Annotated in this window: 195 protein-coding genes, 1 pseudogene and 1 riboswitch (1 of these 197 only partly in view); of the genes and pseudogenes, 97 read left to right on the forward strand and 99 right to left on the reverse strand. The window is 51.5% G+C overall.

Features of this window, described 5'->3' with window-relative positions:
- The 5 genes from ACMGDE_RS03875 to ACMGDE_RS03895 form a co-directional block, all read left to right on the forward strand.
- Nucleotides 1-625 carry the 3' portion of an ABC transporter permease gene (locus tag ACMGDE_RS03875; protein WP_436831442.1) on the forward strand. 1,757 nt of this gene lie to the left of the window's left edge, so 625 of the gene's 2,382 nt are visible here — the last part of the coding sequence; the start codon falls outside the window, past its left edge; it ends in the stop codon at nucleotides 623-625.
- 215 nt (nucleotides 626-840) lie between these two features.
- Nucleotides 841-3,189 (forward strand): ABC transporter permease, encoded by a 2,349-nt coding sequence (locus tag ACMGDE_RS03880; RefSeq protein ID WP_436831443.1) that lies wholly within the window; start codon nucleotides 841-843, stop codon nucleotides 3,187-3,189.
- Nucleotides 3,190-3,368: 179 nt separating this feature from the next.
- Nucleotides 3,369-5,777 carry an FtsX-like permease family protein gene (locus tag ACMGDE_RS03885; protein WP_436831444.1) on the forward strand — a complete coding sequence of 803 codons (2,409 nt, stop codon included), beginning with the start codon at nucleotides 3,369-3,371 and terminating at the stop codon, nucleotides 5,775-5,777.
- 211 nt (nucleotides 5,778-5,988) lie between these two features.
- Nucleotides 5,989-8,424 carry an ABC transporter permease gene (locus tag ACMGDE_RS03890; RefSeq protein ID WP_436831445.1) on the forward strand — a complete coding sequence of 812 codons (2,436 nt, stop codon included), beginning with the start codon at nucleotides 5,989-5,991 and terminating at the stop codon, nucleotides 8,422-8,424.
- Nucleotides 8,425-8,619: 195 nt separating this feature from the next.
- Nucleotides 8,620-11,061: an FtsX-like permease family protein gene (locus tag ACMGDE_RS03895; RefSeq protein ID WP_436831446.1), complete on the forward strand. Its 2,442-nt coding sequence runs from the start codon at nucleotides 8,620-8,622 to the stop codon at nucleotides 11,059-11,061.
- 10 nt (nucleotides 11,062-11,071) lie between these two features.
- Here the strand turns inward: ACMGDE_RS03895 and ACMGDE_RS03900 are convergent, their stop codons facing one another.
- Together ACMGDE_RS03900 and ACMGDE_RS03905 are read right to left on the reverse strand one after the other, a co-directional pair.
- Nucleotides 11,072-12,121: an acyltransferase family protein gene (locus ACMGDE_RS03900; protein WP_436831447.1), complete on the reverse strand. Its 1,050-nt coding sequence runs from the start codon at nucleotides 12,119-12,121 to the stop codon at nucleotides 11,072-11,074.
- Between the two features lie 10 nt (nucleotides 12,122-12,131).
- A complete protein-coding gene (locus ACMGDE_RS03905) occupies nucleotides 12,132-12,731 on the reverse strand; it encodes an ankyrin repeat domain-containing protein (RefSeq protein WP_436831448.1) in 600 nt (199 codons plus the stop codon).
- A gap of 199 nt (nucleotides 12,732-12,930) precedes the next feature.
- Here ACMGDE_RS03905 and ACMGDE_RS03910 point away from each other — a divergent pair, with 199 nt between their 5' ends.
- Nucleotides 12,931-15,012, forward strand: a complete 2,082-nt coding sequence (locus tag ACMGDE_RS03910; protein ID WP_436831449.1) for a helix-turn-helix domain-containing protein — start codon at nucleotides 12,931-12,933, stop codon at nucleotides 15,010-15,012.
- Nucleotides 15,013-15,046: 34 nt separating this feature from the next.
- Here the strand turns inward: ACMGDE_RS03910 and ACMGDE_RS03915 are convergent, their stop codons facing one another.
- Nucleotides 15,047-16,231 (reverse strand): ATP-binding protein, encoded by a 1,185-nt coding sequence (locus tag ACMGDE_RS03915; protein ID WP_436831450.1) that lies wholly within the window; start codon nucleotides 16,229-16,231, stop codon nucleotides 15,047-15,049.
- A 588-nt stretch (nucleotides 16,232-16,819) separates the two neighbouring features.
- On the opposite strand from ACMGDE_RS03915, the gene ACMGDE_RS03920 reads away from it, so the two are divergent.
- The 4 genes from ACMGDE_RS03920 to ACMGDE_RS03935 all read left to right on the forward strand — a co-directional run bounded on the left by ACMGDE_RS03920 (nucleotide 16,820) and on the right by ACMGDE_RS03935 (nucleotide 26,932).
- On the forward strand, nucleotides 16,820-19,231 hold the full coding sequence (locus tag ACMGDE_RS03920; RefSeq protein ID WP_436831451.1) for an ABC transporter permease: 2,412 nt from the start codon (nucleotides 16,820-16,822) through the stop codon (nucleotides 19,229-19,231).
- A gap of 23 nt (nucleotides 19,232-19,254) precedes the next feature.
- Nucleotides 19,255-21,588 (forward strand): ABC transporter permease, encoded by a 2,334-nt coding sequence (locus ACMGDE_RS03925; RefSeq protein WP_436831452.1) that lies wholly within the window; start codon nucleotides 19,255-19,257, stop codon nucleotides 21,586-21,588.
- A gap of 306 nt (nucleotides 21,589-21,894) precedes the next feature.
- Nucleotides 21,895-24,321 (forward strand): ABC transporter permease, encoded by a 2,427-nt coding sequence (locus tag ACMGDE_RS03930; RefSeq protein WP_436831453.1) that lies wholly within the window; start codon nucleotides 21,895-21,897, stop codon nucleotides 24,319-24,321.
- Between the two features lie 175 nt (nucleotides 24,322-24,496).
- Nucleotides 24,497-26,932, forward strand: a complete 2,436-nt coding sequence (locus tag ACMGDE_RS03935; RefSeq protein ID WP_436831454.1) for an FtsX-like permease family protein — start codon at nucleotides 24,497-24,499, stop codon at nucleotides 26,930-26,932.
- A 29-nt stretch (nucleotides 26,933-26,961) separates the two neighbouring features.
- On the opposite strand, the gene ACMGDE_RS03940 is transcribed toward ACMGDE_RS03935, so the two are convergent.
- From ACMGDE_RS03940 to ACMGDE_RS03950, 3 genes and pseudogenes are all read right to left on the reverse strand, one after another.
- Nucleotides 26,962-27,297, reverse strand: coding sequence for a HepT-like ribonuclease domain-containing protein (locus tag ACMGDE_RS03940; RefSeq protein WP_436831455.1), 336 nt, complete (start codon nucleotides 27,295-27,297; stop codon nucleotides 26,962-26,964).
- On the reverse strand, nucleotides 27,290-27,583 hold the full coding sequence (locus ACMGDE_RS03945; protein ID WP_436831456.1) for a nucleotidyltransferase family protein: 294 nt from the start codon (nucleotides 27,581-27,583) through the stop codon (nucleotides 27,290-27,292). Before ACMGDE_RS03945 ends, ACMGDE_RS03940 begins: the two co-directional genes overlap by 8 nt.
- Before the next feature lie 293 nt (nucleotides 27,584-27,876).
- Nucleotides 27,877-28,017, reverse strand: a pseudogene (locus tag ACMGDE_RS03950) (PhnA domain-containing protein); the annotation flags it as partial.
- 122 nt (nucleotides 28,018-28,139) lie between these two features.
- Between ACMGDE_RS03950 and ACMGDE_RS03955 the strand changes: the two are divergent.
- The 4 genes from ACMGDE_RS03955 to ACMGDE_RS03970 all read left to right on the forward strand — a co-directional run bounded on the left by ACMGDE_RS03955 (nucleotide 28,140) and on the right by ACMGDE_RS03970 (nucleotide 35,779).
- Nucleotides 28,140-28,961, forward strand: a complete 822-nt coding sequence (locus ACMGDE_RS03955) for an SGNH/GDSL hydrolase family protein (RefSeq protein ID WP_436831457.1) — start codon at nucleotides 28,140-28,142, stop codon at nucleotides 28,959-28,961.
- A 176-nt stretch (nucleotides 28,962-29,137) separates the two neighbouring features.
- Nucleotides 29,138-31,546 (forward strand): ABC transporter permease, encoded by a 2,409-nt coding sequence (locus tag ACMGDE_RS03960; protein WP_436831458.1) that lies wholly within the window; start codon nucleotides 29,138-29,140, stop codon nucleotides 31,544-31,546.
- A 119-nt stretch (nucleotides 31,547-31,665) separates the two neighbouring features.
- On the forward strand, nucleotides 31,666-34,152 hold the full coding sequence (locus ACMGDE_RS03965) for an ABC transporter permease (RefSeq protein ID WP_436831459.1): 2,487 nt from the start codon (nucleotides 31,666-31,668) through the stop codon (nucleotides 34,150-34,152).
- A 136-nt stretch (nucleotides 34,153-34,288) separates the two neighbouring features.
- On the forward strand, nucleotides 34,289-35,779 hold the full coding sequence (locus ACMGDE_RS03970; RefSeq protein WP_436831460.1) for a PAS domain-containing sensor histidine kinase: 1,491 nt from the start codon (nucleotides 34,289-34,291) through the stop codon (nucleotides 35,777-35,779).
- Here ACMGDE_RS03970 and ACMGDE_RS03975 read toward each other — a convergent pair.
- Both ACMGDE_RS03975 and ACMGDE_RS03980 read right to left on the reverse strand, forming a co-directional pair.
- The gene (locus tag ACMGDE_RS03975; RefSeq protein ID WP_436831461.1) at nucleotides 35,760-36,671 is read right to left on the reverse strand and encodes a HEPN domain-containing protein; all 912 of its coding nucleotides are present in this window, start codon (nucleotides 36,669-36,671) and stop codon (nucleotides 35,760-35,762) included. The genes ACMGDE_RS03970 and ACMGDE_RS03975 overlap by 20 nt on opposite strands.
- A 20-nt stretch (nucleotides 36,672-36,691) precedes the next feature.
- Nucleotides 36,692-37,582 (reverse strand): hypothetical protein, encoded by an 891-nt coding sequence (locus ACMGDE_RS03980; protein ID WP_436831462.1) that lies wholly within the window; start codon nucleotides 37,580-37,582, stop codon nucleotides 36,692-36,694.
- Between the two features lie 245 nt (nucleotides 37,583-37,827).
- Here ACMGDE_RS03980 and ACMGDE_RS03985 point away from each other — a divergent pair, with 245 nt between their 5' ends.
- The 4 genes from ACMGDE_RS03985 (at nucleotide 37,828) to ACMGDE_RS04000 (ending at nucleotide 42,220) form a co-directional block, all read left to right on the forward strand.
- The gene (locus tag ACMGDE_RS03985; RefSeq protein WP_436831463.1) at nucleotides 37,828-38,466 is read left to right on the forward strand and encodes a S24 family peptidase; all 639 of its coding nucleotides are present in this window, start codon (nucleotides 37,828-37,830) and stop codon (nucleotides 38,464-38,466) included.
- A 373-nt stretch (nucleotides 38,467-38,839) separates the two neighbouring features.
- Nucleotides 38,840-40,288, forward strand: a complete 1,449-nt coding sequence (locus tag ACMGDE_RS03990; RefSeq protein ID WP_436831464.1) for a circularly permuted type 2 ATP-grasp protein — start codon at nucleotides 38,840-38,842, stop codon at nucleotides 40,286-40,288.
- A 24-nt stretch (nucleotides 40,289-40,312) separates the two neighbouring features.
- Nucleotides 40,313-41,251 carry an alpha-E domain-containing protein gene (locus ACMGDE_RS03995; RefSeq protein WP_436831465.1) on the forward strand — a complete coding sequence of 313 codons (939 nt, stop codon included), beginning with the start codon at nucleotides 40,313-40,315 and terminating at the stop codon, nucleotides 41,249-41,251.
- A 24-nt stretch (nucleotides 41,252-41,275) separates the two neighbouring features.
- Nucleotides 41,276-42,220 carry a transglutaminase family protein gene (locus ACMGDE_RS04000; protein WP_436831466.1) on the forward strand — a complete coding sequence of 315 codons (945 nt, stop codon included), beginning with the start codon at nucleotides 41,276-41,278 and terminating at the stop codon, nucleotides 42,218-42,220.
- Here the strand turns inward: ACMGDE_RS04000 and ACMGDE_RS04005 are convergent, their stop codons facing one another.
- From ACMGDE_RS04005 to ACMGDE_RS04115, 23 genes are all read right to left on the reverse strand, one after another.
- Entirely contained in the window at nucleotides 42,221-43,600 is a 1,380-nt protein-coding gene (locus ACMGDE_RS04005; RefSeq protein ID WP_436831467.1) for an NADH-quinone oxidoreductase subunit N, read from the reverse strand.
- A gap of 57 nt (nucleotides 43,601-43,657) precedes the next feature.
- On the reverse strand, nucleotides 43,658-45,115 hold the full coding sequence (locus tag ACMGDE_RS04010; RefSeq protein WP_436831468.1) for a complex I subunit 4 family protein: 1,458 nt from the start codon (nucleotides 45,113-45,115) through the stop codon (nucleotides 43,658-43,660).
- A gap of 24 nt (nucleotides 45,116-45,139) precedes the next feature.
- On the reverse strand, nucleotides 45,140-47,059 hold the full coding sequence (gene nuoL / locus ACMGDE_RS04015; RefSeq protein ID WP_436831469.1) for an NADH-quinone oxidoreductase subunit L: 1,920 nt from the start codon (nucleotides 47,057-47,059) through the stop codon (nucleotides 45,140-45,142).
- Between the two features lie 79 nt (nucleotides 47,060-47,138).
- Complete coding sequence (gene nuoK, locus ACMGDE_RS04020) at nucleotides 47,139-47,468, reverse strand: NADH-quinone oxidoreductase subunit NuoK (protein WP_436831470.1); 330 nt, start codon at nucleotides 47,466-47,468, stop codon at nucleotides 47,139-47,141.
- The gene (locus ACMGDE_RS04025) at nucleotides 47,469-47,966 is read right to left on the reverse strand and encodes an NADH-quinone oxidoreductase subunit J family protein (RefSeq protein ID WP_436831471.1); all 498 of its coding nucleotides are present in this window, start codon (nucleotides 47,964-47,966) and stop codon (nucleotides 47,469-47,471) included.
- Nucleotides 47,967-47,993: 27 nt separating this feature from the next.
- Nucleotides 47,994-48,515, reverse strand: coding sequence for a NuoI/complex I 23 kDa subunit family protein (locus ACMGDE_RS04030; protein WP_436831472.1), 522 nt, complete (start codon nucleotides 48,513-48,515; stop codon nucleotides 47,994-47,996).
- Nucleotides 48,516-48,536: 21 nt separating this feature from the next.
- Complete coding sequence (nuoH, locus tag ACMGDE_RS04035; protein ID WP_436831473.1) at nucleotides 48,537-49,574, reverse strand: NADH-quinone oxidoreductase subunit NuoH; 1,038 nt, start codon at nucleotides 49,572-49,574, stop codon at nucleotides 48,537-48,539.
- Nucleotides 49,575-49,584: 10 nt separating this feature from the next.
- Entirely contained in the window at nucleotides 49,585-50,598 is a 1,014-nt protein-coding gene (locus ACMGDE_RS04040) for an NADH-quinone oxidoreductase subunit G (protein ID WP_436831474.1), read from the reverse strand.
- 14 nt (nucleotides 50,599-50,612) lie between these two features.
- A complete protein-coding gene (nuoF, locus tag ACMGDE_RS04045; protein WP_436831475.1) occupies nucleotides 50,613-51,965 on the reverse strand; it encodes an NADH-quinone oxidoreductase subunit NuoF in 1,353 nt (450 codons plus the stop codon).
- A gap of 32 nt (nucleotides 51,966-51,997) precedes the next feature.
- Complete coding sequence (locus ACMGDE_RS04050) at nucleotides 51,998-52,525, reverse strand: NADH-quinone oxidoreductase subunit NuoE family protein (protein WP_436831476.1); 528 nt, start codon at nucleotides 52,523-52,525, stop codon at nucleotides 51,998-52,000.
- Nucleotides 52,518-53,759 carry an NADH-quinone oxidoreductase subunit D gene (locus ACMGDE_RS04055; protein ID WP_436831477.1) on the reverse strand — a complete coding sequence of 414 codons (1,242 nt, stop codon included), beginning with the start codon at nucleotides 53,757-53,759 and terminating at the stop codon, nucleotides 52,518-52,520. Before ACMGDE_RS04055 ends, ACMGDE_RS04050 begins: the two co-directional genes overlap by 8 nt.
- Before the next feature lie 11 nt (nucleotides 53,760-53,770).
- Nucleotides 53,771-54,274: an NADH-quinone oxidoreductase subunit C gene (locus tag ACMGDE_RS04060; protein WP_436831478.1), complete on the reverse strand. Its 504-nt coding sequence runs from the start codon at nucleotides 54,272-54,274 to the stop codon at nucleotides 53,771-53,773.
- Nucleotides 54,267-54,818: an NADH-quinone oxidoreductase subunit B gene (locus ACMGDE_RS04065; protein ID WP_436831479.1), complete on the reverse strand. Its 552-nt coding sequence runs from the start codon at nucleotides 54,816-54,818 to the stop codon at nucleotides 54,267-54,269. Before ACMGDE_RS04065 ends, ACMGDE_RS04060 begins: the two co-directional genes overlap by 8 nt.
- 119 nt (nucleotides 54,819-54,937) lie before the next feature.
- Entirely contained in the window at nucleotides 54,938-55,315 is a 378-nt protein-coding gene (locus ACMGDE_RS04070) for an NADH-quinone oxidoreductase subunit A (protein ID WP_436831480.1), read from the reverse strand.
- A gap of 90 nt (nucleotides 55,316-55,405) precedes the next feature.
- Entirely contained in the window at nucleotides 55,406-57,136 is a 1,731-nt protein-coding gene (locus tag ACMGDE_RS04075) for a tetratricopeptide repeat protein (RefSeq protein ID WP_436831481.1), read from the reverse strand.
- Nucleotides 57,137-57,168: 32 nt separating this feature from the next.
- Entirely contained in the window at nucleotides 57,169-58,077 is a 909-nt protein-coding gene (locus tag ACMGDE_RS04080; protein ID WP_436831482.1) for a PstS family phosphate ABC transporter substrate-binding protein, read from the reverse strand.
- Between the two features lie 49 nt (nucleotides 58,078-58,126).
- Nucleotides 58,127-58,360 (reverse strand): hypothetical protein, encoded by a 234-nt coding sequence (locus ACMGDE_RS04085; RefSeq protein WP_436831483.1) that lies wholly within the window; start codon nucleotides 58,358-58,360, stop codon nucleotides 58,127-58,129.
- A gap of 8 nt (nucleotides 58,361-58,368) precedes the next feature.
- Nucleotides 58,369-59,205: an energy transducer TonB gene (locus ACMGDE_RS04090; protein WP_436831484.1), complete on the reverse strand. Its 837-nt coding sequence runs from the start codon at nucleotides 59,203-59,205 to the stop codon at nucleotides 58,369-58,371.
- Between the two features lie 24 nt (nucleotides 59,206-59,229).
- Nucleotides 59,230-59,742: an ExbD/TolR family protein gene (locus ACMGDE_RS04095; protein WP_436831485.1), complete on the reverse strand. Its 513-nt coding sequence runs from the start codon at nucleotides 59,740-59,742 to the stop codon at nucleotides 59,230-59,232.
- 35 nt (nucleotides 59,743-59,777) lie between these two features.
- A complete protein-coding gene (locus ACMGDE_RS04100; RefSeq protein WP_436831486.1) occupies nucleotides 59,778-60,407 on the reverse strand; it encodes an ExbD/TolR family protein in 630 nt (209 codons plus the stop codon).
- A 78-nt stretch (nucleotides 60,408-60,485) separates the two neighbouring features.
- Nucleotides 60,486-61,316: a MotA/TolQ/ExbB proton channel family protein gene (locus ACMGDE_RS04105; protein ID WP_436831487.1), complete on the reverse strand. Its 831-nt coding sequence runs from the start codon at nucleotides 61,314-61,316 to the stop codon at nucleotides 60,486-60,488.
- A 436-nt stretch (nucleotides 61,317-61,752) separates the two neighbouring features.
- Nucleotides 61,753-62,091, reverse strand: a complete 339-nt coding sequence (locus ACMGDE_RS04110; protein ID WP_436831488.1) for a translation initiation factor — start codon at nucleotides 62,089-62,091, stop codon at nucleotides 61,753-61,755.
- A 59-nt stretch (nucleotides 62,092-62,150) separates the two neighbouring features.
- Nucleotides 62,151-63,029 (reverse strand): diacylglycerol/lipid kinase family protein, encoded by an 879-nt coding sequence (locus ACMGDE_RS04115; RefSeq protein WP_436831489.1) that lies wholly within the window; start codon nucleotides 63,027-63,029, stop codon nucleotides 62,151-62,153.
- A 174-nt stretch (nucleotides 63,030-63,203) separates the two neighbouring features.
- On the opposite strand from ACMGDE_RS04115, the gene metK reads away from it, so the two are divergent.
- Entirely contained in the window at nucleotides 63,204-64,457 is a 1,254-nt protein-coding gene (metK, locus tag ACMGDE_RS04120) for a methionine adenosyltransferase (protein WP_436831778.1), read from the forward strand.
- Here metK and fabD read toward each other — a convergent pair.
- The 4 genes from fabD to ACMGDE_RS04140 are packed head-to-tail and all read right to left on the reverse strand — an operon-like array spanning nucleotide 64,452 to nucleotide 70,342.
- Nucleotides 64,452-65,336, reverse strand: a complete 885-nt coding sequence (gene fabD / locus ACMGDE_RS04125) for an ACP S-malonyltransferase (protein WP_436831490.1) — start codon at nucleotides 65,334-65,336, stop codon at nucleotides 64,452-64,454. The genes metK and fabD overlap by 6 nt on opposite strands.
- A gap of 6 nt (nucleotides 65,337-65,342) precedes the next feature.
- Nucleotides 65,343-66,569 (reverse strand): M16 family metallopeptidase, encoded by a 1,227-nt coding sequence (locus ACMGDE_RS04130; RefSeq protein WP_436831491.1) that lies wholly within the window; start codon nucleotides 66,567-66,569, stop codon nucleotides 65,343-65,345.
- Nucleotides 66,570-66,621: 52 nt separating this feature from the next.
- Nucleotides 66,622-69,477 carry an outer membrane beta-barrel protein gene (locus ACMGDE_RS04135; RefSeq protein ID WP_436831492.1) on the reverse strand — a complete coding sequence of 952 codons (2,856 nt, stop codon included), beginning with the start codon at nucleotides 69,475-69,477 and terminating at the stop codon, nucleotides 66,622-66,624.
- Between the two features lie 52 nt (nucleotides 69,478-69,529).
- Nucleotides 69,530-70,342, reverse strand: coding sequence for a hypothetical protein (locus ACMGDE_RS04140; protein ID WP_436831493.1), 813 nt, complete (start codon nucleotides 70,340-70,342; stop codon nucleotides 69,530-69,532).
- A 125-nt stretch (nucleotides 70,343-70,467) separates the two neighbouring features.
- Between ACMGDE_RS04140 and rnhB the strand changes: the two genes are divergently transcribed.
- Entirely contained in the window at nucleotides 70,468-71,064 is a 597-nt protein-coding gene (gene rnhB, locus ACMGDE_RS04145; protein WP_436831494.1) for a ribonuclease HII, read from the forward strand.
- Here the strand turns inward: rnhB and ACMGDE_RS04150 are convergent.
- From ACMGDE_RS04150 to dnaG, 6 genes are all read right to left on the reverse strand, one after another.
- Nucleotides 71,051-73,531 carry a YfhO family protein gene (locus tag ACMGDE_RS04150; protein WP_436831495.1) on the reverse strand — a complete coding sequence of 827 codons (2,481 nt, stop codon included), beginning with the start codon at nucleotides 73,529-73,531 and terminating at the stop codon, nucleotides 71,051-71,053. The genes rnhB and ACMGDE_RS04150 overlap by 14 nt on opposite strands.
- A gap of 170 nt (nucleotides 73,532-73,701) precedes the next feature.
- A complete protein-coding gene (locus tag ACMGDE_RS04155; protein WP_436831496.1) occupies nucleotides 73,702-74,388 on the reverse strand; it encodes a potassium channel family protein in 687 nt (228 codons plus the stop codon).
- Nucleotides 74,389-74,402: 14 nt separating this feature from the next.
- Nucleotides 74,403-76,175: a TrkH family potassium uptake protein gene (locus tag ACMGDE_RS04160; RefSeq protein ID WP_436831497.1), complete on the reverse strand. Its 1,773-nt coding sequence runs from the start codon at nucleotides 76,173-76,175 to the stop codon at nucleotides 74,403-74,405.
- 10 nt (nucleotides 76,176-76,185) lie between these two features.
- Nucleotides 76,186-77,247, reverse strand: a complete 1,062-nt coding sequence (locus ACMGDE_RS04165; protein ID WP_436831498.1) for a glutaminyl-peptide cyclotransferase — start codon at nucleotides 77,245-77,247, stop codon at nucleotides 76,186-76,188.
- A 33-nt stretch (nucleotides 77,248-77,280) separates the two neighbouring features.
- Nucleotides 77,281-77,646 carry a YraN family protein gene (locus tag ACMGDE_RS04170; RefSeq protein ID WP_436831499.1) on the reverse strand — a complete coding sequence of 122 codons (366 nt, stop codon included), beginning with the start codon at nucleotides 77,644-77,646 and terminating at the stop codon, nucleotides 77,281-77,283.
- Nucleotides 77,647-79,584, reverse strand: a complete 1,938-nt coding sequence (gene dnaG, locus ACMGDE_RS04175; protein ID WP_436831500.1) for a DNA primase — start codon at nucleotides 79,582-79,584, stop codon at nucleotides 77,647-77,649. It abuts the gene before it with no gap.
- Between the two features lie 224 nt (nucleotides 79,585-79,808).
- Between dnaG and ACMGDE_RS04180 the strand changes: the two genes are divergently transcribed.
- Nucleotides 79,809-81,188, forward strand: coding sequence for a UDP-glucose 6-dehydrogenase (locus ACMGDE_RS04180; protein ID WP_436831501.1), 1,380 nt, complete (start codon nucleotides 79,809-79,811; stop codon nucleotides 81,186-81,188).
- 13 nt (nucleotides 81,189-81,201) lie between these two features.
- Here ACMGDE_RS04180 and ACMGDE_RS04185 read toward each other — a convergent pair whose 3' ends face one another.
- Nucleotides 81,202-82,896, reverse strand: coding sequence for a S41 family peptidase (locus ACMGDE_RS04185; protein WP_436831502.1), 1,695 nt, complete (start codon nucleotides 82,894-82,896; stop codon nucleotides 81,202-81,204).
- A gap of 232 nt (nucleotides 82,897-83,128) precedes the next feature.
- Between ACMGDE_RS04185 and pdhA the strand changes: the two genes are divergently transcribed.
- From pdhA to dnaA, 6 genes are all read left to right on the forward strand, one after another.
- Nucleotides 83,129-84,124 (forward strand): pyruvate dehydrogenase (acetyl-transferring) E1 component subunit alpha, encoded by a 996-nt coding sequence (pdhA, locus tag ACMGDE_RS04190; RefSeq protein ID WP_436831503.1) that lies wholly within the window; start codon nucleotides 83,129-83,131, stop codon nucleotides 84,122-84,124.
- A gap of 50 nt (nucleotides 84,125-84,174) precedes the next feature.
- Nucleotides 84,175-85,860: a pyruvate dehydrogenase complex dihydrolipoamide acetyltransferase gene (locus ACMGDE_RS04195; protein WP_436831504.1), complete on the forward strand. Its 1,686-nt coding sequence runs from the start codon at nucleotides 84,175-84,177 to the stop codon at nucleotides 85,858-85,860.
- A gap of 124 nt (nucleotides 85,861-85,984) precedes the next feature.
- Nucleotides 85,985-86,461, forward strand: a complete 477-nt coding sequence (locus ACMGDE_RS04200; RefSeq protein ID WP_436831505.1) for a hypothetical protein — start codon at nucleotides 85,985-85,987, stop codon at nucleotides 86,459-86,461.
- A gap of 154 nt (nucleotides 86,462-86,615) precedes the next feature.
- Nucleotides 86,616-89,495 carry an aminomethyl-transferring glycine dehydrogenase gene (gene gcvP, locus ACMGDE_RS04205; protein ID WP_436831506.1) on the forward strand — a complete coding sequence of 960 codons (2,880 nt, stop codon included), beginning with the start codon at nucleotides 86,616-86,618 and terminating at the stop codon, nucleotides 89,493-89,495.
- A 56-nt stretch (nucleotides 89,496-89,551) separates the two neighbouring features.
- A riboswitch (TPP riboswitch) is annotated at nucleotides 89,552-89,647 on the reverse strand.
- 73 nt (nucleotides 89,648-89,720) lie between these two features.
- Nucleotides 89,721-90,098: a transmembrane 220 family protein gene (locus ACMGDE_RS04210; protein ID WP_436831507.1), complete on the forward strand. Its 378-nt coding sequence runs from the start codon at nucleotides 89,721-89,723 to the stop codon at nucleotides 90,096-90,098.
- 260 nt (nucleotides 90,099-90,358) lie between these two features.
- Nucleotides 90,359-91,786: a chromosomal replication initiator protein DnaA gene (gene dnaA, locus ACMGDE_RS04215; RefSeq protein WP_436831508.1), complete on the forward strand. Its 1,428-nt coding sequence runs from the start codon at nucleotides 90,359-90,361 to the stop codon at nucleotides 91,784-91,786.
- Nucleotides 91,787-91,847: 61 nt separating this feature from the next.
- Here the strand turns inward: dnaA and ACMGDE_RS04220 are convergent, their stop codons facing one another.
- The 5 genes from ACMGDE_RS04220 to lpxK all read right to left on the reverse strand — a co-directional run bounded on the left by ACMGDE_RS04220 (nucleotide 91,848) and on the right by lpxK (nucleotide 95,606).
- Nucleotides 91,848-92,246: a DUF4890 domain-containing protein gene (locus ACMGDE_RS04220; RefSeq protein WP_436831509.1), complete on the reverse strand. Its 399-nt coding sequence runs from the start codon at nucleotides 92,244-92,246 to the stop codon at nucleotides 91,848-91,850.
- 66 nt (nucleotides 92,247-92,312) lie between these two features.
- Nucleotides 92,313-92,849, reverse strand: a complete 537-nt coding sequence (locus ACMGDE_RS04225) for a 5' nucleotidase, NT5C type (RefSeq protein ID WP_436831510.1) — start codon at nucleotides 92,847-92,849, stop codon at nucleotides 92,313-92,315.
- A 10-nt stretch (nucleotides 92,850-92,859) separates the two neighbouring features.
- Complete coding sequence (locus ACMGDE_RS04230; protein WP_436831511.1) at nucleotides 92,860-93,807, reverse strand: NAD-dependent epimerase/dehydratase family protein; 948 nt, start codon at nucleotides 93,805-93,807, stop codon at nucleotides 92,860-92,862.
- Between the two features lie 76 nt (nucleotides 93,808-93,883).
- Nucleotides 93,884-94,492, reverse strand: a complete 609-nt coding sequence (locus ACMGDE_RS04235) for a Crp/Fnr family transcriptional regulator (protein WP_436831512.1) — start codon at nucleotides 94,490-94,492, stop codon at nucleotides 93,884-93,886.
- Nucleotides 94,493-94,517: 25 nt separating this feature from the next.
- Nucleotides 94,518-95,606, reverse strand: a complete 1,089-nt coding sequence (lpxK, locus tag ACMGDE_RS04240) for a tetraacyldisaccharide 4'-kinase (protein ID WP_436831513.1) — start codon at nucleotides 95,604-95,606, stop codon at nucleotides 94,518-94,520.
- Between the two features lie 31 nt (nucleotides 95,607-95,637).
- Between lpxK and mqnB the strand changes: the two genes are divergently transcribed.
- The 6 genes from mqnB to ACMGDE_RS04270 all read left to right on the forward strand — a co-directional run bounded on the left by mqnB (nucleotide 95,638) and on the right by ACMGDE_RS04270 (nucleotide 100,254).
- Nucleotides 95,638-96,261 carry a futalosine hydrolase gene (gene mqnB / locus ACMGDE_RS04245; RefSeq protein ID WP_436831514.1) on the forward strand — a complete coding sequence of 208 codons (624 nt, stop codon included), beginning with the start codon at nucleotides 95,638-95,640 and terminating at the stop codon, nucleotides 96,259-96,261.
- Between the two features lie 90 nt (nucleotides 96,262-96,351).
- Nucleotides 96,352-97,338, forward strand: coding sequence for a pyruvate dehydrogenase complex E1 component subunit beta (locus tag ACMGDE_RS04250; RefSeq protein ID WP_436831515.1), 987 nt, complete (start codon nucleotides 96,352-96,354; stop codon nucleotides 97,336-97,338).
- A gap of 116 nt (nucleotides 97,339-97,454) precedes the next feature.
- A complete protein-coding gene (locus ACMGDE_RS04255) occupies nucleotides 97,455-97,889 on the forward strand; it encodes a DoxX family protein (RefSeq protein WP_436831516.1) in 435 nt (144 codons plus the stop codon).
- A gap of 66 nt (nucleotides 97,890-97,955) precedes the next feature.
- Nucleotides 97,956-99,122: a trans-sulfuration enzyme family protein gene (locus ACMGDE_RS04260; RefSeq protein WP_436831517.1), complete on the forward strand. Its 1,167-nt coding sequence runs from the start codon at nucleotides 97,956-97,958 to the stop codon at nucleotides 99,120-99,122.
- A gap of 13 nt (nucleotides 99,123-99,135) precedes the next feature.
- Nucleotides 99,136-99,552, forward strand: coding sequence for an OsmC family protein (locus ACMGDE_RS04265; RefSeq protein ID WP_436831518.1), 417 nt, complete (start codon nucleotides 99,136-99,138; stop codon nucleotides 99,550-99,552).
- A gap of 171 nt (nucleotides 99,553-99,723) precedes the next feature.
- Complete coding sequence (locus ACMGDE_RS04270; RefSeq protein WP_436831519.1) at nucleotides 99,724-100,254, forward strand: YceI family protein; 531 nt, start codon at nucleotides 99,724-99,726, stop codon at nucleotides 100,252-100,254.
- A gap of 50 nt (nucleotides 100,255-100,304) precedes the next feature.
- Here the strand turns inward: ACMGDE_RS04270 and ACMGDE_RS04275 are convergent, their stop codons facing one another.
- Both ACMGDE_RS04275 and ACMGDE_RS04280 read right to left on the reverse strand, forming a co-directional pair.
- On the reverse strand, nucleotides 100,305-101,408 hold the full coding sequence (locus ACMGDE_RS04275; RefSeq protein ID WP_436831520.1) for a DUF2157 domain-containing protein: 1,104 nt from the start codon (nucleotides 101,406-101,408) through the stop codon (nucleotides 100,305-100,307).
- 13 nt (nucleotides 101,409-101,421) lie between these two features.
- Entirely contained in the window at nucleotides 101,422-102,621 is a 1,200-nt protein-coding gene (locus ACMGDE_RS04280) for an aspartyl protease family protein (RefSeq protein ID WP_436831521.1), read from the reverse strand.
- 121 nt (nucleotides 102,622-102,742) lie between these two features.
- Between ACMGDE_RS04280 and ACMGDE_RS04285 the strand changes: the two genes are divergently transcribed.
- Genes ACMGDE_RS04285 through ACMGDE_RS04300 form a run of 4 tightly spaced genes read left to right on the forward strand, consistent with a single transcriptional unit; the run spans nucleotide 102,743 to nucleotide 105,407 of the window.
- On the forward strand, nucleotides 102,743-103,708 hold the full coding sequence (locus tag ACMGDE_RS04285; protein ID WP_436831522.1) for a CPBP family intramembrane glutamic endopeptidase: 966 nt from the start codon (nucleotides 102,743-102,745) through the stop codon (nucleotides 103,706-103,708).
- The gene (locus ACMGDE_RS04290; protein ID WP_436831523.1) at nucleotides 103,689-103,907 is read left to right on the forward strand and encodes a putative signal transducing protein; all 219 of its coding nucleotides are present in this window, start codon (nucleotides 103,689-103,691) and stop codon (nucleotides 103,905-103,907) included. The genes ACMGDE_RS04285 and ACMGDE_RS04290 overlap by 20 nt, the downstream gene beginning before the upstream one ends.
- A 6-nt stretch (nucleotides 103,908-103,913) precedes the next feature.
- On the forward strand, nucleotides 103,914-104,714 hold the full coding sequence (locus ACMGDE_RS04295; protein ID WP_436831524.1) for a phosphatidate cytidylyltransferase: 801 nt from the start codon (nucleotides 103,914-103,916) through the stop codon (nucleotides 104,712-104,714).
- 18 nt (nucleotides 104,715-104,732) lie between these two features.
- The gene (locus ACMGDE_RS04300; RefSeq protein ID WP_436831525.1) at nucleotides 104,733-105,407 is read left to right on the forward strand and encodes a DUF2461 domain-containing protein; all 675 of its coding nucleotides are present in this window, start codon (nucleotides 104,733-104,735) and stop codon (nucleotides 105,405-105,407) included.
- Here the strand turns inward: ACMGDE_RS04300 and ACMGDE_RS04305 are convergent, their stop codons facing one another.
- Nucleotides 105,408-106,604, reverse strand: a complete 1,197-nt coding sequence (locus tag ACMGDE_RS04305) for an anhydro-N-acetylmuramic acid kinase (protein ID WP_436831526.1) — start codon at nucleotides 106,602-106,604, stop codon at nucleotides 105,408-105,410.
- A 68-nt stretch (nucleotides 106,605-106,672) separates the two neighbouring features.
- Here ACMGDE_RS04305 and gcvH point away from each other — a divergent pair, with 68 nt between their 5' ends.
- Together gcvH and ACMGDE_RS04315 are read left to right on the forward strand one after the other, a co-directional pair.
- Nucleotides 106,673-107,053 carry a glycine cleavage system protein GcvH gene (gene gcvH, locus ACMGDE_RS04310; protein WP_436831527.1) on the forward strand — a complete coding sequence of 127 codons (381 nt, stop codon included), beginning with the start codon at nucleotides 106,673-106,675 and terminating at the stop codon, nucleotides 107,051-107,053.
- A 78-nt stretch (nucleotides 107,054-107,131) separates the two neighbouring features.
- On the forward strand, nucleotides 107,132-107,536 hold the full coding sequence (locus ACMGDE_RS04315) for a VanZ family protein (RefSeq protein WP_436831528.1): 405 nt from the start codon (nucleotides 107,132-107,134) through the stop codon (nucleotides 107,534-107,536).
- A gap of 140 nt (nucleotides 107,537-107,676) precedes the next feature.
- Here the strand turns inward: ACMGDE_RS04315 and ACMGDE_RS04320 are convergent, their stop codons facing one another.
- Together ACMGDE_RS04320 and rlmN are read right to left on the reverse strand one after the other, a co-directional pair.
- Complete coding sequence (locus tag ACMGDE_RS04320; protein ID WP_436831529.1) at nucleotides 107,677-108,372, reverse strand: ComF family protein; 696 nt, start codon at nucleotides 108,370-108,372, stop codon at nucleotides 107,677-107,679.
- A 7-nt stretch (nucleotides 108,373-108,379) separates the two neighbouring features.
- Nucleotides 108,380-109,444: a dual-specificity RNA methyltransferase RlmN gene (gene rlmN, locus ACMGDE_RS04325; protein WP_436831530.1), complete on the reverse strand. Its 1,065-nt coding sequence runs from the start codon at nucleotides 109,442-109,444 to the stop codon at nucleotides 108,380-108,382.
- Nucleotides 109,445-109,576: 132 nt separating this feature from the next.
- Here rlmN and ACMGDE_RS04330 point away from each other — a divergent pair, with 132 nt between their 5' ends.
- Together ACMGDE_RS04330 and ACMGDE_RS04335 are read left to right on the forward strand one after the other, a co-directional pair.
- Nucleotides 109,577-110,752: an amidohydrolase family protein gene (locus tag ACMGDE_RS04330; RefSeq protein WP_436831531.1), complete on the forward strand. Its 1,176-nt coding sequence runs from the start codon at nucleotides 109,577-109,579 to the stop codon at nucleotides 110,750-110,752.
- Nucleotides 110,753-110,763: 11 nt separating this feature from the next.
- On the forward strand, nucleotides 110,764-111,177 hold the full coding sequence (locus tag ACMGDE_RS04335) for a (deoxy)nucleoside triphosphate pyrophosphohydrolase (RefSeq protein ID WP_436831532.1): 414 nt from the start codon (nucleotides 110,764-110,766) through the stop codon (nucleotides 111,175-111,177).
- On the opposite strand, the gene ACMGDE_RS04340 is transcribed toward ACMGDE_RS04335, so the two are convergent.
- Nucleotides 111,174-111,746 carry a phosphatase PAP2 family protein gene (locus tag ACMGDE_RS04340; protein ID WP_436831533.1) on the reverse strand — a complete coding sequence of 191 codons (573 nt, stop codon included), beginning with the start codon at nucleotides 111,744-111,746 and terminating at the stop codon, nucleotides 111,174-111,176. The genes ACMGDE_RS04335 and ACMGDE_RS04340 overlap by 4 nt on opposite strands.
- Nucleotides 111,747-112,133: 387 nt before the next feature.
- On the opposite strand from ACMGDE_RS04340, the gene ACMGDE_RS04345 reads away from it, so the two are divergent.
- The 4 genes from ACMGDE_RS04345 to ACMGDE_RS04360 are packed head-to-tail and all read left to right on the forward strand — an operon-like array spanning nucleotide 112,134 to nucleotide 118,896.
- Nucleotides 112,134-114,293, forward strand: a complete 2,160-nt coding sequence (locus ACMGDE_RS04345) for a phage tail-like protein (protein WP_436831534.1) — start codon at nucleotides 112,134-112,136, stop codon at nucleotides 114,291-114,293.
- A gap of 28 nt (nucleotides 114,294-114,321) precedes the next feature.
- Nucleotides 114,322-116,256 carry an L-type lectin family protein gene (locus ACMGDE_RS04350; RefSeq protein WP_436831535.1) on the forward strand — a complete coding sequence of 645 codons (1,935 nt, stop codon included), beginning with the start codon at nucleotides 114,322-114,324 and terminating at the stop codon, nucleotides 116,254-116,256.
- Nucleotides 116,257-116,269: 13 nt separating this feature from the next.
- Nucleotides 116,270-117,865 (forward strand): T9SS type B sorting domain-containing protein, encoded by a 1,596-nt coding sequence (locus tag ACMGDE_RS04355; RefSeq protein ID WP_436831536.1) that lies wholly within the window; start codon nucleotides 116,270-116,272, stop codon nucleotides 117,863-117,865.
- Nucleotides 117,866-117,888: 23 nt separating this feature from the next.
- The gene (locus ACMGDE_RS04360) at nucleotides 117,889-118,896 is read left to right on the forward strand and encodes a PorP/SprF family type IX secretion system membrane protein (RefSeq protein WP_436831537.1); all 1,008 of its coding nucleotides are present in this window, start codon (nucleotides 117,889-117,891) and stop codon (nucleotides 118,894-118,896) included.
- On the opposite strand, the gene ACMGDE_RS04365 is transcribed toward ACMGDE_RS04360, so the two are convergent.
- Complete coding sequence (locus tag ACMGDE_RS04365) at nucleotides 118,887-121,241, reverse strand: hypothetical protein (RefSeq protein WP_436831538.1); 2,355 nt, start codon at nucleotides 121,239-121,241, stop codon at nucleotides 118,887-118,889. The genes ACMGDE_RS04360 and ACMGDE_RS04365 overlap by 10 nt on opposite strands.
- Before the next feature lie 84 nt (nucleotides 121,242-121,325).
- Here ACMGDE_RS04365 and ACMGDE_RS04370 point away from each other — a divergent pair, with 84 nt between their 5' ends.
- Entirely contained in the window at nucleotides 121,326-121,784 is a 459-nt protein-coding gene (locus ACMGDE_RS04370) for a VOC family protein (RefSeq protein WP_436831539.1), read from the forward strand.
- Nucleotides 121,785-121,791: 7 nt separating this feature from the next.
- Here ACMGDE_RS04370 and ACMGDE_RS04375 read toward each other — a convergent pair whose 3' ends face one another.
- Nucleotides 121,792-123,600 (reverse strand): DUF4153 domain-containing protein, encoded by a 1,809-nt coding sequence (locus ACMGDE_RS04375; RefSeq protein ID WP_436831540.1) that lies wholly within the window; start codon nucleotides 123,598-123,600, stop codon nucleotides 121,792-121,794.
- A gap of 137 nt (nucleotides 123,601-123,737) precedes the next feature.
- Between ACMGDE_RS04375 and ACMGDE_RS04380 the strand changes: the two genes are divergently transcribed.
- The 3 genes from ACMGDE_RS04380 to ACMGDE_RS04390 are packed head-to-tail and all read left to right on the forward strand — an operon-like array spanning nucleotide 123,738 to nucleotide 126,079.
- Nucleotides 123,738-124,295 carry an RNA polymerase sigma factor gene (locus ACMGDE_RS04380; RefSeq protein WP_436831541.1) on the forward strand — a complete coding sequence of 186 codons (558 nt, stop codon included), beginning with the start codon at nucleotides 123,738-123,740 and terminating at the stop codon, nucleotides 124,293-124,295.
- Nucleotides 124,292-125,104, forward strand: a complete 813-nt coding sequence (locus tag ACMGDE_RS04385; protein WP_436831542.1) for a hypothetical protein — start codon at nucleotides 124,292-124,294, stop codon at nucleotides 125,102-125,104. Before ACMGDE_RS04380 ends, ACMGDE_RS04385 begins: the two co-directional genes overlap by 4 nt.
- A gap of 48 nt (nucleotides 125,105-125,152) precedes the next feature.
- Nucleotides 125,153-126,079, forward strand: coding sequence for a DUF4097 family beta strand repeat-containing protein (locus tag ACMGDE_RS04390; RefSeq protein WP_436831543.1), 927 nt, complete (start codon nucleotides 125,153-125,155; stop codon nucleotides 126,077-126,079).
- Between the two features lie 50 nt (nucleotides 126,080-126,129).
- Here the strand turns inward: ACMGDE_RS04390 and ACMGDE_RS04395 are convergent, their stop codons facing one another.
- Nucleotides 126,130-126,723: a hypothetical protein gene (locus ACMGDE_RS04395; RefSeq protein WP_436831544.1), complete on the reverse strand. Its 594-nt coding sequence runs from the start codon at nucleotides 126,721-126,723 to the stop codon at nucleotides 126,130-126,132.
- Between the two features lie 315 nt (nucleotides 126,724-127,038).
- Between ACMGDE_RS04395 and ACMGDE_RS04400 the strand changes: the two genes are divergently transcribed.
- Nucleotides 127,039-127,887, forward strand: coding sequence for a DMT family transporter (locus tag ACMGDE_RS04400; protein WP_436831545.1), 849 nt, complete (start codon nucleotides 127,039-127,041; stop codon nucleotides 127,885-127,887).
- On the opposite strand, the gene ACMGDE_RS04405 is transcribed toward ACMGDE_RS04400, so the two are convergent.
- Nucleotides 127,838-128,707, reverse strand: a complete 870-nt coding sequence (locus tag ACMGDE_RS04405; protein ID WP_436831546.1) for an NYN domain-containing protein — start codon at nucleotides 128,705-128,707, stop codon at nucleotides 127,838-127,840. The genes ACMGDE_RS04400 and ACMGDE_RS04405 overlap by 50 nt on opposite strands.
- 141 nt (nucleotides 128,708-128,848) lie before the next feature.
- Here ACMGDE_RS04405 and ACMGDE_RS04410 point away from each other — a divergent pair, with 141 nt between their 5' ends.
- Nucleotides 128,849-129,163 (forward strand): MmcQ/YjbR family DNA-binding protein, encoded by a 315-nt coding sequence (locus ACMGDE_RS04410; RefSeq protein WP_436831547.1) that lies wholly within the window; start codon nucleotides 128,849-128,851, stop codon nucleotides 129,161-129,163.
- Nucleotides 129,164-129,356: 193 nt separating this feature from the next.
- On the opposite strand, the gene ACMGDE_RS04415 is transcribed toward ACMGDE_RS04410, so the two are convergent.
- On the reverse strand, nucleotides 129,357-130,247 hold the full coding sequence (locus tag ACMGDE_RS04415; RefSeq protein WP_436831548.1) for a hydroxypyruvate isomerase family protein: 891 nt from the start codon (nucleotides 130,245-130,247) through the stop codon (nucleotides 129,357-129,359).
- A gap of 89 nt (nucleotides 130,248-130,336) precedes the next feature.
- On the opposite strand from ACMGDE_RS04415, the gene ACMGDE_RS04420 reads away from it, so the two are divergent.
- Nucleotides 130,337-131,572 carry a DUF5005 domain-containing protein gene (locus ACMGDE_RS04420; protein ID WP_436831549.1) on the forward strand — a complete coding sequence of 412 codons (1,236 nt, stop codon included), beginning with the start codon at nucleotides 130,337-130,339 and terminating at the stop codon, nucleotides 131,570-131,572.
- 182 nt (nucleotides 131,573-131,754) lie between these two features.
- Here ACMGDE_RS04420 and ACMGDE_RS04425 read toward each other — a convergent pair whose 3' ends face one another.
- The 10 genes from ACMGDE_RS04425 to ACMGDE_RS04470 form a co-directional block, all read right to left on the reverse strand.
- Nucleotides 131,755-132,873 carry a cytochrome-c peroxidase gene (locus tag ACMGDE_RS04425; RefSeq protein WP_436831550.1) on the reverse strand — a complete coding sequence of 373 codons (1,119 nt, stop codon included), beginning with the start codon at nucleotides 132,871-132,873 and terminating at the stop codon, nucleotides 131,755-131,757.
- A gap of 18 nt (nucleotides 132,874-132,891) precedes the next feature.
- Nucleotides 132,892-134,409 (reverse strand): DUF6850 family outer membrane beta-barrel protein, encoded by a 1,518-nt coding sequence (locus ACMGDE_RS04430; protein WP_436831551.1) that lies wholly within the window; start codon nucleotides 134,407-134,409, stop codon nucleotides 132,892-132,894.
- Complete coding sequence (locus ACMGDE_RS04435) at nucleotides 134,409-135,608, reverse strand: DUF4876 domain-containing protein (protein WP_436831552.1); 1,200 nt, start codon at nucleotides 135,606-135,608, stop codon at nucleotides 134,409-134,411. Before ACMGDE_RS04435 ends, ACMGDE_RS04430 begins: the two co-directional genes overlap by 1 nt.
- Before the next feature lie 19 nt (nucleotides 135,609-135,627).
- Nucleotides 135,628-138,414: a TonB-dependent receptor gene (locus tag ACMGDE_RS04440; RefSeq protein WP_436831553.1), complete on the reverse strand. Its 2,787-nt coding sequence runs from the start codon at nucleotides 138,412-138,414 to the stop codon at nucleotides 135,628-135,630.
- A gap of 184 nt (nucleotides 138,415-138,598) precedes the next feature.
- A complete protein-coding gene (locus ACMGDE_RS04445; RefSeq protein WP_436831554.1) occupies nucleotides 138,599-139,819 on the reverse strand; it encodes an FG-GAP repeat domain-containing protein in 1,221 nt (406 codons plus the stop codon).
- 171 nt (nucleotides 139,820-139,990) lie between these two features.
- Complete coding sequence (locus tag ACMGDE_RS04450; RefSeq protein WP_436831555.1) at nucleotides 139,991-140,650, reverse strand: response regulator; 660 nt, start codon at nucleotides 140,648-140,650, stop codon at nucleotides 139,991-139,993.
- The gene (locus tag ACMGDE_RS04455; RefSeq protein ID WP_436831556.1) at nucleotides 140,637-141,455 is read right to left on the reverse strand and encodes a sensor histidine kinase; all 819 of its coding nucleotides are present in this window, start codon (nucleotides 141,453-141,455) and stop codon (nucleotides 140,637-140,639) included. Before ACMGDE_RS04455 ends, ACMGDE_RS04450 begins: the two co-directional genes overlap by 14 nt.
- Nucleotides 141,389-142,066, reverse strand: coding sequence for a hypothetical protein (locus ACMGDE_RS04460; RefSeq protein ID WP_436831557.1), 678 nt, complete (start codon nucleotides 142,064-142,066; stop codon nucleotides 141,389-141,391). The genes ACMGDE_RS04455 and ACMGDE_RS04460 overlap by 67 nt, the downstream gene beginning before the upstream one ends.
- A gap of 13 nt (nucleotides 142,067-142,079) precedes the next feature.
- A complete protein-coding gene (locus ACMGDE_RS04465) occupies nucleotides 142,080-142,661 on the reverse strand; it encodes a hypothetical protein (RefSeq protein WP_436831558.1) in 582 nt (193 codons plus the stop codon).
- A gap of 421 nt (nucleotides 142,662-143,082) precedes the next feature.
- The gene (locus ACMGDE_RS04470) at nucleotides 143,083-143,412 is read right to left on the reverse strand and encodes a hypothetical protein (protein ID WP_436831559.1); all 330 of its coding nucleotides are present in this window, start codon (nucleotides 143,410-143,412) and stop codon (nucleotides 143,083-143,085) included.
- Between the two features lie 180 nt (nucleotides 143,413-143,592).
- Here ACMGDE_RS04470 and ACMGDE_RS04475 point away from each other — a divergent pair, with 180 nt between their 5' ends.
- Nucleotides 143,593-144,201 (forward strand): DUF4833 domain-containing protein, encoded by a 609-nt coding sequence (locus tag ACMGDE_RS04475; RefSeq protein ID WP_436831560.1) that lies wholly within the window; start codon nucleotides 143,593-143,595, stop codon nucleotides 144,199-144,201.
- A complete protein-coding gene (locus ACMGDE_RS04480) occupies nucleotides 144,198-144,887 on the forward strand; it encodes a protein-L-isoaspartate(D-aspartate) O-methyltransferase (protein WP_436831561.1) in 690 nt (229 codons plus the stop codon). Before ACMGDE_RS04475 ends, ACMGDE_RS04480 begins: the two co-directional genes overlap by 4 nt.
- Here the strand turns inward: ACMGDE_RS04480 and bshC are convergent.
- The 6 genes from bshC to rpmB all read right to left on the reverse strand — a co-directional run bounded on the left by bshC (nucleotide 144,881) and on the right by rpmB (nucleotide 149,609).
- On the reverse strand, nucleotides 144,881-146,470 hold the full coding sequence (bshC, locus tag ACMGDE_RS04485) for a bacillithiol biosynthesis cysteine-adding enzyme BshC (RefSeq protein ID WP_436831562.1): 1,590 nt from the start codon (nucleotides 146,468-146,470) through the stop codon (nucleotides 144,881-144,883). The two genes, ACMGDE_RS04480 and bshC, sit on opposite strands and share 7 nt — an antisense overlap.
- 48 nt (nucleotides 146,471-146,518) lie before the next feature.
- On the reverse strand, nucleotides 146,519-147,853 hold the full coding sequence (rimO, locus tag ACMGDE_RS04490) for a 30S ribosomal protein S12 methylthiotransferase RimO (protein WP_436831563.1): 1,335 nt from the start codon (nucleotides 147,851-147,853) through the stop codon (nucleotides 146,519-146,521).
- 13 nt (nucleotides 147,854-147,866) lie between these two features.
- Complete coding sequence (gene ftsY / locus ACMGDE_RS04495) at nucleotides 147,867-148,829, reverse strand: signal recognition particle-docking protein FtsY (protein ID WP_436831564.1); 963 nt, start codon at nucleotides 148,827-148,829, stop codon at nucleotides 147,867-147,869.
- Nucleotides 148,830-148,916: 87 nt separating this feature from the next.
- A complete protein-coding gene (locus ACMGDE_RS04500; protein ID WP_436831565.1) occupies nucleotides 148,917-149,102 on the reverse strand; it encodes a DUF4295 domain-containing protein in 186 nt (61 codons plus the stop codon).
- Between the two features lie 42 nt (nucleotides 149,103-149,144).
- Nucleotides 149,145-149,327 carry a 50S ribosomal protein L33 gene (rpmG, locus tag ACMGDE_RS04505; protein WP_079718388.1) on the reverse strand — a complete coding sequence of 61 codons (183 nt, stop codon included), beginning with the start codon at nucleotides 149,325-149,327 and terminating at the stop codon, nucleotides 149,145-149,147.
- A 48-nt stretch (nucleotides 149,328-149,375) separates the two neighbouring features.
- Nucleotides 149,376-149,609 (reverse strand): 50S ribosomal protein L28, encoded by a 234-nt coding sequence (gene rpmB, locus ACMGDE_RS04510; protein ID WP_436831566.1) that lies wholly within the window; start codon nucleotides 149,607-149,609, stop codon nucleotides 149,376-149,378.
- Between the two features lie 233 nt (nucleotides 149,610-149,842).
- On the opposite strand from rpmB, the gene rbfA reads away from it, so the two are divergent.
- Together rbfA and aat are read left to right on the forward strand one after the other, a co-directional pair.
- Nucleotides 149,843-150,217, forward strand: a complete 375-nt coding sequence (gene rbfA / locus ACMGDE_RS04515; RefSeq protein WP_436831567.1) for a 30S ribosome-binding factor RbfA — start codon at nucleotides 149,843-149,845, stop codon at nucleotides 150,215-150,217.
- A gap of 5 nt (nucleotides 150,218-150,222) precedes the next feature.
- Complete coding sequence (aat, locus tag ACMGDE_RS04520; protein WP_436831568.1) at nucleotides 150,223-150,852, forward strand: leucyl/phenylalanyl-tRNA--protein transferase; 630 nt, start codon at nucleotides 150,223-150,225, stop codon at nucleotides 150,850-150,852.
- On the opposite strand, the gene ACMGDE_RS04525 is transcribed toward aat, so the two are convergent.
- Together ACMGDE_RS04525 and ACMGDE_RS04530 are read right to left on the reverse strand one after the other, a co-directional pair.
- Entirely contained in the window at nucleotides 150,845-152,113 is a 1,269-nt protein-coding gene (locus ACMGDE_RS04525) for an alpha-hydroxy-acid oxidizing protein (protein WP_436831569.1), read from the reverse strand. The genes aat and ACMGDE_RS04525 overlap by 8 nt on opposite strands.
- 50 nt (nucleotides 152,114-152,163) lie before the next feature.
- On the reverse strand, nucleotides 152,164-152,910 hold the full coding sequence (locus tag ACMGDE_RS04530) for a segregation and condensation protein A (RefSeq protein ID WP_436831570.1): 747 nt from the start codon (nucleotides 152,908-152,910) through the stop codon (nucleotides 152,164-152,166).
- A 124-nt stretch (nucleotides 152,911-153,034) separates the two neighbouring features.
- Between ACMGDE_RS04530 and dxs the strand changes: the two genes are divergently transcribed.
- From dxs to ACMGDE_RS04625, 19 genes are all read left to right on the forward strand, one after another.
- Nucleotides 153,035-154,963: a 1-deoxy-D-xylulose-5-phosphate synthase gene (dxs, locus tag ACMGDE_RS04535; RefSeq protein ID WP_436831571.1), complete on the forward strand. Its 1,929-nt coding sequence runs from the start codon at nucleotides 153,035-153,037 to the stop codon at nucleotides 154,961-154,963.
- 22 nt (nucleotides 154,964-154,985) lie between these two features.
- On the forward strand, nucleotides 154,986-156,128 hold the full coding sequence (locus tag ACMGDE_RS04540) for an acyloxyacyl hydrolase (RefSeq protein ID WP_436831572.1): 1,143 nt from the start codon (nucleotides 154,986-154,988) through the stop codon (nucleotides 156,126-156,128).
- Nucleotides 156,129-156,243: 115 nt separating this feature from the next.
- Nucleotides 156,244-157,893, forward strand: a complete 1,650-nt coding sequence (gene pafA, locus ACMGDE_RS04545) for an alkaline phosphatase PafA (protein ID WP_436831573.1) — start codon at nucleotides 156,244-156,246, stop codon at nucleotides 157,891-157,893.
- Nucleotides 157,894-157,944: 51 nt separating this feature from the next.
- A complete protein-coding gene (gene susR / locus ACMGDE_RS04550; RefSeq protein ID WP_436831574.1) occupies nucleotides 157,945-159,567 on the forward strand; it encodes a SusR family glycan utilization regulator in 1,623 nt (540 codons plus the stop codon).
- A gap of 235 nt (nucleotides 159,568-159,802) precedes the next feature.
- A complete protein-coding gene (locus tag ACMGDE_RS04555; RefSeq protein WP_436831575.1) occupies nucleotides 159,803-162,787 on the forward strand; it encodes a SusC/RagA family TonB-linked outer membrane protein in 2,985 nt (994 codons plus the stop codon).
- An 11-nt stretch (nucleotides 162,788-162,798) separates the two neighbouring features.
- Nucleotides 162,799-164,310, forward strand: a complete 1,512-nt coding sequence (locus ACMGDE_RS04560; protein ID WP_436831576.1) for a RagB/SusD family nutrient uptake outer membrane protein — start codon at nucleotides 162,799-162,801, stop codon at nucleotides 164,308-164,310.
- A 17-nt stretch (nucleotides 164,311-164,327) separates the two neighbouring features.
- The gene (locus tag ACMGDE_RS04565; protein ID WP_436831577.1) at nucleotides 164,328-165,821 is read left to right on the forward strand and encodes an endo-1,6-beta-glucanase; all 1,494 of its coding nucleotides are present in this window, start codon (nucleotides 164,328-164,330) and stop codon (nucleotides 165,819-165,821) included.
- Nucleotides 165,822-165,833: 12 nt separating this feature from the next.
- A complete protein-coding gene (locus tag ACMGDE_RS04570; protein WP_436831578.1) occupies nucleotides 165,834-167,162 on the forward strand; it encodes a DUF5125 domain-containing protein in 1,329 nt (442 codons plus the stop codon).
- A gap of 143 nt (nucleotides 167,163-167,305) precedes the next feature.
- Complete coding sequence (uvrA, locus tag ACMGDE_RS04575; RefSeq protein WP_436831579.1) at nucleotides 167,306-170,119, forward strand: excinuclease ABC subunit UvrA; 2,814 nt, start codon at nucleotides 167,306-167,308, stop codon at nucleotides 170,117-170,119.
- Nucleotides 170,120-170,123: 4 nt separating this feature from the next.
- Nucleotides 170,124-171,140, forward strand: coding sequence for a virulence RhuM family protein (locus tag ACMGDE_RS04580; protein ID WP_436831580.1), 1,017 nt, complete (start codon nucleotides 170,124-170,126; stop codon nucleotides 171,138-171,140).
- A 155-nt stretch (nucleotides 171,141-171,295) separates the two neighbouring features.
- Entirely contained in the window at nucleotides 171,296-173,191 is a 1,896-nt protein-coding gene (locus ACMGDE_RS04585) for a gamma-glutamyltransferase family protein (protein WP_436831581.1), read from the forward strand.
- Nucleotides 173,192-173,243: 52 nt separating this feature from the next.
- A complete protein-coding gene (locus ACMGDE_RS04590) occupies nucleotides 173,244-173,831 on the forward strand; it encodes an RNA polymerase sigma factor (protein WP_436831582.1) in 588 nt (195 codons plus the stop codon).
- 103 nt (nucleotides 173,832-173,934) lie between these two features.
- Nucleotides 173,935-175,134, forward strand: a complete 1,200-nt coding sequence (locus tag ACMGDE_RS04595) for a FecR family protein (RefSeq protein WP_436831583.1) — start codon at nucleotides 173,935-173,937, stop codon at nucleotides 175,132-175,134.
- Nucleotides 175,135-175,318: 184 nt separating this feature from the next.
- Complete coding sequence (locus ACMGDE_RS04600; RefSeq protein WP_436831584.1) at nucleotides 175,319-178,732, forward strand: TonB-dependent receptor; 3,414 nt, start codon at nucleotides 175,319-175,321, stop codon at nucleotides 178,730-178,732.
- A gap of 22 nt (nucleotides 178,733-178,754) precedes the next feature.
- Nucleotides 178,755-180,329, forward strand: coding sequence for a RagB/SusD family nutrient uptake outer membrane protein (locus ACMGDE_RS04605; RefSeq protein ID WP_436831585.1), 1,575 nt, complete (start codon nucleotides 178,755-178,757; stop codon nucleotides 180,327-180,329).
- 10 nt (nucleotides 180,330-180,339) lie between these two features.
- Entirely contained in the window at nucleotides 180,340-181,053 is a 714-nt protein-coding gene (locus ACMGDE_RS04610; RefSeq protein WP_436831586.1) for a 3-keto-disaccharide hydrolase, read from the forward strand.
- Nucleotides 181,054-181,074: 21 nt separating this feature from the next.
- Entirely contained in the window at nucleotides 181,075-182,442 is a 1,368-nt protein-coding gene (locus ACMGDE_RS04615) for a Gfo/Idh/MocA family protein (protein WP_436831587.1), read from the forward strand.
- A gap of 97 nt (nucleotides 182,443-182,539) precedes the next feature.
- Nucleotides 182,540-183,247 (forward strand): 3-keto-disaccharide hydrolase, encoded by a 708-nt coding sequence (locus ACMGDE_RS04620; protein WP_436831588.1) that lies wholly within the window; start codon nucleotides 182,540-182,542, stop codon nucleotides 183,245-183,247.
- 166 nt (nucleotides 183,248-183,413) lie between these two features.
- Entirely contained in the window at nucleotides 183,414-185,426 is a 2,013-nt protein-coding gene (locus ACMGDE_RS04625; RefSeq protein WP_436831589.1) for a beta-L-arabinofuranosidase domain-containing protein, read from the forward strand.
- A gap of 7 nt (nucleotides 185,427-185,433) precedes the next feature.
- Here the strand turns inward: ACMGDE_RS04625 and ACMGDE_RS04630 are convergent, their stop codons facing one another.
- Together ACMGDE_RS04630 and ACMGDE_RS04635 are read right to left on the reverse strand one after the other, a co-directional pair.
- A complete protein-coding gene (locus tag ACMGDE_RS04630; RefSeq protein ID WP_436831590.1) occupies nucleotides 185,434-186,681 on the reverse strand; it encodes an ABC transporter permease in 1,248 nt (415 codons plus the stop codon).
- A gap of 59 nt (nucleotides 186,682-186,740) precedes the next feature.
- Nucleotides 186,741-187,526: a carboxylesterase family protein gene (locus ACMGDE_RS04635; protein ID WP_436831591.1), complete on the reverse strand. Its 786-nt coding sequence runs from the start codon at nucleotides 187,524-187,526 to the stop codon at nucleotides 186,741-186,743.
- Between the two features lie 249 nt (nucleotides 187,527-187,775).
- On the opposite strand from ACMGDE_RS04635, the gene ACMGDE_RS04640 reads away from it, so the two are divergent.
- Nucleotides 187,776-188,945, forward strand: a complete 1,170-nt coding sequence (locus tag ACMGDE_RS04640; RefSeq protein ID WP_436831592.1) for an FG-GAP and VCBS repeat-containing protein — start codon at nucleotides 187,776-187,778, stop codon at nucleotides 188,943-188,945.
- Here ACMGDE_RS04640 and ACMGDE_RS04645 read toward each other — a convergent pair.
- The 4 genes from ACMGDE_RS04645 to ACMGDE_RS04660 form a co-directional block, all read right to left on the reverse strand.
- On the reverse strand, nucleotides 188,942-190,183 hold the full coding sequence (locus ACMGDE_RS04645; protein ID WP_436831593.1) for a metallophosphoesterase: 1,242 nt from the start codon (nucleotides 190,181-190,183) through the stop codon (nucleotides 188,942-188,944). The genes ACMGDE_RS04640 and ACMGDE_RS04645 overlap by 4 nt on opposite strands.
- 1 nt (nucleotide 190,184) lies before the next feature.
- Entirely contained in the window at nucleotides 190,185-191,246 is a 1,062-nt protein-coding gene (gene hemH / locus ACMGDE_RS04650) for a ferrochelatase (RefSeq protein WP_436831594.1), read from the reverse strand.
- A gap of 69 nt (nucleotides 191,247-191,315) precedes the next feature.
- Nucleotides 191,316-192,164, reverse strand: coding sequence for a 4-hydroxy-3-methylbut-2-enyl diphosphate reductase (locus tag ACMGDE_RS04655; RefSeq protein WP_436831595.1), 849 nt, complete (start codon nucleotides 192,162-192,164; stop codon nucleotides 191,316-191,318).
- Between the two features lie 26 nt (nucleotides 192,165-192,190).
- A complete protein-coding gene (locus ACMGDE_RS04660) occupies nucleotides 192,191-193,348 on the reverse strand; it encodes a serine hydrolase domain-containing protein (protein WP_436831596.1) in 1,158 nt (385 codons plus the stop codon).
- A gap of 228 nt (nucleotides 193,349-193,576) precedes the next feature.
- Here ACMGDE_RS04660 and ACMGDE_RS04665 point away from each other — a divergent pair, with 228 nt between their 5' ends.
- The 3 genes from ACMGDE_RS04665 to ACMGDE_RS04675 all read left to right on the forward strand — a co-directional run bounded on the left by ACMGDE_RS04665 (nucleotide 193,577) and on the right by ACMGDE_RS04675 (nucleotide 196,663).
- Nucleotides 193,577-194,002 carry a nucleoside-diphosphate kinase gene (locus ACMGDE_RS04665; protein WP_436831597.1) on the forward strand — a complete coding sequence of 142 codons (426 nt, stop codon included), beginning with the start codon at nucleotides 193,577-193,579 and terminating at the stop codon, nucleotides 194,000-194,002.
- 225 nt (nucleotides 194,003-194,227) lie between these two features.
- Nucleotides 194,228-194,971, forward strand: coding sequence for a BT1926 family outer membrane beta-barrel protein (locus ACMGDE_RS04670; RefSeq protein WP_436831598.1), 744 nt, complete (start codon nucleotides 194,228-194,230; stop codon nucleotides 194,969-194,971).
- Between the two features lie 12 nt (nucleotides 194,972-194,983).
- Nucleotides 194,984-196,663, forward strand: coding sequence for an IPT/TIG domain-containing protein (locus tag ACMGDE_RS04675; protein ID WP_436831599.1), 1,680 nt, complete (start codon nucleotides 194,984-194,986; stop codon nucleotides 196,661-196,663).
- A 4-nt stretch (nucleotides 196,664-196,667) separates the two neighbouring features.
- On the opposite strand, the gene ybeY is transcribed toward ACMGDE_RS04675, so the two are convergent.
- From ybeY to ACMGDE_RS04710, 7 genes are all read right to left on the reverse strand, one after another.
- The gene (gene ybeY, locus ACMGDE_RS04680) at nucleotides 196,668-197,105 is read right to left on the reverse strand and encodes an rRNA maturation RNase YbeY (protein WP_436831600.1); all 438 of its coding nucleotides are present in this window, start codon (nucleotides 197,103-197,105) and stop codon (nucleotides 196,668-196,670) included.
- Between the two features lie 3 nt (nucleotides 197,106-197,108).
- The gene (ruvX, locus tag ACMGDE_RS04685) at nucleotides 197,109-197,528 is read right to left on the reverse strand and encodes a Holliday junction resolvase RuvX (RefSeq protein ID WP_436831601.1); all 420 of its coding nucleotides are present in this window, start codon (nucleotides 197,526-197,528) and stop codon (nucleotides 197,109-197,111) included.
- 15 nt (nucleotides 197,529-197,543) lie between these two features.
- On the reverse strand, nucleotides 197,544-200,687 hold the full coding sequence (locus tag ACMGDE_RS04690; RefSeq protein WP_436831602.1) for a beta strand repeat-containing protein: 3,144 nt from the start codon (nucleotides 200,685-200,687) through the stop codon (nucleotides 197,544-197,546).
- A 31-nt stretch (nucleotides 200,688-200,718) separates the two neighbouring features.
- Nucleotides 200,719-201,132 (reverse strand): hypothetical protein, encoded by a 414-nt coding sequence (locus ACMGDE_RS04695; protein ID WP_436831603.1) that lies wholly within the window; start codon nucleotides 201,130-201,132, stop codon nucleotides 200,719-200,721.
- A 34-nt stretch (nucleotides 201,133-201,166) separates the two neighbouring features.
- Nucleotides 201,167-202,333 (reverse strand): type IX secretion system outer membrane channel protein PorV, encoded by a 1,167-nt coding sequence (gene porV, locus ACMGDE_RS04700; RefSeq protein WP_436831604.1) that lies wholly within the window; start codon nucleotides 202,331-202,333, stop codon nucleotides 201,167-201,169.
- A gap of 16 nt (nucleotides 202,334-202,349) precedes the next feature.
- Entirely contained in the window at nucleotides 202,350-202,841 is a 492-nt protein-coding gene (locus ACMGDE_RS04705; protein ID WP_436831605.1) for a T9SS type A sorting domain-containing protein, read from the reverse strand.
- Nucleotides 202,842-202,960: 119 nt separating this feature from the next.
- On the reverse strand, nucleotides 202,961-203,161 hold the full coding sequence (locus tag ACMGDE_RS04710; RefSeq protein ID WP_436831606.1) for a hypothetical protein: 201 nt from the start codon (nucleotides 203,159-203,161) through the stop codon (nucleotides 202,961-202,963).
- Between the two features lie 150 nt (nucleotides 203,162-203,311).
- Between ACMGDE_RS04710 and dnaN the strand changes: the two genes are divergently transcribed.
- The 5 genes from dnaN (at nucleotide 203,312) to nadD (ending at nucleotide 207,248) form a co-directional block, all read left to right on the forward strand.
- Nucleotides 203,312-204,436 carry a DNA polymerase III subunit beta gene (gene dnaN, locus ACMGDE_RS04715; RefSeq protein WP_436831607.1) on the forward strand — a complete coding sequence of 375 codons (1,125 nt, stop codon included), beginning with the start codon at nucleotides 203,312-203,314 and terminating at the stop codon, nucleotides 204,434-204,436.
- Nucleotides 204,437-204,441: 5 nt separating this feature from the next.
- Nucleotides 204,442-205,092 (forward strand): DedA family protein, encoded by a 651-nt coding sequence (locus ACMGDE_RS04720; protein WP_436831608.1) that lies wholly within the window; start codon nucleotides 204,442-204,444, stop codon nucleotides 205,090-205,092.
- A gap of 118 nt (nucleotides 205,093-205,210) precedes the next feature.
- Nucleotides 205,211-206,086, forward strand: coding sequence for a YicC/YloC family endoribonuclease (locus tag ACMGDE_RS04725; RefSeq protein ID WP_436831609.1), 876 nt, complete (start codon nucleotides 205,211-205,213; stop codon nucleotides 206,084-206,086).
- A gap of 2 nt (nucleotides 206,087-206,088) precedes the next feature.
- Complete coding sequence (gmk, locus tag ACMGDE_RS04730) at nucleotides 206,089-206,658, forward strand: guanylate kinase (RefSeq protein WP_436831610.1); 570 nt, start codon at nucleotides 206,089-206,091, stop codon at nucleotides 206,656-206,658.
- Nucleotides 206,659-206,669: 11 nt separating this feature from the next.
- Nucleotides 206,670-207,248 (forward strand): nicotinate (nicotinamide) nucleotide adenylyltransferase, encoded by a 579-nt coding sequence (gene nadD, locus ACMGDE_RS04735; RefSeq protein WP_436831611.1) that lies wholly within the window; start codon nucleotides 206,670-206,672, stop codon nucleotides 207,246-207,248.
- A gap of 29 nt (nucleotides 207,249-207,277) precedes the next feature.
- Here the strand turns inward: nadD and ACMGDE_RS04740 are convergent, their stop codons facing one another.
- The 4 genes from ACMGDE_RS04740 to amaB all read right to left on the reverse strand — a co-directional run bounded on the left by ACMGDE_RS04740 (nucleotide 207,278) and on the right by amaB (nucleotide 211,730).
- Nucleotides 207,278-208,048 carry an SDR family oxidoreductase gene (locus ACMGDE_RS04740; RefSeq protein ID WP_436831612.1) on the reverse strand — a complete coding sequence of 257 codons (771 nt, stop codon included), beginning with the start codon at nucleotides 208,046-208,048 and terminating at the stop codon, nucleotides 207,278-207,280.
- A gap of 21 nt (nucleotides 208,049-208,069) precedes the next feature.
- Nucleotides 208,070-209,203, reverse strand: a complete 1,134-nt coding sequence (locus tag ACMGDE_RS04745; protein WP_436831613.1) for a BT3233 family polysaccharide utilization protein — start codon at nucleotides 209,201-209,203, stop codon at nucleotides 208,070-208,072.
- A gap of 21 nt (nucleotides 209,204-209,224) precedes the next feature.
- On the reverse strand, nucleotides 209,225-210,067 hold the full coding sequence (gene kduI / locus ACMGDE_RS04750) for a 5-dehydro-4-deoxy-D-glucuronate isomerase (RefSeq protein WP_436831614.1): 843 nt from the start codon (nucleotides 210,065-210,067) through the stop codon (nucleotides 209,225-209,227).
- A 118-nt stretch (nucleotides 210,068-210,185) separates the two neighbouring features.
- Complete coding sequence (amaB, locus tag ACMGDE_RS04755) at nucleotides 210,186-211,730, reverse strand: L-piperidine-6-carboxylate dehydrogenase (protein WP_436831615.1); 1,545 nt, start codon at nucleotides 211,728-211,730, stop codon at nucleotides 210,186-210,188.
- Nucleotides 211,731-212,072: 342 nt separating this feature from the next.
- On the opposite strand from amaB, the gene ACMGDE_RS04760 reads away from it, so the two are divergent.
- The 6 genes from ACMGDE_RS04760 to ACMGDE_RS04785 all read left to right on the forward strand — a co-directional run bounded on the left by ACMGDE_RS04760 (nucleotide 212,073) and on the right by ACMGDE_RS04785 (nucleotide 217,614).
- A complete protein-coding gene (locus ACMGDE_RS04760; protein ID WP_436831616.1) occupies nucleotides 212,073-213,476 on the forward strand; it encodes a tetratricopeptide repeat protein in 1,404 nt (467 codons plus the stop codon).
- A gap of 153 nt (nucleotides 213,477-213,629) precedes the next feature.
- On the forward strand, nucleotides 213,630-214,385 hold the full coding sequence (locus tag ACMGDE_RS04765; protein WP_436831617.1) for a phosphosulfolactate synthase: 756 nt from the start codon (nucleotides 213,630-213,632) through the stop codon (nucleotides 214,383-214,385).
- Nucleotides 214,385-215,134, forward strand: a complete 750-nt coding sequence (locus ACMGDE_RS04770) for a shikimate dehydrogenase family protein (RefSeq protein WP_436831618.1) — start codon at nucleotides 214,385-214,387, stop codon at nucleotides 215,132-215,134. Before ACMGDE_RS04765 ends, ACMGDE_RS04770 begins: the two co-directional genes overlap by 1 nt.
- Nucleotides 215,134-215,718: a gliding motility lipoprotein GldD gene (gldD, locus tag ACMGDE_RS04775; protein WP_436831619.1), complete on the forward strand. Its 585-nt coding sequence runs from the start codon at nucleotides 215,134-215,136 to the stop codon at nucleotides 215,716-215,718. The genes ACMGDE_RS04770 and gldD overlap by 1 nt, the downstream gene beginning before the upstream one ends.
- Nucleotides 215,719-215,748: 30 nt before the next feature.
- Entirely contained in the window at nucleotides 215,749-216,390 is a 642-nt protein-coding gene (locus ACMGDE_RS04780) for an MBL fold metallo-hydrolase (protein WP_436831620.1), read from the forward strand.
- Nucleotides 216,391-216,393: 3 nt separating this feature from the next.
- Nucleotides 216,394-217,614, forward strand: coding sequence for an ABC transporter permease (locus ACMGDE_RS04785; RefSeq protein ID WP_436831621.1), 1,221 nt, complete (start codon nucleotides 216,394-216,396; stop codon nucleotides 217,612-217,614).
- A 9-nt stretch (nucleotides 217,615-217,623) separates the two neighbouring features.
- Here the strand turns inward: ACMGDE_RS04785 and ACMGDE_RS04790 are convergent, their stop codons facing one another.
- The 3 genes from ACMGDE_RS04790 to ACMGDE_RS04800 form a co-directional block, all read right to left on the reverse strand.
- A complete protein-coding gene (locus ACMGDE_RS04790; RefSeq protein ID WP_436831622.1) occupies nucleotides 217,624-218,265 on the reverse strand; it encodes a peptidase associated/transthyretin-like domain-containing protein in 642 nt (213 codons plus the stop codon).
- Nucleotides 218,266-218,334: 69 nt separating this feature from the next.
- Nucleotides 218,335-218,619 (reverse strand): NifU family protein, encoded by a 285-nt coding sequence (locus ACMGDE_RS04795; RefSeq protein ID WP_436831623.1) that lies wholly within the window; start codon nucleotides 218,617-218,619, stop codon nucleotides 218,335-218,337.
- A 50-nt stretch (nucleotides 218,620-218,669) separates the two neighbouring features.
- Nucleotides 218,670-221,225 (reverse strand): M14 family metallopeptidase, encoded by a 2,556-nt coding sequence (locus ACMGDE_RS04800; RefSeq protein ID WP_436831624.1) that lies wholly within the window; start codon nucleotides 221,223-221,225, stop codon nucleotides 218,670-218,672.
- Between the two features lie 193 nt (nucleotides 221,226-221,418).
- Between ACMGDE_RS04800 and ACMGDE_RS04805 the strand changes: the two genes are divergently transcribed.
- Genes ACMGDE_RS04805 through coaBC form a run of 3 tightly spaced genes read left to right on the forward strand, consistent with a single transcriptional unit; the run spans nucleotide 221,419 to nucleotide 223,868 of the window.
- Entirely contained in the window at nucleotides 221,419-222,315 is an 897-nt protein-coding gene (locus ACMGDE_RS04805) for an outer membrane protein assembly factor BamD (RefSeq protein WP_436831625.1), read from the forward strand.
- 12 nt (nucleotides 222,316-222,327) lie between these two features.
- Nucleotides 222,328-222,663 (forward strand): DNA-directed RNA polymerase subunit omega, encoded by a 336-nt coding sequence (locus ACMGDE_RS04810; RefSeq protein ID WP_436831626.1) that lies wholly within the window; start codon nucleotides 222,328-222,330, stop codon nucleotides 222,661-222,663.
- Nucleotides 222,663-223,868, forward strand: coding sequence for a bifunctional phosphopantothenoylcysteine decarboxylase/phosphopantothenate--cysteine ligase CoaBC (gene coaBC / locus ACMGDE_RS04815; protein ID WP_436831627.1), 1,206 nt, complete (start codon nucleotides 222,663-222,665; stop codon nucleotides 223,866-223,868). The genes ACMGDE_RS04810 and coaBC overlap by 1 nt, the downstream gene beginning before the upstream one ends.
- On the opposite strand, the gene ACMGDE_RS04820 is transcribed toward coaBC, so the two are convergent.
- Nucleotides 223,846-224,883 (reverse strand): LacI family DNA-binding transcriptional regulator, encoded by a 1,038-nt coding sequence (locus ACMGDE_RS04820; protein WP_436831628.1) that lies wholly within the window; start codon nucleotides 224,881-224,883, stop codon nucleotides 223,846-223,848. The two genes, coaBC and ACMGDE_RS04820, sit on opposite strands and share 23 nt — an antisense overlap.
- A 56-nt stretch (nucleotides 224,884-224,939) precedes the next feature.
- Between ACMGDE_RS04820 and ACMGDE_RS04825 the strand changes: the two genes are divergently transcribed.
- From ACMGDE_RS04825 to ACMGDE_RS04835, 3 genes are all read left to right on the forward strand, one after another.
- Entirely contained in the window at nucleotides 224,940-225,332 is a 393-nt protein-coding gene (locus ACMGDE_RS04825) for a diacylglycerol kinase (RefSeq protein WP_436831629.1), read from the forward strand.
- Nucleotide 225,333: 1 nt separating this feature from the next.
- Entirely contained in the window at nucleotides 225,334-226,056 is a 723-nt protein-coding gene (recO, locus tag ACMGDE_RS04830; protein WP_436831630.1) for a DNA repair protein RecO, read from the forward strand.
- A gap of 63 nt (nucleotides 226,057-226,119) precedes the next feature.
- On the forward strand, nucleotides 226,120-226,371 hold the full coding sequence (locus ACMGDE_RS04835; RefSeq protein WP_436831631.1) for a 4a-hydroxytetrahydrobiopterin dehydratase: 252 nt from the start codon (nucleotides 226,120-226,122) through the stop codon (nucleotides 226,369-226,371).
- An 85-nt stretch (nucleotides 226,372-226,456) separates the two neighbouring features.
- Here the strand turns inward: ACMGDE_RS04835 and ACMGDE_RS04840 are convergent, their stop codons facing one another.
- On the reverse strand, nucleotides 226,457-226,648 hold the full coding sequence (locus tag ACMGDE_RS04840) for a cold-shock protein (protein ID WP_090626780.1): 192 nt from the start codon (nucleotides 226,646-226,648) through the stop codon (nucleotides 226,457-226,459).
- 243 nt (nucleotides 226,649-226,891) lie between these two features.
- On the opposite strand from ACMGDE_RS04840, the gene acnA reads away from it, so the two are divergent.
- Entirely contained in the window at nucleotides 226,892-229,636 is a 2,745-nt protein-coding gene (gene acnA, locus ACMGDE_RS04845) for an aconitate hydratase AcnA (protein WP_436831779.1), read from the forward strand.
- Here acnA and thiL read toward each other — a convergent pair.
- Entirely contained in the window at nucleotides 229,633-230,670 is a 1,038-nt protein-coding gene (thiL, locus tag ACMGDE_RS04850; protein WP_436831632.1) for a thiamine-phosphate kinase, read from the reverse strand. The two genes, acnA and thiL, sit on opposite strands and share 4 nt — an antisense overlap.
- Nucleotides 230,671-230,686: the final 16 nt, after the last annotated feature.

A 230,686-nucleotide genomic window follows, 5' to 3' on the forward strand; every position in this document is an offset into this window, starting at 1 on the left:
GCAAATCATCGGCGTGATCAAGGATTTCCACTACCGGGGACTGCAAGACAAGATTGCGCCGTTGACCATGCGCATCGAACCCGGCAGCTGGAGCCTGATTTCGGCGAAGGTGTCGACCACCGACATGGCTGGGACCATCGCCGCCATTGAAAAGGAATGGAAGGCTGCGATACCCAATCAACCATTTACGTATTTCTTCTTGGACGAATATTTCAACCGGCAGTACCGCAGCGAAGAGCAGTTTGGGCGGTTGTTCCTTAACTTTGCCATCCTGGCGATCTTTATCTCCTGCTTGGGCCTGTTCGGACTGGCATCGTACAGCACCACGCAGCGGGTCAAGGAAATCGGTATCCGCAAGGTGTTGGGCGCATCGGTATCGCGCATCGTGCAGCTCTTGTCGTCGGACTTTATCAAGCTCGTCTTGATTGCCATTGGCATTGCCCTGCCCATTGCGTGGTGGGTCATGCACCGCTGGCTGGCTGATTTTGCTTACCACACGGCTATTCATTGGTGGGTATTCGTAGCGGCGGGCTTTATCGCGGTGGCCATCGCGCTGCTCACCGTAAGCTGGCAGGCGATACGGGCAGCGGTGGCCAATCCGGTGGATAGTTTAAGGGATGAGTGATGTTTTAGTTTTAGCCTCTTGCGCGTCGTCTGGATTCAGGGCGCTTCGCTACTGTATCCTAGGCCGTCTTTGCAACAGGCTAAAACAATAGTGGTAGGAAGAGGTATTGGGGGATGAATAATGCAACCAAAATAAATGAAATACGATACATGTCATATTGCCGCACGGGAGGATAGCTTATGATGAATATATTTTTTAGGACAGCAGTACGCCAAATGCGCAAATACCGATTTCATTCCTTTTTGAATATCTTCGGATTGGGTTTGTCCATCGCCTGTTGTCTATTTATCTATATCTTCAATAGCTATCAATTAAGCTTTGATCGATTTCATCCCCATGCCGACCGAACCTTCATCGTGGTTGAAGACCTCCACCTTGACAAAACGGAGCATAACAAAGGTGGTTCCTATGCCATGTATGAAGCTATCCAACAGGAATTGCCACAGGTGGAAAAAGCTGCTCTATACATCGAAAAACAGGACTTCACCCTCAAGGTGAATGATCAGTTGCAAAAAACGGACGGCAAAGCTGCCTTCGTTTCTTCGGCCTATTTTGAACTGATGGATTTTCCGTGGTTGCAGGGTGACCCCGCGCAGATGAACGAACCCAACACGGTCGCACTAACCCAATCCATGGCCAGGACTTTCTTTGGTAAAAAGGAGGCCGTGGGTCAAACCATTTATGTCGACGGCCAATTACCGGTGGAGGTAATCGGTGTAATTGACGACAGCCGCAGAAACTCCGACTTCCGGTCGGAAATATACTTTTCACTTGCCTCCATCGGTACGCTGCGCCAAATACCTGACGGGGATGGTTTCTTCAGCAACTGGGGATACTTCCATTCTTCCAACAACATCATCTTGACCTTACGTAACGCGCAGGATAAAGATAGCGTGGAACAGGGCATTCATGATTTGCTGGCAAAACATTGGGACAAGGAGGTGCTCAATTACTATACTTACAAGTTACTTCCATTGACATCCTTTCATTTTGATGCAGCTTATGGCAAGGCTACGCAACATTCCCTGTTGGTGATCCTTGCGATCATCGGTATTGGGATTTTATTTATGGCCACCGTCAATTATACCAATATGGTTTCTGCGCAGCAGCTGTACCGAAGCGTGGAAATGGGTATCCGAAAAGTATTAGGCAGTTCAAAAAGGCAGTTGTTCGTACAATTCATGGTCGAATCGTCGTTGGTTTCGTTCCTCGCCTTGTTATTAGCCTGGCTACTCTGCTGGTTCTTCATGGATTGGGCAAATCACGATCTATTCATCAGTGAACCGATCCAACTACTATCCATAGGTAATTTAGTTGCCGTATCGGTAGGCGTGTGGTTTAGCGTATGTCTGTTGTCGTGCGTTTTTCCGTTATTTTCCCTCAGCACAGCCCGTATACATACCGCTTTGAAGAAGCAGATGGCAGGGAATTGGAGCCTGGGCAGCAAGTCTTTAATCGTGTTCCAGAACGTCATTGCCTTAGTGCTGGTCACGTCTACCATTGTCATTGTCAGTCAGGTTTCTTATCTCAAGAATACGGATATGGGCTTTAATCGGGAAACCGTACTCCTCTTCCCTATGAAAAAAGACATGTTGGCGGCTAGGGAGCGTCTCACCCACTTCCTTCACAACCGCAGCGATGTCCAATCCTTCACTTTTTGTGACAATCCGCCATCGAATGAGAAGGTTTGGGGTGGTACCATACAGTTTGACAACAATCCCGAATGGGAAACCTGGGCACCTCGATACGCCATCGGCGATACGTCCTATCTTCAGACTTTTGGTGTCCAACTCGTCTCAGGTAGGAACTTCAAGAAGGATTCCGCAAATCCGGAATTTCTTGTCAACGAAAAAATGGCACACAAGCTGGGCTTTAATCATCCGGCGGATATTATCGGCAAGACGTTGATGGCCGGCGGATTAAACGATCAGCAAAGCGGTCAGATTGTGGGTGTGGTCACGGATTTCAACACCAATTCATTGAATGAAGCTGTGTCGCCTACGGTGATCGGCTATAATGAGACCCGCCTAAAGAACCTAGCCATTAAATATGCGGGGAATAATCCCGGCAGGTTATTGAATGCGCTGGAAAAAGAATGGAACACCTGGTATCCGAATGCGCTATTTGAATACAATTTTTACGACGAGCAGATCGCTAGTCTTTACGAAAAGGAAGCGCTATTGGAAAAGCTTATCTGGATTGCGGCGGTGGTATCCATCATCATCAGCTCGCTTGGCTTTTTGGGTCTACTATCGATTATGGTTATTCGACGGACCAAAGAGATCGGCGTTCGCAAGGTTTTGGGCGCTAGCATTGCGGGCATTGTAAAGCTTTTATCAACGGATTTTATAAAATGGGTTGGATTGGCTTTTCTTATTGCGGTACCTATAGCATGGTACGTCATGAGTAAGTGGCTCGATCATTTTGTTTACCGTATCGAACTTCAATGGTGGATGTTTATGGTGACGGGTATTTTGGGTTTTGCCATCACATGCGTTACCATTAGCTATCAGGCTGTCAAAGCAGCTAAAGCCAATCCGGTTGACTCGCTTAGGAACGAGTGATGTTTTAGTTTTAGCCTGTTGCGCGTCGTCTGGATTCAGGGCGCTTCGCTACTGTATCCTAGGCCGTCTTTGCAACAGGCTAAAACAATAGTGGTAGGAAGGGGTATTGGGGGATGAGTAAGTGGTGGTTGGCGGCGGGCCAATCTAGTGTCTAATGTCTCTTGTCTAAAGTCTAAAAAATGATAAAGAACTATTTCAAAATCGCATGGCGGAACTTATGGAAAAGCAAGTTCTACTCGTCCATCAACATCATGGGGCTGGCCGTGGGTATGGCCGTGTGCATTGTCATCATGTTATTCGTATCCTACGAACGAAGTTTCGATGGCCTCCACACGAAAAACATTTACCGGCTCAATGAGGTACAGAAATGGGAGGGGATGGCGGCTCCGCAGAACGTCGCACTTTCCATGTTTCCCATGGGTCCGACGCTACAGGATGAATTTCCGGAAATCCTCAATTTTACCCGTGTCCGTGATGGCGGGAAATTTCCCTTGCAATACAGGGATACCAAAACAATGTTGACAACGTCCCTTTGGGTGGATTCTACGTTTTTCCAGCTCTTTGACTTTCAGCTGATCAAAGGAGACCGCGCTACTGCCCTGCAAAAGCCAAACAGCGTGGTGCTGACGGCCAAAAGCGCCCTGAGCCTTTTCGGTGACGAAGAGGCAATGGGCAAAACGGTGACCCATTTCGGGAATGACACAGTGGACTTTACCGTCACTGGTGTGTTGGAAAATACGCCTCAAAATTCCCACCTGCAATTCGAGGGACTGCTATCGTTCAACACCACTACCAGTCCGCAGAACATGGAAAACTGGGGCGGCAACTGGCTCACGACCTACCTGGAATTAGCTGGGGGAGCGAACATCGCCGCATTGGAGAAAAAATTCCCGCCCTATCTGCAGGCCCATATGGGCGAGGAACGGGCAAAGGGTTACGAATTATTCTTACAACCCTTGCATCAGGTGCATGCCCACTCGACAGACATCACACACGATTACCTCAATTATCACAAGTTCGACGGCAAATACACCGGCGTGTTTTCGATCATTGCACTTATCGTGCTCATCATCGCTGCCATCAACTTCGTGAACCTGTCGTCCGCCCGATCGGCTTCACGGGCGAAGGAAATCGGCGTTCGTAAAACGGTGGGTGCTGTACGTGGGCAATTGTACCTGCAATTTATCGGGGAATCGATGCTGCTCTGTTTCATAGCCCTCCTGCTCGCTATTGGGCTTGTCTACCTGCTGCTCCCCTATGTCAATCACCTGAGTCAGCGTGAGATCCGTTTCCCGCTGTTTACTGACCCCAGCCTCTTGCTCACGTTGGTCGGCGGAACCGCCGTCGTGGGTGTCTTATCAGGCTTATACCCTGCGGCTTATTTATCGAGTTTCCAGCCCACCAAGGTACTGAAAGGATCACCGGAATCAGGTAGTCGGAGATCCTTGTTCAGAAATGCATTGGTGGTGGGCCAGTTTGCCAGTGCGATATTCCTGATCATTGCCTCCCTGTTTGCTGCAAGGCAACTCCGCTATATGCAGCAGAAAGACCCCGGATTTAGCCGGGAACAAGTGGTAACCATCCCACTGGACAATAAGTCCAATCCGCGGTACGACGCCCTCAAGCAGGAGCTGATGAGCAGTACGCTCATCAGCGGTGTGACCGCATCGGGCCAACGGCTCGGCAATAATCTCCACCAAACTGGCGTGACGTTTCAGGGCAACGGCCCTGAGCGCCAGCTAGCCACGTCACAGGTCGTTGTAGACCCCGATTTCCTGAATGTCTATAACATACCGCTGGTGGCTGGCCGGAACTTCTCCAGCGAAAACAAAACAGAGAATGGCCAAACGTATATCATCAACGAATCACTGGCGCGGGAGCTGTTGAAAGATACACCGGATGGCACCATGGAGTCCTTGATCGGCGCCCGGTTTGGTTTCGGCGGCATGGACTCGCTAAGCCAAATCATCGGCATCGCCAGGGATTTCAATTTCAATTCGCTCCACCACAAAATCGAAACGCTCTGCATATTCAACTTCCGTGATTGGGGCTACTCCGAGCTGTCAGTAAAAATCAATGGCGCCAAGTCTACCGAAGCCATTGCCCACATCCAATCGACCTGGAATAGGCTTGTGCCCGAAAGTGATTTTTCCTACCAGTTCCTGGATGACCACTTTACGGAGCTCTACCGCGCGGACAGCACTGTGAGCGAACTGGTTAGTGTACTCACCATCCTCTCCATCACGATATCCTGTTTAGGGTTATTCGGGTTGGCGACGTTCACCGCTGAGCAGCGTATAAAAGAGATCGGCATCCGCAAGGTGCTGGGCGCGTCGGTGGCGGGTATCGTACGCTTGCTATCGGCAGATTTCATCAAACTGGTGTTGGCCGCGATCGTGGTGGCAATCCCGCTCGCTTGGTGGGCGGTGAATACCTGGCTGGATGACTTCGCTTACCGGATCGATGTGGAGTGGTGGGTGTTTGCGTTATCAGGATTGGTAGCTGTGGTCATTGCCCTCGCCACCGTGAGTTGGCAAGCTGTGAAAGCGGCCGTGGCCAATCCGGTCGACAGCTTGAGGGATGAGTGATGTTTTAGCCTATTGCTCTTCGTCTGGATCCGGTGCGCTCCGCTGCCGTATCCTAGGCCGTGTTCGCAACAGGCTAAAACAGCGGAGGTAGGATTGGGAAGGGGGGATGAGTGATTTAAAATTGGAGCAAGATAAAAGGAGCAAAGATTGGAGCGTCTAGTGTCTAAAGTCTAGTGTCTCTTATCTAGTGTCTAAAGTCTGAAAAAAGATAATGAACTACATCAAAACCGCCTGGCGAAGCATCGTACGCCATAGATGGTACGCCTTACAAAGCGTGGCAGGCCTCTCCACCGCATTGACGCTCATGGTGCTTTGCCTACTATATGCTCAGCATGAATACCGTTTTGACAAGCACTATGCCCACGCTGACCGGATTTTTCGCGTGAACATGGACTTACGCCTTGGCGAACAGGAAAAACAGTCGGCCAGCACGTCCGATGTCATCGGTCCGCTGTGGCAGACATTCCCCGAGGTCGAAGCGTATGCAAGGATTTTCCCCATTGGGGAATTGGTGATCAAAAAGGAAGACACCTACCTAAGCGAGTCACGCGCGGCTTTTGTTGATCCCACTATTTTTGCGGTTTTTAACTTTCCGATGGTTAGCCAGCACAATAATTCCTTACTGGTGGCGCCGCATACCGTGGTCGTGACCGCATCTATCGCAAAAAAATATTTCGGTGAGGAAAATGCCGTCGGCAAAATGATAACGGTCGAAAACCTGTCGCATGGCAAACAGGCCGCAGGAAAGTACCTCATCACCGCTGTAATGGCCGATCCGCCCAAGACAACCTCTTTTGCCTTTGATTTCCTCTTCCCCGTAAAGGACCTCGCCTACGCGTGGGGTGTCAATTATGCCGGGGCCTATTTCACCACCTTTGTATTGCTCAAAGAAGGGGCCGACTACCGGGCGCTCAACACCCAGTTCAGGGAGGTGGCAAAAACGGCTATATACCCCATTGCCAGCAGGCAGCTTGGGTTGCCCAGCGATAGCTGGGAGCACTTCGAGCGTGCGGGAAACCAGATGGAGTTTTCCCTATTTCCACTCATCGACATCCACCTGCATAGCCAACGGGAAGGCGAATTGGGCGAGAACAGCAACATCCAAACGCTGTATATCCTTGGCTCACTGGCGTTGTTTGCCCTTTTGATGGGCATCGTCAATTTCATCAATCTCTCCACGGCAAAAGTGATGGAGCGTACCATTGCAACTGGGATACGCAAAGTACTGGGGAGCAGCAGGGGCACACTCATCACACAGGCCTTGGTTGAGGTATTCCTGTTGCTGCTGATTTCGCTATGCGTTGCCATCGTCATTGCATCGGTCTTGCTCCCTTTTGTCAACGATACCCTGCGCACTCGTCTGGATTTCGGTGGTTTCTTGTCACCCACACTGCTGGCATTGGTATTGGGTACAGCCATCCTAGTAGGATTTGCCGCGGGCTGGTACCCGGCATTGTCCTATTCACGTATCCGGCCTCTCGCAGCGATACAGGCCAAAAATGCCCTAAGGGGAAGAAACGCCCCCCTCAGAAAGGTGCTTATTATTTTCCAATTTTCCATCACTGTTTTATTGCTCATCAGCACCACCATCATTTACCAGCAACTGCGGTACATCCAGCAAAAGGATCTGGGATATGATAAAGCGGGGATACTGGTAGTCCAGAACCTCCGTTCGCTCCATACCCAAAGCGAGGCCTTTAAAGATGAGGTATTAACCATCCCTGGGGTCATCGGCGGTTCGCTCACCGGCTCTTTGCCGGTAAACTCGTCAAAGATGGAAGGGCACTTCTCCACGAGCCCCAGCAAAGAACAGGCGGGTGCCATCCCGCTCAGAAACTGGTGGGTGGATGAGGATTACCTGAAGACGATGGACATTGAGCTTCTTGCCGGCAAAGACTTCTCCGCGGTAGCTCAACAAAACTTTAAGCGTGTCATCATCAATCAGCAAGCCGCCAACGCATTGGGGCTCCGCAATGTGGTGAATGCTACGATATTCACGAATGACAGTACCGGATACACCGTGATAGGCCTTATTCGGGATTTCCATTTCGAGTCGCTGCACCAAGCCGTCGGTCCGCTACTGCTCAGCTATTCGCCAGGAGCGGATGCGAACTTGGCCGTCTTCCGGTTTGCGGAAAATACCGACATCCACCGGCTGATGGAAAGCGTGAACAAGGCTTGGAGTAAGCATACAGCTACTATAGGCATGGACTTCTATTTTTTGGATGACGCGCTCAATGAGACATATTGGGTTTACCATTCCACGTTGAAAATCGGCTTGTCTGTAGTGCTATTGGCCATCATCATTGCATGTATCGGCCTCTTGGGTATGATTACATTTACTACACGGCAACGCATCAAGGAAATCGGTATCCGCAAGGTGCTGGGGGCCTCGGTGTCGGGCATTGTCACCTTATTGACGAAAGACTTTGTGAAACTCGTATTGATAGCCGTCCTCGTCGCCTCCCCCATTGCCTGGTGGGCGATGAACAAATGGCTGGAGGATTTTGCTTACCGCATTGACATCCAATGGTGGATGTTTGCTTTGGCTGGGTTCGCGGCAGTGATGATTGCGCTCGCCACGGTGAGTTGGCAAGCTGTGAAAGCGGCCGTGGCCAATCCGGTCGACAGCTTGAGGGATGAGTGATGTTTTAGCCTATTGCTCTTCGTCTGGATCCGGTGCGCTCCGCTGCCGTATCCTAGGCCGTGTTCGCAACAGGCTAAAACAGCGGAGGTAGGATTGGGAAGGGGGAAGATGATTTAATGGAATAAGGATAGTAGGAGCAAGGACAGGCGTGTCTAATGTCTCTTGTCTAGTGTCTAAAGTCTAAAGTCTAAAAAAATGATAAAGAACTACATCAAAACCACCTTCCGCCACCTATGGCGCAATCGGCTCTTCACGGCGTTGAACGTATTGGGCCTCGCTATTGGCATCAGCGCCTGCTGGATCATCTACCGCATGGTGGACTATGAATACAGCTTTGACAAAAGATTTCCCGATGCGGACAGCATCTATCAGCTGGTGAGCAGGAGCAAGGATGAAAAAGGATACGAAGGCGGGTTCGCGGGTGTCTCCAAGCCGGTGGTGAATGTGCTGTTGAATGACGTATCGGGTGCGGCATTAGTGGTTCCGATGTTTTATCGGTATTACAATTCGGTGACCGTGCCGAATGGCGACAAGGATAAACCGGCTGTATTCGACAGCAATACCGGCCAGGTAACCACACTGCCGAGCTACTTCGACATGATCGAATACCGATGGCTAGCGGGCAATAAGCAAACCGCGCTCAATGCCCCGGACAAGGTGGTCCTTACCGAAAAGAAGGCCCGCGGGTATTTCCCAGACCTTACGCCCGACCAGATGCTGGGGAAAACGCTTATCTACGACGATACCCTGCACAAACAGGTTTCCGGTATCGTGGCTGCCCTCGATTATCCAAATAGTTTCAACCTCGACAATACGGAGTTCATGCGCGTCGCCGATGCAGATATGAATCACGACGGCTGGGGCGCAAAAAATTCAAACGACCTCGTATTTTTGAAGGCCAGCAGCCAGACTCATCCGCAGCACATCGTAGACCAATTAAATGCAGTAAACAAGAAGTTCAACGAGGAGCTGTTTGCAAAATTCAAGTACGAAAGTTGGTACGAGCTATTGCCGTTATCTGAAAAACATTTCGCTGCCGAGTTTGGTGCACAGACCCGCACGGCAAACAAGAACGTCTTATACGGCCTGATGGCGGTGGGTGGATTTTTGCTTGTGCTTGCCTGCATCAATTACATCAACCTGAGCACAGCCCTCCTCCCCCAGCGGGCCAGGGAAATCGGCATCCGCAAAACGCTGGGAAGCACGGCCAACAGCTTAATCAACCGCTTCATCGGCGAAACCTTTACCGTCACCCTATTTGCCATGCTCCTCTCCTTTTTGCTGACGTTTTTGGCGAGCAGGGTGTTTGCTGCATTTTTGCCCGAGGGAATGTTTGAATACGTAAACTACGGGGGAATGTTCTTGTTTATGCTCTTGCTGGTCACCGTCATATCCCTCCTCTCCGGTTTGTATCCGGCGTTCCTATCGACTCGGGTCAATACGGTGAACATTCTGAAAGGGCAGACGGAAAAAACCATCGGCCGGAATAAGCTGTCGCTTCGCAAAGGACTGATCGTCTTCCAGTTTCTCGTTGCCCAGGTATTCATCATTTCGGCCGTCATCACGGGCCAACAGCTCAACTATATGCTGAACAAAGACTTGGGCTTTAATAAAGACGCCATGCTTACCATCGATGTGCCCTATAAGGTATACAACCGGAGCGAAAACAAGGACAAAGAGTTTGTGCTGAAAAACGAGCTGGAACGGGTGCCTTCCCTCGCTGGAGTAGCATTAGGCGACCGACCGATGAACAACAGCATGATGAGCAATACCTACAGCTACTTCAGGGATACATTGGAGATTCAACAGGCGATGCACTTGAAATTTGCCGACACAGCCTATATCGGGCTCTATGACCTGAAGCTCCTGGCCGGAAGGAATATCCGCCCTTCTGATACCATCAATGAACTCGTCATCAATGAAAAAGCGGTGACCGCATTCGGATTTTCTTCTCCCGAGGAAGCCGTCGGCCAGATGCTGGTGACGCCTTTCAATGGAAACGCCTACCCAATCGTGGGTGTGGTAAGCGATTTCCATCAATTTGGGCTCCGCGCAGAAATCCAACCAACAGCCATCGCGTCACAGAAAAGTAACTTACATACGTTCAACATCAAGCTGACCAAGGAAACTGCCCAATGGACCGGTGCCCTCAAAGCCATCGAAAGCGAGTGGAACAAGGTGTATCCCGGTGTGCCGTTTGAATACCGCTTTTACGACAAATTCATTGAGGAGTTCTATGAAAGTGACCGCAATACCCAAATCTTGATACGGGCGGCCACGGGTATTACCATCTTCATCAGCTGCCTTGGCCTGTTCGGCTTGGCGACGCTCACGGCCTTCCAGCGGTCGAAGGAAATCGGTATCCGCAAGGTATTGGGCGCCACGGTGTCCGGCATCGTCGGTTTGCTCTCGAAGGATTTCGTAAAGCTGGTATTGATTGCAGTGGTCATCGCCTCCCCCATCGCCTGGTGGGCAATGAACAAATGGCTGGAGGATTTCGTGTACCGGATAGACATCCAATGGTGGATGTTTGCTGTGGCAGGCGCGGTGGCGGTAATCATTGCATTGATTACGGTGAGCTGGCAGGCGATACGGGCAGCCGTGGCGAATCCGGTCGAGTCGTTAAGGGATGAGTGATAGAGACGAGCTACCGCCTCAAGCCAAACAAAAGCCTGAGGACATTTACTCGGCGGATGACCAGTTCATATACCGCGAAACTTCCGACCCCTGTAAATAACAACAGCAACGTAAACTGCAAGGGGGCTCCTATATCCAATGGGAAGATGAGCAGGCTGCCCAAGTACAGGAATATCATATGGACAATATAGATCGGATAGGCCGCCCCGCTCAGGTAGCGCAGGGTTTGGCTGGGACGGTTGAGGTACTTGTGGGCGAGCGCAAAAACCAGCAAAATCCAGCAATTGGACTCTATGGAGCGCAGGTAATTCGGGGCTTCGGACCTAAAGTATAGGAGCCGGACGGCAAAAAGCAGGAGTGCCACTCCCAAAAACAGCCACCGCCATTTCAGCAGCATCTCCCAAAATGAGCGACCGGCGAGCACGAAGCAAAACCCAAAGAAAAAGGCTAGCAGCCCGAGCAAAAATCCATGCCCCGTCATCGCGTACAGTTCGAAGGGCTTCGGATCCATGAGCACGGCTTCGGCAACGAACGCGCCGAAGACCGGCACCAAACCCAGCGGATGGTTAAGTGCTTTTTTCAGCCACGTAACGATTCGCCCCATTTCATGGCGCTTCAGATAAAAGCAAACCGGTGATAGCACGACGACATAAACCATGATGTTGCCCAAAAACCAGAGGTGGCCGGGACTGGGCGAATAACTTCGATCAAATTGATAGTAATGTTGCCAAAGGTATACATGGATGGGAACAATGAAGACTGCCCCGAAAAGAAAGGGAAGTAGAATCCTGCTGGCTCGTTCACGCAGCAGTTGCCGCCAATTCCTGCGTTGAATAGCGAAATAAACCCCCATGCCCGATACATAAAACAAGAGGGGTATGCGCCACACATTGAGCAAGGTCATGGGAAGCCATAAGGCCACCCAAGGCTTGTCTGTGGTAATAAATCCAATCATAACACCCCAGGGCTGAAAGCCGATTGCCACGTGATAAACCAAGAGCAGACCGATCGCAATCACTCTGATCCAATCGATATCATACCTCCGAATCGTTGTTTCCATCCTGTATACCCTATTTTAACATGGCCGCAATTTCCGGCCGGACCTTTTCGAGTTGAGCATGGTCAAGCTTTAGTCCCATGGGTGCCAGCATTTTGCCAAGCATATCATAGGTGTTTTTCACCTCATTGAAAGGTGCCGACACGGAATCATAGGCGGTAGCCCCATACTTATTCTTGATCGTTTTGTCGGCACCTTTATCCAGCAATATCCTGACGATTTCGGGGCGGCCGAAAAAAGCAGCGCTGATAAGCGGTGTAGACCCTTCGTTATTCCGGAAATTCAAGTCAGCTCCAGCTGCTATCAATAGCTCAGCCATCACCGCTTTGTCGAAGATGACAGCCGTTATTAATGGACTCGAACCGCCAAACGCGTCTTTCTCGTTGAGATCGGTCCCGGCGGCGATATGCTGCTTGAGTGCCGCTACGTTTTCGGTGATCACGGCCGTGTGGATATCGACTGCCGGAGGTTCAACGTCACCTGTTGCGCTTGACGATGCGCCATCTTGTTGTGCAGAACCATTCCCGCCGGAGCAGGCGACTGTCAGCATAAGGGTAGCCAAAAACGTCATCCCAAGAACTGCTTTCGGCAAATTGATTGTTGGTGTTTTCATCATGTTATTCCATTAATTTTATTGGCGTATTTTCAATACGGTAAAGGTCGGCCAATGCCCTGGCGTGGGCTAAACAGTTTTGCGGATAAAAGCATTAAGTTTGAAGTAGGCAATATAAATTATGACGAATAGGCATAAACTATGATGCAAAGCCCGGTGCAAAGGGTATCTTTGTTTCAAAGAAAAGCAGGGCTACGCTATGCCGGATTTGCATTCTGACACCAACGGCTTTATCAGCCAAGTCACGGCTATTATCGAGGATAATCTATCTGACGAACAGTTTGGTGTGTCCGAACTGGCCAACGAACTGCACATGAGCCGGTCAAATCTGCTGCGGAAGGTGAGGTCCCTGAGTAATCTCTCGGTTAGCCAGCTGATCAGGCAAGTACGCTTAGCGCGCGGCATGGACCTGCTGAAAACTGCTCCACTGACCGTCTCCGAAATAGCTTACCAAGTAGGGTTTGGCAGCACTTCCTATTTTATCAAATGCTTCCGGGAGCATTACGGGTATCCGCCGGGAGAAGTACACAAAAGAATCCCAGCAGCAGCCACCCTCCCCGTCAATGAAAATCGTGAATCTACACCGTTGGCGCACCCCCGCCCTAGACGGCGCTTGATCGTTGTAGGGGCACTAACCGCGCTTACCCTGCTGGCTATTGGTTTGCTGGGTTATTATTTCTGGCGGCGGCCGCCATCAACCCCACTTGAAAAATCAATAGCCGTATTGCCGTTTAAAAACGAAAGCAATGATTCGACCAACCTATATGTGATCAACGGGTTGATGGAGTCGACACTCAACAACCTCCAAAAAATAAAAGACCTCAAGGTCGTCAGCCGGACATCCGCAGAAAAGTACCGCAACGTTGCGAAATCCATTCCGGAAATGGCTAAAGAACTGAATGTCCACTATTTTGTGGAAGGAAGCGGTCAAAAAATCGGTGACCAGCTTTTGCTGAACATCCAACTCATCGAGGGACCTAGCGACAGACACCTCTGGTCCAAGCAATACCGCCGTCACACAACTGATATTTTTCTGCTACAGGAGGAAATCGCGAAAGACATCACGAAAGAGATCCAAGCCATTGTCACGCAAGACGAACGAAGGCGCATAGAAAAGAAACCCACGGAAAATCTGGTCGCTTATGATTTGTTTTTACAGGGCGTGGAGTTGCTGCAACAAGGGGGCAGCGACAACCTGAAAAACGCCATCGGATATTTCAAGCAAGCCATCGGGTACGATGAAAAATTTGCACTCGCCTATGCCTGCAGCGCGATAGCCTGCTATTACCTGGATATTTTCATGGCCGATCAGCAATATACGGCCGAAATCGCTGACTTTGCAGACAAGGCGGTATTCCACGACCCCACACTCCCGGAAAGCCTGATTGCCAAAGCGCTGTTCTATGCGCATAAAAAAGAATACAAGGCGGCCATTCCTTATTTTGAGAAGGCATTGGAATACAATCCCAACTCCATCCTGGCCATCAATTTCCTTTCGGATTTTTACAACAACTTCACCCCCAATACGGCCAAATACCTGGAATATGCGCTATGGGGACTCCGATTGGATGCCGCCGCACGCGATTCTGCGGCAGCAAGCCTTAATTACTTGCACCTGAGCAATGCGTTTATCCAAACCGGATTCGTTGATGAAGCGCTTGCTTACATCGATAAGTCGTTGGATTACAATCCTACTAATTCTTTTGCCATATGGGTCAAAGCGGCGGTTCTTTTTGCCAGAGACAAAAACACCCTAGCCGGTAGGCAGGTGCTATTGAAGGAACTGGAGCGAGATCCTAACCAGCTGCACATCTTGCAAGAACTCGCAAAAGCCTATCATTACACGGGTGATGATGAACGTGCTTACCAATATTATAAGCGGTTTATCGAAATCAGGGAACGCCAACAACTGGATATTTTTGGAAACGTCGATTTAACCATCGCCATCATATTGGCCAATAAGGGTTTCAGGGAAGAAGCGGATAAGTTTGCCGCCGATTTCAAGGCTTTTTCCGATAACGATCAGTCGATCTATAAACATATGCACCTGGCGCTGTATTACCTGTATCAGCGGAATGCCCAAAAAGCAATTGAACACCTGCAGTTGTTTTCGGAAGAAGATAATTACCAATACTGGATTCTGTTATTGCCCGAAGACCCCATCGTCGACCCCATCAGGGGTCTCCCAGCGTTTAAGCGCGTCATGCATGCCATCGAGACCAAGTTTTGGGATCAGCACAACGAGATTAAAGCATCTCTGGAAGAGAAGGGGCTGCTTTAGGCGTTTGACCAATGTACACGTATACGGTAAGCCCCTAAAAAAGTGATTTTGGATTTATTTTGAGGAACTCCTGCCAGGGAATGCCCCCATTTCCCACCAATAATATTCGACCGGGATTGATTTGCTTGCTGAATTGGGTCATACTAATTTTTGGTTGGTTGCTGCCACTCTTCACTTCAATGCCAATGACTTTGCCGCGGTGCTCTAATACGAAATCGACCTCCAGTCCGCCTTCTCGCCAATAATAAGTATTGAACCCGTCGGCGTAAGCGGCATTAATCAGGTGTGCGCCGACGGCAGATTCGACCATCCTCCCCCACAGCTCGGGTTGGTGGCGTACTTCCTGAAAATACTCGGCACGCTGTGCACTGATCAGTGCCGTATTATGCACCTGAAATTTCGGACTAGACGAACGCTTCCGTAAGGCTTTCCGGTCAAATTTTTCGATTCCGCTGAGCAGTCCGGCAGTATTCAACAGTTGAAGGTAGTGTGCCAGCGTGGTGGTATTGCCGGCATCCAACAATTGCCCCATGATCTTGGTGTAAGCAAGGATTTGTCCGGAATAGATACAACCGAGCTCAAAAAGCCGCTTCATCAACGCGGGCTTGTCTACCCGGGTAAGCATCAGGATATCCTTCGATATACTCGTTTCGATCAACGATTCAGCTACATACCGTTTCCAGCGATCCTCATCGGCCACCAGAGATGCCGAGCCAGGATAGGCGCCAAACCAAACGTATTGATCGATATCCCAACCGAAAGCCTGTTGCATTTCATCAAAAGACCAATGCCCCATATACGTGGTTTCAAAACGCCCGGCCAGCGATTCGGTAAGCCCCTGTTGCAACAATAGGCGGGAAGATCCCAATAGGATGACTTTCAAATTGATTTGCTTGCGCGTATCGGTATCCCAAAGCAGTTTTACCGTTTCGCTCCAGTTATTAATTTTTTGTATTTCATCAATAATCAATAGAAACTCATTTGCCTGCCTTTGTTCCATCAGCGTACGGGCAGTATCCCATTGCTGAATGAGCCACCCGCTATCTGAAGCCGCCACCGCATCAGCCGAAACAAACAAATGACGCATATCCATTTTTTTCGTCAACTGCGTAATTAAGGTGGTTTTCCCTACCTGCCGAGGTCCCATCAATACTTGTATAAACTTTCTAGGCTCTTTTATCCGGACTGTAAGGCCTTCTAGATAAGGGCGTTCAAACATGATTTGGAATTTACTCAATGTGTTGAGTAAAATTACTCAATGTATTGAGTAAAAGCAAGCTTTACTTGATAAAAATCGCTTATTTGTCCGTTTTTGAACAATAAAGTGTTCGATATCGAACACATATTGGGATCCCAAAGCCATATCATTTTGATTTACAGCCAATTATACTTTTGGCGCAATAACTGTCGGCACCATTATGAACGGTGACAACCGGAGCCGACAATTAATAGCGATGATGGCTGCAAGGATTTGCCTATTGCATTTCGCTGAACGGGTGGGTGTTTCTGCTTGCGGGGGTGGTTGTGTTGGCCGCAGCTGCCCTGACGATGGGGATTCATACACTCAAGGCTGCCAACGCAAATCCCGCGGATAGTTTGAGGGATGAATGAGGTTTTAGCCTATTGCTCTTCGTCTGGATCCGGTGCGCTCCGCTGCCGTATCCTAGGCCGTGTTCGCAACAGGCTAAAACAGCGGAGGTAGGATAGGAAGAAGGGATAACGATTTAATGGAACAAGGATAGTAGGAGCAAGGATAGGCGTGTCTAGTGTCTAAAGTCTAGTGTCTGTTGTCTAAAGTCTAAAAAAAATGATAACGAACCACCTCAAAACCGCCTGGCGTACACTATTGCGCCAACGTAAAACGACTCTAATCAATCTATCAGGGCTTGCCATCGGCATGACGGCGGCCTTTTTCGTGTTCCTTTGGGTGAAAAATGAATATGCTTACAACGGCTATCATCAAGATGCGGAACGCATATACCGCCTGAAGACCTATCTGACGATTGATCAAAACAACACTTGGGTGTGGGAAAATTCGCCTTATTTGCTAGGCGAGGAGGCCAAAAAACAATTGCCCGAGTTGGAGGCACTGACCCGGATACGCGCGATGAGGTTTGATACGCCGACCATTGCCGTTGATGGGCAACGGCTGAAGGAGAAAGCGGCGGCGCAGGTGGATGAGCAGTGGTTTGGGATGTTCGATTACGATTTTGTGGAAGGAAGTGCTAAGGCCTTCAACAGCCATCTACACAGTGTCATCCTCACCGAATCAAATGCGCGCCGGTATTTCGGGAAAGGGTCGGCCGTGGGTAAGACCCTGCGTATCGACTCGATCGACCACCAGGTGCAGGGTGTGATCAAAGACTTCCCGACCAACTCCAATTTCCGGTACCACATGTACCTTCCCATCGCCGCCAGGCTGTCCGACCCAAATGCCAGCCGGACCGACCTCGGTTGGGGAAACTTCGGTTACCGGACATTTGTCAAGATCGCAGCCACAGCAAACCCAGTCAGCGTTGCCGGAAAACTGCACGGTATCCTGGCATCCCACCGCGACAAAAAGAAAGATGATGTCCAGATCGGGCTCATCGGGCTCATGGACATGCATTTCGAAGATGATCTCCAATCCTCCTCTTTCCAGCACGGCAACCTGAAAACCACTAAAGTGTTTATGATACTTGGTGGTATACTGCTTGCAATCGCCTGTATCAATTATGTGAATCTCACTACCGCCCGCGCGTCATTGCGCGCAAAAGAAGTGGGCATCAAGAAAATCGTAGGTGCGGGCAGGATCGACCTGTTTAAACAGTTCATTGTGGAGGCAATGGTGACCAGTTGCCTAGCCCTGTGCTGCACCCTCCTGTTATCGTGGATTTGTCTGCCTTTCTTCAACCAGCTGGTGGATAATCATTTTGTTCTCTCGCTCACCGATCGTACGCTTTGGCAATTACTGGGTGGTACGTTGCTCGTCAGCACACTGCTAACAGGTATCTACCCCGCCCTACTCTTATCATCATTCCGGCCCGTGACCGTTTTCCGGGGGGAAAACATTTTGGGGATGCAGGATTCGGCACTGCGCAAATCGTTGGTCGTGGTTCAGTTTGTCATTTCCATCGTACTGATGATCGGCACCATCGTCATTTACCGGCAGATGCAATACATCCAAACCCAACATGCCAGCTATGATCATTCGCAGGTGATGACATTGAACGTTCCCTGGCAATATTGGGCGGCTGATTTCCGAGCAGGACGCACCGACATCCGCGATGTGTTGCGGCAAAAGCTGTCTGCCGAGAGCAGCGTGGAGCGTATATCGGTGATGAATGGCGGATCAGTTGTCAACATGGACGATAACGCTTCGGGCGGGTTTGACTGGGATGGGCGTGCAGCAGACTTCGACCCGCCCATCGTACCATTCGATGTCGACACCAACTTTATGGCTTTGGCCAACCTGCAACTGGTGGAAGGGCGGTGGTTTACCCCACATAGCCAAGCAGACGAACGCAATGTAGTGCTCAACGAGACAGCAGTGCGTGAGCTCGGCATCCGGCAACCCATCATTGGGCAGCGTTTTGTAAACCGCAGCGATACCGGGGTGATTATCGGCGTGGTACAGGATTTTGTATATAAAAGCATGCACGAACCCATCGGGGCAGCGGTGCTGAGTAACGATCCCGGATCCTCCTCTACCTTTTTGGTCAAGACGGCTGCGGGAAGGCATACCGAAGCCCACGAAGCTGCAGCGCGCATCTGGAAGGAATTAATGCCAGATACTCCTTTTGAATACCAGTTTGCTGATGAAGAATTTGACGCATTGTATCGCGCCGACCGCAAGACGGCTTCGCTCATTCTGGTGTTTTCCGCCTTGGCCATTTTCATCGCTTGCCTGGGCCTGTACGGTTTAGCCGCCTTCAGCACCGAACGGCGGCATAAGGAAATCGGCATCCGCAAGGTATTGGGTGCTACGGTATCCGGCATGGTGGGGTTGCTTTCCAAAGATTTCGTGAAGCTGGTACTGGTTGCTGTAGTAATCGCCTCCCCCATCGCGTGGTGGATCATGAATAAGTGGCTGGCCGATTTTGCCTACCGCATCGATATCCAATGGTGGATGTTTGCCGGGGCGGGATTAGTAGCAGTGGTGATTGCATTGGCTACGGTGAGCTGGCAAGCGGTACGGGCAGCGGTGGCCAATCCTGTCGACTCATTGAGGGATGAGTAGTGTTGATTCTAAAACAAAACAACATGATCACACACACGTTAAAAACTGCCATCAGGCATCTGTGGAGAAACAGGATGTTCAGCCTGATCAATCTCTTGGGACTTATCGTCGGACTGGTATCATCTTTCTGTATCGCCAGCTACCTCTACCACGAAAGCACGTACGACACAATGCATCCGGATGGGACAAATACCTACCGAATGGTTGCTTCCTCAAGCTGGGCCGGCAACAATGATAAAACGCTCTCCGCAAACACCTTTCTTCCCATAACCCGTTTTATCGAGAATAGCGTGCCCGAAATAGCGGAAATCGCCCGCGTCAAACCCATCGGGACGGCTACATTACGTATAGGTAACGAGGTGTTTACCGAAAAAGCATTCATGTGGGCTGACGCTTCTTTGCTGAACTTGCTCGACATCCATTTTTTGCAGGGTATGCCTGACCAAGCTTTGGCGGCACCGAATTCCGCCATCATTACCCAACAGAAGGCGTCCCTGCTTTTCGGAACCACCAATGCCATGGGCAGGGTCGTTACCGTCGATGACCAGGACCTGACGGTGACGGGCATTATCGCCGAGATGCCTTCCAATACCCATCTGAAGAAACAACTTATCGGCTCGTTGAATACGTTTAAAAATCTGGATGACCCTTGGGCCCACCAAGGTTATATCTATTTGAATCTAACCGATCAGGCAGACGCTTCAAACGTGTCGAAAAAAATAAATGCGGCTATGGCCGGCAATGTCTCTTGGGTATCAGAACCACCGACCTACCAACTCCAGCCCATCCGGGATATCCACCTGCATTCGAGCAACATCGTTGCTTCACCTGATGCCGTGAATATCAATTACCTGTATATTTTCGGAATCATCGGAGCCATCTTGGTATTTTCCACATCCTTCAACTACATTAGCCTTTCCATCGCTGACTTTACAGCACGCGCGAAAGACTTTGGCGTAAAGAAAATACTGGGATCAGATAAGCGGCACCTGATGTTCCAACCACTGATGGAATGCCTGCTCTTATGCGGAATGGCGGCGTTGACCGCTGTGCTCATCACGCTATCGCTACTTCCTGTTGTCAGTAACCTGTTGGGTAGTGAAATAGATGGTGCGTTTTTCTTGAGTTTACCTAATTTAATCGTCCTCCTTTCTGTATTGCTCCTTCTCTCGGTCGTATCGGCAGTCTATCCAGTCCTACTGGTCATCCGCTCACACCTGGTAAATACACTCCGCAAAGCCCACCCGGCCAGCGGTGCAGGGTTTGCCATCCGTCGCCCACTGATGGTGGTGCAATTTGCCATCGCGATGGTGCTGGTCATGTCGGTCATCATTATTCAACAGCAGATGGGTTACTTGAGTTCGGAGCGGCTCGGATTTCATAAGGAACAGGTGCTGGTGTTGAAAACACCGCGCTTCAGTACGATTAATGCTCCCGTGATGAAACAGCAACTGGAGCAATTGGCGGGTGTCGAAAGCACAAGTATCGGCTTGGGAACACCTTTCGGGAGCGGTATTTCTCATTGGGTGGAAGAAAAGGATGGATTATCCTACAACCTAAGTGAATTCTTTGCGGATACCGATTATATTCAAACATTGGGCATGGAACTACTTGCAGGCCGGGATTTATTACCGGAGGATTCCAATAAGGTCATTGTAAACGAGGCCATGGTGCGAACGATGGGCTGGGACGAGCCGATAGGGCAAAAAGCCAGTCTCTTTGGTGAAGAAAAGGAAGTACTAGCGGTCGTACGCGATTTCCAGCTGAATAATATTCACGCGGCTATACATCCCGCGGTAATCGGGCTGGGTAACCAGTATACCAATAATATCCTGGTCCGCCTCAAAACGGATGATCTTGCCCAAAACTTATTGTCAATTGAAAATGCATGGAAGGAGGCTGAACCGGAACACCCCTTGGAATATGCATTTCTCGATGACGAATTCGACCAACTCTTCCTCGCGGAAATCCAGTTCCAACGGCTGAGCAGGGTCTTCTCGTTTATCGCCATCCTGATCGCCTGCTTGGGCCTCTATGGCGCCATCGTGCACGCCGCACAGCAACGGGTAAAAGAAATCGGCATCCGGAAGGTGCTTGGTGCCACAGTTGCGGGTATTGTGGCGTTACTATCCAAGGATTTTTTAAAACTGGTGCTCATTGCGGTGGTCATCGCTTCGCCCATTGCGTGGTGGGCAATGAACAAATGGTTGGAGGATTTTGCGTACCGCATCAATATCCAATGGTGGATGTTTGCCACAGCCGGGTTGGTGGCGGTAGTCATTGCATTAGCTACAGTGAGCTGGCAGGCGATACGGGCGGCAGTGGCCAATCCGGTAGATAGTTTGCGGGATGAGTGATAGGTAACCTATCGGTTAGTAACCATCAGGTTACATAAAATATGCTCTTTCTGAGGAACTCGTTGAAATTCGTAATGGCCAATCTTATTTCCTTGATCCTGTGTATGAGCTGTGGTTCAGGCAATTTGTGTGGCTCTAACGATTGTCCGCTTCTGAACAATGGGTGTCCGATATCGAACACTTTAAGCCACGACTAACCCACTACGCTACTGGCTATCAAAACATTATCACTTTGGCGCAATAACTGTTTGTATTTTTGTCTTTCCGTGCCTGCTAAAGGGCAAGGAATAAAAATGCAGTTCCATCATGCTAAAGAACCACCTCAAAACCGCCTGGCGCACGATGGTCAAGGACAAGACCTACGCCACCATCAACATCCTTGGCCTCACCATCGGGCTTGCGGCCTGCATGCTGGTCTTCACCGTGGTCATCGATGAACTGTCGTATGATAAGTTCTGGAGCCGAGCAGATGACCTGTACAAGGTGAACACTTTAGATCCAGTCTATGGCAAATGGGCACATTCTCCCTCAGGTTTGGGCCCTGTTTTGGCCGAACAGTTTCCTGAAATGGAAAACTTCACGAATATGAATGTTGCCGAGTTGCGGCTAAAAATCGATAACGCTAACGATGATGGTGTCTCGATGCGCGTGATACAAGCCGATACGACCGCGCGTGAGATGCTGGACTTCCAGGTGGTTTCCGGTCAACTCAGTCCTTATGTTGCCGGACAACTAAACTTGGCAATCACTGAAAGTTTCCGGGACACCTATTTCAAAGGCGAAGACCCGGTTGGCAAAACGGTCTACGACGTGCCAACATGGCAAAAGGAACCGCAGGTGTATACCATCACGGCGGTGATTAAGGATTTGCCTGAGAACACCCATTTGCGGGCACAAGGTGTCGTCCTCAATCGCCCCGAAAAACACACCCTGTATCCAACCGGGGATGGCTCGTTTAGTAACATGTATTTCCTTCTTAAACCCGGCACGGATGGACAAGCGTTTAGCGAAAAAGTAAATGCGTGGTATGCGGACTTTTTGGAAGAGGGCGTTAAAGTTCCTGCTTTTGAGTTCCAACCCATACGGAACGTGTATCTTCATTCGGATTTCGATGGGCAGTTAACGGTAAAAAGCAGCCATCGCAGCGTGTATATTTTTGGTGCGGTCGGCTTACTGCTGATGCTCATCGCGTGCATCAATTTTATCAACCTCAGCACGGCACGGGCAATGAAACGCCTCAAGGAAACGGGCGTACGCAAAATCCTCGGCGCCCAGCGCGGACAATTGGTTTCCCAATTTTTAACCGAGTCACTGCTGTTCTTCTTCGCCGGTACCGTACTGGCATTGGGGCTCTACACCCTTACGCTACCCGTTGTAGAGCGCTTTATGGGCCACGGGCTTACGCATTCGATATTGGCAAACGCCCGTTTATTCGCGGTGGCACTTGCCGCAATTTTTATGATTAGCCTGGTTACGGGCGCCTATCCGGCATGGTTGCTTTCGGGATTCAAACCGTCCAACACCCTTCGCGGAAAGCTTTTCCACGCCGGAGCACTAAGCGCAGGGTCGCTTCGGAAAGCGCTTGTGGTTGTCCAATTCGCGATCGCCGTCGGCATGGTGGTCGCTTTACTTGTTGTCCGTCAGCAAGTCGACTATCTTGCCGAAAAGGATATCGGTTATGAAAAAGAAAACCTTTTGCACATTGGTCGGCGGAATTGGGATGAAAAAGGCGAAGTGTTTAAAACCGAATTAAAAAAGCTACCCGGTATCGAATCAGTAAGTTTAGCGGGATGGGATCTTTCAGGGGCCGGGCAAGGCTCGTTTATGAATAAGACCGAAGACCCGGTAAACGAAGGACGGGAAATTCAGGTAAACTTTATTATCGCCGATTTTGATTTCGTTAACACCTTGGGATTTGAGTTGGTGCGTGGCAGACAGTTGGACAGGGGGTTTGGTACGGATATTTACAACATGCAGGCACGTTGGGGCATGGAAAAGGAAGAATTGGAAGCCTATGCCAATTCCCGCTCGTCGCTCATCACCGAATCGACCGCAAAGCGGCTCCGCATCGAGGATACAGGGATTCCTATCCCTAAATTAGGCTACCCGGCCGTAGGCATCATCAAAGATTTTCATCGGGCGTCGCTTCATCAAGCGCTGGATCCAACATTTATATTAGCGGAAGAAAACCCGAATTATGCCTATATGTTCATCCGCACCACACCCGGTATGGAGCAGCGAGCCCAGCAATCGCTCGTGAAGCTGTGGAAGAAGTTTTACCCGAACCGCTTGCTGGACGCCCAATGGGTGACGGACATTCTCGATAAGCAGTACGAGGCCGAACAGAAGCAACAGACGCTATTTTCCTTTTTCAGCGGACTGATGCTGTTTCTTTCGGCCATGGGCGTGTTTGGCCTCATCGTGCATGCCGCTCAGCAGCGTGTGAAGGAAATCGGCATTCGCAAGGTATTGGGGGCTTCGGTATCCGGCATTGTAGGATTGCTTTCCAAAGATTTTGTCAAACTGGTACTGATTGCTGTAGTAATCGCCACCCCCATCGCCTGGTGGGCGATGAACCGATGGTTGGAAGATTTTGCCTACCGCATCGAGATCCAATGGTGGATGTTTGCCCTGGCGGGCTTGGTAGCCGTGGCGATTGCATTGGCTACGGTGAGCTGGCAGGCGATACGGGCGGCAGTGGCCAATCCGGTAGATAGTTTGAGGGATGAGTGATATTTCAGCATGCTGCTCCCCGTCTGGATCCGGGGCGCTCCGCTGCCATATCCTAGGCCGGGGACGCAACATGCTAAAAACAGCGGAGGGAGTTTAAGAAGAGACGACGAGTGATGATAGAAAACCAGGATAAAGGAAAAAAGATAGGCGTGTCTAATGTCTAGTATCTAAAAAAATGATCAAGAACCACCTCAAAACCGCGTGGCGCACGATGGTCAAAGACAAGACCTACGCCACCATCAACATCCTGGGCCTCACCATCGGGCTTGCCGCCTGTATGCTGGTGGGTACCGTGGTATTGGATGATTTATCATACGACAAGTTTTGGACGCACAAGAATGAATTGTACCGCATCATTACGGTGGATACGGCGGCGGGTTTGGAAGGCAAGAACGCCTCAGCCTATACCAATTTGGGCACCGAACTCAAGAACAATTTTCCCGAAGTGGAAATGGCGGCGATGGTGAGCAGATCGAATTATCACTTCCGGAAGGCGCAGGCGGCAGACGAAACCATCTCCATGAGCGTGATACAGGCTGACACCAATGTATGGAACATGTTGGATTTTACGATATTGGAAGGGAATCCGAAGCAATACATGGCGGGCGTGGGTAACCTCATCATCACCGAACGCTTCCGCAAGACCCATTTCCCGGATGAAAATCCGATCGGGAAAACGATCTACAGCGTATCTCTTTATGACGATGAGGCCAAGCCGTTTCAGATTACGGGTATCATGGCCGATTTACCATCGAACACTTATCTCCGAGCGGACGGGTTGCAGGTCACGAAGCCTTCCAGCATGGCCCTCAACCGCGAAGGCTGGGGCTATTATGAGGAACAGCTGCTCCTGATGAAGCCCCATACGGATATGGCTGCTTTTGCTGACAAAGCCTCCCGTTGGTACAAGGCGTTTGTCACCGATGCATCGGAAACTACCAAAAAGAACATACCTGTTTATGCGTTTCAGCCAATTACCGATATTTACCTGAAATCCGACTTTGCCCACCAATCGGTGAAGGGCGATCTTAACAATATCTACATCTTTTCGGTGGTCGCTGTATTGCTATTGGTCATCGCCTGCATCAATTTCGTAAACCTGAGTACTGCCCGTGCTGTGCGAAGATTTCGTGAAACAGGAGTACGTCGTGTATTGGGAGCCACCAAAGGGCAGCTTATCCGGCAATTCCTCACCGAGGGCCTATTGTTTTTTGGGCTATCCGCCTTGCTGGCCTGCGGTCTGTACGCATTATCTTTCCGCGGATTGCAGCATTTTATCGATCGTGAGCTCACCATTGACTTACCGGGTAATATCTGGGTATTCCTATCGTTCATTATCGTCATGGGCTTCATTACCAGCGCCTATCCCGCTTGGATGTTATCGAAATTCAAGACGAGCAATGCCCTGCGAAACCGCTTCGGTACCGGTAAGTTTTCAAGCGCCTCCGCCATCCGAAAAGCATTGGTAACCGTTCAATTCGGTCTCGCGTTACTGGTAATCATCGGGATGATCACCGTTTGGCGGCAGATGCAATACATGAGCAATAAAGATTTAGGGTACCGCCCCTCCAATGTGCTGCATATTCCTGCATTTGCTACAGGAGGTAACGGGAATACCCTGAAACAAGAGCTTGCGCGGATTCCGGGCGTGGAAAAGGTGAGTTTGACGGGGTGGGTCCCTACCATGGGTACCGGAGGGATGATGATGAACCTACCTCATCCGCAACGTCCAGACGAACAAGTGCAAGTCAGCTTTATTTTCGGGGACGCCGATCTCCCTGCGCTGCTAGGGCTTCAGCTACGTGAAGGGCGCCTATTCGACCAACGCGAAGAAAACACGGGTTTCAATCGGGAGATGCGGTTTTCGGATGACAAGGAAACCCGAAGAGCATACGCCCGGCACGCCAAGATGCTGGTGCTCTCGAGCACCGCCAAACTCTTCGACGTGAAGGCACTTGATGTGTTTGAACCCAGATTGGATGCTACACCGGTGGGTATCGTGGATGATTTCCACAGCGTGTCGTTACGGGATCCCATAAAGCCGACGGTTATCGTGGCGGATGAAGACATCCGATACGCTTCGGTATTGATCAAAGTACAGGCCGGATATGAGTCGCACGCAATGCGTGGCGTGACCCCACTGTGGAAACAGTTCCACCCGGAGAAGCCGTTGAAAATGGAATGGTTGGATGACCTCGTGCATGCACAGTACAAGAAAGAAATCATGCAAGCCCGCCTATTTGCGTTTTTCAGTGCGTTGACCCTCTTCCTTGCGGCCTTGGGTGTCTTCGGACTGGTGGTGCATGCCACCGAGCAACGGGTAAAAGAGATCGGCATCCGCAAGGTATTAGGGGCATCGGTGGGCAATATTGTCCGGCTGTTTTCTCTAGATTATGTAAAGCTGGTGGGCATTGCACTGATCGTAGCCTCCCCCATTGCCTGGTGGGCGATGAACAAGTGGCTGGAGGATTTTGCCTACCGCATCGACATCGAATGGTGGATGTTTGCCTTGGCTGGAGTGGCGGCTGTAGTGATTGCGCTGGCTACCGTAAGCTGGCAGGCGATCAGGGCAGCGGTAGCCAATCCGGTCGACTCTTTGCGCGATGAGTAAATCGCGTAATGGCGAGATTCCGAAACACATCATTTTTTTAACAATCTGACTTCGGTTAATAAGTCCGGTAAACGCAATTGAATAGTGTCCCAAACAATCTCATTGTTGATACCGAAGTAATCGTGGATGATAAAATTGCGAAAATCCTTTAAAATTCGCCATTCGATATGTGAATTGACTCCTTTGAAGCTTGCAGATACCCTCGTTGCCGCTTCGCCAATGATCTCAAAATTACGTTCAACCGCATGCCTGGTTTTGGCATCTGCTTCAAAGTCTTCGAAGGTAAAGCCTCTGGTGTAATCAAGAATAGCTTCTATCGCTTGTTCGATATCAAGCAAAAGCAAAGACAAATTCCGCTCAGACATGCACCAAGTTGTTTTCTACAAAAGGTAGGTAGGATGGTTTAATGCCTTTTCTGGAAACGAGGTCTACTTTGTGATTGAAGAGATCCTCCAACTCGTGGGCAAGTCGAATATATTGGAAACCATCAATACGTGCATCAAAATCAACCAAAATGTCGATATCACTTTGGTCATTATAGTCCCCACGCGCATACGAACCAAACAAGCCAAGCTCGGAAAGGTGATACTTCCTTTTCAACTCTTGCTTCTTCGCCTTCAGCATATTCAATATCTCTGTCTTCTTGTACATTGCTACCAAAAATACAAAACACCCACTAATTATACAAGCCGCGATTTTCATTGGACTTAAATTCATTTTGAAGAAAAAATGGAAGCCGTACTGCTTGGTTCATCCCGCCGTTGGAGACAATCAGCGGTGGCGAATCCAGTAGAGTCGCTGAGGGACGAGTGACATACCTCAGGCCTCCCCGGGGTATGCCTGCGGTATGCTTAGGGTATACTCCGGGTATATCTGCGGTCTTGCACTTCGGGCAAGCTGCTCACATGGGGTAAGTTGCCTGCCCCCATCACAGGCGGGTAGACTCAGCTCTGCTTCCGCAGATACTTCGTGAGGATAACGATCAGCTGCCCTTCTACGCGGCCCTCGATCTGCTCGGGGTTATCTTCTACTAAGCGGATATTCTTGACCACCGTACCCAGCTTGGCGCTGAGCGAACTGCCTTTGCCGGCCTCGGCCTGTTCGCCCAATACCTTTGCCCACGCATACAATAAATATTGTATATAAGAAAAACAATATCATTGGAGTATTTATATTTGTTTTCTACGAATTACATTTATCATCCATTATGAAAACCACTATATTATTCATGACCATACTCTTGCTCTGCTGCTCCTTCGGGCAAAAACAGCGGACTTGGCTTGCGCTCGGCGATTCCATCACTTACCTCAACGAGCATCCCGACGAGACGAATAACCGCATCACGAAGGGCTACATGACGCTCGTTACCGAGAAACGGTCGGATATCCGGTACATCAACCAAGGGCATAATGGCTGGACGGCAGTGGGCATTGCCGAACAAATCGATAAACTGGGGTTGGAAAAGGCCGACTACTATACCGTTTTTCTGGGCACGAACGATTGGTGGGCTGGCCTCCCCTCAGGGTCGACGGCCGACTACCGCAACAATACCGGAATTGGAACGACCAGCGGGGCATTCCGCGTCATCATCGACAAACTGCGCAGCCTGAACCCTGACGCGGAAATGATCCTCATCACGCCTATGCAGCGGGCGGATTTCGTGTATATCGACGACTATAAAAACAACGCTTGGGGGTCTTATAAGCCGAACAAAAATGGGCAGACACTCGAAGCATTCGCCGATACGATCAACGCGATCGGTGTCGGAGAAGGGTTTAAGGTGGTAGACCTGTACCACCATCCCAAACTGGCCTTGCAAAAACTCGTGAAATTCAAGTGGCTTAAAGACACGGCCTCCGGTGCATACCGTAAATACAGATACCCTGCTTACACCGACGTGGCCTTCGACCCAGCGAACGATGAATACCCTTATCCCGAAGCGGCCATCGACATGACGTATGACGGACTGCACCCGTCTGATCGTGGGTACCGCGTCATCGCTAAGGAGCTAATTCGAGCGTTGGATTGATGTGTGAGCCGCTGCTTGTATATCTCAATTGTCCGTATCTGAACAGGCTACTGTTCGGAATCGAACACTTTTGAGGCAATCGATTGCCACATAACCCTATGTATCAATAGTTTGCGTATTTGGCGCAGTAGGTGCGGTATTCCTGGCGTTAACTATCAATCATTAAAGCTATGCTGATGAACTACTTCAAAATCGCCTGGCGTGCCATCGTCCGCCAAAAACAGACATCGCTCATCAACTTGCTTGGGTTATCGCTGGGGATTGCATCTGCATTGATTTTATTTGTGATCGTCCGTTATGAATGGAGTTATGATCGTTTTCAACGGAACTACGAATACGTTTATCGCATCGTGACGGAAACACCGTATGAAAATTCGGTCGACTACAACACTGGTATTCCCTACCCGGTGCCTGAGGCGCTTCAGGTGGATATGCCGCAATTAAAAGCCATCGTGCCCTTGCTGGCCACGGGTGGGCAGGTAGATGTACCGAATAGAAATCCGCAAAACGCCAGTGATAAATATGCTGAGCAGGTCATCTTTACCACGGCTGATTTCTTTACGCTCTTTGATGCGACGTGGCTTGCTGGCAGTGCGTCGGTGCTTTCCGATCCTAATAATGCGGTCCTCGATCGGGAGACGGCCACGCGCTTCTTCGGATCGTGGCAGGAGGCCATAGGGCGGTCATTCGAACTGGCCAATGCGGTACCGCTCCGGGTTGCCGCTATTGTCGAAGATGCTCCGGAGAATAGCAATTTTCCGTATCACCTGATCGCTTCCTTCCCGACATTGAAAGCCAACGCTCAGTTGTTTGACTACGATCCCATCGATTGGAATAGTGTAAGCAGCAGCTTTCAGACGTATGTATTGCTTGATTCCAAACAAGATGTAAAGGCGATTCGCCAACAACTGGATGGGCTGACCAAAAAATATTTCAAGGATCAGGGAAACTCCTCCAGAATCCTTCATTTGCAACCCCTAAGCGATATTCATTTTGACCTGCGCTATGGTACGATAAACGAACGGATGATCAACCGGGCTACGCTTACCACACTCACGCTCATCGGGATATTCATCCTGATCATGGCGGCAATCAATTTTGTGAATCTGAGTACCGCTCAGGCCATTGGCAAAAGCAAGGAAATAGGGGTACGGAAAGTGTTGGGCGGATCCCGGGGGAGCCTGATGGCGCAGTCTTTCGGGGAGACGTTTCTGCTCGTCTGCTTCGCGGTGATCGTAGCTGTCGGGATGGCGTATGCGGCGATGCCTTATATACACCACCTCTCTGATATGCCTAAAGAACTGCCGTTGCTGCAAGGCAATACGGTAATCTTCCTATGCATAACCCTGATCGTGATGACGATACTGTCGGGATTGTATCCTGCGCTTATCGTATCGAGATTTAAGCCTGTGGTGGCGCTTAAAAGCAAAATCAACACCGCCCAGCTGGGGGGCATGCCGATCAGGAAAGTGCTTGTCGTCGTGCAGTTTGCCATTGCCCAGCTACTGATGATTGGCACCTTCGTGGCGGTGCGGCAGATGGCGTTTGTGCGGGATGCAGACTTGGGATTTGATAAGGAGGCGGTCTATGTGGTACAGGTGCCTTCGGACGATAACAGGCAGCTGATGGCGACCTTCAAGCAGCAGCTGTTGCAGCTCCCGGAAATCAAATCGGTAAGCCTGGCGAGCGATGTTCCTTCGTCTGACAATAGGTGGTCGTCTAATTTTTACTATAAGGGCGAAGGGGAGCAGGAGATTGCATTTCCTACTTTTCTGAAATTTGCCGATGCGGACTATTTCGACAATTATAAGCTGACGTTTGCAGCCGGGAAGCCCTACCAGGAAAGCGATACACTAAAAGAAGCGGTGATCAATGAGACCATGGTCAAGAAACTGGGCATATCCTCGCCCGAGGAAGCCATTGGAAAGCATGTCCGCATCGGTTTCAGCGGACAGTGGATGCCGATTACAGGAGTGGTGAAGGATTTTACGCCTAATTCGTTGAAAGAGGAGGTGGGGCCGATGATCATGAGCACACTCAAAGACAGTTATTCCATAGCGGGGATAAAGCTGGCGCGTGGCGCTGGTAAAAGCACGCTGAGTGCCATCAACCAACGATTTAATGAGCGCTACCCTGAACATTATTTCCAAGCGGATTTCCTGGACGAAAGTATAGCTAAGTTTTACAAGCAAGAAGATCGCATGGCCTTGGTATACCAGTTGTTTGCCGTCCTCTCCATCATCATTTCTGGTATCGGGCTGTACGGCATGGTATCGTTCATATTGGCTCAAAAGATAAAAGAGATCGGTATCCGCAAAGTATTGGGCGCCAGCGTGACGAGTATCGTTTACCTATTTTCCAAAGAGTTTATTTACATGATTCTCATCGCATTTTGTGTAGCCGCTCCGCTGGCTTATTACGCCATGAGCAATTGGCTGGCCAATTTCGCCTACCGCATTGACCTCGGGGTCGGCTTGTTTTTGATCGTGATATTGGCCGCGTTAACCATCGCCATGCTGACCATCGGTATCAAAGCGTTTAAGGCGGCGGTAGCCAATCCGGTGGATAGTCTGAGGGACGAGTGAACGGTGATGGGCGGTCGGCGGAAAGACGAGCGATAAAAGAGCAAGGATACGAAGAATAAAGAGGTCTACGATGAATGATTAATAACCATGAAGGTCACTGACCACAGAACACTGAAAAAATGATAAAGAACTACTTCAAAACCACGCTCCGCCACCTGTGGCGCAACCGTCTTTTCACGGTGTTGAATATATTAGGGCTCGCCATCGGCATCAGCGCCTGCTGGGTCATTTATCGCATCGTGGATTACGAATTTAGCTACGATGCCCAATTGCCTAGTAGCGATCGTATCTACAAGGTCATCAGCGCGTTTAACAGGGAAGGCAAGGAATCCGCGATGGGCGGGGTGTCAGCGCCGTTGTATCAAGGTATCGAGGAAGAGATCACCGGGGTCGAACAGGTGGTACCGGTATTCATCCAGCACAATGTATTTAGTATTGAAATCAAACGGGAAAACCAACCGCCTTTCATTCAAGAGGAACCTGACCGTATCGCCGCGACCCAAGCATCCTATTTCGAAATGCTCCCTTATACGTGGCTTGCCGGCGATAAACGCACGGCGTTGGATGCTCCCGAAAGCGTGGTACTCACCGAAAGCAGGGCCAATAGTTACTTCCCTGGCTCCAAACCAGACGATATCCTCAATAGGACCATCACTTATTATGGACAGGATAAGCGGGATACGGTCATACGGACGGTTACCGGAGTCGTGGCCGATTATTACACGCCCTCAGAGTTTACTGCACAGGAGTTTTTCGTATTGCCTAAAACGGCGTACGAAGCGAATATGTGGACCAACACCAATGGCACTGACAGGCTTTATCTGCAGTTCAGTGATGGCATAGACGTAAAAGCGAAATTGCGCGAGATCAATGAACTTGACGCCCGGCATTGGAGCGCTTTTGAAGAGGAACGGAAGAGTCAGGGAAATATGAATGTGCCGAAACGGGCCAGATCATACGAATTGCTGCACATCGGGGAGGTCCATTTTGCCACACAGGTTTCGGATTATGGGGTAAGCAAGACGAGTAAGCCTGTCATGTATGGGCTGATCGGCATCGGCGTATTTTTGCTGATCCTTGCGTGCATCAACTACATCAATATGAGCGTAGCGCAGATCCCGCAACGCGGCAAGGAAATCGGCGTGCGGAAAACCCTCGGTGGGGGCAGATGGCAGCTGATCGGCCAGTTTCTCTCTGAAACGCTGCTGACAGCCCTGGCAGCTTCGGTGCTAGCCTTCGGCTTGGGTCGGCTGGCATTCCGGCTTTTGGATGACATCATCCCCGTGGGGGTCACACCGGCGGACGACGCATTTCTACTCATTGGGTTTATGCTAAGCCTTGTGCTGCTCGTCACGCTCTTGGCAGGGCTTTATCCCGGTTGGTTGATCACGCGGGTAAAAACAGTCTCCGTTTTCAAGAATTTCTTTGCGGCATCGACAGCGGCTAATGGATTCAGCCTGCAACGCGTGTTGATCGTATTCCAGTTCACCATCGCGCTGGCCTTCATTACCAGTGCCATCATCGTAGGTACCCAGCTGCGCCATACGCTCAAGGCCGACATGGGCTTCAACAAAGACGCCATCGTGCTGGCTTCGATACCCTGGAAATACGTATTCACCGAGGATACTCGCTATCAGGATAAACAGTTTACGCTGCTTCACGAGCTCCGGGAGATTCCAGGTGTCACTGATGTGGCCCTCGGTTCTGCCCCGTTATCTTCCGGTTATTCGTCCAGTCCCTTTGGATATGCGCCCGATGGGAAAGGCCCCGTAGAGATCATTGCCTACAAAAAATTCATGGACACAGCCTATCTGCAGTTATATCAAATGGAACTGCTTGCCGGCCGGAACATCCGGGCTTCGGATACGGTGAACGAATTTATCATCAATGAAACCGCAGCGAAGGCTTTTGGGTTTGTCAACCCCAACGATGCCGTCGGGCAGTTCATCGGGCAGCGCGGAAACAGCCCGCATGCCATCGCAGGTGTGGTGAAGGATTTCCATACGCAGGATTTCTACACCCCGATTACTCCTGTGGTCATGGCAACCGAAAAACCAAACCTGTCCTCGTTCAATATCAAACTGGACAGTCGCGACCCGTCCCGGTGGCAGGCGACACTAAAGGCTATAGGTGAAAAATGGGCACTGTTTTATCCTGCCGATACATACCATTATCAGTTTTACGATGAAACTCTCGAAGCGATGTACAAGCAGGAGCGGCAGATTGGCAAGCTCATCAACCTCGCCACGGTCATCACCATCCTCATCAGTTGCCTTGGTTTATTCGGCTTAGCCACGCTCACGGCATATCAGCGTACCAAGGAAATCGGTATCCGCAAGGTATTGGGAGCAACGGCAGCGGGTATTGTAGCATTGCTTTCCAAAGACTTCCTCAAATTGGTGTTGATCGCCGTGGTCATCGCCTCTCCCATCGCTTGGTGGGCGATGAATGCTTGGCTGGAAGACTTTGCCTATCGCATCGAAATCCAATGGTGGATGTTTGCCGCAGCGGGATTGGCGGCGGCGGTCGTTGCCTTACTGACGGTAAGCTGGCAGGCAATACGGGCGGCCATGGCCAACCCGGTCGACAGCCTAAGGGATGAGTGACAAGGGAGTCCGGCGCATCTTGGGATTGACTTTACAAAACGTTAACACCGGAAAAACAAATCGGTCAGCTGATTGTCTTATCTGTAAATGCACGTACAGACACCCATTTGTACGGCATGCTGAAATAATACCAGATATGAAGCAACAGTTAATCGACAACCCATTGTTCTTTTATAAAGATCACACCCCTATTCCGTCTCTCACACCGAGGTATCCGGATAAAATCGATGACCCATGGACAGCAGTAACTACCTATCGTTATGATTCACCAGCGAGCGCGTTATCTTTTGATCGGCATTGGCAGTGCACCTACGCCAATGGGCGGGTTTTCCGTGCCCTGCAAAAGAACGCCGAAGATTTGGTTGGGAGATTGGTTTGGGAGATTTTTCCCGAACTCGAAGCCACACCTTTAGGCAGCCTGTATAGGTGCTCCATGCACGATGGGATGCCCCGCATACTTGTTGATTACATCCCCGCTTTTTCGGGATGGTACCGCGTAACGATCAGGCCTACAGCGACAGGCATCGATACGGTGATACACCCGCATGTGGACCTAATGCCAGCAGAAACACCCACTTCCGCATTGGAAGAAAAATATCATAAATTGTTCAATTCGATTGATGAAGGTTTCTGCCTGATTGAAGTGATGTTTGATGCCCACCAACATCCATATGATTATCGCTTCTTGGAAACCAATGATGCGTTTAGGCGACAGACCGATATCAAAAATGCAGTGGGCCGAACCATGCGCGAGATCGCACCCTTGCACGAGGACCACTGGTTTGAGATCTATGGCAAGGTGGCGCTCACCGGCGAGCCCATCCGTTTCGAAAATCGTGCTGCGCAGCTGCGCCGATGGTATGAAGTGTATGCGTTTCGCGTGGGCCTGGCCGAACAACGGCAAGTAGCCGTATTATTCAAGGATATCACTGAGCGTAAAAAAACGGAGCATTTGAAGGATGAATTCATCAACATCGCCAGCCATGAATTGAATACCCCACTCACAGGCATCAAAGCATACGCACAACTGCTGATGCGGGAGTTGCTCCAACTGGGGGATTCAAAGAAAATAGCATTGATGAATAAATTGCGCCATCATGTAGACCGAATGGCAACCTTAATCAGTAACCTATTGGATTCGTCCACCATCACAGAAGGCGACCTGCCGCTTATTAAGGAGCATTTTGACATCAATGAGTTGGTTGCCGAACGTGTCAACGAATTTCGCCTGCTTAGTCAAGATCATCAAATCGTATTGGACACGGTGCCGATTAAGCCGATATGGGCCGATCGTCATCGCATCGGACAGGCGTTGGGCAATCTTTTATCGAATGCGATAAAATTTTCTTCCCCCGGGGGGCGAATCACGGTTAGCACTGCGACTGTGGATGCAAAACAATTGAAAATAAGTGTTGGAGACCACGGTGTAGGAATACCGACTGCTTCCTTAAACCACGTATTCGATCGCTTTTTCCGGGTCAACGATGCAAATATGCCGACCTACCCTGGCATGGGACTGGGGCTGTACATTGCTGCACAAATTATCAGGCACCACGGTGGCTCCATTACTGTGCAGAACCAACCCCAAAAGGGAGCGATGTTCTCTTTTATGTTGCCCTATACGTGATCCGTGAGGCTGCGTTTTCCATTTGCTGTGGGTGTGTGCCCGTCAGCGCTTCCATCTCCCCAATACGACGGTTGCACAATTCGCCTGCTATGCGTAATAGCGTAGACGCGCGGTAATAGAGTGCCCATGCTTCTTCTTCTTTGACCTCAAAGCCCGCTGCATACCTGCTATCGTTATAGCTGTCTTTGAGCAAATTGAAAAGCGCCTTATCCTGGGGATTGTCTTTCGGAAAAACGCGGTCAATCGCTGGCTCCACTCCACCACATAGCTTAAGCATCCACGCTAAATTGTGCGTGCATGGACGCATATACAGCATTACTTTAAGGATCGCTTTGCAGGCTTGCTCTACGGTTTGGTGTACCATAAATAATGCCATACCAAAATTGCCTTCAACGATGCAGTACACCGCGCAATCCATAAATTGACAGCTATTGGTAAACCAGCGTCGCCAGCCTTCACGTGTCTTTTGCAATAGTGTTTCATGACAAACAAACCCTTGCCGTCCGGGCAACGCTGTCTTTTGGCTGTACAATAAGGCACCATGGCGGAAGATCGTACATACGAACGCATCTCCGGAAGCCAAATGCTGCATTGCTGTGGTATGGCTCACCACTACTGCCGTATACTGATGCTCCGCATCGCCAAGGTTATTGGCTAGGTGTTGGATATCGTGTAGGCTACGCTCTTCATCATCACTGTATACCAACAAGATATCTGCTTTAAACCACCGCTTGCTTGTTCTCTGCGTAAAACAATGTGTATGCAGCGATTCGTGCCGTTGCAGGGCAAAGCAAAAAATAAAAACGGTGTCTATTTGCTTAATGATTGCTTTTGTCATGTGGCGCAACGCTGCTTGTTGCGCCACACTGAGTTCGGTGGGATCGATGTTCATAATGGCAATGGGTTAAATGGTTATCGAATGTAGGCGATATCGCCTTCTTTGAGCTGTTGCAGTCGTTTCCGGCAATGTTGGTCGGCAGCCGCAATAATCGTAGAAACACGGTCGATAAGCTCGGCTAGATCCTCTATGGAAACCGAAAGGGTATGATCATAGTGGGCAACGCCGTGCCCTTTCATTAATACTTCGCTAAGACGCGTGTCTTCTGTCGTATGCCGGGGGAGAAGAATGGATGGAAAAGACAGAGTGGCCTCGATGAGCCGCTGTAACCTATTCAACTGCTGGCTGCCGGTACGGTATCCTGTCATCACACGGAGCATACCGGCATAGCAATGTTGCATCGCCTGGTGCAGCATGCATACGCCAAGAGATGGTTGCACCTTTGTACAAAAGAATGCGGCACCTTGAATAAATCCCTCGGCCAATGCGTGCCGCCGATCCCAAAAGCGTTCACGCTTAGCGACCCGCTCTTGGATATAGCCCTGCTCACCCGGTGTGGCAAAGGCGGTTTCCTGCTGGTCATGGATCAGTGCTCCGTATTTATAAATAGCTGAAAAGAATCCACTGCCATGACACAATGCGCTGTTTACGTCATCCATGGTATGGACGATGGCGGTTACATCGGCACAGGGGCGGCATGCTTCTTCTACCTGTTGCTCAATAGCCAATCCGTCGCTTGTGTTAGATAAAGCTGGGATAATCAGGAGGGAATAACTGTTTTTGACAACCGGTGATTCACATACCGCCTCTTCGAAGCAGCTTTTCCGGACGACGCGTTGCACAATACTTCCAAAGCAAATAATTTTTTCGACAAGCAGCGTGTTGATAATGATTTCTACAAGTTGTTGAATTTCTTCACCAAGATAGGCTGGTGCTGTGATGGATTGTTTTTTTGGTGTTTCCATAATCGTATGATGTCATCGGTGTTCAGGGCCGTCTATCTTGCTTTCTTACCTAGTTTTTGTAACTTGCAGGCGAAAGCAGTTTAGCTGGTTTTTTTTCTTTTATTGTTCAGTATTCCAAATATAGTATCTTTTGATACTAAAAACAATATCAAATCTATAGTTTCATGCTAAAATCTACGGATAGTATTGATTTACAGTCAGAAAAAATTGGGCAGCGACTAAAAGAGATTCGAAATTCCTTGGGGATGACGGTAGAGGAATTTTATGGCCCGTTGATGAAAAGCTTCAATAATGGATCGGCAATCGAAAACAACAAACGTAAACTTGGAAAAAGATTAGCAAAAGATATTATCGATTATCACCGCATCAATACCGCTTACTTGAGCTCGGGCAAAGGCGAAAAAACACTCGGTGTCCATCAGTATCAAAAAGTGGTTTCCCTCCGCAGCATACCACCTGCAGAGCCGGTGGGGACGGTACCCTACTACGAAGTAAACCTGGCCGAATTAAGACAGCCCCTATTGAATCTCTTTGCTAATGGTACACCAGAATACTATATAGACTATCGCCCTTTCAATGACTGTACGGCGTACCTGCCAGTCTATGGAGATAGCATGTATCCGCGCTTTGCCAATGGGGAGATCATCGCTGTAAAGGAAATCACCAACTTAGATGTATTGCTATGGGGTGAGGCTTATCTGGTCATCACCAACGAGCGCGCCAATAACATCGTTACGGTGAAACTACTCTATCCGCATCAGGATGCCGCCAAGCTTATCTTGCGTGCCTGCAATCCGGAATACTTCGGCGATACCATCGTCGACAAAACCGCTATCATGAAACTGTACATTATTAAGGGCAAGATCACCAGAAGCCAACTGTAAACTCCTCTAAAAAACACCATGCGCACCAAACCCGCATTTTTTTTTGCAGAAAAAAGCATCGGTTTAGAAAAATCAAAAAGTTTGGCATTCTTTTGGCTATTATGGGAATAGGTTTAGGTTGATAGCCCCTAACCCCATTGGGGCGGCCGTCCCGATATAATCGGGACGGTTTTTTTTATATATTAGCATGCACCGCCAACCAATTTCTCCATAATCAACTCATATTTTCATCCAAAACCCTATTCTTTCAAAATTTTTATTCCAAAATATAAATCTACACCCCTCAAAGTGTAAAAAAAATTTATCTTTATGGAATTTATTAGCCAATCGGTAAGAGTGTGTTTAATTCGTCATCCAAAACAATCCTGTAGCCATGAAAACCGAGCATTTTTTAAAGGATTACGCTTGTAAACCCGATAATTGGGATGAGATGTATGACTCCAAAGCCGTTAGGAAGCAATATTCGTCTGTATTTGCTAGCCTACAACAGTTAGATACCGATAGCTTAAGCAGCAAACACAACATTGCCAGCGAATTGTTCATGAACCAAGGGATCACATTCACGGTGTATGACAATGATCAAGGGATTGAACGGATCTTCCCCTTCGATATCATCCCCCGCATCATCACCGGATCCGAATGGCGACAAATTGAGCAAGGCATCGAACAGCGCCTGAAAGCATTAAACCTGTTTATAAAGGACATCTATCATGAGCAGCAGATCTTACATGATGGCATTGTGCCGGCTAGCCTGATTGCTTCCTGTCCGCATTATAAACGAGAGGTTTTTGGGATAAAAGTTCCTTATGATATCTATGTGCATATCTCGGGCATCGACCTCATCCGTGGCAGCGACGGAAAGTTCTATGTGTTGGAAGACAATCTCCGCACACCCTCCGGTGTGAGTTATATGCTCGAAAACCGCGAGGTGACGAAGCGGATCTTTCCCGACATGTTGTCCTCAAACAATGTACGGCGGATCAGTCATTTTCCGGTGCTCCTGCATGAAATATTACTCGAATTGGCGTCTACCCACATATCAAATCCCCGTGTAGTCCTGCTTACGCCGGGCATTTACAACGCGGCGTACTATGAACACTCTTTCCTCGCGCGCCAGATGGGCGTCGACCTGGTAGAAGGGAAGGACTTGGTGGTAGAGAATCATAAAGTGTACATGAAAACCACCAAAGGATTGGAGCAAGTACATGTCATCTACCGGCGTTTGGATGATGAGTATTTAGACCCATTGGTGTTCATCAAAAATAGTGTGCTCGGCGTGCCGGGTCTTATCGGTGCCTATCGGAAAGGCAATGTGGCCATCGTCAATGCGCTTGGTAACGGTGTGGCAGATGATAAAGCCGTTTATGCGTACGTACCCGAGATGATCAGCTATTATCTCAATGAACAGCCCATCTTGCAAAACGTGCCCACCTATCAATTGAGCGACCCCGATGCCATGCAGCATGTGCTGGGAAACTACCGCAACATGGTCATCAAAAACACCAACCAATCGGGTGGCTACGGCATGGTCATGGGCAACACCATCAGCGAAAAAGAATGGTTGAAGGCTAAAGTCATTATCGAAAACAATCCCCGTAACTATATCGCTCAACCCATCGTGCAGCTGTCTACGGTTCCTTGCTTCATCAATGGCAAAGTAGAACCTCGCCACGTCGATCTCAGGCCGTATGCGCTATATGGTCCCAAAGGCATCAAATTGGTGCCTGGCGGACTTACCCGGGTAGCGCTCAAGAAGGGATCGCTGGTGGTCAACTCCTCTCAAGGAGGCGGAAGCAAAGATACCTGGATCGTTGATGATTAACCCCAGAATCCTATTATCACTAATATGCTCAGTAGAATAGCCGACTCTCTTTTTTGGTTAAACCGATATATGGAACGCACACAGAGTGTCCTCCGTGTCATACGCAGCCATTATATCATTTCGTTGGACAACGATGTGATCGGAAACACCACCTGGAAACCGATATTGGAGATATTCGCACAGTTGTCCGATACGGAGATCGTCCAAATTGAAAAACAGCCGGATGCGGTACTGAAGAAAATCTTAACCGACGCCAGCAACCCCAACTCCATCAAAACCATCGTCGCGAGGGCGAGGGAAAACGCCCGCGGTGTGCAGAATCACATCACCAAGGAACTGTGGGAGGCGGTCAACTCCATGTACCACCTCACCAACAAATCGTACCTGAATCAAAAACTGTCAGGTCCCGAAGCACTGGAAATCGTCGACCAACTGATGCGGCAAAGTGTATTGTACGCCGGTGTCGCAGACATCACGATGCAACGCGGGATCGGATGGGATTTTATGAAGCTGGGGAAATATCTCGAACGGAGCATGGAAACCATCGTCATCACCGACAAGCAATGCCAGCAGTTTGGGTATGACATGCAGGAAGAACGCGATATTACGCAATGGCGTTTTCTGTTGATGTCGCTTGCGGGGTATGAAGTGTATCTCAAAACGTACCGTACATTCAAGCATAACAACAACATTCTACATCAGGTGTTACTCAACGATGACTACCCCCATTCAGTGATTTTTTCGCTCACGCGGATAAGCCGATACCTGCGGGACGTCATCAGCGACAATGACTCCAGCGAAAAATTGGCATTAATGCGTACATTTGGCCGCTTATATAGCAGGATTAAATATATGGACCCGGAACGACTGGAAACCATGGACCTCCGGGTATTTTTCAAGGAATTGCGCAATGAGTTGCTGACCTTTCATAACCAGTTTGAAAAAGTCTTCTTCTCCTATTAGCTTAGCGCTTGAAAAAAACGACAAATGGCTATCTTTAAAATCCACCATATTACCAAATACGAGTATGACCATCCTGTAGTGGATAGTGTCAATGAAATCCGCGTCTTTCCGTATGCCTGTGCCGAACAGGAAATCCTGCAATTGGAATTAAACATCTCCCACACGCCTGATGTACATATCTTCTACGACTACTGGCGTAATAAGTGTGGGCAGTTTTCTGTTATTCTACCACACAAGGCGCTCTCCATTGAAAGCAAGGTTATTATACGCACGACATCATCCAATCAATTGCACATCGATTTCCATAGCGATTTCAACCAGCTGCAAGCGGAAGTGGCTAACCACCTCGGCCTTATTGAACTGACTTATCCCGACCGCATAGGCAACCAACAAGCGGTTGACGCCATCGTGGCTGACCTTATCACCGATAGGAATAGTGTGGCGGCAGTTGTTGAGAAATGTGGCGAATACGTTTTCAAGCGCTTTAAATATGTAAAAGGCATTACCACCATCGAAACTACCGTTGACGAGATTTTAGAACATCAATCGGGCGTCTGCCAAGACTTTGCACACCTGATGTTGCAAATACTCCGCACCATGAGTATTCCCAGCCGTTATGTGAGCGGATATATTTGTCCGAATAAAAATGGCATGCGTGGTCAGGGTGCTACCCATGCTTGGGTAGAGGCGTATATCCCGGGCTATGGATGGGCGGGTATCGACCCGACCAATAACGTATGGGTTACCAACACGCACGTTAAATTGGCTGTCGGACGCAACTTCAACGACTGTAGCCCGGTAAAAGGGACATTCAGAGGCAATACCAAACAGCACTTATCGGTGTATGTATCCGTGGGCTATGAAGATGGACATATATTTGAAGAAACGACGGACGTGAGGCAGGATCCTTCGCTTGACACCCCGCAAGCCGTAGAAGCTTCGGAACACATCAGCACGCAACAGCAATAGCTAAATGAGGTCTACCAATATGGCCGGGTATATGCCCAACACCAGCGTGACCAAAACCGCCACCAACAGTACGGTCTTGTAGTGAACCGTCATGGTCACCGCATCGCGGTCCATCGGTTTGAAATACATGGCTACGATCACACGGAAGTAATAAAAGATACCCATCGCTGCATTGACCGCGGCAAGGATGACCAATACAACCTGATAATCGGCTAGTACGCCGGAAAACATCATAAATTTGCCGATGAAACCAGCCGTAAGCGGAATGCCGGCTAATGAAAGCATAGCAATAGCAAGGGCCGCTGAGAGGTAAGGGTTTTTCTTAGCCAAGCCATTGAATGCCTCAAAATGATCGCTTCCGGTAGCCCGCTTGACCAAAATGAGCACCGCGAAAGCGACTACCGATGCCAAGGAATATGCCCCGGCATATACGAGCACAGATCCGGCGGCAGCTGGACCAATGGCGACGATGGCAAACAGCATATACCCCGCATGGGAGATACTCGAATACGCGAGCATGCGTTTGAAGCTTTGTTGCGCGATTGCTGTGATGTTGCCTACAAAAAGAGTAATAATCGTGATCACGAGCAACACCGGCTCCCAGAAATCCTGTAAGGGGACGAAGCAAAAGTAAAACAAACGAAGAAATCCGGCAAAGGCAGCCGTCTTGACGACGGTACTCATGAATGTCGTCATCAATATCGGGGCACCATCATACACATCCGGCGTCCAAAAATGAAAGGGTGCCGCACCGACCTTAAAGCCCAAGCCTACAATCAATAACAAGATACCGGCATAAAACAACGGCGAAATGGCCTGTGGATTGGACACCACATATTCCTTTATCGCGGCCAAATCGAACGAACCGCTGGCACCGTACAAGAGTGTAATGCCAAACAGCAGGAACCCGGTAGAAAATGCGCCCATCAGGAAGTACTTGAGTGCCGCCTCATTGGAAGCGAAATCCTTCTTGCGGATGCCCGCAAGAATATACAGCGCAACAGACATGATCTCAATGCCGATAAACAGCATCGCCAGGTTGTGAAAAGAGGCCACCAGCAAAGCACCCGTCAACGAAAAAAGGATGAGCGCATAATATTCGGCTACGTGTGTGCTAGCCGCATCAAAATAGTCCTTGGATAGGAGCACGACCAACGCCGTCACCACGATACACAGCGCCGAAAAAGCGACCGCGTAATGATCAAAAAGCACCATCCCGTCGTATAAAGGCTGAGCATCTATCCCCCATTGCGCCGCACAGAGCAGTAGCGTAGCGATAAGGCCCAACAGGGAAACGGGCAAAAGCGCCCTCTTGGCGTTGAACAGTCCCAAATACAGCACCAATATGGCTAATAAAGACAGCGTAATAATCGCACTCATGTTATGTTTATTATCGTAATCTCCCGGAGGTAATCGAACCGCCGGAATATGCTTTTTTTAATTTTTGCCAATCAACCCCACCTGATCGATAAGGCCTGTCACCGCTGCCTCTGAAAGATGCAATAGCGGTTTGGGATATACACCAATGCCAATGACCAATATCACCACCACGGCCAACACCACGTACTCCGAACCCTTGATATCGGCAAAAATGGCGGTTTGGGCATTTACATCACCCAACATCACCTTTTGGTACATCCGCAGCATGTAGACCGCCCCCAAAATCAGGGTAAGCCCACCAAAGACGGCGTACCAAATGCCGTATTCATAAACCCCCATCAATAACAGAAACTCACCGATAAAGCCGTTGGTAAGCGGAAGGCCCACCGCACCCATCACGATCACCAGAAACATGATGGCCAATGCTGGGGCCGGTTTTGCGATACCCCCCATGGCGGCTAGGTCTCGTGTGCCCAGCCTCCGTGCGACGATATCCAGCACAAAGAACAGCCCCACCACGCTGATCCCGTGGTTGACCATCTGGATGATGGCACCCTGTACACCCTGTACGTTCCAGGCAAAAATGCCCGCACCGATCAAGCCGACGTGGGCAATGGATGAATAAGCGACCAGCCGTTTTACATCGCGCTGCTTGAATGCGATGATGGATGCGTAAACCACCCCGATGATGCACAGTACCATTGCCAACTGTCCATAGGCGGCAAAACCAAGGGGGGCCACCGGTATCAGCCAGCGGATGACACCGTATACGCCCATCTTGAGCATAATGCCCGCCAAGAGCATCGTACCCGCAGTAGGGGCCTCCGTATAGGTATCGGGTTGCCAGGTATGGAATGGAAAGATTGGCATCTTAATGGCAAACGCCAGAAAAAACGCCCAGAAAATCCAACGCTGTGTACTGGAATCCAATGCCAACTGATAAAAAGACGTCAGCGCATAATCGCCGGTCGGTACCTGCACATGCAGATAGATGATGGCCACCAGCATCAGCAAGCTGCCTAAAAATGTGTAGATAAAAAACTTAAGGTTTACCCGAATGCGGTTTTCGCCGCCCCAAAGCGCGCAAATAAAGTAAATAGGTATTAAAGCGATCTCCCAGCCCACATAGAATGCAAACGCATCCAGCGCGGTGAACACCAGCAGCAACCCCGCCTGCATAAATAAGACGAGGGCATAGAAACCGCCTTTGTAATCATAGCTGAACGCCGACAAAATAATCAGCGGCACCAGCCCGTTTGTCAACAATAACAAGGGCAAGCTAATACCATCGATGCCGATATGAAAATGAATACCCAACGACGGGATCCAAGCAAACCGTTGCTCAAACTGCATACTGGCATCGGGCACGAAGTTTACCAAAAACGGGATCGTGAGTCCCAACGAAACCAATGATACCAACAGAGCCAACTGTTTCGCTGTTTTTGCCTGCTGTACAAAGGCGAGCACCAATGCTCCAAGGACCGGAAGTAATAGTAGTATAAGTAGATTGTCCATGTACGCGATATAACTTCGTCTCGATTAACCGTTAAAAATACCGTAGGCCAAAAGCGCCACCACGGCGATGACCATCATAAAGATATAAAACCCGACATTGCCGCTCTGCAACAGCCGGATACCCTTTGCTGACTCCACTGCGGTTTTGCCCAGGCTGTTGACCAACCCATCAATGCCCACCTTATCCATGGCACGGTAAAGGAACACCGATATGGCATTCAACGGACGCACAACCACCGCATCATATACTTCATCCACATAAAATTTGCGATATGAAAGCCGGGCCAGCAGCCCGCGGGGCACGTCGTCCGCAACCGGTATGTTCGACTTGGCAACATACCGCTGGTAGGCCATCAAGGCCATCACCACCGCGGCCAATGCCGATACCCCCATGAGGATGTATTCGGTACGATGGTCCAAATGGAATGCGCCGGTTTTGGCGACCGAATCCGCAAACACGGGAGCAAGGAACTCCGCCAATGCATGGCCGCCGCCCAATGCAGCCGGCACATTAAGGAATCCACCGACGGCGGCCAATACCGCCAGTATAATGAGCGGAACCGTCATGGAGGCCGGCGATTCGTGCAAGTGACTTGCCTGCTCGGCAGTACCCCTGAACCGGCCGAAGAATGTCAGGAATAGCATCCTGAACATATAAAACGCCGTAAACAGCGCACCGACAAGTCCGAGTGCCCATAGGAGCTTACTATCAGCGAATGCGTGGGCTAATATCTCGTCTTTGGAGAAAAAACCCGAAAGAGGTGGAATACCGGCGATGGCGATGGTACCGATCAGCATGGTCAAATAGGTTATGGGCAGCTGCTTTTTCAGTCCCCCCATGCTGCGCATATCCTGTTCATCGCTCATGGCATGAATCACCGAACCCGCACCCAAAAACAACAATGCTTTGAAAAAAGCGTGGGTGATGACATGGAAAAAAGCACCCGTGAACGCCCCTACTCCCAGTCCCAGAAACATGTAGCCCAGCTGCGATACCGTTGAATAAGCCAGCACCTTCTTGATATCATTCTGTGTAATGGCAATAGCCGCCGCCAGCAACGCTGTACAGATACCAATGGCGGCCACTACCTGAAGGGTGATGGGAGAAAGCGTAAACAGAATATTGGAGCGGGCAATCATGTAGATACCGGCAGTAACCATTGTAGCGGCGTGGATCAACGCTGACACCGGAGTAGGACCAGCCATCGCGTCCGGCAGCCAGGTAAACAACGGGATCTGGGCTGACTTACCCGTAGCGGCGATAAACAGCAACAACGTAATCAACAACAGGGTGGTATCGCCCATCGTCCTATTGGCCGCCTGCGGAAATATCCCTGCAAACTCCAGGGTCCCGAAGGTGGTAAAAATCAGAAACACCGCCAGGAGAAAACCCAGATCGCCGATGCGGTTCATCACAAAAGCCTTCTTAGCCGCACTGGCATACGCCGAATTCTTGAACCAAAAACCGATCAGCAGGTATGAGCAAAGCCCCACACCTTCCCAGCCGATGAACATCACGATGTAATTGGAGCCCAGCACCAGCAATAGCATGAAGAAAATAAACAAGTTGAGGAAGGCGAAAAACTTAGCGAATCCGGCATCGTGTTTCATGTAGCCCGTGGAATAGACATGGATCAGGAAGCCTATACCGGTGACGATAAGCAGCATAATGGCGCTCAAAGGGTCGACCAAAAATGACAGCGAAACCTGCAGGTTGCCCGCGCTGATCCAGTCAAAAACCGGCTGGGTAAACGTGGCCGCTTCTCCGGCTTGGCGGGCCGCATACACCACTGAAAACACCCCGCAACTCAATAGAAAGGATGCCAATACCACACCGCTACCGATCATTCCAACCAACGATTTTGGCAATACGTTCCTGCCGAGTCCATTGATCAAGAAGCCAATCAAGGGTAGTAGTGGGATCAACCAAATTAACGCTATCATGTTTTTAGTAGTTCAAATCTTCAAATTAATATCGCATCCTGCTCAATCTGTGTTATCCGTGTCCAGTCCGAAATCCCAATCACCCCCGCAAGCGGTTCAATGCATTGATATCCACCGATCGGGTATTGCGATACACCATCACGATAATGGCCAATCCCACGGCCACTTCAGCCGCGGCCAACGCCATGATAAAGAACACAAATACCTGTCCGGATGCGTCGCCGCTATAGGCCGAGAACGCGGTCAGTAACAGATTCACCGAATTAAGCATCAGCTCCACAGACATCATGATGATGATGACGTTGCGGCGAATCAGCACGCCAATGACACCGATGGTAAAAATTAGGCTGCAAAACAGGATATAATGATTCAGCGGAACACCCTGCATATGTTGTACGATAGTCTCCATTTATGCTTGCTTTGGATCGTTTTTGGCCAACAATACCGCTCCAACCATGGCGGTCAACAATAAAATCGACGAAATTTCAAACGGAAGAAGGAACTCACTAAACAACACCCGCCCCAGATTGCCCACCAATCCGATATCAGGGTTTTTCAGCACGATCGGTTCCGAGACTTCCAAAACCCTAAACGACCCTGCCAAGGTGACCACCAAGCATAAGCCGGCGATCACACCCATGATTTTCACCAAGTTGGATTTCAACGGCTCGGTATCTTTATTGAGATTGAGCAGCATCAATACAAACAGGAAAAGGACCATGATCGCGCCCATGTATACAATGAAATTGACCACGGCAAGAAATTGTGCATTCAACAGGATATAATGCACCGTGAAGGTAAAAAACGTGATCACCAAGTACAGTACGCTATGCACCGGATTCTTGGCAAAGATGGTCATCAGCGCAAAGATTATCGACAGGAAGGCTACAAAATAAAAAACGCTCATGTTGGATTTGTAAGGTTTTTCAGCTGATTAGGCTGTGGTTTCTTGCTCTTTTTTATATTCAAAACGTGGTTCCACTAATTTATCTTTACCATAAATGAAATCTTTCCGCAGTTGCTCGGGCGGCACATGCGAGCCGTCCAGGAAAATCGCCTCCTTGGGACAAGCCTCCTCGCAGAGTCCGCAAAAGATACACCGCAGCATGTTTATTTCATATACAGCCGCGTATTTTTCCTCCCGATACAGGTGTTCCTCCCCCTTTTTCCGCTCTGCCGAGATCATCGTGATCGCTTCAGCCGGACACGAAAGCGCGCATAATCCACAGGCCGTACACCGCTCCCTTCCGTCCTCATCACGTTTGAGCGAATGCTGCCCCCTGAAATTCTTGGAGTACGGCCGTTCTACCTCCGGATACTTATAAGTGGCTTTGGGCCTAAAAAAATGCCTTATGGTAATGCCCAGCCCTCTTGCGATGGCTGGCAGGTACATGCGCTCCCAAAAATTCATGGGTTTCTGCTCCAGTACCTTCTTTCTATTACTGAGTGATTGCATAGTTTCGTTCCCGTTAATCCATTAAAAATAGGTGTCTTTCACAATGGTGACAATGCCCGTCAGCACAATATTAACGATGGCCAAAGGTATTAAAATCTTCCATCCCAAATTCATGAGCTGATCATATCGAAAACGCGGCACGGTCCACCGTATCCACATGAAGAAAAAGATAAAAGCGAGTATCTTAGCAAAGAAGACGATCACGCCGATGATGGTGATCCAATTTTGGGATAGTCCCAAATCGTTCATGAAGGGAAAATTATAACCGCCAAAGTAGAGCGCCGCCATCAACGAAGAGGACACAAACATGTTGATGTACTCGGCAAACATGTAAAAGGCCAGCTTCATCGACGAGTATTCCAAATTATAGCCGCCTACTAATTCGGTTTCGCACTCGGCGAGGTCAAAAGGCACCCGGTTGCATTCGGCAAACGCACAAACCAGAAAAATCAAAAACCCAAGCGGCTGCACCCAGATATTCCAGTTGACGAAGCCTTCCTGCTGCGCCACAATCTCCCGTAGCGATAAGCTACCGGTAACCATCAGCAGGGCGATCAACGAAAGCCCCATCCCGATCTCATAGCTGATGCTTTGAGAAGCCGCGCGCACTGCCCCCATCAGGGAATACTTATTATTGGACGCCCATCCGCCGATCATGATGCCATATACTCCCAAGGCCACGATGCCAAACATGTAGAGCACCCCCACGTTGATATCAGCCACCTGGAGCTGGATAACGCGGTCGCCGATGGTCAGCTCCTGCCCCCAAGGGATTACGGCGCTGCTGATACAGGCCGTAAACATCGCCACCGCAGGGCCCGCGACAAACAAAAACTTATGGGCGCCCGCCGGAATGATTTCCTCCTTGAAGAAGAATTTCCCGCCATCGGCCAGTGGCTGTAATATTCCGAACGGGCCGGCGCGGTCAGGACCAAAACGGGCCTGCATAAACCCCGCCACCTTGCGTTCTACCAGCGTAGAATACATGGCGATGAACAACGTGATGCCAAACACGGCCACCACCAAAATCATTTTTTCTATTAATAAAGCAGATTCCATCGTTTACAAATTAAAGCAACTCCTTAGCCCGCTCAAACTGCTCCTTGTTTTCTTCCTGCAGCATCCGATTCTGCTTCACTACCGCGGGAGGATTCAACACGACATACTGGTTGAGTGAATTGACCGACGTGGGTTTCACTTGGCGGGGCCCTTCTATTACCCAATCTGACGTCGCCTTCTGCTCAAACCGGCAGGTATTGCAGATGAATTCTTCCGCTTCGCCGTATTCGTCCTTGCGGGCAGTCACCCGGAGTACTTCCTCGCCCTTATACCACAACGTCACTTTGCCGCTGCAAGTGGGACAATCGCGGTGCGCTTCCACCGGCTTGGTAAACCACACCCGGTTCTTGAAGCGGAAGGTCTTGTCGGTCAACGCACCCACCGGGCATACATCAATCACGTTGCCCGAGAATTCATTGTCTATCGCCTTTTCGATGTATGTCGAAATTTCCGACGCATCGCCGCGCCCCAATATCCCATGTACACGTTTTGGGGTCAGCTGATCGGCCACAAACACGCAACGGTAGCATAGAATGCAACGCGTCATGTGCAGTTGCACCTTATCTCCGATGTCGATCTTATCAAATGTGCGCCGCTCAAACTCATAGCGCGTACCGGCGAACCCATGCTCATATCCCAAGTCCTGCAAGTGGCATTCACCGGCTTGATCACAGATCGGGCAGTCCAGCGGATGGTTGATCAGCAACATCTCCACGACACCTTTTCTCGCTTCGATCACCTCCGGAGAAGTAATGTTCTGCACCTCCATGCCGTCCATCACCGTAGTGCGGCATGAAGCTACCAGCTTCGGCATGGGGCGCGGATCCTTCTCGGATCCTTTGCTCACCTTCACCAAGCACGTACGGCATTTGCCTCCACTGCCTTGCAGCTTAGAATAATAGCACATGGCCGGCGGCACGATGTCGCCCCCAATCTGGCGTGCAGCATTCAATATCGTCGTTCCGGGAGGCACTTCCACCGGAATGCCATCTATACTAACCTTGAATTTTACGTCTTCAGCCATTTTCTTCGTACTTTTTATCCCACCACTTCCAACGGATCGGCGTAATGCGCCAACCCGTAGTTGCGTATCTGCGCTTCTTGTCCATTCGTGATGTGCCACTCAAACTCATCCCTGAAATGACGGATGGCACTAGCCACAGGCCATGCGGCGGCATCGCCCAATGGGCATATCGTATTGCCTTCTATTTTTTTGGATACATCGACCAACAAGTCGATATCACTGAATGTACCGTGGCCATCTTCAATTTTATGCAGCACCTTCTCCATCCAGCCCGTACCCTCGCGGCAGGGCGAACATTGGCCACAGCTCTCATGGTGATAAAACCGCGTGAAATTCCAGGTATTGCGCACGATGCATTGGTCTTCATCAAAGGCAATAAATCCGCCGGACCCCATCATCGTACCGCTCTGAAAACCGCCATCGGCCAATGATTCATAGGTCATCAGGCGGGATTCGCCTTTCAATGTCTTCAGGATCAGGTTTGCAGGCAATATGGGCACCGATGATCCGCCGGCCACCACCGCCTTCAGGCGCTTGCCGTTGGCTATTCCCCCGCAATACTCGTCTGAATAAATAAACTCTTCTACCGGCAGGCCCAGCTCGATCTCATATACCCCGGGCTTATTCAGGTTACCCCCGGCTGAAATCAGCTTGGTTCCGGTGCTGCGTTCTATCCCGATCTTCGCATATTCCTCACCACCGTCGTTGATGATGGGCACGGTCGCCGCGATGGATTCCACATTGTTGACTACGGTAGGGCAATTATACAACCCTGAGACGGCTGGAAAAGGTGGTTTTATCCGGGGATTGCCCCGTTTGCCTTCCAGCGATTCCAACAGGGCCGTTTCCTCGCCGCAGATATAGGCACCGCCACCCGGCTGCACGTAGAGCTCTAGGTCATAACCCGAGCCCAAAATGTTTTTGCCCAGAAACCCTGCGGTCCGGGCTTCCGCAATGGCTCGCTCAAGGATGCGTATCTGAGGCATCATCTCCCCGCGCACGTAGATGTATGACGTGTTGGCGCCCAACGCATAGCTCGATACGATCATGCCTTCGATTAACGCATGCGGAATATAGGTCATCAAATAGCGATCTTTGAACGTACCCGGTTCCGACTCATCAGCGTTGCAGACCAGGTAACGTGGCACCCCCTCGGGCTTGGCCAGAAAACTCCACTTCATCCCCGTGGGAAACCCGGCTCCGCCGCGCCCTCGTAGACCCGATTTTTTCACTTCTTCGACCACTTCGTCGGGGGTGAGCATATTCAAGGCCTTTTCCACGGCTCGATAGCCCCCCTTTTGGCGGTATACTTCAAAGGTGTTGATGCCCGGAACATCGATATGTGTCAACAATAACTTACGTGCCATAACAGTTAGCTATCAGTCATTGGCCATCGGCATTAGCCGTTTGCCGCCGCTTTTTGCTTTAATTCTTCTATTAACTTATCCACTCGGTCTTCGGTGAGGTTTTCGTAGAATGTATATTCGGGGCCGATTTGCAATACCGGTCCGTAGCCGCAAGCCGCCAGACACTCTACCCCGCGCCAGCTGAATAACCCATCGGGAGTCACCTCCCCTTCCTTCACACCAAGCTTGTTTTCAATATGCTTCATGATGCGCTCGGCACCTACCAGGCAGCACGGTCCTGTACGGCATACTTCCAGCGCATATTTGCCCTGCGGTTGCAGGAAAAACATCGTATAGAAGGTAGCCACCTCATACACCTCTATCGGCTCCAATTGCAGGTAGGCCGCCACGCTGTCCATCGCGGGTGCGCTCAACCAGCCTTGCGCTGCCTGTACCTCGTGCAAAATAGGCAGTAAGGCCGATTTTTGCTTGCCCGCCGGATAGCGGGCTACGATCTCAGCAAATTTGCTGAGCAGTTCTCCCGTAAATTCCACGGGCTCATTATGTTTCACACTAAGCATCGAGTTCTCCGGCTATAACATTTAAGCTACTCATGTTGATAATGGCATCCGAAAGCAGCATCCCGCTGCTCATGGGCGCATACATCTGATAGTTGATAAACGAGGGCCTGCGGAAATGCAACCGGTAAGGCGCTCGGCCTCCATCACTGATGAGATAAAAACCTAATTCGCCGTTTGCCCCTTCAACACTGTGGTACAGCTCTTTTTTGGGTGCATCTATTTCGCCCATCACAATCTTAAAATGATAGATCAACGCCTCCATATTATTGTATACCTGCTCCTTCGGCGGCAAATAGAAATCGGGCACATCGGCGTGGAACACGCCATTCGGCTCCTTTGCTATTTTTACCAACGCCTGCTCGATTATCCGCAAACTCTGCCACATTTCATGATTGCGTACCAAAAATCGGTCATAAACGTCGCCATTCGTACCGACGGGAACTTCAAAGTCAAACTCGTCGTATGACGAATAAGGTTCGTTTGCCCGTACATCGTAGTCCACACCGGTGGCCCGCAATATGGGGCCGCTCCAGCTATAGTTCAGTGCGGTTTCCGCATCGACCGCCGCCACCCCGGCCGTCCGGTCAATGAATATCCGGTTACGTTCGAGCAGGGCTTCGAACTCCTTCAATACTGCGGGAAACTCCTTGACAAACTCCCTGATCTTGGCAAAGGCCACTTCATTGAAATCACGTTCGAATCCGCCGATGCGTCCGATGTTGGTGGTCAACCGCGCACCGCAGATCTCTTCGAAGACCTCATAGATAAACTCGCGCTTGATCATCATGGGGATAAATCCGGCAAATGTACCGGTATCCACTCCCAAAATGCCATTGCAGATAATATGGTCGGCAATCCGAGCGAGTTCCATAATGATCACCCGCATGTACTGCACCCGTTTGGGAAGCTCAATGTCCAGCAACTTTTCCACCGTCATGTGCCATCCCATGTTATTGATCGGTGAAGAGCAATAGTTCAATCGGTCGGTCAGCGTCGTGATCTGGTAGTACGCCCGTCTTTCCGCAATTTTCTCAAAAGCCCGATGAATATAGCCGATGGTCGATACGCCGCTGACGATCCGTTCGCCGTCTACCTGTAGTACATTTTGGAATACACCATGCGTAGCGGGATGTGTAGGGCCGAGGTTGAGCGTAAACAGCTCCTCCTGCGGATCATTGTCAATATATATCGGCTTATTACTCGTTAGTTTGACGTTGCTGACGGAATCACTCATATCGTAACCGTTTATCTACCAAAAAAATAATCCTTCTTATCCACCCGGTTGGGATCCTCCAGTGGATATTCCTTGCGCATGGGGAATACCTCCATATCATCTACGTTCAATATTCTGCGCAAATCCGGATGGCCAACGAACTGGATGCCATAGAAGTCGTATGTTTCGCGTTCCATCCAGTTAGCGCCGTTCCATAATACGGTAGCTGTGGGGATTGCCGGATAGCTGCCATCCAAGAATACTTTTATCCGTATCCGGATGTTATTGATCAAGCTATGCAAGTGATACACCACGGCAAGCTCCTTCGGCAAGTCGGGATAATGCACAGCGGTAATGTCGGTAAGGTAGTTAAACCGGAGCTCACCATCCGTCTTTAAAAACTCCAAGATTTCCAGGATATCCTCCTTGTTAGTCACGATGGTAAGCAATCCATAGGACGCTTCCTGCTGTTCAAAACGCCCGTCAAATAGGGCATGAAGACGCTCAACTACCTGATCATTGCTAAGTTTAGCCATTTGTATGAAATCCGTATTTTTCGAGCAAGGCCTTATATTCAGGTGTTTGCCGTCGGTTTAATGGTTCGTTCTTGACAATCTCCTGCAGCTGCATCACCCCATCCAATATCGCTTCTGGGCGAGGGGGGCATCCCGGCACATATACATCCACAGGGATGACCTCATCGATCCCTTGCAGCACCGAATAGGTGTCAAATATCCCCCCGCTGGAAGCGCATGCACCCACAGCGATCACCCATCGGGGCTCAGCCATCTGCGAATACACCTGCCGAAGTACGGGGCCCATTTTTTTGGCGATGGTACCCATTACCATGAGCATATCCGCTTGGCGGGGAGAAAAGCTGTTGCGCTCCATCCCAAACCGCCCTGCATCATAGGTGGCCGACATCGTAGCCATAAACTCAATGCCACAGCACGATGTCGCAAACGGCAACGGCCATAACGAGTTGGCTCTTGCCAAGCCAATAGCTTTATCTAATGAAGTCGCGAAAAAACCAGATCCTTGAATGCCGGGAGGAGCTTCGGCCATTTTTATGTCGCTCATTGCTAACTCCTATCCTATTAAATAAAAAACCCACCAGCGGTACCGCTGATGAGTACAAATCTACGATATATTGCCCGTTAAAACGGTTAATTGTATTATTTAGAACGGTTCTAACATAATTATTCCCACTCCAAAGCACGTTTTTTTATCACGTAAATAAAGCCTAGGAGCAACAATGCCATGAACACAAACATTTCGATCAAACCCGACAGTCCAAACTCGCGGAAATTGACCGCCCATGGGTACATGAAAATTACCTCAATGTCGAAAATTACGAACAAAATAGCCACGATGAAATACTTGATCGAGAACGGCTGCCGGGCATTGCCGATTACATCAATTCCCGACTCAAACGCCCCCAATTTCGTGTCGGTTTTTACTTTAGGTCCAATGAAGTGGGTCAATAAAATCACTCCCACCGAGAACAGCGCGGCTACACCGAACTGGATCAAAATGGGCAAATAATCACTGGGTACATTTAATACTTCGGGTTCCATATTTCAATCACCGTTTGATGCGTCAAAGCTAAAAAATAAAGCGCTAATTCTAAAAATTAGCGCTTTATTTTAGGCATCCAATATGCGTGTTTACTGCTGCGGGGTACCAGTAGCATTTGCTGATGTATCCTGCTCCAGATACTCCAACGTCTGTTTGGCGTATTCGTTGTTCGGATCGATCTTCAGCGTCTCCGTCAAATACTGTCTAGCCTTCTGATAGTCCTTTTGCTTCGTGCTGATGAAGGCGAGGTTGTTGTAAATTTCTACCAGATTTTTCTTGGCTAACTCATAATCCTGTCCGCCTTTTTGGGTAACCACTTCGATATATTTTTCGAAATAAGGTATCGACAGGCCTTTGGGGTTCTCTGCATCATCCAATAATGCATTCGCCCGTGCACGGTATAAATAAGCCTCCTGTGTGGTGGGCGCTTTCGCAATAACCAATCCGAACGCCGTATCGGCCTTCTGGAGCAGCGCTTTACCTTCTGGAGTGTCACGCTTATCAGGGCTGGCGCCGGCAACATATGTGGACAGTCCCAAATAGTAATTGTCAAATATATAGTTGCGAGCCGTAGGCGTGCTGGCCGGAATTTCGAAAATACTGGCCGCTTCAGGATATTTCTTCTGGCTGAAAAATTCCAATCCCGCATCGTGCAGGTCGTCAGCGATGGATGAATCCATTTCAACAGCTTTTTTCAATTGGGCGATCCCCTTGTCGAACGCGGCTTGGTCGGTCGGTGTTTGAGTGGCGGCCAGCTTCACGTCAACCAGCCCGGAGTGCAGGTAATCAAGCGGTATGATCCGATCTGCTTCCATCTTAGCGAACAAGTTATCCAGCGCTGTTTTACTTTCCTGGTACTGATTATTTACATATGCAGAATAACCGAGGTAACGGAGCACTTTTGGATTGACGTCTTCCACCTTTGCTAACTCGGCGGCCTGCACTTGTAATTCATTATAATCTTTCGCAAAAACCAAGAAGTCGGCATACCGGATACGCGATTCGACCGTGTAATCCGTTTTGTCCATGTACTGCTTGTAGAAGCCTACCGCGTCGCGGTTCCGTTGATTATACGTCGCCGTATCTGTGGCTGTAAGCGCCCAAGCGTGGTATGTTTCAGCCAGCTCCCGGTAAGTAGGCGCAAAATCGGGCACTTCGCTTGAAATTTTCTTCAAGCCGTCGATCGCTTCCTGCCAAGCGTGTGAGCCCCGCTTAATGACTTCCATCTGTACACGGGCTTGGGTAAGCGTATTATCCAACGTGGCCGCATCCCGGTAATTCTTAAAGGCCATACTAGCATTTTTCAGCCCGAAATAGGCATCACCCAACGCCAATGGCACAAAAGGGTCCTCGGCATTCTTCGCTTTAGCCTGATCTAAGTACTCCACGGCCTTTTGGTAGTTTGGCGTCGGTGCTTCAATATAGGCCTGTCCGATGTGGTAAAGCTCTAAATAGTCCTTACGTTTCAGCTTGGCTGTCGCCTCTGTAAATTTGGTGGCAGCAGCTGTTGAATCCTCGTTGTACAGGTCCACAATGCCCTGTCCGACTTTATTCAAATTGTTTTTCGGATCAGCGGTCAGTCCTTGACCAAAAACACTCAACGCCGAGTCCAGGTGCTCATTCTGTATGTGCACCAGCCCTAAATAAAAGTAGTTATCTCCATCCTTGGGCTTGTTTTTCACAAGTGTTTCCAACATACCCTTCGCTTGCGCAAACTGCTCGGCATTGATTGCCTTTTTCGCATCATCTAAGCTCTGCGCCCGTACTCCCGTAACCACAAAAGCAAGGGATATACCCCATATCATTGCTTTCTTCATCATGTTCATTTTTATTTAGTGTTTAACTTTATTTACTATCTAATAATCAATTCTCTTGGCGGCAGGCTATCGGGCATCAAACCCGACTTCAATATCACCCGCTGGCCAGACTCTCCGGTAAGAAACGCTGCAAACCCCATGCCCAAACTCTTTCGGGGCTCCGCATTAATAATATAAACGGGGCGTGACAGGGGATAAAGCCCATCGGCCAGATTGGACTGCGAAGGCTTGTAATACCCATCGCTTCCCGGTTTTCCAGCCTGGTTCTTGACCCCCAACACCTTTATTCCTTCGGCATATAGCTGTAGATTACTGTCGGGCCTAACGATCCAGTTAATTCCCACCACGCCCACCGACTGCGGCGTTTCGTAGACATATTTCAACACCTCACTGTTTGATTTCAGCGCATATATGCCTGTTTTTGGCAACGAATCGACCCCAGCCAGCGTTTTCAAAAAGCGAACGGTACTGGAATTCGGGTTATCAAATACCAGCCTGTCTAACCGTTCGGTGGGACCGTTGCCCCGCATGACTTCAATGATGTCATCCACTGTCAACGCCGAGTCAGGATAATTTTTATTGGCTATCAATGCTATCGCATCGGTAGCAAACTGATATACCCGGGGCTCGAATTGCCTAGCTTCAAAGAACTTCTCTTCCTCCTCAGTCAACTGCCTTGTCAACACGACCACTTCGATCTCTTTGTTCAGGAGTTTGGCAGCGATTTGGTTCTCCTGTCCGCCTGACAAGGCCACATCAGCCTGTTTATACAGGTGCTCAAAGACCACCACTTGCTCCTCCATGATCGGAAGTAACGTCTCATCGACCAACACATTCAGCTGACCGCCCACTATCGTCCGGTTTTCCGCTGGTTTCGGATTATTGCATGACCAAAAGGAATTTGCAAGACCAAAAATGAGCGGTAATAATACTAATTTTTTCATAACAATGAAAAAATATCGTCCTTTTTTTCAAAAATCACCATTTCCGAATCTACCGATTCTGCCAAAGACGCACAAAGCGAAAAAAAGAATAAACGACCAGTAATATTCCAAATATCGTCCGCAACGTGCTATCCATCTCGAGCGGAAAGTCCTTCCAAAAGATAATGACCATGCCCAGTACGAAATAAAGACCGAACATGAACAGGCCTAAAACAGACAGAAACCGCTTGGTGGGCGATTTCTGTCTGCCATTACTATCTTCTCTATACCCCTGCGTAGCCAATGTTATACTTACTGCTGGAGATTGAGCCGGATAGGCAAGGTATAGGCTACCCGTACTGGACGTCCATTCTGTATACCGGGACTCCATTTAGCTGCCTTCCCCAGTAACTTGACGGCCGCTTCTCCGGTACCGTATTTCAAATCCCTGACCACTTTGATGTCCGTCAAACTACCATCGCGTTCTACTACGAACGAGATCTGCACCTGACCATTCACCCCGGCCTCAATAGCGGCCTGCGGATAATCGTAATTATCTGCGACCCATTTCATAAATGCAGGCAAACCTCCAGGTGGCTCTGGGTTGATCTCCACCGACTGGAAAATCGTATTGTCATTTCCGGTTTCCGTCACCTCCGCGTCGATCTCTCCTTCACCTACGGGTAGATCGATGCGTATATCGGCGTTCGGATCACCCTCAATCGTCTTCGCCCCCGGGTCCGCCAACTTCAATTGCTCCACCGTAGGCGGCTCTTCATCCTGTACCTCCTCTGCCGGCACGACCTTCGGCTCTGGCATCCGCACCTGGTCTACCCGTGGTGGCGGTGGCTCCACAGGCTGCGGGGGAGGAGGTTCCTCCTCGTTCACAGGTGGCGGCTCCGAAAGCGTTACTTCCGTTTCCAGCAATTGTTCTGTCGGCTCATTATTACCCAGGTCCAGCCCCACCCACCGGGCAATCGCCGGTGATAGCAATAGCAGTACAAAGGCAATAGAAGCCGAAAACAACCCGATATTAGTAGCTCTTGGCGACAATTTACGGAGATCGTATGCTCCGTAAGTCTTGTTCCGACCTTCAAACACCACATCGAGCCATTCCTTCTTAAAAATATCCAATTTCGAACCTAACATAGCTATCCTATTATGTGGTTATTATTAATCATTATACAAGTTGTCCCGTTGCAGCACCTCGATTTCCGGATCGCTTATGGTACCAATCATGTAGATGGGCGCTTTGATGATGTTCATCTCATCCAGGATATCCACGAGGTTCCGATGTGTCGACTTCTCGCTCGGGCGTAATACGATGATCAAATCCTTCCCCGTCTGCTGCTTTACCTGATCCATCTTTTTGAGCAATATCGGCCGGATTCCATCCTTACCATAGTCCACGATCTCTGGACCCTCTATAGGGGCGCTATAACCGCCATGATACCATTCGATCTTATTATTGCTGCCGAGCAGCAATGTCAGTGTCCGGTTATCAGCCACCTCAAGCCTATCCTCCGGATCTTCCTCATTCTTGTCCGGCATCGCCACGTCCATGGCATTGGGCTTGTTGATGGAGGTCGTAAGCATAAAGAACGTGATCAGGAGGAAGGCCAGGTCTACCATGGCCGTCAAATCCACTCTCGGCTGCTGCTTACCCCCGGTATTTAATTCTGCCATTTTTTTATCTTGTTAATACTGTTAAAACGTAGTCCCTAAAAGTCCTCACCACCGCGCAAGCTGGTGATCAAACTGAACTTGTTCACTTTCTGGCTTTGCAACACGTCGATCACCTTTTTGATCTCGGGATATTTCTCTTCTGCATCGCCTTTTATCGACACCCTCATTTCCACGTTTTTGAGTTCCTTGGTTGCCACGCGGGCCGAATAAATCCAGTGGAACAATTCGTTGTTGAGCGCGTCTGTGGTATCCACCGGGATACCGGGCTGCAGACCGGGTTTTACCCGATCATTTGGTCCCATGTTGATGATCTCCTTGAGGTTGCCTATCGGCACGCCAAAATTATCAATTGTCGCAAACGTTGCTTTCTCTTCTGGAGAAAACGGAGTGGAATACTTTTCAGACATCAGTTCTAACATCCTGCTCCGTACATTCCTATTGACGATACCGAAAAACACCTTACCCCCGTCACCCACGGTAATCAAACCCAAGTCATCATCGGGCACCTTCGTTTGTGTAACCGAAGCAGGCGTGTCTACCTGCAATGGCTCAGGTTGCCGGGCTGTGGCGGTCAATATAAAGAATGTGAGCAACAGGAAGGACACGTCGCACATGGCGGTCATGTCTATCGTCGTACTGGCTCTTTTTACTTTAACCCTTGGCATATCTGCTCCTTTTTATCTTTATTAATGATGCAAAACTCCTCCGCATTCCATAAACGGGCCGTCGGAAAAATTCATTTTTTATTTATGTGATGCAGCGTATGTCTGAACGATCGAGAATCCAGCCTCGTCAATCGAATACGTCAAGGTGTCGATTTTTGAAGTAAAAATGTTGTAAAACACAATGGCAATAGCAGAAGTAGCAATACCCGTTGCCGTGTTGATCAACGCCTCAGAGATACCGTTTGCCAACTGAGTTGAATCTGGGGTACCACCGGTTGCCAACGCCGAGAACGCCTTGATCATACCCGTTACAGTACCCAACAGACCGGTCAATGTACCAATGGAAACCAATGTAGCAATGATCGTCAGGTTCTTCTCCAACATCGGCATTTCCAATGCAGTCGCTTCTTCGATTTCCTTTTGAATCGCCACGGTAGCTTGATCAGTATCCAGGTTAGGATTAGCGGACACGTCTTTATACTTCAACAGACCTGCTTTAATCACATTGGCTACCGAACCTTGCTGCTTGTCACATTCTGAGATTGCCGAATCGATATTGCCGCCACCGATGAGGGATTGGATTTTACGCACAAAGATCCCGACATTGCCTTTTCCAGAAGCCCGGCCAATGACGATGAACCGCTCGATTGCAAAGACCCATACCATCAGGAACAAGCCCAACAGCACTGGAACGACAAATCCTGCGTGATACACCATGCCCAAATAGTTGCCTTCTACCGGCCGATTTTCTGGATTACCATCCACAAAGTTATTCGGGTCACCCATGATATACCTCCAGACCAGCGCTCCGATAACGAAGCAAATAATAATTGCCAGACTCGCAAAAACGTTCGAAGATGAGTTGCTTTTCTCTTTTTTTGCTGTACTTGTTTTTGGTGCGTTTGCCATTTTCTTAATTTTTAGATTTTAATGTTGTTAAATATGATTTTTAAGTAATTTGTGCAATTTAGTTCCTTGTCAACCATCAACATGGTTAAAGCAAATATAGTGTTTTATACTAAAAACAAAATCTTCGCCAATAATTGTTTAGTAAACTTTCTTTACTTATCAAGGAGTGCGCAGCAGCAGCATCAGCACACCCAACAAACATCGCCTCTGTAATCCAAAAGCAATTTTTTTACAATGAAAACCATTTTTTTTTGTAATTGCAAATTAAACATTCAATAAATAACGATTTAGTAAGGGATGAACAGTTTCTTTTACATTTATAACGATATTTAACCGTCAACCAACCTGTATATAATAACCTTATTACAAATAATTTAAGCAAATGATTGCTTTTGCTTAAGGAATATTATATTTTAATTGTTACGTTTAGGTTATGTCATCCTCCGGCCAACTTCGCACGGTATCCCGCTTCTTTCAATAATTGCAACACTCGTTGCCTGAAATCGCCCTGTACAATGATTTCTCCATGCTTTGCACTGCCTCCAACCCCACATTTTTGCTTGAGCTGTTTACCCAGCGCTTCCAGATCTTCTTTCGTGCCGACGAAGCCCGTCACCACCGTCGCCACCTTACCTCCGCGCATTTTCCTATCCAGCATCACCCGCAAATCCTGCTGGTGATTGGGCGGTGTCATCACCGCATCCGATCCTTCCGTTTGATAGGCAAAGGTCTCATCCGTAGAATACACAATCCCGCTATATGGCTGTTTCTTCATATCAAAGTAAACGACTGTTTCTCAAATAAATTACATTTCAGGATGAATTGCCCGCTTCTTCAACAGATGATGTTCAATGTAGCCGGATTCACACCTATCTCCAATATTATTCCCATTTCTTTCGGTTCGCCATCGATATGCACGGTGGCGGCAGATTCCCGCTCGATGCGGATTCGCCGACCCGGAACAATTTCCACGTATTCGGATTGGTCTGCCGTTTTATTAAATAAATGAAACACCATCATCGGCATCGTATATAACGGAAATTGCTTAATAATGCACACGTCCAACATCCCGTCCGTTACGGATGCCTGTGGAGCGATGTACGCATTGTTACCATATTGGGGCGAATTGGCGACACTGATCATAAATGCTTCCCGTTCATAAATCTCACCGTCGATATCCAGGGTGTACCGTTTGGGTTTATACGTGCCAATCTCTGTCAGCACCGCCTTCAAATAACCGATTGGTCCGCGAAGCTTATCGTTGGCAAACCGATCGCTTACCGAAGCGTCGAATCCGATGCCCGCCATGTTAAAAAACGGAAATCCGTTTATGCTGCCGCTATCGATCGTGATGTGTTCAAATCGATTCAACCGCCGGACTGCCGCCCGTTCGTTGAGCGGAATACCCAGATAAAGCGCCAACCCATTACCCGATCCTTCGGGTACGATTCCCAGCGCGGTACTCGTACCATTCAACGCAGAAGCAACTTCATTGATGGTCCCGTCGCCCCCTACGGCTACTACCACGTCCACCTGGTCTTTCATTGCTTGCTTGCTTAGCATATTTGCATGCCCAGGATGTTTGGTGACCGCAAATTCAGCATCGTATACGGCCAAATCAAGGTCTTCAAGGACCCGCTTTTCAAAGCCTTTTTTCTTCTTGCCCCCGGATATCGGATTAACGACAAATAAAATCCGCTTTCTTTTCCCCATGCGATTAGTTACCACTACAAAAGTATCAGCATAAACGATATAATCTATATCCGCTATTATAATTGATGAAAACTTAACATACCGTTCGATTGGAAGTAACAACCAATTACATTGCGCCACTGTTTTGAAAACAATAAAAGTATCGTAGCTTTGCAGCCAAAATTAGAATACCACATGCCCTATCTATTCACTTCAGAGTCCGTTTCGGAAGGACATCCAGACAAGATAGCAGATCAGATTTCGGATGCTCTTATTGACAATTTCTTGGCTTGGGATGCCGATGCGCGCGTTGCCATCGAAACATTGGTCACTACCGGACAGGTTGTATTGGCCGGCGAAGTCAAGTCTAAAATATACTTAGATGTGCCCAAGATCGCACGCTCGGTTATCGAACGCATCGGATATACCCAATCGGCTTATATGTTTGAGGCCAATTCCTGCGGGATTCTTTCTGCCATACATGAGCAATCCCCGGATATTAACCAAGGTGTAGATCGCCAAGAAAAACAAGAGCAAGGCGCAGGCGACCAAGGGATTATGTTTGGATACGCGAACAATGAAACAGACAATTTCATGCCGTTGCCGCTCGACCTTGCACATAAGTTGCTGCTAGAACTCGCTGTCCTGCGCCGGGAAAACAAGGAGATCAAGTACCTCCGGCCCGATTCCAAGGCGCAGGTCACGCTTGAATACGACGACAATCATAAGCCCTTGCGCATTGATGCCATTGTGATCTCCACCCAGCATGATGACTTCGATACCGAATCGGTCATGCTCGATAAAATCAAGTCGGATATGATCAACATCTTGATCCCCCGTGTAAAAGCTCAGCTCAAGCCCGAATTGCAGTTGCTCTTTACAGACGGCATCAAGTACCACATCAACCCTACAGGCAAATTTGTCATCGGCGGCCCGCATGGTGATACCGGACTGACGGGCAGGAAAATCATCGTGGATACCTATGGCGGCAAAGGGGGGCATGGCGGGGGTGCGTTTTCGGGCAAGGACCCATCCAAGGTAGACCGCTCGGCGGCGTACGCCACCCGGCACATCGCCAAAAACTTGGTCGCTGCCGGGGTCGCTGACGAATTGCTGGTGCAGATATCCTATGCCATTGGCGTAAAAGACCCGATCGGCATATACGTCAACACGTATGGCACGGCTAACGTGGGATTGTCCGATAGCGAGATTGCCAAAAAAATCCATGACCTGTTTGATATGACCCCCTATGGCATTGAAACGCGCCTGAAACTGCGGAGCCCGATCTATTCGGAAACCGCAGCATATGGCCACATGGGACGTGAACCGCAAACGGTGACCAAGGTTTTCGAAAACAGCAATGGGGAGACGCGTTCGTTAGACGTCGAGCTGTTTACTTGGGAAAAGCTGGACTACGTGGACCAAGTAAAGGCCGCCTTCAGCCTATAAGGCTGCGGCGGCTGTTTCGGCTTGGCGGTCTATCTTTTTGACCAACCCCTGCAGTACATTGCCAGGTCCTACTTCGGTGAATGAAGTAGCCCCTCCTTCGATCATGTGCAGGACGGTTTGCGTCCAGCGTACCGGCCCTGTTAGTTGTTCAATAAGGTTGTGCTTGATCGCTTCGGGATCGGTATAAGCATGCGCATCAACGTTCTGGTACACCGGGCACACCGGCACTCGGATGCTTACTGCCTCAATGGCTGCTTGCAGTTCCACTTTAGCCGCTTCCATCAACGGCGAGTGGAATGCCCCACCCACATTGAGCTTCAGTGCCCGTTTAGCCCCTGCTTCCAGCAGCAATTCACAAGCTTTGTCTACCCCTGCAATCGTTCCTGAAATCACCAATTGCCCCGGGCAATTATAGTTGGCTGGCACCACCACATCACTGACCCGCTGGCAGATATCTTCAACGGTGAAATCATCAAGCCCCAAAATGGCGGCCATTGTGGAGGGTTGGATTTCCGTGGCCTTCTGCATCGCATTCGCCCGCGCAGCCACCAGCCGCAGTCCATCTTCAAAGCTCAGTGCGCCGGCAGATACCAACGCTGAAAACTCCCCCAACGAGTGTCCCGCAACCATTTGCGGATCAAACGCCTTCCCCAACGCTTGGGCCAGGATCACCGAATGCAAAAAAATAGCCGGTTGGGTTACCCTGGTCTGTTTGAGGTCTTCATCCGTTCCCTCAAACATCACATCGGTAATCCGGAAACCCAAGATTTCATTGGCTTGTTCAAATAAAAATCTCGTTTGCTCACTGTGGTTATACAGGTCTTTGCCCATACCCACGAATTGGGCGCCTTGCCCTGGGAATATATATGCTTTGCTCATAGTTAACTATTCTGGGATAAAACTCAGGGATGAAAGACTGCGTTCATCCAATATTTCATTGGCAATATTCAAAAGTTGTGCCGCATCCACGGCATCTATCTGTTCGAAGACTTCTTCCAGCGTTTGTACATGACCATGATCCATTAGGCTTTTGGCCAATGAAATGATGAGGTTCAGCCGGTTTTCCTCGGCCAGTGCGATTTGCCCCTTAAACTTCCGCTTGGCCTGATAAAGCTGCATGATGCCGACTTTTTGGTTACGAAAGGTTCGCAGCTCCTTGTAGACCAGCCGCAAGGCCTTATCCATTTTTTCGTCGTCAGTACCGAAATAAATATAAAAGATCCCAGTGTCCGAAATGGGTGTATAGTTGGATTCGATGGTATACGCGATGCCGTGTTTTTCTCGTACGGTCAGGTTGAGCCGTGAGCTCATCCCCATTCCACCAAGCATGTTGTTGAGCAGCAGCAATCCCGCTTTGTTATCATCATGTACATCATACGCCATGCTGCCCATTACATGGTGTACCTGTTGGATCGGCTTTTTTACCACGGCATCCACATGCCCGTTCTTGTGCGGCAAAATCCGCTTTTTCGGGGTGTCGCATGCTGGAATCTTGCCGAAAATCCGCTCGACCAACGGTCTTATCTTCTTCGAAGAATAGTTGCCGGTAATACCGATGACCACTTCATACGTGTTGTAATTCTGTTGAATGAACTCACGGATATCCGCTTGCTTGAGCCCTTGCAGATCATCGACGGCACCGAGGATATTATGACCGAGCTCATGCCCTTGAAACAGTTGATCTTCAAAATCATCCATGATGGCATCCTCCGGACTGTCTTGATAGGAAGCCATCTCGTCGATGATCACCCCCTTTTCTTTTTCCATTTCGGTCTCGGGAAACACCGAATGGAAAAACAGATCCTCCAACAAGTCCAATGCCCGCTCCAGATAAGGAAAAAGAAAAGAGGCATGCATACAGGTATACTCTTTGGTGGTGTACGCGTTCAAGTCGCCCCCGACCGATTCAAGCCGGTTCAATATCTGTGGTGTGTTCCGCCGTGCGGTTTGCTTAAACAGCAAATGCTCGATGAAATGGGCCAAGCCATACTGGCCAATGCGCTCGTCCCGCGCACCTGCGTTGACCAGCATGCACGCGTGAGACACCGGCGACGGGACTTGATGCAGCACCACGCGGATGCCATTGCCCAACTCAATAAGCTCGTATTCCATTGCCGCGCAAGATAGCAAAAAACCGATAGGGTTCTAAAAATCCGCAGGGTTTTTAACCGCCGCCGCCCCGTCGCTCACCACCCCAGCCGCCCGGGCCACCTGGACCGCGAGGTCCCCCCGGACCCTCAAACATGTTCCCACCGGCAAAGTTGGAGAAGCGGTAGGTTAAGGTCAGCATAAAATAACGCGCTAGCCGATTGCTGCGGTTGTCAATGATGCTGTTATCCGTAACGGTACGCGACACGTTCGTCTGTTCGTTGAGTAAATCAAACGCTTGGAAACGGATGGCGCCGTTTCTACCCTTGAAAAATTGCTTTTCGATATATGCGTCAATGATCATAGGATTGGCGTCTACCGAACTGTTGTATCCATTGTTCGATGTTTTCGCCAGGTCCGCACTGAATACCCACGTTGGTGTCAAATTCACGGTGCCATTTAAGGTCAGCGCCCAGGTAGATACATCGCGGTTGCTTCCTGACGATACCGTATTGCGTGTCGTGTTATACGTATACCGTACGCCGGGAGAAACCTCGATGGTTTCTTTCGGATTATAGCGGAAATTAAGCCCTTGCGAGAGAATCCAGTTTTTTGCGAGGTTCCGCTGGGTGAGTAACGTAGCCGCATCGCTATTATCAATCGGAGCCGTTACGTATGACACATTGTTGTTATAACTGGCCATGCCGTTGAATGAAAGTGTATACGTGCGGTCGGCAAATGGTTTCGAAAAATTATAGAAGCCCCTCGCGTTGTAAACCCCATCCGTATTCAGGTATTCGGTGGCCTGAATGATACCGATCGAGTCATCTCTCATCGTCGTACGGTTGGTCACAATTTTATCTTCCGCCAGTGAGCCCATAAGACCCACAAAGAATGAGTTGCCTCCGCTGATGTTGAAATTGCGGTAAAACATCCGCAGCTCATGATTGAACTCCGCCGAAAGGTTGGGATTACCCGTCACCGGGGCATTTACGTTTGAATAATCGGTAAATGGCTGTATTTGCGTTACGCTGGGTTCGTTGGCCCGGCCGCTGTAGTTGATGTTGAACCGCTTTGTACGTGATGCTTCATACTCTACCCGGGCAACGGGCATCCAATTGAAACCATTCCGATTGATCGGAATCGCCTCGCCGTCGATATTCGCGCCGCCCCGTAACAGGTTGGGTTGCGCCGCCACACCAAACGAATAATTCCATTTGTCCTTGCGATAACGATACGTAAGCGTACCGCGGTGGGTATAAAAGGAATAATCGTATGTACGGTCGTTATTATATTCCGGATTATCGATGATCACGCCGTCCATATCATACGCGTTGGCATGGCGACTGTTATCATACGACGCGAAGTTGAAATCATAGCTAACCTCCAGGTTGCTGTATTGCCCCACGGGTTCGATGTATGATAGGGTGACACCGCCATTCAGGTTTTTGTTCTCCAGATCCACCAGGTGCTGCTGGTATACGCTATCCATCTCTTCAATGGCCGTTTCGTACACCAATGAATTCAGAATTCGTTCCTGGTCTTGTGCCGTACTGGCGGTATTCACCGAAAAATTAACAAAGATGTTCCGTCCTTCATCACTCAGCCGGCGATTATATAGGCCACTCGCGCCATAATTCGGTGCATTTGATCGGTTGATTTGGGTATTCAGCATGTCATTGACCAATTGACCGTTTTCTGTGATGGTACTGAACGACCGGTTGTTGGAGTTATTGTTACGAAAACTGACGTTTGGCGAAAATTTGATGTAATTCTTTTCATCCGGTTTATATTCCACATTCCAACTGAATCGATGGTCATTGCCGATACTTCCATTATCCTCGTTGCTGGTGGTGTAGAGCGGACCTTCCGTGAGCGTCGTTTCGGTAAACCCATCGCTCAACGTGGTATTATCCGTATGGCCAAAGCTGTATTCGCCGTACATGGTCAGTTGATCATTGAAGTCCTGCCGGTAGTTGATCCCGATGGATTGGGTATTGGTGAGCCCATTCCCGCCGAAACCCATACCGCCGCCACCGAACCCGCGGCCGAAACTCCCGCTACCGGGACCCCGCCGTGCGCCACCGCTACGGGTGTTGAAATCAAACAGGTTGGCGTTTACATTATTCAAATTGCCCAACACCGAAAGTTGCATCCCTTCCTTAAACTTGCCGTATGAGCCCGTTGCCTGATACCGGCTTTCGGTACCGCCACCCATCCGGAAATTTCCGAAATCACCATTATTCTTCTCTGGCGCTATTTCCAAGTTCAGCACCCGCTCAGGGTCCCCGGTACGGTTGCCCGTGACATTGGCCATATCGCCATAGTCATCTACAATCTGTATTTTTTCAACGATTTCTGCCGGCAGGTTCTGGATAGCGGCTTTGATATCCCCGCCAAAATAATCCTTCCCATTGATGCGCGCCCGGGTCACCGTCTCGCCTTGGGCGGTCACGTTGCCATCTCTATCCACTTCAACGCCATCCAATTTCTTCAGCGCATCTCCCACCAGCGCGCCTTCGCGCAGCCGTAAGTCTTTCGTAGCATACTCCAAGGTATCCTCCTTTATGGTGATGGGCGCAACGCCGGTTACCGATACTTCCGCCAGCATCTGGCTGGATTCGTTGAGGCTGATCGGCAGCATCAACTCATTGCTGCCGGCCTCAAAAGCGAAGCTGCGTTGCAGCGTGTCAAAACCCAAGTTAGTCACCGTCAGTGTAAAACGTTCGCCTTTTATATTGGTGAACGAAAAAAGGCCCCCTCTTCCAGAGCTTGTCTGCGCAGAGTCTACATCCGATACCAACTTGATGGAGGCGCCGACGATCGGTTCCCCTCCTTGGTCACTTAAGGTGCCCTGCACCCGCCTACTGGTTTGCGAAATCCCGACAACGCTGAGCGATGCCAATAACAAGCTCAATAGCCCCGTCTTCACGGTTTGCTTAATAATTGATTGATTGAAAGGTGTCATTATCGTAAGTAAAAAATCATTCGTTTGCCAAAGGCGCTATTATCCATACGCCCGACTCTTCGCGGGGCTTTGCGGGTGTAGGTTGACCGTAACCGTAAGGATAGCCGTAGCCATAGCCATAGGGATAGCCATAGCCGCGTCTCATGGTGCTGGCCGAACTGCCGCTGCCCGGCACCATCACACCGTTGATCTTCACATTGAACGCCAATGGCGCGCCAGCGCTCACCGAAATGCCTAACCGCTCCAACGGAACGGCCATTTCGACGCACAGGGCATCTGTGGTGTCCAATGCTGCTTGAGCATATATGCCGTAGGTGTTCTCCAACGAAATCTGCCCGTCGAGCACATCATCAAACCGCATGACATGAATAGCGCGTATCGCTTTGAGCGCGCCTTCTCGCATATCGTCGGGACGGTCATCGTTGTCAGCAGACATGATCGAACGAAAGGCCAACCGGTCGGCAACAGGAAAATAAACTGTCGGGCCCTCACGCCGCTTGCCTTTGATATTGACCATCAGGGCAAGCCCTTGTGCAAACACTTGCATCTGCCGATCCTTATCTTTTACGCGCATGGCTACATACAGCGTTTCGTCGTCGTTTTTAATGTGGTAGTAAAACTTTTGGGCAGCGTGTTCGTACACCAAGGTATCCCCCCAATCATCAAGTTTTCCATCGATAACGATATCGGCAGCCCTGTCCAACGATGGTTGGACATTGCCTTTATTCCGCTGCGCAAAGATCGGATTTGCTAACACAAACACGAACATCAATACCGTACACGCATTTTTAGCCATTTTTGCCGTAATGTGTGATTTTGACACCGTCATAACCCATTAGTTTAATTGTATAAGAATTATTACATCAGAAGCGTTAAACCTATTTAAGGTTTGTGCACGCATGTATATGCGTAAATGTATATTTTTGTTGTCAGTTAACGAAACGGTGAAGAATAATGCTACTACCGAGGTATCAGGACACATTTGTGGAGGCGGGGTGCGACGAGGCAGGGAGGGGCTGCTTGGCTGGTCCGGTTTATGCCGCGGCTGTCATCTTGCCGACCGATTTCCGGCATGAAGTGCTCACCGACTCCAAGCAACTGTCGGCCGCCCAGCGTTTCGAATTGCGCCACATGATTGAAGCGGAGGCAATGGCTTTTGCCGTTGCCAGCGCCACGGCACAAGAGATCGATAAGATCAATATCCACAACGCGTCTTACTTGGCGATGCATCGTGCCCTTGATACGCTGGCGACGAAAGCCGAGTATATCATTGTAGATGGCAACCGGTTTACGCCTTACCAAAAAACCCCGCATTGCTGTGTCATAAAAGGTGATGGCAAATACCTCTCGATCGCTGCCGCGTCTATATTGGCCAAGACCTATCGCGACGAATATATGGAGCGGCTCGCAGAAGAATTTCCCCAATATGGGTGGCAGCAAAATAAAGGATACCCGACGGTGCACCACCGCACGGCGATCTTAGCACACGGTTTCAGTCCGCACCACCGCCGGACATTCCGGGTAACGGACCCGCAGCTTACGCTTTTTTAGCCGGCGCTGACTCCGCCTTCTTTTTGGTCTCCACCCATATGGCCAATGCCATTCCAGCTACTAAAATGACGGAGGCGATCAACGAAATGGTTTCGCCGAGGTGGTATGACCGCGGCTCAAATTTAAACTCCACTTGATGATTACCACCCGGCAGCTGCAGCGCTCGCAGCAGGTAATTGGCCCGCAAAATAGGGCGCTCTTCTCCGTCTACATAGGCTTTCCAACCTTTGTCATACCATATTTCAGAAAACACCGCTAATGCGTCCTGCGGAGCAGAGTATTCATACACCAATCGGTCCGGCCGGTAGGAGGTCAGTTCAATGGATGAATTGGCGGGCTTGCCTAAACGCTTCTCATCCAGCAACGGCTTAAACGCTTCATGGATGAACGCCTCTTTCCGGGGGTCGAATGCATTGATGGCCTCCATCTCTTCTTCGTTATTCTTGACCAAGGTCACCTTTTCGACAAACCAGGCATTGCCCACTGCCGAGCTGCGGCGTTGGATACGTTGGCTGTTTTGGTTATCGGTTGTAATCAAATAGCGGGTATTCAGCATGTCCAGCACATCTTCGTTGATGGCACTGGAAAACTGCCTTTCAATGACCTCCTGATAACGCATCAGCTTAGCGGCGTGATAGCCCCCAAGGGATTTGTGGAAATAAGAAGTACGTGCATCCTCAAAAGGATTGGTCGTCAGGTCAAGCACCCGGTAGTTGGGGTCTTTATCCATCAGGATGAGCTTATCCACCTCCCGTTCCTGAATAAACTGCCGGTTTACCTGTAGCTTGTCGACAAACCGTTCGTTATTTAAGTGCCGCCTATCCACACCCCATAGATCAATGAGGATAACGGCACCTAAGAGGATTACCGCCGTCTGTGCCTTGAGCTTATGCTTAATCAATAGCCACACCAACCCAAACGTAAGGACAACAAACAGCAGCGAACGGAAAGCATCCGTGCGGGCCAATGCAGCGCGATCTTTTACCAGCGCGGCCATGAGTTCGTTGGCAAACGTGTTATCGCGCAGCTGCTGTCCATACTGCTGAATCATGGCCTGATGGTTGGAACTCTTGAAGCTCAGAAACACGTCTGGCAATGCTGCGATAATCAAGGTAAGTCCCCCTACCCCGTATAGCACATACAGCACCTTCTTGTCTACGTTTTTTATCTTATTGCCATTCGTGATCAGCTCATTCACCGCCAATATCGCCAATATCGGCACCGACAGGGTCACAATCATCAGGGTAGACTCTACCGCCCTGAACTTATTATACATCGGGAAGTAGTTGAAAAACAAGTCGGAAATCAGCGGAAAATGCCGACCGAATGACAGCAGCAGCATCAATAAGGTGGCGCCAAGCAGCCACCACTTGAGCGGTCCTTTGACGATGAGTAGTCCCAGAAAGAAAAGGAATATGATTCCTGCCCCAAAATACCACGGTCCGGAAGTAAATTGTTTCTCTCCCCAATATGTCGGCATATTGGCAGCAATGCCAACTGCCTGATTTGGGTCAACCCCTTTGCTCATCACCAACTTGGCCACATTCGACTCCGCGTCCAATTGCGTAGACGTGCCGCCGCCGTACGCATTGGGAATCAAAAACGTGAGACTTTCACCCACGCCTTGGCTCCAGAGATAAGCATATTCGCGGCTCACGCCGTTTTCTGCTCGCTGTGCATTCGCTGTCGTTAAATTAGTTTTCCCCCGTAACGATTCCTTGCTGTATTCATAGGTCGGCCAAAGCAGCGACGCATTCACGGCAACCGCCATCAGCACAGCAACCGCCTGGTAGGCAATGGCCTTACCAAACCCCAGCAGTCTTTTTTCCTTTATCGCGTGGTATAGCTCGATCCCCACTAAAATCAATACAGCCAAAAACAGGTAATAGGTCACCTGAATATGGTTCACCCGGATCTCCAGCGCCATAGCAAGCGCCAATAGCACGGCTCCCCATAGGTATTTGCCCCGGAAAGCCAGCAGGATGCCTGCCAAGATGGGCGCCATGAATGCGATGGCGTAAGTCTTATTGGCATGACCGGCTTCGATATAGATAAAATTATACGACGAAAATGCAAACGCCACAGCACCGACGGCGGCCAGCCAAGGCCTGACGTTTAGCACGGTGAAAAGCAAATAGGCTCCCAGGAGGTATAATAGTACCACATCAATCGGATGCGGAAAAACTGCTTTGAATCCCCTCAGCAGGTAGGTCGTCAAATTATTGGGCAGTTCTATCAGCACCTGATACGAGGGCATCCCGCTAAACTGAGAATTGGTCCAGAGCGGCATATCGCCATCGCGTGCCTTGATGTCGAGGATTTCTTTCTGCCCGGCTTGGGCTTGCAATACATCATTTTGGAAGAGTACCTTACCCTGCCAGGCGGGTGTAAAATACACGAAACAGATGGCGATAAAAACGCCGATGACCGCCAAATGCGTGGAGTTATTGTTGAACCAGGTTTTCATTCGAAAATAAATTGTCTTTACTTGCCTCTTGGAACCTGCATTTCATCGCCTTTGCGTAAGGCGCTGACATGCAGGTTTCATTTATATCACTAAGGGTCTACATGACAACGGGTCAAACTTAGCCAAAATGCGTGGTATTCTTGAAGTCCTGACAAATAAAAAATTCAAGCTCACTCGCCCTTTTGGATTAGCCGGTTGATATCTTTCAGCTCGCCAAACAGCACCAGAATATCGCCCGCCATCAGTACCGTATCCGACTGCGCGATGCCGGTGGCTTCTTTCTTTATCGTTGTCTTACCCTTTACCAATGTTTCTGTCGCCCTGATCGTGGTGAGCACGATGACCTTGTATTTGTTGGTCAGATTCGCTTGCCTCAGTGTCATTCCCACGTATGCGGTAGGCACCTTGGTTTCAATGATGCTATACTTCTCCGATATTTTGAACGAATCTACGATGTCGATATTATCCAGCCGCATGGCCAGCCGATCGGCCGACTCCTCCTCGGGCATGATGTATTCATCGATATCCATGGCTTGCAGCACCGTCCGTTGCAAGTCTGACACGATCCGGCCAATAATGCGTTTCACGGAAAGCTGTTTCAACAGTGCTGTGGTCAACAGCGAAGCGCCTTCATCTTCACCAATCGCCACCACCGCCGCATGGGCATCCTTCAGCGGAAGCGAACTTACCGCATCGATGTCGGTGCTATCCATACACACCGTATGGGTGATCTTCTCCTTCAGCTGCTCCACTTTGGACAGCTGGTTGTCCACGCCGATCACCTCGTGACCCAATTCCGTCAGCCGGATGGCCAACGATTTGCCAAAATTCCCCAAGCCTAACACAATGTATTTCATAGTCTATCGCTGATTTAAAACAATACCTTTTCCTCCGGATAAGAGAAATTTCTATTTTTCATGTTTTTGATTAACGCCACCAGCAAGGTCAGCATCCCCACACGGCCGATAAACATGGTGCAGGTAATGATGATCTTGCCGCCGTCACTGAGCTGGGGCGTGATACCCAAACTCAGTCCGCAGGTCGCATATGCCGAAAAGCATTCAAATGCGATATCCAGCAGCCCCTTGTCGCCATCAGTGATCGTAAGCGCAAAAACGGCTACACCCAAGACCAATAAGGATAACATAATGATGGCAAACGCTTTGCTGACTGTATCGGCCGAAATTCTCCGTTTAAAAATTTCCAGATCATCCTTACCCCTTGCTAAGCTGATGACATTGAGGAAGGCAATGGCAAAGGTGGTGGTCTTGATGCCTCCGCCAGTCGATCCCGGCGAGGCGCCGATCCACATGAGCAACATGGTGAGCATAATGGTGGGAAACGTAAACTCACGCATATCCGCAATATTGAATCCGGCCGTTCTTGCGGACGTACCCGTAAAAAAAGCTGACACCAGCTTGCCCCACAGTCCCTGGTGCTCCGCAAGGGTATGATCATACTCCAGCATGAAGGTCGCCAGCGAACCGCAAACAATCAATATACCGCTGACCCACGCGATCAATCGCGAATTGAAGCTGATGACCCAAGCCCGGTAGACAAACGGACGGCCGTAAAAAACTCTTTTGACGACATTGATGATCCACCGTTTGATAAACGCGTAGGTATTCAATACGATCGAAAAACCCAGCCCACCCATGATGAATAACATCGCCAGGATCAGCTGCAAATTGTAATTGAATCGGAGCGATAATAGACCTTCAGGCGCCGTGGAAAATCCTGCATTACAAAACGCGGATATGGAATGGAACAGGGCGAAGAATAACCGTTCGCCGCTGGACCCGAAGTCGTTGGCATCCATGCTGAAATAAATCAGCACAGCACCCACCGCTTCAAAGAACAACGTGATGAATACGATTTTAAACAAGGTGGTGATCACCGAACCTACTTTATTGTGGCCGAGCATCTCGCTATACATCAATTGATTCTTGTACGAGAACCCGCCCGAAAAGAAGTACCCGAAAAACCCCGTAAAGGTCATGATGCCCAGCCCGCCCACTTGGATAAGCACCAGCAGTACGGTGTGACCGAATCCGGTCAGCCGGACAGATACGTCCACGACCGAAAGTCCCGTTATGCACACCGCGCTTGTTGCCATAAACAACGCATCTACCACAGTCAACGGTTGTCCCGGTGTCGTCCGTGGCAGCATCAGCAGGAGCGTACCGATGAAAATAAGCCCCAGAAAACTGATCACGAAGAGGATGGTAGGGTTGAAATAGAAATTGTCAAAAAAGAGGCTGTTCTTGGACAGCTCGGTAAGAAATACCGCAAAGATCCCTAAATACAGCCATTCTTCCTGCAGCAGAAAAAACAACATGTCTGGTCCGACGAACCTTGCCAGCGCCACCACCAGAAAATACAGCATCAGGATTAGTCCGCCGTAATGACCCATCGCCACGCGCTTTGCTACCCAGATGGACAGTACGGTCCGCGATATGCTCAACACAAACAGTCCATAAAAGAGCCATTCGGTAATGACGGTAAATTGCCTGGCTGTCGCCTTATCGGTGTTGTATCCCAAATGGAAAAGCACGACCAACGCGCAGGTCAGGCTCACGTAGAGCATGACGCGGTCTATTACTTTTTCCCGGTATTTGAAGATGTACTTGATATCACTCAGCATGCCGGCCTTCTTAGCGTCCTACAAGCTCGATATGGTATAGCTTATTCCAGAGTTTGCCAGTGACAAATAGCCGATCGCCTTGCCGATCATAGGCAATACCGTTGAGTTCATTATTGCTTTCCTGCTTGTCCGGGTGGATGCCAATGAGGTTGATTTCCCGTTCGATGGCGCCAGTCTTCGGGTCGATCACCACAATGATGTCCTTGGTATACACGTTGGCATATACCTTGCCGTCGATGTATTCCAGCTCATTGAGACTATCCATCGGCCCCTTGTCATTGTACACGTCGATGAACCCCTCTTCGGCATAGGTATCCCGATTGAGGAAATAAAGCTTGCTGCTGCCGTCTGACTTGATGAGCCGATTGCCGTCGTAGCACAGGCCCCATCCCTCCGGACTCTGGCCGTATGAAAACTCACCGATTTTCGCCAAGGTATTTTTATTGTATACAAACCCTAGTTTGTGATCACGCCAGTCCAATTGGATAATTTTGTTCCCTATAATGGTGAGTCCTTCACCGAAGTACTGTTCATCCAATTCGATCTGTTGTAGCACCTCGCCGCTTTGATAGTTGACCTTACGGAGCGTCGATTTGCCGTATTGGCCGGTGCTTTCATACCCGGTGCTTTCGTATAAGATGCCGCTTTCATCAAATTCCAGTCCTTGTGTATACGCCTTGGGGTCATGCGGATATTCGTTGACGACCTTAAAGCCATATCGTTGCGGTGCGGGTGGCACGACGACAATGTTGCTGTAGGCCACCTGCTCTTCGCCGCCATGATAGAGCTTCGCGCTGATCGTACGGTTGCCAAAGGCGCTCTTTTCCGTATCCAGGGAGACCGCCGCGCTGTCTGTCCGCCGGGCCAGTACTTCACCATCTACCGCATACACAACAGAATCAAACGATGACACATCCGCCGGAAATACCAATTTCAGGGGGACGGACTCCCCGATATTAACGATCGTCCCAGCCTGCGGCGTAGCAAACCGGAATTTCGTTGCTTTCTTTTGCGTGTTGCATGATGCAATAAAGGCAAGCAGCACCGCAGGCAAGTAAATCCATCTATTCATAGTTGCAAACTTAATTATTTTTCTATCCCCCTACTAATCCGGCCAAAAGGCATCCTTAATCAGTCTGGTATCGTGTACGCCGGTTTTTTCGGAATAGAGAATGGATACAATGTCAAACCGGATTTCGCCCCCGTACTTATTCATCGCAATGTATTGGTTGGCCGCGCGGATCAGCCGGTCTTGTTTGACCTCGTCAACAAATTCATACGGCATGCCGTAGGCGTAGCCCGTGCGTGTCTTGACCTCCACAAAAACAAGTATGTCCCCTTCTTCAGCGATAATATCCACTTCAAGATTCTTGTGCCGCCAATTCTGATAGCGAATCCGATATCCACGCTGCCTCAATAGCTGTGCAGCGATATCCTCTCCACTGTTGCCTTTTTGTAGGTGGCTAAGCATTTATTTGACGACTATTGTTCCCAACTTTTCAGCGATTACTTTTGAAACATCTTTCAGTTTCTGGTAGTTAGCCAGTATCAATTCCATGTTGGCTCCATCGGTTTCGGTCTTCATTTCTTCCCTGATCCGGATGATCTGCTGCTCTACCTTCCTTTTTTTGATGCGATAAATGGCACTATACACCAGGTCTTCCAGCCGTTCGGATTCATGCGAAACGTATATTTTTCGTTTTTCATCGTTCCAATTCGGACTCAGGCTGTACTTGGTGGCCAACAAATCAACCGCCAGGTCCGAAATATGCCGGTCAGGGTGGGCTACAAATACGCGCTCATTCGGAAGCGCATTGCGGGCGATGTGATCCCGGTAGATGTTAATGATCGACAGGCAAGCCGCGTCTTCGAATGACAGATCATTAAGCCCGTTGAGCATCAGCGGCGCGATGGGAATATCCGCATTGGTTTCCCACGTAGCGGGCATATGGCCGTAATGCAGCAGAATGCGGATAATCTCCCGTTCCTGCAGCACATCGGATGAGGTTCGCTCCACCGGATCTGCCGCCGTCGCAGAAGCGGCAGATTCCAACGTCTCCCCTGGCTGGGGTACGCGTTCAGGTTTATTGGCAGCTTTGCGGGACTGCGCGATGCGGATTTTATTGAGCTCCGCAATCAAGATGCGCTCTTCGATATCCAGCAGGGCACTGCATTCGCGCACAAATACCGATGCTTTGATGGCATCGGGAATCAAGGCGATGCTTTCGACCACATCATGGATGACCCCGGCGCGCTTCACCGGATCGTTTCCTGCATCCCGCAGCAGCACATGCGTTTTATAAAAAATAAAATCTTGCTGATGTGCCGCGATATATTGCTTGAATGCCGTAGAGCCGAATCGTTGCACATACGAATCGGGGTCGTTTCCGTCCGGAAAAAGCAGCACCTTCACGTTGAGCCCCTCTTGCAACAGCATATCCATGCCGCGCAACGACGCCTTGATACCGGCTTCGTCGCCATCGTAGAGAATGGTCACATTTTTGGTATACCGTGAGATGAGTCGTATCTGCCCGCTGGTAAGCGACGTCCCCGACGATGATACCACATGCTCCACCCCCGCTTGGTGCATGGAGATCACATCGGCATACCCTTCTACCAAATAGCAATTATCTGCATCAAGTATGGCCTTTTTTGCAAAATAAAGCCCATACAACACATCGGACTTGTGGTATACCTCGCTCTCTGGAGAGTTGACGTATTTCGGGGCTTTCTTATCGGTTTTGAGCGTGCGCCCACCGAAACCCAATATCCTGCCTGTCAGGTTGTGTATGGGAAACATCACCCGCCCCCGGAAGCGGTCGTACGCACTGCCGTCGTCTTTGCGGATGATCAGGCCCGTTGCTTCAAGAAATTCATCCCTATAACCCGCCGCCCGGGCCTGCTCATGCAGGGCCGTCCACGCCTCGGGCGAATATCCCAGCTCAAATTTCTGGATAATGTCCTCTCGGTACCCGCGTTCTTTGAAGTAATTAAGTCCAATGGTACGGCCCTCTTCGGTGTCCCAAAGCACCTCCCTGAAAAACTTGCCCGCCCAGTTGGTCACGATGAAAAGGCTTTCCCGTTTATCTTGCACGGCAAGCTGTTCTGGGGTCCGTTCGGTTTCCTCCACGTCGATGTGATACTTCCGGCCAAGGTACTTTAGGGCTTCGGGATAGCTATACTTCTCATGCTCCATCACGAACCGCACGGCATCTCCTCCCGCCCCGCATCCGAAGCATTTGTAAATACCCCTGCTCACGGACACATTAAAAGACGGTGTCTTCTCATTGTGGAACGGGCACAAGCCAATAAGGGACGAACCGCGCTTCTTCAGGTCCACAAAATCGCCCACCACTTCTTCAATCCGCGCGGCATCCAATAGCTTATCAATCACCTCTTGCTTAATCACTCGTGCTCCAATTTGAAAGGTAAAATTAGCGAATAAGGGATAAGTAACAAGGATATATTAAGTTTTCTTTATAAACTTCGCCAAACTCCGCTACCTATGAAGTTTTTTTTTATTTTTGCCCCGCACACGTTTCGTTCATACACATATTTATCCACTCGTCACGAATGAAAGCTGCCTGCCGCAGGCAGACGAGCTTCATCGCCATCTAAAGACAATTGAATCGAATGAAAATTTCCAAAATTTGTTGCATCGGCGCGGGATACGTAGGAGGCCCTACGATGTCAGTTATCGCCCAGAAGTGCCCCCAGATCACCGTAACAATCGTAGACATCAATGAAAAGCGCATCGCCGCGTGGAATGATCCCGATCTGTCAAACCTTCCCGTATATGAGCCCGGACTTGCCGAAGTCGTCGGGGAGGCGCGCGGACGTAATCTTTTCTTTTCTACGGATGTAGACGGCGCCATTGCCGAGGCGGATATCATTTTCATATCCGTTAACACCCCCACCAAAACGTACGGCAAAGGAAAGGGCATGGCTGCCGATCTAAAGTATATTGAGCTCTGTGCCCGGCAGATTGCTGCCGCCGCCACCTCCGACAAGATCATCGTCGAAAAATCTACCCTCCCGGTGCGTACCGCTGAGGCGCTCAAGAACATCCTCCACAACACGGGAAACGGGGTCAACTTCCACATCCTGTCTAACCCCGAGTTTCTCGCAGAGGGTACCGCCATACAGGACCTGCATCATCCCGACCGCGTACTCATCGGAGGCGAAACCGAAGCAGCCGTACAAGCGTTGGTCGATGTTTATGCCACGTGGGTGCCGCGCGAGCGCATACTGACGACCAATCTTTGGTCATCCGAGCTCTCCAAACTCACCGCCAATGCCTTCCTGGCTCAACGCGTGTCGTCCATCAATGCCATTTCCGAACTTTGTGAGCGCACGGGCGCCAACGTAGACGAGGTGTCCCGCGCCATCGGCACGGACAGCCGCATCGGCCCTAAGTTCCTCAAGGCGTCTGTAGGCTTCGGAGGCTCTTGTTTTCAGAAAGACATCCTGAACCTGGTATATATCGCACGCACCTATGGGCTGCAGGAAGTGGCCGACTATTGGGAGCAGGTCATCATCATGAATGATCATCAGAAACGCCGATTCGCGGATAACATTGTGCAAACCATGTACAACACCGTTTCGGGCAAAAAGATCGTTTTCCTGGGGTGGGCATTCAAAAAAGATACGAATGATACCCGTGAGTCGGCTGCTATTTACGTGGCTGATGCCTTACTGAATGAAGAGGCCAACATCGTGGTATACGACCCCAAGGTTTCAGCGGAGCAGATCTATGCGGACCTCGATTATCTTGGTACACGCCGTCCAGAGGATAACCGGAGGCTGATCACGGTGGTGGAAGATCCCTACGAAGCGACCACCAATGCCCATGCCGTTGCCGTGCTCACCGAGTGGGATGAGTTCAAACAATATGATTGGCTGCGGATCAAAGACAAGATGATGAAACCCGCATTTGTATTCGACGGAAGAAAGTTACTTGCCACGAATAACCTTGCGGCCGTCGGCTTTAAATATTACGCCATCGGCGAGTAATCCGCCATAGGGCCTAATCGGCCGTCTCGACCGACGCTAAAAGCGTCTCGGGACGGCCGATTGTTTTATATTTCCCTTCACCAGCAAGAATGCTGTAGTATTCGGCAGCGGTGGTCAGTAAGCGCAGTGCACGCTGCAATTGAGGATCTCGTCTCAATGAAAAGGTCATCCTCCCATTTTTGTAGTAGTAACGGGATATGATTTCCTCACTGACGGCCGCACGGATCTCGTCTTGATGATCGACCAGATCATGCTGCTTGTTGTGGTATAGCTTACGCTCCAGCGATTCGAGCTCCTGCAGGATTTCTACAGACTCCTCGTCTGCTTCGGCTTGCGCCTTCAGCTGTTTCACTAACGTTTCCGTTTCGGTGAAGTAATTGTAGTCTTTGCCTTCCAGAAACTGGATAAAATCAGCATATTGCTCGTCACTCAGCGCAAACCGGTTTGCATCAGCGATACGTGTGTGTTTTTGTTTAAAGGCCGTTGCATAGTCGAACACCAAATACCGATCCAACAGGGCCTTGGTGATCGGACTGGCAGGTGATGGTTCCATCGTGATGTCCGGGTAAATTCCGCTGCCATCGTATACGACCCTCCCGCTTTTGGTGTTGAAGGCATTGATCAACGAATCGGATACCGGGTGATATCCGCCCTGATCATCCCGGTGAACAAAATCCATCGCTTGTATACACCTGCCCGATGGGGTATAATATTTCGCAATAGTCACCTTCACGAGGTTATTGTAAGGGACAGGGAACGTCTGCTGCACCAGCCCTTTACCAAAGCTCCTGCCGCCAACGATCACTGCCCGGTCCAAATCTTGCATTGCACCGGCTACGATCTCCGCTGCAGAAGCCGAATACCCGTTGATGAGGACCACCAGTGGTAGCTCAGGTGCCAACGGGTTAGCCATCGTACGATAGCTGTGTTCCTTGGTCGAGTTCTTGCCGCGTTGGCTGACCACCAGTTCTCCCTGGGGCACGAATAGGTTGACAATCTTGACAGCCTCCTGCACAATGCCTCCGCCGTTATTGCGGAGGTCGAGTACCAAGCCGTTAAGTTTGCCGTTCTTTTGAAAATCCTGCAACGCATCCGCCACTTCCTTTGCCGATTGCTCCAAAAATTTATCCAATTTAATATAGCCGATCCCGCCGCTCAATACTGTGGCATGGCTTACGTTGGGTTGCCGAATAATGGCCCGTGCGATCGTCAATTCCTTCATCTCCTCTTGCCCCGGTTTTCGCACGCCGAGCCGAATTTCGCTGTTGGCAGCCCCCCGCAATAGGTGACTGACCTCCTTGAGTGATTTATCCATAAGACCGATGCCGTCAATGCTGACCAGTTCGTCTCCGGTTTGCAATCCGGCTTCGTCAGCCGGTCGCCCGGGATGCAGTTCCGACAGGTAGAAGTGACCATCCCGTTGCAAAATTCCCGCGCCTATCCCCCCGTATCGGGTATCGATGTACCGGAGCCTGTAATCCTCCACCTCGTTTTCCTGCACATATTCGGTATACGGGTCCAGGCCACCCAGCATGGCGTCCACCGCTGTTTTTACCAGCCTGTTGGGATCTGTCTCGTCCACATAGTTGAGACTGATCTGCCGATACACCGCAGAAAAGATATCAAGATTTTTACTGATCAGGAATAAATCGTCTTTGACCGCAGCGAAGGCCGATAGCAACAGGATGATCACTGTGCCGATCGCCATGCCCGTTCTGCCTAGTTGGTGTTTGTAGCCGTTCATTTGCGGTAGATAAAAGTCAAACAATCCATTAAAGTTAATACAATTTGCAGCAAATGCCAAGTGCCTTCTTGCTGAAAACAAATGCACCTCGTCTGCGCGTGCATGTTTTGTGACATAGCTGGCTGTGTAAATTGCATATCACAACAATTTTGTCTAAGTTTGCCTTCCAAAAATTGAGTATTTCTAAAACTTTGAAATGAGTTCGACACCTATAACAAAAGAGACTTATTTAGAGTGGTATAAATCCATACTGCTCATGCGCAAATTTGAAGAGAAGGCAGGTCAACTGTATGGGCAGCAAAAGATCAGGGGATTTTGTCACCTCTATATCGGCCAAGAGGCCGTCGTCGCCGGTGCGCTATCGGTGCTACGGCCCGAAGACTCGATGATCACCGCTTATCGCGACCACGCCCATGCAGTGGCAAAAGGCATTTCCGCGAATGCCGCAATGGCAGAGCTGTTTGGCAAAGCCACCGGATGCTCGAAGGGTAAAGGGGGTTCCATGCACTTTTTCAGCAAAGAACATAAGTTCATGGGTGGCCACGGCATCGTAGGCGGACAGATTCCGCTGGGTGCCGGTATTGCGTTTGCCGAAAAATACAATGGAACGGATAACGTCTGCGTCTGTTACATGGGGGATGGAGCTGTCCGCCAAGGAGCGTTCAATGAAGCATTGAATATGGCCATGCTGTGGAAATTGCCCGTTATCTTTGTCTGCGAAAATAACGGTTATGCCATGGGCACGTCGGTAGCCCGTACGACCAATATGATTGATATTTATAAAATGGGTCTCGGTTTTGACATGCCCAGCGCACCGGTGGATGGGATGGACGTCGTCGCCGTACACAACGCTATGGATGAAGCCGTGCAACGTGCGCGCAGTGGCGAAGGCCCTACATTCTTAGAGATGCGCACGTACCGGTATAAAGGCCACTCCATGTCGGACCCCGCCAAGTACCGCACCAAAGAAGAATTGGAAGAATACAAGGGCCGTGATCCGCTGATTACGACAAAGGCAACCATCATGGAAAAGAAATATGCCGACGAAGCATGGTTCGAACAGGTGGAATCCGAAGTGAAAAAGACAATCGATGAATCGGTCAAGTTTGCCGAAGAGTCGCCCTATCCTGAACCCGAGGAGCTGTACAAGGATGTATATGTACAGCAGGATTACCCATTTATTACCGATTGAGATTAGAGTAGCTAAGTAACGTTAAAAAAAAGGATTAACCGCAATATAACATGGCTGAAGTAGTAAAAATGCCCAAAATGAGCGACACCATGACCGAAGGGGTGATCGCAAAGTGGCACAAAAAAGTAGGCGACAAAGTCAGTTCAGGCGATTTGATAGCAGAAGTCGAAACGGATAAAGCTACCATGGACTTCGAATCGTACCAAGAGGGAACATTACTATATATCGGTCCGAAAGAAGGAGAAGCGGTACCGGTGGATGCCGTTATCGCGGTATTGGGCGAAGCAGGAGAGGATTATCAGGCTTTGCTGAAAAGCGATGGCGCCGGCGAAACCAAAAAAGAGGGCGAAGCCAAAAAAGAAGAAAAACCTGATCCGGAAACCGATAAGGCTACTGAAGACAGCGGTAATGAAGCACCGGCGGATGCCGGTGAGGAAGTAACAGCCGAATCCTTGGGCGCTACGGTCATTACGATGCCCTTATTGAGCGACACCATGACCGAAGGGGTTATTGCGGAATGGCATTTCAAGGTGGGTGATGCCATCAAAAGCGATGACGTCATCGCCGACGTGGAAACCGACAAAGCAACCATGGAAGTAACCGCCTATGCCGAAGGCACCCTATTGTACATCGGTGTAGAAAAGGGTCAGGCGGCCAAAGTAAATGATATTATTGCGATTGTAGGCAAGGAAGGTACCGATGTAGCGCCGTTGCTCAAACAGCCTTCAGGAAAGACCCAAAAGGCCGAGAAGCCGACAGAAACAGCTCCAGCGGAATCGACAGCAGCCAAACCTGCGCAACCCGTTGCAAGCGAAGCGCCCGCCAGCGCATCGGACGATTCACGGGTAAAGGCCTCCCCCTTGGCACGCAAGATTGCAAAGGATAAAGGAGTTAGCCTCGGTGAAGTCAAGGGTACAGGCGATGGCGGTCGGATCATCAAAAAGGATGTCGAGTCGTACACCCCATCAGCTAAACCGGCAATCTCCGAAGCAGCCCCTGCGGCCCCTGCCCAAGCACCGGCAGCCACGACGGTCAGCATCCCGCAATTCGTAGGAGAGGAGCGCTACACCGAGAAACCGGTCACCCAAATGCGGAAGACCATCAGCCGTAGGCTTTCCGAATCCTTTCTTGTTCCGCATTTTTACCTCACCATCAAGATTGACATGGACAGCGCCATTCAGGCAAGAACCAAGATCAACGAGGTGGCTCCCGTAAAAGTGTCGTTCAACGACCTCGTAATCAAAGCTGCTGCAGTCGCGCTGAAACAGCATCCGGCTGTCAACGCCTCCTGGCAGGGCGACAAAATCCGGTACAATGAGCATGTAAACGTCGGTGTGGCTGTAGCCGTAGAAGATGGCTTGCTGGTGCCGGTCGTCCGGTTTGCCGATGGTAAATCCCTTTCGCATATTTCGGCGGAAGTGAAAGATTTTGCCCAACGGGCCAAAAACAAGAAATTGCAGCCTGCGGATTGGGAAGGGTCTACGTTTACCGTTTCTAATTTAGGCATGTTCGGTATCGATGAGTTTACGGCCATTATCAATGCACCCGACGCGTGCATTCTGGCTATCGGGGGCATCGAGCAGGTACCGGTGGTAAAAAATGGGCAAATCGTTCCGGGCAATACCATGAAGGTGACCCTCACCTGTGACCATCGGGTGGTAGACGGTGCCACGGGCGCCGCGTTCCTACAAACGCTCAAGTCACTGCTGGAGGAGCCTGTACGGATATTGGCATAACGTTAAATTTAGAAAAGCGCATGGGTCTTGGCCGCAATAGCCGCAGATCCATGCGTTTTTTTTATTGCGTGTAGCGAATCCGGAGGCGCAACCGTTACCTATTTCAGTACCAAAATCCAAGGCGATGAAAACAAGGATACTTCCTCATTTTGTGGTGTTATTTTTAACCCTCGCTACATCAGCTTGCAAAAAAAACGATCGCCTCACTTTTGATGAACCCATGATCTCATTACGCACCTATGTTGGATGGTGCGCCCCCAATGACAGCCTGACCATAGGCAAGGATCATTCACTATGGATTCATTACGCTAGCTGCAATGACGAAGTCGGTGTGAAGAAGCAATGGGCAACGGAATCCACGGACCATGAAGAACTTCTAGAGCTATTAAGTACCGGCGACTTCACCGCATTGGACATGAATGAGTGCGGTGCATGCTACGATGGAACTACGTATACCGTTACCGTGCGAGACGGAAACAGAAAGCATAGCATCAGCTTGGAGGGCATTCATTCAACCGGTGGTCAAACACAAAATGGCATGCCCGGTAAACTTTTGGCCAAATTATTATCCATCATCGAAAAGCAAGCGGAGAAACAATGACAACCTGTTAAAACAGGCATTGCCCGCCACGGATTTCCAAAAAGCTCTAGCCGCTTTATTTCTCGTCCTAAAATCTGTATCTTTGCACCCGAAAAAGCTACCGTCTGCTTGCTGACAAGCACCATGGCCGCATCCGGATAGCGATAATGTCCCCATGAATAAGATACATTTCCAGGAAAAATTCGAAGAGCGCCACATTGGACCAAGTCCTGATGAGACCGCCGCTATGCTGGATGCCTTGGGCGTCCAAAGCCTCGACCAGCTGATCGACCAAACCGTGCCCGCCCAAATACGGGCGGCAAAGCCATTGGCACTCCCCGACGCCTTGGCGGAAACGGCCTACTTGCGCAAGATGAAGACCGTGGCAGACCAGAATAAGGTCTTTAAATCCTACATCGGGCAAGGGTACTATGACGTGATCCTCCCCGGTGTCATTCAACGCAACGTATTTGAAAACCCGGGTTGGTATACCCAGTACACACCCTACCAAGCAGAAATCGCACAGGGGCGCTTACAGGCCCTGCTCAATTTCCAGACCATGGTCATCGATCTCACCGGTATGGAAATCGCCAACGCTTCTTTGCTCGATGAGGCTACCGCAGCCGCTGAGGCCATGTTTATGCAATATGGGCTCCGCAAGAACAAGGAAGCCAACACGTACTTCGTGGCTTCGGCTGTCTTCCCACAAACGCTGGATGTATTGCGTACAAGAGCGCTGTCTTATGGTATTGAGCTATTGGTAGGCAACTTACATGATCTTCCCGATACCGATAACATCTTCGGCGTGCTGCTCCAATACCCCACGGCGGATGGCTCGATCGCCGACTATACCGCCCTTGCCGAACACCTGCACGCACACGACATCTCAATATGCGCCGTGGCCGACCTGATGAGCCTTGTATTGCTGTCCGCCCCGGGCGAATGGGGAGCCGATGTTGTGGTAGGCAGTACCCAGCGCTTTGGCGTCCCGATGGGATTCGGTGGCCCGCATGCAGCCTACTTTGCCACCAAAGAAACCTTTAAACGCAATATTCCAGGCCGCATCATCGGCGTGACGATCGACTCGAACGGCGACTACGCACTCCGGATGGCATTGCAGACGCGCGAACAGCATATCCGTCGGGATAAGGCTTCGTCCAATATTTGTACAGCACAGGCCCTTCTCGCTATTATGGCGGGCTTTTATGCCGCCTACCATGGTCCCAAGGGGCTACAGCAAATCGCCGAGCGCATACATGGTTTGGCTGCCTTATTGGATCACGCGCTGCAACAATTGGGCTATACACAGCTCAATGAGACTTATTTCGACACCTTGCGTGTTGAACTTGGTGAACTGGCCGGTCCACTTCACGCCGAAGCGCTCAATAACGAGGTAAACTTGCTTTATCACGGATCGATTGCCGGCATCTCCATCGATGAGACCACTACCTACGGCGATATTGAAGTGCTTGTCCGCATCTTTGCCAAACTCAAAGGCAAAACCATAAACGATGTGGACTTGGCAGCGTTGTCTGCCGATGTCTCCTCGACCATACCACCGGCATTGCGCCGCACGTCTGCCTACTTGTCGCATCCCGTATTCAATAGCTATCATTCAGAGCATGAGATGCTGCGCTATATCAAATCATTGGAAGCCAAGGACCTATCATTATGCCATTCGATGATCCCGCTGGGCTCATGTACCATGAAGCTCAATGCAACCACCGAGATGGTTCCCGTCACGTGGCCGGAGTTTAGTAACCTGCATCCTTTTGCCCCTGCCGATCAGACCAGCGGCTACATGCAGGTCATCAGCGAGCTGAATCAGTGGCTCTGCGAAATCACCGGATTTGCCAAGGTCAGCTTCCAGCCCAATTCGGGTGCGCAGGGCGAGTACGCGGGATTGATGGTTATCCGTGCTTACCACGAAAGCCGCGGCGATCACCACCGCGATGTCGTACTCATCCCTTCGTCTGCACACGGCACCAATCCGGCATCGGCCAGCATGGCGGGCCTGAAAGTGGTCGTCGTCCGGTGCGACGAACGCGGCAACATTGACGTGGTTGACCTCCGCAGGAAAGCCGAGGAGCACGCCGCCAATCTTTCGGCATTGATGGTCACCTACCCCTCTACCCACGGCGTTTTTGAAGAACCGATCGTAGCCATTTGCGATATCATCCATGACCATGGCGGACAGGTGTATATGGATGGGGCCAACATGAACGCACAAGTAGGCTTGACGAGCCCGGGACTCATTGGAGCCGATGTATGCCACCTCAACCTGCACAAAACATTCTGCATCCCACACGGTGGGGGCGGCCCCGGTATGGGCCCGATCGGCGTGGCCGCGCACTTGGTTCCGTTTCTGCCTAACCACCCGGTCGTCAGCGTCAGCGGCGAACAGGGCATCAACGCCATATCCGCCGCACCTTGGGGCTCAGCATCCATTTTGCTGATATCGCATGCCTATATCGCCATGATGGGCGGTGGTGGACTGACCAATGCTACGAAATACGCGATCTTAAACGCTAACTATATCAAAACGCGGTTGGAAAACCATTATCCGGTATTGTATGCCGGCGCTAATGGACGTTGCGCGCACGAACTCATTTTGGACTGCCGTTCGTTTAAAGCCGCGGGGGTGGAAGTGAGCGATATCGCCAAACGGCTGATGGACTACGGCTTCCACGCACCCACCGTATCGTTTCCGGTAGCGGGCACGTTAATGGTTGAACCCACGGAATCGGAATCCAAAGCCGAGCTCGACCGCTTTTGTGATGCCCTCATCGCCATCCGCAACGAGATTGCCGCTATTGAAAGCGGCCAGTCCGACAAGCAAAACAACCTATTGAAGGGCGCTCCGCATACCGTGACCATGGTGAGTGCAGACGAGTGGGATAAGCCTTATCCCCGCTCTCAAGCGGCCTTTCCGCTCCCGTTTGTGCGTGAGCATAAGTTTTGGCCTGCCGTAGGACGTGTCAACGATTCGCAAGGAGACCGGATGCTGATCTGTGCCTGCCCTCCATTGAGCGCATACGAAGCGGTAGAAGCATAACATAAACTAAAACCCTATTCTAGCCATAGCCAGAATAGGGTTTTTGCACAACTTTCGCTGTACAATATGTGCTTTTCCTGCGCTGGCATTACCCAGATCAGGTTCGGGGATGTGATCTCAGCCTGATTGCTCAAGCACTCCCGGCACATGTTTACATAGAGAACAACCGGCTGGACAAAAGGTTTTATTTTTTTACCTTTGGCTTTATAAGAATAAACCATCGTTATGAAACTCTTTAATATTGTATGCTGTATCCTATTCGTGGCGAGTGCCGCCTTGCAATACAACGATGTGGATCCCTACCTATGGATCCCGATTTACCTATATGGTGCAGGGCTGTGCTATGCCGCCGCGCGGAATCGCTATTTTCCCCGTGCCTATCTCATCGGCATCGTCATTTATGGCGCGTTAGTTGCTTACTATCTTATATTCAAGCATGGCGCGCTCGACTGGTTTCAGCACCATGAAACCAAAGATCTGGTACAATCCATGAAAGCAGATAAACCTTGGATAGAAGAAACGCGGGAAGTAATGGGTTTACTCATACTCATCGCGGTACTCAGCATCGATTGGATCGCTGCCCGTAAATTAACACGAAAATAAACGATTAATTTACCAGAAATTTAACTAACTTTAACTTACGTAAGCACGGACTGAAAGTGATGTTAAGAATTTTTTCCGTTCGTTTTCTAACCAGTCATTTTTACAGAAAAATACATCTAAGTTGTTGATTTACATATAGCTATTTGATATTTTAATTTTTAATTTTTTAGCTGATTTTTTTTTGCCATCTTCGTTTCAAGAAGAAGTTATCAACATTTTTTCGGTCATTATTTGTAAATCAACTTATTAAGAATTAACGAATGGAAAAAACGAGCACGAGTGTCTGGAATAGCTGTCTCCAAATCATTAAAGACAACATTCCCGCACAAAGTTATAAGACCTGGTTTGAGCCCGTTAAGGCTGTACGGTTGGAAGGTAACGTTTTGACTATTCAAGTGCCAAGTTTGTTTTTCTATGAATGGCTGGAGGAACACTATGTCGGTCTACTGCGCAAGACCATAAAAAAGCATCTCGGAGAAAACGGGCGATTGGAATACAATATTGTTGTTGAAAAATCTTCTACAAGTAATCCATATACGACGAACATTCCTTCAAGTGGCAACGGTGCCGATGCCAAAAAGCAATCCATCCCCATACCGGTGGCGCTCAACAAGGACATTAAAAATCCGTTTGTCATCCCCGGTCTCAAAAAATTGCAGGTAGACCCTCAATTAAACCAGCATTATACCTTTGACAATTTCATCGAAGGAGAATGTAACCGGTTAGCACGGTCAGCGGGTTTCGCCGTGGCAAACAAGCCGGGCGGCACCTCTTTCAACCCGTTGATGATCTATGGTGGCGTGGGGCTTGGCAAAACGCATTTGGCCCAGGCCATTGGCAATGAAATCAAACGCAACATGCCGGATAAGTTGGTCATCTACGTATCGTGCGAAAAATTTTGCCAACAGTTTGTAGACTCCCTGAAAAACAACACCATCAACGACTTTGTCAATTTCTATCAGGCCATGGACATCATCATCATGGATGATGTGCATAATTTTGCCGGCAAAGAGCGTACGCAAGACATTTTCTTCCACATCTTCAATCACCTGCACCAATCCAGCAAGCAGATCATCCTGACTTCCGATAAACCCCCAAAGGACTTGGCGGGATTGGAAGAGCGTTTATTGAGCCGGTTCAAATGGGGGCTTTCTGCCGATATGCAGGTGCCCGACCTGGAGACCCGGATGGCCATCCTCAAAAAGAAAATGTATTCCGACGGTATTGAGCTGCCCGAAAATGTGATTGAATATGTTGCCAATCAAATTGACAATAGCGTGCGTGAGCTCGAGGGTGCAATGGTCTCCTTGCTGGCTCAGGCTACGCTGAATAAGAAAGAGATTGACCTCAATCTCGCCAAATCCATGTTGAAGAATTTCATTAAAAACACACACAAGGAAATCTCCATGGATTACATCCAAAAGTTGGTGTGCGATTATTTCGAAGTACCGGTAGAGATGGTCAAATCCAAGATGAGGAAACGGGAGATCGTGCAGGCCCGACAGATTTCGATGTACCTCGCCAAAAACCACACGAAGACCTCATTAAAGTCCATCGGCGCTTTTTTCGGCGGCCGGGACCACTCCACTGTTATCTACGCTTGTCAAACGGTAGAGGACCTAATCGAAACAGACAAGAAGTTCAAGGCATACGTGCAGGATATCCAGAAAAAACTGAAAACTAGTTAACTCACACAACAAGGGCGGCCACGATCAATAGCGGCCGCCCCTGTTGGTTGCTCTTTTTCCTTTAGTTGCTACCGCCACCCCGGCGACCACCTCCCTGCCTCATCCGGGCAGCCCGCTCTTCGGCAATCTTTTTATACGCTTTCTTCTGCTCATCATCCAGTACGGAAAGGATTTTTTGATCCGTTTGATCCCGCAGTTCGCGCATTTTCCCCATTCGCTGCTGCCTGTCGCCATCTTGGCTGTTTTGAAAAGCTTCGCGCATGGCTTTCCCTTGAGCAAGGGTGTACGCATACACCGAGTCCTTTTGCGAAGCCGACAGTTTCAATTCCTGCTCCAACCGTTCGGTGGTGCGCTTGGCATTTTCCTCTGGAGTGCCAAAGCCCCCACGCCCCCCTTGCTGGGCAACCGACAGTCCAACGGCCATCAGTAATGTCATCGCTGTTAAGATACCTGTTTTCATAACCTTGAAAATTTACGTCTATTATATCCAGTCAGACTTCAGAACACGGCGATGGTTTAAGGTTGCCTAAAGCAACAGGTCGGCCACTTCCTTCCAGCTGTTCACCCGTTCATATTCCGTGATGAGCAGGTTATGCGGGGAGGTAAATAGCAATTTACGGCCGCTGAAGTGAGCCAAGTTTCTTACCCGGTCGTCAATCATGATGTCAGCAGCGATTATTTTCTCTCCAGTGAAGAGAATATTCGTCCACGGGATAAACGGAAAATACTCATCCAACCATTCGAGTTTATCCTCCAATGACTTTCTAAATTCGATCGCGGCGGAGACAACATACACCTGATACCGGGCCTGCAAAGCTTTTACCGTTTCGATAGCGTCCAGCATGGGCGGGATATCCCTGAAAAACCCCTTTTCATTGGCATAGACCTTCCATTGTCCATTGAGGTGATCCGGCAGGTTTTCATGCAACTCCTTGCCGGGCGCTTGGTAGATGTCCATTGAGATTCCATAATCGCGATGGTAAAGGGTCAAAAATTTGTGGTGGGTATCCGCCAGCACCTCGTCCATGTCGATGGCCAAGCGTGGTTTTTCTGTATCGCTCATACCGACAAACTTAGCCAACTTGGGTTGTTTTCGCAACCCCGGCTGCTATAATTTCCTCAACCGCTTGCCTTACCGGAGTTGCCGTTAATCCAAACGTGCGCTCGATATCACGGCTGTCAAAAAAATAGTCAGATTGGTATTGATAACTCATCTCTTCTATTTCACGCATGAGCGGAACCATCAAGCCAGCCAATTTCAGCATCCAGCGCTTGAGCACGAATATTCGAGGTTTAATCTGCAGTTTTGCCGCAAACAACCGAACCCAGTCGGTGCCCGTCAGTCTGTCGTCAGCCGTCGGCAAATGCCACACCCGGTTATATGCCCCCTCCGTATTTCCCAATACAGCAACTGCCCTGGCCGCATCAGGCGTATACGTAAAGCTGTGCACCTTACGGGCATCACATTGCCAGATCGCGGATCTTCCCCGTTTAAGGTTGCTGTAAACCAGTTCTAACAAGATGCTGTTGCCGATACCCGGCCCATAGAAATCGGCCGAACGGGCAATGACCGCCTGCAGCCGACCACCAGCCACTTCGGTCATCAGCATATCGACCACCTGTTTCCGAATCTTCCCTTTTTTGCTTACCGGCCTGATCGCCGATTGTTCGGTCATGTGGGATAATGCCTCCGGAGCGTACATGTACACATTGTCTACAAAAACCAGCTTAGTGCCGTGTGTCTTGCAGGCATCGATCACGTGCCGCATGAGCCGTGGCCAATCGCGCTGCCATACCTGATACGTATAGGATAGTCCCACACACAGGTAGGCAACGGCCACCCCGGCTACGGCGCGATTTACCGATTCGGCATCCAGCAGATCGGCGGCAAAAAGCTCATCATCGTCATTCACCCTTTTTGGTTTCCGGCCCACGATGCGCACCCGCTTACCGTGGTGCTCATTCAGGATTTTGGCGAGCGGAGCTCCTATTGCTCCTCCTGCCCCTAATATGGCATGCATAATCTTCAACGTTTAATTCATGCAAAGCTGATGAACATCCCGCACAAAAAGATTGACGTGCGTTAAGAAATCGGAGTCAGGCAGGTTGCGTCACTATCCGGTTTCGGATACGGCTGAGGCTTTCCGGACTGATCCCTAAAAAGCGGGCGATATACTTTTGGGGTATCTGGCGGATGATGTCGGGTCGCGTGGTCATCAACTTCCGGTAACGTGACTCCGGTTGCAAGCTAAGCAAGTCTTTGGTACGATTTATATTTTGCATCGCCGTGGCCTCTATTACACCCATTGCATACCTGTTGAATGTCGGCGACTGCTGCATCAGCAACACGGCGTCCTTGCATGAGATACTCAGGCAATCAGCGCGGGTAAGCGCCTCGATGGCGTTCCCAGCAGGCGCCTGTTTCGAAAAGCTTTCCAAATCCGTAGCCAGTTCACCCGGCATGAAAAAATTGCACGAATGTAATTGTCCACGTTCGTCGGCATAATACATATGCAAAATACCGGCCACCACAAAATATAGCCTGTGGGCGGTCTCCCCCGCGCGGAGCAATGTCGATTTCCGCTTAAAAGACTCCAGCCTGAAAAACGAACGAATTATCCGTGCTTCCTCCTCATTCAGTGGATGATGTTGCCGGATGGATTGCAGCAGTAATGCCGTAGATACCGTAAGGAGTTGATCAGCCATCCCTCAAACTTAGGCAACTTGGCTGTCATATGCAAATGTCCAATGTATCGGCGCAATAGCGCAACACCCGCTGTCTCAGGGTCGCTTCATCTTCCTCATCAAACTGCACCTGGATCGGAATAGTATATATCGGCAATTCCCTAACCAAGTCCGCAAGTTCGGGAGCCTGCAGCCGCTGTGCGTCCTTCTCGGTTGTAACGATCAACTTAGCTGGGTTACTGATGCTATGATAATGGCCGGCGATTTTACGGATATCGGCCAGGGTATATCGGTGGTGATCTGCATAGCGCAGTTGCACCACTTCGCTCACCCGCTGACGGAGGTAATCGTATAGTGGCGCAGGGTTGGCGATACCTGTCAGCAGCAGCACGGAATGGTCCGCCCGCAACACAGCAACCCCATCCTGTTCGCTGGCATGCAGCAGCGCGAGCGCGCCGTAGCTGATCCCGGCAAATAATACCGGTATTGCCCTTCCCGTGGCAAGTACATTGCGAATATGATTCTTTTCAGCATCCGTGGCATCGGCAGGCGTTTTGGTCACCACCATTACGTCGGCGCGACGGCGCTCTCCGAAGCTATCCCGATAATTACCAGCCGGCAACAGCCACCTGGCTTGTTCCATGGCCTTGTAGTCGAACAGCAGGATGGCTAAACCCGGGGATAGTGCGCGGTGCTGGAAAGCATCGTCTAATAGGATGACGTCATGGCCGCGCTGAAGCAGTTGATCCACGCCATGGACGCGGTTTTCGTCCACGGCTACGGTAACGTCTGGAAATTTGCGCTTGAACTGAAGCGGTTCGTCTCCGCTCTTGCTGGCAACGTCATCTACGCCCACCTCCAGAAAACCACGCGTTTGTCGCCCATAGCCACGGCTCAGTGTCGCCACCCGGTACCGCACGGTCAAGATCCGCAGCAAATATTCGATCATCGGGCTTTTTCCGGTGCCTCCCACGGCAAGGTTGCCGACCACGATCACCGGTTTATCAAAAACAGTACTCCTGGCCCATCCCCAATCATAGCACCGATTGCGGATCCAGATGGCCAAGCCATACAATACTGAGAGAGGCAACAGCAGCAACCGGAGGTAAGCCATGGTCAAATGTAGCAATTCCATTCATTTTGTGTACATTCGTAGGCAAAAGCAGATGGACATATTGGTCATAGCAGCCACGCAGGAGGAGATTCGGCCATTTCTCCGGTTACCTGAGCAGCAACGGCAGGGCATGGATATCTTAATTACGGGAGTCGGCATGGTTGCTACCGCATTCGCCATCGGTCAAAAGCTCGCTACGGATCATTATGATCTGTTGCTTAATGTCGGTATCGCAGGGAGTTTCGACCGAGCAATACCGCTTGGAGAGGTAGTGTGGATCGTGCAAGATACCCTTGCCGAGCTAGGGGCCGAAGACGGCGATCAATTCCTGGACAGTGACACCCTGGGTTTAGCCGACCACACCTTCCATAGCCCAACCGCTATTGCGCATCCCATACTGGGCGAGCTGCGCAGGTGCCGGGGGATCACCGTCAACACGGTACACGGCAACCAACATCGTATTGATGCCGTCGTCAACCGGCTGAATCCCGACACCGAAAGCATGGAAGGCGCAGCGGTGTGCTATGCGGCCCACCGGTCGGGGATACCGGCAATACAGGTACGGGCCATTTCCAATTATGTCGAACGCCGACATAAAGCAAGCTGGAAGATTCCCTTAGCCATCGAAAACCTCAACCGGTGGTTGGGGGCATTTGCCGGTTCAGCCAACCGCTAAAACACAAAAATTTGACACGCAGGGGCTCAAAAATATCAATTATTTGTAGTAGGTTTGCGTCCTATAATTTTTGACACGATATACTTACTGATGAGAGAAATACAATTCCGAGAAGCGCTTCGCGAGGCAATGAGTGAAGAAATGCGCAAAGATGAAAAGATCTTTTTGATGGGCGAGGAAGTGGCCGAGTACAATGGGGCATATAAAGTAAGTCAGGGCATGTTGGACGAGTTCGGTCCGAAACGCATCATCGACACCCCCATCGCCGAGCTTGGCTTTGCCGGCATCGGTATCGGTGCGGCGATGAATGGCCTGAAACCCATCATCGAGTTTATGACATTTAACTTTTCATTGGTTGCCATCGATCAGGTGATCAACTCCGCCGCCAAGATGTATTCGATGAGCGGGGGTCAGTTCCCGATCCCCATGGTATTCCGTGGACCTACCGGCAACGCCGGCCAGCTGGCTGCCCAGCACTCGCAAAACTTTGAAAATTGGTACGCCAATACGCCCGGCCTGAAGGTGGTCGTACCCGCCAACCCCTATGATGCCAAAGGCCTGCTGAAACAAGCGATACTTGATCCCGATCCCGTAATATTCATGGAGTCCGAAGTGATGTACGGCGACAAGGGAGAAGTGCCCGAAGAAGAATATTACCTGGAGTTGGGCAAGGCACATACCGTTAAAGAAGGCAAAGATGTCACCATTGTGACGTTCGGCAAAATGCTGCCCCGCGTGGTGCAGCCTGCTGTCGAAGAGTTGACCAAGGAAGGCATCGATGCGGAGCTTATCAACCTGCGTACCGTCCGCCCGATCGATTATAACGCCATTATCCAGTCGGTCAAAAAGACCAACCGCTTGATCATTGTAGAGGAAGCCTGGCCATTGGCGTCTATATCTTCCGAAATCGCCTACAAGGTGCAACGTGAGGCATTCGACTACTTGGATGCGCCCGTAGTCCGCATTACAGCAGCCGATGTGCCACTACCGTATGCCCCTACGCTCTTACAGGCCGCACTGCCCAACATCGAGCGCATCGTCAAAGCGGTAAAAGAAGTAATGTACATCAAAAAATAGCGCCACCCTAAGGGGTTACCTGCTTTTCATAGGATACAAGCCTGCTCTTCAAACAAAGGGCGGGCTTTTTTGTTATCATAAACAAGTTTTCCAAATTTAACCTGAAAGGAGGTCATATGAATGTCATCGAACGAATCGAGCATTGGGGCGATGCGCATCATCCACGGTGGCTGGATATACTCCGCATCGCGGTGGGCATCGTTATTTTTCTCAAAGGCGTAACCTTCATCACCAACACCGAATCGCTGAGGGGACTGATTGAAGAGACGCACATCCAGATCTACACATGGGGCGCCGTGCATTACGTCGCATTCTCCCATTTGGTGGGTGGCATACTGATCGCCATCGGTCTACTCACGCGGGTAGCGATCGGTTTCCAGCTGCCCATTTTGTTCGGCGCGGTATTTTTCGTCAACATCACCCGGGGGCTGTCATTCCTCAATTCCGAGCTATGGATTTCGATCGTCGTGCTGATCTTATTGCTCGTATTCTTCGTCATCGGATCCGGACCCTACTCGCTGGATCAACAAATGCGTGAGCGGAAGCGGTAACGGGCTGCCCGCGCGGATTTGCATATCCCCACAACATTGGCTAAGTTTGTCGGACTAAAATTAGACATGAACGAACAAACAAAGGCCATCCGGGAGCAAGCAGACCGCTCTCCATACCGGGAACATGCCGTACCGCTTTACCTCACTTCCAGCTTCACCTTCGACAGCGCCGAACAGGGCCGCGCGATCTTTGCCGAAGAAGAGGAAGGCAACGTCTATTCTCGATATTCGAACCCCAATACCACGGAGTTTATCCGCAAAGTATGCGCCATGGAAGGCGCCGAAGCGGGGTTGGCTTTTTCATCGGGCATGGCAGCGGTCTATGCCTCATTTGCTGCGCTGCTCAAAAGCGGAGATCATGTCGTTTCCTGCCGGGCAATATTTGGCTCCACCCATCAGCTGTTCACCAAGTTATTCCCGCGTTGGGGCATTACGACCACCTATGTAGATGCCGCTAAGCCCGAAGATTGGGAAAAAGCCATCCAACCCAATACGCGGATGATCTTCTTGGAGACCCCCTCCAACCCCGGATTAGAGCTGGTAGACCTAGAATGGCTGGGCAAATTCAAAGAAAAACATCCCCACATCATCCTCAATGTAGATAACTGTTTCGCCACACCCTACCTGCAAAAGCCAATCCAATATGGATTTGACCTCGTCAGTCATTCCGCCACCAAGTACATGGACGGCCAAGGCCGTGTGTTGGGCGGTGTCGTCGTCGGCAAAAAGGCCTTGATTGACGAGTTGATGTTTTTCATCCGCCATACGGGCCCATCGTTGTCGCCATTCAATGCCTGGGTGCTTTCCAAAAGTCTGGAGACGCTGGGACTACGGATGGACCGGCATTGCAGCAATGCCTTGCAGGTAGCCCAAGCGCTGGAAACCCACGCCGAAGTGGCAACCGTGCGCTATCCGTTTCTCCCTTCGCATCCGCAGTACGAGCTGGCAAAAAAGCAGATGAAGGCCGGCGGAGGCATTGTCACCTTCGTTATCAAAGGCGGATTCGAACGGGCCAAACGTTTTCTTGATGCGCTGAACATGATTCTCATCACCTCCAACTTGGGCGATTCGCGTACCATCGCCACCCACCCGGCATCCACCACACATTCCAAATTGACGGAAGAGGAGCGGCAGCAACTGGGCATACAACCCGGAAGCATACGCATATCAGTGGGGCTGGAAGACGTGGCCGATATTATTGATGACCTTACACAAGCATTAGACAATAGCTAACACGATTATAGCGATGAAGATATCCTTAACCAGAGTCAATGACGCCGTACATTTTGAAGGCGCCAGCAATACCACCGATGCGAAGGTGCACATTGATGGATCTCCCGATATCGGCGGTGAGGGATTGGGTGCGCGCCCCATGGAATTGGTGCTGATGGCCCTTGGCTCATGCAGTGCACTGGATTTCGTCAATATCCTCAAGAAACAGCGGCAGCAGATCGATGAACTCAACATCGATGTAGAAGGCGAGCGACGGGAAGCCATACCGCACATTTTTACCAGCATTCACATTTCATTTTACCTCAAAGGCGACATTGACCCAGCCAAGGCCGAAAAAGCGGCTGAATTGGCCGTGAAGAAATACTGCTCGGTGCACGACATGCTTACTGCAGGCGGTGTGAACATTACGTACAGCATCGATATCCGCTAGTTCGACTGTTCTTTTCACGTACATACCATTGCCATTACGCATACTGGCTTGTCGTCCCCGAAGCCCTGTTTGTTGAGTGAATCGTTCCTACCAAAAAACTTAATCTATTTTAATGCATGTTTAAACATTGATGTGTATTTTTGCGTTATAAACGTAAAGGAAAACAAGATCATGGCAACTACATGGAAATTAGACCCTACCCACTCAGAAGTGGCGTTCAAGGTAAAACATTTGGTCATTACAACGGTTACTGGTTATTTCCGCTCGTTCGACGGAACGGTCATAACCGAGAATGAGGACGATTTTACTACCGGTAAAGTTGATTTCACCATTGATACCACCAGCATCGATACCAACCAAGCGCAACGCGATGAACACCTGAAATCGGCTGATTTCTTCAACGCAGCTGAGCACCCGCAAATTGCATTTACCTCTACCTCGATCGAGGGAAAAGGCGGCGATGCGTTCGCACTGCATGGGGATCTGACCGTTGGCAAAATCACCAAGCCCGTAAAATTCGACGTGGAATTCGGCGGTACCGTCACCGACCCTTATGGAAATTTCAAAGCAGGTTTTGAGGTGTCGGGCAAGATCAGCCGCAAAGAATTTGGCCTTACCTGGAGCGCCGTTACAGAAGCTGGCGCAGTAGTGGTCAGCGACGATGTCAAAATACACGCAAACGTGCAGTTTGTAAAACAGTAACCCGTTCTGTTACCCTATTCAGGCCTTGTGGGTTTGCGCGTCGCGCAGACCTATAAGGCTTTGTTTTTATCCTTGTCCTTGCCGCTCCAGATCCGCTCTGCCCACCGGCCGATATACCAAAACGAAACGGCCAGCAATAGGAAAAATACCGCCCGGTTGACATTGTCCCACAAGTACTCAAAAAATCGGGTATAGATGTTGATGACGAGGAAAACAATGCCGAATTCGCGTGCAATATTGTCCTGGCGCTTCAGCCCGTACCACGCTAAACCCAATGATACGGCTGTTGATAGTACCCCCCAATAGAAAATATGCCACTGCCGCACCTGCGACCATTTGTCCATGTCGCTGTAGTTTCCAAAGATCGACAGCAGCCACAACGCCACCATCAGATAGGTCAACCCGACGATATAACTGATCTGCCTGAAGGGCATAAGGGGCTTAATACGGGGCTGCCAAAAAATAGCAAAAGCCGTAAGAAGCGCCCCGAAAAGCGTAAAGCGCAAGGGGTAGTTCATTCCCCAGAACCGAAAACCCCAATTGCTGTGATAGGCCGTCTCCGTTGCAAACCATACGCCGAAGCTGATCAGCGTAAACACCCAAATTAGTTTGGACGATAGTTTGACGGACAATACGCCATAGATGGCCACCGAGGCAAGGAATAACAGCGAGAAATGCCCAGATCCCTTGTCGATGATCTTACCGAGGTAGCCGATGAACGTGGCCGTGGCAAAGACGCCAAGCGCCATCAGGGCCTCGTTGCTAAACGCCTTATCCGGATATTTGCGTTTATTGCGGAACCCCCAAGCATAAAATCCGATCGCCGATACCAAACAAAAGATACAGATCACCGTGTCGGGTGTATCGTAGAGCCGCTCGATCCACTGAAGCACCATCTGGTCGGCAAACAGCGACAAAAAAGCCAGTACTACACAAGAGAGCGCGATCCAAAAAGCATATTGGGCCAATCGCTTCCAGTCAAACCCCTTGGCTTCGTAAGACGCGCTCAGCTGCTTAGCCAATTGTTCATCGATCAGATCCTGTTCCTGCCAGTACTGAATGGCTTCATCCAATGTTTCCTTTTCCTGCCTGCTGATATCCAATTTTTGCACGGGCGTGGCCTTTTTAATAACAGCTAAGATAGTACTTTGCATACAGCTGGCCAAACTATAGCAGACTCTGCAGCTTCAAGTGCATCTCTATCAACTCTTCATCACGCCGTATAATCAGTTTCAATCGCTTTTTTGCCGCTGTCAGCGCCTTTTTATACTGCACAAAATCCTGGTTTGCGTTATTGCCTATCGCCAAGACAACGTCACCCGCCTTGAGACCAGCAATATCTGCCGGAGAGCCCTTTACGATGGAGCCGATCACGATCGTTCCATTGATGTAATACAGCTCCAATCCGGAATAGGAATACTGAAAAGGCTCGCGATATAGCGTGTTAGGCTTCAGGTAGATTTCGCGCCTTGCATAGTTAAAAATCACATTAAACCGCTTGAGGATCTGATTGCCGATCAGTCCACCCAAATACGGATAAGAAGTCACGTTGAACTCGTCTTCAAAAACCATGGTCGGCACTTTACGAAAGCGGTAGGGGCCAAGCCGAAAGTCTTTAACCAAGGTCATCTCCATGGCCAGCTTACCGCCGACGCCATGGGCTTCTATCGGAAACCGCTTGCGTTTTTTGCGGATAACCGCGCTATCCTGTTCAAACTCCTGCGATAATACCAACGACAGGCCCGCCCCGATATCAAAAAGGAAGCGCGAGGTAATCTTACGGTGGTCCCTTATCCGTGCTGATTGCACCGGAAGCGTACGGATGAACGGCCTGAGCAGGTACCCGCCCCGCGGATACTTCAGCGTACCCTGCGAGCAGATGACGATCTCGCCAACATCATAGTCGACCTTCAGGATATATCGGCTGAAAAGCGAATAGCCGATGACACCGTCGATCTGCGTACCATAGACATACGATAGAAATTCATAGTCATTGATGTGGAAGTCGAGACTATCGATGATCAGGTCATTCAGCTTCAGCTTTCGGTCGTATAAAAATTCGGCTTTCCGTACGCCTGCAATCCCGCGGATATTGATATCCGACGCTGTAGGCACCAAGTTTAGCAAACTCGCCGTTGTCGAATCCAGCGAAATCCCGCTGCTGCCGGTATCCAAGATAAAGATAAGGGTATCCGGATGGCCGACCAGTATCCCCTTTATTAAAATCACGCTTTCAGCAGCCAGGGAAAACGGCACCACGGTAAGCGGTTTGGATGGCGGCAAAATATATTCTTCCTGGCCTAATACCCTTTTGATTGTAAATAGGTAAGCTGCTAAAAGCAGGAATACAATTGGTAAGGCCTTCATGTATCGCCTTTTGTTAGTTAACTCAAATGTAATCAATCTCGAATAGATATACAACATAAACGGCGTGTTTCCGAGTGTCGGCTGCAATCCGTATCTTCACCGCCAAAATAACGAGACCACCATGACCGAACACAACGCCCCATCTGCGGGAATCCAGCGCTATGGAGGAAACCATCCAATTGTATCGTTAATTTTATTGCTGGCGTTGATGCTCGCGGGGGCAATGATATTCGGTATCCTCGCCGTGTTTATCGGTTTGGCCGCTACAAGCAGTTCGTCGGACATCGGCAACCTCGATAACCTCCTGTCCGGTAGTGGGGCCAACACCGCGTTCCTCAAAATCGTACAAGCCGTGTCCAGCATGGGCATGTTCATATTGCCCGCACTGCTGATGGGCGTCGTGGAAAAACGACACGATAAGTATCTCAACTTTAAGGCCCCAGTAAACCCCATGCTGTGGTTTATGATCATAGCGATCATGTTCTTTTCGGCACCGATTTTCGAACAGGCCATCAAGCTCAACGAGCAGATGCGCCTGCCCGAAGCCTTTTCGGGTCTGGAGAAATGGATGAAATCCAAAGAAGCGGAACTGGAGGAACTCACCAAACAACTCCTTTCGGACAAGACCTATGGCGGGCTGCTTATCAACCTCCTCGTGGTGGCGGTGATTCCCGCAATCGGCGAAGAATTCCTCTTTCGAGGCTGCCTGCAGCAAATCCTGACCCGCTGGCTCAGGAACCCACATATCGCCATTTGGGTTACCGCTATCGTGTTCAGCGCCATACACCTGCAATTTTATGGGTTCCTGCCCCGGTTGATGCTGGGCGTCCTATTTGGATACCTCTTGTTTTGGGGTAAAAACATCTGGCTTCCGGTATTGGCCCATTTCCTGAACAATGCCGCCGCCACAGTATCGGCGTTTTACCTGCAAAGACAAGGCAAATCCCTCGACGAAATGGATTTCGGCGAACAAATACCAAACTACCTGTATTTTATTAGCTTTGTGCTTACTGTGGTTTTGCTGTATCAATATTACAAAACTGCTATGACAGGAAACACCCGACGCGATGGAAAAACACTGGGTTAAACTATTGACCACGGCCCATCCCGCCCAAGCGGAGATGACGAAGCAAATGCTTGAGGAACACGGCCTGCATTCGGTGATCATCAACAAGCAAGATTCATCCTACCGCTTCGGACAGGTAGAATTGTACGTACATGAGTCGACCGAAGCCCAGGCCCGTGACCTTATGGCCGAAGTCGAACGGGGAGACCACGAAGGCTAAGCGTTTATGAAAGTACGTACCATCACAGCCCTCTTTTTTGTTATCGTCATACTGGCCTCGCTCGTGCTAAACGGTTATGTATTTGCCGTTTTTTTCCTTTTACTCAGTACCTATTGCCTTGATGAATTCTACCGGATCATTACGGACGAGGCCGGCAAACCAAACCGACTACTCGGGCTGTTGGCTGGGTTCCTATTTTTTGGGGTATATGCCGGCCATCGGTTGATAGGGCTGTCTGCGGATTACCTGCTGCTGGCTGTCCCCTTGATGGCCGCGGTATTTATCGCTGCGCTGTATCAAAAACAACCGAAACCGTTTATGAGCATTGGCAACACCATATTGGGCCTCGTGTATGTGGTCATGCCCTTCATTGCGTTTTTTTCCATGGGCTTTGTCGGAGAGGTGTATAACTACCGGCTCCCGTTGGGTTTCATGCTCATCCTCTGGGGCAATGATACCGGAGCGTACCTGGTTGGCCGTTTCTTGGGGCGGCATCGCCTCTTTGAGCGCATTTCACCCCAAAAGACCTGGGAAGGCCTCGCCGGAGGCGTGCTGCTGGCTGTGGTCACCTCAATGGTTCTGGCTCATTACTTTACGCTCTTGGCCCCTTGGCAATGGGTGTGCACCGCACTGATCGTCTCTACCTTCGGCACCATGGGCGACCTGGTCGAATCCATGCTCAAGCGCAGCCAACAGGTGAAAGATTCCGGGGCGATTCTCCCCGGACATGGGGGCGTGCTCGACCGTTTCGACGGGCTGCTCCTGGCTGCTCCGGCGGTATTCGCTTTCCTTAAAATCGTGTTATAATTAAAAACAATTCAAGCAATGCAACCATCCATACATCCTGAAACATTCGGTTTCCTTGCGGCAATCAAGGAAAATAACGACAGGGAGTGGTTTCAAGCACATCGCGAAGCATACGAACTCGCTTGGGAAAACATGAAAGGGTTTACCGCCGCTGTGATCGGGGGGCTCTCTCAAACAGACCGCTACATTTCGGAAGACATTCCCGTATCCAAGTGCCTATTTAGAATATACCGCGATACCCGATTCAGCAAAGACAAGACACCCTATAAGACCTGGCTTGGCGCTGGCATATCCACCGCTGGACGCAAGCTCAACGGTCCCGAATATTACCTGCACATCCAGCCCGGCAACAGTTTTGCCGCTGGGGGTTATTGGCGCCCCGAAAAGGACCACTTGACAGCCATCCGGCAGGAAATCGACTACAATGGACGGCGGTTGCTGGAGTTGCTGGATAATCCCGCGTTCAAAGACCATTGCCGACTCGACACGCAAGACAAGCTGAAGAGACCCCCGGCTGGTTTTGACGAAGATAATCCGTATATTGAACTGATCAAACTAAAAAGCTTTACGGCATTCGAACAATTGCCCGACGAGGCCTTGTCTGGTCCCGATGGATTGGACAAGGTGCTACAGGCGTTTCGCCGAATGTATGACTTTAAGCTATTCTTGCACGAGGCGCTCGGCGACGAGTAGTCATTCCGGAAAACTGATTTTCCCCATACACACTGCCGGAGCGTCCAGGATTGCCGCAGCATTGGCACCGTCCCCCGCTATGGTCTCGTTGGCCAATACCGCAAACAACGCCGCCTCCTTGGCATCAGGCAATAGCCCCAGCGCTTCGAATGAAGATACAGGTATCCCGGCGATGCCATCCCGTATGCCATGCATCAACAGCGGATTGTGCAATCCGCCCCCACTTACATATACCTGCGTATTTTCGGACGAAGGGACCACCCGTTGGATGGCCGCAACGATCGCCGTTGCCGAAAAGGCACATAAAGTAGCCATCACATCGATTGACGGGATGTCCTCCGTTCCTGAGGCCTGCTGAGCATCGGCGAGATATTCCAAGTTAAACAATTCAGGTCCCGTTGTTTTAGGAAAAGGCAGGGCGAAGAATTCATGCCTCAATAACGCCGCCAGCAGGCGCTCATCGACCCTGCCCGCCGCTGCCACCTTCGCATCGCGATCAAGCTCCATACCCCATTGCGCCTGCATATACTGATCCATCAACGTATTGCCTGGCCCTACATCCGTAGCGAAACAGGGGTTGCCGCTACTGGCCGCCGGCAGCAGCGTAAAATTGGCTATACCCCCGATATTCAGCAAGATCCGCGTTTGGTTTTCGCTGGCAAACAAGAGGTAGTCGCCATACGCCGCCAATGGCGCCCCTTCACCACCCGCCGCGACATGTTTCTGCCTGAAATCGGATACCGTCATGATACCCGTCGTCACCGCCACATGGTCGCCATCGCCGATCTGCAGGGTACTATTCGGGTAGTCGCTATTCCCCGTGAGCGACTGAGGTGCATGAAAAACCGTCTGCCCATGGCTGGCAATCAGGTCGATACCATCATGCGGAATCGCCCATTCGCGCAGTGCCTCATTCACCAGTGTGCCGTGCAGCTGTCCGATCCACGCATGAAGCCCGCAAAGTACCTGCTGGTCAATCGTATGTTTAGCAAAAACAGTCCGTACACGACTGCGGAAATCGCTTGGATAGGTTTTCGTGACGAAGTGCACGATCGCCAACGCCGTGCTCCGCCCGCTTCCGGTGATGCGGCAAACCGCTATATCCAACCCATCCATCGAGGTGCCCGACATGAGGCCCACGATCAGCCGCTCCTCCTTGTCCGCAAGCGCATACAGCTTTTTGATGTATTTGTTCATGATGTAATAAAGGTAACGGTATTTTGCCGTTTCATCATATAATTCTATTTTTGAGAAAAAATATTCGAATGACTTTTCCTACAGATTTAAGGTACACGAAAGACCACGAATGGATTCGTGTCGAAGGTGACGAAGCCGTTATTGGCATTACCGATTTCGCACAGCGAGAACTGGGCGATATCGTATTTGTCGATGTCAATACCGTTGGTGACGAAGTGGCGCAAAACGAAGTCTTCGGTACCGTGGAAGCGGTGAAAACCGTATCCGACCTGTTCATGCCCATCACAGGCACCGTATTGACCGTCAATGAACTAATAGACGGTTCACCGGAATTGGTCAACCAAGATCCTTATGGAGCAGGCTGGCTCGTGCGGATAAAATTGGCTGATCCGGCAGACGCCGAAGGCCTGTTATCCGCAGCAGATTACGAAGCACAGGTAATGGCCTAAGGCGCATACGAAAACGACATCCGCACGCGATGTCGTTTCATTTGGCACTATAATCGCTCCACAGTGGGCAAAAAAGATATGAAGCATTATATTTGGGCCATCTTGTGGGCAGTGATTGTGTTGGTGCTGTGCAGCATGCCATCGGAAACGACGGACGATGTACCAAAATTTCCCGGCATTGACAAATTGGTGCATACCGGTTTTTTCTTTGTGCTTACGGTACTGCTGTATTATGGCGCCATCCGCAGATATGATACCTTCAGGCCTTCATGGCTGATTTCCATCCGGATTACGGTATTGTCGTTTTTATTTGCCTTATTCACCGAATACTTGCAATGGAAAATATTCACCTACCGTTCGGCAGATGCATGGGACTTGTTTGCCGACGCTGTCGGTACCGGGATGGGGATATTCGCCTACCTCCTGTTGCATAACACCTACGGGGTTGAACCAGCAAGCCAACATCAAAACAACAATACATGAAGCACGTTAGGTACATCATTATTCAGGCCATTTTCGGGATTGTAATCGCCATCTCGGCATCGGCGTGCAGCATTTTCCGCAAGGGATGCAAGTGTCCTCCAGTACACCGCCAATTGACCATTCCTGAGCCCAACGAACCCTTACAGCGCTTTGGCAATGGTCACGGCCGTCACCTTAGCCACCCCGCCATCCAACAGGGCGGAGGCACAAGCGGTTATCGTAGCGCCGGTGGTCAAGACATCATCCACCAATAGAACATGTTTTCCGGCCAGCATCTCCGGATCGCGAAGCTCAAAAGCCCCCTCCATATTCTCATACCGCGCATAGCGGTTTTTCCGCGTCTGGCTACCTGTGGCCTTATGGCGTACCAACCCTTGCTCGATGACCGGCCGTTGCATCGACTGGGAAAGTCCCGCGGCAAAAAAAGCACTTTGGTTATACCCCCTTTTTCGGAGATTTGCCGGATATAGCGGTACCGGCACGATCAGATCTGCTTCATTGAACGGCGCCCACCCGCAGAGCAATTCGCCATACCTGGCTCCTATGAGGGTTCCTATTGCCGGACAGTCCCGGTATTTGAAGTGATGGATGATCTGCTGCACGCGAGAGGAGTCGCGAAAATAGACATACGAAGCAACGGCCTCCAACGGCACCCGCCCCCAAAGCTGCCTCGCACTGATGTTGTCCGGATCTTTATGCCCATGGGTATACGGCATGTGATACCAGCAATCCGTACAAATCAGGTGCTCGCCATACACAAGGGGTACATCACAGCCCGCGCAGGTCTGAGGGAAAAAAAGCGCGACCAAATCCTGAAGATATCGCTTAATGGGCATAGGCAAATCAAACTGCCGAGGTTGCCGTTTCCTTGATGGCCAATTGTCCGCAGGCCGCATCGATGTCCTTACCCCTGCTCCTGCGGATATTCGTAATGATTCCCCTTTGCCGGAGGAAATCAGCAAACCGGTCTATTTTGTCTTCCGAAGCATTCTCAAAATCAGCAAATGCGATCGGGTTGTATTCAATGATATTCACCTTACACGGCAAGTGTTTACAAAAAGCCGCCAGTTCCTGCGCGTCAGACAGGTCGTCATTGAACCCGTTGAATACGATGTATTCATAGGTAACCGGGCTTTTGGTCTTTGCGTAGAAATACTTCAGTGCCTCCGCCAGTGCGTCCAACGAATTCTGTTCATTGATAGGCATGATCTCATTGCGCTTACGGTCATTGGCCGCATGTAGTGACAGCGCCAAATTGAACCGCACCTGATCATCACCCAGTTTCTTGATCATCTTGGCGATGCCTGCGGTAGACACTGTAATGCGCTTTGCCGCCATATTCAACCCATCGGGCGCGGTGATCCGCTCTACAGAAGCCATCACATTAGCATAATTGAGCAGCGATTCGCCCATGCCCATATACACGATATTCGTAAGCGGCTGCCCGTAGTTTTCCTGTGCTTGCTTGGCGATCAATACCACCTGATCATATATCTCATCCGCATTGAGGTTGCGCTTACGGTCCATATAGCCCGTAGCACAAAACTTACACGTCAGGCTACACCCCACCTGCGAACTCACACATGCCGTCATCCGGTCGGGTGCCGGAATCAGCACCCCCTCAATGATGTTGCCATCATGGAGCACAAAACTGCTTTTTATCGTGCTATCCGCACTCCGCTGGGCCAGCCCTATATTCACCGCGTTGATGTCGAAATGCGCTTTAAGCTTATCGCGCAATGCCTTGCTCAGGTTGCTCATCTCGTCAAAATCCGTACACGATTTTTGCCACAGCCATTCGTAAATTTGCTTGGCCCGAAACGCCTGCTCCCCCATGGACACCAGCTGCCCACGAAGCTGCTCAGGCGTCAGCTTCCGGATATCGATTTTTGACCTAACTTCAACCACGCCACAAAGATACAGCTTTTTTACACGTATTTTCAGCCAATTACTTGATTAAACATCAAAAAAAACGCATCTTTGTTTTTGTGTGTTCTTCAAATTAAACCTAACCCTATCAAACTAGATACCGATCATACTATGAGCTATTTCTTTTCAGCGGACTACGTATTACCCGGCACTGGCGATGCCATCAGCAACGGCGTTATAGAGGTCACCGATCACGGCATGATCGCCGGCGTCTATCCACCCGATCACCCGGCGCTTACCGGCCAACCCATCGTTCGGCACAAAGGCATCCTCACACCCGGCTTTGTCAACGTCCACTGCCATCTAGAATTGTCACACATGACCGGTGCCATTCCCAAGCATACCGGATTAGTGCCTTTTTTACAGCACGTCATTTCATTACGGGCAGCCGACGAGCGCCGCGTGCAAGAAGCAATGAAGGCCGCCGATCAGCAGCTATACGACAATGGCATTGTCGCCGTGGGCGATCATGCCAACACCGCCATTTCCGCTGCGATAAAGGCCGACAGCAAGATCCATTATCATACATTTGTAGAAGTACTCGGTTTCGAACCCGAGCTGGCCAGCCATAAATTTTCCGAAGCTACCGCCATCGCCAGCCAATTCGATCCACACACCACCTCCATCACCCCCCACGCCCCCTACTCCGTATCGAAAGAACTGTTTAAACTGCTCAACGAAGAGGCCATCCTACGCAAGATGCCCCTAAGCATACACAACCAAGAAAGCGAAGACGAAAACAAGTTTTTCCGGTACAAAAGCGGTCAATTTTTGGACTTCTACCGCGCGTTGGACAAAGACATCGCAGACTTCAAGGCTCAAGCACGTAATTCCCTGCAAACCTTCATGACCTACCTGTCACCAGAGACGGCCGTGATGCTCGTGCACAACACCTATACCTCTTCCAAAGACATCTTCTTCGTAGAGCGCCAAGAAAGAAAGGTCACCTGGTGCTTCTGTCCCAATGCCAACCTGTACATCGAAGGCACCCTGCCGAAGCTGAACAATTTCATCCATTATGGGCACAACATTACCTTGGGCACCGATAGCCTAGCATCCAATGATCGGCTGTGCATTCTATCCGAGCTCAAAACCATCCATCAGCATTTTCCCGATCTTCCGCTCACAGAAACCATCAAATGGGCCACCATCAATGGTGCCGCATTCCTTGGCATCACCGAAACATACGGTTCGCTTGAAAAAGGTAAAACCCCTGGGCTCAACCTGCTCACCAGCACCGACGGCTTAGCCATCACGCCCGACACCACCATAAAGCGATTGATTTAGTATTTTTGGCCATGCCCATACCACATTATCAGGTAGTCGCCGCCATCATCCAGCATGATGGAAAAATCCTCTGCGTGCAAAAAGGAGTCCATAAATACCCCTATATCAGCCACAAATACGAATTTCCCGGTGGCAAAGTAGAATCCGGCGAATCGCACCAAGCTGCGTTGCAGCGCGAGATACACGAAGAATTGCACCTCGATATCCACGTAGGCGATCCATATCACACCGTGACCCACGCATACCCCGATTTCAGCATTACCCTCGAAGCATACCTCTGCGTTCCAATGCGCCCATACACCCTGCAACTCATCGAACACATCCACCACCAATGGCTATCGCCAGCCGCACTCCTCCAGCTTGACTGGGCCGCCGCAGATCTACCCATTGTAGCCAAACTCACCGCCGCAACAGGGCGCAGCTAGTTCAGATACCAAAAAACCAGACCGAGGATCGTGCCCAGCACCATGCCCACCACCACCTCCTTCCACACATGCCGCTTGAGGTGTATCCGCGACCATGCCAGCAGCGGTGCAAACAGCAAAAAAATGATTCCCGCCGTCTCGTTAAAATGAAGAATTAAAAAGCCGAGGAACGCGTGAAACGCCAGATGCATCGAGGCCTTGATGCGCCTATTGACCACTTGAGCCAAGATCAATAATACCAGCGCACACGCCATCGCCAGGCGCAGCGTTCTATCCTGACCCGTCAGCCAAAAAATGATCGTGACCGCCAACAACAATAAGGTCGTCGCAATAAACCACTTCTGCCGCTGTACCCGATCCGACACATCCAAGTTCGTATACGTTCCCTTCCTAACACCCCAAAGCGTTTTCAGTCCGATCGGCACAAAAATACCGCCGATGATCAATAGCGAAAGCACCGTAGCCCGCTGAGGCGACTCAATACTGAAAAGCAAAAAAACAGCAAAAACCGGAACGGTCAGAAACGGATGACCAATTGTAGAGATAAATTTTGCAACCGTTGTTTTCAAGTGTATATCAAAAGTCTAGTCATCATCAGCGCACCAAGCGAAGGTAACCAAATTTTTGCATGTAGGCAACGTTGATTGCTTTCGAAGAAATCAAAAAAAATAAATAAAGAATTGTAAACTAGTCAGTTGTATAATGAAAGAATTTTAACAAAAATATTGAAGAATTGCGATTCTGATTATTGATTTATCACAAAAAACTTTGCATCTTTAACGGCTCATATCTACCATTTTCTATGATTTATAAAATTACATCAACACCATCCGCTTAGCGAAGTATCGACGATTGCTGATTCGCTAACAAGTCAACTGAAACGCTCGGTTGGAGCAATTGAATATACCCCCTTAGGGATCGTTCGTTTCGTTCCAATACCGTAATCAACACGACCTATGAAGAATAAGTTTTTACTTATACCCCTGTTTACTTTCGTTTTTTGCTTTTCAGCACTTGCCCAACAAAAAGTGAGGGACAATACCATCCGACGCGGCTCGATACTACCCGACAAAGACGCCCTCTTGGAACTGGAAAGCACCAACAAAGGCTTGCTGATCACACGCGTACCGTTGAAAAAAACGGATGATGCTGCTCCGCTGTCGCAGCATCGCGTTGGCATGGTGGTATACAACACCGCCACCGCGAATGACGTAGTCCCCGGCATTTACTACAACAACGGTAGCCGCTGGGTGTTGGTCGCCGCGATAGATGACGTCAAACCTACCAACTACAATCCGGTCACATACGAGCTCACGTTTATCAACGGGGATGGTGAGACGCAGGTCGTCAATTTGGAAGAAGTGGTGAAGGCCACGGAAACCGTGACCACATTAGCTTATGACAGCAGCACACATCTACTCAACTATACGGATGAGGATAGCGTAGCCCACGCGTTCGATCTCAATGTCGGCGCATTAACTTATAATGATCAGACCCATGTACTTACGTATACCAACGAAAAAGGCACGGCAACGAGCGTTCCACTGAACAACACTTCGCTTACCTATGATCCATCATCAGGTACGCTGCGGTATGTCAATACACTGGGTCAACTCGAAGAATTTGATTTTTCGAATATGGTGGATCAACTGGAGACGGTGACTGCGTTGTCGTATGATTCGGACACCCATATACTCACCTATGTCGATGAAGACCGGAATACGCATACGTTTAATCTTGATGTTGGGCAGTTGGCGTACGATAATGTGACGAATACATTGGCCTATACAGCGGAAGATGGAACGGTATTGACCATACCGCTCAATGGGACAGGGCTGGTATATGATGCCACCACAGGGGTGCTTACTTATACCAATTCGCGGGGACAGGCACAGACTGTCGACCTCTCGGACATCGTAACCGCGCTGGAGACGGTCACCGAGCTGACCTACGACGCGTCGGCGCACGAGCTGGAGTACGTTGACGAGGACGGCACGCCGCACACCCTCGACCTGAACGTGGGCACCCTGGCATACGAGCCGACAACCAACACCCTCACATACACCGCCGAGGACGGAACCCCGACAGACATCCCGCTGAACAACACGGACCTGTCCTACGACCCGGCCGACGGGGAGCTGACCTACCTGAACTCGCTTGGCGTCCCGCAGGTGATCGACCTCTCGGACATCGTAACCGCGCTGGAGACGGTCACCGAGCTGACCTACGACGCGTCGGCGCACGAGCTGGAGTACGTTGACGAGGACGGCACGCCGCACACCCTCGACCTGAACGTGGGCACCCTGGCATACGAGCCGACAACCAACACCCTCACATACACCGCCGAGGACGGAACCCCGACAGACATCCCGCTGAACAACACGGACCTGTCCTACGACCCGGCCGACGGGGAGCTGACCTACCTGAACTCGCTTGGCGTCCCGCAGGTGATCGACCTCTCGGACATCGTAACCGCGCTGGAGACGGTCACCGAGCTTAACAGCGAAATCACCACAAACGATGACGACGAGACCGTTCACCGTCTAACCTATACAGACGAAAATGGCGACGAGCAGGAAATAGACATCGCCGCCGCCAACGGCCTTCAAATCGATGGCTCCTCCGGCGCGATAAAACTCGGCGGAACCTTGGTAAACGAAGAAACCGTCATCGAAACAACCGCCGCCAACACCCTCGCTATCTCGGGTCTACAGCCCGGCAACCCAGACCATGATCGCATCGTAACAGTTGATGAAGACGGCGTACTGAAAACCGTCTCCTCCAACAAGTTTGTACGGTTCTTTTACATGCCCTCTGTAATATTTGATACTTCCTTGGAAGATGATGACCTTGAAAGGGACCTCTATCAAGAATATATAGATCAGTTCACCGAAATCGACGCAAATTTAAGAAGTACCGGAGCACCGCCATCAATACCACACATACCTGATCGCAAGGAGCTTTATTACTACATTACCTATTACGATGATGAAGTATTCAACATCCAAGGCATCAATGAAGACGGGATACTCACCTATGACATCATAGGCTCCGGCACCCCCATGTCCTTCATGAACATCGTTTTTGTCATTAAAGGAGAAGAAAACGAAGATTAACGGATTATTGGATAAGCTAGAAGCATATATGAAGATACATACCAACATGGTTGATTCAAGAATGTTCTATCGAGTCATCACACTGGCAGCGGCGGCAATCATCATGGCTTGCCAAACCAGCAAGGCTCAATTTACCATCATCGATGATCTGAGGGGAAATAACTATCCCGATATCGTTGTCGGTGGCCCAGGGGGAACCCAAGGAACGGCATACCTTACGTCAGGTATCGATGATCCGGTTGGCAGCGGTTGGCTCCGATTGACCCGAGATCAAACTAATCAAAGAGGCTACGCTTATATCGATCGTTCTTTCCCTTCGGGGATGGGCGTATTGATTGATTTTGAATACAAAATGTGGAGAACCGGCTCAAGCCATACCGGCGCCGACGGCTTGAGCGTATTTCTTTTTGATGCTGATGAAGAATTTCGCTTGGGAGGTTACGGAGGCTCTCTTGGCTATGCACCAAACACTAATAGCAATCCTCCCGTAACCCAGGGCTTGGCGGGAGGCTATATCGGCGTCGGACTCGACGCGTATGGTAATTTTTCAAACCCTTTTAATGACCCTAGCGAAGGCCGTAATGGCGGGCCTGGGGAAGAACCAAATTCCGTAGTCCTCCGAGGGCCAACGACCGATGATTCCAATACGACCAACGAATTCCTTACTTCCACATTATTGGGTGATAGAGAAGGAGACAATGGAGAAATCCGTCAACGGGGCGAAGTCGATTATGATATCCCAACTATTACACGTCCCTCTAGCGATGATTTTTATCGCCGAGTTCAGATCACGGTACTGGATGTAGAAGACGTAAACGGAGAACTAAGGTATGAAATCACCGTTCGTTGGAGCAGATCGCCCGGCGGAGCCTTTGAACATTTAATTACATACACAACAGATGAGCCTCCTCCCCAAAGAATGAAAGTGGGTTTCGCCGCGTCTACCGGAGCCGATCTTAATTTCCACGAAATCCGCAATATCCTTGTAACCACCCTCGGCAACCTGCGCACCATCAAATTAGCCGATAAGGATTTTCTAATTCCGACAAATGCGGGGGGCGGGGGAGCAAACGAAAACAAAATCACGTACACCATTGAGGTGGTTAACGACACAAATGCACCTATTGAAGGAATTGTATTAAGGGACACGATTAAAGATGCTTACGGCAACGTGTTGAGCCCTGAGACGTTCACAATCGACCCAGGAAGCATTACCGTACTTAATCCCGATGTCTTGACGGTGGAATCCGACATCGAAGAAACCACAACCAACATTATTCAAGGAACTGTGTCCATAGCGGCAGGTGAAACGGGCTTGATACAAGTAACGGGCACGCTGCACCAAACACCCCCCGGCAATCACATCATCAATACGGTGCTATTGGATCTTCCTGATGGAACCGACTATGATGACGAAGATCCACTCAACAACACGTATTCCTGGCGAACGCCTGTATACGCTGATGGGGTAGACCTCATCTTGGGCGACATCATCCCCGACGGAAGGTGCATTGATTATGTAAATGGCAATACATTTACGGTGCAGGTGTCCAACATGGGGACGGATGATCTAAATGTAGCTTCGTCAGACCCCAATAAAAGAATTACCGTCACGATTACCCATCCTCCGGGCACTGTGTTTACACCATTGCAGCCGACACCAGAAGAAGTAAAATGGACATTGACCAACAATAGCCCTACGAGCCATACCTATCGGCTCACTAATCCTTCGAAAAACATCTTACCGCGAGGATTCACTCATCCGGACCTCATTCGTTTCCGGTTAACGTCGGAGCTAACAGACATTCCTACCCGAGATGAATATACGGTCAACGCAATAGTTGACCAATTTAATGATAACGATGATGACAACGACGGGAATAACATAAGCACAGCCTCACTGCACAACTGTGCCATCATATCCAACCCCATGATTTACCAGCGGGTAAAGTGGTGGCCTTAGCACGAAGAAAAGAATGACGCGCCTGACAGCAATATTACCCATAAAGCACGCCATAGCCTATACGCTATGCACTTTGGGTGTGTTGCTGGCCGTTCCGAGTCTTAGCCTCGCCCAATCCGGAGTCGGCAGCACTACAGCCGACAATTCCACGGTGGTGATCGACCCCGAAACCGTGGAACTGCGCTATGCTGAAACCTGCTACTTCGGCCCGAATGCGCATTGGATCATCAACGGTACGCTGGAAATCTGGAGCAGCAATATCTGGATTGCCCCTACGGCTTTCTTTAGCGGTACGGGCAGGATCATCATTCACGATCCGAGCGAAAACCCGTTCTACGAAGATACGCCCGCTGGCCCCACGCGGATAGACGGCAACAATGGTCACACGTTCGACGTGACGATCGAACTGCGTAATCCCAATAACCTCATCTTGGCTGATGTTGGGGATCCCGGGTATGATATCGAGGCTCCCGAAGGGCCGCAGGCGGCAGCGTTGCACCTCAATAAACGCTTTGTTTTTGGGGTGGATGGCGGCGATCTCGTACTCAACGGCCATGACTTGTACATCGGTGAGGAGGGTTCGCTGGAGGATTACAACCGCTACCGGATGATCGTGACGGATAATAACATTGTAGGGCATGTGGTCAAGATGTATGCCTCGTCGCGCCCATTTACCTATCCGGTGGGCATTGCCGAAGGGGATTATACGCCGGCCACCTTATCGCCGGCGCATAGTACGACCCTGCATGTGGGGGTGAAGGATTACGCGGTGATCGCTACTCCGCTACCAACTCCCGCGGCGCCGCATGAACCGGGCATGGACCGGATGTGGCATATTTATTCGGACGAGCCGGTGCATACGACATATACTTTGCAACACAATAGCATCACCAATGGCAGTGCCTATGTGGATGAGCAGGCGCAGATCGTCCAACACGCGGGTAGCGGCAACTGGGTGGCTGGCAATACGCAGCGGATTGCCGAAGGCATCCATGAGCGGGATTGGGTGGCGGCTGCCGCGCCTACGGCGAATGATAGTTGGCTTACTAAGCTGGTGTCTAACCTTGTCGGGCCGGAGGCTAATGATGACTATAAAGCAGGCCCATCTAGTCGCCGAATGACGGTCATGGTGCTTGAAAATGACCGGCCGGGCAGCAGCCCAATCGTCGTAAACAGTGTGCGTGTGTCCGTACCCCCGCGCAGGGGGGAGGTGTCTGTCAATGGGGATGGCAGCATCGACTATACACCGGAATGGGCGTATGTGGGCGATGACTCTTTTGTATATGATATCCTGGACGAAAATGGACTAAAGGACATTGCGACGGTACGGATTGTGGTTAGTCAGGCTGAACTCATCATTCCGAACGCGCTGACGCCGAATGGCGATGGCAAAAATGAGGTATTCTTCATTCAGGGGTTGGACAGCTATGACAATGCTGATCTGACCATTTTCAACCGCTGGGGCAATGAGGTATACCGCAACCGCAACTACCGGCAGCATTGGGATGGGGCGGGCGTGAGCGATGGCACGTATTATTACCGGTTGGTATTGCTGAAAGGTGGTGTGGAGACCATCCATAAGGGATGGGTATTGGTAAAACGATTATGAGATGGGGATATAGAACGATTCGGATGAACATGACATGGAAACGCTTGTTGTTGCTGGTTCCGCTGGGCATGGCTTGCCTGGCGCGGGGCCAGCAAAACATCCAATTTACGCAATATGTATTTAATTCGATGAGTATCAACCCGGCATACGCTGGGTATAAGGAGGAGTTGTTTGCGCAGCTGGGACTGCGAAGCCAATGGGTGGACCTGGATGGCGCGCCCCAGACGGGGGTGCTATCGTTGGATGGCCTCCTGGATCTTCATGGGGCGCGGCGCCATGGCGCGGGAGTGCAGGTTATCGCCGATGAAACGGGACCACAGATCGCGACCTCGGCGTACCTCAACTATGCCTACCGCATCCAGCTGGATCGCGAGGATACGCAGCGCCTGAGTTTTGGCATTGCCGCCGGTGTGACGCAATATAGCTTGGATGGTGCAAAAATCAGGGTGTTGGACGAGGGTGATGCCGTATTGCCCCCGGGTAAAGTCAGCAGCTTCGTGCCCGATGTCCGTTTCGGTGTTTATTATCACAATACGCGGTGGTACGCGGGGATTTCGGTGATGGACCTCTTATCGTCGGGTGGCGATAATAATGTTTTTCGATGGGACCGCACGACGACGGATCGCATTCGGCGCCGGCGCCACTTTTATATCATCGGGGGGATGCTGTTTGACCTTGATGAAAGCATCAAACTGCGCCCTAGTTTGTTGTATAAGGATGATCTCATGGGACCGCCAAGCCTTGATCTAAACGTGATGGCTCTCTTTGGTGAGCGTCTTTGGCTGGGTGGGGGCGTCCGCACTGGTGTCTCGGCGTTCCGCAGGGATTACCAGCGGCTGACGGGCGACCGCTTGAGCGGACTGAACGCGGTGTCTGCGGTGATACAGGTGTTTGCGACGGAAAGGCTCCGCATCGGCTATTCTTATGATTACATGCTGAGCCGCCTCAATGGCCTTCAAAATGGATCACATGAGGTGACCCTTGGCCTTACCTTAGGGCGACCGCTCGACCGGGTCAAGTGTTATTTCTGAGTGTGGGCGCCGATCTGCTGGAGGGCCACATACATCGTGTCGACAGCAGTGGATGGCAGCATCCGGGTGAGCGGTATCGGCCGGTTCAACGGGAAGGGATAGGCCGTATCGGGCGCGCTCACCTGCCGCAGGATATTCCTGTAGCTAAACTGTTCGTGCCCGCCAAAGGGACTTTGGACCGCCGCGGTGAGGGTGTTGAGTACGGATGCGGGACGGAAGCGCACGTTGTCTTTTGTCCCATCCATATTGGTGTTGACGACATTGATGCAGATAAGTCGCACCGGATAGGCGATATCCCACTTGGTTTCGAGATGTTTCTTCAAGGCTTGGTAGATCTCCAAGGTGGTGGTAGTGCCCGAGTTTTCGTAAATGCCTCCGTCGATCAACCGGCCAGCGCCATCGAGGTAATTGTATGCATTGATGACTGGGAAAGCCTGGCTTTGGTTGACGCAGGCGACCAGCGGGATGTTGTACTGCGGGTGGTATGCCTTGAATAGGCTGTAAAGGTCGGTACCTAAGCTGAAATCTGACATATCCACGGGTGAGAATACCCCCCGCTCGCCACGCTCAACGATGGCACTATTGATAAAAAAGAGCGGTAGGGCGGTGCTGAAGGACATGGAGTCGCTCATTTGCGTCGGTTCCGTGCCGACAGCCCGGTACGGTGCCAGGTAGTCGCTTTCAAAAAACCTGCTGATGGCTTCGGCGCTTTGCGAGGGGGTGGCCTTGGCGTAGCCGCTTACCTCTTCGCGCTGGAAGTAATAGTTCCGATCCTTGGGGAATGCCTCCCCTCTTCCAAACAACCCACCGATTTCATATGCGATACCCTCGAAGCTATCGCCGATCAATACACCCCAAAACGAACTGCTCAGGTAGTTTCGGGCATAGATCGTCTTCAACCGCGGCACCACCGAGGCTGCCTGCGGCGGCACATCGAGGTAACGGTCGGCGAGGTACATGGCTGCACCGGAGGTGGAGCCAGACACCGTAGAGATGGAAAACACCTGGTCGGCAAAGCGATGTCCGGGGGCACTTTCCACGCTATCCAAATAGTTCATGGCCATAAAAAACCAAATGGCTGCCCGCGAACCGCCCCCTTGCCCGGAGATCAGGTATACGTCTAGCGTGTCGCCCGGACGTTGCACCCGGCGCTTCGCCCATTGGTCGAAATAATCCGTCAGCCTGGGCCTCGCCGCGGCCGCATACGCCTGATCAGGCGCTGCCTGATGCTTACGGATGCGGTGCGAATTGGCCGAATTGAAAAAGAATAAGAAAATCAGCGCGATGGCCAGCAGCCGCACCATGGGGCTATACCAGGCCCACACGGGCTTAGCCGGTGGTCCTCCCTCGCCGACGGCATACGCTGCGGGGTCACGGTTATAAATCCAGGTGATGTTCAGCTGGGCGGTGATAAACACATCCGCGAGGAAGAGATAAAGCGAAATCGCGATAATCAAAATGAAAATCGGCGAAAAGAAGCCGATCTCAACGGGCCATCCGCTGCTATTGCTGCATTGCAGGACCACCGCGATCACCAACATGAAGGCGAGTGCGAAGAGGTGTACATATTTGCTTGCGAAATAGGAGGTATCGGTGCCGCGCGCGTCTACATGCTCGGCAAACTTCATATAGGCATAGCCCAGCAGGATCGCCACGGCGTTCGCGCCGATCACCAAGCCGATCAAGCCGCCACGATTGTTGCGCAGCAACCACCCCACCACGCCGACGAACACGAGGAATAACACCACGATCGCCCCCATGGTAGCTACATACCGCATCGCCCTTGTCTTATCGCTATACCCGCGTTCCGTGGCACCCTCCCACAGACGTTGGAAGATCATTGGCACCCGCTTGCCGCGATACCGCCAATCGATCAGCACGACGCCTCCGACCAAGGCGACGAGGATGCCGACAGCGATGAGCGGTCTACTCGGGAAGAAGGAATACACCGTTACATACAGCAAGATCACCCAGGGAAGGCTGGCAAAATAGCGAATCGGGAATTGACCATTACCTTCCCCCACATTGCCATTATACAGGCTGACCAGCTCGCTGTATAATAGCTGGGATTTCACACGCCGCCTGACGACCATTTTCCATAGGTCTATTGCCGATACGGGGATCACCCAATTGCTGATGGTCAACATGGAAAACGATGCCATCAGCAAGGGAATGTTCAGGTAATTGCGCCCACCGGGTTCAGCCAAACTGACGATAATATCCCTGCCCACCTGTACCTTCCATAAAATCATGGGTACCAACAGGGACAATAAAATATAGAACGCATTGCGCTTGATGGTGTTGTAGAGTTTCAGCAGCGTGCTATAAAGCCAATTCGTGTTCATGTGACAGTGAAGGTCCGTGATAAATTCATCAAAACCAATACCTAAAAAGGGGTATTTTCCCGTTTGTTTATGTAAGTTTGTGATATGAATCGTACGACTATTGTCGGCGTGCTTATCACATTATGCATCGCCGGATCTATACGCCCCATCCGGGCGCAAGAAAAAACCCCCACACTCAATCACATGGCCGTATCCGTGTACGACCTTGAAAAGAGCACCGTCTTCTATCGCGATGTGCTGCAACTGGATACCATTCCAGAGCCCTTCCACGATGGCAAGCACACCTGGCTGCAGATCGGGCCCAATAGCCAGCTGCACCTCATCGAAGGAGCCAAAGAAATCACCGAGCACGATATTGCCACGCACCTTTGTTTCAGCGTGCCTTCCATCACCGATTTCATTGCCCGGCTCGATCAATTCAACCTACCCTATATCAACTGGCAGGGGCAAAAGCAACAGGTAACGGTCCGCGTAGACGGCGTCAAGCAGCTCTACCTGCAAGACCCCGACGGCCACTGGATCGAGATCAACGACGATTATTGAGCCGCCGTCACTTTTCTTTAAACAGCAGTTGGCCGGTGAAGCTGAATCCTTGAGCCGATGCATCATCGAAGGTAGCGAAATTGCCGTTCAATTCCGCTACAATAAACACTACGTCAAGGTGTTTGTTTGCCCCCCTGAGACGCATCCGCTCCAGTGGATATGAATAGTTGTCCCCATCAGCTTTCGTCAACTCCCCTTCTTTATAGGCCTTGTAAATTTCCTGCGCCAAGGGCTTTACGTCAAACACGATCGCGCTATCCCCTTCCATGGATATACGCACCAACTTAGTCTCCTGGTCCAATTGGATGTCACACAGCAGATCGCCGACAGGGATTTCGGTGGACTCCGCCTGATAAGAACTGACGTTATAGGCGTAATCATAGCCGCCTATCGGTATGATGTGTTGATTTTCGCGGGTTACGTAGAGGTATTGCCGTGGCCTTCCTTCCGGTGACACATTCAGCAATTTGAACACCGTGTCCTTTTTTAGGCTGATGACCTCATAGCGCGAATCGTCGGGATGCTTTTCTGTTATCTCCCTGTCAAGCGCCCCAAGATCCGCTTCCGTAAAGTGCTGTAGCGATGGCAATCCATGGGCATCCACCAAATAAGTGACGATATTTCCCTGTCGTTGGGAGGTTTCTCCCTTTCCAGCGTTGAATAAATTGGCGAGATGTGCCTGTTGGGATCTCCGGGAGACGCTGGCAGCGCTTTGCGGACCGAAGGTACTCAGGAGCGCCAGCACAAAGAGGCTTACGGGGATGAGCTTAATATTGTCCTTCCGGAAGGCGAGAAAATACACGCTGATGCCGGCAAGCCACATCCCTAAGACGACCAAAATGTAGCGCTCTTCCGTAAATCCGTAATCGGCAACCCGCTTGTAAATGGCCAGCCCCAGCAAAATGACCAGCGGGATCAGGGTAAGATAGAAAAAACGGGAAAACAACTGTACCCACCGGTTGCCCTCCTCGTCCTTAATGGGCCACACCAACAGCAGCGATAGGATGCCGAATACCGCGTAGCCTGATATCAGCGTGGCCACGAGGCCCTTGGGCAGCTGCCATTCGGCGAGGATCTTGATTTCATAGACCAGCAAGATGCCCAAGTAAACGGTCATCAGCGGCACGAGCACATATTGCGTGAATATCTTGAGCTCTTTGGGATAAGGCGCCTCCAGCGGGACGGTGTCGGCTATGCGGGGCACTCCGGCGAGGAAAAACAGCGTGTTGAAGCCGATGGCGATCAGGGCGAAAAGCTGTCCGTAGATCTGCGAGGAAAAATCCAGGTTGAACAATTCTTCCACACCTAAGATGGCCACCGCTAAGCCGGCAAACAGCGTGGCAGAATAAAGCGCTGCCGTGAAGAAACGCAGGAAAAGAGTCTTATTGAAATGCCAAAACCCGATGCTTCCCTCCCTTCCCTCCCGATTGATAAACGGTGCAAACGCAACCAGTTGGTGGAAGGCAAAAGCAAACAGGCTAAGCCGAACGACATCCGTGCGGTGGCTGGCCGGGTCGAGCACCATGTACAGCAACGTGCATACGCCCGCCACCCCTAATCGCAACGCCCATTTGCGTGCAGCCGTGTATCTCCTGGACTCCGCGAATAAATCTGCCGAGAGACTCAAGGTCAGCAGCAGGTTGCAAACGGCCAGCAGTAGCCACAGGTCGGCTTCCCCGGTTTGACTGATCGTGGGCTCATCCAGCAGAAAGCAGCACAATGCCGTGGCGAACACCACCGTGATAAACAGGGTCGGAAATCGCTTGAATACGGCTAACGCATTCGTCGAGAGGCTGGCAAGAGACGGCAATTTCATAGGTGCATGAGCGATTTATCTGGTTACAAAAGTGAAAGATAGACAAAAGCCGTTAATCTTTTTAATTTGACCGTTGTTTTGCATGCAACATTTTCCCTGGATCGACGACTAAACAATGGATCACAGTAGATAGACACTTGCAGCCTACAGAGAAGAAAGATGAAATCGAATTGATTGCCTTGTGCCGCTCGGGGCATGATGTTGGGTTCACAGGATTGTACAACAAGTACGCCAGGCCTGTTTACAACTCCATCTGTCGCATCATTTCGCATACGGCCGAGGCGGAAGATATCTTGCAGGAGTCATTTTATCACGCTTTTGCCGATATCCACCGGCTACAACAAGCAACGAGCTTCGGCGCTTGGGTAAACCGCATTGCACTCAACCGTTCCATCACGCACCTGCGAAAAAGGAAGATCCTGTTCTCAGATGCCGGAGAAATGGACATTGCCGAGGAGGACGGTTACGACCACGAACAGGACGAACTGTTTGATTGCAAGGTAGAAGATGTGCGGAATGCCATTGAGCAGCTGCCTCCTGGATATAAGACCATCTTGAGCCTGTATGTGTTTGAGGGCCTACCCCAGGAGGAAATCGGCAGGATGCTGGGCATATCCCACACCACGGTACGGTCGCAATACCACCGCGCCAAGAAGAAAGTAATTCAATCATTGAAAGATAAGACCTTGTCATGAGTGACCCGATAAAGAAATTTGTGCAGCAACACCGGGAGGCGTTTGACCACCTGGAGCCTGCTCCGGCTGTACTGGAGCGCCTGCGAGCGCAGCTCAAGCCCACACCCGTCGTCAAAGGGAGCTTTTTTCAACGGCACCGCAGGGCCAGCTGGCTCGTTGCCGCTTCCCTCCTGCTGGGGTCGGTTTGCACGTATCTGTGGCTCGATTGGCGCAACACGCCGCTCGGCGATAACCCCTTTGTGGCCCAGCAGTCTGCATCACCTGCCGCTGCTACATCCGCCGATGTACCCTTAGCGGACACTCCCGCTACAAACACCGCGCATGAGCAGCCGCTCGAAAAGCTGCCAGCGATCTCGGGTAAACGGCCCAAGCAGGAAAAACGCGGCTCCGTCACGGCGGCAAAGCCACGCGAGATACGCCCTACACTGGCTACCCGACTGGCCGACAGTATATCCGCAAGCATACGCCTGGCCGCAATCTTAGAAATCGAGGAGTCCGGCCGCATGGATGAGCGGCTCGCTGCGATGCTCGCGCAGACCATGAATGAAGATGGGAATACCAACGTCCGCTTGGCGGCGCTGGATGTGCTTAGCCAGCATACGCAGCAACCCCATGTAGTCGAGGTGTTTGCAGAGTCATTGGCGACACAAGACGATCCATTGGTACAGCTAGGCCTGATTAAGGTGGCCGGCAGCATAGACCACCAGACCATCGAGGAATCCCTCTTTGCACTGACCCGTGACCCATATACATTCACTGCGGTCAAAGAAGAAGCCTATGCGGTATTACTGAAACAAAACAAGCTCTAAACAGCCATTTAACCCAAATAGAACAATAACCCTTAAAAGCAGAATCACATGAAAAAGCAGATCATCACCTTAGCAATTCTTCTTTCCCTATGCAGTGTCGCATGGGCGCAGAAGGAATACAAAGTGGCCCGTAGTACGGGAAAGCTCATCCTCAATCTCCCGGGAGCTGTCATCGAAGGCTATGACGGTAATGAAATCATCTTCTCCAGCCGAAGCGCTCAAGAAGAGGAGGATCCGCGCGCCAAAGGCCTCCAGGCGCTCAGCAGCTCCGGCCTGAAAGACAACACCGGCTTAGGCATCAGCGTAATGGAAAGCGAAGAGGGTGTACAGGTAAATCCTGTAGGCAACACTGGCCGTTATGATGTACTCACCATCCGCGTACCCCAGCAGCTATCGGTTGCCTTCACCAACGACAATACCATGTTTGCCGACACCGTGAAGATCAAAAACATGAAGGGAGAGATCGAAGTATCCAGCACATCCAACATGATTTCATTGGTGGGCAATAGCGGCCCGATGAACATCAAGACCGTCCGCGGAAGTGTTGATGCTGCTTTCGAAAGCGACATCAAGGGGCCGGTATCCATCGTTTCGGTCTATGGCCATGTGGATGTGTCTCTGCCCACGGCGACCAAAGCCAACGTCTCCTTGGGTACGTTCTATGGCAAACTCTATGCAGCAGATGCATTCAACTTAGTGATCAAGCCCACAACGAAAGCAGACACCATCGAAGAAATCCCTAAGGCCGCGAACACGATTGCGATATCGCGGGCAGGCAACGTTAACTCATCGGTAAACCGTGTGGTCGAGCGCCCCATCCCTCCCGCTCTCCTGGGCGCATTGGAATCGGTCACGGTTACCGGGTTTACATACCACGGAGGGGAGCCTGAAAACCTGGAGGGCACGATGAATGGCGGCGGTATCAACCTGATACTCAAATCCACCCATAAAAATGTCTATCTACGCACCAACTAAAAAAAGGCGCCTAATGGCGCCTTTTTTTAGTTGGCTGAAGTTACGCCGCCTTAGCGCACAGCGATGACCCGTTGTTCATCACCCGCTGCTAAATGTTCGGCCCGATCGATCGATTGGGTGATATACGCTTCCACCTCTTGCACAAGCGGCAGTAGTTCGGCATTTACGAGTTCGGCATTCTTCCGCTTTGCCTTCATAAACTTCTTTGCTTCTTTTTTCATTGCCGTTTTCAACTGCGCCTGCAATGATGCGATCCGCTCGGCTTCATAAGCGTCTCGCTCGACATGCGCCAGCGCATACCTCGCCTCGATGTCGGCAATAGCCCTTTTGCTTTCGTCCACACGGATGCCTTTGTCAATATCCTGTTGGTATACGCCGGCGAAGAAAGCCCTGTCGCGGTCCAACTCAGCATGACTACCCCTGCTATTGCGGATTCGCTCCGCCGCACTGGCATACTGGTTCCACAATACTGCTACGTTACGCTGGTGAAATGCCATTTGCGATTTGAAGGCGTCGACACGCTCACCTGTTTCAGATCGTTCGATCATTCCGATGCGATCTAGGCGTGGCGTGGCAACTTGGTTTGCCCAGGCGTTTCCGGCTGTGGCTACTGCGATAAGTGTACTTAATACGAACGTTTTCATGATGTTTTAATTTTTTTAATGTTTATTCTCTCGTTTTTTTTTCTGTTGTTTTCGGCGGCTCCCCGTCATGCAGGCGTCCCAGCACTCGGCTAGCTGCCACTAGTTATGCCAATGCATTACATTTCCATACCAAAATCACAACAAACTGTAATTCAACAAGATAAAAACATCATGAAACTCAGCACTGTTCGATAGCGAACATTTGGGTGTTCGCAACCGAACAAAAATGAACTAAAAAATTCCTACAGTGGCCGCGATTGCCGATATTCGCTCAAAATATTATCCTTGTATCCGGCATATCAAAAATGGCTGTTGTTGGGGTTCCTTACCTTGACATGGGGCAGTTCCTTTATTCTTATCAAGCAGGGTCTTAGCGTATACACGCCGATGCAGGTCGGCGCGTTGCGCTTATGTGTGGCAGGGCTGGTGCTGGTCGTATTCGGCGTTCAAAACTTCAAGCACATCCCACGGAAACTTATGCCCTGGGTAATCGCCGGCGGTGGGATGGGCAATTTCATCCCCATGTTTTTATTTCCGTTGGCGCAGCAACAGGTGAGCAGTGCCATGGCGGGTATTTTGGACTCGCTGGTGCCCATCTTCATCCTGCTTTTTGGTTACCTGTTTTTTGGCATCAAGAGTCGGCTGGCCCAGGTCATCGGCGCGGTCATCGGATTCACCGGCGCCGCCATTCTCATGGGCGACGATGGCAACGGTGGCCGTACCGATGTGTTCCACGCCTTTCTCATCGTGCTGGCCACTGCCTTTTATGGCATGAACGGACTCATTATCAGCAGGTATTTATCCGGTATTCCGTCCTTCAAGCTGTCTTCTGTGGTTTTCACGATCTGGTTTGGACCCGCATTGATCATCCTCGGCTTTTCGGGTTTTTTCGCTGCCTTTGAAGGCACACCTGCGCAATGGCAGGGCTTGGGCTATGTAACCATCCTCGGATTGGTGGGTACCGCGCTGGCCATGATACTCTTTTATCGCTTGCTGCAGCTCACTTCCGCCATCTTTGCCTCCATGGTCACCTACCTGATGCCCATCGTGGCCGTGATGTGGGGGCTGTTCGACGGGGAACGGCTCACGTGGATTCACGCGGCTGGCGGGGTACTCATTCTCTTGGGGGTTTACCTGATCCAGCGGAAACCTTCGGAGTCCTGACTTTTCTTCTACCCGCTTTGGGTTTCTCTTTGATTTTGATGTATACGTGCTTGTTTTTCGTTTTCTCAGTGCTCTTTTCTTCTACCTCAAAATACTGGTCCAATGATTTAAATAAAGGCGTCAGCTTGGAGAAGCCATACACACGCGGGTCAAAATCAGGCTTTCGTTTGTTCAGCAGTCCGCCGATTGCCGCCAAGGGGGCCCATCCGCCCTCATCGGCCACATCATTTACCGATGCTTTGAGCAGGTCTATGAAATCGCGACCGATCGGCTCGTATTCCTGCGGACCTTGGGTCGGCGCCTTGGATACCTTGCTCACCCCGCCCGTCGTTTCGGGAACGGGCGTTTCCGTGACCAGGGGCTTGGCAATCGCCTCCTTGCCCAGGATCTCGATGTAGATAAATTTATCGCATGCGGCAATAAAGGGTTTGGGGGTTTTCTTCTCGCCCACGCCGATGACCAGTTTACCCGATTCCCTTAGCCGTATGGCCAACCGGGTAAAATCGCTGTCGCTGGATACGATCGTAAACCCGTCTACCTGTTGACTATGGAGGATGTCCATGGCATCGATGATGAGCGCCGAATCAGACGAATTTTTGCCCATCGTATAGCTATATTGCTGTACCGGCGTAATGGCATGCGTCAACAACGGCTCCTTCCAGCCGGCCACATGGGATCGGGTCCAGTCCGCATAGATCCGCTTGATGGAAGGCACCCCATATCGCTTGACCTCATCCAGGATACTTGCTATTTTCGAGCTGGATACATTGTCCGCGTCAATTAATACGGCTATTTTTAAATCGATTACCTCAAGGGCCATGATACATCAGTTTACCGAACGGGGTATGTTCACCGCCATACGCAAATGTGAACAAAATCCGTCAAACTTACAATTCGGCTGCTCTTGAAGCCATTTTTTGAGATCAACTATTAACTTTGTGTTGACTGTGGAAGCTTGATCATGATCAACGGAGATACATTTGCGCAATTGGCCCTGTCTTTCCCCGGCACGGAGCAAAAACCCCATTTCGACCGGATCGGCTTCGCTGTGGTCAAGAAACGGATGTTTGCCACCTATCTGGCTAAAGGGAATACGGCGAATATCTTTTTGACACCCGACGAGCAAGCGGTTTTTTGCGCGATGGGCAGTGCAGGTATCTACCCCGTTCCCAATAAATGGGGTGAAAAAGGGGCTACGACATTTGACCTTAATCACGTCGAAAAAGAACTGGTAATGGAAGCGTTGTTATCGGCATACAACATGTGCTTGGAATAAGCGCCTGTTTTACGGCCGAAAAATCGGAAAACGACCTAGATCACCGCTCGTCGGAAAAAGTTAAAAAATAGTTTGCTTAGTGTATAAAATACACTACCTTTGTGGTCTCATAATTTAGGTTTATAATTGGTTAGTAAAGGTCTCCATTCTCCCCGTTTGGAGATCTTTCTTTTTTGCCTCCAACGAGACCCGGTTACTCCACATCGCAGATCTGTACCGCCTGCTGTAGCGAAGCCAGTACATCCGGCCGCTTGGGAATAAATTCCTGGGCCACGTGGCCCTTGAATCCGGTCTCTGCAATAGCCCGCATAATCGCCGGATAGTTCAGTTCCTGGCTTTCATCGATTTCATTCCTGCCGGGTACACCGCCGGTATGGTAGTGCGAAAAATACGGATGATATTTCTTGATCGTGGCAATGACATCCCCCTCCATGATCTGCATGTGGTAGATATCATAGAGCAGCTTAAACCGTTCAGACCCGATTGCCTCACACAGGGCCACGCCCCATTCCGTATGGTCACATTGGTAATCGGCATGGTTCACTTTGCTATTGAGCAGCTCCATCACCATGGTCACACCGTGCTTCTCGGCGGTCTTCATCAAACGCTTTAGGCCGGTGGCACAGTGTGTTATGCCCAGCTCATCATCCAATCCATTACGGTTGCCCGAGAAGCAGATCAGCTGGTCATAACCGGCTGCCGCTACCTTGGGAATCAGGTTTTCATAACTGGCAATGAGTTCATCATGGAGGGTCGGATCATTGAAGCCTTCGGTGATGCCCTTGCCCGCACCCTGGGTCATCGCGGCATGCAGCCCGTAACGCTGCAACACAGGCCACTCTTCGGGGCCGACCAGGTCAATGGCCGATATGCCCATGCCTTTTGCGGCTTCGCACAATGCCTCCAACGGAATGGAAGGGTAGCACCATCGGCACACCGAATGATTAATCTTGCCTTTTAGGTCGGCAGATAACGCCGCCTCGGCCGCAGAGACCCGCTGGAACAGGCTATTCGCAAAAATCGTACTGGCCGCAGCTACCTTGATGGCGCTCCGCCGTGATAAGATACGTGGGGTTGGTTTCATATACTCAGGATCATGGCGTAATGCCCGTTTATTGCCCAAACTTATGTAAATTGCACTGATCTTGCAATACCATTTTAACAGCAAAAGCCATGATGATCACTTTTCCTTTGCTTGCAACCCGCCTTTTATACCTCATCGGGCTGATGGCCATCCTGCCCTGCGGCGGCCTACAGCGGCTTTATGCGCAGCAGATCAACGAACCAAAAGACCAGGATGACGGCTTCCAATTGGCATTTCACGTAGCGGCCGCTCCGGAATGGACAGCGCTGTTTGACCGCGACTCCGGCTGGATCGGCGGCGACGGACTGTTTTCCATTCCCTTGAGTGGCGTAGATACCGTAGGCGCGGGTGCCCATACGCCCACGCTGTTGGTTTTTAGCGACAGTTTCTGGGGTAGCAAAGCACAGGGCAAATTAACCCCCGGAGGCAAGATGACCAATAACGTCGTTGCCCTGATCCCCAAGGGCACAGTCGAAAAGGCAGGTATCCAATTTTACAGCAGCCAGGCGACGGACGGGCAGCAAGCTGCCGTCTTCGTTCCCAATACCCCCGCTGCCAAACCCGGCAACTACTATTGGCTTGGGGATGGCTTTGTCAACCGGGATAAGGCCAATACTCTGTATATTTTTGCCTATCGGATGGAAAATACCGGCGCCAAGGTGTTTGGGTTCCGGGAATGCGGCAATGCCTTGATAGCCATCGAATCGAGCGATACGCCCCCGTTTACCCGGCACCGGCAGCTGGAGACGCCCCTATTCGTGGCCGCGTCGGGAGGCCGTGAGGCTTATTCCTTCGGCGCAGGGGTGCTGACCAATACGGCGTGGGCAGGGGCGCCCAATCCGGATGGCTACGTATATGTCTACGGCGTGCGGGGCGCAGATAAGGAACTCTTGGTAGCCCGTGTGCGACCGGCGGAAATCGAAGACTTCAAGCAGTGGCGGTATTGGAATGGCAGCACGTGGGACAGCAACATCCTGCATGCGGCCAAGGTGACCTCCAACGTGTCAAATGAACTCAGCATAACACCGCTGCCCGATGGCCGCTACGCACTGGTCTTTCAACAAAACGGCATCGAACCGGTTATTGGTCTCCGGGTGGGAAAAAGTCCCGTAGGTCCATTCGGACCGATAATACCGGTATACCACTGCCCCGAACCGGCGCGCAAAAAGAGCCTTTATGCCTACAACGCGAAAGCACATCCACACCTCTCCAAACCTGGTGAACTGCTCATCAGCTACCACGTCAACTCGTTCGACTTTCTGAAAGACTTCAACGAAGAGCCCGGCACGTTCTCGCCTCGCTTTATCAAGCTGGTACTGGAGTAGTGCAAAAAAAATTTAAAAAATAATTTGCATAGTGTAGTAAATACACTATCTTTGTAGCATCATAATTTAGGTTTATAATTGGTTAGTAAAGGTTTCCATTCTCCCCGTTTGGAAACCTTTCATTTTTAAGCCACCTTAAACCGGAAACTTCCGCTCAGCAACAAAGGAATATACAGAAACGGCTACCGCGGCAACTCGGGCCGACGCATGTGGTACTGGGTAGCGGTGACCGCACCCAGGAACGCGACAATGGCCTCTTTTTCTTCGGCATTGAGCTTAAGCGGCCGCAGCAGGGGGTCGGTAACCGGGAATAACGGGTCGGCGGCCTTTTCCTCTGCACTCGGATCGATCATGTGCATGCCGCTGTTGTACATGTTGACGATGCCGCCGATGTTAGAAAAAAGACCGTTGTGCATCCAAGGAGCACCGTGCAGGACATCCCGCAGCGAAGGGGTGCGGAATTTGCCGACGTCATCGGGATTATTCGTCACGGTATACCGCCCGAGATCTTCGTATTTGCGTTTGTAATAGGTCAGGCCGATGTTGTGAAACCCGTCATCCGTTAAATACTGCCCATGATGGCAGTTCATGCACCGCGCTTTCGTGCGGAAAAGATGCAGCCCGTGAATTTCCTGATCATTGAGTTGATCATATTCACCATCCAGAAATCGGTCAAAGCGGCTCCGGCGGCTGGTAATGGTGCGTTGGAACGCCGCCAGCGCCTCGGTGATCCGATCGAACGTAACGGACGTATCGCCAAACGCCTGCGAAAAAAGCTGCCGGTAAGCCGGAATGGCTCCCAGCTCAGCACCCAGCTCCTCGGGCTTGGCGGCCATCTCGTGATGGGTCTCGATCGGACTGAGGGCCTGGGATTCCAGGGTCACCGCACGTCCATCCCAAAACAGGGTTTTCCGTGCTTTCACATTCAGCAGGGACAGGGTATTGCGCGATCCTTCCTGATGGTCGTGGCCCAATGCCACGGACCGCTTATCTGCCCATGACTGCTGCGGGTCGTGGCAGCTGCTGCACGAAATCTGGTTGGAGCCCGACAACAGTGGATCAAAAAATAAGAGCTTGCCCAGCTTTACATTAGGCTGCTCCATTACCGCGAAATAGCTGGTATCGGTGCCGGGTAGTGGCGCAAATTCTTGCCATGCCACCCCCGAGTCAATGGTCGGCTGCGGCCACTCGCCTATAGCACGGCTGTATTGGGCGCGCAAATCCGGCTCTTCCCCACTCAGGAAAGCCGTGGCGGATATGAAGAGGATGATGGACAGCAATATCAGGTAGGCCCTATGCATAGCGTGCAAATTTACATTTTAAAAGAGAAAACCCGAAGAAACGGCAAACCGGTGGCCGGTAAACGCCTTCGGATAGCGAATATGTCTTCCGCCAAGTTTTATGTACACATTCGTTTTGGGGGAGACGGGAAAATCGACACGGATATCGCCGCTGAAGTGCTCCTGGTCGGCACTGTAATAAGCATAGTTGCCTGTGAGCATGGTATGGATGCCCGATTCCGGCGAAACGCCGTCCCACCTATGGGAACCCGCTACGTTTTGCCTACGCTCCATTCCGAGCGTGGCCGTACCGATGACCCGGCCCATTGCCCGGCTGGCCGAGAGCCGCAGTCCGGCCCGCAGGTGACTATACGACATGTAGCGAATCGGCTGGACATATTCCAGCCTGTGGTTTTCATAACCCGCTACGCCCCCTATCCGCCAACTCAATCGCTCACCCGTATGTTCATATATCATATCCAATGCCACGGCATCGTCCCCGCTTAAAAAGCGGAGCGCCTCATCGATCTTGTCCATCCCGGTTTCCGCATCCCGGTTGTTGAACCTCGCCTCAATGCCTTGTCGCTTGGCCGTGGATGCCGTCAGCTGGATCAGTAGCCGGTTCTGCTCCCACGCGGTGGCATAGCCCCCTTGCAACCGCCAGGCGTCATCTACCACTTCGGAGATGGGTGCCACGATACCTGACAGCGTCTTGTCAAACTGAAACCGCCGATAATGCAGGTGGCCAAACCATCCTTCGCGATCCATGGGCACAAGACGGAGTGCTGCACCCCACCCATATCCGCCATACAGGGCATCCATGCGGCTGCCAGCCAACAGTTCATTGTATACGCCGAGTCCAGCATCGTGGTAGATCAGTGGAAACCCAACCTCGCTTACAAATTCCAGTTTGCTCGACTGGGTATAACGACGACCTTCCAGGTCTGCCGCTAGCAGATAGCGATGGCCAAGCGGGGTCGCCATGGCCGCCGTAGCCGAAACATCCGACACCACGGCCCTCAGTCTTGGATCCCGGTTGCGGAAAGCCTGTTCACCCCGGAAACTGCCCGATAAACCATAGTGGAGCCGCTTGCCGGCCCAAGCGTAACCGCCCCCAAAGGCATATTGCTCTGCTTGAAGCGCTCCGCCCACGGTATCGGCCGTCACGTAAGGATAGAGGACATCATAGTCGGTAGTCTCATTGTAGTTGACACCGAACACCCGCTCGTTATGATAATGTGCCTGTCCCCAAATTGCACGCTGGGGCTGCCGGATATACGAAGAAGCATCTACACCAAACCGCCGGTAGCCGCTCCCTTTTTGATAGACGTAGCGATCATGTGATTCGGCCTGTTGCCCCGCTGAAAGCTCGGCAAAACTCCATTCCCGCAGAAAAGGTTTTAATGCGGGACTCTCATAATAGCCATCCAGCAGCCGGATATAGGGCGACAGCCCCGTAGCGACCCGCAGCTGCCTGCTTGCCGTATCCTGGGCGCATACGGTATATGATGCGCCCAGGATCATCAGCAGTCCGGTGAGGAGGAGGTTACGTGGCATTATTGGAGTGATAAAGCCGCCTCTGTTTCGAAATCTTCCGTAGAGTTATTGGTATCCTGCAGAATCTCTCGGCCGTTTTCACCGGTAGACAGCACCTTCCGGCGTACGCTCTTGCCATAGCGGTTATCGTCGCTATCGACCGTACCGCAGTGGGTCCAGCCCATATCGAGCGAGGGATCGGTCAGGATCCATTGATACTCGGATTCCACGCTCAGGTTGACAGCATCGAGGATCCATTCATTCGGGATCTTATACGTCTCAACCGTCCGTTCGCTGCCACTCGCCTGCAGGTAAGTGTACTCATAGGTCTGCGTAGTCTTAAACGTCTCCACGTCGCCTTCAAACTTCGCCAGCACATAGCTTTTAAAGCCTCGGTTGTGCATGGTCAGGTAGGGCGCTACGTTGATCAGGTCGGTCACCTGCGGGTTGTCCACATTGATGGTGGGCAGCAGGGTTATCTCAAAGTCGGCACCGCTCAGGTCGATCGAGTTGCTGTTGTACTCCACGTGATCGATGGCATTATTAGCTACCACTACAGATTCACCCGGTTGTACAGGATACTCCTGGCCGCTGCCCGGGATCATCACGATGTTGCCAGCGGTAAACGCCTCAGACATGATGTTGGGTGTATAATCCCGCTTGGTGGTAGTCAAAAACTCGGATTCGGCAAAGACCAAGCCATCGGCATATAATACTTCGTCGGAGTTGTTGTAGATGATGAAATATTTGTCGCCGTTGTATTGCTTGCCTTCAGGCGTGAGCGAACCGGTAAAATAGATTTCCTGGAGCACGAAACCGGCATTCTCGCTGTGGAGGAACAGTTCCAACTGCAACTCCGCGCTGCTGCCGGTAAACACGGCTCCTTCCTTCCGGCCGCGCACCGCACTGGTATACGCCTGCCCGTCTTGCATATAGGAGACGGTGCCTTCGAGAGTGACGTCATAGGAGCCTGCGGGTACAGCGACCTCAAAACGCCCGTTTTCCAGCTCGGTGGTGCTTACCGCGGCGCCGCTGTTAATCTCGGTGAGCGTGAGCGTTGCGGCGGTGATTTCCACTTCCTCCAGCTGAGGCGGGTTGGTGATGGTCACGCTGACCGCCGTCTGGTCGACCGACAGTTCATCTTTGGTACAGGCCGTGAAGACCAATCCAGCCCCCAGGGCCAGCATCAGCAGGGTTTTTGTGTTCACTATTGTTTTCATATCGAACTTTTTATGATGGTTAAAAACTAAAATTGATTTCCATTCCAAAGTAAGGGCCGTTGGTGTCACGCCGGACATGCAGGATACCGTATTCCTCATAATCGGGCGCATAGGTAAAGAGGCGATTGACAAACATGGACACACGGATCTGGTCGCGAAATGATTTGGAAGCCTTTACATTGATCTGCATCTTAAACGGCTCCACGTATCGCCTGAATTCCGTAGGGTTTGTCGGTTCAACAAGCCATTGCAGATCGGCATCCTCCTGATCCGCCGGTATAAAGGGATGCATCGCTCCTTCAATATCGATGTACTGCACCGGAACACCGCTCCGGGGGACGGTCTGCTCCGCCCTGAACAAGGTGCTTTGCAGCGAAACGTACGCATTGAGCCCGATGCCGGGCAGGTAGCCATCAGCGGTGAGGTTGGTATTGAATACCTCTCGGTCATAGCTTTCCCGATTTCCCGCATAGATACCGACATATTGCCGCACCTGGTCATCGGCGGTGATGGCTGTCGTGGGAATCACCTTTGAATAGGGTTCGCTGTTGCGGTAGACTGTGTGAAACCACGCACCGTTGAGGGTAACACGGGCATTGAGCCAAGCCATGCGCGTGGAAGTAAATTGAAATTCCATCCCTTTCTTGAGGATGCTGCTTCCATTGCTGTGTTGAGTATAGCCCCAATATTCGGTGACCTCCTCATAGGTGAAATCACCGAGTTGCGGCGGAGCCGTGAGCGCCCCGGCATCGATGGAGGTGCCATCATACTGCCGATAGGCCAAGGCGGTGTATTGAGAGACATCGCGGAAACCGGTATGCATGCGTTCTCGGAAGTAGGTGACAGATAACCGATTCCCCTCATACTGCAAATCGGTACTAAGCTCCCATTTATGGTTTACCGCCGCCCCGAGTTCGGGATTGACCCGATCGATGATGTAGGTCATCACGTTGGCCTTGCGGTAGTCGGGGTTATTGTGGTAGAAATTGAGCTGGATCAGATCCTGGTAATCGGGCGCCGGATAAAGCTGATCCATCGTCGGCGTTTTGGTATGGGTCCCATAGCCTCCCCCCAACGCCACCCACAGGGAGTGGCCTGCGACATCCACCGCAGGCAGGCTCCATTTCGCATTGATGCGCGGATCAGCCAAGAGCTTGCCGGCAAGCGCGTAACGGCGGTCCATGTTGATCATGCTCATTCCGCGAAGTCCGGTCATCAGAGTAAACCGGTGCGTCCCGACCGCGAAATTGATCAGGTCTTCGGCAAAGAAAGACACTACCTGCGTAGCGGGAATGCTGTGAAACGCCCGTGGCCGCCCAGTGGAACCGCTCTGGTTAGGTGGAAGGTCGAGGTTATATACCAGCCCCTCGCCAAAATTCTTGCTGTAATTGCCCTCCACGCCGAGCTTAAGATCGTGTTGCAGCGGACCGGATACGGCGCTTAGTTGCAAACGGGCCTTCAAGAACGCTGTAAGCGGTTGGCCATCCACGATAAGGTGCGAGGCATAACTCGGAGTGATGTATGATGCATCGTGTGCCCCTTCGACCAACGCATTGGCCAGGATGGTGGCCGATGGTGCTTGTATCCATTTAACCTGGTCTATCCGGTCGCGTTGGTAACTGACCTTAGACGTCAGCTCCAGGGATTCCAGCAAGGGGTGTTCACGCCAGGCTAGCAGCACCTGATTGTTGAGACCATAACTGTTGAACGTCGAGGAATACCGGTCTATGGGCGCATAGCCGTTGTCGGGATCCACCTTCTCCCGGTCGATATTGGTTTGATAGTCAAGCGCCGCGGTCCACGCCAGCCGTCGCCGGGCGTTATCCCAATTTTTATTGGTGCGCAGCGAACCGTTGACGCGCTGGTAGTTTTCAAAATCGTTGCGGGGGTCGTCCTTGGCATCCAGAAAGCCGCCGTCCAGGTTGATCACGAGGTTTTGCTTCGTTAAGCTGAACCCCTTCCCGATGGAGGCCAGTTTTGAAAAGCCATCGGCCTTTATACGTGCGTTGAATGGCGTGGCACCTTTACGCCGTTCGATTTGGATGAGTCCGCTGGTGAGATCACCGTATTCCACCGATGGGATCCCGCGCACCACCTTCACCTGCTCGATGTCATCGGTTGAGATGAAACGCATGTCTACCCCGCGGTTGACCGAGTTGCGGTAGAAATTGGGATCTGACCGGTTTTCGTCTCCGATGATATCATCGGTATTTTGCAAATTAGCGTTGGTATTGATGGGCGCGCCATCGATGTAAAAAGCGGTGCCCAATGAGCTGATATCATAGGCGTTGTTTAAAATACCCGGCTCACGCAGGCGGATATTGTTCATTTCGGTCAGGTTGGGGTCAATCGCGCGCCCTCCAGGCAGCAACTCCAGCAGGTCGGCAAAGCTCGAGGGTTGGAGCAACTCCATAGCCTTCCGGTCAATTACCGATGTGCTGGTCATCTCCCGAGCCTCTGCGGCCGTCACATATACTTCATCTATCACACGCTGCGAGGAGACCAGCGACACGCGGATGAACCGATCTTCGTTGACACTGACCGACTGCGTATAAGGCTCATAACCCAGCGCTTTCACCTCGAGGGTGTAATCGTCCGCTGCCACCGCGGCAAAATGGAATTGGCCGTCCTCGCCACTCATTATACGATAGCTGCGCTCGCCCGTCGAAAGTGATACCGTCGCAAACGAAATCGGCTCTTGGCTGCGGACATCCTGCAGCGCGCCCGTAATACGAAGTGGGGATTGGGCAAATGCACAAACCGGGCTCAACCCGAAAATGAACACCGCGAAAAACGGGATAAGCATCCCAATAACCGAAGAAATACCTAATCGCAAAACCTAACCGTAAAGCCTAATGCTATTTAGACTCATTTTAATTTGGCGCAAAGTTAGTTTTTCTATCGAAAAGAAGAAATGAATTTGCACTTTTTTGCAAGAGTTCAGGAAAACATGCGAAAAACTTAGAAGCTGTTGCCTGATGTTGCAAGCGCTACTTTCCTTTCCCCAGCAGCAGGCGTCCCTGCGAACCCCAGCCGCCGACGAAGGCGTCGGCTATGCCGTCGCCGTTGAGGTCCCCGATGGTGATGTTCCAATTGCGGCCAACAACCGTTGCGGGCATGACTTGCTCGGTGACATCGGCAAAATACCCCTTGCCGTCATTGCGATAGGCCCGTAGCCGCTCTTCACTAAACCCCGGCACCGCTACAGCACTTAGGAGCAGGTCCAGGTGACCGTCATGGTCGAAATCCACCTCGCGGGCGGAGTAGGTGGAAAATTTATAGGCAGGCATCCGCTCCTCGGTTTCATCCGTAAAACGGGCCTGCCCGTCATTGATCAGTATACGCGCCCGCGGATTCTTGTCCCATACGCCGCCATTGCTCGTGATGTTGGCAAACACGATATCCAGATCGCCGTCACCATCCACGTCGAATACCAGTGCTTCGCGCGTCTCCAGGGGTTCCGGCAGCTCGAGCTGTTCGGCATACTCCGTGAAGACACCCTTTCCGTCGTTGAGCAGCAAGCGGTTAGGCGGCACTTCATTGCCCACCACCATATCAAGGTGTCCATCGCCGTTCAGGTCGGCCAGTTTGATGCTTTGCGTGGCATCATTCACCTGGGGCAGGTTTTCGGCGGTCCGGTCGATGAAGTATCCCGGCCGGGCCGGATCATTTATCCACAGGAAATTTTGGCCCGCTTCGCCCGAATTGCCCACGACCATGTCCGGCAATCCATCACCATCCACATCGCCCACATCCAGTCCATTGCCTTCGCTCATACCCGGTAGCCGATCGCTCACATCACGGAACGTGCCATCGCCATTGCCGAGGTAATACTCGGGCGTCTGGTCATCCTCCGCCACAAACACCACATCTACATGTCCATCCCCATCGAAATCAACCGCCCGCACATGCTCCGTATCGTGGCGGGCGGGGTTGAACACGCCCTTTTTCCAAGTCAGTTTGCCGCTTCCGTCATTGAGATAAAGCCGGTTTTCATCGGCCTCCAGCGCAGCAATGATGTCCAGGTCACGATCGCCGTCGACATCGGCGAAGGCCACCTCGAGGATATGCGCCTCGGGGTCGTGCGGTACATGGCTTGCAGTTGCATCCTCAAAATGGCCTACTGCTGCGGGCTGCGGCTGCGAACTGCATGACCCGCCGGTAAAGGTCGCCGATAGGAACGCTAAAAGGATGGGATTTGCTGTTTTCATGATCCTTGTAAAGGCGTATCCCCAATAGGTGCGCAGGGACTTCTAGCCCCTGCGCAACCCCGGGGTACTTGCTATCATAGGTAGCTAAGTAAAATCGTATTCCATCATGCGAAACAATCTGCTGTTGGAAATGTTTGAACGAATGTTAGTTTATTTTTCGGATTCCATTCGTTATTCATCCTTGGATATGAGCCCCATACGGAACGCATGTGCCACCAATGCGTGCCGCGAACGAACATCGAAATGAACGTACAATTCTTCGGCGTAGCGCTTCACCGCCGCATGCGACACATCCAACTTTTGGGCAATCTGCTCATAGCTAAGGTCGCTGCAGCAAAGTTCCAGAAACTCCTGCTTGCGCTCACTCAGCACGTCCATCCGCTTTTTAATCACGCTCCCGTCAGCCGCGGCGTGCAACCGATGGCTCGATACATGACTGTTGATGTATCTTCCTGTCCGTGTCACCTCCAAAATGGCCTTATACAGCTCTACATGTCCCACGGCCTTGGTGATATATCCCCGGGCGCCGCACCGCAGCATTTCCTCCACCGCATCGTCGTCCTCGAAAGCCGTCACCGCCAATACCAACACCTGGGGGTGATGGGCGGTCAGCCACTGCGTGGCACGGTAGCCGTTCATCACGCTCATCTTGATATCCATCAACACCACATCCGGCACGCCGTGGCGCTTCATTTGATATTGCATATCCATGCCATTGGTTGCCGAGAAAAGCACCTCTATGCCTCCCTGCCGCTCGAGCATCTCTTGCATGCCTCCTAAAAATAAAGCGTGGTTATCTACCAGCGCCACTTTGATATCAGCTTGTTCCATGATTTGGCACATGAATCGTAATGGACGTGCCCGCGCCCACCAGTGAATGAATTTTACACGCCCCGCCGAGCAATCGGGTGCGCTGCCGGATGTTATGCAAGCCCGAGCCCCCATGTGCCATCGCATGGTCGAGGTCAAACCCACATCCATTGTCTACGATCCGAAGCATGGTATCCGTGCCCTCCGGCCGTAAGGCTACCGCCACCCACGTGGCTTTGGCATGCTTCAAGATGTTGTTCATTGACTCCTGAAAAATCCGAAACAACAGGATGCCGCGGTCCGGCCCCAACGGCGGTTCATAGCCCTCGGGCATGTCCAATGAAATGGAAAAATACCCCAGCTCCTCCAGGTACCGCACCTCCGCCTGGAAAGCCATGCCCAGTCCATGAATCAGGGGCTCATGCTCCCGGATGGTCTTGGCAACGGTACGCAGCTCTTTCAACCCTTTTTCACCCAATTCGGTGACCCGAGGCAGTCCCCTGGCAATCGCCTTCTGTGGCCCGCCCGCCATATTACGCAATTCGATCACCATCAGGCTCAGCACCTGCCCGAGGCTGTCATGCAAGTCGGCCGCGATGTGCTCACGCGCCGCCTTGGAAGCCTCCAGCTCCGCCAGGATGCGTTCCCGCTCAAAATTGACCGCAAGCGCTTCCTTCTCCCGCTGATGCCGTAGCTTCGCTCGCTGTGCCGTATAGATGTACACCGTGAGGAAGATAGGCACCAAGAGGAAGAGCAGCGTCAGCTTGATGATGACGCCGGAGAGGTCTTCCGTCCCTTGTACCGCACTAAGTAGGCATATATCCATGTACTGTAATAGATAACAATCAAAAGTGTATTCAGTAGGTAAAACAGCGGCATTCCCCAAAGATAGGCTTTCCCTAACGCAGGTATAAACAGATAAAGCACCGATGTGGAAAAGTAAAAATACATCACCCCGTTGACCCACCAGAAATCCGCAAACATGCTGAGCCGACGGTAAGTGGGCGAGCGCTGTAGCAAGAAGTAGTAATACAGGCTGCCCACTACAAATACCGCATTCATCACCTGCATGCTATTGTTGTTAAGCGCGTATCGTTTGATTGTAAACGTATCGATCAGATAAATAACAGCAAACACGATGTACCATCCATATAGCCATCGCCAAGAATGCGTCCTGAACCTTCGGATACACCGGAATAAAAACCAGCTGATAAATGCGCATTCGATGAGCAGATATCCGTTATACCAATGGTGGGTAGATTGGTCAAACACCAACTTAATCAAGATCCCGCCCAGTTCTACAACGATAACAATGCCCATATACCAGCGGTGAAGCCGCCACGCCGAACTCGGATCATGGCGGAGGCAATAAAGCGCAGTTAGGAAACAAGCGACTTCTGCCGAGAAAAAAACAACTTCAGTGATTGAAATATTCATCTATCATTGTGCGTTATTCATTGCCCAGCAATAATGCTCCCTCTTCTTCACAATCATCAGGCGGAGGACATATCTCTCCCTTATTCTCAATCGGCGCCACCAGAATAGCCCCCTGCTTGTCCTTTTCGGGGTAATAATCCCGGTGGAACGCCTCTCCATTGGCCGTACTATCCTTCGTCGATACCATGAGCAGCGTATTATATCCCCAATAGGCGCGCTGGGGCACGTGTGGCCCCTGCGCCATTGGGGGGTAGCTGTCATTATAGGTAGCTAAGTAGAATCGTATGCCGTCTCCGCCTTCCAGGCGGATCTGGTGTATCAAAGTTTGCAGCCGCTCCAGGTCAAACCAGATGGTCCGGGTATCGGGCAGGGAGTCCTTCCCGCGATTCACCGTGCCCGCATGCGGGCCATAGTTGGCCACGAGGTGTTTTGCTTCTTTATAAGGCACTTTCACCGAATCGGGAATGGGTTTATAGGCTGCCGCCGGTAGGCTATCGGCGGCAGCCCCGGTTGATGAAGACCCCCCATTGTTACATGCCGCCCAAATAAAGATACCGTTCAATATGGCTGACAAGATTAGTACTATGTTTTTCATTCTAATATTTTTAATGGCAATGAAGTTTGGATGAATTCATGTAGGTTTCATAATCGATTCCATAATTTATATTGCCAAAGATAGGGCATCCGCTTTTCCTGTGGTATGGCTAATTAGCCAGTTTTGAAAAAAGTTTGAAAAGAAATGCAAGTTAATCGCAATAGATTCCATAACTCAACGTTTTTGATAGTAGGTTTAGGTTGATAGCCCCTAATCCCATTGGGGCGGATTCCCGTTAGCTTACGAGTTAACGGGTTTCTTTTTGGGTATAGTTTGAAAGAAAAAACGCATTGCCAGGCCAATCACCTAGCAATGCGTGTCAATGGCCCCTAATATATAAATCCTTTAATCTCGTATCAACGTGGCTCCCACTTCCTCACAATCAGTAGGCGGAGGGCATATTTCACCCCGGTTGACCACACTAGCAGCTAGCGCTTCCTGTCCATAGCTTCTCGCCGTTCACGGTACTGTCCTTTGTAGGCGTCATCAACAGCGTATTGTAGCCCCATGAAATGAAAACAGAAGCACTCGAAGACGGGTTGGACACCGCTTCGGACCGGCTTCGGTGCTTATATTGGACTCCATGTACACTCCTACTGGTCTCCTTCTGCTCGGAGCAGTTCGAGTACGCATGAAGTGCAGTATGAGTTGGCTCTGAGATGGCATTCAGCTCCGAAGCCGAACCCAAGTCAATACGAAGCCGAACCCCGCCGGAAGCCAAGCCCCCTGCTGTCCAAAGGCTGTGCATCATGCGGCTATCTGCCGGTATTCAGCCGGGTATCTGCTGGCTCCGTGCAGCTCCCGAACATAGCGCGGACAGCAAGCGCATGGCAAAGCCACCCGCAGCAGTCAGGACGCCGTCTGGGAGCAGGTATGAGCACAGTCGTTGAGGTTGAAAACTTTTCGCTATCTTTGAAAAAAGGAGGCGCCCATGCTATTATATCCAATTATTCAGCGATACGCCTTATATGACGCCTGGCGATACAATAAGCTCAAGAGCGGCGTTACCATGGTTCTCTTCTTCTCGGCCCTGGGCCTGATCGCCCAGGAAAGCAAATTTGACAAGAAAGTGGTCGTAGACCAGTTGCCTGTGCCAAATGAGGATAAGCAACTCTTTTACCTGCAACGCGACCCGGACGCAAACACGGTAATCTATCAATTGAATGTAACGGACGGTGTAGTGGATGCCGACGAGCCCGTAAACGTATATTGGATCCGGTATGCCGAAGGGGGGATACGCAAAGACCTTAATTTTGTGCAGCGGACGATGGCCTATGGCATCAGCCACAAGTCCCTCGGTAATGGGGATTTCGAATTGCGCCTGGCGGCGTATAAAAGCGTTCCTTTCAGGCTATCGTATTGCGAGAAAAGCAAAAAACACGTCGTATATGCCTCAATTAACAATCGTGAGGCCATCCTCGACCGCGTTTTTGTGCGCATCGTGGGCGGAAGCGTGTTCAGTCCGGATATCGCGTATTTCGAACTCACTGGCCGCGATGCCACGACGTTCGAACGGGTATCGCAACAGATCAAACCATGAAACGAGTTGCCTGCTCATCGGTGATGTGCTGTATAACGCTCTTTGCCATGGCTCAAGACTACCAGCACCTGCGAACTGATATGGTCCGCCGCCAACTCGCGGCGCGCGGCATTACCCACCGCGCCACGCTGGATGCAATGGAAAAGGTAGAGCGGCATCTGTTCGTACCGCCCGAATACCGGAAGCAGGCCTATGACGATACGCCCCTGCCCATCGGGTATGAACAAACTATCTCACAGCCCTACATTGTAGCGTATATGACTCAGCTGCTTGACCCCAGGGCGGGCGACCGTATATTGGAGATCGGCACGGGTTCGGGCTACCAAGCGGCCATACTAGCTGAAATCGGCGCGCAGGTGTATACCATCGAAATTGTTGAAGAGCTGGGGGAGCAAGCCAAACAGCGAATGGGCCAATTGGACTATGACCAAGTAGCGGTCATCATTGGCGATGGCTACAAGGGGCTTCCGGAAGAAGCGCCATTCGACGCCATCGTGGTCACGGCCGCGCCGGAAGAAATCCCGCCCCCGCTGATTGAGCAACTGAAAGAAGGCGGAAAGCTGGTTATCCCCGTGGGACCGCCCGGAGCGGTACAAACGCTGATGTTGGTCGAAAAAAAGCAAGGCGGAATCATCCGCAGGGAATTGTCGCCCGTTCAATTCGTGCCGTTTACACGGGATCAGTAGATGATCGTAAACTTAAACGCCAAGGGGTCGAAATGCTGCAGCAGCTCGGCAATCAATCCGTCCCCGTACTTGACGTAAAGCAAGCCGAAGTTTTCGGAGCGCTCCTGTAACGCCCCCCCGGGGAAGAGTTTTTCCTTGATGCGATCGATCTGGATCAAGGCATCCTCATGATTCCGTTTGTCGGCCTTGAGCAGCTTCTTTTCAAGGTTGTTGATGGCTTTCTTGAGCCGCGCTTTTACGGCATCGGTACTCGGCCCCAGACTGGGATCGATCTTGTGTGCGCGCAACCGCAGCTTGCTGAAGATGGCATTGAGTTCCATCCATTCGTCGTTGAGGTTGAGCCGGTGCTTGGTGTGCCTGCGCACGTACTCGCGCTTCAACTCCTCGGTGCCTTTGAAAATGCTTCTGAACGTCAGATCAAGGCGCAGCACTTTCACGGCCATATTGTCGTCGGTCACCATTGCCGAATTGCGGGGCACCAATATCGGAAAATCGACGCCGTAATGCCGAAACATGGCGCCCAGTTGCAGCCAATAGACGATCTCCGCACCGCCGCCGATGTAGGCCAGATTGGGCAGCACCAGCTCTTGATACAGCGGACGCATGACCACATTGGGGCTGAACCGCTCGGGATGATGCTGTATTTCGGTCTTCAACTCGCCTTCGGTAAAATAAAGGCCTTGATGGAGCACCTCATACCGCCCGTCATCGAGCTTGACGATCCGCTCACGGAAGGTATCGGTCAGGTAGAAGAAGTTGATCTCTCGGGCGTGCACTTGGGCCGAAAATCCGGCCGCTTCAAGGGCCGATGAGGTCTGCGAGATGGCCCTGTGGCTGTTTTCGGCAAAAATATCTTGCTCGATGAATGGCGCAAAACATCGCTTCAGCGCGGCATCATCGGCGTCCATGATCACCAGCCCATATTTGCCGAACAGGGCATTGACCAGGTAACGGGTAGCGGCCGCAAGATTGCCGTGCTGCAAATAAGCTCCGTCGATCAATTTTGCCAATTTGGATGAGTTGTCCGATAGGCCCAGAAAGCTTTGGTACTGACGCACCGCATCAGCCATGCTATCGGTCTTCAGCCGCCCGGTAGCACCCTGGGCTGCGGTTTCCCACGTGATCTTCTTGCCGTGGAGCCGGGTATGGTTGATTTCAGCAAAATCATGGTCTTCGGTGGCCATCCAGTACACCGGTATGAACGTATACTCCGGAAAAGCGGCCTTAAGGTCCTGGGCGAGCCTGATGGTGCTGACGATCTTGAACACAAAATACAGCGGTCCGGTAAAAATATTGAGCTGGTGGCCGGTGGTGACGGTAAAGGTGTGCTCGTCTTGCAGGGCCTCGATATTGGCGGCGACTTCGGGGGTGCAATCCGAGCCGTCGGCATACTGGCGCCGCAGGCTTTGCACCAGCACCTGTCGGTCGGTCTTTCCGGCCTTTGCCTGCAACTGCCGGGCAAATCCTTCCAGATCAGGCCTGTTGCCCACAAAAGACGTCAGGGAAGGATCGTTGTCCAAATAAGCCAGCAGCGTCTTCGAAAAGCTGTTTGTATCTTTATAGTCTATATAGGTCGCCTTCATGGAAAAGCAAAGATAGCGCTTGCCTAGTAAAGCAGCGACTGATAACGATTATTTGACAATCGATCCATACAGGTCGAAATCTTCCGCACGGTCTATGCGCACCTGTGCAAAGCGCCCGATGGTGAGGTAGTTGCCCGCGGTGGGAATGAGCACTTCATTGTCTACTTCCGGTGAGTCATACTCGGTACGCCCCACGAAATATTCGCCCTCAACTTTGTCTATCAAGACCTGGTAGGTGTGTCCTATTTTATCTTGGTTGATCTCATAGGAGATCCCCTGCTGGGTGTCCATGATCTGCTCCACGCGTGCAGCTTTTACCGCTTCGGGCACATCATCCACTAAGCTGTGTGCGTGGGTCTTCTCCTCATGCGAATAGGTAAAGCACCCTAAGCGATCAAAACGGGTATCGGCCACCCACTGTTGCAGCTCTTCGAAGTCCTGCTCAGTCTCACCGGGGTATCCGCAGATGAGGGTGGTACGCAGGGCAATGCCGGGTGTACGGTCGCGGATGGCATGGACCAGGTCAATGGTCTTCTGCTTGGTGATGCCCCGGCGCATCGACCGGAGCATGCTGTCGCTGATGTGTTGCAGCGGCATATCAAGGTAGTTGCAGATGTTGCTGCGCTCATTCATCGCATCGAGGATGTCCATGGGAAATCCCGAGGGGTAGGCATACTGGAGCCGTATCCATTCAATGCCCTCCACATCCGAAAGCCTGCGCAGCAGGTCGGCCAGGTTGCGCTTGCCGTAGAGGTCCAGTCCGTAATAGGTAAGGTCCTGCGCGATGAGGATGAGCTCTTTGGTGCCGTTCTTGGCCAGGTGCCGGGCCTCGGTGACCAGGCTTTCCATCGGCTTGGACACATGTTTGCCCCGCATCAGGGGGATGGCGCAGAACGAACAGGGACGGTTGCAGCCTTCGGCGATCTTGAAATAGGCGAAGTGCGATGGCGTGGTGAGCATGCGCTCGCCCAGCAGCTCGCGCTTATAGTCTGCACCGATGGTACCCAGTAAGTCTTGCAGGTCGTTGGTGCCGAAGTAGGCGTCTACGTTGGGAATCTCGGCCTGGAGTTCGGGCTTGTACCGCTCGGAGAGACACCCCGTGACGATGACCTTGCCCACCCGGCCCTCGTCTTTGAGGGCGCTGTATTGCAGGATAGTGTCGATGGACTCCTGCTTGGCGTTGTCAATAAAACCGCAGGTATTGATCACCACGATATCATCCGTCCGCAGGTTATCGGCCTCATGCACCACTTCCATCCGGTTGCCTTTGAGCTGTCCCATCAGTACCTCGCTGTCGTGGATGTTTTTGGAACAACCCAGGGTGACCACGTTTACGCGCGGGCTATGTGTGATGGGTGCTTGTTTTACTGGTTTTGTTTTCATCCTAATACCTTCATCACTTAAACAGCGAATCAACGAATTCCTTTTTGTTGAACAATTGGAGGTCGCCTATCTTCTCGCCCACACCGATGTATTTCACGGGGATCTTGAACTGGTCGGAAATGCCGATGACCACGCCGCCTTTGGCTGTGCCATCCAGCTTGGTAAGCGCCAGTGCGTTTACGTCGGTAGCCTGTGTAAACTGCCGGCACTGCTCGATGGCATTCTGCCCGGTAGAGGCATCCAGCACCAGGAGGATCTCATGGGGTGCCCCCGGCACCACCTTTTGCATGACCTGCTTGATCTTGGTGAGTTCGTTCATCAGGGCCACTTTGTTATGCAGCCTTCCGGCGGTGTCGATGATGGCGACATCATCGCCGCTTGCCACGGCAGATTTTATCGTGTCGTAGGCCACGGAAGCCGGGTCAGAACCCATGGCCTGCGCCACTACCCGTACGCCTACGCGCTCGCCCCAACGTTGGATTTGGTCTACCGCTGCGGCGCGGAAGGTATCTGCCGCACCCAACACCACGCTATTGCCGGCCTCCTTGAGCTGGTGGGCCAGCTTGCCGATGGTGGTGGTCTTGCCTACACCGTTGACGCCCACGACCATGATGACGTAGGGCTTGTGCTCGCCGTATTCGAAATGCTCAAAATCGGAACTGTTGTTTTCGGCCAGAAGCGCCTGGATCTCCTCCCGCAGAATCACATGGAGCTCCGACGTGTTGACGTATTTGTCCCGGGCTACCCGCGCTTCGATGCGTTCGATGATCTTGAGGGTGGTGCTGACACCCACGTCGGAGGTAACCAGCACCTCCTCCAAGTCGTCCAGCACCTCGTCGTCTACGGTAGATTTGCCCACCACGGCCTTGGTGATCTTGGAGAAAAATCCTTCTTTGGTTTTCTCCAGCCCCTTGTCAAGGGCTTCCTGTGCTTCGGGCGTCTCCTGCTTCTTCTTGAAAAAATCAAATAGTCCCATCGCTTGTATCGCTAATTGTGCGCATAACAAAAAAGCCCTTCCGGTAGACCTCCGAAACGGCTTCTTGAAATGCCATTGTTACCAAGATTAATGCGCCACCGACTCTGTCACGGCTTCTTTGGCCGCTTCTACAGCGTCTTTAATATGGTCGTTATGTGCAATCAATTCCTTAAACGTGTACGCGCCGGTCTTCGGGGACCGAACAGCGGTGATGACCTTGGTATAATCCTTACCTTTGCCCGTTTTGAGTGATGCTACTACTTTCTTTGCCATGTCTTTTTATTGTTTATGCGAGCGATGGAAAGCACCCGCAGATTATTTAATCTCCTTGTGAACGGTCACACGACGCAAGACAGGGTTGAACTTCTTCAGCTCCAACCGCTCGGTGGTGTTCTTCTTGTTTTTCGTGGTGATGTAGCGCGACATCCCAGGAAGACCGCTTTCTTTGTGCTCGGTACATTCCAAAATCACCTGTACCCTATTACCTTTTTTAGCCATTGTTCTATGTTATTAAACCCGTCGAAAAGACGGATAGCAAATTCCTAATTAGACGTACCCCTTTTTGATAAACTTGTTGACGACGGCTGTGATGCCGTTTTTGTTGATGGTCTTTATCGCCGAGGTGGATACTTTCAAGGTAATCCAACGGTTTTCTTCAGGAATGAAGAACCGCTTGGTCTGCAAGTTGGGGTAAAACTTACGCTTCGTCTTCGCATTCGAATTAGAAACGTTGTACCCGTTCATCGCCCCTTTTCCTGTTAAATCACAAACTCTTGACATGATTGTATGCTGTTTTTATATTTTATAGTGCCTTTTCGCAAAGAGCTTGCAAATATCAGCATTTGTTTTCTATTATACAATTTTTTTTTGAATTCAATAGTTTACTTAAGTAAGGTGGCTGGACATGGTGGAATGGAACCAAGGCATTGCCTGCGCATCAGCAGTATCAATAAAATTGCTACCTTTGCACCGAGTATTGGTTTCTTCCTTATAGTTAAAAACGCACCTATACCATGAGCAGCACAGAAAGCAAAAGGCAACAGCGGTTTGCCGGGGTTATTCAGCAGGATTTGGGTGAGCTCTTCCAACGGGAAGGCAGCACATGGGCTCCAGGGGCCTTTATTACCGTCACCCGTGTGCGGGTGACACCCGACTTGGCGATTGCACGGGTATACCTCAGTTTCCTCGACATTAAAAAGGCCAAAGAGAATTTGGCCGCCATCAAGGCGCATGCCGGTGAGATCCGGTACAAACTGGGCGCGCGCATCAAACACCAGGCGCGGATCGTTCCACAGCTGGAGTTTTTCCTCGATGACACCAACGAATACGTGGAACACATGGATAAACTCTTTGACGAAATCAGCAAAGAGCCACGGCAACCGGAATAGACCGGATGATTTTTCAGCTGGATACCCACGACATTCGTTTTCCTGAACCGGCCTTGGCCGAACCGGATGGACTGTTGGCCATTGGCGGCGACCTGCGCGCCGAGCGGCTCATGGAAGCCTACCGGCAAGGTATTTTCCCCTGGTACAGCGACGACACGCCCATCCTATGGTACTCGCCCCACGAGCGGTTTGTGCTCTTCCCTGAGGAGCTCAACATCAGCAAAAGCATGGGGCAGGTACTGCGCTCGGGCCGCTTCAAGGTGACGCATGACCGCGCGTTCGCGCAGGTGATTGCCGCCTGTGCCGTCCAGCCCCGCGCCGGACAAGGCGGCACCTGGATCACGCCCGATATGCAGCAGGCTTACATCAACCTCCATGAATCGCTTCATGCGCATTCCATTGAAGCGTGGCTCAACGGCCAGCTGGTCGGTGGACTTTACGGTGTCGCCGTAGGGCGGGTGTTCTGCGGCGAAAGCATGTTCAGCCGGGCAAGCAACGCCTCCAAAGTGGCATTGGCTTCACTTTGCCAGTCAGGCACATATAAGCTGATCGACTGCCAGGTGTATACGGATCATCTTGCTTCCATGGGGGCCAGAATAATCTCCCGTGCGGAGTATATGCAATTCCTCAACTAGAACGTGATACCATGCTTTCATCGATCTCATCCACACGCCGGCATCCCGCTAGCCGCGCGGTAAGCTCAAAGTCATTGAGGATATTCAACATCGCCTCTTCCACTCCTTTTTGCCCACCGACGGCCAATCCATACGCATAGGGCCGCCCGAGCAACCCCGCATCAGCGCCGAGCGCCAACGCTTTGAACAGGTCGCTGCCGCTTCGGATACCGCTATCAACCAACAGGGGGAAAGGCTTTGGCACCGCTTTCCGGATCGCCGCCAACGCACCCAAGGGCGCTATTGCCCCATCTACTTGCCGTCCGCCATGGTTGGATACCACAATGCCATCGGCTCCCGCATCCACCGCCTTGAGTGCATCATCTGCCCGCAAGATCCCCTTGATCACAATGGGTAGCTGGGTTTGCTGCCGAAGCCAACTAACCTGCTCCCAACTCAATGCTGGATTGGCGTAAATATTGATGAATAATCGCACGGCTTCCAAGGGTGCACTACGGAAAAGGTTCTTGAAGAGGCCGCCAGGGTAGTTTTTTTTCAGCTGTAGCAGATTAGCGATGGTTTCAAGCGTCACTGTTGGCTTGGGCGCTCCCCCGACGGCTGCGCCCAAGCCCTGATCGAGCAGGGCGTTGAACACCGGATCCGATGTATATTGGGCGATGCCCATGCCCCGCAGAAAAGGCAAATAACCTAATCCCAGGTCGCGGCTGCGCCAACCTAATAAGGTCGTATCTACCGTGAGGACGATGGCGCGGCAACCGCAGACTTCAGCGCGCCGCACGAACGACAACACCAGCTCGTCCGACTTGCTCCAATAGAGCTGGAACCATCGCGGAGTGTCGCCCATGTCCTGCGCGCAGCGTTCCATGGGCGTGCCTGCTTGGTTGGAGAAAATAAACGGAATACCTACATTCCGGCACGCGCGGGCCACTACCCGGTCAGCCTCCGGACAAACCAAGTCCAACACACCGATGGGGGCCAGGAGCAAGGGGAAAACCAGGTCTGTACTCAGCAGGTGGGTAGAAAAATCGCCCAATTCGCCGCCCCGCATCATGCGCGGCAAAATGGACACGGCTGAAAAAGCTGCGGTATTGGCGGCAATGCTGGTTTCATCTCCGGCCCCGCCATCGATATAAGCCCATGCACGCGCAGATAGCCGTCGTTTAGCTGCTGCCCGGAGCTCGGCTGCGCCGAAGGGCACGACGGACCGTTTGCCTGACATCCCTGCTAAAAAGATCGCTTTCTGCCGCTGCAGTGCATCCATATAAGACACCCCCGTTTGTCATGGGTCAGACTAAGGTATGCAATTTTTGGCTAATTTTTCCGCTCGGTTACCCAAAAATTGTTGAAACCCAAGCCACTTTGCAGCTCCAGCAACTGCTGCTGCAGCATCTCCAAAATGGCCAGAAAATTATAGACAAACTGCACCTTGTTCTCGGAGTTTTTGACAATGGTGCCAAAATCCAGCTTTTGGTTGATGGCCACCAGGGATGCGATGGCTTTTTTTTGCTGCTCAATGGTATACGGATACTTGACCACGGTATGCCGTACCTCCTGGCTTTTGGATGCATAGCTGTACATTAGCCGCTCGTATACCAGCATGAGTTTATACAAGTCAACAGTGGTCAGTTCCTCCCCCTGAACGGATTGGTCGCCCGCCAGCTGCAGATCGATGGCGATGTTGCCGCGCCGGGCTTGCATCGCCCGCTGCTCTTCCAAGAGGCGCAACGCCTCGGACACTTCCTTGAATTGCTTGTAGAGCACCAGCTTCTGCACGAGATCCTGCTTGGGGTCGATCTCGTTACCTTCTTCATCCAGTTCCGGCCGGGGCAAGAGCATCTTGGCCTTGATCCGCATGAGGGTGGCCGCTACGAAGATAAATTCGCTGGCCAGCTCCATGTTGAGGGCCTGCATATGCAAGATGTAATCCAAAAAATCGTTGGTGATCTTGGCGATGGGGATATCATGGATATTCAGTTCGTCGCGTTCAATGAAAAACAGCAACAAATCAAACGGCCCCTCAAACTGAGGCAGCTTTATTTCGTATCCTTCCGGTTGCATGGGGCTCAAAGGTAAACATTTGGCCGAAACAATCTACACGGCGTGTTGTTGGGCTTGTAGGAAATTTATGACGCGTCGTATCAATAATTATTAGTTACTTTGTACCAATTTCAAACCGGATAGTATGGAGATTGAAGCCGGAGAACTACTCAAAACGATACACACACCCCAAGACCTGAAGCGCCTTGGCCAGGCCGATTTAGTGAAACTATGCGGCGAATTGCGCCAATACATCATCGATGCGGTATCGGTACACGGGGGGCATTTCGCTGCCAGTCTCGGCGTCGTTGAACTCACCGTGGCGCTGCATTACGTCCTCAACACGCCCTATGATCAGCTGGTATGGGATGTAGGCCATCAGGCATATGGGCACAAAATCCTGACCGGCAGGCGGGAGCTATTTCACACCAACCGCGTGTTGGGTGGCCTCAGCGGATTTCCAAAACGCAGCGAAAGCGAATACGATACCTTTGGCGTAGGCCACTCCTCCACCTCGATCTCCGCCGCGCTGGGCATGGCGGTGGCATCGCATTATAAGGGAGAGACCGACCGGCAGCACGTGGCCGTTATCGGCGATGGGGCTATGACCGCGGGCATGGCGTTTGAAGCGCTCAACCATGCGGGCATCGAAAAGTCTAACTTGCTGGTCATCCTCAACGACAATTGCATGTCCATCGACCCCAATGTGGGGGCGCTGAAAGAATACCTGGCCAGCATCACGACCTCAAGGCCATGGAACCGGTTTCGCGATGATATTGCCCATGTCCTGGGCAAAATATCGGAGATCGGCCCCGATGCGCTGGGCCTCGTCAAAAAAATCGAGAAAAGCATCAAAGGCACGCTGCTTAAAAACAGCAACCTCTTTGAATCGCTCAACTTCCGCTATTTCGGTCCGGTAGACGGGCATGATGTGAAGCGGCTTGCCCAAATATTGGAGGACCTGCGCGACATTCCCGGGCCGAAGCTGCTGCACTGCATCACGGTGAAGGGCAAGGGCTATGCGCTGGCGGAAAAAGACCAGACGACCTGGCATGCACCGGGTTTATTTGATAAGATCACCGGGGAGATCAAGAAATCGAAAGCGGACAAACCCGTAGCGCCGAAGTATCAGGACGTGTTCGGCCATACGCTGGTGGAACTCGCCGAGATGAACGACAAAATCATGGGCATCACTCCGGCCATGCCGTCGGGCTCTTCCATGAACATCATGATGAAAGCCATGCCCAATAGGGCCTTTGACGTCGGTATTGCCGAACAGCATGCGGTAACGTTTTCAGCAGGCCTCGCCACCCAGGGGATGGTGCCGTTCTGCAACATCTACTCGAGCTTCATGCAGCGCGCATACGATCAGGTGATACATGATGTGGCCATCCAGAACCTACAGGTGGTCTTTTGCCTTGATCGCGCTGGCATCGCAGGGGCCGATGGTCCTACGCACCACGGCGCTTATGATCTCGCTTATATGCGCTGCATCCCCAACCTCACCGTGGCTGCGCCCATGAATGAAGAAGAACTCCGCAACCTCATGTTTACCGCGCAGCAGGAGGGCATGGGACCATTCGCTATCCGATATCCGCGAGGCCAGGGAGTAATGGTCGATTGGCGGAGGCCGCTCCAGCCAGTGCAAGTGGGCAAAGGACGTAAGATCTGCGACGGGGAAGACGTGGTGCTGCTCAGTATCGGGCATATCGGCAACGAAGCGGTGAAAGCCTGCATAGCCCTCAACGAAGAAGGCATCTTTCCGGCGCACTACGACCTGCGCTTTGTGAAACCGCTCGACCAAGACCTGCTGCATGAGGTGTTCGGTAAATACAAGAAAATCATCACCATTGAAGACGGCTGTATCCAAGGGGGTATGGGGAGCGCGGTATTGGAGTTTATGGCCGATCACGGCTACCAGGCCTCCGTCGTACGGCTCGGCATTCCCGACGAAGTGGTGGAGCATGGTGAACAGCAGGAACTGTGGGCGCAATGCGGCTATGACAGCCAATCCATCATCCACACCGTGCGGAAGCTAACCGTAAGCCGCAAAACGGATAGCCTGGCGGGATAGCAAAAAGCCAACGATATACCGAATGATTGCTCGTTTTACTGCTCCCGAATTGAAGCTCAGGGTATCTGTGAGTGTTTTATGTGTTGCGTTAATATTTCCTGTAGCAACAACAGCCCAGCTGGATAGTATTGCAAACACCATTTCCGTAAAAGCAGCATATGGTGTGGATGTCAACACTGGCAACCCCAACCGAAAAAACAATTACTACTATGGCCTGCACATCAGCTATGACAAAAATATTGCGTTCAGCAACGACGAATGGGTAACGTTTTTCAACGCTAAAAATCTGTCTTTCGGTTTGACGTGGCACAACCTCAACCCGATGAAAGAGCTGGTGGAAGATGTGGCTTACCCCGGTGGGCAGGCGTTCGGAGCATTGGCCGAGGTTGATTTCCAGCTACTCAAACTGGGTAAGGCCAAATTATTGCTTACCCCCGGCATGGGCCTGGCATACATCAGCGAAAATATCTTTACCCAACCGGCCACTTCCACCATTGGGAGTCACGTCAACCTGATGGTCACGGGCGAGTTGAGCCTGGAGGTCCCTGTGAGCCGTAATACCACCTTGGTTGCAGGTGGAAGTATTCTCCATTATTCCAATGGTGGTGTCATCGTACCGAATGGTGGCTGGAATATGATAACAGGCGCCGTAGGAATCAAGACGGCACTCCATAAACAGGTGGATCTCCCGGACGAGGCGGAGGCCGATACCCATATAGCGGGCAATAATGCCGAGGTGTGGTTTGGTGGGGGTGTCCGTGGCCGGTATCGGGATAGGCATGAAAAGTTTTTCCGGTCGGGCGCCTATGCAGGATACAACTTCTTCATAAACCGGGCACTCAGCCTCAAAGCCGGATCACACGTGGTCTATTATCACACGGTGTTTGACCCCAGCCGGTTTGATGAAACCTTCCAGTATTACGGTTCTTCGTTAGACCCCATTAGATGGGGAGTGGCCATCGGTGCGGATTTCACCATGGGCCGATTCGTTGTCAATGCCATGTATGGCAAATACCTGCATTATCGAAATTACCACAATGTCCAATGGTATTGGATGTATGGCGTCCGCTATTTCTTCACGCCAAACATCGGTTTACAATCCACCCTCAATCTGCATGGCGTTCAGGCCGACTACACCAATTGGGGGTTGATTTTAAGAATTTAATGTCTCTTTGCAACGTGCTTATTACACTTTGCTTTCCTTTTGGTACTAGGAATTATTATCTTAGCCGTTCAATACCGTATCGGATAATCGACATCCATTCTCAACAATACATATCATGAAATTGAAGAAATCATTCTTAGCTGTTTTGGCATTATGTCTACTTTTCGGACACATAAAAGGACAAGAAGCCATTCAAAGACCTAAACTGGTCATCGGACTCATGGTCGATCAAATGCGCTGGGACTACCTGTACCGCTTTTATGACCGCTATGGCAAAGGTGGCTTCAAGCGCCTGCTGAACGATGGGTTTTCTTGTGAAAACACGTACATCGATTACGTACCTACCTATACGGCCATTGGCCACAGCACGGTGTATACCGGCAGCGTCCCGGCGATACACGGCATCGCCGGCAATGATTTCATCATCCAACAGACGGGGCAGCACATGTATTGCACACAAGATGACAACGTAAGCGGTGTCGGAACGGACGAGGACGAGGGAAAGCAATCGCCCCGCAACCTGCTCTCCTCCACCATCACCGATCAACTCAAGCTGGCCACAAACTTCCGCTCAAAAGTCATCGGCATCGCCATCAAGGACCGTGGAGGCATCCTGCCGGCGGGACATTTTGCAGACGCGGCCTATTGGTTTGAAGGCAAGTCGGGCGACTGGATTTCAAGCTCCTTCTATATGGAGGAGCTGCCTGCGTGGGTACAACAGTTTAATGCACAGAAACTGACCGAAAAATACCTCCAGCAGGACTGGAATACGCTTTATCCCATTGAAACCTACGCGCAGAGCATCGACGACAACAATGAATATGAAGCGACCTTCCGGGGGGAGGAGTCGCCCGTGTTTCCCAAAAAGCTGGCGACCCTAGTAAAAGACAACGGCCTGGGGTTGATACGCACCACGCCTTTCGGTAATACGCTCACGCTTGACCTGGCCAAGGCGGCCATCAGCAACGAGCAGCTCGGTGCCAATCCGGGCGGGTTCACCGATTTCCTCTGCGTAAGCCTTTCCTCCACAGACTACGTGGGCCACCAGTTTTCGGTCAACGCCATCGAGATCGAAGACACCTACCTGCGGCTGGACAAGGAGCTGGAAGCCTTCTTCGCTTATTTGGATGAGCACGTGGGCAAAGGCGAATACACCCTGTTCCTGACGGCCGATCACGGCGCCTCGCACAATCCCTTGTTTTTTATGGACAAACGGGGCAATGCCGGCTATTTCGACGAGCGCAACGCGCTCTCGGGGCTCAACACCCTGCTCAGCGAAAAATTCGGGCAGGAAAAAATCGTCCGCAGCCTGATGAACTATCAGGTGCACCTCGATTATGATATCATTCAAGCAAATGACCTCGACGAAGCGGAGATCAAAGCAGTCGCCATCAAGTTTTTGCGTACGCTGGAGGGCATAGCCTTCGTGACCGATATGGAACAGGCAGGCGCCTCGAGCATTCCTGCGCGCATCCGCGAGCGCATTGTCAATGGGTACAACGCTAAGCGCAGCGGATGTATCCAGCTCATCCTCGAACCGCAATGGTACAGCGGATCTCCACGATCCCGCGGAACCACCCATGGCACCTGGGCCTCGTATGATGCACATATTCCGTTGGTATGGATGGGATGGGGCATCAAACAGGGCGCTTCTAACCGCGAAACGCACATGACCGATATTGCATCAACCGTGGCTGCACTGCTGCACATCGAAGAACCAAACGGAAACATCGGGCATCCCATCGTGGAAGTATTGGAGAAGTAGCCGGTCCACCGGACCTCCCATTGGCATATGCTTTTTTGTTAAGTTTGTATCATGATCGTGAGGCTCCTCCTTTTCCTGCCCTTGATAGCCGCCGTTGTTCACCCCGCCAGCGCCAACGACTCGATACTCGTATACCTCCAGCAGGTCATGCATAACAGGGCGCTGTATGATACGTTGAAAAACGAAAAAATAGCCACGCTCAAACAACGGCTCCAAAGCAGTGAACCGAGTCTTGCCAACCAATATGGAATACACCGGCAATTGATCGAAGCTTATAAAAAGTATCGGGTAGACTCCGCGATTTTTTATGCGCAGCAAAACCAGGAGATCGCCGACGCACTGGCCAACCCGCGTTACAAGAACGAAACAGCCATCCAGCTGGCTTGGTTATATTCATCAGGTGGACGATACATCGAATCGGAAGAACTGCTGGAGAACATCGACCGGACCGCGCTGAGCAAACAGCTGCTGCCCGATTATTACGAAACGTATATGACCTTCTGTAGCCGATACGGACAGAGCAATGGCAATGTCTCCTATTATCAAAGGAGTGAGCATTACCGGGATTCGCTGCTGGCCGTGATCGATCCGGCTTCGCTGCGGTACCGGATCACGGCGGCTACCCGCACGCTGTACCAAGGACAGCAGCAGCAGGCCGAAACGGAGCTATTGGCCCTTCTGGACAACACAACCGACAAACAGCCCGAGCGGGCGCTCATCGCCTACCTGCTCGGTGTGATCGGCAAGGCGAAGGGGGATATCGACCAACAGTTGACGTATTTTGCCATTTCAGCCATCGCCGATATGGTCAATTCCATCAAGGACAATGCGTCTCTCCAGGGCTTGGCGCTGACATACTATGATATGGGCGACATCACCCAAGCCTACCGGTTTATGGAGGCGGCCATCAACGATGCCATCTTTTGCAACGTGCGGTACCGCACCGTGGAAAGCACGACCTATTACCCCATCATCAATGCTTCGTTCAGGGCGCTCGAACAAGAGCAAAAAGCCGAGCTCCGCTTATATTTGCTGTTGATCAGCCTGCTCTCCGTAGGCCTCATCATCGGCATCGTCTATAGCTATATCCAGATGAAGCGGCTGGCTAAGACACGGAAAGCCCTCTACCATACCAACCAACAGCTCAATGACCTGAACCAGGCACTCAAGGATGCTAACGACAATCTTTTTGAAGCCAACCACATCAAGGAAGAATATATCGCACACTTCTTTGACATCTGTTCGGCCAATATTGAGAAACTGGAAGACTACCGCAAATCGCTTCACAAGAAGGCTGTCAATAAGCAATATGATGCGCTGCTCGCCGCGCTGAAATCAACCGACCTTGCTGAAAACGAGCTGGCTGAACTGTATCATAATTTTGACACCATCTTCCTCAACCTCTACCCCACATTTGTGCCGGAGTTCAACAGCTTGCTGCTGCCCGACGAACAGATCCTGCCCAAGCACGGCGAGCTGCTCAATACCGAGCTGCGTATTTTTGCATTGGTCCGGCTGGGCATTACGGATAGTGTAAAAATCGCCAGCTTCTTGCGTTATTCCCTCCGTACCGTTTACAATTACCGCACGAAGATCCGGCACAAAGCGATCGTATCCCGCGAAGCATTTGAGGCACAGGTCAGGCAAATAGGCACGCTGAGGAAGGCAACGTGAGCGAAATCGCATCTCTCCGAGTTACTTTTTCGGTATCCTCAAAAAAGGCAACCTGCTGCCAATAAAGTGATTAGGTTTATTCGGCTTTACTTTTTCCCCTAACATTAGTTGCACCATAGTGTTCTAAGCAATGATGGTCGCTAATTTTGTCTTGTGCAAGCGAATCGCTGGTGCCTTGGTTTGGGATTGCCAATTAAAAACCCCATTTAAAAACCTGTATTAATATTTTAATGATATGGAGCTTTTCCTTACCCAAATGAAAAGGGGCCTCTTCCCTATTTTTCTGCTATTTACATGGCTCATCGCCTTGCCGGGTTTCGCCCAAACGAATCTCCGCGTCCAGGGGACGGTGACCGATGCCAGCAACGGGGAGCCGCTGCTGGGCGTGTCGGTGTCTCAAAAGGGGACACCCAATGGTACGACAACGGACGACAATGGCCGTTTTGTGCTGAACAATGTGCCCGAAGGGGCCATCATTGCGATCTCATTTGTGGGCTATGATCCGGTTGAATTGCCGGCAAGCAACAGTCCGCTAAATGCGCAGCTCTCACCTTCGGTCAATATGCTCGAAGATGTGGTCGTCATCGGCTACGGTTCGGTAAAACGGAAGGACGTCACCACGGCGATTTCAAGCGTATCGATGGACGACCTGAATGAGCGCCCCATTGTATCGGCTACGCAGGCCATACAGGGACGGGCCGCCGGGGTCGCCGTTATCCAGCCGAACGGGGCGCCGGGCGGCGAGACATCCATCCGCATACGGGGCACTACCTCCTTCAATGGCAGCAACGACCCGCTTTATGTCGTAGACGGGGTGCCGGTAGACAACATCAACTTCCTCTCGCCGCAGGACATCGCCGACATGCAGATCCTGAAGGATGCCTCTTCGGCGGCCATCTACGGCTCACGGGCGGCAAACGGGGTCGTACTCATCACCACCAAGACCGGTAAAACCGGCGATGCGCGCATCGCCGTAAATGCACAGGTCACCCAAAACTACGTCGCCAACTCCATTACGCCGCTCAATACCGCACAGTATGCGGAACTGATGGACGAGATCGGCATAATCAATTTGCCGGACGGATTGACCGACCAGACCGATTGGTTTGAAGAAACCTATCAGCCGGGTCAGATCCAAAACTATCAGGTATCCATCTCTGACGGTACGGAAAAGCTGAAATATTACCTTTCAGGAGGCGTATTGGACGAACAGGGCACACTGGATGCCGCTTTTTATAAACGGTATAATTTCAGGGCCAACATTGACAACCAAGTGCGGAAGTGGCTGAACGTAAACGCCAACGTGACGTACTCCGATTATTCCAGCAATGGGGTCAATACCGGCAACGGGGCCAACCGAGGTGGCGTGGTCCTCGCGGTAGTCAACACGCCGCCCTTTGCACCCATATGGGACCCGGAAAATCCCGGACAGTACAACACCAACTTCTATGGGGTCAACATTACCAGTCCCCTGGAAAACCTGGCCCGCAGTAAGGACAACCGCAACCGGGAAAACCGGCTGATCGCTTCTGGCCATGCGTTGATCACCTTCCTGCCGGATCTCACGCTGAAGTCTTCGTTTACCCTGGACCGCCGGAATGCGGTAAATACCTCCTTCCTTGATCCCTATACCACCTCTTGGGGTCGCAATCAGTTTGGTGAGGGCTCGGATAACCGCAATATGAACACCGTGCTGACCTGGGATAACGTGGCCAACTACACCAAATCGTTTGACAAACATAATCTGGACATCATGGCCGGTTCATCATGGACGCAGTCGGAGTACACGAACAACTGGATAAACGGTTCGCATTACCGGAACGGCCTGATACAAACCCTCAATGCGGCCAACCGCATTGCATGGGACAATACGGGCAGCGGAGGCTCCGAATGGGCCATCATGTCCTTCTTCGGACGTGTCTCGTATAACTTTGACAGCAAGTACCTCATCACGGCCAACCTCCGTTCGGACGGTTCGTCCAAGCTGCATCCCGACCATCGCTGGGGTCTCTTCCCTTCGGCTTCAGCGGCTTGGCGGCTTTCGGCAGAGCCGTTCTTAGCGGATGTGGCTTGGCTCGACGACCTGAAGATCCGTGCAGGATGGGGACAAACCGGCAACCAATCCGGCGTGGGCGACTACGCATACCTGCAACGGTACAACATCACCCGCCTTCCCTGGTTTGAAGAGCAATATACCAATGCGGTGCCTTCCATTTCCCCTGCCAATTTGCGTACACGCGACCTCACGTGGGAGACCACTACACAGACGGGCTTCGGTATCGATTTCACGGCATTCCGCAGCCGGTTGACCGTCAACCTCGACTACTATTACAAGAAAACGACGGACATGTTGATGAATGTGACAGTACCGGCAGGAGGGGGCAGCTCTACGACCATCATCCGCAATGAAGGCGAGATGAGCAACCGGGGCTTCGAAGTTGCCGTAAACAGCCGCAACTTTACGGGAGATTTTAGCTGGGATACGGACTTTAATATCTCATTCAACCGGAACCGTTTCGATGATGTGGCCCTCACGGAATTTTATTCGACCGCGCCCACTAGCGATGTGATCAGCGATCATGTGGTCCGCAATGTTCCCGGAAGGGCCCTCAGTGGCTTCTATGGCTACGTCAGCGATGGTGTGGACCCGGAAACGGGACAACTTATTTATCGCGACCTCAACCAAGATGGAAAAGTGTCGCCTACGGACCGCTCATACATCGGCGACCCGAACCCCGACTTTACGTTCGGACTGACCAATACGTTTTCGTGGAAAAACTTCAACCTGAGTGTATTTCTCCAAGGGTCTTATGGCAATGACATCTTCAATGCCTCGCGCATCGAAACCGAAGGCATGTATGATGGCAAGAATCAATCGACGCGGGTGCTCGACCGCTGGCGTATACCCGGCCAGATCACAGACGTGCCCCGGGCGAACTTCGACCTGCGCAACTCCTCGTATTTTGTAGAGGACGGCAGCTACCTGCGCGTGAAAAACGTTTCTTTAGGATATAACGTACGGTCAAATGCCCTCACGCGTTTGGGCATCACCCGGGTGCAGCCGTATATCTCGGCCACCAACCTGCTCACGTGGACCAACTATTCGGGTATGGACCCTGAGGTAAACCAATGGGGCAATAGCGGTGCGGTGCAAGGCATCGACTGGGGCACTTATCCGCAAAGCCGGTCGTTTGTAGTGGGCATCAATGTTGAATTTTAATCCTGAAAGCCATGAAAATAAATCTTAATATTCCGATGATCTTCTGCATGGCGGCGCTGGTATCGTCGTGCTCCCTGATCACCGAACCTGTGGACACCTATTCGGATGTCACCGAGGGCGCTAACAATGCTGGTCAAGAGGTGGTTTTTAAAGACAAGGCCGCCGTTGAAAGCCATATGCAGACCATTTACCGCCAATTGAACGATCGGCAGGAACACTGGTACCTCGACCTGCTGCTGATCGCCGAGAGCCATGCAGACAATGCCTACGGTGGCACCACGGGCGCTGAAGTGATCCCCTTTGAAAACAACGCGTTGGATGCCTCCAACTCGGTATTGTCGCGCGACTGGACACGGTACCTGGAGGATGTGGCACGGGCCAACCGGCTGCTGGTCAACATCGATAGCGTACAGGATGCTTCCTTGACCGATACCGAGCGTCTGAGGTACAAAGCGGAGGCCAAGATCTTCCGGGCGCTCGTCTACTTCGACATGGTGCGTATATGGGGCGATGTGCCCCTGATCACCACGGAAGCGCCCGACATTACGGCGGAAAACATCGAAGACGTCTACGACCTCTACTTCCCAGCACAGTCGCCCGAAGTAGATGTTTACCGCCAAATCGAAAGAGACCTGTTGGAGGCCCTGCCGGATGCACCGGATGTAAGCCCATCAAACAAGACCTTGCTAAGCAAGTCCGTTGCCCGGGCCATGCTCGCAAAAGTGTATGCGGAAAAACCGATACGGGACTACACGAAGGTGGTCCAGTATGCAGACGAACTGGCTGCCGATGGCTTTGACCTGGTGGCCGACCTGAGCGATCTCTTTGGCACCAATGCGGCCAACTCCGATACCAAAATGCGCAATACAGTAGAATCCATCTTGGAAGCCCAATTTTTCCCGGGAAGCGGCAACTGGGTCACCTGGATGTTTGGCCGCGACCTATCCAACTATAACAACAGCTTTACCTGGGCTAAATGGGTGACCCCCTCGCGTGACCTCATCCGCGCATACCAACAGGAGGGCGATCAAAAGCGCTATGAACAGGCCATCGTGTACTATGAAACCAGTTGGAGCAATTATTACCCGGCAGACAATTACGCGTTTATGTACAAGATCCGCTCGGCCCATAACAGCATCATCAAATTGCGCTATGCTGACATCCTGCTGCTGAAAGCCGAGGCGCTCGTGGTAAACAACGACCTGGAAGGAGCTGCAACGATCATCGACCGTATCCGCCAGCGGGCTGGACTGGGCCGCTTGCCCAGCGCGGTGCGCAGCAATCAAACCGCGATGCTGGATGCCCTCCTGAAAGAACGGCGGCTGGAACTGGCCTTCGAAGGGCAGCGCTGGTTTGACCTGGTGCGACTGGATAAAGTAGCGCCTGTGATGAATGCCGTCTACGCCAACGATGAAGGCCGGCTGTCACAGGTCTATCCGTTTAATGAGACTTCTCACCGCTTGCCCATCCCGCAAAGCGCCATCGATCAAAATCCCAAACTGGTGCAGAACCCCGGTTATTAACATTACATAGGCTTATTATGAACAGATCCTTTTTTCATCATATCGCGAAGCTCTTGCTGGTCGGCTTTCTTTTCGCCACCTGCAGCTCGAACAACGATGCCACGCCCGAACCAGAGCCACCGCCACCGGTCACGGAGGGCGACGTGGAAGTGCTGGTCACCACCGCCAACCTTTCGCAAGACCTGGCCTGGCAGGCAGTGGATTTCGGCGAGTCATCCAACATGTCGCCCACCACGATCCGGCTGAACCGCCAGCAGCGGTACCAGACCATGGATGGCTTCGGCGCAGCCATCACGGGCTCAACCAGCTACAACCTGATGCAGATGACGCCGGACGACCGCGCCAAGTTCCTCAAAGAAACCTTCTCCGAAACCGAGGGTTATGGCCATAGTTACATTCGCATAGCCATTGGATGCTCTGATTTTTCATTGAGCGAATACACCTTGTGCGATGCCCCGGGCATCGAAAATTTTGCCTTGCAAAGCGAGGAGCTGGAATACGTCATACCCGTACTGAAGGAAATACTGGCCATCAACCCATCGATCAAGATCCTCGGATCGCCGTGGACCCCTCCGCGGTGGATGAAGGTAAACAACCTGACCGATCTGCAGCCGCACAACGCCTGGACCAGTGGCCAGCTCAACCCGGCGCACTACCAGAATTATGGCACTTATTTCGTCAAATGGATACAAGCCATGGAAGCCCAGGGTATCCCCATCCACGCCATCACGCCGCAGAATGAGCCGCTCAACAGAGGCAACTCCGCTTCGCTCTTCATGGGCTGGCAAGAGCAGCAAGCGTTTATCAAACAGGCGCTTGGTCCCAAGCTGCGGGACGCTGGACTTGACACCAAAATCTACGTCTTCGACCATAACTATAACTACGACGACATGGCCGATCAGACAGACTATCCCGTCAAGGTGTATCAAGATGAGGAAGTAGCCTCCTACGTGGCCGGTGCCGCCTATCACAATTATGGCGGCAACAGGCAGGAACTGCTGGACATCCAGCAGCAACGTCCGGACAAAGAGCTGATCTTTACCGAAACGTCTATCGGCACGTGGAACGACGGCCAAAACCTGTCCGTGCGCCTCATGGAAGATATGCAGGAAGTCGCCCTAGGCACCGTGAACAACTGGTGCAAAGCCGTGATCGTGTGGAACCTCATGCTCGACAACGACCGGGGACCGAACCGTGAGGGTGGCTGCCAGACCTGCTACGGTGCGGTAGACATCAGTAAGGCTGATTACCAAACCATCCAGCGCAATTCGCACTACTACATCATCAGCCACCTGGCTGCCGTGGTGAAACCGGGGGCGACGCGCATCGGCACCAGCGGCTTTACGGCTGCCGGGCTGACCTATGCCGCATTCGAAAACCCCGACGGCAGCCTGGCCGCTGTATTGCTCAATAACACCGCCGAAGCCAAGCGTATTACGCTGGATGACGGCACGAACCATTTTAGCTACGAAGTGCCTGCAAAGGCCGTAGTTTCTTATCGTTGGAAATAGCATTTCGAAAACATGAACAAACAGCTTATTAACCTACTGATCCTCGCAGGCCTCCTCGTAGGCGCCTGCAAAAAAGAGGAAACGAAAGCCCCGGGCAATCCGGTCATCGAATCGAAGACCGACTTTTCTGCTGCCCATTTTGGCGATAGCCTGGCCTTCACCGTCGGTGTGTCCGACGCCGATGTGCCCCTGTCAACCTTGAAGGCCCGCTTGTACTACAGCGACGAGCTGGTTTCGGAGACCGTCATCCGCACGAAAACCAATGGGGACTATACGGGTAAAATCTATGTGCCCTACTATGCCAACGTGCCCGACGGCACCGCTACGCTCAAGCTGGTGCTCCAAAACATCCACTTCACCAGTACTGAAATGGCGTACGAGCTTCCCCTGCAACGGCCGGATTATCCATACCTCACCTTGGTGGCCGACGAGACCGAATACCGCTTGGAACGCACGGACCTGTACACCTATGCGGCCACCGGCACCTTCCCGGCGAAGGTCAATGGTTACATTAAAACGCCTGCCGTTGGCGAGGCTGGAAACGAACTGACCTTCGGTTGGGCAGACAACGCCATCAAGGAGGGGAGTACCAACAGCATCCCGTTTTCCAATGCCTTTTCGGGAGAATACACGATTTCGTTCAATAGCCTGACCTATGAGGCGGCTCCGTTCATCATTGCCTATGCGATCAATCAAACGGTGATGGACCGGGTGGATGACAATACCTTCCGCGTAGACCTGGCGCTGAACCACGAGGAGGAGGTCATCATCGATGGGTTTGACGACCTGGAGAGCTGGTGGATCGATCGGGATTATTTTGCGCAGGATGCCTCGGGTAAGCTGCTTTTCCAGCCGAAAACGGGCAACTACCGCATTACGGCCGATTTCAACCACCAATACTTCATCGTGGAAACGCTCAACGGTGCGGACTTGGCCACGCTGCAAGCCGATGGCTCCGGGGCAGTCTGGATCATCGGCGAGGGCATCGGCAAACCTTCGGTAGCCACCAATGCGGTCGGCTGGACCACCGAGAAAGCGCTATGCATGGCTCCGGTCGCCGATAAGATATACCAGATCACCGTGGTGGCAGGCACCACCGTGGCAGCAGATAACATCAACTTCAAGTTCTTCCACCAAAAAGGGTGGGGTGGCGAATTCAAGAATGATGGCCTGAGTACCACCAGCGATGTCATCTTCGTGGGCGACGGTAGCAACGGCCGGGATCCCGGTAACCTCGGTATCGCCGAAGGGAAAACCCTAGAAGCCGGTGCGACCTACGTATTGACCCTCGATCTGACGGCCGGCAACGATCAGGCGGTGTTGAAGGTGGAAAAGAAATAATTTCATTTTTTCCAACACGGTTCACCCAAGGTAGCGTGGCACTACCTTGGGTTTTTTCTTTTGCAGCCACCTGTTGCTACTAAAAAAATTATCCGTAATTTTGTGTTTTTCCGCTGGGTAGCACGCGGAATCGCAAATCCCATATGAACACAGCAATAGCAACGCCCGATCCCAAAACCCATATCATCATCAAAGGCGCACGCGTACACAACCTGAAGAATGTAGACGTAGCCATCCCCAAAAACAAGCTCGTGGTCATCACGGGCATGTCGGGCTCCGGCAAATCGTCCCTCGCCTTCGATACCCTCTACGCCGAAGGCCAGCGCCGCTATGTCGAAAGCCTCTCGTCCTATGCGCGGCAGTTCATGGGCCGCATGAGCAAGCCGGAAGTAGACTACATCAAGGGCATCGCCCCGGCCATCGCTATCGAACAGCGCGTCATCACCAGCAACCCGCGCTCCACGGTGGGCACTTCCACGGAAATCTACGATTACCTCAAGCTTCTTTACGCCCGCATCGGCAAGACGTATTCGCCGGTATCTGGAGCGGAAGTAAAGAAAGATACTGTTACTTCCGTCACGAACTTCATTACCGCACAGCCCCAAGGTACCGTCGCCACCGTAAGCGCCCCGCTGCACCCCAGCAATAACCGCAACCTCAAAGAGGAGTTGGCTGTGCTGCTGCAGAAAGGCTTCGTGCGGGTGGTTTATGACGGAACGATACAGAAAATCGAATCCCTGCTCCAAGACGACACCGTGGAGAATTGGACGGCTCAAGCCGGGGATCTGCTGATTGTTATCGACCGCATCGCCGTAGACGCGGAAGAAGATACCGCCAGCCGCATAGCCGACTCCGTACAAACCGCTTTCTTCGAAGGCAAGGGCGACTGCTATGTTGAAGAAAACGGCTTTGTCCATTCGTTTTCCGACCGCTTTGAATGGGATGGTATCTTATTTGAGGAGCCCACCCCTAATTTTTTCAGCTTCAACAATCCCTATGGCGCCTGTAAGCGCTGCGAAGGGTATGGCCGCATTATCGGCATCGACCCCGATTTGGTCGTTCCGGACAAAAGCCGCTCGGTATACGATGGGGCTATCGCCCCTTGGCGGGGCGAAAAAATGGGCGAATGGCTGCAACGGCTGATCCGCACCTCCGGTAAATTCGATTTTCCCATCCATCGCCCTTACCGCGACCTCACGGATGCGCAGAAGGAGTTGTTGTGGACCGGTAACCGGCATTTCGAGGGACTGAACCGGTTCTTCGAAGAGCTTGAAGAGCAGACGTACAAAATCCAATACCGGGTCATGCTCTCCCGCTATCGCGGCAAAACGGACTGCCCCGAGTGTAAAGGCACTCGTCTGCGCAAGGATGCCACGTATGTAAAAATTAATGGCAAGTCCATTTCCGATGTGGTGCTGATGCCACTGGATGTTGCGCTTGACTTCTTTCAGCGCCTCGAACTCTCCGAAAACGACGCAAAAATCGCGCAGCGCCTGCTCACCGAGATCGCCAGCCGCTTGCAGTTCCTCACGGATGTGGGGTTGAGCTACCTCACGCTGAATCGTCTGTCAAACACCCTCTCCGGCGGCGAATCCCAGCGCATCAACCTGGCGACTTCCCTCGGCAGTTCGCTGGTCGGCTCCATCTATGTGCTCGATGAACCCAGCATCGGCCTGCATCCCCGCGACACCCAGCGCCTCATCGGGGTGCTCAAGTCGCTGCGCAATGTGGGCAACACGGTGCTCGTCGTGGAGCATGAGCAGGAAATGATGCAAGCTGCAGATTACCTCATTGATATCGGGCCCGAAGCAGGGATCAATGGGGGTCGCCTCATCTTCAACGGCACCTATGACGAAATCCTGCAAGCCCCCGATAGTCTCACCGGCCGGTACCTCAGCGGCAAGGAGCGTATCCCGGTGCCCGCAAGCCGCCGCAAGTGGCATGACGCCATCTTGGTCAAAGGCGCGCGCGAGAACAACCTGAAAGGGATTGACGTGCGTTTCCCACTCAATGTATTTACCGTTGTCACGGGTGTGTCCGGCTCGGGCAAGACCTCCCTGGTGAAACGCATCTTATACCCCGCCCTGCAAAAAGCCCTCGGCAACTATTCCGGCGAACAAACCGGCGCGTATGATGGTATCGACGGCGATATCCGCCGGGTGGAACAAGTGGAGCTGGTGGACCAAAATCCCATCGGCCGGTCATCGCGCTCCAACCCGGTGACTTATGTGAAGGCGTGGGATGAGATCCGCGCCCTGTACAGTTCCCAATCCACCGCCAAAGCCGCGGGACTGAAGCCCGCTGCATTTTCTTTCAATGTAGAAGGCGGACGGTGCGATGTGTGCCAGGGTGAGGGCGAGGTGAAGATCGAGATGCAGTTTATGGCCGACATCATACTTCCCTGCGAGGCCTGTGGTGGCAAGCGCTTCAAGCAGCATGTGCTTGACATCACCTGGAAGGAAAAAAACGTCTCCGATATCCTCGACCTGAGCGTAGATGAAGCGTTGGAATTCTTTGCCGACCAATCCAAGATATTGGCCAAGCTGCAGCCCCTTGCAGATGTGGGGCTGGGTTATGTCAAACTGGGCCAGTCCTCCAGCACCTTATCCGGCGGCGAAGCGCAGCGGATCAAGCTGGCCTCGTTCCTCATCAAGGGCAACAACAGCAAAAATACCCTGTTCATCTTTGACGAACCCACCACGGGCCTGCACTTCCACGACATCAAGAAGCTGCTGAAGTCATTCGATGCACTCATCGCCCAAGGCAACAGCATCCTGGTCATCGAGCACAACATGGACATGATCAAAAGCGCGGACTGGATCATCGACATCGGACCCGAAGGCGGCGAAAAGGGAGGCGAGCTCGTGTTCGAAGGTACTCCGGAAGAGATGGTCAGCACATCGGACAGCTATACCGCGCAGTTTTTGAAGGGGTATTTAAAAGGAAGTAAAGCCTGATATCATGCACTTTGATAAACCAAATAGTGATTTTTTGCTCTATCAGTCCGAAGATGGGCTGTTGAAGATCCAAGTACGACTGGAAAATAGTACGGTGTGGCTTACACAGGCCGACATGGTTGCATTATTTCAATCATCTAAATCCAATATTAGCGAGCATATTAAACATGTTTTTGGCGAAGGCGAATTGCTTGAGGAGTCAGTTGTTCGGAAATTCCGAACAACTGCTGCTGACGGTAAGTCCTATGAGGTTAATCACTACAACCTTGATGTCATCATCTCCGTGGGCTATCGCGTAAAATCGTTGAGAGGCACCCAGTTTCGGATATGGGCCACAGAGCGATTAAGAGAATACCTCATTAAGGGCTTCGCCATGAATGATGACTTGCTCAAACAGGGTGGAGGATATTTTGAGGAATTATTAGAACGGATAAGAGATATCCGTTCTTCAGAAAAGCTGTTTTACAGAAAGGTATTGGAAATTTATGCCACAAGTATTGACTACGACCCGAAAGCCGAGTTGACCCAAAAATTCTTTCAAACCGTCCAAAACAAACTACATTGGGCTGCGCATGGTCATACAGCTGCCGAGGTCATTTTCCAAAGAGCGAATGCCCTCCAGCCTTTTATGGGACTGAAAACGTTCAAAGGCAAACATCCCACGAAGCAGGAAATCAGCATAGCTAAAAACTATCTAACTGAGGAAGAATTAAGAATTTTAAATCGATTGGTTTCTGCTTATCTGGACATTGCCGAGATCAACGCGTTGCAACAACGGTCCATGGCCATGAAAGATTGGATTGAAGTGCTGGACGGCTTCATCAAAATGAGCCGTCAGGAAGTGCTCGCTCATGCTGGGAAAATTTCGGCAGAACTGGCTCAAAAGAAAGCGCTGGCAGAGTATGAGGCCTATCGAACGAAAACGGGCGATGAACTTTCCGAAGTAGAAAAACAGTTTATCGATAGTATATCAGAAGCGAATAAAGCCCTGACAGCGTTAAACCGCAAAAAGAAAAAATAAACCCTTCCGGGCGAATTTAGAAAACGCACTAAAATTCGCCATTTAATCTTCAAGATTCAGCTTAACCAACTCGTTACAATCTTCCGCTACCAACTATTCGCGATAAGCCCTACCTTTAACAGGACATTTTCTGTTTAACTAACCCTGTTATTGCCATGAAGAAGCTGCTCGCTGCCCTCATCCTTTTACTCGCCTTACAAGTACATGCCCAGCGCACCGAAAAACCGCCCCTGCACGGTAAGCATTGGATGGCCATCACGGGCAAGCCCTTGGCTGCCACAGCGGGGGCGCTGATTTTCGAACGCGGCGGGAATGCTGTGGATGCGGCCTGTGCCATGTTGGCGGCCACCTGCACCATGTGGGATGTACTGAGCTGGGGTGGTGAAACACAAGCACTCATCTATAACCCTAAGACCGGCAAAGTCATCGCCATCAATGCATTGGGCGTGGCACCGACAGGCGCGACCCCGGAGTTTTTCAAAGGCAAAGGCTATAACTTCCCCCCGGAGTATGGTCCGCTCGCCGCGGTAACACCAGGCACACCCGGTGGCATCTGCCACATGCTGGCCAACTATGGCCAGCTGAGCCTGAAAGATGTACTGGCTCCGGCCATGGACATGGCCGCCGGATATCCAATCGATGCGCAGACCGCCAATAGCATGGAGCGCGGCAAGGAGCGTATCAAGCAATGGCCGTATAGCAAGGCGGTATTCCTGCCGCACCTCGGTGAAGAGCGCGAAGCGCCCGAGCCCGGCGAAATCTTCGTACAGAAAGACCTGTTAGCCACCCTCCAAAAAATGGTAGATGCCGAGCAGGAAGCACTCAAACAGGGCAAATCCCGCAAAGAGGCCATTATGGCGGCCTACGACCGCTTCTACAAGGGCGATATTGCGGAAGAACTGGTACGGGGAAGCCGCGAACAGGGCGGGCTATTCACCATGGAAGACCTCGCCAACTGGAAGCCCATTGAAGAAGAGCCGTTGATAACCAGCTATAAGGGCATCGATGTATACAAGCTGCAGGAATGGACACAAGGCCCCTCGCTATTGCAGGCCTTGAACATCTTGGAGAATGTCGACTTGAAAACAATGGGCTATAATTCTACCGAGTATATCCATACCGTATACCAATCCATGAACCTTGCGTTTGCTGATCGCGACTTCTACTACGGCGACCCCTACTTTGCGCCCCGGCCACCCATTAAGGGGCTCTTGAGCAAGGAGTATGCAAAGGAACGCGCGAAATTGATCAACCCGCTTCGCAACGATCCCAATCCGCAACCCGGAGACCCCTATCCCTATGAAGGCAAAACCAACCCCTTCAAAGCGCTGCTTGCCCAGCGCCAGCAACTGCTGGCCGATACGGCTGGCTTGAAGGAGCTGGAAAACTTCGTGCCTAAGCATGACGCCACCGGGGCGTTGGTGGCGGACAGCCTGTACAACGACCGCCTGCTACGCGGCACCACCAGCGTGGAAGCCGCAGACGCCGAAGGATGGGTGGTATCCATCACCCCGAGCGGCGGATGGCTGCCTGCCTGTATCGCCGGCCGCACCGGCGTGGGAATGAGCCAACGCATGCAAAGCTTCGTGCTCGATTCGATCATCGATCCCTTTAACGTGGTGGCGCCCGGCAAGCGGCCCCGGGTAACACTCACGCCATCCATGGCCCTCAAAGAAGGCAAACCATACCTCTCATTTGCCGTACAAGGCGGCGATACGCAGGAACAGAACCTCTTGCAATTTTTCCTCAATATGGTGGAATTTGATATGACCGTACAACAGGCCACCGAGGCCGCCAATATCAATAGCAACCAGCTGTGGCTCTCCCTGGGCGGCACCCAATTCAACGATCGCATGCCGCGCGCCGGAAGCATCCTCCTTGATAGGGCGACTCCGCAAGACGTGGTGGACAAATTGAAAACCATGGGGTATTCCGTGCGGTTAGGTACCCGCACAAGCGGTCCGATCAATGCTATTTTCGTTGACCACGAACACGGCTCACTCTGGGGCGGGAGCAGCAACAACGGCGAGGATTACGGGATAGGTTGGTAAAACAATTTTTAGTAGGTTTGTAACTGACTAACACCGTTATAAACTTACATCAATGTCCGCTGTTGATTCTTCGACGATCCGGCTTTTGGTGGCAGGCAACGAGGCCGCCTTCCGCCTGATCTATGACTTGCACAGCGAACAGGTGTACCAACTGGCTTTTCGTTTTCTAAAAGATACCACTTGGAGTGAAGAGGTTGTTCAAGACGTATTTCTGAAGCTTTGGCTAAATCGGAAAGGGTTGGACGAACAGGGAAACATGTGGCTTTACTTATATGTCATCGCCAAACGGTTAAGCTTAAACAAACTGAGAGAAATCCGGAAATCTGCTGTATTGTTTGAACGATTGATGTTACGATTGGAGGTCGCAAATAATCCGACTGAAGAGCAACTCATGAGCGAAGAGCTGGAAGAATATGCGCAACAGTTGGTAACAAGCCTCCCCAAACAACAACAACTGATATTTAAATTAAGCCGTGTAGATGGCTTATCGCACAAGGAAATTGCCGACCAACTTGGCCTCTCGCCCAATACAGTGAAAAATCACATGGTTCAGGCGTTAAAAACATTGAAGAACTCCCTCCGACAATCGGGTTACACTTACCTATTAGCATTGGTTTTCGTTGGCTTGATGGCGAGCTGATCGTTGCAAGAAAAAAAATTCGTTCAAACTAGTCCTATCCCCTCCCTTTGGTGTTCTCTCTAGGTAAGCCCCACCATGGGGACCAATTATTCGCCAAAAGACCATGGACATTAACCGTTTGCAGCAGTTGCTGGCTCAGTATTTTGATAACACCGTCACAAGGAAAGATTGTGAGGAGTTACTCAGGTATTTAGATGAAGAGGCTCCGGCATCGGTTTCAACGGCAATTGATGAAGCATTGGAAACGGGCAACACGCTGATGGTCCGATTCAACCGTGAACGGCAAGACCAACTATATCGTGAGCTTATGGACACTGTCAATAGGCATCAAGCCGATGACCAGCCGCAAATCGCGTCCCGTAAATCCGATCTCACAGCATGGTTTCGGATAGCGGCGATATTAATCGCCGCTATCTCCATAGGGCTGTTCTTGTATTTCAACCCGTCTAACCCCGATAGCCCACCGACAATTGCAAAGCAGGCCGACGATATTCTTTTGCCAGATCATAACCAAGCCATACTCACGTTGGATGACGGCCGTACTATTGTAGTCAGCGATTCAATCGTCGGCATCTTAGCACAAGAGTCAGGCGTCAACATTACAAAAGCGGAAGACGGGAGCATTTTATACCAAGCTGCACAGGCCGATGTTGCCAACGGAGCAACCAAGTACCATACATTCAGCACACCAAAAGGTCATACCTATCGGCTTTTGCTTCCCGATGGCACAAAGGTTTGGCTGAATTCTTCTTCTTCCATACAATATCCAGTGGTGTTTGCAAGGCGAGAGCGAGCCGTTTCCCTTAAAGGAGAGGCGTATTTTGAGGTGGCACACGATGCTTTAAAGCCATTTAAAGTCAATGCACAGGGCAGTGCTATTGAGGTTTTGGGCACACATTTCAATGTGTCGGCTTTCGAAGACGAGGCCCACGTAACCACCACGTTGCTGGAGGGCGTGGTAAATGTATCGAAAAATGACCAGCGAATTACCTTAAAACCAGGAGAACAAGCCATTGCGGATGAAAAAACCGGAAATATCCGCCAAGCCCAAGCAGACATTCGTTCTGTGATGGCTTGGAAAAACGGCTATTTCCGTTTTGATAATGAATCTATTGAAGACATTATCGGTAAAATATCCCGATGGTATGATATTGAAGCCGTAGCATATCAAGGACAATTCAACGACCGATTTACTGGCACGTTCCAACGCTCAAAGAATGTATCCCAACTTTTTAGTCATTTAGAAAAACTGGCACCGATACATTTCGAAATCAAGGAAAGGAGGGTGGTCATCATGAAATAACGATACCGATCACGATGGTCACCAAAAAGCCGGAGGCGTTCGTGGCGCACCCGGCATAGCTGTTGGCCACAAAATCAATTGCTTGAGAAAAGAATCAATTATTAACCAAACAGGATGTCAAATGTATAAAAAATCCATCTTATTTCGCTGTTCTCGGCGTTATCTATTCAAATTATTGCTAATCATGAAACTTGTCATTGTGTTGTTGACTATCACATTTCTACAGGCAGGAGCCGTGGGCTATGCACAGAACGTCACAATCAATGTAAAAAAAGCGTCTATCGCCTCTATATTAGAGAAAATCCAACAACAGACGGGTTATGACTTCCTATACAACAGCGCTCACCTTGCCGGCACCAAAGCGGTTGACCTCAATTTTCAGAATACGCCACTACATACCGTTTTAGAAGCCTGTTTCGCGGGTCAACCGCTTACTTTTCAAATTGACAGCAAAACAGTGCTGGTACGCCGAAAAAAAGAAGTGCAATCAACTCGCTCCTTCACGGCACCCCAACAGCGCGAAATCAACGGCCGGATAACCAATGAGCAGGGAGAGCCATTGGAAGGAGTGACCATAAGCGTGAAAAACACCACCACGGTGACGACGACCAATGCAGATGGGAATTACCGAATTATATTACCAAATAACGGAAACACGTTGGTATTCACCATCGTCGGCTATGAAGATCGCGAAGTAAGTATCGGCACGAGCTCGACCATCAACGCTGTGCTTCGCGAAGCTGTCAGTGATTTGGATGAAGTGGTAGTCGTGGGCTATGGCACCCAACGCCGGGCTGATGTGACAACAGCAGTAGCATCCGTTTCGGCAGAAAACATCCAAAACCGCCCCGTCCAGAATTTTGGCGAGGCGATAGCCGGCCAGATGGCTGGAGTTCAAGTGCAGCAAACTAGCGGTGCGCCCGGCGGTGAAAGTTTAACCATCCGGGTCAGGGGTACAGGCTCCATTACGCAGTCCAGCGATCCCTTGTATGTGGTTGATGGTTATCCGATGGAAGGAAATGCATTTCGCCTTATCAATCCGTCTGACATTGAAAGCATCCAGGTACTGAAAGATGCTTCATCAACAGCCATTTATGGTTCTCGTGGAGCCAATGGCGTTGTCGTCATCTCCACCAAAAAAGGAAAGGTCGGGCCACCAAGAGTTAGTGTCAATTCATTTGTGGGCTTCCAACAGCGGGGCAAGGAGGTCGAGATGATGAACCGAGACCAATTTGTAGAGTGGTTAGTTGACGGTAGAAACCAGGCTTGGCTTGATGCCGCGGTTATCCCCGGCGACCCCAACCAAGGCCCGCATTCCATCAATGACCCAAATTCCCGCCGGAGCCTCTATCCCGGTGCCACAGGGCAGTATATCATCCCTGATGGGACCGGAGGCTATCTATACAATTTCCTCGATCCGGCTTCCGTAGCGCAAATGCCCGATAATAACTGGCAGGAACTGCTTTATCGCAATGCACTTACCCAGCAGAACGAGCTGTCGGTAAACGGCGGATCCGAGAATACTCAATATAATTTTTCGGGAAGCTATACGAAGCAAGACGGGATCGTGATAAACACGGATTATGAACGATTCAACTTCCGTTCGGCCATCAATTCAAAAGTCACCGAGTCCATTGAACTCGGGGTAAACCTTATGGCCTATTCAGCCAAAGGACGCGAACAAGACCAGGGAAAATATTCGGCAGTTATGTATGCACTCCAACTGCCGCCGATTTACCCCGTGCAGAATGAGGATGGTACCTACGGTTCAATGGTCAGAAATCCTGATATTCTTGGTGGTGATGTCTCCAGTCCCATCGGTGTCGCCGAATTGGTCAAACTCAACAGAAGGCGGTATGGCTGGTTGGGTACGCTCTCAGCAGATTGGGAAATCGTCGAAGGCCTCAAGTATCGGGTCAGTATAAACGGTGGAATTGAGGACAACCACTTTAAGCGGTTCGAACCTTCCATCGTGGACTTGGATGCTTCTAGAGCACCACGGCCCGCAAGAGCAGTGGAGGACCGGGGAACCGATTATGATTGGGTAATCGAAAACACCCTCAATTACTCAAAGAATTTCGGAGGCAAGCATCAATTTACCGCGTTAGTGGGATATACTACACAAAAACATACCAGCAACGACCTCACGGGTGAAGCAAGAGGATTTGCAAATGACGAGATAGAAACGTTAAATGCAGGCAATATGTACGAGCTATCCAGCACCGCGTCTGAATACTCGCTGATATCCTACCTAAGCCGGGTCAATTACGCTTATGATGACCGCTACCTGTTTACCGCTGCCATACGTAGCGATGGCTCCTCCCGCTTTGGTCAAAGCCGGAGATGGGGTACATTTCCTTCCGTTTCGCTAGGTTGGCGGATCTCCCAAGAGCAGTTCATGCAGGGTGTGGATCCCATCAGCGACCTCAAGATCAGGGCTGGCTTCGGGATTTCGGGAAACAACCGCATTGGCAACTATTCCGCTATCGGGCTGTTGAGTCCGGGATATTATCCCAGCGGCGGGTCGCTCATCAATACTGTTGATCCGGAGTCAATTCCCAATAATGATCTCGGCTGGGAAAAAACACGTCAAATCAACTTAGGCCTGGAGTTGGGCTTGTTCAATGACCGCATTCGCGTGGAAGGAGACTTCTACAACAGCCAATCCATCGATCTCTTGCTCGATGTCCCCGTTCCTACCATTACAGGTTATGAAAACCAGCTCCAGAATATCGGAAAAGTGGAAAACAAGGGTGTGGAAATAGCCGTCACAACCCGGAATTTGGTTAATGCGTTTAAATGGACCACCAATTTCAACATAGCCATCAATAAAAACAAGGTACTGGAAGTAGGCCCCGATCAACGACCCATCTATGAAAGTGCCCCGAATGCCAACAATGCCTTCATTACGACAATAGGACACCCCATCGCGAGCTTCTTTGGCTATCAATACGAAGGGGTCTTCACTTCGCAGGAAGAACTCGATCGCTATCCACATCTTGCTGCCGATAAGATCGGGGATGGCCGGTATGCCGATGTCAACGGAGACGGAATATTGGACCAAAACGACAAAACCATTTTGGGAAGTAACAATCCCGATTTTATCGCGGGCATGACCAACAGCTTCTCCTACAAAAGCTTCTCCTTAAGCGCACAATTTACCGCTTCGCAGGGTGCCAAAGTCTTCAGTTTCTTCCAGCGCATGGTGGGCATTTATCATGGCGATCGAAACGGGATGATTGAGCAAACCAACCGTTGGCGTTCGCCCGAAGACCCCGGCGACGGTATCCACTTCCGTGCCACCCGCAATCCCACAGGTTGGCAGCGCGATCCATCGTCCGCTTGGGTACAGGACGTTTCCTATTTGCGTTTGAGAAATGTAAATTTGGCCTACAATGTAGGACAAAGCGTACTGGACAGATTGAACGTATCCGCATTACGCCTGTACGTCACGGGCAGCAATCTGTTTACCCTAACGAACTACACAGGTTATGACCCCGAAACCAGCAGTGAAGGAACTGGGCTTGCCAAAGGTGGCGACTATCTGGGGTATCCGACAGCCAGATCCTTTATTTTCGGTATTAACCTAACGTTGTAAGCTTAATTAAATGCTTTAGATTATGAAAAAGATTTTTTTATTGCTCCTCATAACATACGTATTAACTTCCTGTGGGACTGATTTTATCGATTTGGCACCACCATCTAACTTGAATTCGAGCACGTTCTATAAAACCCAGCAGGACATCAATCAAGCGACCTTATCGGCGTATGCCAGCTTGCGTACCCTTTACAACGGGTCTTTCTACCAGTTGGGCGAGATACGTTCGGACAACACCACGTATTCTTGGCTGGCCGGCAACCCCGCCAATGAAAAAGGCGTCGATGAGTTCGCTTCCCCTTTACTTCCAGAAAACACATTTCTCCAAGATTGCTGGGATGACAGCTACCATACCATACTACGCTGCAACCTCGTGTTGGGGCGCAGCGATGCGGCTACATTTACCAGTGAGTCAGAGCACTTACGCACACAGTATAAGGCCGAAGCCAGTTTTATCCGTGCGCTGGCCTATTTCTGGTTGAACCGCATATTCGGCGGTCAGGCCCAAAACGGCCAGTTGCTTGGCGTCATCAAAGTAGACCGAGAAATCACGCCTGACGAGGCTTACCAACTCAACCGCGTATCCTTAGAAGAAACATACGACCTTATCGTTGCTGATCTTCAATACGCGGAAGCCAACCTTCCCGAAGCCTATTCAGCAGGCGATAGAGGCCGCGCTACGAAGGGTGCTGCCACGGCACTATTGGGAAAGGTATACATGACCATGGCTGGCTATCCCCTCAACAGGGGCAATGAATATTACAACCTGGCGATCGAAAAATTCCAACAGATTGTCAATAACAACAACTACTCGCTTATCTCCGGTTACGATGATTTATTTGACGTAAACAACAAAAACAATGCGGAGTCCATTTTCGAAATCCAATACATGAAAGGCGCTCCGGGCGGTGACACGGGCAGCCCTTGGAACAATAACTTCGCGCCCCGATTTTCTGACAAGGAAGTGGTTCTTGTAGGCGACAAAGGCGGCCAAAATGCACCCACCCAAGACCTATCAAACGCGTATGAAACGGGAGATCCCCGGAAGTATGTGTCCATGCGTGACGGCTGGATAAATGCCAAAACCGGCATATTCGAACGCGATAGATACGTCCGTAAATATTACGACGTCGCTACCAGCGAATCAGACAATGGCAACAATTGGATAGAACTGCGCCTTGCCGACATCTATCTGCTGTATGCGGAAGCCTTGGTAAGAACGGGTGGGGATAAAGCAACCGCCCTGCGGTATGTCAATGACATTCGCGAACGCGCAAGAAATACGCCCGGCGATCCCGGTATCGAAAGGCCGACCGACCTGTTGGCGGACTATCAGCTGATGGATTTCGCCAATGACCAACAACTGCTGCTGGCCATCGAAAGGGAGCGCCGCGTAGAATTGGCTTTTGAAAATCACCGATGGTTTGACCTGGTGCGGACAGGAAGGGCCGAAGAGGTGATGGTTGCTGAACAGCGGGCAGACGGCTACAACCCCTTTACCTGGAGTGATGATGTATTGGCCTATCCCATTCCGATGACAGTCATGCAGTCCAATCCCCAACAAATCATTCAAAATAATGGATATACCCAAATGTAATGTTAGCCTTATGACAACGAAACAGTTAATTTTGTCCGCATTGGCCCTCCTTGTGACACTGGGCGTACGCAGCCAACAATCAGACAACGTGCTCACGGCCCCGGAAAAAGCCGATGGCTGGGAACTGCTCTTCAATGGGCAAAACCTGAATGGATGGAAAACTCCCAAAGGCGTTTCGCCGGATGCCGACTGGCAAGCATCGGATGGTATGCTCTCTATCCGGCCGGAAGGAAAAGGTCACAACGACATCATTTCCGAAAAGGAATATCGTGATTTTGACCTACGTGTCGATTTTAAAATCACCGAAGGGGCCAACAGTGGCATCAAATATTTCTTCACCAACTATGAGCAAGGCGGTTGGCTAGGTCCGGAATATCAAATCATCGACAATGAGCGCCATGCCGATGCAAAACTCGGCAGAAATGGCAACCGCCAATTGAGCACGTTGTATGATATCCTTCCCGTGACGAAAAAAGTTGAAATCAACGTAGGTGAGTGGAACCACGCCCGCATTGTGGCACAGGGATCAAAAGTGACCCACTACCTGAATGGCCAAGAAGTCTTGTCCTTTGACCGGAATAGCCCCGAGTTTGCGCAGGCACGGGATTTGAGCAAGTTCAAGGATGTCAAGCCAAGCTTTGGTTCGGCAAACTCCGGCCGTGTCCTGCTTCAGGATCACGGTGACGTGGTCTTCTTTAAGAATATAAAAATAAAGGCATTATAAATCCATCAAAAAAACACAGGTATGAACTCCAAATCAAGAAGGGCTTTCCTCAAAAACCTAGGCGTCGGCACGGCTGCACTTTCATTGGGCAACAACATCCTGGCCAGTAACCCCGCCATGGGGTTCTCAGCCAAGAGCTACCGCAATATTATCGGCGCCAATGAACGGATCCGTGTGGCCGCCATTGGCGTAAACAGCAGGGGAACCAGCATGAGTGGCACCTTCGCCCGTCAGAAAAATGCAGAAATAGCTTGTATATGTGACGTCGATGAACGGGCCATTCCCAAGGCACTCAAACGCGTGGCAGATGCTGGTCAAACCACCACACCGAAAACTGAAAAGGACCTCCGCAAGGTACTCGAAGACAAAAACATCGACGCTATCTATACTGCAACGCCCGATCACTGGCATGCTCCGCTCACGATTATGGGCTGCCAGGCAGGAAAACACGTATATGTTGAAAAACCGATGGCACACAACCCTGCCGAAGGCGAGATGGCTGTGGCTGCTGCCCGGAAATACAACCGCGTGGTACAAATGGGGGCACAAAGGCGTTCGGCACCCGTACTGGCGAAGGGCATTCAGTTACTTCATGAAGGTGTTATCGGAAAGGTGTACATGGCCAAAACATGGTATACCAATACCCGGAAAGCCACCTTTCTAAAACCCGGTACCGTCCCCGCCTGGCTGGACTATGAGCTGTGGCAGGGTCCTGCCCCCCGTGTGCCTTATCAGGAGGGGCTTATCCATTACGACTGGCATTGGTTTTGGCATTGGGGCACCGGAGAAGCCCTCAACAATGGCACACATGAGGTAGACGTGGCCCGCTGGGGCCTTGGCGTCGAGTTTCCCACACGCATCAGCTCCATCGGCGGCCGATACCAATATAAAGACGACTGGGAAACGCCGGACACCCAGGTCGTCACGCTGGAATATCCCGATGCCACGCTTGTTTGGGAAAGCCGCAGTTGCAACGGCCAAAAAGTCGAGGGGCTAGACCGTGGAATTGTTTTTTATGGCGAAAAGGGAAGCCTGGAAACGGGCTGGGATGGTTTTAAAATCTATGACCATCAGGGCAAATTGATCCAGGAAGAGCGATCCGAAGCTGAAAAAGGCGCCTTGGAAGGCCGCAACACAGCAAGCCCCAGCTTGGGGATGGACAGCTTGCACGCGGCTGACTTTTTAGATGCTATCCGCAATGATCGCCGCCCCAACTGCGACATCGAACTGGGTTACAAAAGCACGGTGGCCATGTTGTTGAGCAACATCTCCTGGCGCGTAAAACGGGATCTGCAAATCAATCCGGAAAACGGCCATATCATTGGCGACCCAGAAGCCGAAAAACTCTGGAGCCGGGCATATGAACCGGGGTGGGAACCCAAGGTATAACTGTGCCAAAAAACTTGCCAGATGGGATACCGGACGGAATCGCGCCGATATCCCATCTGACAAGATTTCCTTTCTGTTAATCTTAATAGCAACTAAAATGACGATACGAAGCAGCTTATGTTTCCTTTTTCCCCTGTTGTTGATTTTTGCCGCAATTGCCCAAGAACCCAACACGCTATCTCATGAAGAGCAGGCAAATGGCTGGCAGCTCCTATTTGATGGCGAAAGCTTCAATGGCCTACAAAAGCTCGCCGAAGGCGGATGGGAGATAAAAAACGGAACGCTTTCGGCCACTCCCATACCGCATGGGAAGCAAATGGATATAATCACTGATAAACTATTCGAGAATTTTGAACTGACATTTGATTTCTCCATATACATGAATACCAACAGTGGCGTCAAATACCTAGTGAAAAATGATTTTACAAATCAAAAAGGCGTTTATTTGGGGTTGGAATATCAAATACTGGATGACGAAAATTATAAGTACCCCGAGCGGGGCAACCTGCGATCCACCGCATCACTCTATGACTTGATTCCTGCCGGCAACCAAAAAAAATTAAACGGCTTCGGACAATGGAATACGGCAAAAATCATTGTTAACCGCAACCTCATTAGTCATTGGCTAAATGGCGATAAAATCGTAGAGTATGATCGGGATTCTCAGTCTTTTCAGGAATTGACCCAACAAAGTAAATACAAGGACCTTCAGCATTTCGGTAAAGCTAAAAAAGGGCACCTGCTTTTTCAAAATGAGGGTACTCCTGTTGCATTCCGAAACATCAAGATAAAAAACCTAGACTAACATCAAAAAACAAGTCGGCTTAATGACCATTAGCGTTTTTCGCGGACCTGTCCAAGCTTGTAAGTATTGCTGTGCCTGTCCGGTACTGAATGCGAAGCCCAAGCTTGCATAGCATGCGGATTATGAATAATTTAGTACGGTTTCAGCACAATAACGCTGATTGAATATGCTACGCACAATCCTTATCTCCACACTGCTGATGAGCAACTGCATCCCCGGTATAGCGCAACCTTACCGCAATAACCGTTCGCCCTTAAAAACCAAACCCTACATCGAGCTACCTTTGGGCGCCATCAGGCCCCAAGGATGGCTGCGCGAAATGCTGGTCCGGCAGAAGGATGGTGCTACGGGGCAGTTAGACGCGCTGTACCCCTCCGTGATGGGCGCGCGCAATGGATGGCTCGGGGGCGATGGCGACCAATGGGAGCGTGGCCCGTATTGGATAGACGGCTTGTTGCCATTAGCGTACCTGTTGGATGATGATGCACTGAAAGCGAAGGTGCAACCCTGGGTCGACTGGGCCATCAACAGCCAAAAACCGGACGGCTATTTCGGACCGGACAAAGACTTTGGGCCGGAGCCTGGCTTGCAGCGCGGCAATGCGCATGACTGGTGGCCGAAGATGGTCGTGTTGAAAATCTTGCAGCAATATTATTCGGCGACAAACGATGAGCGGGTGATTAAGCTGATGAGCGGATATTTCAGGTACCAGCTGAATACGCTGCAGGAAAAGCCGCTTGGGCACTGGACATTCTGGGCGGAATACCGATCGGCAGATAACCTACAGGCCGTGTATTGGCTGTATAACATTACCGGAGAGAAGTCCTTATTGTCACTTGCCGAGCTGCTGCATGGGCAGGGCATCGATTTTATTTCCATGTTTGAGAAGCGGGACGCCCTCTCCAGTCTCAACAGTATCCATTGCGTCAACCTGGCGCAAGGCATCAAAGAGCCCATCATTTATTATCAACAAAACCCCGACGAACGATTTATCGCCGCTGTGAAGACCGGATTTGCAGACATCCGGAAATTCAACGGCCAGCCTCAGGGCATGTATGGCGGCGACGAGATGCTGCATGGCAAGGTCCCTACGCAGGGTTCTGAATTCTGCTCGGCCGTGGAGCTGATGTTTTCGCTTGAGAAAATCCTGGAAATCACGGGCGATATCCAATTTGCCGAGCACCTGGAGCGCGTGGCCTTCAATGCGCTGCCGACCCAAGCTACGGACGACTTCATGGCCAGGCAATATTTCCAACAAGCCAATCAGGTACAGATCCAGCGCCGTGCATATAACTTTGATACCAACCACCATGGCACCGACTTGGTTTTTGGCACCCTTACCGGATACCCTTGCTGTACCTCGAACATGCATCAGGGATGGCCAAAGTTTACCCAAAACCTGTGGTATGCTACCGCCGACGGAGGGTTGGCGGCCTTGGTCTATTCGCCTAGCACCGTCACCGCCGAGGTGGGCCAAGGGGTGACGGTCTCCATTACCGAAGAAACCCGCTACCCGTTTGAAGAGGCAATACAGTTTAAACTCGCTTTCGCCGATAGCGCTGATTCCGCCCGTTTTCCTTTTCACCTGCGCATGCCCACGTGGTGCGGCAACCCGCAGGTGCGGATAAATGGGCAAGTATGGCCGCTATCCGAAATCACCGACGGCATTGCCGTGATTAACCGCACGTGGAAATCGGGCGACGAGGTTGTCCTCGAACTGCCCATGAAGGTGCACACCAGCCGGTGGTATGAAAATGCCCTGGCGGTAGAGCGGGGTCCGCTGGTATACGCCCTTAAGATCAACGAGCGATGGGAGAAAAAAACCTTGGCATCCGACCAAGCCGAATTCGGGACGCATTATTTCGAGGTATGTCCCGAATCCCCGTGGAACTACGGGCTGATGGATTTTCCGGAAAAGGAAACGCAGGATGTTTTCACCGTCACATACAAAGACCAGGTAGACACTACCTATCCGTGGAACCTTGAAAACGCACCCATCGAAATCAAGACGGTCGGTAAGCGGATGCCGGGTTGGACGCTATACAATGGCATGGCTGGTCCACAACCGCACAGCCACACCTATCAACCCGATGTCGACACCCCGGAAGAGGAGATAACGCTCGTGCCGTATGGATGCACGACCCTGCGGATTGCGGAGTTTCCGGTGATCAATCGATAGGTGATTGCTATTCGTAGCGCAGGGCTTCTACCGGATCGAGTTTGGAGGCTTTGGAGGCCGGGTAATACCCGGAGAGCATGCCCACGCCTACGCAGACCACCACCCCTAGGATGATCCAGTTCCAGGGAATAATGAAGCTGGCCCCCATAATGACGGCGAGGATGTTGCCGATCAGGATGCCCAAAAAGATGCCGGCAAAGCCGCCCATGAGGCAGATCACCACCGCTTCGGTGAGGAATTGGCGGCGGATGACCATTGGTGTCGCACCGATGGCTTTGCGGATGCCGATCTCACGTGTGCGCTCTGTAACGGATACGAGCATGATGTTCATCAGGCCGATTGACGCCCCGATAAGGGTAATGAGGGCAATGACGATGGCCCCCATCGTTACGTAGGTCAGGCTTTCAATCAAGATCTGCGCCACAGCGTCGCTTTTCGTCACCTCGAAGTTGGTCTCCTGTCCCACCCGTACGCCGCGTATATTGCGAAACAATGCCGTAGCCTCGCCAATGGCGGCTTCGATCTGTTGCGGATTAGCCGCCATGACGGTGATGGTGTAAGAGGGCTGGCCAAGGGCCATGACTGCCCGAGCCTTCAGTAAGGGAATGATACAGGTCTTATCGCCGCCAAATCCGGCACTTGATCCTTTATCCTCCAATACGCCGATAATGGAATAACGGGTATTGCCAATGGTGATAAACTGGTTAAGGGGCTCTTCGTTATTCTTGAATAGCCGCTCGATAATCTCCGAACCGACAATTACGACGTTGCTCCCGAATTCGACCTCCCGCTGCGAGAAATTCCGTCCCAGGGACAACTGGTAGCCCGCCGTTTGCAGGTAATTTTCGTCTGCACCAAGCACATTGATATTGGGGTTGGTCTGTTCGCTTTTATATGTCGCGGTACCGCCGAAAGAGGCAAACGTACTGGCCGATACAATAGCAGGATAATCGAACCGGTCCTTGAATGCTTTGGCCTGATGATAGGTGATCGGCGGGAATTGCTTCGGCCGTGTACCGCCGCCGCCGATCTGCACATTCAATCCACGGTTGCGGATATTGAACGAATTGGAACCCATAGCCGAGAAGGAGTCGGTCAGCGAATTTTTGATGGCGTCAATAGACGTCAGGATACCTACCAGCGCTGTGATGCCGATCGCAATGATCAATGCAGTCAGAAATGTGCGCAACTTGTTGCTGCTGATCGATTGCAGCGATAACTTGACGTTTTCGCGGTAGGACATTTTGACTGGCATAGCAACACTCGTTTTGTGAATAATTAGACGCCGCCGAGGACCGGGTGTTACAGCCGACGTTATTTCTTCTCGTGGCTAAACAGCCACGGAAGGAAGTCCGGTTCGGCAAACGCCGAGTCCCAGCTATTGTGGTTGGCCCTCGGATAGAACGTATACTTCGGGCTGGCTCCGATCCGTTTTAATTCGGTCACGATGACATGCGAATGGGTAGCCGGCACCACATCATCCTGCTCCCCATGAAAGATCCATAGTGGTACGTGGGCGTATTTTTTTACGTTAGCGGTATGGTCGCCGCCGCAAATGGCAAATGCCGCCGCAAACACCTTGGGCTTACGCCGCAACGCTTCATAAGTGCCCATCCCGCCCATGGATAGCCCCCCGATATACACCCGTTGCGGATCGACCGCTTCTTCGTCAACCACCTGCTTCACCAGCCGCAGCAGCAGCCGCATGCTTTGTGAAGGCCTTCCGCCCGTGCGGAAATAAAATTCGCGCTTTCCCGCTGGCGCTGTTTCGATGGCGACATTACTCCAAAAGGACGCCGTGGGACATTGCGGAAACACAATGATCGCCGGAAATGCAGCACGTAAACTGTCGTTCAAAAAGAGGGCACCACCATGTGTCAGTTGCTTGGCATTGTCATTGCCCCGCTCACCCGCCCCATGCAGGAAAAACAGCACCGGATATGTTCCTTTCGGGTCATAGTCGTTCGGATATAATATCCGATAAGGCAGCGTATCACCGCGATGGATCAGGTGCTTGGCTTGGAAAGCTGAAAAGTCCTGTGCATGTGCCGCCATGACAACCAATAGACAACTGGATAATATAATAAACGCAACTTTCATTCGTAAATAATTTTTCTTTAGCGGCCTCATGGAACCTGCATTGACATCTCCTTTACGAAAGTCGCTGTAAATGCAGGTTTCATAAAAATGCAGGTTTCATAAAAACGCAGACAGGCGAAGTGTTAACAAACCGTAAAAGTATCATTTTATTCCCTTCTACCAAAAAATATTGTCTCGGCGAATAGTTAGCATGTGAACAAACCAATTACCTGCCACATTGTTTTATAGGGGTAACCCATTCATACGCCGATGCACTACTACCTATTGCCGATGTTGCAGCTCATGGCAATGCAACCTCAGGAACCCCGGTTTGAAGAACAGACCGTAGACGATCAATTACGTATTGGTTATGGCGTCGCCATCGGGGATGTCGATGGCGACGGAAAGCCCGACATCCTGGTGGCAGACAAGCGGGAATTTGCCTGGTACCGGAATGGCGACTGGAAAAAGTTCGTCATGGCGGCCGACCTTACCGAGCATGATCATGTGTGCATTGCCGCGCGGGATATTGATGGGGATGGCAAAGTGGAGGTGGCTGTCGGCGCCCAATGGAATCCTGGGGAAACGACCGATACAACGCAATCGGGAGCGGTATATTACCTGCAGCGTCCCGAGGATCCCACGGAACGATGGACGCCCATCCCGCTGCATCATGAGCCCACCGTTCATCGCATGCGTTGGGCGAAAGCAGCAGCAGGCAAATACCACCTCATTGTGCTGCCCCTGCACGGAAGGGGCAATAAGGATGGTGAAGGCCATGGTGTGAAAGTCATGGCATACGAAAAACCAGCCGATCCGACACAGGAATGGCCACGCTGGGTCATCGACGAATCCATGCACCTCACGCACAACCTGGAGGTGCATGGCGATGACCAAGGCGAACGCCTCTATATCGGCGGGAAAGAGGGTGTCAAGGGATTTTCGTATGCGGATGGGAAATGGCGGTCACTCAATCGGGGGAGTTGGCTGGCTAAGGGCCACGGAATCGGCGAACTGCGTATGGGCACCGTACAGCACGATGTGCCGATAATGGCTGCCATCGAGCCCTTGCATGGCAATGTGCTGACCGCCTATGTACCCCGTGATAACCGCCCTGCTATCCAACATGCCGAACGCGTGGTGTTGGATGAGTCGCTCAATGAGGGCCATGCGCTTGCCGTAGCTGATTTTATCGGGCAGGGCAGGCATCAGGTCGTGGCAGGCTGGCGCAACCCGAATCCGGCCGGCCATGTAGGCATCAAATTATACATTGCCTTCAACGATCTGTGGGAGGCGTGGAGCGTCCGCGCGATCGATATTGGCGACATGGCCTGCGAGGACCTCGCGGTAGCCGACCTTGACGACGACGGAAAGCTGGACATCGTTGCCTCGGGACGGGCTACACACAACCTGAAAATCTATTGGAATAGAAGTTATTAACCCCTAATCAGTTCAAAAATGGTGATCTCGGGCAGGATTCCCACCCGGCCCGGATAGCCGAGGAACCCGAATCCGGTATTGACATACAGCTGCTGATCGCCCTCCTTGTAGTGCCCCGCCCATTCTTTGTATATATACTGGGCCGGACTCCATTTGAAATTGCCGGCACGAACGCCGAATTGCATGCCGTGCGTATGGCCCGCAAACATCACATCCACATCGGGTCTGGACAATACCTCTGCCCGCCAATGGGAGGGATCGTGCGAGAGCAGCAGTTTCACGGGCATCTCATCGGTCCGCTGAAGCGCCTGTTCAAGCAGCCCATGCTTCGGGAAACGGCCGGTACCCCAATTTTCGACGCCAATGATGCCGATCTCGTCGTTGCCGACCTTGATGGTCCTGTTTTCGTTGAGCAGGAGATCCCAGCCCATCACCTGATGGGTGTCTTTCAGGTCTTGGAGGTTTTTGACTTTCGCAGCCGAGGACTCCGGACCAAAATGGTAATCGCCATAATCGTGATTGCCCAATACTGAAAAGACCCCGAGGGGCGCCTGCACCTTCGCGAAGATGTCTTGATAGTCGCGCATCTCGTTGGCCAGGTTGTTTACCAGGTCCCCGGTGAAGAATACGACATCCGGTTTTTCGGCCAACAAGAGTTCCACGCCGCCCAAAACCGCCCTTTTGTTGTAGAAACTGCCGGAATGGACATCGGATAACTGCCCGATTTTCAGGCCGTGAAACTGCTGGGGCAAGTTAGGAAGATACAGTTTTTGCCTACGGACCTGGTAATCATACGCCCCGGAGATGACGCCCCAGCCCATGGGCACGATCGGGATCGACGCCGCAAGGATACCTGCTTTGGTCAGAAATTCAGACCGCGTGATGCCGTTCACCGGTCGCTCGGGCAGCGGTTCGTCAGCAGACGCCGCTTGCTTCTTGGGGGTAAATAACCGGGTCAGCCATATCCCGCCCCGGCGGAGATCATCGGCCAACAAGACCAATAAGTAGATGAATTTGGCCGTAAAGGTCAGGAAAAACGCCACCAGAATGATAGAGCGCACCATCAGTGGTATGCTGACATAGATGCTGAGCACGATCGCTCCGGCCAGGGCAAAACTGTATCCCCACCATAATCGCGAGAACAGCGTAGACCTAGGCCATTTGAGCAATGACGCGCGCAACGCTTTGTAGATATAAAAATCGATTGCAAGCAGTATTATGGTGTTGAAAATAATCATGTTAAACCGTCAACCTTTCTTTTTCCGGCCATGTTGTCGGGGTTCCATAAACCAATTGTTCCAGGGCCGTGATCCACGTGGGGTGGTCATTAAGGCTTTCTACCAACTGCACCTTTTCTCCACCCAACGCCTTGAATTCAAGTGCATATTCTGTGCCAATCTCATAAATGGTTTCGAGGCAATCGGCCACAAATGCCGGACTGAATACCAGCAATCGTTTTTTGCCTTTTGCTGCCATGTCTTTCAGTACATCGCTGGTAAAGGGCAGTACCCACGGGGTCTTCCCCAGCCGGGACTGGAAGCATACCGTGTAATCTGCCTGAGCTATCCCCAACTTGTTTGCAATAAGCCGGGTCGTGGCATAGCACTGCGCAAGGTAACAATACCGGTTGTGGTTAGCCATGCGTTCCCGGCAACCCGCCCTGTCGCAATCATGCGCACCGGAGGATTCCACATCGGTCAGCTGCCTCACGGGCAGGCCATGGTAGCTGAACAGGATATGATCGTAGGTCTCGGGCTTATGCTTCAATGCATTGTCGACAAACACATCGATCATCAACTCATGATCATAAAAATCATTAACGACCGAAACTTCCGGAAAGGTGTGCCACGAGTGCATCAGCTCCATCACCTTGTCAACTACGGACCCAGTACTGGCAGAAGCATATTGCGGAAAAAGCGGTATGATCCGGATACTTTCCAGGTTCATCGGTCTCAGCTTGGCCAATGCCGATGCGATAGACGGCTTTTGGTAGCGCATGGCCAATTCGACATGGTATTCATCACCCAGCCGTTCTTGCAGCAACTGTTGTTGAAGAAGACTGTTATGCAGCAGCGGCGACCCTGTTTGTGGGTCCCAGATCGCCTGATAAAGTTTGGCAGATTTAGGCGCCCGGAATGGTGCAATAATTCCACGGACCAGCAGGTTGCGCCGCCACGCCGGTATATCGATCACCCGGCCATCCAGCAGAAACTCCGTGAGATAACGCCGTACATCCGGCACTGAAGGACTATCTGGCGTCCCCAGATTGACCAGCAACACCCCCTTTTTCGGTTTACTCATACCGCGCAAAGATACGGATTTATGAAAGTATGCTTGTAAAGCGGTAATAATTTGAAGTTTAGATGACGGTCAGTACCCTTCCAACATCCTTTTTACCTGTTCCATCAGCCACATGGGGGTAGAGGTTGCCCCGCATACGCCCACGGTATCGCCGGGGTTGAACCATTCCGGTTTCAATTCCCGGGGGTCGGATACAAAATAGCTGTTGGCGTTGCTCTTGAGGCATACCTCATACAGCACACGCCCGTTGGACGACTTTTTGCCGGAGACAAACACCACCTTATCATATTTGCGCGCAAAGCTGTCCAGGTCTTCGTACCGGTTGGATACCTGTCGGCAGATGGTGTCGTTGGCCTTCACGTCGTATCCCCGGTTGAGCAGCTCCTCCTTGATCGCATAAAACTTATCGGTGCTCTTGGTGGTCTGGCTATATAACGTGAAGCGGTCCGGCAATTCCAGGTCATTCAGCTCCGCTAAATCCTGAAAAACGATCGCCTCGCCGTTGGTCTGCCCTTGCAGGCCGATGACCTCGGCATGGCCATGCTTGCCGTAAATGAGGATCTTCTCCTGCTGGTCGAACGAGGTCTTCACCCGGTTCTGAAGCTTGAGCACCACCGGGCAGGAAGCATCGATGAGCGTGATATTGTTCTCTAAGGCTGTCCGATAGGTCTCCGGGGCCTCGCCGTGCGCCCGGATAAGCACCTTTTCGTCCCGTAGAGCAGGCAACTGTTCATGGCCGATGATGCGCAAGCCCTTCGCCGTGAGGCGGGCCACTTCTTCATCGTTGTGTACGATGTCACCCAAGCAGTACAGGTATCCGTCCTGCTCGAGTATTTCTTCCGCCATATCAATGGCGTATACCACCCCGAAGCAGAATCCTGAATCTTCGTCGATCGTTACCTGTAAGCCGAGTCCCATCTTGTTGCAAATTTACGCATAAAAATCTATTGCAAGAAGTTCTTATATAGGCAGTGATACATTGCCTGCAGGAAATCATTGATCACGTCTCCATTCGAAAAGCCGGTGTTACAGCCATTCGTAATCACCACGATGCCAAACCGCTCCTGCGGTTGGAAATACATTGCGCTATATAAACCATAAGCAATCCCCTCATGGCCGGTCATCGCCTTTCCCGGTATGAGGTCATCAATGGTGCGCAGCGCCATTCCGTAGCCCGATCTCGGTGTCAGCACGGTCTGCATCGCACGGCTGCCTTCTTCTGAAATAATGCGGGCACCGTTTCCCATACCGTAATGCATATGCATTATCATCACCTTAGCAAGGTCTTCAGCAGACATTTTCATTCCGCCCGTTGGTGAAAAGACCGGAGTACTGTAGCCCAACTCGTATTCCTTCAACGCTTCAGCGCGCGACTGGTAAGCGGCAGGCGAGGGTGAGAACCTTTTGGCTTCGCCATCGTACGCATACAGAGTAACGAATCTGCTGCTATCCAGCTTGTCCACGTTATAGCCGCCGTATACACCCAGCGGTTTAAGGATATGCCGGCGAATGTACCTGTCAAAGCGTTCGCCCGCGTACTTTTCGAGGATGGCTCCCGCAAGGTTAAAATTCAGATTGCAATACTGGTAGTCTGTATTCGGCGCATAACTATTATAGGCATCGGTCCAGCCAGGGCCTTTATCGGGGTTGAGCGCATCCAGGGTAAAGTACCCCTTTTTATCGCTGATGCTGGACCGATGGGAGAGGATTAGTCGGAGGGTAATCACCGAATCCGGGAAATTAGGATTGCGAACTCGGAAACCGATGAGGTCGCCCACATCATCGTCCAATGAAAGCTTTCCCGCGTCGACAAGCTGCATAATACCCGTAGCAACAAACGACTTGGAAATAGAAGCGATCCGGAAGAGATCGCTGTTTTCCATCACTTCGCCCGTCTCTACATTTTTGAGGCCAAACGAATGGTTGTAGATAATGTCACGACCCTTCACCACGGCCACCGACGCGCCAATGGCTTGATAGTTTGACATGATCGCTGCGATTTCGCGTTGCGCACGGGCGGCACCTTGCGCGTCGACACGCGCAGCCGAAAAAATCAAGAAAACGACGATCAGTTGCTTTCGAGTAAAACAAGGAGTTTTCATAGTTATGAATATAATTGACCAATGGGATGGTTCCACCCCGATATTGGGCGGCCATTTGCACAGCAACGAACGACAATAACAAGCAGGCAAACTCCGCGTCGAAATCGATGTGATGTCTTGCTCATGGGCGCCCAAATATAGCTACATGGAATGAGTAATGGAAATGACCGATGTATTTGCCGCTTGCGCAACTACTTAACTTTGCCTAGCTTTGCAAAAAATTTTTTAATGGCAACTACAACAACTAAGACATTCACCATGATTAAGCCCGATGCGGTGAGCAATGGCCACACCGGTGCTATTTTGAACGATATCATTGCTGGGGGCTTCAAGCTAGTGGCGATGAAATATATCCAGCTGAGCAAGGAGACCGCCGGAGCGTTTTATGCCGTGCACGCCGCGCGTCCATTTTATGGCGAACTGGTCGATTTCATGACATCTGGCCCCATCGTGGCCGCTATACTCGAAAAGGAAAACGCCGTCGAAGAATTCCGCAAGTTGATCGGTGCTACCGACCCGGCCAAAGCCGAACAGGGAACGATCCGCGGTAAGTACGCAAAATCCATCGAGGCCAATGCCATACACGGCTCTGACTCCGATGAAAATGCCGAAATCGAGGGCAACTTCTTCTTTTCGCAGTTTGAGCGGTTTTAAAGGCCGCTTTCCGAGGAAAAGAAAATCCATAGCTTCCGGAAAATTCAAGCCGCCGTCTTCACTTAGGTGATTAAAAGGCAATTGCTTATCCGTGGGCAAATTTGTTCTTAGCGCTTGTTGATGATGCTCATTTGGCCTAGATTCGCGGCTTGCTAAAAATCTATTAAAAACACTATTGTTATAATCTGATTTTAAGTTATTTTTGCGCGAAATAGTCATACTAAAATGAGAAAAATTTCAACCTTGACCCTGGCAATACTTGCCTGCAAAGTCCTTTTTGCCCAAACTGCACAACAGGACACATCCAGACTGAAGGCAGCAGCAAGAACCTTCGGCACAGAATTAAATTTCAACCCATTCAACGGTCAGATAAACCTTAACAATTCACTCAATCAGATTAAATTCCGCTATTTTACCAAGGAGGACTTGGCCGTACGTTTGGGATTTATTGTCAGCACGGAAAAAACACTGAACGACAACCAACAACCGTATGGAACGAATAGCTATCGGTTCAAGGACGAAAAAAGCGCCAGTACCTACGGCGTGAATGCAGGGGTAGAAAAGCATTTCAAAGGAACCCGTCGCTTATCTCCCTACATAGGGGCAGACCTCACGTTTACGCGCAGGTCGCTCAATCAAGAACTGATAGAAGGCGAATCCATCTTGGAAATCAATGGTGGCTGGTATCAAACGGTCTACGACAACAACGGCAATTACTACAGATCCATCCTGGAGTATGGCTATAAACGTTTTGGAGTGGCCGCATTCACCGGTTTTGATTTTTACATGGCGAAGAATTTTTTCTTCGGCTACGAGTTTAGCATTGCCTTTGACAAGACGATCTATGATGAGGTAGAAGAACAACAAAAAGGGACGGGCTCGTCCAACCAGAGCCATTACACAGATCACTCCGACAGTTCCTTCGGTCCGCGCCTGACAAACGGCATTCGCATAGGCTATATTTTCTAAACCCATCAAACGATGAATAACGACAGATCAACCAAAATTGGCTATGGACTGCTTTTTTGTCTAGCCGTGCTGTGCCTCGGGGCGTGCAAAAAAGAGATGGAAGAACATCCACAGATTACGACCGAAGATCCCGTGGTAACCAGCGTAAACAGCCTGGAGTTCAGGGGCGAAATCGTAAAAAAAGGGGATTTTGACATTGCGGATCACGGTTTTATTTACGGCAGTTACCCTAATATCGATACGCAAACAGGCGTGCGGGTTTCCATGGGAAATAATGTCAACATCGGGAAATACAGCATCATTGTGAACGGTATCCTGGAACAGGTATACAGCAACACTATTTATGTACGTTCCTATATCACCAACAGTAATGGCACGGTCTACGGTGCGGTCAAAACGGCTAATTTGCCAACGCCATCGGCATCTTCCGTAGCTCCCATGGCCGGCAAGGTTGGCGATCTGATCACCATTAGCGGCCAATTCTATACCGCTAATGCCGATGAGGTGACGGTTTACTTCGCTGATGTGGCAGCAAACATCAAAACCATAGAGGACACAAAGATCGTGGCTGAAGTACCTTCGGGCATTCAAGCGGGGCACAACAACAACATCGAGATTGCGCTGCAGATAGGCCAACAACGGTATATGGTCAATTACGAGTTCAGGATACAGGCGCTGATTACTGATTTCACGCCCAAGACCGGACTGATCGGATCGACCGTGACACTCATCGGCGAGAACCTGCCCAACAGCTATTACGACAATACAACCCTCAAGTTGTATTTTGGTGACACACAGGCCGGCGATCTGTACTATTATGAATCTCCCTCCTTCATTGTGCCGGCCGATATCGCCGAAACGTCCAAGGTCTATATATCGTTGAATGGCGTCAGAACAGAGCTGCCGGGGGAATTCAGCCTCATAAAACCGATCGTTTCATCCGTTTCCGTACAAGCCGCCCTGCCGGGTCAATCGTTCGAGATCAGCGGCAGTGGCCTCTATGGTGGCGGTGATTACTACCCTACAGTAAAATTAGGCAGTTATACGTTGGACCTGCAAGGTATCAGTGAAAACCAGTTAAATGTTTCGATTCCAGTCACGGTTCCTACCGGAACTTATCCCCTAGCGGTAGTATATGGACCATTTACGCTGACCGCAGCGGCTAATTTCAAGATAAACGGCGCCGCCGCCACCGGGTTCAGTCCGAGCGAGGGTGCCATCAATACGGCAGTGAATATAACGGGGCATTTCCTCCCCGATACCTATTACGAGGTGAGTTTCGGATCTACCCGGACCAGCTCTTACTCGTCATCGAGCACAACGACGCTTCAGGTATATGTGCCCTATGGTACACCTGTGGGCAAGCATAAAGTGACCGTCCACTTCGCCAGTGGCGACGTCGCCCTGCCCGGAACCTTCGAGGTTATTGGGCCAGAGATCACTTCCTTCAGCCCTACGTCAGGCATCCCCGGCAGTATAGTCACCATCAACGGGCGCGGCTTTTCACCCGATACATGGTCTACGAAAGTACGGTTCGGCACGGTTGAGGCATCATCCATTACTTCGTTGACGGAAACGCAGATAAAAGTACTCGTCCCCTCAGGCGCCACCGCCGGAGCTATGAAGATAAATGTCGAAACCAATGGTCAAATAGTCACCAGCAAAGATGACTTCACCGTGAAGAATCAATGATCCACTATTTCCCTAAAATCTGATTACGTGTCGATAGATAAAAATCCTCCTTTTCCGTCATCAACACCTTATCATTTTTCCGCTTGTCGCTGTAGCCGCATAGATGCAGGATTCCGTGTATAATGACACGATGTAACTCGTCTTGCTCCAACACGCCAAACTTTGCAGCATTTTCGCGTACACGGTCGATGCTGATGAAAATATCGCCTGCGACCACGCCACTGCGTTCACTATGGTCGAAGGTAACGATGTCGGTATAGGTGTCGTGCTGAAGGTATTGCTTGTTGATATTCAATAAATAAGCATCGCTGCACAGGATGAAGTTGATTTCGCCGGTCTTATATCCTTCTGCCTTGGCTGTTTCGATTACCCACGCCCGCAGGGCGGCCTTGTGCTGGGGCCGGTATTCCGTATCTTCCGAAAAAAAATGGATGTTGCTCATGCCTTAACGTTGAAAGTCTCGCTTTTCGAGATAGGATTGAAGGATCAGCACGGCCGAAACACTGTCTATAAGCGCCTTATCCTGTCGCTTCTTCCGCGTCATACCGCTTTGAGCAATACTGGCTGAAGCCATTTTGGAGGTAAATCGTTCATCGATGGTCTCAATGGGAATGATTGGGAAAGCCCGGCGCAGCGACCTTACAAAGCCTTTGACGTGCTGTGCCGACTCCGAATCCGTGCCATCCATTTGGCGGGGCATGCCGATCACGAAGGTCGCCACCGGCTCCCGGGCAACGTAGGCTTTTACATACTCCAGTACGTCCTTGGCATGTACCGTATCCAGCGCTGTCGCAATAAGTTGCAGCGGGTCGGTCACCGCAATGCCGACCCGCTTCGTACCATAATCAAAAGCCATGATGCGCATCTGCGCAAAGGTACGTTATTTGACATTCACCAGCACCTTTATTTTGCTCACCCCGCTTCCGCCATATTCCTGCAAGGCCTTGCCAATCACCTGCCCCACGCCCACGTTGGCAGGATCGGCCCTCATCGCCACACCGGGTATGGAGGAGGTCACCAGCAAATCGCCCCGCTTAATGGGTCCGCCCTCCAGGCACACCTTGGTGGGGATGACGCCCACCACGCCCATCGGCACCTTTTCGGAGATATCCGTATCGATGTGTTCTTCGGTCAGCAGCACGCCCGGTTTGGTCGCGTACACGCCCACCACCAAAGTAGAGTAGGGTGCGTTAGATTTTTCCACGGTACGGTCTTCATCTACGGCGATGACCAATACATCCCCCGGTTCATATTGGGCAAAAGCACCCGTCACATCAAAGGCTTCAGCGATGTCTGCTCCACTGCTCTGTGTGCCGCCATTGAAAAAGCCCCGTCCCGCCGAGTTGATGCGGGCCACATTCACGGTGCCCGGATTGCCGCTTTTGAACAATGCCAACGACCCATTGCTGTGGCCTTCTACCGTCAATACTGGGTTTGTGTTGGCTGTATTATAATTCACCAGCCGCGCGGCTCTGCCATTGCTGAAATTGGGCGTCCACGCATACAGCGCATTCCCCGTACCGTCGGCCGTGGCTTCCACCCCATCTCCGGTATTCGTTGCATTCGCTGTAATGCCATTGCCATTGCCCTCGGCGATAGCGATCAGCGCTGGTCCATTCCCGGCAGGATTGGAAGCATAAAACAGTCCCGCGAACCCGCCCGTACCGGAAGAAACGCCATAAACGCCTGCCGTTCCGAAATTGGAAAATTGGGAGTTGACCTCCCCGCGGACCGCCGGAGAAGTACCCGTCACGCGGTCCACCAGGAAGTTGCCCGCGGTGCCGTTGCCGACGGTCGTCACCGAAATCACATCACTCGTATTGGATTCATTGTAAATATTGAATCGTCCGGCGCGGCCTGTGGCAAACGTGGGTACCCACGCATATAGCGCATTGCCGCTTCCGTCGATATTGGCTTCCACGGCATTACCGTTCTTCCCGGCGTTGGCCGTAATGGCATTGCCATTGCCATCGGTCAGCGATACCAAGGCTGCACCATTCCCACTGGGGTTCGATGCATGGAAAAGTCCGGCAAAACCGCCCGTGCCGGACGAGGTGCCAAAGACCGCTGCTGCACCGAAGTTGCCGAAGATGGTTTTCACTTCACCCCGCACCGCAGCGGCCACGCTATTGGTATTGTTTACCAGGAAAGAAGCGGCATTGCCCTGTGTGTTGTCGGGGATGTTGCCATTGCCATTCGTCTCCACTTCGATCGTATTGCCCAGCGTATTGATTTGATTGAGGTTTTCAAACCGGCCCGCCCGCCCGGAGCCGTTATTCAGTCCGACCTGACCGAACACGCCGATGGCATTACCTGAATTGTTCGTGGTGACGAATCCGCGGACGCCGTAACCCCCACCATCATTGCGTCCGACCACGGCTCCCGCGATGTCACTGGTCGTCCGTCCGACCACGGCTTCTCCGCCGCCGTTATTGTCTCCGATGATCCCGGCCGAGGTCTGGGCCGTCGTGATACCATGCACAGCAAAACCCGCGCCCGTAGAAGACCGTACGCCCGCGCCGTTGCCCGAAGAAGAAACGTTGACCACCGTTCCATTTCCGAGGGTGCTGGCTTCCATTACATTGCTGTTATTGGCATTGTTGTAGATCGCGATGTTGGCCGCACTGCCGTTATTGCTCGTAGCGGTAAGGCCGGTGCCCGTATTGCTGTTCGCATAGACGCCGGTACCGCCCCCTGACGCATTGCCATATACCCCAAGTCCGTCGGGGGTAAGCCCGTAGACCCCCCAGCCCGATCCCCCATGCGAACCCCAAACGCCAATGCCCAAGCCTCCTGTGCCGTTGTTTATCCCCCTCACGCCACTTGAAAATCCACCGGGAGCGGTACTGTTTACGATTCCCCTGATCGCGGCGATGCTGGAGGTAGCGGTGTTGTTAATGCCTTCCACAGACGCGCCATCGCCATCGTTCGTGACGGAAAATAAGGTAGATGCGTTGTTTTCCGTAGCGGAGAAAGGCAAAGCAAAGCCGCCTCCGCCAATCGTTGCCGGGGCCCATTGTGCGCCGTCATAACGAAGCACTTGATTCAGTACGGGTGCTACATTGCTTACGGCTACCCCTTGCAGGCCTTCAACCGCGGGGTCAGGGTATGTTCCGGTCAGGTCGCCGCCAGCGGCTACGCCGTTTATGGTCGCATCGGCACCCGGAGGACCGGCTGGGCCTTCGGGACCTTGTGGACCGACAGGGCCGGCTGGCCCCATGTCTCCGGGGTCGCCCTTGGCACCTTGCGGGCCAGTGGCACCGGTAGGCCCTTCGGGACCCTGTAGACCGGCGGGGCCGACTGGACCCATGTCTCCGGGATCGCCCTTGGCACCTTGCGGACCAGCGGCACCGGTAGGCCCTTCGGGACCCTGTGGACCGGCAGGGCCGGCTGGACCCATGTCTCCGGGATCGCCCTTGGCACCTTGCGGGCCGGCAGCACCGGTAGGCCCTTCGGGACCCTCTGGACCGGCTGGACCCATGTCACCGGGATCACCCTTGGCACCTTGCGGGCCAGCGGCACCGGCTGGGCCTTCGGGACCCTCTGGACCGGCTGGACCCATGTCACCGGGATCACCCTTGGCGCCTTGCGGGCCAGCAGGGCCTTGGGGGCCCTCGCTTCCTCCAGCGGCATACAAGGCAAACGGAACGCTCATTAACTGCGTGGTGCCCAGATCGGCATAACTACCGTTATCCACTGCGAGTTCCACTTTTACAAATTGATTGGCATCACGCCAGGGAACATCGGCAAAAGTACCCGATAAGGCTTCGCCCTTGCCAATCTGTAAGGTGAAAAGCCCTAACGCATTGGTTCGTATATGATGTTCTTCACGATACTGCTCCGCTCCTGTCGGCGATCCGCCGATGATGGTTATGCGTACATCAACAGGTTCGTCCGCCATCACCGTTCCGTCGAGGTTGCGGGCAACGGCCTGATAATTGATGCCCGTAAGCCCTGATTGCGCCTGCACGGCATGGCCGGCAAACAGCATGAGCACCATCACATAAAGGAAATATTTGTTCATAACGTTATCAGTTTACGTTGGTCCTAACCATTCATTCATACTCTCCTTTTGTCCCTTCCTCTTGTGTCGGCGGTAATTGGCTCGGAGGTGACGATGGCGCCGTTTTTGCCGCTTCTTCGGCCGATAATTCGGATGGTAGTTTTGCGGTGCTCGACCGCTGCACCGCGGCCGCTCGGACGGCGTTAGCGGTCTTCATCGAGGCCTTCGGGTTGTAGTTTTCGAAAATAAGCTCCCGCGGAGCCTTTGTGGATTCCTCGGTTCCCCCCGGCTTTAAGCTGACACGGGTGTTTTTTAGCCCTGCCTTTGCTTGGCTATAGTCCGGAAACAATTGCTCCTTGATGCTTTTGCTGGGATCGCGTTCCCGTCGGCCGTCTTGGGCATTCGCATGCGTCATTGTTGCCGCCATTGCACCGATTAAAAGAATGTAGCTCGTTCGCTTGTTCATATCATTTGTCCTTTCCTTGGTTTTGCTGTATTGATTAGTCCATGTCGAGCACACTGCCCGGATGGAAACTCACGGTAAATTTCAATTCGTTGCGCACGGTATATCGTTGGGCCATGGGGGCCAGGTATCCAATATCGATCTGCAATGACTTTAGCCGGAAACCCACCCCCGTGGCAAAATGCTGTCGGTTGCCTTTATCGGGATCTTCATAGAAATACCCCGAACGGATAAAAAACTGCCGGTAATAACAAAACTCAAATCCACCGGAGACGGTGAACTCCGACAGCTCTTCGCCGAAGCCCCCCGGCGCATCAAAAAGTGACGTGAATAATGCCGACGGAACGCCCCTGTCGGGGTCCCGGCCCTTTTCGATTTCGGTGGTGGGCCTTCCTTCTTCGTCTACCCGGTACCGCGGCCGGGATGGTACCATCAATTTATTGACGTCCAGCAACAGCGTTAATCGGTTATCAGGATTGTTATTCAGCGCATAGCCCATGCCCATCCGCAGGTTCATCGGCAAAAAACTTTCTTTGGCATTGGTATAATTGAGTTTGGTGCCGATGTTGCTCAGGTTTATTCCCCAAGCCAGGCGCTTGCTGAACTGCTTCGAATTGATATACGCCCTTTCGGAATATACGCCCAAGTCCATGGCAAAGGCGTTGGCCCTATCCATGTCCAGCCCATTGTAAGTGCCGGATCCCAGGCTGCTGTGGATGTAACGCGCAGTAAGCGCCATCGCGAAGTGCTCGCCCAGCAGTCTTGAATAGCTGGCATCGATGGAAAATTCCCCCGCATTGTACCGTTGGGATAAGTTGCCCGACTCGTCACGGAAACTGATTTCTCCCAAATCGAGGTATTTAACAGACATCCCGAGTGACTCCCGCCAGCTAAGTCGGTGGAAAGCGGTAAGGTAGCCCAAATGCTCATCCTTGACCAGCTGGCGCATCCAGGGCGTATAGGAAAAACTCAATCCCTTTTCGCCGGCGAACGAGAGTTTGGCGGCGTTGATGAATACCGAGTTGGCATCTGCCAGCAGGCCGGTGCCCGACTCTGCCACGCCCGTGCTGCGGGCATCGGGGCTCAGCAACAGAAATGATGCTCCCGTCGTAATGGTCTGATTACCTACCTGGGCCACCGCAAAAACGGGCAACACGAGGGCGAGGATCCAAATACGGCCGGGTTTTAGCGTCAGGTGCTTCATGGCTAAGGTGCTTGCGTTATTGAATGATCAGCTTTTCGGTATAGGTTCGATATCCGGTACGGATGACGATGTAGTACAACCCGGAGGCGTAACTACTGATCGGCATGGAATAGGTAATCCGGCCGGCCAGCATATTGGCCGTCGTCGAAAACACCACCTGCCCCGCGTTGTTGACCAGCGTAAAAAGTACCCGGCCAGCTTGTAATAGATCAAATTCGAGGTTTACCTTCTCCGAGGCCGGGTTTGGATACACGATAAAATCTGTAACGAAGGGAGCCTCCGGCGGTTTGATTGCCGCGACCACTTCCGGCTGTTGGAACCCTTGCGTGAGCAGCAGGTCGCCGCCAAACGTCGCCACCGCCGCTTCGCCAATGGTATATTGGACAATCGTATACCCAAGCGTTCCGCTATGGCCAGTGTTGGCCACCACCTGACGGACAAGCTCCTGCGCATGCGCCGAAAGAAATGCACAGTTTAATAAGATACAAATGGGTACAAGAGGCTTCATAATCAACGATATAATTATGAGGCCAAAGTCGAAAAACCGCAATAAGCGAACAATACACCAAAATGGGTATATTCACGATAAGTGAAGCGGACGTTCAGTGCAACCGCAAGGTGGGATGATCAGAAGACATATACCAAATATACAATCGCTAATATGATGACAGCGATGATGATCGCCACCCAAATGGTATTGCTCGCTGGCCGATCGTTGGGTTCCTTGATCGCCTCCGACGACGGAGCGGGATCCTCCTGATGGGCGGCATAATTATCCTCCGCTTGCGGGTGGCCGTCCTTATCCGTACGATGATTATTCGTATCCATGGCGTAAAATCATTGGTTCCTGTATAAAGCAACAAACCTGTCCGGTTATTGTTTACGATTGGTGAGCTGGACATCAAATCACAATCTCATTTCCCGAATACGAAATCTTTTCCTTATCATTGCACGTATATTATTCGATATATTTCGGACATGAGATTCATTGTTTCTACTTCCATATTACTAAAGCAATTACAGGCCATCAGCGGAGCATCAAGTAGCAGCACGGTGCTTCCTATTTTGGAAAATTTCCTGTTTGAAATCAAAGACAACGTACTGACCATCTCCGCTACGGATTTGCAGACCAGCATGGTCACTTCCCTGCCGATCGAAGCAAAGGAGGAAGGGCGCGTGGCCATGCCCGCTAAGATCTTGATCGAAACCCTCAAAACACTCGCCGACCAACCTGTGGCATTCTCGGTTGACATCCAAACGCTCGCCATCGAAATCAGCGCAGGAGACGGCAAATACAAGCTCAGCGGCGAAAATGCCGATGATTTTCCGAAAATCCCCACGGTTGACAACGCCTCATCCGTCAGCATCCCTGCGTCCGTCTTGGCCGAGGCCATCAACAAGACCATTTTTGCTGTGAGCAACGATGAGCTGCGCCCGGCCATGTCTGGCGTGCTCGTCCAGCTGGCAGAGCAATCGGCCACGTTTGTGGCCACCGATGCCCACAAGCTGGTGCGTTATCGCCGTACCGACATCGGCACCCAGAAACCTACCTCACTGATCCTGCCAAAAAAGGCCCTTTCACTGTTGAAATCTTCGCTGCCGACCGAAGACACCAGCGTAGCAGTGGAATATAACAGCACCAATGCGTTCTTCAAGTTCGGCAGCATACACCTCATCTGCCGGCTGATCGATGAGCGCTATCCGGACTATGAGGCGGTGATCCCACAGGTGAATCCGAATAAACTGACACTCGACCGGCATACGTTCCTGAATTCGCTACGCCGGGTGGTCATCTTCGCCAACAAAACCACCCATCAGGTGCGCCTCAAGATCTCGGGCAGTGAGCTGAATATCTCGGCGGAAGACCTCGACTTTTCCAACGAAGCGCACGAACGCCTCAGCTGCCAGTTCGAAGGCGATGACATGGAAATCGGTTTCAATGCCAAGTTTTTAGTCGAAATGCTCACCAACCTTGATAGCGACGAGGTGGTCATCGAGATGAGTACGCCTAACCGCGCCGGACTGTTGATTCCGGCCGTTGCGGAGGAAAACGAGGATATCCTGATGTTGGTGATGCCCGTCATGTTGAATAATCTGGGATAACGATATTGGAACTTATTCATTCGCTTATCGATTTCATCCTCCACATCGACCAGCATCTGGTCGAAATCGTCAATGATTATAAGACGTGGACATACCTCATCCTCTTTCTCATCATTTTTGCTGAAACCGGGTTGGTCGTCACCCCGTTCCTTCCGGGTGATAGCCTATTGTTCGCTGCCGGGGCCATTATTGCCAAGCCCGAGACCGACCTCAACATCGTGCTCATGTGCCTTCTCCTCATCGCGGCGGGCATCCTGGGCGACATGGCCAATTACCACATCGGTAAATACGTCGGTCCGAAGGCATTCAGTGGGCGGTATCGGTTGCTTAAAAAGGAATACTTGGAAAGAACGCAGCAGTTTTACGTCAAATATGGGGGCAAGACCATCATCTACGCCCGTTTCATTCCCATCATCCGCACCTTTGCCCCTTTCGTCGCGGGCATCGGCACCATGAGCTACGGGAAGTTTGCCTCGTACAATGTCATCGGAGCGATCCTTTGGGTTGCCTCCTTTTTATTTCTGGGATACTTCTTCGGAGGCTTACCCGTCATCAAAGACAACTTTACCTACGTCATCTTCGCCATCATTCTCTTATCCCTGCTGCCGCCGCTCGTGGAAGTCCTCCGCGGCAAAAGGAAGAAAGAAACCATCTAGTCATCGATCTGAACGGCGTGCTGACGCCCGCCTTGTGTGAATACCCTACTGCTTTAGCCCACCAACAAAGCCCGTGGACCGATTGCTGAAAGCTGAAACCTTATTATTACCTTTGCACATGATCAAATCCATGACCGGCTATGGCATCGGCGCCAAAGACAACCAAAAGGTAAAATACAGCGTCGAAATAAAATCCTTGAATTCCAAATTTCTGGAGCTGAACCTGCGGCTGCCCAAGGCCTTTTCGGACAAAGAGCTGGCGTTGCGCAGCGAATGCTCCCGACTCATCGAACGGGGCAAAGTCAATATTACGGTGAGCGTGGAGTATGTCGATCAATCCGCTGCGGCGGCCACCATCAACTCGGAATTGCTCAAGAATTATTATCGGCAGCTGGAGGCCATCGCCGACGAACTGGATACAAACGGTAATAATCTTTTTGAACTGGCGCTCAACATGCCCGAAGTCATCAGCCACAACGAGGAGGAAGCCGACGAGGAAGAAGCGGCCTTGCTCATGGGTGCTTTTCACGATGCGGTGGACCAGCTCGAGCGCTTCCGCAAAGACGAGGGCGAAGTGCTTAGCAATGACCTTTCGTCGCGCACGCAGGATATTCTGCGGCTGCTCAGCGAAGTAGAAAAGGTGGAGACCAATCGCATTCCCCTTATCCGCGAGCGGATCCATCAGTATTTGGATGAGGCCGTGGGCAAAGAAAACGTCGACATGAACCGGTTTGAGCAGGAGCTCATTTTTTATATCGACAAGCTGGACATCACGGAAGAGAAGGTGCGGCTGCGCAGCCATTGCAACTATTTCCTCCAAGCCCTCGGTGCGCCGGATGCCAACGGGAAAAAATTGGGTTTCATCTCCCAGGAAATGGGGCGCGAAATCAATACCTTGGGTTCCAAGGCTAATCATGCCGGTATTCAGCAGGTCGTGATCCGGATGAAGGAGGAACTGGAAAAAATCAAGGAGCAATTGCTAAACGTGCTGTAGCCATGGAAGGGAAGCTCATCATTTTCTCGGCTCCTTCGGGCGCTGGCAAAACGACTATCGTCAGGCACCTGCTGTCTAAGCATGCCGACAAGCTATCCTTTTCCATCTCCGCCAGCACCCGTGCACCGCGGGGAGGGGAGGTTGATGGCAAAGATTATTATTTCATATCCAAGGAGGAATTCCTGCACCGCATCGCTAAGAAGGAGTTTATCGAGTTTGAAGAGGTCTACTCCGGCACGTTCTATGGCACCCTCCGCTCGGAAGTGGATCGGATATGGGCCACGGGAAAGCATGTCATCTTCGACATCGACGTGGAAGGCGGGCTCCACCTCAAGCGTAAATTTGCCGACCGCGCCCTGGCGGTGTTTGTACAGCCGCCGTCCCTTGAGGTGCTGGTAGAGCGGCTGCGCGGAAGGGGTACAGATTCCGAAGAAAAGCTGCTCGAGCGAATTGCAAAGGCCGAAAAGGAATTGGGTTACGCCCGCCGTTTTGATGTCATCCTCCATAATGATGACCTGGATAAGGCTTGCAAAGAAGCCGAACAATTGATTGTGGATTTCCTGACGGAATAAACCAGTTTGCCATGCGGAAGGTAGGGTTGTTTTTCGGATCGTTTAATCCCGTACACACCGGACATTTGGTAATTGCCAATTACATGGCGAATTATACCACGCTGGATGAGGTCTGGCTGATCGTATCTCCGCATAACCCCTTGAAAAAAAAGGACTCCCTCATCAACATGTACGACCGTCTCGAAATGGTCAACCTGGCGATTGAACGGGCTGAAAATATCCGCAGCAGCAGCATTGAATTTACGCTCCCTCAACCGTCGTACACGATCGACACCCTCACTTACCTGAAAGAAAAGCACCCGGAGAAGGATTTTGCGCTGATCATGGGGTCAGATAACCTGATCTCCCTCCACAAATGGAAAAACCATGAAATCATCCTGCGCGACTATCGCATATTGGTGTACCCCCGGCCGGATTATCCGGCTCCAGCAACGTATGCTGATCACCCTTCCATTACCATCACGGATACTCCGTTGATGGAATTTTCATCCACATTTATCCGCAATGCGGTGAAAAATGGCAAGAATATCCGCTATTTCGTGCCAGACAGCGTGTTAGCGTTTATAGAAAGCAAAGGTCTGTATCAATAGCCCCACCGGTCACCTGGCACCGACCACTACTATCTCCCCATCCAACCACCGTCCACCGTGAGGATCGTGCCGTGCACGTAATCGGAGGCCTCCGAAGCGAGGAACACCGCTGGTCCCTTGAAATCATCCGGCTCACCCCAGCGCCCTGCGGGAATGCGTTCCAGGATCGATCGGCTCCGGTCAGCGTCGGCGCGCAGCGCCTCGGTATTGTCGGTAGCAATGTAGCCCGGCGCGATCGCGTTTACATTTACCCCTTTAGACGCCCATTCGTTGGCAAATGCCTTGGTCAATTGGCCTACTGCCCCTTTCGAAGCAGCGTACCCCGGCACGTTGATGCCGCCTTGGAACGTGAGCAGCGAAGCGGTAAAGACCACTTTGCCGCTGCCCCGGGCCACCATATCCTTGCCGATTTCGCGTGTAAGGATAAATTGGGCGTTCTGATTGATCTCGATCACTTGATCCCAATACGCATCGGGATGCTCCGCCGCTGGCTTGCGCAGGATCGTGCCGGCGTTATTGAACAGGATGTCGATCCGGGAATGATCGGCCCGCACGCGTTCGATGAATGCATACAGGGATTCCCGATTGCCGAAATCGGCCTGATAGGCATCAAACCGACGGCCAGTCGCTTCCACCGCTTGGGAAACCGCACTATGCTGCAATTCCAGCGACGCCGAAACGCCGATGATATCGGCACCCGCCTCGGCAAGGGCCTCGGCAATGGCCATGCCAATGCCCCGCTTGCATCCGGTGACCACGGCCACCTTGCCCGTCAGATCAAATCGATTCTTGTTTGCCATATGTCTGTTTCCGCTTATTCCCTATTTGAGTTCCACGCGTAATGGGGAGGCCTGCCGCTCTTTAAACGCCTTCAGGTAGGCGAACCAATCCTTGGCCGAGGTGATTTTCCCGGCTTTGTTCCATGCGCCTCCATTGTAATAGGTGATGGTCTTCCCATCCGCTGCGGTAAGCCGCGCCAGGTATTGGTTTGGGAGGCTTTCATAGCCCTCAAAATCGCCATCGGCCAGCATTACCCCTACGCCCGTCATACCGTGGTCGCCCTGTGCCGGTTCCCAATAGCCGAAGATTCCCTGACCTTGCTCATTGAACAGCTCACCTCCAGCTGCCCGGCGCGCAATGCCGATGGCCACGGGCAGCTTTCCGTCCCCGTCAACCGCATACGTCACGATCACTTTATTCAGCTGCGACCCGGCGTCAAGACTGTATAATTTGCTCACCGAAACGGTTTTGTCACCTACCTTCCAGGGCTCGTAATCCAGCCGGAAGGTCGTGCGCAGCGGACCGTTATCAAGCACTTCGTAGCCGCGGTAATGCTTGGAATAGACAACCTCGCCATCGTGGAACGGGGCGATGTCTCCTGCCCCCAGCGTCATACCCACCGAGTAATAGTCCATGCCTTCACCATGGTCGGTGTGGTAATCGCCCTGGGCATACCATTTATCGACCACCAGATCTGTCGTTCGTTTCGACCAGATGTCAAGCCCCTGCGCGTCATCCGGACGGCCCTCCAATGCCTTTCCATACATACGGAATGCCACGACATCATTTTCCCAAGCGAAATCATCATACCGCTCGGGAACATAACGCGCGAAGGTCCTCGGCGTTTCTGTTTGCGGAGCACCCGCTTCGGCCCGGAGCGACACCTCCCCGGAAGCCGGAACGGACACCTGCAAGAGGATCTGTTGCGGGGTATCCCCGCCAAGGGTCTCCAATTGATAGGGTACTTCAGCGCCCGTCGCGGCATCCACTACCCTGAATCCGCTATCCACGGCAAACGCCGCCGTAAACTCATCATAGGCTATGCTCACCAGTTCGTGCCGGTCTTGATCCAGTGGATTGCTGATGACAATCGTGTGTGACGGCCGGTTACTTCCGCATGCGGCCAGTAGCAGCCCTGCGAAAAAAAAGCAAATCATGCTCCTTGATGTATTCATCGCATTCGATTTTAAGTGTGGTTATTTCAGTTCCGTAATGGCCCGCTTGTCCATGTCATCATAATCGAGGTTTTCGCCTGCCATACCCCAGATAAAGGTGTAATTGCTCGTTCCTGCCCCGGCATGGATAGACCACGGCGGAGAGATGACGGCCTGTTCATTTTGCATCCAGATATGGCGCGTCTCATCCGGCTGGCCCATGAAATGGCTCACCGCCTGGCCCTCGGGTACCTCGAAGTAGAAGTAAACCTCCATGCGGCGGTCGTGGGTGTGTGCGGGCATCGTGTTCCAGACACTGCCTACCTTCAACTCGGTCATACCCATCTGCAATTGGCAGGTTTTGATAACGCTATTGACCAGCAGTTTGTTGATCGTCCGGTGATTGGCCGTCTCGACACTGCCCAGCTCAACGACCTCGGCCTCCGCTTTGGTTACCTTTTTCGTCGGGTATGCTTGGTGGGCCGGGGCCGAATTGAGGTAAAACTTGGCCGGGTGGGCGCTGTCATGGCTAGAAAACACGACATCCTCGTTACCGCGCCCTACATATAGGGCTTCTTTATACCCCAACTCGTAGACCTCGCCGCCCACGGTCACTTGGCCGGCTCCGCCCACGTTAATGACGCCCAGTTCCCGCCGTTCCAGAAAGTAATCGGCTTTCAGTGCGTCGATGGTTTCCAGCGGCAGCGCTTTGCCCACCGGTTTTGCCCCGCCGGCAATGTAGCGGTCATAATGGGTATAGACCAGCTGGATCTCATCGTCGGCAAATACTGTCTCGATCAGAAAGTTTGCGCGAAGCGCTGCGGTATCCAAGGCCTTTGCTTCGTTAGGTCCTATCGCATAACGGGACTCATCATTTATGCTCATATGGTGGTGTTTATTGATATGTGAAATCGCGTTAAAGATAATTAGATTCCGGTGATGATGCAAACGTTTACACTAATCTTGCGGAGACATGATCCACGGACCGATAGTCGACCACCCATCACAAATCAAACGTTATTCCCTGTGCCAGCGGCAGCTTATCCGAATAATTGATTGTATTGGTTTGCCTGCGCATATAGGCTTTCCAAGCATCCGAACCCGATTCACGTCCGCCGCCGGTCTCTTTTTCACCGCCGAAGGCACCGCCGATTTCCGCACCGGAGGTACCAATATTGACATTGGCGATACCGCAGTCCGACCCACCGACCGAAAGAAATTGTTCCGTCTCCCGGAGGTTCAGCGTCATGATGGCCGAAGACAGCCCTTGGGGCACCTCATTTTGGATACGGATGGCTTCATCCAGCGTCCGGTATTTCATGATATACAGGATCGGAGCAAACGTCTCGGTTTGCACGATGGCCATATCCGGCGAAACTTCGGCGATACAGGGCCTTACGTAACACCCCGAACCGTATCCTTCACCCGTCAATACCTCTCCCTCCACGAGGAACCGGCCGCCTTCGCGCTTGCATTGGGCTATGGCGGCTTCGTACTTGCGCACGGCATCGCGGTCGATCAGGGGTCCGACATGGTGGTGCGTTTCCAGCGGATTGCCGATACGCAATTGCCGGTACGCCCCAGCTAGCCGCTCCTTGAACCCTTCGTATACCGACTCCTGGATGATCAGCCGCCGTGTCGTAGTGCAGCGCTGTCCGGCAGTACCCACAGCGCCGAACACCGCCGCCGGCAGCGCAATATCGAGGTCGGCATGTTCAGTGATGATAATGGCGTTGTTGCCGCCCAGCTCCAATATACACTTGCCCAAGCGAGCCGCCACGGCTGCCGCTACCGCCTTGCCCATGCGCGTGGAGCCCGTAGCCGAAACCAGCGCGATCCGCCGATCCGCCGCCAACTGCTCCCCCAGCGAAGGACCTCCCTGTACCAGGCAGGATATCCCCTCGGGCAGGCCATTTCTCGCCAACACTCTGGCAACGATGCCCTGGCACGCCGTTGCGGTAAGCGGTGTTTTCTCCGAGGGCTTCCACACACATACATTGCCGCAAACCCACGCGAGCGCCGCATTCCAGCTCCATACCGCCACGGGGAAATTGAAGGCCGAAATAATCCCCACCACACCCAGTGGGTGCCACTGCTCATACATGCGGTGGCCCGGTCGTTCGGAGGGCATGGTGAAGCCATATAGCTGCCGGCTCAGGCCGGTCGCAAAATCGCAGATATCGATCATTTCCTGCACTTCGCCCAGCCCCTCCTGTAAACTTTTGCCCATTTCATAGGACACCAGCGTGCCCAGGTCTTGTTTATGCCTCCGCAGCTCCTCGCCAAACTGTCGGACGATTTCCCCCCGTTGCGGAGCAGGGATGCCGCGCCACGCCGCGAACGCTTCCGTGGCCTGCGCAACGACGTGGTCGTAATCTCCACCCGACGTCTGTCCCACAGCAGCAATGTGCCGCCCATCTACGGGAGATACGCTGTCAATCGTCGCCTTCCCCTCGGACATGCCCGAGAAGCTCCCGGTACCCCACGCGGGATTAATGGATTCGATGGCCAGCCGCCCGAGAACGGCTGAAATATCAATGGTATTCATCGTTGTTATCGTTTTCTAACAGGTCTTTTGATGCCCCCAATGCAACATGGATGTTTCAAAGGTACATTTTTCGCTTCTTATTGTGTACCTTTGTATCGCTATTTGATTCAGACATGGTGGGGAGTGAACAAAAGACGGACGCCACAACCTTAAACTTAACCGGGTTATATACAATGCTATTTTCCACACTCGGTTGATTTTGTGGTTATTATAAATTAATCCGTCAATTTGTTGAAAACTTCTGTTAACAAAATCATCCAACAAATCCTATTTTGTATCATCAAAACCACGATGTTGTTGAAGGGCGTAAAATCCCGATAGTTCTTAAAGTTAGGAGTATAGATGGAAGACGATTTCGAATATGGGCCTGCTGAAGATCCGAAATTTTCAGTAGCACGTTACGAAGAAATGATCCGCAATAAGGATCAGTACTTTTTTGATGCGCAGGCTTTTGAAGGGATTATTGACTACTATATGGACAAAAATGACCCGATCAAAGCCTTGCAGGTAGTGGATTATGCCGTGAGCCAACATCCGTTTGCCGCTGTTTTTTACCTCAAGCAAGCCCAGCTTTTCGCCGTGACCAACCAATTTTCGCGCGCGCTGGCCTCGTTGGATAAAGCGGAAACCCTGGAGCCCTCGGAAGGCGATATTTACCTCATCAAGGGGGGCATACTCGGCAATTTAGAGCGCTATGATGAGGCCTTCAACAGCTTGGATAAGGCGTTGGAACTGGCCGAAAACCCCGACGATATTTACCTGCAGATCGCCCTGCTGCACCAAAACCGGGGAGACTACGAAAAAGCCATCCAATACTTCAAATACAGCCTGGAACAAAACATGGAAAACCAGGATGCCCTGTATGAGTTGGCGTTTTGCTATGATGTGCTTGACCGGCAGGACGAGAGCGTCGGCTTTTATCAGCAGTATATCGATAACGACCCCTATTCTTATGCGGCCTGGTATAACCTGGGAAATGCCTTCCATAAGCTGGCCCGCTATGAGGAAGCGATCGATGCGTATGATTATGCCATTCTGATCAAGGATAACTTTGCTTCGGCCTATTTCAACAAAGGAAATGCCCTGGTAAACCTTGACAAGTATAGCGATGCCATCGAGGTTTACAAACAGACCTTTGAATATGAACCCCCGGGCGCGGAGACGTATTGTGCCATCGGCGAATGCTACGAAAAGCTGGAGCAAATGGACGATGCGCGGTCGTATTACAAAAAGGCAGTTAAGATCGATGCAAACCTGGCGGACGCATGGTTTGGCATCGGCGTGACATTGGATTACGAAGAGCGGTATTTCGAGTCGTTGCATTTTTACAAAAAAGCCCTGGATATTGAGCAGGACAATCCCGATTATTGGTTTGCTATAGCCGATGCCCGATATAAACTCAAGCAACTGGACGAGGCCGAACTGGCGTATGAAAAGGTGGTGGAACTCAACCCGATCGATCTGGAGGCGTGGCTGGATTTCTCCTCTATTTTATACGAACGGAATAAGCTGGACCGCGCGATCGAAACCATGGCCGAAGCCATCAAGAACAATCCGGATGGCGCCGAGCTGTATTACCGCATGGTTGCTTACCTGATCGCTGCCGGCAAGTACAATGAGGCGCTGAACTACCTGGAGCTGGGGCTCGCCGCCGATCCCAAAAAGCACACGGCACTGTTTGAATACCTGCCCCAACTGCGGGACAATCGGTCCATCACCGAGGTGATCAAGAAGTATATGCCATAGGTGCGCAATAAGTTTTCTGGAAATATTCTTGGCCTTACCACGAATATTCGCATTTTTGCCGTGTAACTATTGCATATACATGAAACCTGCATGGCAACATTCACCTAGGGAGATGTGAATAATTTTGCAGGCCACTAAAACGACTATTTGCGAATGAATTTTGAACTGAGTAATGTCCCCGTGCGTACACAGAAGCCAAGGGATAATGGCTTGACGATGGTCATGGACAAAGGATTGAGTGTACGGCAGGCCGAGGATTTCGTGGCCGTTGGCGCCTCGTACACCGACTTCGTTAAACTGGGCTGGACCACCGCTTACCTAATTCCCCAGCTGGAGGAAAAATTGTCGGTTTACCGGGATGCCGGCGTACATGCCTATTTCGGCGGTACGCTGTTCGAAGCATTCTTGGTGCGCAACCAGTTTGACGACTTTTTGCGGCTCCTCGAAAAATACCGCCTCGGCTATGCCGAAATTTCGGACGGGTCCATTGCCTTGCCGCATGAAGAAAAGTGCCGTTACATTGAAAAGGTGTCGCAGCATGTCACGGTGATCTCTGAAGTGGGCTCCAAGGACAATACCAAGATCATGGCCCCCTATAAGTGGATTTCGCTGATGAAGGCCGAATTGGAGGCCGGCACCTGGCGGCTGATCGCCGAATCGCGGGAAAGCGGCAACGTGGGGTTGTATCGGGAATCCGGAGAGGTCAGGCAGGGGCTGGTCGATGAAATCATCAACGAAATACCCAATGAAAAAATCATCTGGGAGGCCCCGCTCAAGGCGCAGCAGGTGTATTTCATCCAATTACTCGGCACCAATGTCAACCTGGGAAATATCAGTCCCAATGAGATCATTGCCCTGGAAACCACCCGGCTGGGCCTGCGCGGCGATACCTTTCATAGCTTTATCTGATGAATACGTTTGGGCTCATTGGCTTTCCCCTTACCCATTCTTTTTCAAAGAAATATTATGACGCCAAGATCGAGCGGCTGCGCCTTGCCGATGTCGCTTACGCGCTATACCCGATCCCGTCCATCGCCGATTTTCCCCGGCTGATCGAAGAGGTGCCAACGTTGATGGGCGTCAATGTCACCATCCCATACAAGATTGCGGTGATGGCCTATGTACACCGGCTATCTCCGGAAGCAACGGCCATCGCCGCCGTCAATTGCATCCGCATCGAACGGCCGGACAATGCCCCTCCGCTGTTGACCGGATATAATACCGACGTGTATGGCTTTACCGAGTCCCTTCGGCCGCTGCTCCGCCCCTGGCACCAAAAGGCCTTGATCCTGGGCAACGGTGGAGCGGCCAAAGCGGTGATGTATGCGCTTACCCAAATGGGAATTGCGTATGCTATCGCATCGCGAACACCAAAACCGGGCGACTACGCATATACCCAGCTGGATGCGGGGATCATGGCCGACCATCCGCTGATCATCAATACCACGCCGCTGGGCACCTATCCTGCGGTGGCCGACTGCCCGGATATCCCCTATGGGCATATCCGCGAGCACCACCTGTTGTATGACCTGGTCTATAATCCGGCGGAAACGGAATTCCTCAAGCGGGGAAAAGCCGCCGGAGCAGCCACCAAGAACGGACTCGAAATGCTGGAGCTGCAGGCCGAGCGGAATTGGGAAATCTGGAACATCACCTAATGCAGAAATACCGCCATCGGTGCCTTTGGATCGTCCTCGTCTGTGGTTTATGGGGATGTACCCAACATTACTCGCCCAAGCCAAGGGGTTACTTCCGCATCGCGTTTCCTGAAAAAGCGTACCATACGTTCTCATCCGCCTGCCCGTACACGTTCGATATACCCGGATACGCCGTGATGGAACCCGACCGTACCGCCGATGCGCAGCCGTGCTGGATGGACCTCCATTTCCCCCAGTTCAATGCACGCATTCATCTAAGTTACCTGCCGGTATCCGGTCCCGACAGTTTCCATGAACTGGTTGAAGATGCGCGCACGTTTGCCTTCAATCATACCGTCAAAGCCACGGCCATCGATCAGCAGCGTATCAGCCTTTCCGATGCCGGCGTTTATGGCTTGAAATATGAGATAAAGGGAAACACGGCCTCCAGCATTCAGTTTTTCCTGACCGACAGCACCAATCATTACCTGCGGGGCGCACTGTATTTTCATGAAAAGCCACGCTTGGATTCGATACAGCCCGTCCTGGATTTTATTGCCGCAGATATCGATACCCTCATTCATTCCCTGCGCTGGAAGCGATGATCAAAAACAAAAATCCCTACCTTTACGGTCATGATCCACATCAAATCGTTTGTCTGCAACCCTTATCAGGAAAACACGTACCTGCTGTATGACGATGGGGGCGATGCGGCGATCATCGATGCCGGGATGTACGATCCGCACGAAGCGCAACGGGTAAAGGCGTTTATCGATGCGGAGGCGCTCAACCCCGTGCTGTTGCTGAATACGCACTGCCACGTTGACCATGTATTGGGCAACCGCTATATCCATGAGGAATATGGACTGCTTCCTTATTTTCATGAGGGCGAGCTCCCATTGCTGATGGAAGTGCAGAACTATGCGCCCCAAATGGGGATACAGTACGGCATCTCGCCCATTGCCGAAACGTTCCTGCCGACTTCGGGCACGGTTCGTTTTGGCCAAAACGAGCTATCGCTCATTTTTGCTCCCGGACACTCACCCGCCCACCTCTGCTTTTATCATGCCGGACAGGGTTTCCTCATCGGGGGCGATGTCCTTTTCCGAAACAGCATTGGCCGCACCGATTTGCCGGGGGGAAACCACGATCAACTGCTGGACAGCATCGCCCGCAACCTGTATACCTTGCCCGACGAGACGGTGGTATATCCCGGCCACGGTCCGGAGACGACCATCGGACACGAAAAGGCAACCAATCCGTTTATAAGGGGCTGACACATGAACATCGCACTGTACTTCGCCAAGCGTTACCTATTTTCCAAGAAGACGATCAACGCCGTCAACGTCATTTCAGGCATCAGCGTGGTCGGCGTATTGGTCAGCAGCGCATCACTCATCGTCATCTTATCGTTTTACAATGGGCTGGAAAACCTGATTTTCTCGATGTACAGCGCCTTTACGCCGGAACTCCGTGTGGAGCCGCAGAAAGGCAAGGGTTTTGTGATAGACTCCGCCCTCTCGGAAACACTCCGCAAGCATCCTGCCGTCCGGGAATACCGAGAAGTGCTGCAAGAACGGGCCCTGCTGCGCTATGGCGATGCCCAATACATTGCCACCGTTAAGGGGATGACATCCGACGGACTTCATTCGCAGGCGATGGACTCCCTGCTACAGGATGGCCACTTCGTCTTGCAACAGGGCGATGCGCGTTACGCCGTCATGGGTGCCCGGGTACAGGGGACGCTGGGGGTTTCGCTGCAGGACGAGTCGCGCGGGGTAGACGTATTCTCGCCACGGAAAGGGTCGGCGAATAGCCTAAATCCGGCAGCAGATTTCAACACGGGCACGATACGGCCGGTCGGCGTATTGGCATACCAGCAGGAGTTTGATGACCTGTTCATCGTGCCCATGGATTTTGCCCGGGAGGTCCTGGGCGAGTTTGACCAGGTATCAGCCATCGAAATCAACCTGGCCGGGGGCAGCAACACCGTTGCCGTGCAGCAGCAGCTTTCCGAACAGCTGGGTGACGATTTCGTCATAAAAACACGCGAACAGCAAAACCCCACCCTATATAAGATCGTCCGCACCGAAAAGTGGGCCGTGTTTTTCATCATCGCCTTTACAGGCATCATCGCGATATTTAATATCGTCGGCTCCCTCTCGATGCTCGTCATCGATAAGAAGAAAGACATTTCGGTACTGATGGGATTGGGCGCCAGCAATGCGCTTATCCGCCGGATATTCTTTTACGAAGGCCTGCTGATTTCGTTAATCGGTTGCGTGGTTGGTTTGGTGCTGGGTTTGCTGTTCTGCCTTTCGCAGCAGGCCTTCGGCTGGATCCGCTTTGGCGAAGGGGAGAACCTCGTGACGGATGTATATCCTGTAGCTATCCGGGTCGGCGATTTCCTTTTGGTGTTCTTTACCGTTTTCGTCGTTTCGGCGCTTATTTCGCTGGTTTCCTCAAGGCTCAGCGTCAGACAGACCGTCCGTTTATCTTAGTATACCGCGCTATCGCTTGCCCCGGCTCTTCGTCCCTTCGGTGATCTGGTGGATAAGGTTGCCCCAGGCGAAGGGGCTCAGCAGGGGATTGGCCATCCGTTGGTTGACGGCCCGGTTGGTCAGTCCGATGTGCCGTTGGGTGGAGCTGAACGATTGGATCTCTCCCGCATCTCGGGGTGTCACCGCGGCCAACGCCGCCAGGGATTCGGGAGAAAGGTTTTTCTTGGCTACCACGATGTCATCGTCCGCGATTTCAAGCGACATGAATGCCATATTGAACTCGTCGATACTGGCCCACGGGTAGGGGGTCACCATCGGCAGCTCCTTGATTTCGGCCGTCATGTGCACCATCGCTGTATATTTGTCTTCTGGCACGTTTGGAATGATCACCTGCATGGTGCGGTAACCGACCGAACTGAAACGGATGGTATCTCCTTCATGCGCCACGAATGAGAAATATCCCTGATGATTTGCAGTAACCGTTTGGTCGTTGAAGGATCGGTTGGTCACCGTGACGTATGGCACCACCACGTTGGTATCCGCATTATGGATGACGCCGCTGAACTGCACGATCTTCCGTTGTTGGGCAAGGGCAGACAACGCCAGTCCGGCGACAAACACAGTAACTAATATATGGCGGATCACTCTCATAATGAGTTAACAAAACTACACATTCGCAGTTTCACCCTCTCGTTAAATAATGTTAAATCCCCAAAAACACTAACCATTCACTTTCGGAACCGGCATGGTTGCGTTCGGGTCGTCCATATCCGTGATGTTGGTGGCTTCAACGGCGGTGATCTCGGGAACGGCCTTTTTGATGGCTTGTTCCAGCCCCGCCTTAAATGTCATGATGCTCATGGCGCATGAAGCACAGGATCCCAGTAGCTTTAATCTCACCACATTATCCGCCGTGATCTCATCGATACGCACGTTGCCGCCGTCCGTTTCGAGATACGGCCGGATGGAGTCCAAAGCCTGTTCTACTCTTTCCCGTATTTCCATAACCTTACTGATTATTTAAAGCTGTAAAGATACGGATATTTTATTAATTATCACTGGCCTACCATAAACAGCGCGTTGCTCATGATGAGCTTGCCACTTTCCCAAAAACCGCGGAACAATGGGTTGTCTACCAGGTAAATCACCTGGCCCCTGCCGTGGTGCTCCACACCGAATACGACCGACTCCGCTACCTGGCGCTTGGCCTTGGCACCCACGAAGCCCGATCGGTGGCGGTCTTCGCCGGGTATGATGCCTGCATTTACGCCCGTTTTCAGGTAGGCATATCGTTGCCCACTGTTCTTGAGCGTATAGTACCGCCCGCCCGTACCGAAGCCCAGGGGATGGGATGCGTCCATCTTCACTTCAAATACCGCCCCCGAAACGGCCTGGGATATCCCCGCGCGCTCACGCGTCTGGAATTCGGCGATGCGCTCCGCTGCCGCTTCTTCCTGGCGTACCTTTTCGGCTTCCTTGCGCGCCTCTTCGTCCAAATACGGGGATATACCAAACCCCTCCTTGCCCGATAAGAAGCCCACGGCGCCTTCAATGGCAATCAGCTTGCCCCCCGATGCGACCCAGCCCTGCAACTTGCGCACCGTGGCCTCGTCCCACGTATGATAACTGCCCGACGGCAGGATGAGGGTATTGTATACGCCGAGGTCCACCGAGCCGAATTGCTCCGGCTCCAGTACCGCAAGCGGATAGCCAAGTTCCCGTTCAAAGAAATGCCAGACTTCGCCCACATTGAGCGAGGACACGCCGTCGCCACCCACCAGGGCGACCTTCGGCGGTTGCACCGCCTTTACATCGCCTGAACCGAAGTCCTTGCCGCGATCCACAAAACCCGTCGCGGCGACATCGAGCCGGATTCGGTGTTCGTTGGCCAATTGGATCACCGTACTGCCGAAATCAGCGCGGTTTTCATTGCCCGCTCGCCCAACGATCAGCGAACCGGAGGGATAGGTCTTATCCCCGAGCGTAAACGGGCGATCGGCATAGCGCACGCGTATCCCCTCGTTGAGCAACGCCGCCAGAAACCGCGCATCGGCTTTGGAGGTCCACGGTGCGATATAAGCGAGGGGTGTACCGGCTTCACGGTTGGCCTCAAACAGCGTGTCGGCCGCTGAAGGGGTCACGTCCAGCCGGTTTTCCAACGCATACGCCTGAAGCCCGAACGCATAGGGCAGTGCCCAGCTGGTGATGTCATAGGTGACGCTATCGGAAAGCGAAGGGTTGGGTTCAAACAGCGTTTGGGTCAGCACCGACTTGGGCTGATAAGCGCTCACCAGCAGGTCGCCTTCTTCCACATCAAAGGAGGCCGTCTTTCCCGCAAAATAGTCGAAGCCCTTTAGCCCCGATCGGCCGTCAGCGACACCGTATTGGATACCATTGCGATCGAGCAGGTGCTGGAGAGCCGATAAGCGCCCGGGGCTATTGCCCCGTTTGACGACATACGCCTTGTATAGCCCCTTCGGATCCGAGCGGCTCTCGCTGAAATAGCGGGCATATTCATCCAACAGTTTCTCCGCATGGTTAGACACCGTTTCGATGGTCGCCATTCCCGATGTGTAATGGTGCAAGATGCGTTCCGAAAGGGTGAGGGTATCGCCCAGAGCAGTCAATGCCCCCAGTCCCGCCCGACCCGACCCGCCTTGTTCATAGGTCATCCCGATGGCGCCGTTGAACATGGGCCAACTATCGCCGTAGCTGGGATAAAAAAGGTCAAACACTTCCCGCGTGAAATACAGCCAAGCATGCTCATCGAAGTAGCGGGCATTGTTGCGCCCGACTGTTTCCTGAAATTCCCGTTGGAAGTCAGACACCAGGGCGTGCACCGGTTCGGCCGCCGGGGCGAAGTAATATGGCGCATTGATGCCCTGCTCATGAAAATCTACGTGCACCTGGGGCATCCATTGGTTGTACAGCTTCACGCGGAGCTGCGACTCCTGCTGCACCTGCCAGGCCCAATCGCGATTGAGGTCAAACAGGTAGTGGTTTGGCCGCCCTCCCGGCCACGGCTCGGCATGCTCGGTAGACTGGAGATCGGGCTGCAGCCGGTGGTTTGCCTTTTGATTGTACCAATTGACATACCGCTCTTGTCCATCTGGGTTGAGGCATGGATCAATGGCCACGACGGTGTTATCGAGCCACTGTTTGGTCTGGGCATTGGCGGGATCTACCAATGCCCACAGCGTCTTCATGGCCGTTTCGCAGGAGACCGCCTCGTTGCCGTGCACATTGTAACTCAGCCAAACAAGCGGTACCCGCGTTGTCGGTTCGCCCGGTTCAAGACCCGTGCGCCGGAGATTATCCTTGCGGATCGTCTCCAGATTAGCAATGTTGGCCGCCGAGGAAATGAAGGCGACCATCAGTGGCCGATGCTCATAGCTCGCGCCGTATTGGACAAGCTTCACGTCGTTGTTCGTCGCCGCCACGTGCTCAAAATAAGCCGCTACCCGATGGTGGGGTGTAAACCGGGCACCTAATTCATAACCCAAGAACGCCGCTGGCGACTTTGTTTGTCCGGAGACGGACGTAAGGAGGCAAAAAGCGCTCAACAGGATCAACGTTGTGCGGCTGAATATACGAGATTGTATTGTTGTCATGTTGTTTGGAATGATTGCCGACAAAATAACTAAAATAACCCTGCCGGAAGCACGCTGTAACCAAAAAATTATCCTCGCCAATCCGGTCATCTGTTAAACTCTGTTAAACCGCTTGTCCCTTCGGCCTTTTCAGCCTATCTTGCCCCGTAAAAATTTAATTGACAGGTATTTTAAATTCACTTATCTTTGCAGGATGTTTATAAACAGGCGAATAGTGGCATGGGGTGCTGCGGTATTTTTAGTGGTGATGATTGCCGGATGCAAGAGTAAATTCGAGAAATTACGTGCAAGTAATAATATCGCTCAAAAGTATCAGGAAGCCATCAAGTTATACAACAATAAAAAATACAGTAAAGCCCTGATCTTGTTCGACGACCTCATCACCAAATACCGCGGACAGGCCGAGGCAGAAGACCTCTATTACTATACGGCATATACGAACTATAACCTGCGGGATTACACCTCTGCCCAGTTTCATTTCAAGCAGTTTACCGATACTTATCCCAACAGCGCCCGCGCAGAGGAATGCCGCTACATGGGTGCATATTGCTATTTCCTCGAATCGCCCAAAGTCGGTCTCGATCAGGAATATACATACCGCGCCATCGAAACCCTGCAGCTATTCATCAACCTGTACCCCGATAGCGAACGTGCCAAAGAAGCGGCGGGCCTCATCCAGCAATTGCGCGACAAGTTGGAATCCAAGGCATACCAAAACGCGAAGCTCTATTTAGACATGGGCCTTCAAGACGATTACCTGGCTGCCGTTATCGCTTTTGACAACGTACTGCGCGAGTTCCCGGACACGAAGTACGCGGAAGAGATGGAATTTTTGAGCATCAAAGCCCAATACCTCTATGCCAGCCGGAGCACACCGAGGAGGCAGGAAGAGCGCTTTACCAAGGCGTTAGACTTGTATAGCAATTTCATTGCGGCATATCCCGAAAGCAAATTCCGCAAAGAAGCGGACCAGCTCAAAGGGGATGCCGAAGAAGGCATCGAACAAGTGAAAAAATACATGGCGCAGGTGAATTCTGCCACAGCCGCCCGACCGGAAGTGGAAGAAGCAACTGCACCCCAAAATAATTAACATTGTAAGCATATGAGCATTCAAATAAGCAAAACCATCGCTAACAGTACGGTTACTCGCGATTTAAGAGACTTGGATAAGAAGACCGATAATCTTTATGAATCCATTGTGGTCATCAGCAAACGCGCCAACCAGATTGCCGTGGACGTAAAAGAGGAGCTGAACGGCAAATTGGCGGAATTTGCCACCACCAATGACAACCTGGAAGAAGTATTCGAAAACCGCGAGCAGATCGAGATTTCCAAGCACTACGAGCGGCTGCCCAAGCCTACCTTGGTCTCTGTCGATGAATTCCTGAATGACAAGGTGTATTTCAGGAATCCTGCCAAAGAAAAAGAAGAGGAGTAGTGGGTGTCCGGGGAAAGCGCGTCCTGTTGGGTATCTGCGGCAGCATCGCTGCCTATAAGGCGGCCCATCTGACCCGTTTACTGGTCAAGGCGGGCGCCCAGGTGCAGGTCGTGATGACCCCTGGGGCTAAGCATTTCATCACCCCGCTCACGCTTTCCACGCTTTCAGGCAATCCCGTGCTGGAAGCATATTTCGATGCCGCTACAGGTGAGTGGAACAATCATGTACATCTGGCGTTGAATGTTGACGTCATTGTCATCGCGCCGGCAAGCGCCAACACATTGGCGAAATTTGCCAACGGCCTTTGCGATAACCTGCTCTGCGCCGTGTACCTGTCGGCCAAATGCCCGGTCTTTGTTGCGCCGGCCATGGATCTAGACATGTGGGCACACGGCGGTACGCAATCCAATATTAACCGGCTCCAATCATTCGGCAACCATATTATCCCCCCCGGCAAGGGAGCGCTGGCCAGCGGGCTGACCGGTGAAGGGCGGCTTGCCGAACCGGAGGATATCGCCGCCGCTTTGGAAAAACATTTTTCCGAAGCCCTCCCGTTGGCCGGCCGGAAAGCGCTGGTCACCGCCGGGCCAACGTATGAGGCCATCGATCCGGTGCGGTACATCGGCAACCATTCCAGCGGCAAAATGGGGTATGCGCTGGCTTCCCGGCTGCTGCAACTGGGCGCAGCGGTCACCCTGATAAGCGGTCCTACCGCACTAACGCCTCCCGAGGATGCAACATACCTTGCCGTCACTTCAGCGGCCCAAATGCATGACGCCTGTTTGGCCCATTTCTCCGAATCCGACATCACCGTAATGAGCGCCGCAGTAGCCGATTACACTCCTAAATGGGTTGCCGACCAGAAAATCAAGAAAAGCGGCGGTGAAGGCCTGACCATCGACCTGGTCAAAACCGAAGACATCCTCGCCGCATTGGGACGGATGAAACAACCCGGCCAAGTACTCGTTGGCTTTGCCTTGGAAACGCATGACGAACACGCGCATGCGGTTGATAAGCTTCATAAAAAGAACCTCGATTTCATCGTACTCAACTCCATGCGCGATGAGGGCGCTGGCTTTGCGGGCGATCATAATAAAGTCACCATCATCGACCGGGACGGAACAACCGAAGCGTTCGACCTCAAATCGAAAGCTGCCGTCGCCGAAGATATCTGTGCCCGCATCATGGCGCGGTTTGAATCTTAGGGCGAGTTGACTCCCGGATATCCAGCCGTATCGGCAGCATTACCGTTTCATAATGGTCATCCTTATTTTTACCGCTAATCAGCGAGATCAGTCGATCTGCGGCTAACCGACCGATTTCGAGTGCCGGCTGGTACACCGTCGAAAGCGGGGGTGTAAGCATATCCGCAAGCTCGGTGTTGCTGAATCCGATCAATGCCATATCGGCGGGTATACGGCGTCCCATTCGGTGCAATACACTCAGGCTATGCGTAGACAGTTGGTCGGTGGCGGCAAACAGCGCATCCGGAGGCTCGGGCATTTCCAAAAGCGACCGGATGGTCGCATGTACGTGATTCTTCAGTTCATCACCGATAGCGGGATTGCACACGCGCACCAATTCCGGTTGGTAGGCCATGCCATTGGCTTCCAGCGCGTCGGTATACCCTCTACCGCGTTGTGCCGCGAAGTAGATATCCGGTCCGATGTTGAGCATGGCAATGCGCCGGTATCCCCCCGCGATCAGGTGCTGCGTGGCTTGAAATGCCCCGGCACGGTTGTCTATCCCAACCTGATAGGCCTCAAATCGATCGCTCGTCCGATCAAACAACACGATGGGCATACCCATGTTCTTGAGGTCGGTCAAGTGGTCGAAATTCACCGTCTCGGCAGCAGGCGACATCAGAATGCCTTCGACACCCCTTGCCTCGAGCTGCCTGAGGCATGATTTCTCCTGCGCGAGCGATTCCTTGCTTTGCATGATGATCATGTCGTACCCCGCCTTGGCGCAAGCGCCGTCGATACCATCGAGCATGCGGGCGACAAAGCTGTTGTCTATGGAGCACACCACCACCCCGATGGAACCGCTTTTCCCTTCCTTCAGGCTTTTCGCCATCCGATTAGGGTGGTAGTGGTTTGTCCGCGCGTATTCCATCACCCGCGTTTTCGTTGCAGCGCCGATCTCATAACTGTCGCGCAATGCCTTGGAGACCGTGGAAATGGACAGTCCCAATGCGATGGCGATATCACGTAGCGTCATATTAGACATGGTACCCGATAAATGCCTAAAGATAGGGATTCTTGCGTAATCCGCTCATGGACAAAAATCTTATCTTTGTCTGGATGAATGACCGACATTCCAACCCTTTCTCCAATGCGCTTAGGGGCATCTTGGCGACCTATCGCAGCGAGCGGCATTTCAAGGTACACCTTCTTTTCGCCTTTCTCGCTGTTGCATTAGGTGTTTGGCTGGATTTATCTGTTTTCGAGTGGTGCTGGGTCGCCTGTTGCGTGGCGGCGGTCTTCATTTCCGAATTGCTGAATACCGCAATAGAAGCGTTGGTAGACCTGGTTTCTCCTGCATACCATTCGTTGGCCAAAAAGGCTAAGGACGCTGCCGCAGGCGCGGTGTTGGTCGCCGCGATCTTTGCTGCCACGGTCGGCGGCATGATTTTTTTCCCTAAGTTGTGGATATACTTTTTTGGATAGCATGCTGCACAAGACCCGGGGCATTGTTTTAAAATCAACAAACTATTCTGAAAGCAGTATGGTGGTGCAAATCTTTACCGAAAAGTTTGGCTTGCAGTCTTACCTGGTCAACGGCGCACGCCGACCGAAAGCGAAGATAGGCGCCACCATCCTACAGCCCCTGCACCTGCTCGAGATGGTGGTATACCACCGCGGAAACACTTCGTTGCAACGGATTGCCGAAGCGCGGCAGATGCCCTCCTTCCAAACCATCCCTTACGATATTGTCAAAAGCACGGTGGTACTCTTCTTGGATGAAATGCTTTACAAAAGCCTCCGACAGCAATCGGCAGACGAACCCCTGTTCGATTACCTCTTCCATGCCATTTCATGGCTGGATATGTCAGAAAAAATGCCGCCGAACTTCCACCTGCTCTTCCTGCTCAAACTATCCCGCTACCTCGGGTTCGGTCCGGCACTACCCAAACCCGGGCAGTCTTATTTTGACCTGAAAGACGGCGTGTTTTGCCGCTCCCTCCCCGCTCATACGATGGTGTTGCAGCCGCCGCATAGCGGGCAGCTGGCCGCGCTTTTAGCTGTTTCCTTCGAAGAGGTGGTATCCTTGCGGATTTCCTCGTCCGACCGCCGGATGTTGCTCACCAAGATCATCGATTTTTACCGGCTCCACGTCGATAACATGGGCGAGATCAAGTCGCATGACGTGCTGGTGGAAGTCCTTGCCTGACCGCAAACAAAACCTCATTCCTGTTGTTTTCCATCAGGAGTACTGGCATAAATTGATAACCAAATGGCTATACCGATGTGGGAAGCACAGCAGCATACACTTTACCGATCGTTCTCGTTCCGTGATTTTTCGGAGGCGTTTGCCTTTATGGTGCGCGTAGCGTTATTGGCCGAACAGCACAACCATCATCCGACCTGGAGCAATACCTGGAATAAAGTGGAGGTCTGGCTATCCACCCATGATGCGGGCAATACCGTAACCGAGAAGGACCGGAAACTTGCCCAGGCCATAGACAAGCTTGTTGATCCCGGTTGAAAATAGGTAGATGTATGCGTGAAAAAGCCGACCATCTCTTCAGATGGTCGGCTAAAACACAATAAATATATTCAAGGGGTAATCCTTAGATTACCTTCACATTTACCGCATTTAAACCTTTTCTGCCTTGCTCGACGTCATAGGAAACGTTGTCGTTTTCCCGGATTTTGTCGATCAGGCCCGATGAATGAACAAAGATTTCACTCTCTCCCGAATTGGGGACGATGAAACCAAAACCCTTGGTTTCATTGAAGAATTTAACTACTCCTTCTGCCATTGTATTGAAAAATTAAAAAATAAATAAAAGTCAAAGATAAGCACAATTGTTTTAAACCAGTTAAATTTATTTACATTTTCATAACATGCTTTTTCCGATGACCGTTTTGCACCTTGTTTTTTTTCACTATTTTAGCGTATCCTACCGCTATGAGCGTTCTTGAACGATCGGAACAGGGAATGAACGGACAACACGAACTAAACATCATGAAACCGGCGCAGCAGGCTCCATGAGACCACTAAAATAAACAATTTAGGAATGAACTATCAGATCGCGTCATTGAGAACATTGGAGGGAGAAGATAAAAAGGTGAGTAAACTGCCTTTTTCCATCCGCATATTGCTTGAAAACGTCCTGCGCAACCATGACAACTTCGCCGTTACGGATGAACACCTCGATACCTTGATCAACTGGACCCCTTCGGGCACGGATAAGGAAATTCCCTTCAAACCCGCGCGTGTGTTGATGCAGGATTTTACGGGTGTACCCGCCGTGGTGGACATGGCATCGATACGCGCCGAGGTGATCCGAAAAGGCGGTGATGGGAGCCGGATCAATCCGGCAATTCCAGTGGATCTGGTCATCGACCACTCGGTACAGGTCGACTACTTCGGCACAGACTATTCGTATCAGCATAATGTGGCGCTGGAGTATGAGCGTAATGCCGAGCGTTATGAACTCCTCAAATGGGGCCAGCAGGCACTGGATAACTTTACGGTCGTGCCACCGGGTATGGGCATCTGCCACCAGGTAAACCTCGAATACCTCGCCAAGGGCGTTATCTCCCGCGATGGCTGGGCCTTCCCCGATACCCTCGTGGGAACGGATTCGCACACACCGATGGTCAATGGCATCGGGGTCATCGCTTGGGGCGTAGGGGGCATAGAAGCCGAAGCCGCCATGCTCGGCCAGCCGATCTATTTTACCTGTCCGCAAGTGATCGGGCTGAAGCTGAATGGCCGCATCCCGGCGGGATGCACGGCTACGGATATGGTATTGACCATCACCAAGCTGCTGCGTGACTACGGTGTCGTGGGCAAATTTGTCGAGGTTTTCGGCGATGGGTTGGATCATTTGAGTGTGACCGATCGCGCAACGATTTCCAACATGTCGCCCGAATTCGGTTGTACCGTCACCTATTTTCCGGTAGACGGACAAACACTGGAGTACATGCGGCGGACCAACCGGTCTGAGGAACAGGTTGCCCTGGTAGAGGAGTATTGCAAAGAAAATTTATTATGGCGTACAGGTAAGGAAGAGATCGTTTATTCCGCGGTATTGGAGCTCGACCTGAATACCCTAGAGCCCACCGTATCAGGCCCGAAACGACCGCAAGACAAGATTCTGGTCAAGGATCTTTCCACCCAGTTTTCCCACTTGCTGGAAAAGGAATACCAGCGGAATTACTTGCCGATATGGAACAGGCAAGAACAAGCCTGGCTCTCCGAAGGAGGTTCCGGCACCGCTTTTATCTATGAGGAGCACCCCAAAAGCGAGGACATCGCCGTGGAAACCGAAGACCTCCGATCGGTAAGAATAAAGATCAAGAATAAAGAGTATATCCTCAGTGATGGCAGCATCGTCATTGCCGCCATTACGAGCTGTACGAACACCTCCAACCCCGCGGTGATGGTCGGAGCTGGCCTGGTGGCCCGCAAAGCGGTAGAAAAAGGTCTCCGCACCAAGTCGTGGGTAAAGACCAGCCTCGCCCCTGGTTCCAAGGTGGTCACCGAATACCTCCATCGCGCCAATTTGCTGGAGGATCTGGAAGCCCTGCGTTTCCACACCGTCGGGTATGGTTGCACGTCTTGTATCGGAAACAGCGGACCGCTACCGCCGCATATTGCCGAAGCGGTAGATAAGGGAGATCTGGTGGTGGCCTCTGTGCTTTCCGGCAACCGGAATTTTGAAGCGCGTGTCCATCCGCAGGTGAAGATGAACTTCTTGATGTCGCCCATGCTGGTCGTTGCGTACGCCCTTGTCGGGCGCGTGGACATTGATTTGATCAATGATCCGCTGGACTATGATCCCAATGGAAATCCGGTTTACCTCAGGGATATCTGGCCTACGCAACAGGAGATCATCGATGCCGTCAATCAATGCATGCGGGTAGAAGATTTCGAAAACGTATACGGCATTATTTTCGATGGCGGCGACGATTGGAAACAGCTGGTCGCTCCGGAAGGAAAGAATTTCGTGTGGAATGCGCAATCGACCTATGTGCAGGAGGCTCCCTTCTTTAAAGACATCAGCGATGAACCCCTGCCGATGCAAGACATTACAGCTGCCCGGGTACTGCTGTATTTAGGCGACTCGGTAACCACCGATCACATTTCGCCGGCAGGTTCATTCAAGCCTGATTCCACCGCAGGTACGTACCTCATTGGCAAAGAGGTAGCGCCTCATGATTTCAATTCTTACGGCTCCCGGCGGGGCAACCATGAAGTGATGATGCGGGGCACCTTCGCCAATGTGCGCATCCGGAACCGGATTACCGATAAAGAAGGTGGTTATACCACCTACTTTCCGACCGGCGAAACCCTTTCGGTATACGATGCCGCGATGGAATATGCCAAAACCGGTACACCGCTCGTCATTTTGGCCGGGAAGGAGTACGGCAGTGGATCCTCGCGCGACTGGGCAGCGAAGGGGACCAACTTACTCGGTGTCAAAGCAGTCATTGCAGAAAGCTTTGAACGCATACATCGCAGCAATTTGGTCGGTATGGGTGTCATCCCGATGGAATTTCCGGTTGGTGAAAATGCCGAGTCACTGGGTCTGGACGGTACCGAGACCTTCCATATTTCAGGCGTTTCAAACGCCTTGGTGCCCCACAAGCTGTTGGAGGTCACCGCGGTCAAGGCAAATGGGCAAACGGTTACGTTCCAGTCCAAGGCTCGCTTTGATTCGGCCATTGAAATCGAATATTACCGCCATGGCGGCATCTTGCATTACGTGCTGCGTGGCTTTCTGAAAACCACGGACTAAACGAATGCATTCCATCCCTGCGCGGTGATGGGATGCTCATTGCCCGATTTGGAAATGAGCGCGCATCCGGCAGCACGCTCAGTGATGTGGCCGATAATGCTGATATCCGGTTGATTTTTGACGTGATCGTAATCCGCTTGGCTAACCGTGAACAGCAGTTCATAATCTTCGCCACCACTCAATGCACAGGTCGTTGGGTCCAATCCAAACTCCCGGGCCGTTTCGTACGTCATCGGGTCAATGGGTATCTTTTCCTCATATAAGCGGCACCCTTTGTCCGAGTCTTCGCAGATGTGCAGGATCTCCGACGCCAATCCGTCAGACACGTCGATCATCGCCGTTGGTTTGACCCCTAATCCCGCCAGCAATTCCACCACATCCCTGCGCGCTTCCGGCTTGAGTTGCCGCTCTATAATGTAATCTTTTCCCTCCAAATCGGGTTGTATATTTGGATTTTCTAAGTATATACGCTTTTCACGTTCCAACAGTTGAAGACCCACATAAGCACCCCCTAAATCACCGGAAACACAGAGCAGATCTCCTTCCTGGGCACCATCACGGTATACAATATTTTCCGGATTAGCATAGCCGATACTGGTGACACTGATCACCAGCCCCTGCGTCGATGCAGAGGTGTCGCCGCCCACCAGGTCCACGTGATACTTCTTGCAAGCCAATAACGCCCCTGCATACAGTTCTTCGACCGCCTCCAACGGGAACTTGCTGGATAGCCCGATGGAAAAGGTCACCTGCGAGGCCATACCATTCATGGCGTAGATGTCGCTGAGGTTTACCTGCACCGCTTTGTAGCCCAGGTGCTTAAGCGGTACATAACGCAAATCGAAATGAATGCCTTCCAATAGCAGATCCGTAGACACCAATGTCCGTTTACCCGAAAAATCCAGCACTGCTGCATCATCACCTATTCCCTTCACGGTGGATTTTTCCGTAAGTTCGACTGCTTGGGTAATATGGCTGATCAACCCAAATTCGCCCAACCGCTCCAGATTGGTTTTTTCTTTATTGTCAAACATTTTTTCTTGATTAATG

Source organism: Parapedobacter brassicae (assembly GCF_051400755.1).
Taxonomy (GTDB): domain Bacteria; phylum Bacteroidota; class Bacteroidia; order Sphingobacteriales; family Sphingobacteriaceae; genus Parapedobacter.

What these genes read in the sequence shown, in the direction of transcription:
- ACMGDE_RS03880 (WP_436831443.1), top strand. Translation starts at nt 841, where the DNA reads ATGCGCAAATACCGATTTCATTCCTTTTTGAATATCTTCGGATTGGGT.
- ACMGDE_RS03885 (WP_436831444.1), top strand. Translation starts at nt 3,369, where the DNA reads ATGATAAAGAACTATTTCAAAATCGCATGGCGGAACTTATGGAAAAGC.
- ACMGDE_RS03890 (WP_436831445.1), top strand. Translation starts at nt 5,989, where the DNA reads ATGAACTACATCAAAACCGCCTGGCGAAGCATCGTACGCCATAGATGG.
- ACMGDE_RS03895 (WP_436831446.1), top strand. Translation starts at nt 8,620, where the DNA reads ATGATAAAGAACTACATCAAAACCACCTTCCGCCACCTATGGCGCAAT.
- ACMGDE_RS03900 (WP_436831447.1), bottom strand. Translation starts at nt 12,121, where the DNA reads ATGGAAACAACGATTCGGAGGTATGATATCGATTGGATCAGAGTGATT.
- ACMGDE_RS03905 (WP_436831448.1), bottom strand. Translation starts at nt 12,731, where the DNA reads ATGAAAACACCAACAATCAATTTGCCGAAAGCAGTTCTTGGGATGACG.
- ACMGDE_RS03910 (WP_436831449.1), top strand. Translation starts at nt 12,931, where the DNA reads ATGCCGGATTTGCATTCTGACACCAACGGCTTTATCAGCCAAGTCACG.
- ACMGDE_RS03915 (WP_436831450.1), bottom strand. Translation starts at nt 16,231, where the DNA reads ATGTTTGAACGCCCTTATCTAGAAGGCCTTACAGTCCGGATAAAAGAG.
- ACMGDE_RS03920 (WP_436831451.1), top strand. Translation starts at nt 16,820, where the DNA reads ATGATAACGAACCACCTCAAAACCGCCTGGCGTACACTATTGCGCCAA.
- ACMGDE_RS03925 (WP_436831452.1), top strand. Translation starts at nt 19,255, where the DNA reads ATGATCACACACACGTTAAAAACTGCCATCAGGCATCTGTGGAGAAAC.
- ACMGDE_RS03930 (WP_436831453.1), top strand. Translation starts at nt 21,895, where the DNA reads ATGCTAAAGAACCACCTCAAAACCGCCTGGCGCACGATGGTCAAGGAC.
- ACMGDE_RS03935 (WP_436831454.1), top strand. Translation starts at nt 24,497, where the DNA reads ATGATCAAGAACCACCTCAAAACCGCGTGGCGCACGATGGTCAAAGAC.
- ACMGDE_RS03940 (WP_436831455.1), bottom strand. Translation starts at nt 27,297, where the DNA reads ATGTCTGAGCGGAATTTGTCTTTGCTTTTGCTTGATATCGAACAAGCG.
- ACMGDE_RS03945 (WP_436831456.1), bottom strand. Translation starts at nt 27,583, where the DNA reads ATGTACAAGAAGACAGAGATATTGAATATGCTGAAGGCGAAGAAGCAA.
- ACMGDE_RS03955 (WP_436831457.1), top strand. Translation starts at nt 28,140, where the DNA reads ATGAAAACCACTATATTATTCATGACCATACTCTTGCTCTGCTGCTCC.
- ACMGDE_RS03960 (WP_436831458.1), top strand. Translation starts at nt 29,138, where the DNA reads ATGAACTACTTCAAAATCGCCTGGCGTGCCATCGTCCGCCAAAAACAG.
- ACMGDE_RS03965 (WP_436831459.1), top strand. Translation starts at nt 31,666, where the DNA reads ATGATAAAGAACTACTTCAAAACCACGCTCCGCCACCTGTGGCGCAAC.
- ACMGDE_RS03970 (WP_436831460.1), top strand. Translation starts at nt 34,289, where the DNA reads ATGAAGCAACAGTTAATCGACAACCCATTGTTCTTTTATAAAGATCAC.
- ACMGDE_RS03975 (WP_436831461.1), bottom strand. Translation starts at nt 36,671, where the DNA reads ATGAACATCGATCCCACCGAACTCAGTGTGGCGCAACAAGCAGCGTTG.
- ACMGDE_RS03980 (WP_436831462.1), bottom strand. Translation starts at nt 37,582, where the DNA reads ATGGAAACACCAAAAAAACAATCCATCACAGCACCAGCCTATCTTGGT.
- ACMGDE_RS03985 (WP_436831463.1), top strand. Translation starts at nt 37,828, where the DNA reads ATGACGGTAGAGGAATTTTATGGCCCGTTGATGAAAAGCTTCAATAAT.
- ACMGDE_RS03990 (WP_436831464.1), top strand. Translation starts at nt 38,840, where the DNA reads ATGAAAACCGAGCATTTTTTAAAGGATTACGCTTGTAAACCCGATAAT.
- ACMGDE_RS03995 (WP_436831465.1), top strand. Translation starts at nt 40,313, where the DNA reads ATGCTCAGTAGAATAGCCGACTCTCTTTTTTGGTTAAACCGATATATG.
- ACMGDE_RS04000 (WP_436831466.1), top strand. Translation starts at nt 41,276, where the DNA reads ATGGCTATCTTTAAAATCCACCATATTACCAAATACGAGTATGACCAT.
- ACMGDE_RS04005 (WP_436831467.1), bottom strand. Translation starts at nt 43,600, where the DNA reads ATGAGTGCGATTATTACGCTGTCTTTATTAGCCATATTGGTGCTGTAT.
- ACMGDE_RS04010 (WP_436831468.1), bottom strand. Translation starts at nt 45,115, where the DNA reads ATGGACAATCTACTTATACTACTATTACTTCCGGTCCTTGGAGCATTG.
- nuoL (WP_436831469.1), bottom strand. Translation starts at nt 47,059, where the DNA reads ATGATAGCGTTAATTTGGTTGATCCCACTACTACCCTTGATTGGCTTC.
- nuoK (WP_436831470.1), bottom strand. Translation starts at nt 47,468, where the DNA reads ATGGAGACTATCGTACAACATATGCAGGGTGTTCCGCTGAATCATTAT.
- ACMGDE_RS04025 (WP_436831471.1), bottom strand. Translation starts at nt 47,966, where the DNA reads ATGAGCGTTTTTTATTTTGTAGCCTTCCTGTCGATAATCTTTGCGCTG.
- ACMGDE_RS04030 (WP_436831472.1), bottom strand. Translation starts at nt 48,515, where the DNA reads ATGCAATCACTCAGTAATAGAAAGAAGGTACTGGAGCAGAAACCCATG.
- nuoH (WP_436831473.1), bottom strand. Translation starts at nt 49,574, where the DNA reads ATGGAATCTGCTTTATTAATAGAAAAAATGATTTTGGTGGTGGCCGTG.
- ACMGDE_RS04040 (WP_436831474.1), bottom strand. Translation starts at nt 50,598, where the DNA reads ATGGCTGAAGACGTAAAATTCAAGGTTAGTATAGATGGCATTCCGGTG.
- nuoF (WP_436831475.1), bottom strand. Translation starts at nt 51,965, where the DNA reads ATGGCACGTAAGTTATTGTTGACACATATCGATGTTCCGGGCATCAAC.
- ACMGDE_RS04050 (WP_436831476.1), bottom strand. Translation starts at nt 52,525, where the DNA reads ATGCTTAGTGTGAAACATAATGAGCCCGTGGAATTTACGGGAGAACTG.
- ACMGDE_RS04055 (WP_436831477.1), bottom strand. Translation starts at nt 53,759, where the DNA reads ATGAGTGATTCCGTCAGCAACGTCAAACTAACGAGTAATAAGCCGATA.
- ACMGDE_RS04060 (WP_436831478.1), bottom strand. Translation starts at nt 54,274, where the DNA reads ATGGCTAAACTTAGCAATGATCAGGTAGTTGAGCGTCTTCATGCCCTA.
- ACMGDE_RS04065 (WP_436831479.1), bottom strand. Translation starts at nt 54,818, where the DNA reads ATGAGCGACATAAAAATGGCCGAAGCTCCTCCCGGCATTCAAGGATCT.
- ACMGDE_RS04070 (WP_436831480.1), bottom strand. Translation starts at nt 55,315, where the DNA reads ATGGAACCCGAAGTATTAAATGTACCCAGTGATTATTTGCCCATTTTG.
- ACMGDE_RS04075 (WP_436831481.1), bottom strand. Translation starts at nt 57,136, where the DNA reads ATGATGAAGAAAGCAATGATATGGGGTATATCCCTTGCTTTTGTGGTT.
- ACMGDE_RS04080 (WP_436831482.1), bottom strand. Translation starts at nt 58,077, where the DNA reads ATGAAAAAATTAGTATTATTACCGCTCATTTTTGGTCTTGCAAATTCC.
- ACMGDE_RS04090 (WP_436831484.1), bottom strand. Translation starts at nt 59,205, where the DNA reads ATGTTAGGTTCGAAATTGGATATTTTTAAGAAGGAATGGCTCGATGTG.
- ACMGDE_RS04095 (WP_436831485.1), bottom strand. Translation starts at nt 59,742, where the DNA reads ATGGCAGAATTAAATACCGGGGGTAAGCAGCAGCCGAGAGTGGATTTG.
- ACMGDE_RS04100 (WP_436831486.1), bottom strand. Translation starts at nt 60,407, where the DNA reads ATGCCAAGGGTTAAAGTAAAAAGAGCCAGTACGACGATAGACATGACC.
- ACMGDE_RS04105 (WP_436831487.1), bottom strand. Translation starts at nt 61,316, where the DNA reads ATGGCAAACGCACCAAAAACAAGTACAGCAAAAAAAGAGAAAAGCAAC.
- ACMGDE_RS04110 (WP_436831488.1), bottom strand. Translation starts at nt 62,091, where the DNA reads ATGAAGAAACAGCCATATAGCGGGATTGTGTATTCTACGGATGAGACC.
- ACMGDE_RS04115 (WP_436831489.1), bottom strand. Translation starts at nt 63,029, where the DNA reads ATGGGGAAAAGAAAGCGGATTTTATTTGTCGTTAATCCGATATCCGGG.
- metK (WP_436831778.1), top strand. Translation starts at nt 63,204, where the DNA reads ATGCCCTATCTATTCACTTCAGAGTCCGTTTCGGAAGGACATCCAGAC.
- fabD (WP_436831490.1), bottom strand. Translation starts at nt 65,336, where the DNA reads ATGAGCAAAGCATATATATTCCCAGGGCAAGGCGCCCAATTCGTGGGT.
- ACMGDE_RS04130 (WP_436831491.1), bottom strand. Translation starts at nt 66,569, where the DNA reads ATGGAATACGAGCTTATTGAGTTGGGCAATGGCATCCGCGTGGTGCTG.
- ACMGDE_RS04140 (WP_436831493.1), bottom strand. Translation starts at nt 70,342, where the DNA reads ATGACGGTGTCAAAATCACACATTACGGCAAAAATGGCTAAAAATGCG.
- rnhB (WP_436831494.1), top strand. Translation starts at nt 70,468, where the DNA reads ATGCTACTACCGAGGTATCAGGACACATTTGTGGAGGCGGGGTGCGAC.
- ACMGDE_RS04150 (WP_436831495.1), bottom strand. Translation starts at nt 73,531, where the DNA reads ATGAAAACCTGGTTCAACAATAACTCCACGCATTTGGCGGTCATCGGC.
- ACMGDE_RS04155 (WP_436831496.1), bottom strand. Translation starts at nt 74,388, where the DNA reads ATGAAATACATTGTGTTAGGCTTGGGGAATTTTGGCAAATCGTTGGCC.
- ACMGDE_RS04160 (WP_436831497.1), bottom strand. Translation starts at nt 76,175, where the DNA reads ATGCTGAGTGATATCAAGTACATCTTCAAATACCGGGAAAAAGTAATA.
- ACMGDE_RS04165 (WP_436831498.1), bottom strand. Translation starts at nt 77,247, where the DNA reads ATGAATAGATGGATTTACTTGCCTGCGGTGCTGCTTGCCTTTATTGCA.
- ACMGDE_RS04170 (WP_436831499.1), bottom strand. Translation starts at nt 77,646, where the DNA reads ATGCTTAGCCACCTACAAAAAGGCAACAGTGGAGAGGATATCGCTGCA.
- ACMGDE_RS04180 (WP_436831501.1), top strand. Translation starts at nt 79,809, where the DNA reads ATGAAAATTTCCAAAATTTGTTGCATCGGCGCGGGATACGTAGGAGGC.
- ACMGDE_RS04185 (WP_436831502.1), bottom strand. Translation starts at nt 82,896, where the DNA reads ATGGCGATCGGCACAGTGATCATCCTGTTGCTATCGGCCTTCGCTGCG.
- pdhA (WP_436831503.1), top strand. Translation starts at nt 83,129, where the DNA reads ATGAGTTCGACACCTATAACAAAAGAGACTTATTTAGAGTGGTATAAA.
- ACMGDE_RS04195 (WP_436831504.1), top strand. Translation starts at nt 84,175, where the DNA reads ATGGCTGAAGTAGTAAAAATGCCCAAAATGAGCGACACCATGACCGAA.
- ACMGDE_RS04200 (WP_436831505.1), top strand. Translation starts at nt 85,985, where the DNA reads ATGAAAACAAGGATACTTCCTCATTTTGTGGTGTTATTTTTAACCCTC.
- gcvP (WP_436831506.1), top strand. Translation starts at nt 86,616, where the DNA reads ATGAATAAGATACATTTCCAGGAAAAATTCGAAGAGCGCCACATTGGA.
- ACMGDE_RS04210 (WP_436831507.1), top strand. Translation starts at nt 89,721, where the DNA reads ATGAAACTCTTTAATATTGTATGCTGTATCCTATTCGTGGCGAGTGCC.
- dnaA (WP_436831508.1), top strand. Translation starts at nt 90,359, where the DNA reads ATGGAAAAAACGAGCACGAGTGTCTGGAATAGCTGTCTCCAAATCATT.
- ACMGDE_RS04220 (WP_436831509.1), bottom strand. Translation starts at nt 92,246, where the DNA reads ATGAAAACAGGTATCTTAACAGCGATGACATTACTGATGGCCGTTGGA.
- ACMGDE_RS04225 (WP_436831510.1), bottom strand. Translation starts at nt 92,849, where the DNA reads ATGAGCGATACAGAAAAACCACGCTTGGCCATCGACATGGACGAGGTG.
- ACMGDE_RS04230 (WP_436831511.1), bottom strand. Translation starts at nt 93,807, where the DNA reads ATGCATGCCATATTAGGGGCAGGAGGAGCAATAGGAGCTCCGCTCGCC.
- ACMGDE_RS04235 (WP_436831512.1), bottom strand. Translation starts at nt 94,492, where the DNA reads ATGGCTGATCAACTCCTTACGGTATCTACGGCATTACTGCTGCAATCC.
- lpxK (WP_436831513.1), bottom strand. Translation starts at nt 95,606, where the DNA reads ATGGAATTGCTACATTTGACCATGGCTTACCTCCGGTTGCTGCTGTTG.
- mqnB (WP_436831514.1), top strand. Translation starts at nt 95,638, where the DNA reads ATGGACATATTGGTCATAGCAGCCACGCAGGAGGAGATTCGGCCATTT.
- ACMGDE_RS04250 (WP_436831515.1), top strand. Translation starts at nt 96,352, where the DNA reads ATGAGAGAAATACAATTCCGAGAAGCGCTTCGCGAGGCAATGAGTGAA.
- ACMGDE_RS04255 (WP_436831516.1), top strand. Translation starts at nt 97,455, where the DNA reads ATGAATGTCATCGAACGAATCGAGCATTGGGGCGATGCGCATCATCCA.
- ACMGDE_RS04260 (WP_436831517.1), top strand. Translation starts at nt 97,956, where the DNA reads ATGAACGAACAAACAAAGGCCATCCGGGAGCAAGCAGACCGCTCTCCA.
- ACMGDE_RS04265 (WP_436831518.1), top strand. Translation starts at nt 99,136, where the DNA reads ATGAAGATATCCTTAACCAGAGTCAATGACGCCGTACATTTTGAAGGC.
- ACMGDE_RS04270 (WP_436831519.1), top strand. Translation starts at nt 99,724, where the DNA reads ATGGCAACTACATGGAAATTAGACCCTACCCACTCAGAAGTGGCGTTC.
- ACMGDE_RS04275 (WP_436831520.1), bottom strand. Translation starts at nt 101,408, where the DNA reads ATGCAAAGTACTATCTTAGCTGTTATTAAAAAGGCCACGCCCGTGCAA.
- ACMGDE_RS04280 (WP_436831521.1), bottom strand. Translation starts at nt 102,621, where the DNA reads ATGAAGGCCTTACCAATTGTATTCCTGCTTTTAGCAGCTTACCTATTT.
- ACMGDE_RS04285 (WP_436831522.1), top strand. Translation starts at nt 102,743, where the DNA reads ATGACCGAACACAACGCCCCATCTGCGGGAATCCAGCGCTATGGAGGA.
- ACMGDE_RS04290 (WP_436831523.1), top strand. Translation starts at nt 103,689, where the DNA reads ATGGAAAAACACTGGGTTAAACTATTGACCACGGCCCATCCCGCCCAA.
- ACMGDE_RS04295 (WP_436831524.1), top strand. Translation starts at nt 103,914, where the DNA reads ATGAAAGTACGTACCATCACAGCCCTCTTTTTTGTTATCGTCATACTG.
- ACMGDE_RS04300 (WP_436831525.1), top strand. Translation starts at nt 104,733, where the DNA reads ATGCAACCATCCATACATCCTGAAACATTCGGTTTCCTTGCGGCAATC.
- ACMGDE_RS04305 (WP_436831526.1), bottom strand. Translation starts at nt 106,604, where the DNA reads ATGAACAAATACATCAAAAAGCTGTATGCGCTTGCGGACAAGGAGGAG.
- gcvH (WP_436831527.1), top strand. Translation starts at nt 106,673, where the DNA reads ATGACTTTTCCTACAGATTTAAGGTACACGAAAGACCACGAATGGATT.
- ACMGDE_RS04315 (WP_436831528.1), top strand. Translation starts at nt 107,132, where the DNA reads ATGAAGCATTATATTTGGGCCATCTTGTGGGCAGTGATTGTGTTGGTG.
- ACMGDE_RS04320 (WP_436831529.1), bottom strand. Translation starts at nt 108,372, where the DNA reads ATGCCCATTAAGCGATATCTTCAGGATTTGGTCGCGCTTTTTTTCCCT.
- ACMGDE_RS04330 (WP_436831531.1), top strand. Translation starts at nt 109,577, where the DNA reads ATGAGCTATTTCTTTTCAGCGGACTACGTATTACCCGGCACTGGCGAT.
- ACMGDE_RS04335 (WP_436831532.1), top strand. Translation starts at nt 110,764, where the DNA reads ATGCCCATACCACATTATCAGGTAGTCGCCGCCATCATCCAGCATGAT.
- ACMGDE_RS04345 (WP_436831534.1), top strand. Translation starts at nt 112,134, where the DNA reads ATGAAGAATAAGTTTTTACTTATACCCCTGTTTACTTTCGTTTTTTGC.
- ACMGDE_RS04350 (WP_436831535.1), top strand. Translation starts at nt 114,322, where the DNA reads ATGAAGATACATACCAACATGGTTGATTCAAGAATGTTCTATCGAGTC.
- ACMGDE_RS04355 (WP_436831536.1), top strand. Translation starts at nt 116,270, where the DNA reads ATGACGCGCCTGACAGCAATATTACCCATAAAGCACGCCATAGCCTAT.
- ACMGDE_RS04360 (WP_436831537.1), top strand. Translation starts at nt 117,889, where the DNA reads ATGAACATGACATGGAAACGCTTGTTGTTGCTGGTTCCGCTGGGCATG.
- ACMGDE_RS04365 (WP_436831538.1), bottom strand. Translation starts at nt 121,241, where the DNA reads ATGAACACGAATTGGCTTTATAGCACGCTGCTGAAACTCTACAACACC.
- ACMGDE_RS04370 (WP_436831539.1), top strand. Translation starts at nt 121,326, where the DNA reads ATGAATCGTACGACTATTGTCGGCGTGCTTATCACATTATGCATCGCC.
- ACMGDE_RS04375 (WP_436831540.1), bottom strand. Translation starts at nt 123,600, where the DNA reads ATGAAATTGCCGTCTCTTGCCAGCCTCTCGACGAATGCGTTAGCCGTA.
- ACMGDE_RS04385 (WP_436831542.1), top strand. Translation starts at nt 124,292, where the DNA reads ATGAGTGACCCGATAAAGAAATTTGTGCAGCAACACCGGGAGGCGTTT.
- ACMGDE_RS04390 (WP_436831543.1), top strand. Translation starts at nt 125,153, where the DNA reads ATGAAAAAGCAGATCATCACCTTAGCAATTCTTCTTTCCCTATGCAGT.
- ACMGDE_RS04395 (WP_436831544.1), bottom strand. Translation starts at nt 126,723, where the DNA reads ATGAAAACGTTCGTATTAAGTACACTTATCGCAGTAGCCACAGCCGGA.
- ACMGDE_RS04405 (WP_436831546.1), bottom strand. Translation starts at nt 128,707, where the DNA reads ATGGCCCTTGAGGTAATCGATTTAAAAATAGCCGTATTAATTGACGCG.
- ACMGDE_RS04410 (WP_436831547.1), top strand. Translation starts at nt 128,849, where the DNA reads ATGATCAACGGAGATACATTTGCGCAATTGGCCCTGTCTTTCCCCGGC.
- ACMGDE_RS04415 (WP_436831548.1), bottom strand. Translation starts at nt 130,247, where the DNA reads ATGAAACCAACCCCACGTATCTTATCACGGCGGAGCGCCATCAAGGTA.
- ACMGDE_RS04420 (WP_436831549.1), top strand. Translation starts at nt 130,337, where the DNA reads ATGATGATCACTTTTCCTTTGCTTGCAACCCGCCTTTTATACCTCATC.
- ACMGDE_RS04425 (WP_436831550.1), bottom strand. Translation starts at nt 132,873, where the DNA reads ATGCATAGGGCCTACCTGATATTGCTGTCCATCATCCTCTTCATATCC.
- ACMGDE_RS04430 (WP_436831551.1), bottom strand. Translation starts at nt 134,409, where the DNA reads ATGCCACGTAACCTCCTCCTCACCGGACTGCTGATGATCCTGGGCGCA.
- ACMGDE_RS04435 (WP_436831552.1), bottom strand. Translation starts at nt 135,608, where the DNA reads ATGAAAACAATAGTGAACACAAAAACCCTGCTGATGCTGGCCCTGGGG.
- ACMGDE_RS04440 (WP_436831553.1), bottom strand. Translation starts at nt 138,414, where the DNA reads ATGCTTATCCCGTTTTTCGCGGTGTTCATTTTCGGGTTGAGCCCGGTT.
- ACMGDE_RS04445 (WP_436831554.1), bottom strand. Translation starts at nt 139,819, where the DNA reads ATGAAAACAGCAAATCCCATCCTTTTAGCGTTCCTATCGGCGACCTTT.
- ACMGDE_RS04450 (WP_436831555.1), bottom strand. Translation starts at nt 140,650, where the DNA reads ATGGAACAAGCTGATATCAAAGTGGCGCTGGTAGATAACCACGCTTTA.
- ACMGDE_RS04455 (WP_436831556.1), bottom strand. Translation starts at nt 141,455, where the DNA reads ATGGATATATGCCTACTTAGTGCGGTACAAGGGACGGAAGACCTCTCC.
- ACMGDE_RS04460 (WP_436831557.1), bottom strand. Translation starts at nt 142,066, where the DNA reads ATGAATATTTCAATCACTGAAGTTGTTTTTTTCTCGGCAGAAGTCGCT.
- ACMGDE_RS04465 (WP_436831558.1), bottom strand. Translation starts at nt 142,661, where the DNA reads ATGAAAAACATAGTACTAATCTTGTCAGCCATATTGAACGGTATCTTT.
- ACMGDE_RS04470 (WP_436831559.1), bottom strand. Translation starts at nt 143,412, where the DNA reads ATGATGCACAGCCTTTGGACAGCAGGGGGCTTGGCTTCCGGCGGGGTT.
- ACMGDE_RS04475 (WP_436831560.1), top strand. Translation starts at nt 143,593, where the DNA reads ATGCTATTATATCCAATTATTCAGCGATACGCCTTATATGACGCCTGG.
- ACMGDE_RS04480 (WP_436831561.1), top strand. Translation starts at nt 144,198, where the DNA reads ATGAAACGAGTTGCCTGCTCATCGGTGATGTGCTGTATAACGCTCTTT.
- bshC (WP_436831562.1), bottom strand. Translation starts at nt 146,470, where the DNA reads ATGAAGGCGACCTATATAGACTATAAAGATACAAACAGCTTTTCGAAG.
- rimO (WP_436831563.1), bottom strand. Translation starts at nt 147,853, where the DNA reads ATGAAAACAAAACCAGTAAAACAAGCACCCATCACACATAGCCCGCGC.
- ftsY (WP_436831564.1), bottom strand. Translation starts at nt 148,829, where the DNA reads ATGGGACTATTTGATTTTTTCAAGAAGAAGCAGGAGACGCCCGAAGCA.
- ACMGDE_RS04500 (WP_436831565.1), bottom strand. Translation starts at nt 149,102, where the DNA reads ATGGCAAAGAAAGTAGTAGCATCACTCAAAACGGGCAAAGGTAAGGAT.
- rpmG (WP_079718388.1), bottom strand. Translation starts at nt 149,327, where the DNA reads ATGGCTAAAAAAGGTAATAGGGTACAGGTGATTTTGGAATGTACCGAG.
- rpmB (WP_436831566.1), bottom strand. Translation starts at nt 149,609, where the DNA reads ATGTCAAGAGTTTGTGATTTAACAGGAAAAGGGGCGATGAACGGGTAC.
- rbfA (WP_436831567.1), top strand. Translation starts at nt 149,843, where the DNA reads ATGAGCAGCACAGAAAGCAAAAGGCAACAGCGGTTTGCCGGGGTTATT.
- aat (WP_436831568.1), top strand. Translation starts at nt 150,223, where the DNA reads ATGATTTTTCAGCTGGATACCCACGACATTCGTTTTCCTGAACCGGCC.
- ACMGDE_RS04525 (WP_436831569.1), bottom strand. Translation starts at nt 152,113, where the DNA reads ATGGATGCACTGCAGCGGCAGAAAGCGATCTTTTTAGCAGGGATGTCA.
- ACMGDE_RS04530 (WP_436831570.1), bottom strand. Translation starts at nt 152,910, where the DNA reads ATGCAACCGGAAGGATACGAAATAAAGCTGCCTCAGTTTGAGGGGCCG.
- dxs (WP_436831571.1), top strand. Translation starts at nt 153,035, where the DNA reads ATGGAGATTGAAGCCGGAGAACTACTCAAAACGATACACACACCCCAA.
- ACMGDE_RS04540 (WP_436831572.1), top strand. Translation starts at nt 154,986, where the DNA reads ATGATTGCTCGTTTTACTGCTCCCGAATTGAAGCTCAGGGTATCTGTG.
- pafA (WP_436831573.1), top strand. Translation starts at nt 156,244, where the DNA reads ATGAAATTGAAGAAATCATTCTTAGCTGTTTTGGCATTATGTCTACTT.
- susR (WP_436831574.1), top strand. Translation starts at nt 157,945, where the DNA reads ATGATCGTGAGGCTCCTCCTTTTCCTGCCCTTGATAGCCGCCGTTGTT.
- ACMGDE_RS04555 (WP_436831575.1), top strand. Translation starts at nt 159,803, where the DNA reads ATGGAGCTTTTCCTTACCCAAATGAAAAGGGGCCTCTTCCCTATTTTT.
- ACMGDE_RS04560 (WP_436831576.1), top strand. Translation starts at nt 162,799, where the DNA reads ATGAAAATAAATCTTAATATTCCGATGATCTTCTGCATGGCGGCGCTG.
- ACMGDE_RS04565 (WP_436831577.1), top strand. Translation starts at nt 164,328, where the DNA reads ATGAACAGATCCTTTTTTCATCATATCGCGAAGCTCTTGCTGGTCGGC.
- ACMGDE_RS04570 (WP_436831578.1), top strand. Translation starts at nt 165,834, where the DNA reads ATGAACAAACAGCTTATTAACCTACTGATCCTCGCAGGCCTCCTCGTA.
- uvrA (WP_436831579.1), top strand. Translation starts at nt 167,306, where the DNA reads ATGAACACAGCAATAGCAACGCCCGATCCCAAAACCCATATCATCATC.
- ACMGDE_RS04580 (WP_436831580.1), top strand. Translation starts at nt 170,124, where the DNA reads ATGCACTTTGATAAACCAAATAGTGATTTTTTGCTCTATCAGTCCGAA.
- ACMGDE_RS04585 (WP_436831581.1), top strand. Translation starts at nt 171,296, where the DNA reads ATGAAGAAGCTGCTCGCTGCCCTCATCCTTTTACTCGCCTTACAAGTA.
- ACMGDE_RS04590 (WP_436831582.1), top strand. Translation starts at nt 173,244, where the DNA reads ATGTCCGCTGTTGATTCTTCGACGATCCGGCTTTTGGTGGCAGGCAAC.
- ACMGDE_RS04595 (WP_436831583.1), top strand. Translation starts at nt 173,935, where the DNA reads ATGGACATTAACCGTTTGCAGCAGTTGCTGGCTCAGTATTTTGATAAC.
- ACMGDE_RS04600 (WP_436831584.1), top strand. Translation starts at nt 175,319, where the DNA reads ATGAAACTTGTCATTGTGTTGTTGACTATCACATTTCTACAGGCAGGA.
- ACMGDE_RS04605 (WP_436831585.1), top strand. Translation starts at nt 178,755, where the DNA reads ATGAAAAAGATTTTTTTATTGCTCCTCATAACATACGTATTAACTTCC.
- ACMGDE_RS04610 (WP_436831586.1), top strand. Translation starts at nt 180,340, where the DNA reads ATGACAACGAAACAGTTAATTTTGTCCGCATTGGCCCTCCTTGTGACA.
- ACMGDE_RS04615 (WP_436831587.1), top strand. Translation starts at nt 181,075, where the DNA reads ATGAACTCCAAATCAAGAAGGGCTTTCCTCAAAAACCTAGGCGTCGGC.
- ACMGDE_RS04620 (WP_436831588.1), top strand. Translation starts at nt 182,540, where the DNA reads ATGACGATACGAAGCAGCTTATGTTTCCTTTTTCCCCTGTTGTTGATT.
- ACMGDE_RS04625 (WP_436831589.1), top strand. Translation starts at nt 183,414, where the DNA reads ATGCTACGCACAATCCTTATCTCCACACTGCTGATGAGCAACTGCATC.
- ACMGDE_RS04630 (WP_436831590.1), bottom strand. Translation starts at nt 186,681, where the DNA reads ATGCCAGTCAAAATGTCCTACCGCGAAAACGTCAAGTTATCGCTGCAA.
- ACMGDE_RS04635 (WP_436831591.1), bottom strand. Translation starts at nt 187,526, where the DNA reads ATGAAAGTTGCGTTTATTATATTATCCAGTTGTCTATTGGTTGTCATG.
- ACMGDE_RS04640 (WP_436831592.1), top strand. Translation starts at nt 187,776, where the DNA reads ATGCACTACTACCTATTGCCGATGTTGCAGCTCATGGCAATGCAACCT.
- ACMGDE_RS04645 (WP_436831593.1), bottom strand. Translation starts at nt 190,183, where the DNA reads ATGATTATTTTCAACACCATAATACTGCTTGCAATCGATTTTTATATC.
- hemH (WP_436831594.1), bottom strand. Translation starts at nt 191,246, where the DNA reads ATGAGTAAACCGAAAAAGGGGGTGTTGCTGGTCAATCTGGGGACGCCA.
- ACMGDE_RS04655 (WP_436831595.1), bottom strand. Translation starts at nt 192,164, where the DNA reads ATGGGACTCGGCTTACAGGTAACGATCGACGAAGATTCAGGATTCTGC.
- ACMGDE_RS04660 (WP_436831596.1), bottom strand. Translation starts at nt 193,348, where the DNA reads ATGAAAACTCCTTGTTTTACTCGAAAGCAACTGATCGTCGTTTTCTTG.
- ACMGDE_RS04665 (WP_436831597.1), top strand. Translation starts at nt 193,577, where the DNA reads ATGGCAACTACAACAACTAAGACATTCACCATGATTAAGCCCGATGCG.
- ACMGDE_RS04670 (WP_436831598.1), top strand. Translation starts at nt 194,228, where the DNA reads ATGAGAAAAATTTCAACCTTGACCCTGGCAATACTTGCCTGCAAAGTC.
- ACMGDE_RS04675 (WP_436831599.1), top strand. Translation starts at nt 194,984, where the DNA reads ATGAATAACGACAGATCAACCAAAATTGGCTATGGACTGCTTTTTTGT.
- ybeY (WP_436831600.1), bottom strand. Translation starts at nt 197,105, where the DNA reads ATGAGCAACATCCATTTTTTTTCGGAAGATACGGAATACCGGCCCCAG.
- ruvX (WP_436831601.1), bottom strand. Translation starts at nt 197,528, where the DNA reads ATGCGCATCATGGCTTTTGATTATGGTACGAAGCGGGTCGGCATTGCG.
- ACMGDE_RS04690 (WP_436831602.1), bottom strand. Translation starts at nt 200,687, where the DNA reads ATGAACAAATATTTCCTTTATGTGATGGTGCTCATGCTGTTTGCCGGC.
- ACMGDE_RS04695 (WP_436831603.1), bottom strand. Translation starts at nt 201,132, where the DNA reads ATGAACAAGCGAACGAGCTACATTCTTTTAATCGGTGCAATGGCGGCA.
- porV (WP_436831604.1), bottom strand. Translation starts at nt 202,333, where the DNA reads ATGAAGCACCTGACGCTAAAACCCGGCCGTATTTGGATCCTCGCCCTC.
- ACMGDE_RS04705 (WP_436831605.1), bottom strand. Translation starts at nt 202,841, where the DNA reads ATGAAGCCTCTTGTACCCATTTGTATCTTATTAAACTGTGCATTTCTT.
- ACMGDE_RS04710 (WP_436831606.1), bottom strand. Translation starts at nt 203,161, where the DNA reads ATGGATACGAATAATCATCGTACGGATAAGGACGGCCACCCGCAAGCG.
- dnaN (WP_436831607.1), top strand. Translation starts at nt 203,312, where the DNA reads ATGAGATTCATTGTTTCTACTTCCATATTACTAAAGCAATTACAGGCC.
- ACMGDE_RS04725 (WP_436831609.1), top strand. Translation starts at nt 205,211, where the DNA reads ATGATCAAATCCATGACCGGCTATGGCATCGGCGCCAAAGACAACCAA.
- gmk (WP_436831610.1), top strand. Translation starts at nt 206,089, where the DNA reads ATGGAAGGGAAGCTCATCATTTTCTCGGCTCCTTCGGGCGCTGGCAAA.
- nadD (WP_436831611.1), top strand. Translation starts at nt 206,670, where the DNA reads ATGCGGAAGGTAGGGTTGTTTTTCGGATCGTTTAATCCCGTACACACC.
- ACMGDE_RS04740 (WP_436831612.1), bottom strand. Translation starts at nt 208,048, where the DNA reads ATGGCAAACAAGAATCGATTTGATCTGACGGGCAAGGTGGCCGTGGTC.
- ACMGDE_RS04745 (WP_436831613.1), bottom strand. Translation starts at nt 209,203, where the DNA reads ATGAATACATCAAGGAGCATGATTTGCTTTTTTTTCGCAGGGCTGCTA.
- kduI (WP_436831614.1), bottom strand. Translation starts at nt 210,067, where the DNA reads ATGAGCATAAATGATGAGTCCCGTTATGCGATAGGACCTAACGAAGCA.
- amaB (WP_436831615.1), bottom strand. Translation starts at nt 211,730, where the DNA reads ATGAATACCATTGATATTTCAGCCGTTCTCGGGCGGCTGGCCATCGAA.
- ACMGDE_RS04760 (WP_436831616.1), top strand. Translation starts at nt 212,073, where the DNA reads ATGGAAGACGATTTCGAATATGGGCCTGCTGAAGATCCGAAATTTTCA.
- ACMGDE_RS04765 (WP_436831617.1), top strand. Translation starts at nt 213,630, where the DNA reads ATGAATTTTGAACTGAGTAATGTCCCCGTGCGTACACAGAAGCCAAGG.
- ACMGDE_RS04770 (WP_436831618.1), top strand. Translation starts at nt 214,385, where the DNA reads ATGAATACGTTTGGGCTCATTGGCTTTCCCCTTACCCATTCTTTTTCA.
- gldD (WP_436831619.1), top strand. Translation starts at nt 215,134, where the DNA reads ATGCAGAAATACCGCCATCGGTGCCTTTGGATCGTCCTCGTCTGTGGT.
- ACMGDE_RS04780 (WP_436831620.1), top strand. Translation starts at nt 215,749, where the DNA reads ATGATCCACATCAAATCGTTTGTCTGCAACCCTTATCAGGAAAACACG.
- ACMGDE_RS04785 (WP_436831621.1), top strand. Translation starts at nt 216,394, where the DNA reads ATGAACATCGCACTGTACTTCGCCAAGCGTTACCTATTTTCCAAGAAG.
- ACMGDE_RS04790 (WP_436831622.1), bottom strand. Translation starts at nt 218,265, where the DNA reads ATGAGAGTGATCCGCCATATATTAGTTACTGTGTTTGTCGCCGGACTG.
- ACMGDE_RS04795 (WP_436831623.1), bottom strand. Translation starts at nt 218,619, where the DNA reads ATGGAAATACGGGAAAGAGTAGAACAGGCTTTGGACTCCATCCGGCCG.
- ACMGDE_RS04800 (WP_436831624.1), bottom strand. Translation starts at nt 221,225, where the DNA reads ATGACAACAATACAATCTCGTATATTCAGCCGCACAACGTTGATCCTG.
- ACMGDE_RS04805 (WP_436831625.1), top strand. Translation starts at nt 221,419, where the DNA reads ATGTTTATAAACAGGCGAATAGTGGCATGGGGTGCTGCGGTATTTTTA.
- ACMGDE_RS04810 (WP_436831626.1), top strand. Translation starts at nt 222,328, where the DNA reads ATGAGCATTCAAATAAGCAAAACCATCGCTAACAGTACGGTTACTCGC.
- ACMGDE_RS04820 (WP_436831628.1), bottom strand. Translation starts at nt 224,883, where the DNA reads ATGACGCTACGTGATATCGCCATCGCATTGGGACTGTCCATTTCCACG.
- ACMGDE_RS04825 (WP_436831629.1), top strand. Translation starts at nt 224,940, where the DNA reads ATGGACAAAAATCTTATCTTTGTCTGGATGAATGACCGACATTCCAAC.
- recO (WP_436831630.1), top strand. Translation starts at nt 225,334, where the DNA reads ATGCTGCACAAGACCCGGGGCATTGTTTTAAAATCAACAAACTATTCT.
- ACMGDE_RS04835 (WP_436831631.1), top strand. Translation starts at nt 226,120, where the DNA reads ATGGCTATACCGATGTGGGAAGCACAGCAGCATACACTTTACCGATCG.
- ACMGDE_RS04840 (WP_090626780.1), bottom strand. Translation starts at nt 226,648, where the DNA reads ATGGCAGAAGGAGTAGTTAAATTCTTCAATGAAACCAAGGGTTTTGGT.
- thiL (WP_436831632.1), bottom strand. Translation starts at nt 230,670, where the DNA reads ATGTTTGACAATAAAGAAAAAACCAATCTGGAGCGGTTGGGCGAATTT.